General features: G+C 71.1%; 190 protein-coding genes and 3 pseudogenes (1 of these 193 cut by a window edge). 106 read left to right on the forward strand and 87 right to left on the reverse strand.

What is annotated here, in order from left to right; translation table 11 throughout:
* Together OG408_RS30125 and OG408_RS30130 are read left to right on the forward strand one after the other, a co-directional pair.
* A pseudogene (locus OG408_RS30125) lies at window positions 1-708 on the forward strand (ISAzo13 family transposase); its annotated part reaches 600 nt to the left of the window's first position; the annotation flags it as partial.
* 109 nt (window positions 709-817) lie between these two features.
* Window positions 818-1,360 (forward strand): restriction endonuclease, encoded by a 543-nt coding sequence (locus OG408_RS30130; protein WP_326672977.1) that lies wholly within the window; start codon window positions 818-820, stop codon window positions 1,358-1,360.
* Here OG408_RS30130 and OG408_RS30135 read toward each other — a convergent pair.
* Window positions 1,357-2,448 carry an IS630 family transposase gene (locus OG408_RS30135; protein WP_326672979.1) on the reverse strand — a complete coding sequence of 364 codons (1,092 nt, stop codon included), beginning with the start codon at window positions 2,446-2,448 and terminating at the stop codon, window positions 1,357-1,359. The two genes, OG408_RS30130 and OG408_RS30135, sit on opposite strands and share 4 nt — an antisense overlap.
* Window positions 2,449-3,440: 992 nt before the next feature.
* Between OG408_RS30135 and OG408_RS30140 the strand changes: the two genes are divergently transcribed.
* Window positions 3,441-3,590: a hypothetical protein gene (locus OG408_RS30140; protein WP_326672981.1), complete on the forward strand. Its 150-nt coding sequence runs from the start codon at window positions 3,441-3,443 to the stop codon at window positions 3,588-3,590.
* A 71-nt stretch (window positions 3,591-3,661) separates the two neighbouring features.
* Here OG408_RS30140 and OG408_RS30145 read toward each other — a convergent pair whose 3' ends face one another.
* A complete protein-coding gene (locus tag OG408_RS30145; RefSeq protein ID WP_326672983.1) occupies window positions 3,662-5,404 on the reverse strand; it encodes a CocE/NonD family hydrolase in 1,743 nt (580 codons plus the stop codon).
* Between the two features lie 136 nt (window positions 5,405-5,540).
* Between OG408_RS30145 and OG408_RS30150 the strand changes: the two genes are divergently transcribed.
* Both OG408_RS30150 and OG408_RS30155 read left to right on the forward strand, forming a co-directional pair.
* Entirely contained in the window at window positions 5,541-6,209 is a 669-nt protein-coding gene (locus OG408_RS30150; protein WP_326672985.1) for a TetR/AcrR family transcriptional regulator, read from the forward strand.
* Between the two features lie 26 nt (window positions 6,210-6,235).
* A complete protein-coding gene (locus OG408_RS30155) occupies window positions 6,236-7,303 on the forward strand; it encodes a magnesium and cobalt transport protein CorA (protein WP_326672987.1) in 1,068 nt (355 codons plus the stop codon).
* Window positions 7,304-7,312: 9 nt separating this feature from the next.
* On the opposite strand, the gene OG408_RS30160 is transcribed toward OG408_RS30155, so the two are convergent.
* Window positions 7,313-7,951 (reverse strand): TetR/AcrR family transcriptional regulator, encoded by a 639-nt coding sequence (locus OG408_RS30160; protein ID WP_326672989.1) that lies wholly within the window; start codon window positions 7,949-7,951, stop codon window positions 7,313-7,315.
* Between the two features lie 116 nt (window positions 7,952-8,067).
* On the opposite strand from OG408_RS30160, the gene OG408_RS30165 reads away from it, so the two are divergent.
* The 3 genes and pseudogenes from OG408_RS30165 (at window position 8,068) to acs (ending at window position 12,124) form a co-directional block, all read left to right on the forward strand.
* The gene (locus OG408_RS30165) at window positions 8,068-8,766 is read left to right on the forward strand and encodes a hypothetical protein (protein ID WP_326672991.1); all 699 of its coding nucleotides are present in this window, start codon (window positions 8,068-8,070) and stop codon (window positions 8,764-8,766) included.
* Window positions 8,767-8,994: 228 nt separating this feature from the next.
* The gene (locus OG408_RS30170; RefSeq protein ID WP_326672992.1) at window positions 8,995-10,032 is read left to right on the forward strand and encodes a hypothetical protein; all 1,038 of its coding nucleotides are present in this window, start codon (window positions 8,995-8,997) and stop codon (window positions 10,030-10,032) included.
* Window positions 10,033-10,140: 108 nt separating this feature from the next.
* Window positions 10,141-12,124 (forward strand): annotated as a pseudogene (acs, locus tag OG408_RS30175) (acetate--CoA ligase).
* A 101-nt stretch (window positions 12,125-12,225) separates the two neighbouring features.
* On the opposite strand, the gene OG408_RS30180 reads toward acs, so the two are convergent.
* The 9 genes from OG408_RS30180 to OG408_RS30220 form a co-directional block, all read right to left on the reverse strand.
* Window positions 12,226-12,978: a GntR family transcriptional regulator gene (locus tag OG408_RS30180; RefSeq protein WP_326672993.1), complete on the reverse strand. Its 753-nt coding sequence runs from the start codon at window positions 12,976-12,978 to the stop codon at window positions 12,226-12,228.
* A 314-nt stretch (window positions 12,979-13,292) separates the two neighbouring features.
* Window positions 13,293-14,195: a fumarylacetoacetate hydrolase family protein gene (locus OG408_RS30185; protein WP_371633710.1), complete on the reverse strand. Its 903-nt coding sequence runs from the start codon at window positions 14,193-14,195 to the stop codon at window positions 13,293-13,295.
* An 89-nt stretch (window positions 14,196-14,284) separates the two neighbouring features.
* Window positions 14,285-15,433, reverse strand: coding sequence for a DUF3500 domain-containing protein (locus OG408_RS30190; RefSeq protein WP_326672997.1), 1,149 nt, complete (start codon window positions 15,431-15,433; stop codon window positions 14,285-14,287).
* Window positions 15,408-16,754 carry an MFS transporter gene (locus tag OG408_RS30195; protein WP_326672998.1) on the reverse strand — a complete coding sequence of 449 codons (1,347 nt, stop codon included), beginning with the start codon at window positions 16,752-16,754 and terminating at the stop codon, window positions 15,408-15,410. The genes OG408_RS30190 and OG408_RS30195 overlap by 26 nt, the downstream gene beginning before the upstream one ends.
* 86 nt (window positions 16,755-16,840) lie before the next feature.
* Window positions 16,841-18,445, reverse strand: a complete 1,605-nt coding sequence (locus OG408_RS30200) for a bifunctional 3-(3-hydroxy-phenyl)propionate/3-hydroxycinnamic acid hydroxylase (protein ID WP_326673000.1) — start codon at window positions 18,443-18,445, stop codon at window positions 16,841-16,843.
* A 37-nt stretch (window positions 18,446-18,482) separates the two neighbouring features.
* On the reverse strand, window positions 18,483-19,535 hold the full coding sequence (locus OG408_RS30205) for a quinone oxidoreductase family protein (RefSeq protein WP_326673002.1): 1,053 nt from the start codon (window positions 19,533-19,535) through the stop codon (window positions 18,483-18,485).
* A 16-nt stretch (window positions 19,536-19,551) separates the two neighbouring features.
* Complete coding sequence (locus OG408_RS30210) at window positions 19,552-20,853, reverse strand: acyl-CoA dehydrogenase family protein (protein ID WP_326673004.1); 1,302 nt, start codon at window positions 20,851-20,853, stop codon at window positions 19,552-19,554.
* Between the two features lie 90 nt (window positions 20,854-20,943).
* A complete protein-coding gene (locus tag OG408_RS30215) occupies window positions 20,944-22,140 on the reverse strand; it encodes a CaiB/BaiF CoA transferase family protein (protein ID WP_326673006.1) in 1,197 nt (398 codons plus the stop codon).
* Window positions 22,137-22,514, reverse strand: a complete 378-nt coding sequence (locus OG408_RS30220; protein ID WP_326673008.1) for a cupin domain-containing protein — start codon at window positions 22,512-22,514, stop codon at window positions 22,137-22,139. The genes OG408_RS30215 and OG408_RS30220 overlap by 4 nt, the downstream gene beginning before the upstream one ends.
* A gap of 550 nt (window positions 22,515-23,064) precedes the next feature.
* On the opposite strand from OG408_RS30220, the gene OG408_RS30225 reads away from it, so the two are divergent.
* The 5 genes from OG408_RS30225 to OG408_RS30245 all read left to right on the forward strand — a co-directional run bounded on the left by OG408_RS30225 (window position 23,065) and on the right by OG408_RS30245 (window position 28,208).
* A complete protein-coding gene (locus tag OG408_RS30225; protein WP_326673010.1) occupies window positions 23,065-24,201 on the forward strand; it encodes an acyl-CoA dehydrogenase family protein in 1,137 nt (378 codons plus the stop codon).
* Window positions 24,202-24,287: 86 nt separating this feature from the next.
* Window positions 24,288-24,809, forward strand: coding sequence for a nuclear transport factor 2 family protein (locus OG408_RS30230; RefSeq protein WP_326673012.1), 522 nt, complete (start codon window positions 24,288-24,290; stop codon window positions 24,807-24,809).
* A gap of 23 nt (window positions 24,810-24,832) precedes the next feature.
* Window positions 24,833-25,702: an SDR family oxidoreductase gene (locus OG408_RS30235; protein ID WP_326673014.1), complete on the forward strand. Its 870-nt coding sequence runs from the start codon at window positions 24,833-24,835 to the stop codon at window positions 25,700-25,702.
* A gap of 2 nt (window positions 25,703-25,704) precedes the next feature.
* On the forward strand, window positions 25,705-26,853 hold the full coding sequence (locus OG408_RS30240) for a flavin reductase family protein (protein WP_326673016.1): 1,149 nt from the start codon (window positions 25,705-25,707) through the stop codon (window positions 26,851-26,853).
* 461 nt (window positions 26,854-27,314) lie between these two features.
* On the forward strand, window positions 27,315-28,208 hold the full coding sequence (locus OG408_RS30245; RefSeq protein WP_442806072.1) for a tyrosine-type recombinase/integrase: 894 nt from the start codon (window positions 27,315-27,317) through the stop codon (window positions 28,206-28,208).
* Window positions 28,209-28,645: 437 nt separating this feature from the next.
* Here the strand turns inward: OG408_RS30245 and OG408_RS30250 are convergent, their stop codons facing one another.
* A complete protein-coding gene (locus tag OG408_RS30250) occupies window positions 28,646-29,395 on the reverse strand; it encodes a helix-turn-helix domain-containing protein (protein ID WP_326673018.1) in 750 nt (249 codons plus the stop codon).
* A gap of 105 nt (window positions 29,396-29,500) precedes the next feature.
* Between OG408_RS30250 and OG408_RS30255 the strand changes: the two genes are divergently transcribed.
* The 11 genes from OG408_RS30255 to OG408_RS30305 all read left to right on the forward strand — a co-directional run bounded on the left by OG408_RS30255 (window position 29,501) and on the right by OG408_RS30305 (window position 39,965).
* A complete protein-coding gene (locus OG408_RS30255; protein WP_285568932.1) occupies window positions 29,501-30,400 on the forward strand; it encodes an NmrA/HSCARG family protein in 900 nt (299 codons plus the stop codon).
* Between the two features lie 257 nt (window positions 30,401-30,657).
* Entirely contained in the window at window positions 30,658-31,860 is a 1,203-nt protein-coding gene (locus OG408_RS30260) for an NAD(P)/FAD-dependent oxidoreductase (protein ID WP_266783839.1), read from the forward strand.
* Between the two features lie 51 nt (window positions 31,861-31,911).
* Entirely contained in the window at window positions 31,912-32,793 is an 882-nt protein-coding gene (locus tag OG408_RS30265; protein WP_442806073.1) for an RNA polymerase sigma-70 factor, read from the forward strand.
* A 219-nt stretch (window positions 32,794-33,012) separates the two neighbouring features.
* The gene (locus tag OG408_RS30270; RefSeq protein ID WP_266783843.1) at window positions 33,013-33,351 is read left to right on the forward strand and encodes a hypothetical protein; all 339 of its coding nucleotides are present in this window, start codon (window positions 33,013-33,015) and stop codon (window positions 33,349-33,351) included.
* A gap of 436 nt (window positions 33,352-33,787) precedes the next feature.
* Window positions 33,788-33,982 carry a ribbon-helix-helix protein, CopG family gene (locus tag OG408_RS30275; RefSeq protein WP_326673022.1) on the forward strand — a complete coding sequence of 65 codons (195 nt, stop codon included), beginning with the start codon at window positions 33,788-33,790 and terminating at the stop codon, window positions 33,980-33,982.
* Window positions 33,979-34,371 (forward strand): type II toxin-antitoxin system death-on-curing family toxin, encoded by a 393-nt coding sequence (locus OG408_RS30280; protein ID WP_266783847.1) that lies wholly within the window; start codon window positions 33,979-33,981, stop codon window positions 34,369-34,371. The genes OG408_RS30275 and OG408_RS30280 overlap by 4 nt, the downstream gene beginning before the upstream one ends.
* 1,829 nt (window positions 34,372-36,200) lie before the next feature.
* Window positions 36,201-36,536 (forward strand): MerR family transcriptional regulator, encoded by a 336-nt coding sequence (locus OG408_RS30285; protein WP_219567375.1) that lies wholly within the window; start codon window positions 36,201-36,203, stop codon window positions 36,534-36,536.
* A gap of 322 nt (window positions 36,537-36,858) precedes the next feature.
* Window positions 36,859-37,062 (forward strand): cold-shock protein, encoded by a 204-nt coding sequence (locus tag OG408_RS30290; RefSeq protein WP_219567376.1) that lies wholly within the window; start codon window positions 36,859-36,861, stop codon window positions 37,060-37,062.
* 301 nt (window positions 37,063-37,363) lie between these two features.
* On the forward strand, window positions 37,364-38,299 hold the full coding sequence (locus OG408_RS30295; RefSeq protein WP_326673027.1) for an alpha/beta fold hydrolase: 936 nt from the start codon (window positions 37,364-37,366) through the stop codon (window positions 38,297-38,299).
* Entirely contained in the window at window positions 38,299-39,588 is a 1,290-nt protein-coding gene (locus OG408_RS30300; RefSeq protein WP_442806147.1) for a PP2C family protein-serine/threonine phosphatase, read from the forward strand. The genes OG408_RS30295 and OG408_RS30300 overlap by 1 nt, the downstream gene beginning before the upstream one ends.
* On the forward strand, window positions 39,585-39,965 hold the full coding sequence (locus OG408_RS30305) for an STAS domain-containing protein (RefSeq protein ID WP_326673031.1): 381 nt from the start codon (window positions 39,585-39,587) through the stop codon (window positions 39,963-39,965). Before OG408_RS30300 ends, OG408_RS30305 begins: the two co-directional genes overlap by 4 nt.
* A 119-nt stretch (window positions 39,966-40,084) precedes the next feature.
* Here the strand turns inward: OG408_RS30305 and OG408_RS30310 are convergent, their stop codons facing one another.
* A complete protein-coding gene (locus tag OG408_RS30310) occupies window positions 40,085-40,444 on the reverse strand; it encodes a hypothetical protein (RefSeq protein ID WP_266783864.1) in 360 nt (119 codons plus the stop codon).
* 98 nt (window positions 40,445-40,542) lie between these two features.
* Between OG408_RS30310 and OG408_RS30315 the strand changes: the two genes are divergently transcribed.
* Window positions 40,543-40,968: a hypothetical protein gene (locus tag OG408_RS30315; RefSeq protein WP_326673033.1), complete on the forward strand. Its 426-nt coding sequence runs from the start codon at window positions 40,543-40,545 to the stop codon at window positions 40,966-40,968.
* A 63-nt stretch (window positions 40,969-41,031) separates the two neighbouring features.
* Here the strand turns inward: OG408_RS30315 and OG408_RS30320 are convergent, their stop codons facing one another.
* Entirely contained in the window at window positions 41,032-41,598 is a 567-nt protein-coding gene (locus OG408_RS30320; RefSeq protein ID WP_266783866.1) for a TetR/AcrR family transcriptional regulator, read from the reverse strand.
* Between the two features lie 145 nt (window positions 41,599-41,743).
* On the opposite strand from OG408_RS30320, the gene OG408_RS30325 reads away from it, so the two are divergent.
* From OG408_RS30325 to OG408_RS30350, 6 genes are all read left to right on the forward strand, one after another.
* Entirely contained in the window at window positions 41,744-43,282 is a 1,539-nt protein-coding gene (locus OG408_RS30325) for an MFS transporter (protein WP_266783868.1), read from the forward strand.
* 204 nt (window positions 43,283-43,486) lie between these two features.
* Window positions 43,487-43,663: a hypothetical protein gene (locus OG408_RS30330; RefSeq protein ID WP_266783870.1), complete on the forward strand. Its 177-nt coding sequence runs from the start codon at window positions 43,487-43,489 to the stop codon at window positions 43,661-43,663.
* A 10-nt stretch (window positions 43,664-43,673) separates the two neighbouring features.
* Entirely contained in the window at window positions 43,674-44,390 is a 717-nt protein-coding gene (locus OG408_RS30335) for a hypothetical protein (RefSeq protein WP_326673037.1), read from the forward strand.
* Entirely contained in the window at window positions 44,387-45,415 is a 1,029-nt protein-coding gene (locus OG408_RS30340; protein ID WP_326673038.1) for a DUF6895 family protein, read from the forward strand. Before OG408_RS30335 ends, OG408_RS30340 begins: the two co-directional genes overlap by 4 nt.
* Before the next feature lie 22 nt (window positions 45,416-45,437).
* Window positions 45,438-46,361 carry a DUF6895 family protein gene (locus OG408_RS30345; protein WP_266783876.1) on the forward strand — a complete coding sequence of 308 codons (924 nt, stop codon included), beginning with the start codon at window positions 45,438-45,440 and terminating at the stop codon, window positions 46,359-46,361.
* Window positions 46,358-47,428 (forward strand): serine hydrolase domain-containing protein, encoded by a 1,071-nt coding sequence (locus OG408_RS30350; protein WP_442806074.1) that lies wholly within the window; start codon window positions 46,358-46,360, stop codon window positions 47,426-47,428. Before OG408_RS30345 ends, OG408_RS30350 begins: the two co-directional genes overlap by 4 nt.
* A gap of 43 nt (window positions 47,429-47,471) precedes the next feature.
* Here the strand turns inward: OG408_RS30350 and OG408_RS30355 are convergent, their stop codons facing one another.
* Window positions 47,472-48,866, reverse strand: coding sequence for a hypothetical protein (locus tag OG408_RS30355; protein ID WP_326673040.1), 1,395 nt, complete (start codon window positions 48,864-48,866; stop codon window positions 47,472-47,474).
* Window positions 48,867-49,123: 257 nt separating this feature from the next.
* Between OG408_RS30355 and OG408_RS30360 the strand changes: the two genes are divergently transcribed.
* Window positions 49,124-50,434, forward strand: coding sequence for a molybdopterin-dependent oxidoreductase (locus OG408_RS30360; protein WP_326673042.1), 1,311 nt, complete (start codon window positions 49,124-49,126; stop codon window positions 50,432-50,434).
* Between the two features lie 325 nt (window positions 50,435-50,759).
* Here the strand turns inward: OG408_RS30360 and OG408_RS30365 are convergent, their stop codons facing one another.
* Genes OG408_RS30365 through OG408_RS30375 form a run of 3 tightly spaced genes read right to left on the reverse strand, consistent with a single transcriptional unit; the run spans window position 50,760 to window position 52,929 of the window.
* Window positions 50,760-51,569, reverse strand: coding sequence for a class I SAM-dependent methyltransferase (locus OG408_RS30365; protein ID WP_285568772.1), 810 nt, complete (start codon window positions 51,567-51,569; stop codon window positions 50,760-50,762).
* Window positions 51,566-52,228, reverse strand: coding sequence for a TIGR04282 family arsenosugar biosynthesis glycosyltransferase (locus OG408_RS30370; RefSeq protein ID WP_326673045.1), 663 nt, complete (start codon window positions 52,226-52,228; stop codon window positions 51,566-51,568). Before OG408_RS30370 ends, OG408_RS30365 begins: the two co-directional genes overlap by 4 nt.
* Window positions 52,225-52,929, reverse strand: a complete 705-nt coding sequence (locus OG408_RS30375) for a glycosyltransferase family 2 protein (protein WP_266783886.1) — start codon at window positions 52,927-52,929, stop codon at window positions 52,225-52,227. Before OG408_RS30375 ends, OG408_RS30370 begins: the two co-directional genes overlap by 4 nt.
* Before the next feature lie 123 nt (window positions 52,930-53,052).
* On the opposite strand from OG408_RS30375, the gene OG408_RS30380 reads away from it, so the two are divergent.
* Window positions 53,053-53,892 carry a response regulator transcription factor gene (locus OG408_RS30380; protein ID WP_326673047.1) on the forward strand — a complete coding sequence of 280 codons (840 nt, stop codon included), beginning with the start codon at window positions 53,053-53,055 and terminating at the stop codon, window positions 53,890-53,892.
* Window positions 53,889-54,995 carry a sensor histidine kinase gene (locus OG408_RS30385; RefSeq protein WP_266783890.1) on the forward strand — a complete coding sequence of 369 codons (1,107 nt, stop codon included), beginning with the start codon at window positions 53,889-53,891 and terminating at the stop codon, window positions 54,993-54,995. Before OG408_RS30380 ends, OG408_RS30385 begins: the two co-directional genes overlap by 4 nt.
* Before the next feature lie 3 nt (window positions 54,996-54,998).
* Here OG408_RS30385 and OG408_RS30390 read toward each other — a convergent pair whose 3' ends face one another.
* From OG408_RS30390 to OG408_RS30420, 7 genes are all read right to left on the reverse strand, one after another.
* Window positions 54,999-56,069 carry an NAD-dependent epimerase/dehydratase family protein gene (locus OG408_RS30390; protein ID WP_326673050.1) on the reverse strand — a complete coding sequence of 357 codons (1,071 nt, stop codon included), beginning with the start codon at window positions 56,067-56,069 and terminating at the stop codon, window positions 54,999-55,001.
* 89 nt (window positions 56,070-56,158) lie between these two features.
* Window positions 56,159-57,820, reverse strand: coding sequence for an acyl-CoA dehydrogenase family protein (locus OG408_RS30395; protein WP_326673052.1), 1,662 nt, complete (start codon window positions 57,818-57,820; stop codon window positions 56,159-56,161).
* 33 nt (window positions 57,821-57,853) lie between these two features.
* On the reverse strand, window positions 57,854-58,474 hold the full coding sequence (locus OG408_RS30400) for a TetR/AcrR family transcriptional regulator (RefSeq protein ID WP_266783896.1): 621 nt from the start codon (window positions 58,472-58,474) through the stop codon (window positions 57,854-57,856).
* Between the two features lie 173 nt (window positions 58,475-58,647).
* Window positions 58,648-59,952 carry a BNR-4 repeat-containing protein gene (locus OG408_RS30405; protein WP_266783898.1) on the reverse strand — a complete coding sequence of 435 codons (1,305 nt, stop codon included), beginning with the start codon at window positions 59,950-59,952 and terminating at the stop codon, window positions 58,648-58,650.
* Window positions 59,953-60,184: 232 nt separating this feature from the next.
* A complete protein-coding gene (locus tag OG408_RS30410) occupies window positions 60,185-61,492 on the reverse strand; it encodes an extracellular solute-binding protein (protein ID WP_266783900.1) in 1,308 nt (435 codons plus the stop codon).
* A gap of 49 nt (window positions 61,493-61,541) precedes the next feature.
* The gene (locus OG408_RS30415; RefSeq protein WP_266783902.1) at window positions 61,542-62,459 is read right to left on the reverse strand and encodes a carbohydrate ABC transporter permease; all 918 of its coding nucleotides are present in this window, start codon (window positions 62,457-62,459) and stop codon (window positions 61,542-61,544) included.
* On the reverse strand, window positions 62,456-63,385 hold the full coding sequence (locus tag OG408_RS30420; RefSeq protein ID WP_266783904.1) for a carbohydrate ABC transporter permease: 930 nt from the start codon (window positions 63,383-63,385) through the stop codon (window positions 62,456-62,458). Before OG408_RS30420 ends, OG408_RS30415 begins: the two co-directional genes overlap by 4 nt.
* Before the next feature lie 379 nt (window positions 63,386-63,764).
* Between OG408_RS30420 and OG408_RS30425 the strand changes: the two genes are divergently transcribed.
* Entirely contained in the window at window positions 63,765-66,068 is a 2,304-nt protein-coding gene (locus OG408_RS30425) for an FAD-dependent oxidoreductase (protein ID WP_326673056.1), read from the forward strand.
* 70 nt (window positions 66,069-66,138) lie between these two features.
* Here OG408_RS30425 and OG408_RS30430 read toward each other — a convergent pair whose 3' ends face one another.
* Window positions 66,139-66,927 carry an IclR family transcriptional regulator gene (locus tag OG408_RS30430; RefSeq protein WP_266783908.1) on the reverse strand — a complete coding sequence of 263 codons (789 nt, stop codon included), beginning with the start codon at window positions 66,925-66,927 and terminating at the stop codon, window positions 66,139-66,141.
* Between the two features lie 274 nt (window positions 66,928-67,201).
* On the opposite strand from OG408_RS30430, the gene OG408_RS30435 reads away from it, so the two are divergent.
* The 5 genes and pseudogenes from OG408_RS30435 to OG408_RS30455 all read left to right on the forward strand — a co-directional run.
* Entirely contained in the window at window positions 67,202-71,308 is a 4,107-nt protein-coding gene (locus tag OG408_RS30435; RefSeq protein ID WP_326673058.1) for a molybdopterin-dependent oxidoreductase, read from the forward strand.
* Between the two features lie 183 nt (window positions 71,309-71,491).
* The gene (locus tag OG408_RS30440; protein WP_266783910.1) at window positions 71,492-72,901 is read left to right on the forward strand and encodes a lipase family protein; all 1,410 of its coding nucleotides are present in this window, start codon (window positions 71,492-71,494) and stop codon (window positions 72,899-72,901) included.
* A gap of 110 nt (window positions 72,902-73,011) precedes the next feature.
* Complete coding sequence (locus OG408_RS30445) at window positions 73,012-73,653, forward strand: CatB-related O-acetyltransferase (protein ID WP_326673060.1); 642 nt, start codon at window positions 73,012-73,014, stop codon at window positions 73,651-73,653.
* A 230-nt stretch (window positions 73,654-73,883) separates the two neighbouring features.
* Entirely contained in the window at window positions 73,884-75,059 is a 1,176-nt protein-coding gene (locus OG408_RS30450; RefSeq protein WP_326673062.1) for a macrolide family glycosyltransferase, read from the forward strand.
* 66 nt (window positions 75,060-75,125) lie between these two features.
* Window positions 75,126-75,780, forward strand: a pseudogene (locus OG408_RS30455) (zinc-binding dehydrogenase); the annotation flags it as partial.
* A gap of 103 nt (window positions 75,781-75,883) precedes the next feature.
* Here the strand turns inward: OG408_RS30455 and OG408_RS30460 are convergent.
* Window positions 75,884-76,846: an electron transfer flavoprotein subunit alpha/FixB family protein gene (locus OG408_RS30460; RefSeq protein WP_266783916.1), complete on the reverse strand. Its 963-nt coding sequence runs from the start codon at window positions 76,844-76,846 to the stop codon at window positions 75,884-75,886.
* Between the two features lie 57 nt (window positions 76,847-76,903).
* Complete coding sequence (locus tag OG408_RS30465; RefSeq protein ID WP_266775645.1) at window positions 76,904-77,689, reverse strand: electron transfer flavoprotein subunit beta/FixA family protein; 786 nt, start codon at window positions 77,687-77,689, stop codon at window positions 76,904-76,906.
* A gap of 110 nt (window positions 77,690-77,799) precedes the next feature.
* On the opposite strand from OG408_RS30465, the gene OG408_RS30470 reads away from it, so the two are divergent.
* Window positions 77,800-78,504, forward strand: a complete 705-nt coding sequence (locus OG408_RS30470; protein ID WP_266783918.1) for a TetR family transcriptional regulator — start codon at window positions 77,800-77,802, stop codon at window positions 78,502-78,504.
* A 131-nt stretch (window positions 78,505-78,635) separates the two neighbouring features.
* Window positions 78,636-79,043, forward strand: a complete 408-nt coding sequence (locus tag OG408_RS30475) for a Zn-ribbon domain-containing OB-fold protein (RefSeq protein ID WP_405405848.1) — start codon at window positions 78,636-78,638, stop codon at window positions 79,041-79,043.
* A 52-nt stretch (window positions 79,044-79,095) separates the two neighbouring features.
* Here the strand turns inward: OG408_RS30475 and OG408_RS30480 are convergent, their stop codons facing one another.
* Window positions 79,096-80,052: an NAD(P)-dependent alcohol dehydrogenase gene (locus OG408_RS30480; RefSeq protein WP_326673065.1), complete on the reverse strand. Its 957-nt coding sequence runs from the start codon at window positions 80,050-80,052 to the stop codon at window positions 79,096-79,098.
* Between the two features lie 113 nt (window positions 80,053-80,165).
* On the opposite strand from OG408_RS30480, the gene OG408_RS30485 reads away from it, so the two are divergent.
* The gene (locus OG408_RS30485) at window positions 80,166-80,822 is read left to right on the forward strand and encodes a TetR/AcrR family transcriptional regulator (RefSeq protein WP_326673067.1); all 657 of its coding nucleotides are present in this window, start codon (window positions 80,166-80,168) and stop codon (window positions 80,820-80,822) included.
* 52 nt (window positions 80,823-80,874) lie between these two features.
* Here OG408_RS30485 and OG408_RS30490 read toward each other — a convergent pair whose 3' ends face one another.
* The 3 genes from OG408_RS30490 to OG408_RS30500 form a co-directional block, all read right to left on the reverse strand.
* On the reverse strand, window positions 80,875-81,519 hold the full coding sequence (locus tag OG408_RS30490) for a response regulator transcription factor (protein ID WP_326673069.1): 645 nt from the start codon (window positions 81,517-81,519) through the stop codon (window positions 80,875-80,877).
* A complete protein-coding gene (locus tag OG408_RS30495; protein WP_326673071.1) occupies window positions 81,510-82,670 on the reverse strand; it encodes a sensor histidine kinase in 1,161 nt (386 codons plus the stop codon). The genes OG408_RS30490 and OG408_RS30495 overlap by 10 nt, the downstream gene beginning before the upstream one ends.
* Before the next feature lie 162 nt (window positions 82,671-82,832).
* Complete coding sequence (locus OG408_RS30500) at window positions 82,833-83,498, reverse strand: DedA family protein (protein WP_285573558.1); 666 nt, start codon at window positions 83,496-83,498, stop codon at window positions 82,833-82,835.
* A gap of 352 nt (window positions 83,499-83,850) precedes the next feature.
* Between OG408_RS30500 and OG408_RS30505 the strand changes: the two genes are divergently transcribed.
* Entirely contained in the window at window positions 83,851-86,574 is a 2,724-nt protein-coding gene (locus OG408_RS30505; protein ID WP_442806075.1) for a cellulose binding domain-containing protein, read from the forward strand.
* A gap of 120 nt (window positions 86,575-86,694) precedes the next feature.
* Entirely contained in the window at window positions 86,695-87,249 is a 555-nt protein-coding gene (locus OG408_RS30510; RefSeq protein WP_326673073.1) for a hypothetical protein, read from the forward strand.
* Window positions 87,250-87,332: 83 nt separating this feature from the next.
* Here OG408_RS30510 and OG408_RS30515 read toward each other — a convergent pair whose 3' ends face one another.
* Together OG408_RS30515 and OG408_RS30520 are read right to left on the reverse strand one after the other, a co-directional pair.
* On the reverse strand, window positions 87,333-88,217 hold the full coding sequence (locus OG408_RS30515; protein ID WP_326673075.1) for an acyl-CoA thioester hydrolase/BAAT C-terminal domain-containing protein: 885 nt from the start codon (window positions 88,215-88,217) through the stop codon (window positions 87,333-87,335).
* Window positions 88,218-88,224: 7 nt separating this feature from the next.
* Window positions 88,225-89,109: an SIS domain-containing protein gene (locus tag OG408_RS30520; protein WP_266783934.1), complete on the reverse strand. Its 885-nt coding sequence runs from the start codon at window positions 89,107-89,109 to the stop codon at window positions 88,225-88,227.
* A 185-nt stretch (window positions 89,110-89,294) separates the two neighbouring features.
* Between OG408_RS30520 and OG408_RS30525 the strand changes: the two genes are divergently transcribed.
* From OG408_RS30525 to OG408_RS30610, 18 genes are all read left to right on the forward strand, one after another.
* On the forward strand, window positions 89,295-90,095 hold the full coding sequence (locus tag OG408_RS30525) for a DeoR/GlpR family DNA-binding transcription regulator (protein ID WP_266783936.1): 801 nt from the start codon (window positions 89,295-89,297) through the stop codon (window positions 90,093-90,095).
* A gap of 239 nt (window positions 90,096-90,334) precedes the next feature.
* Complete coding sequence (locus tag OG408_RS30530; protein ID WP_266783938.1) at window positions 90,335-91,510, forward strand: Gfo/Idh/MocA family protein; 1,176 nt, start codon at window positions 90,335-90,337, stop codon at window positions 91,508-91,510.
* A 357-nt stretch (window positions 91,511-91,867) separates the two neighbouring features.
* A complete protein-coding gene (locus OG408_RS30535) occupies window positions 91,868-92,866 on the forward strand; it encodes an MBL fold metallo-hydrolase (protein WP_285573539.1) in 999 nt (332 codons plus the stop codon).
* Between the two features lie 62 nt (window positions 92,867-92,928).
* The gene (locus OG408_RS30540; RefSeq protein ID WP_266783942.1) at window positions 92,929-94,293 is read left to right on the forward strand and encodes an ATP-binding protein; all 1,365 of its coding nucleotides are present in this window, start codon (window positions 92,929-92,931) and stop codon (window positions 94,291-94,293) included.
* A complete protein-coding gene (locus OG408_RS30545) occupies window positions 94,290-94,715 on the forward strand; it encodes a roadblock/LC7 domain-containing protein (RefSeq protein WP_266783944.1) in 426 nt (141 codons plus the stop codon). The genes OG408_RS30540 and OG408_RS30545 overlap by 4 nt, the downstream gene beginning before the upstream one ends.
* Window positions 94,712-95,065: a DUF742 domain-containing protein gene (locus OG408_RS30550; protein WP_285573534.1), complete on the forward strand. Its 354-nt coding sequence runs from the start codon at window positions 94,712-94,714 to the stop codon at window positions 95,063-95,065. The genes OG408_RS30545 and OG408_RS30550 overlap by 4 nt, the downstream gene beginning before the upstream one ends.
* Entirely contained in the window at window positions 95,043-95,657 is a 615-nt protein-coding gene (locus OG408_RS30555; RefSeq protein WP_285573526.1) for a GTP-binding protein, read from the forward strand. The genes OG408_RS30550 and OG408_RS30555 overlap by 23 nt, the downstream gene beginning before the upstream one ends.
* Window positions 95,654-96,916 carry a cytochrome P450 gene (locus OG408_RS30560; RefSeq protein WP_326673082.1) on the forward strand — a complete coding sequence of 421 codons (1,263 nt, stop codon included), beginning with the start codon at window positions 95,654-95,656 and terminating at the stop codon, window positions 96,914-96,916. The genes OG408_RS30555 and OG408_RS30560 overlap by 4 nt, the downstream gene beginning before the upstream one ends.
* Before the next feature lie 83 nt (window positions 96,917-96,999).
* Entirely contained in the window at window positions 97,000-97,419 is a 420-nt protein-coding gene (locus OG408_RS30565) for a cell division protein SepF (RefSeq protein ID WP_266783952.1), read from the forward strand.
* A gap of 122 nt (window positions 97,420-97,541) precedes the next feature.
* On the forward strand, window positions 97,542-97,901 hold the full coding sequence (locus tag OG408_RS30570; protein ID WP_326673085.1) for a nucleotide pyrophosphohydrolase: 360 nt from the start codon (window positions 97,542-97,544) through the stop codon (window positions 97,899-97,901).
* A gap of 125 nt (window positions 97,902-98,026) precedes the next feature.
* Window positions 98,027-98,563, forward strand: coding sequence for a DUF6099 family protein (locus OG408_RS30575; RefSeq protein WP_266783955.1), 537 nt, complete (start codon window positions 98,027-98,029; stop codon window positions 98,561-98,563).
* 90 nt (window positions 98,564-98,653) lie between these two features.
* A complete protein-coding gene (locus OG408_RS30580; RefSeq protein WP_266783957.1) occupies window positions 98,654-99,577 on the forward strand; it encodes an LLM class F420-dependent oxidoreductase in 924 nt (307 codons plus the stop codon).
* Between the two features lie 78 nt (window positions 99,578-99,655).
* Window positions 99,656-100,552, forward strand: coding sequence for a homocysteine S-methyltransferase (gene mmuM, locus OG408_RS30585; RefSeq protein ID WP_442806076.1), 897 nt, complete (start codon window positions 99,656-99,658; stop codon window positions 100,550-100,552).
* 43 nt (window positions 100,553-100,595) lie between these two features.
* Window positions 100,596-102,152, forward strand: a complete 1,557-nt coding sequence (locus tag OG408_RS30590; protein WP_266783961.1) for a 3' terminal RNA ribose 2'-O-methyltransferase Hen1 — start codon at window positions 100,596-100,598, stop codon at window positions 102,150-102,152.
* A complete protein-coding gene (locus OG408_RS30595; RefSeq protein ID WP_326673089.1) occupies window positions 102,149-104,737 on the forward strand; it encodes a polynucleotide kinase-phosphatase in 2,589 nt (862 codons plus the stop codon). Before OG408_RS30590 ends, OG408_RS30595 begins: the two co-directional genes overlap by 4 nt.
* A 101-nt stretch (window positions 104,738-104,838) precedes the next feature.
* Window positions 104,839-106,071, forward strand: a complete 1,233-nt coding sequence (locus OG408_RS30600) for an arginine deiminase (RefSeq protein WP_266783965.1) — start codon at window positions 104,839-104,841, stop codon at window positions 106,069-106,071.
* A gap of 114 nt (window positions 106,072-106,185) precedes the next feature.
* On the forward strand, window positions 106,186-107,187 hold the full coding sequence (argF, locus tag OG408_RS30605; protein WP_266783967.1) for an ornithine carbamoyltransferase: 1,002 nt from the start codon (window positions 106,186-106,188) through the stop codon (window positions 107,185-107,187).
* Between the two features lie 182 nt (window positions 107,188-107,369).
* Window positions 107,370-108,797: an amino acid permease gene (locus tag OG408_RS30610; RefSeq protein WP_266783969.1), complete on the forward strand. Its 1,428-nt coding sequence runs from the start codon at window positions 107,370-107,372 to the stop codon at window positions 108,795-108,797.
* A 13-nt stretch (window positions 108,798-108,810) separates the two neighbouring features.
* Here OG408_RS30610 and OG408_RS30615 read toward each other — a convergent pair whose 3' ends face one another.
* Window positions 108,811-109,257 carry an ATP-binding protein gene (locus OG408_RS30615; RefSeq protein WP_266786504.1) on the reverse strand — a complete coding sequence of 149 codons (447 nt, stop codon included), beginning with the start codon at window positions 109,255-109,257 and terminating at the stop codon, window positions 108,811-108,813.
* Between the two features lie 244 nt (window positions 109,258-109,501).
* On the opposite strand from OG408_RS30615, the gene OG408_RS30620 reads away from it, so the two are divergent.
* A complete protein-coding gene (locus OG408_RS30620) occupies window positions 109,502-110,329 on the forward strand; it encodes an enoyl-CoA hydratase family protein (protein ID WP_266783971.1) in 828 nt (275 codons plus the stop codon).
* Window positions 110,314-112,662 carry a bifunctional salicylyl-CoA 5-hydroxylase/oxidoreductase gene (locus OG408_RS30625; RefSeq protein ID WP_405405874.1) on the forward strand — a complete coding sequence of 783 codons (2,349 nt, stop codon included), beginning with the start codon at window positions 110,314-110,316 and terminating at the stop codon, window positions 112,660-112,662. Before OG408_RS30620 ends, OG408_RS30625 begins: the two co-directional genes overlap by 16 nt.
* On the opposite strand, the gene OG408_RS30630 is transcribed toward OG408_RS30625, so the two are convergent.
* The 4 genes from OG408_RS30630 to OG408_RS30645 are packed head-to-tail and all read right to left on the reverse strand — an operon-like array spanning window position 112,649 to window position 116,413.
* Complete coding sequence (locus OG408_RS30630) at window positions 112,649-113,080, reverse strand: hypothetical protein (RefSeq protein WP_326673093.1); 432 nt, start codon at window positions 113,078-113,080, stop codon at window positions 112,649-112,651. The two genes, OG408_RS30625 and OG408_RS30630, sit on opposite strands and share 14 nt — an antisense overlap.
* Window positions 113,073-113,912, reverse strand: coding sequence for a GNAT family N-acetyltransferase (locus OG408_RS30635; RefSeq protein WP_326673096.1), 840 nt, complete (start codon window positions 113,910-113,912; stop codon window positions 113,073-113,075). Before OG408_RS30635 ends, OG408_RS30630 begins: the two co-directional genes overlap by 8 nt.
* Before the next feature lie 43 nt (window positions 113,913-113,955).
* Window positions 113,956-114,771: a PaaX family transcriptional regulator gene (locus tag OG408_RS30640; RefSeq protein ID WP_326673098.1), complete on the reverse strand. Its 816-nt coding sequence runs from the start codon at window positions 114,769-114,771 to the stop codon at window positions 113,956-113,958.
* Between the two features lie 4 nt (window positions 114,772-114,775).
* Window positions 114,776-116,413 carry an AMP-binding protein gene (locus OG408_RS30645; RefSeq protein WP_266783979.1) on the reverse strand — a complete coding sequence of 546 codons (1,638 nt, stop codon included), beginning with the start codon at window positions 116,411-116,413 and terminating at the stop codon, window positions 114,776-114,778.
* Between the two features lie 138 nt (window positions 116,414-116,551).
* On the opposite strand from OG408_RS30645, the gene OG408_RS30650 reads away from it, so the two are divergent.
* Both OG408_RS30650 and OG408_RS30655 read left to right on the forward strand, forming a co-directional pair.
* A complete protein-coding gene (locus OG408_RS30650; protein WP_266783981.1) occupies window positions 116,552-117,679 on the forward strand; it encodes an acyl-CoA dehydrogenase family protein in 1,128 nt (375 codons plus the stop codon).
* The gene (locus OG408_RS30655) at window positions 117,676-118,077 is read left to right on the forward strand and encodes a RidA family protein (RefSeq protein WP_266783983.1); all 402 of its coding nucleotides are present in this window, start codon (window positions 117,676-117,678) and stop codon (window positions 118,075-118,077) included. The genes OG408_RS30650 and OG408_RS30655 overlap by 4 nt, the downstream gene beginning before the upstream one ends.
* Before the next feature lie 40 nt (window positions 118,078-118,117).
* Here OG408_RS30655 and OG408_RS30660 read toward each other — a convergent pair whose 3' ends face one another.
* From OG408_RS30660 to OG408_RS30680, 5 genes are read right to left on the reverse strand one after another with little or no spacing between them, the layout of a single operon-like run.
* Complete coding sequence (locus tag OG408_RS30660; protein WP_266783985.1) at window positions 118,118-119,251, reverse strand: FAD-dependent monooxygenase; 1,134 nt, start codon at window positions 119,249-119,251, stop codon at window positions 118,118-118,120.
* Between the two features lie 38 nt (window positions 119,252-119,289).
* Entirely contained in the window at window positions 119,290-119,859 is a 570-nt protein-coding gene (locus OG408_RS30665) for a GTP-binding protein (protein ID WP_266783987.1), read from the reverse strand.
* A gap of 6 nt (window positions 119,860-119,865) precedes the next feature.
* Window positions 119,866-120,273, reverse strand: coding sequence for a DUF742 domain-containing protein (locus tag OG408_RS30670; protein ID WP_442806077.1), 408 nt, complete (start codon window positions 120,271-120,273; stop codon window positions 119,866-119,868).
* Window positions 120,270-120,707, reverse strand: a complete 438-nt coding sequence (locus OG408_RS30675) for a roadblock/LC7 domain-containing protein (protein ID WP_266783989.1) — start codon at window positions 120,705-120,707, stop codon at window positions 120,270-120,272. Before OG408_RS30675 ends, OG408_RS30670 begins: the two co-directional genes overlap by 4 nt.
* Window positions 120,704-123,517, reverse strand: coding sequence for a nitrate- and nitrite sensing domain-containing protein (locus OG408_RS30680; RefSeq protein WP_326673103.1), 2,814 nt, complete (start codon window positions 123,515-123,517; stop codon window positions 120,704-120,706). Before OG408_RS30680 ends, OG408_RS30675 begins: the two co-directional genes overlap by 4 nt.
* 300 nt (window positions 123,518-123,817) lie before the next feature.
* Here OG408_RS30680 and OG408_RS30685 point away from each other — a divergent pair, with 300 nt between their 5' ends.
* From OG408_RS30685 to mnhG, 7 genes are all read left to right on the forward strand, one after another.
* A complete protein-coding gene (locus OG408_RS30685) occupies window positions 123,818-124,102 on the forward strand; it encodes a hypothetical protein (RefSeq protein ID WP_326673104.1) in 285 nt (94 codons plus the stop codon).
* 130 nt (window positions 124,103-124,232) lie between these two features.
* Window positions 124,233-127,178, forward strand: coding sequence for a Na+/H+ antiporter subunit A (locus OG408_RS30690; RefSeq protein ID WP_326673106.1), 2,946 nt, complete (start codon window positions 124,233-124,235; stop codon window positions 127,176-127,178).
* Entirely contained in the window at window positions 127,175-127,843 is a 669-nt protein-coding gene (locus tag OG408_RS30695; protein WP_326673108.1) for a Na(+)/H(+) antiporter subunit C, read from the forward strand. Before OG408_RS30690 ends, OG408_RS30695 begins: the two co-directional genes overlap by 4 nt.
* Window positions 127,840-129,495, forward strand: coding sequence for a Na+/H+ antiporter subunit D (locus OG408_RS30700; protein WP_266783997.1), 1,656 nt, complete (start codon window positions 127,840-127,842; stop codon window positions 129,493-129,495). The genes OG408_RS30695 and OG408_RS30700 overlap by 4 nt, the downstream gene beginning before the upstream one ends.
* On the forward strand, window positions 129,492-130,136 hold the full coding sequence (locus OG408_RS30705; protein WP_266783999.1) for a Na+/H+ antiporter subunit E: 645 nt from the start codon (window positions 129,492-129,494) through the stop codon (window positions 130,134-130,136). Before OG408_RS30700 ends, OG408_RS30705 begins: the two co-directional genes overlap by 4 nt.
* Complete coding sequence (locus OG408_RS30710; RefSeq protein WP_266784001.1) at window positions 130,133-130,468, forward strand: monovalent cation/H+ antiporter complex subunit F; 336 nt, start codon at window positions 130,133-130,135, stop codon at window positions 130,466-130,468. The genes OG408_RS30705 and OG408_RS30710 overlap by 4 nt, the downstream gene beginning before the upstream one ends.
* Complete coding sequence (mnhG, locus tag OG408_RS30715) at window positions 130,465-130,818, forward strand: monovalent cation/H(+) antiporter subunit G (RefSeq protein ID WP_266784003.1); 354 nt, start codon at window positions 130,465-130,467, stop codon at window positions 130,816-130,818. Before OG408_RS30710 ends, mnhG begins: the two co-directional genes overlap by 4 nt.
* 33 nt (window positions 130,819-130,851) lie before the next feature.
* Here mnhG and OG408_RS30720 read toward each other — a convergent pair whose 3' ends face one another.
* The 3 genes from OG408_RS30720 to OG408_RS30730 form a co-directional block, all read right to left on the reverse strand.
* Window positions 130,852-131,361: a DUF6069 family protein gene (locus tag OG408_RS30720; protein WP_266784005.1), complete on the reverse strand. Its 510-nt coding sequence runs from the start codon at window positions 131,359-131,361 to the stop codon at window positions 130,852-130,854.
* Between the two features lie 117 nt (window positions 131,362-131,478).
* Entirely contained in the window at window positions 131,479-133,554 is a 2,076-nt protein-coding gene (locus OG408_RS30725) for a hypothetical protein (RefSeq protein ID WP_326673110.1), read from the reverse strand.
* 66 nt (window positions 133,555-133,620) lie between these two features.
* Complete coding sequence (locus tag OG408_RS30730) at window positions 133,621-134,160, reverse strand: MarR family winged helix-turn-helix transcriptional regulator (protein ID WP_285571435.1); 540 nt, start codon at window positions 134,158-134,160, stop codon at window positions 133,621-133,623.
* A gap of 45 nt (window positions 134,161-134,205) precedes the next feature.
* On the opposite strand from OG408_RS30730, the gene OG408_RS30735 reads away from it, so the two are divergent.
* Both OG408_RS30735 and OG408_RS30740 read left to right on the forward strand, forming a co-directional pair.
* Complete coding sequence (locus OG408_RS30735) at window positions 134,206-135,513, forward strand: multidrug effflux MFS transporter (protein WP_326673113.1); 1,308 nt, start codon at window positions 134,206-134,208, stop codon at window positions 135,511-135,513.
* A 128-nt stretch (window positions 135,514-135,641) separates the two neighbouring features.
* The gene (locus OG408_RS30740; RefSeq protein WP_326674619.1) at window positions 135,642-136,739 is read left to right on the forward strand and encodes a DmpA family aminopeptidase; all 1,098 of its coding nucleotides are present in this window, start codon (window positions 135,642-135,644) and stop codon (window positions 136,737-136,739) included.
* A 26-nt stretch (window positions 136,740-136,765) separates the two neighbouring features.
* Here OG408_RS30740 and OG408_RS30745 read toward each other — a convergent pair whose 3' ends face one another.
* The 3 genes from OG408_RS30745 to OG408_RS30755 all read right to left on the reverse strand — a co-directional run bounded on the left by OG408_RS30745 (window position 136,766) and on the right by OG408_RS30755 (window position 139,467).
* Window positions 136,766-137,911 (reverse strand): RNA polymerase sigma factor, encoded by a 1,146-nt coding sequence (locus OG408_RS30745; protein ID WP_326673115.1) that lies wholly within the window; start codon window positions 137,909-137,911, stop codon window positions 136,766-136,768.
* Window positions 137,908-138,327: a YciI family protein gene (locus OG408_RS30750; RefSeq protein WP_266784017.1), complete on the reverse strand. Its 420-nt coding sequence runs from the start codon at window positions 138,325-138,327 to the stop codon at window positions 137,908-137,910. The genes OG408_RS30745 and OG408_RS30750 overlap by 4 nt, the downstream gene beginning before the upstream one ends.
* Window positions 138,328-138,474: 147 nt before the next feature.
* The gene (locus OG408_RS30755; RefSeq protein WP_285571445.1) at window positions 138,475-139,467 is read right to left on the reverse strand and encodes an arsenic resistance protein; all 993 of its coding nucleotides are present in this window, start codon (window positions 139,465-139,467) and stop codon (window positions 138,475-138,477) included.
* Window positions 139,468-139,648: 181 nt separating this feature from the next.
* Here OG408_RS30755 and OG408_RS30760 point away from each other — a divergent pair, with 181 nt between their 5' ends.
* On the forward strand, window positions 139,649-140,068 hold the full coding sequence (locus OG408_RS30760) for a TOBE domain-containing protein (protein ID WP_266784021.1): 420 nt from the start codon (window positions 139,649-139,651) through the stop codon (window positions 140,066-140,068).
* Window positions 140,069-140,144: 76 nt separating this feature from the next.
* Here the strand turns inward: OG408_RS30760 and sbnA are convergent, their stop codons facing one another.
* The 8 genes from sbnA to OG408_RS30800 form a co-directional block, all read right to left on the reverse strand.
* The gene (gene sbnA / locus OG408_RS30765; protein ID WP_266784023.1) at window positions 140,145-141,170 is read right to left on the reverse strand and encodes a 2,3-diaminopropionate biosynthesis protein SbnA; all 1,026 of its coding nucleotides are present in this window, start codon (window positions 141,168-141,170) and stop codon (window positions 140,145-140,147) included.
* 54 nt (window positions 141,171-141,224) lie between these two features.
* Window positions 141,225-142,373, reverse strand: a complete 1,149-nt coding sequence (sbnB, locus tag OG408_RS30770) for a 2,3-diaminopropionate biosynthesis protein SbnB (RefSeq protein WP_285571450.1) — start codon at window positions 142,371-142,373, stop codon at window positions 141,225-141,227.
* Window positions 142,370-143,398 carry a TauD/TfdA family dioxygenase gene (locus OG408_RS30775; protein ID WP_442806078.1) on the reverse strand — a complete coding sequence of 343 codons (1,029 nt, stop codon included), beginning with the start codon at window positions 143,396-143,398 and terminating at the stop codon, window positions 142,370-142,372. The genes sbnB and OG408_RS30775 overlap by 4 nt, the downstream gene beginning before the upstream one ends.
* A gap of 30 nt (window positions 143,399-143,428) precedes the next feature.
* Entirely contained in the window at window positions 143,429-145,909 is a 2,481-nt protein-coding gene (locus OG408_RS30780) for a non-ribosomal peptide synthetase (protein ID WP_326673120.1), read from the reverse strand.
* The gene (locus OG408_RS30785; RefSeq protein ID WP_442806079.1) at window positions 145,906-148,455 is read right to left on the reverse strand and encodes a Pls/PosA family non-ribosomal peptide synthetase; all 2,550 of its coding nucleotides are present in this window, start codon (window positions 148,453-148,455) and stop codon (window positions 145,906-145,908) included. The genes OG408_RS30780 and OG408_RS30785 overlap by 4 nt, the downstream gene beginning before the upstream one ends.
* A 167-nt stretch (window positions 148,456-148,622) precedes the next feature.
* A complete protein-coding gene (locus OG408_RS30790) occupies window positions 148,623-148,832 on the reverse strand; it encodes an alpha/beta hydrolase (protein WP_326673121.1) in 210 nt (69 codons plus the stop codon).
* 86 nt (window positions 148,833-148,918) lie between these two features.
* Window positions 148,919-150,946, reverse strand: coding sequence for an ABC transporter ATP-binding protein (locus OG408_RS30795; RefSeq protein ID WP_442806080.1), 2,028 nt, complete (start codon window positions 150,944-150,946; stop codon window positions 148,919-148,921).
* A gap of 28 nt (window positions 150,947-150,974) precedes the next feature.
* The gene (locus tag OG408_RS30800) at window positions 150,975-151,859 is read right to left on the reverse strand and encodes a phosphotransferase (RefSeq protein ID WP_326673123.1); all 885 of its coding nucleotides are present in this window, start codon (window positions 151,857-151,859) and stop codon (window positions 150,975-150,977) included.
* 438 nt (window positions 151,860-152,297) lie between these two features.
* On the opposite strand from OG408_RS30800, the gene OG408_RS30805 reads away from it, so the two are divergent.
* Window positions 152,298-153,059, forward strand: coding sequence for a metallophosphoesterase family protein (locus tag OG408_RS30805; protein ID WP_326673125.1), 762 nt, complete (start codon window positions 152,298-152,300; stop codon window positions 153,057-153,059).
* A 95-nt stretch (window positions 153,060-153,154) separates the two neighbouring features.
* Here OG408_RS30805 and OG408_RS30810 read toward each other — a convergent pair whose 3' ends face one another.
* Entirely contained in the window at window positions 153,155-153,763 is a 609-nt protein-coding gene (locus OG408_RS30810) for a hypothetical protein (RefSeq protein ID WP_326673127.1), read from the reverse strand.
* A 137-nt stretch (window positions 153,764-153,900) separates the two neighbouring features.
* Window positions 153,901-155,430 (reverse strand): helix-turn-helix domain-containing protein, encoded by a 1,530-nt coding sequence (locus tag OG408_RS30815; RefSeq protein ID WP_266784036.1) that lies wholly within the window; start codon window positions 155,428-155,430, stop codon window positions 153,901-153,903.
* Between the two features lie 253 nt (window positions 155,431-155,683).
* On the opposite strand from OG408_RS30815, the gene OG408_RS30820 reads away from it, so the two are divergent.
* Together OG408_RS30820 and acnA are read left to right on the forward strand one after the other, a co-directional pair.
* A complete protein-coding gene (locus tag OG408_RS30820) occupies window positions 155,684-156,334 on the forward strand; it encodes an MOSC domain-containing protein (protein WP_285571517.1) in 651 nt (216 codons plus the stop codon).
* A gap of 311 nt (window positions 156,335-156,645) precedes the next feature.
* Entirely contained in the window at window positions 156,646-159,372 is a 2,727-nt protein-coding gene (gene acnA / locus OG408_RS30825; protein ID WP_285571520.1) for an aconitate hydratase AcnA, read from the forward strand.
* Window positions 159,373-159,458: 86 nt separating this feature from the next.
* Here the strand turns inward: acnA and OG408_RS30830 are convergent, their stop codons facing one another.
* The 3 genes from OG408_RS30830 to OG408_RS30840 all read right to left on the reverse strand — a co-directional run bounded on the left by OG408_RS30830 (window position 159,459) and on the right by OG408_RS30840 (window position 163,478).
* Window positions 159,459-160,388 (reverse strand): VCBS repeat-containing protein, encoded by a 930-nt coding sequence (locus OG408_RS30830; RefSeq protein ID WP_326673131.1) that lies wholly within the window; start codon window positions 160,386-160,388, stop codon window positions 159,459-159,461.
* Window positions 160,389-160,491: 103 nt separating this feature from the next.
* Window positions 160,492-161,343 (reverse strand): FG-GAP repeat domain-containing protein, encoded by an 852-nt coding sequence (locus OG408_RS30835; protein WP_326673132.1) that lies wholly within the window; start codon window positions 161,341-161,343, stop codon window positions 160,492-160,494.
* Between the two features lie 173 nt (window positions 161,344-161,516).
* Window positions 161,517-163,478 (reverse strand): FUSC family protein, encoded by a 1,962-nt coding sequence (locus OG408_RS30840; RefSeq protein WP_266784046.1) that lies wholly within the window; start codon window positions 163,476-163,478, stop codon window positions 161,517-161,519.
* Between the two features lie 333 nt (window positions 163,479-163,811).
* On the opposite strand from OG408_RS30840, the gene OG408_RS30845 reads away from it, so the two are divergent.
* A complete protein-coding gene (locus tag OG408_RS30845) occupies window positions 163,812-165,056 on the forward strand; it encodes an ROK family transcriptional regulator (RefSeq protein ID WP_266784048.1) in 1,245 nt (414 codons plus the stop codon).
* 81 nt (window positions 165,057-165,137) lie between these two features.
* Here OG408_RS30845 and OG408_RS30850 read toward each other — a convergent pair whose 3' ends face one another.
* The 5 genes from OG408_RS30850 to xylA form a co-directional block, all read right to left on the reverse strand.
* Window positions 165,138-166,517, reverse strand: a complete 1,380-nt coding sequence (locus OG408_RS30850; protein WP_266784050.1) for a GH1 family beta-glucosidase — start codon at window positions 166,515-166,517, stop codon at window positions 165,138-165,140.
* A 13-nt stretch (window positions 166,518-166,530) separates the two neighbouring features.
* Window positions 166,531-167,385, reverse strand: coding sequence for a carbohydrate ABC transporter permease (locus OG408_RS30855; protein ID WP_266784052.1), 855 nt, complete (start codon window positions 167,383-167,385; stop codon window positions 166,531-166,533).
* Window positions 167,386-167,390: 5 nt separating this feature from the next.
* A complete protein-coding gene (locus OG408_RS30860; RefSeq protein WP_326673134.1) occupies window positions 167,391-168,362 on the reverse strand; it encodes a carbohydrate ABC transporter permease in 972 nt (323 codons plus the stop codon).
* 11 nt (window positions 168,363-168,373) lie between these two features.
* Entirely contained in the window at window positions 168,374-169,636 is a 1,263-nt protein-coding gene (locus tag OG408_RS30865) for an ABC transporter substrate-binding protein (protein ID WP_405405928.1), read from the reverse strand.
* Between the two features lie 147 nt (window positions 169,637-169,783).
* Window positions 169,784-170,953 (reverse strand): xylose isomerase, encoded by a 1,170-nt coding sequence (xylA, locus tag OG408_RS30870; protein ID WP_285566209.1) that lies wholly within the window; start codon window positions 170,951-170,953, stop codon window positions 169,784-169,786.
* 269 nt (window positions 170,954-171,222) lie between these two features.
* Between xylA and xylB the strand changes: the two genes are divergently transcribed.
* Window positions 171,223-172,707 carry a xylulokinase gene (xylB, locus tag OG408_RS30875; RefSeq protein WP_326673137.1) on the forward strand — a complete coding sequence of 495 codons (1,485 nt, stop codon included), beginning with the start codon at window positions 171,223-171,225 and terminating at the stop codon, window positions 172,705-172,707.
* 90 nt (window positions 172,708-172,797) lie between these two features.
* A complete protein-coding gene (gene yicI / locus OG408_RS30880) occupies window positions 172,798-175,053 on the forward strand; it encodes an alpha-xylosidase (RefSeq protein WP_326673139.1) in 2,256 nt (751 codons plus the stop codon).
* 114 nt (window positions 175,054-175,167) lie between these two features.
* Here yicI and OG408_RS30885 read toward each other — a convergent pair whose 3' ends face one another.
* Entirely contained in the window at window positions 175,168-176,079 is a 912-nt protein-coding gene (locus OG408_RS30885) for an aldo/keto reductase (protein ID WP_326673141.1), read from the reverse strand.
* A gap of 59 nt (window positions 176,080-176,138) precedes the next feature.
* Here OG408_RS30885 and OG408_RS30890 point away from each other — a divergent pair, with 59 nt between their 5' ends.
* From OG408_RS30890 to OG408_RS30900, 3 genes are all read left to right on the forward strand, one after another.
* Complete coding sequence (locus OG408_RS30890; RefSeq protein WP_219566471.1) at window positions 176,139-176,504, forward strand: MerR family transcriptional regulator; 366 nt, start codon at window positions 176,139-176,141, stop codon at window positions 176,502-176,504.
* A 61-nt stretch (window positions 176,505-176,565) separates the two neighbouring features.
* Window positions 176,566-176,925, forward strand: a complete 360-nt coding sequence (locus OG408_RS40210) for a hypothetical protein (protein ID WP_442806081.1) — start codon at window positions 176,566-176,568, stop codon at window positions 176,923-176,925.
* A gap of 33 nt (window positions 176,926-176,958) precedes the next feature.
* Entirely contained in the window at window positions 176,959-177,600 is a 642-nt protein-coding gene (locus tag OG408_RS30900) for a histidine phosphatase family protein (RefSeq protein ID WP_266784067.1), read from the forward strand.
* 16 nt (window positions 177,601-177,616) lie between these two features.
* Here OG408_RS30900 and OG408_RS30905 read toward each other — a convergent pair whose 3' ends face one another.
* The 5 genes from OG408_RS30905 to OG408_RS30925 form a co-directional block, all read right to left on the reverse strand.
* Entirely contained in the window at window positions 177,617-179,104 is a 1,488-nt protein-coding gene (locus tag OG408_RS30905) for a hypothetical protein (RefSeq protein WP_326673144.1), read from the reverse strand.
* A gap of 29 nt (window positions 179,105-179,133) precedes the next feature.
* The gene (locus OG408_RS30910) at window positions 179,134-179,343 is read right to left on the reverse strand and encodes a DUF397 domain-containing protein (RefSeq protein ID WP_285566222.1); all 210 of its coding nucleotides are present in this window, start codon (window positions 179,341-179,343) and stop codon (window positions 179,134-179,136) included.
* Window positions 179,340-180,173 (reverse strand): helix-turn-helix domain-containing protein, encoded by an 834-nt coding sequence (locus OG408_RS30915; RefSeq protein ID WP_285566224.1) that lies wholly within the window; start codon window positions 180,171-180,173, stop codon window positions 179,340-179,342. The genes OG408_RS30910 and OG408_RS30915 overlap by 4 nt, the downstream gene beginning before the upstream one ends.
* A 141-nt stretch (window positions 180,174-180,314) precedes the next feature.
* Window positions 180,315-182,570 (reverse strand): glycosyl hydrolase family 18 protein, encoded by a 2,256-nt coding sequence (locus OG408_RS30920; protein ID WP_326673148.1) that lies wholly within the window; start codon window positions 182,568-182,570, stop codon window positions 180,315-180,317.
* 320 nt (window positions 182,571-182,890) lie between these two features.
* On the reverse strand, window positions 182,891-186,736 hold the full coding sequence (locus tag OG408_RS30925; RefSeq protein ID WP_285566229.1) for a GH92 family glycosyl hydrolase: 3,846 nt from the start codon (window positions 186,734-186,736) through the stop codon (window positions 182,891-182,893).
* 499 nt (window positions 186,737-187,235) lie between these two features.
* Here OG408_RS30925 and ngcE point away from each other — a divergent pair, with 499 nt between their 5' ends.
* The 9 genes from ngcE (at window position 187,236) to OG408_RS30970 (ending at window position 199,626) form a co-directional block, all read left to right on the forward strand.
* A complete protein-coding gene (gene ngcE / locus OG408_RS30930) occupies window positions 187,236-188,681 on the forward strand; it encodes an N-acetylglucosamine/diacetylchitobiose ABC transporter substrate-binding protein (RefSeq protein WP_266784077.1) in 1,446 nt (481 codons plus the stop codon).
* A 50-nt stretch (window positions 188,682-188,731) separates the two neighbouring features.
* Entirely contained in the window at window positions 188,732-189,655 is a 924-nt protein-coding gene (locus OG408_RS30935; RefSeq protein WP_285566233.1) for a carbohydrate ABC transporter permease, read from the forward strand.
* 91 nt (window positions 189,656-189,746) lie between these two features.
* Complete coding sequence (locus OG408_RS30940) at window positions 189,747-190,664, forward strand: carbohydrate ABC transporter permease (RefSeq protein ID WP_266784081.1); 918 nt, start codon at window positions 189,747-189,749, stop codon at window positions 190,662-190,664.
* Between the two features lie 213 nt (window positions 190,665-190,877).
* Window positions 190,878-192,077, forward strand: coding sequence for an ROK family transcriptional regulator (locus OG408_RS30945; protein ID WP_266786518.1), 1,200 nt, complete (start codon window positions 190,878-190,880; stop codon window positions 192,075-192,077).
* Window positions 192,078-192,200: 123 nt separating this feature from the next.
* A complete protein-coding gene (locus tag OG408_RS30950; protein WP_326673152.1) occupies window positions 192,201-193,298 on the forward strand; it encodes a substrate-binding domain-containing protein in 1,098 nt (365 codons plus the stop codon).
* Window positions 193,299-193,681: 383 nt separating this feature from the next.
* A complete protein-coding gene (locus OG408_RS30955; protein WP_266784085.1) occupies window positions 193,682-194,476 on the forward strand; it encodes an ATP-binding cassette domain-containing protein in 795 nt (264 codons plus the stop codon).
* Window positions 194,473-195,795, forward strand: coding sequence for a sugar ABC transporter permease (locus OG408_RS30960; RefSeq protein ID WP_405405946.1), 1,323 nt, complete (start codon window positions 194,473-194,475; stop codon window positions 195,793-195,795). Before OG408_RS30955 ends, OG408_RS30960 begins: the two co-directional genes overlap by 4 nt.
* 194 nt (window positions 195,796-195,989) lie before the next feature.
* The gene (gene dxs / locus OG408_RS30965) at window positions 195,990-197,969 is read left to right on the forward strand and encodes a 1-deoxy-D-xylulose-5-phosphate synthase (protein WP_266784087.1); all 1,980 of its coding nucleotides are present in this window, start codon (window positions 195,990-195,992) and stop codon (window positions 197,967-197,969) included.
* Between the two features lie 151 nt (window positions 197,970-198,120).
* On the forward strand, window positions 198,121-199,626 hold the full coding sequence (locus tag OG408_RS30970) for an amino acid permease (protein ID WP_266784089.1): 1,506 nt from the start codon (window positions 198,121-198,123) through the stop codon (window positions 199,624-199,626).
* Between the two features lie 56 nt (window positions 199,627-199,682).
* Here the strand turns inward: OG408_RS30970 and OG408_RS30975 are convergent, their stop codons facing one another.
* A complete protein-coding gene (locus OG408_RS30975; protein ID WP_266784091.1) occupies window positions 199,683-200,780 on the reverse strand; it encodes an LCP family protein in 1,098 nt (365 codons plus the stop codon).
* 305 nt (window positions 200,781-201,085) lie between these two features.
* Between OG408_RS30975 and OG408_RS30980 the strand changes: the two genes are divergently transcribed.
* The 8 genes from OG408_RS30980 to OG408_RS31015 all read left to right on the forward strand — a co-directional run bounded on the left by OG408_RS30980 (window position 201,086) and on the right by OG408_RS31015 (window position 213,799).
* Window positions 201,086-202,165 carry a hypothetical protein gene (locus OG408_RS30980; RefSeq protein WP_326673155.1) on the forward strand — a complete coding sequence of 360 codons (1,080 nt, stop codon included), beginning with the start codon at window positions 201,086-201,088 and terminating at the stop codon, window positions 202,163-202,165.
* 199 nt (window positions 202,166-202,364) lie between these two features.
* Window positions 202,365-203,465, forward strand: a complete 1,101-nt coding sequence (locus OG408_RS30985; RefSeq protein ID WP_326673156.1) for a hypothetical protein — start codon at window positions 202,365-202,367, stop codon at window positions 203,463-203,465.
* Entirely contained in the window at window positions 203,462-205,003 is a 1,542-nt protein-coding gene (locus tag OG408_RS30990) for a hypothetical protein (RefSeq protein ID WP_326673158.1), read from the forward strand. The genes OG408_RS30985 and OG408_RS30990 overlap by 4 nt, the downstream gene beginning before the upstream one ends.
* Before the next feature lie 191 nt (window positions 205,004-205,194).
* A complete protein-coding gene (locus OG408_RS30995) occupies window positions 205,195-206,439 on the forward strand; it encodes a CDP-alcohol phosphatidyltransferase family protein (protein ID WP_326673159.1) in 1,245 nt (414 codons plus the stop codon).
* Window positions 206,436-210,914, forward strand: coding sequence for a bifunctional glycosyltransferase/CDP-glycerol:glycerophosphate glycerophosphotransferase (locus OG408_RS31000; RefSeq protein WP_326673161.1), 4,479 nt, complete (start codon window positions 206,436-206,438; stop codon window positions 210,912-210,914). The genes OG408_RS30995 and OG408_RS31000 overlap by 4 nt, the downstream gene beginning before the upstream one ends.
* Complete coding sequence (locus tag OG408_RS31005) at window positions 210,904-211,713, forward strand: rhamnogalacturonan acetylesterase (RefSeq protein ID WP_266784103.1); 810 nt, start codon at window positions 210,904-210,906, stop codon at window positions 211,711-211,713. The genes OG408_RS31000 and OG408_RS31005 overlap by 11 nt, the downstream gene beginning before the upstream one ends.
* Window positions 211,714-211,724: 11 nt before the next feature.
* Window positions 211,725-212,447, forward strand: coding sequence for an Ig-like domain-containing protein (locus tag OG408_RS31010; protein WP_266784105.1), 723 nt, complete (start codon window positions 211,725-211,727; stop codon window positions 212,445-212,447).
* Window positions 212,448-212,497: 50 nt separating this feature from the next.
* On the forward strand, window positions 212,498-213,799 hold the full coding sequence (locus OG408_RS31015; RefSeq protein ID WP_326673165.1) for a phosphodiester glycosidase family protein: 1,302 nt from the start codon (window positions 212,498-212,500) through the stop codon (window positions 213,797-213,799).
* 52 nt (window positions 213,800-213,851) lie between these two features.
* On the opposite strand, the gene OG408_RS31020 is transcribed toward OG408_RS31015, so the two are convergent.
* The 5 genes from OG408_RS31020 to OG408_RS31040 form a co-directional block, all read right to left on the reverse strand.
* Window positions 213,852-215,984 carry a 3-hydroxyacyl-CoA dehydrogenase NAD-binding domain-containing protein gene (locus OG408_RS31020; RefSeq protein ID WP_285566257.1) on the reverse strand — a complete coding sequence of 711 codons (2,133 nt, stop codon included), beginning with the start codon at window positions 215,982-215,984 and terminating at the stop codon, window positions 213,852-213,854.
* On the reverse strand, window positions 215,981-217,201 hold the full coding sequence (locus OG408_RS31025) for a thiolase family protein (RefSeq protein WP_326673168.1): 1,221 nt from the start codon (window positions 217,199-217,201) through the stop codon (window positions 215,981-215,983). Before OG408_RS31025 ends, OG408_RS31020 begins: the two co-directional genes overlap by 4 nt.
* 288 nt (window positions 217,202-217,489) lie before the next feature.
* Entirely contained in the window at window positions 217,490-218,764 is a 1,275-nt protein-coding gene (locus OG408_RS31030; RefSeq protein WP_266784113.1) for a ribonuclease D, read from the reverse strand.
* Between the two features lie 125 nt (window positions 218,765-218,889).
* Entirely contained in the window at window positions 218,890-219,552 is a 663-nt protein-coding gene (locus OG408_RS31035) for a helix-turn-helix transcriptional regulator (RefSeq protein ID WP_093899280.1), read from the reverse strand.
* Between the two features lie 273 nt (window positions 219,553-219,825).
* On the reverse strand, window positions 219,826-220,482 hold the full coding sequence (locus tag OG408_RS31040; RefSeq protein ID WP_266784115.1) for a DUF3000 domain-containing protein: 657 nt from the start codon (window positions 220,480-220,482) through the stop codon (window positions 219,826-219,828).
* Window positions 220,483-220,574: 92 nt separating this feature from the next.
* Here OG408_RS31040 and hemE point away from each other — a divergent pair, with 92 nt between their 5' ends.
* The gene (hemE, locus tag OG408_RS31045) at window positions 220,575-221,648 is read left to right on the forward strand and encodes a uroporphyrinogen decarboxylase (RefSeq protein ID WP_326673170.1); all 1,074 of its coding nucleotides are present in this window, start codon (window positions 220,575-220,577) and stop codon (window positions 221,646-221,648) included.
* A gap of 22 nt (window positions 221,649-221,670) precedes the next feature.
* Here the strand turns inward: hemE and OG408_RS31050 are convergent, their stop codons facing one another.
* Together OG408_RS31050 and OG408_RS31055 are read right to left on the reverse strand one after the other, a co-directional pair.
* A complete protein-coding gene (locus tag OG408_RS31050) occupies window positions 221,671-223,059 on the reverse strand; it encodes an FAD-dependent oxidoreductase (RefSeq protein ID WP_266784119.1) in 1,389 nt (462 codons plus the stop codon).
* An 84-nt stretch (window positions 223,060-223,143) separates the two neighbouring features.
* Complete coding sequence (locus tag OG408_RS31055; RefSeq protein ID WP_326673172.1) at window positions 223,144-224,100, reverse strand: DUF4349 domain-containing protein; 957 nt, start codon at window positions 224,098-224,100, stop codon at window positions 223,144-223,146.
* Between the two features lie 127 nt (window positions 224,101-224,227).
* Between OG408_RS31055 and hemG the strand changes: the two genes are divergently transcribed.
* Together hemG and hemQ are read left to right on the forward strand one after the other, a co-directional pair.
* On the forward strand, window positions 224,228-225,736 hold the full coding sequence (hemG, locus tag OG408_RS31060; protein WP_266784123.1) for a protoporphyrinogen oxidase: 1,509 nt from the start codon (window positions 224,228-224,230) through the stop codon (window positions 225,734-225,736).
* A 4-nt stretch (window positions 225,737-225,740) separates the two neighbouring features.
* Entirely contained in the window at window positions 225,741-226,475 is a 735-nt protein-coding gene (gene hemQ, locus OG408_RS31065) for a hydrogen peroxide-dependent heme synthase (protein ID WP_285566269.1), read from the forward strand.
* 133 nt (window positions 226,476-226,608) lie between these two features.
* Here hemQ and OG408_RS31070 read toward each other — a convergent pair whose 3' ends face one another.
* From OG408_RS31070 to OG408_RS31085, 4 genes are all read right to left on the reverse strand, one after another.
* Complete coding sequence (locus OG408_RS31070; protein WP_326673175.1) at window positions 226,609-227,424, reverse strand: TIGR04222 domain-containing membrane protein; 816 nt, start codon at window positions 227,422-227,424, stop codon at window positions 226,609-226,611.
* A gap of 64 nt (window positions 227,425-227,488) precedes the next feature.
* Window positions 227,489-228,493, reverse strand: coding sequence for a TIGR04222 domain-containing membrane protein (locus OG408_RS31075; RefSeq protein WP_285566273.1), 1,005 nt, complete (start codon window positions 228,491-228,493; stop codon window positions 227,489-227,491).
* A 5-nt stretch (window positions 228,494-228,498) separates the two neighbouring features.
* A complete protein-coding gene (locus OG408_RS31080; protein WP_266784131.1) occupies window positions 228,499-229,812 on the reverse strand; it encodes a DUF692 domain-containing protein in 1,314 nt (437 codons plus the stop codon).
* Between the two features lie 108 nt (window positions 229,813-229,920).
* Window positions 229,921-230,658 carry a DUF4142 domain-containing protein gene (locus OG408_RS31085; RefSeq protein WP_266784133.1) on the reverse strand — a complete coding sequence of 246 codons (738 nt, stop codon included), beginning with the start codon at window positions 230,656-230,658 and terminating at the stop codon, window positions 229,921-229,923.
* Window positions 230,659-230,686 lie beyond the last annotated feature (28 nt).

A 230,686-nucleotide genomic window follows, 5' to 3' on the forward strand; every position in this document is an offset into this window, starting at 1 on the left:
ACGGGACTGACCATCACCGTGTGTCATCTGCCACCCGGCACGTCGAAGTGGAACAAGATCGAGCACCGGCTCTTCTCCCACATCACCATGAACTGGCGCGGACGCCCGCTGACCAGCCACGAAGTCATCGTCCAGTCCATCGCCGCAACCACCACCCGCACCGGACTGCGTGTGAAGGCCGCACTCGACACCAACACCTATCCCACCGGAGTCCGTATCGGTGACGCGGAGATGGCAGCGATGCCGCTGACCCGGCACGCCTTCCATGGCGAATGGAACTATGCCCTGCACCCGCAGCCATGCCCCATCATCCCGGCGGCCCGCGCCCCGCAGGCGCCGGCCCCGCAGTGGGACACGGCCGTGCTGTCGGATCCGGCCCTGACCGGGATGTCCCGTCAACAACTGGACTCCCTCACACAATCTTTGAACCCCGACGGCGATGCCCGACGCGGCCGCCCACCCCGGCTCGCAGTCTCCGAGCAGGTCCTGGCTACCGTGCTTCATCTGCGGGTCGCCCTGGCCGCGGAGCCTTTGGCCGTACTGTTCGGCAGCAGCCGCACCGCGATGCACCGCACCCTCCTGAAGAACAGGAAACTATTCGAGGCTCACGACGTCGACATCCCACCCGCAACGACGCCACCCGTCGCCCTTGCAGCCCTCCGAGCCCGGGTCCTCGCCCAAACAAACAAGATCAAGACGACGTGTTAATCATCTGCAGCCCCTTAGCCGGCCAGCGGGCCTGGCCGTTGTAGATGCGGTGGCAGCAGTCCCGAGGTGGCGAAAATCGGGCTAGCATGCGGCGGTGAGGCGACAGGGAGTGGGGAGCCAGAGCGGTCAGATTCGATGCAAGAAGCAGGAGCCGTGGCAGCACTTCGAGCAAGAAGTCGCCGAACTCGTCGAGAGCCTCGATTCAGGCGCCACTGTTGAACCGGACGCCCATGTGGCCGGCCTGGTCAGCGGGGCCACGCGCCAACTCGACGCCTTGGTGTGCGGGCAGGTTGTCGGCCAAGGCATCACGATTGCCATCGAAGCCAAGCGATACAAGCGGCCGGTAAGCATCGGGACCATTGACGAGTTCGTTGGCAAACTGCTCGACGTCGGTTGTGACCGCGGAGTGCTCTACGCCGCGGGTGGTTTCTCCGAAGCTGCTCTGTCCCGGGCAAGCAATGCGCGGAATCCCGGGATCGGGTGCGTGCACCTTGCTCCGCGCGCAGACGGAGCCCTGATGCTTTCCTGTACGGGGCTGGGTCCGGTCGAGCTGGCGTTCGAGGAGCATCTGGATCGGATCGTCGGAGTCCACCGGACTCAGGAATACGATGTATGGCTGCGCAGCGGAGTAGCCAATCTGTACACCCACTAGTGTCCTGAGTCGTTAATTCGTGTGCAGTATGCGGCGAGTGTGTCGAGGATGTCGTCGGCGGTCTTCGTCCAGACGAACGGCTTGGGGTTCTTGTTCCACTCGTTGATCCAGCGGCGGATGTCGCGTTCGAGTTCGATGACGCTGCGGTGGGCCGAGCGGCGGAGTTTGCGGGAGGTCAGCTCGGCGAACCAGCGCTCGACGAGGTTGAGCCAGGACGCCGAGGTGGGGGTGAAGTGCAGGTGGAAGCGGGGGTGCCGCAGCAGCCACTTCTTGACCGGTTCGGTCTTGTGGGTGGCGTAGTTGTCCAGGACCAGGTGAAGTTCGAGGTCCTTGGGAACGGCGGCGGCGTCGATGACCTTCAGGAAGCGGAGGAACTCCTGGTGGCGGTGGCGGCGGTAGTGCTGGGCTATGACTGATCCGGAGGCGATGTCGAGGGCGGCGAACAGGCTGGTCGTGCCGTGCCGGACGTAGTCGTGCGTCATCTTCGCCGGCGTAGTCGGTGCCATCGGCAGGACGGGCTGGGTTCGGTCCAGGGCCTGGATCTGCGACTTCTCGTCCACTGCCAGGACCAGCGCGTTCTCCGGCGGCGACAGGTAAATGCCCACCACGTCACGGACCTTGGTCACGAACTGCGGATCGGTCGACAGCTTCCACGTCTCCACGATGTGGGGCTTGAGGCCGAACGCCCGCCAGATCCGCGAGACGGCCGACTGCGACATGCCCTGGGCCTGGGCCATCGAACGTGTCGACCAGTGCGAATCGCCTGTTGGTGGGCTCTGGCCCAGCGTCCTGGCGACCAAGGCTTCGACCTGCTCATCCGTGATCTTCCGCGGTGCACCCGAACGCGGCCGGTCCACCAGACCCTCCAGCCGGTCCGCGGCGAACCGGGACCGCCACTTGCGCACCGTCTCCCGCGAGACACCCAGGTCGTCCGCGACCCGCGCGTTCGACCGGCCCTCTGCACACGCCAGCACAATCCTCGACCGCAGCACCAGTGCCTGCGACGCCGTCTGCTTGCGTAACCAGCCCCGCAGCACCCTGCGTTCGTGATCGGATAGCTCCAGCGACAACGGCTTCGGACCAGGCATCGCCACACTCTACAACCGCACGCGAACTAACGACTCAGGACACTAGGCTGCGGCACGCTTCATCGGCCCTGATCCAACCCGCCTGCTTGACGCTCGCCCACTACGTATCCGCGAACCCCTGCGGATCGCAGCTGCGTATCGCCCCTCATACGGCAGTTGGATGGCGGGTGCACCGCGGACTCGCGGATTTCCTAGCGCCCCCGTACTGGTTGTCCCGGTGGCAGGAGGTGCCCGCTGTCGCCAGGGCAAGACCTACCGGTCCCTGACCGCGCCGGTTTTGCGGGGCCCCTGGACGCGGTGAGCCGTGTCCATCTTCGCGAGCGGGCGGCCGTCGCTCTCCGCGTTCCGCAAGGCTTCCAACGTCGCCTTCGCTTGGATCCTGTAGGGGGTCATGATGCCGGTGTCCTTGCCCTCGCGAGGTGGTAGTCCACCAATGCCCTGGCGATCAATGATCCGAGGGCTCGTGCAGAGGGCCTAACCGTGGCAACCTGTTCCGTCCCGAGGGGGAGGAATGGACTGTTAGTCATGACGCTCGTTTGACGCTCTGGGCGCCAGTTCGCGGTACCGAGAGCCCAAAAAAGGGGCTCTGAACTGGGCTTTTCCGAGACTCTCCCAGGCCGACATCTTTCCGATGACGTCGCACGTTGAGTGTGTAGCTGTCTTGGAGCCAGCGGAAAAGGCCGTCTGACCTGGAGTTTTCTGGTTCGGGTGAGACTCCTCGACCTGGTTTCGGGACTGGGGCGGGTACACCATGTGGAGCTCGTTTCGCTGCTCAGAGGCGAGACCGGTGCGGTACGGATCGGGTTCCCACGTACGCCACGATCCCCCTTGGCTGCCGCCTCGATCTCTCCCGCCGACCTGGAGAGGCAGAACCTCGTCGTGTACGTGGCCGACGACAGCGTGCTCGACCGGCTGGGGGGGCTGGGGTGGGAGCAGCGGGCGCGCGTCCGCCGGATGACGGGCGCCCTCGGCGCGCTCGTGCGGGCGTCGGCGTGGCCGTCGTCCCGGCCGCCACGGAACGCATCGGACTGCCTGATCTCGTCTACCTGCCCCTGCGCGACATAGCGGCCGACGTAGAGGTGATGACGCTCAGCCGCCCCGACGAACTCGCTGGTCCGGTCCGCGCGTTGGTCCGTCCCTGAGACTGGGCCGAAGGTGCGTGCATCGGCCGACCCGCCCCGCCCTCGGGTGGAGGCGGGGCGGACCGCCCGGGTCACGCCGTCTTGACCGGAAGCTGCAGGTACGACGCGCGGTCGCCGCCGGTGTGGATGACGTGCCGGCCGCTGTTGGCAGGCTCGTACTCGCGGATGCCGGGCATCATCGTGCCTAGCAGTGACCGGCCGCTGATGAGGAAGCGGAGTTGCTCGCCCGGGTGGAAGGTGAGCCCGACCGGGAGCAGGTCGATCTCGACATCGACGACCTCGCCGGGTGAGAGCTTCTCGACCCGGTCGAAGGTGTGGGCGGGGACGTCGTCGGTGGCCAGGGCCTTGTCCAGGTGGCGCATCGAGACGCGCAGTCGGCCGTCGGAGCCCTTGTAGCGCAGGATCGAGGCGCCCCGCTCGGTGACGTCCTGGGCCAGTGCGCCCTGGTTGAGCGCGGTAAACGCCTGCAGTGGGGTGCCGTACGCGTCGAGCTTCTGGACGAGGACGAACAGGTCCATGTCGTCCGAGCCGTCCGCCTCGACCCACAGGTGTGCCTTGGGGTAGCCGACCAGCGTGGTCTCCTCGTCGAAGCGCGTCACGAAGGACACCAGGTCCGGGTGGGACGCGACGGCGTACCCCGCCGTCGCCTCGGCGTCGGGCGCCGTCGTCGCCAGGGTCCGGGTGCGTCCGTCGAGGTAGTACTTCGTCGACGTGACGTCGGCCGGCGGGAACTGGTCCGCCGGGACGTTGATCTGGTCGCCGCCCTGGAGGTCGAGGAGGGAGTAGCGCACGCGGGGCGTCTGCTCCCACCCGTTGTCCTCGCCCTTGAGGGTGTGGTCGAAGAAGCGGCGCAGGTCCTCGACGTTGGCCTCGTCGTAGTAGTCGGGCCATTCCTGGCTGTTGTGGACGCGCAGCCACTTGTCCTCGGAGGCCATTCGCCGCCAGGCGCGGAACGTACCGGCTGTGTGGAGGGTGTTGGAGTAGCTGGCGACGACGTACGCGGGCACGGTGATGTTCTCGAACTGCGGGATCTTGTTCTCCCACAGGCCGTCCATCAGCGGGTGGCGCTCGGCCTCCGTGAGGATGTCCTCCTTCTGGCCCTTGCCGAAGTAGCTGTTGTCCTGGAGCTGCCGGGCGAAGCCGGTGTCCGGCATGCCGCCGCGCAGCACCAGGTCGCGGTAGACGTCGCTGACGCCCTCCCACGGGTTGATCGCCGCCAGGTGCGGCGGCTGCTCGGCCGCGGTGAACCACTGCGAGACCGCGAGGTACGAGGTTCCGCTCATCGCGACCTTGCCGGTGCACCAGTCCTGGACACCCAGCCACTCGATGAGGTCGTAGCAGTCAAGGCCCTCCTGGCGGTCCCAAATGACGCTGTCGCCCTCGGAGTTGGCCACGCCCCGGATGTCCGGGTTGCAGATCGCGTAGCCCCGCGCGCACCAGTAGGCGGGGTCGGGTCCTTCGAACTTCTCCAGCCCGGACACGATCGCGTTATCGAGTCCGACCATCCCGAAGATGCCCATCACGCTGGCGGACGAGCCCTGCCCCTTGCCGTAAGGGCTCCACGCCACGATGACCGGTACCCGCTCGGTCCCGGCAGGGCGGAAGACATCCACGTAGATCGTGACGCCGTCGCGGAGCGTCACCGCTACGTCCTTGTCGAGCACGATGTCAACAGGCAGCGGCTTGAACGGCGGCGCGATCTGAAAACCCGCCTCCAGCGTCCGCGTCCCGGGTTCGAAGTCGCTCAGGATCCCGTACCGGGCGCCCGGCTCCAGGGGCTGGGAGGGCGTGAATACCTTCTGGCCGTCACTCATGGTGCGCTCCTCGCATCTTTCCGTCCGGGGGACGGGCTCCGCCGACATGCGGCTCTGCCGACATTTCGAGCGTAGGTCCGCCGCAAGAGAAACTCAACTGATGTTGAGTTCCTTGACCTGGAGGTAGTTTTGGGGCATGACCGCGCACACGAGTCCCGCCTCCGCCGCCCGCCCCGGACGTCGGCCGGGAACGAGCACGACCCGGCAGGCGATCCTCACCGCGGCCCGCGCCCGTTTCGCGGCCGACGGCTTCACAGGGACCACGATCCGGCGGGTCGCGGGCGACGCCGGGGTGGACGCGTCGCTGGTGATGCAGTTCTTCCGGTCGAAGAACGAGCTGTTCGCCGCCGTCATGGCCGTTCCTGCGGACGCGTTGACGCACTTCAGTGACGCGTTCGAGGGGACGGACGACGGCCTTGGCGAACGCGTGGTCCGGGCTTTCCTCGACGTGTGGGAGGGAGACGCCAGGACGTCCGAGCCGCTCATGGCGATGCTCCGGGGCGCCATCGTCAACGAGCAGGCGAACGAGCAACTGCGCGAGTTCATCCAGGAACGTTTCTTCGCCGCTGCTGTCAGCTCGCGCAATGCCGACGCGGGCGAGGGCGCGGACGCCGATGCGGACGCCGATGCGGATGCCGTCGACGGCGACGCGATGCTCCGCGCGGGGATCGTCTCGTCGATGCTTGTCGGCCTCGTGGTGGGGCGCGGAGTGGTCGGCGTCCACACGCTCGCCGAGGCGGAGCGTGAGAAGCTGATCATGCTCGTCGGGCCCGCCGTGCAGAGCGTGCTGGTCCCGACGCCGTAGCCCAGCGACGACGAGGGGACGGGCCCATGACAGCGATCGACGGCCGCATGTATGTCGAAGGGCGACGTGCCACGTGCCCCTCCGACCTGGAGGACGCCGCCGACGATCTGGAGCGCTCGGGGGGAGTGGCCTGGATCGGGCTGATGGACCCCGGCCCGGAGGAACTGGAGACTGCGGCGGCCCGGTTCGGTCTGCACCCCCTGGCAGTCGAGGATGCGCACAAGGGGCATCAGCGCGCGAAGCTCGAACGCTACGGCGACACGATGTTCGTCGTGCTGCGCCCCGCCTCGTACGACGACCGGCGCGAGAGCGTCGACTTCGGTGAGGTCCATCTCTTCGTCGGGCCGCAGTTCGTCATCACCGTCCGGCACGATGCTGTGCCGGACCTGTCCGCTGCCCGCGAAGCTCTCGAAGCAGACCCGGAGTTCCTCGCCAAGGGGCCCGAGGCGATGCTCACGGCGTTCCTCGACGTCATCGTCGACGGCTACGCGCCCGTCGCCGCCGGGCTGATGAACGACATCGATGAGGTGGAGGACAGCCTGTTCGGCGAGGGGAACGCGGATCCCGCGCTCTCGGAGCGGATCTACCGGCTGCTCGCGCAGGTGATCGCCCTCCAGCGCGCGATCGGATCGCTCCCGGACATGGTGCGGGGACTGCTTCGCGGCGCCGACCGGTACGGCACGGGCGACGAGGTGCAGAACCGGTTGCGCAACGTCCTCGACCATACGATCCGGGTGACGGAACGCGTCGACGGGGCCAGGTCCCTGCTGGAGAACGCGCTGACCGTCCACTCCACGCTCGTGACGATGGACCAGAACGAGGCCATGCGGCGCATGTCGAGCGCGAGCCTCGCCCAGGGCGAGGAGAGCCGCCGCCTCGCGGAGGAGACCATCGAGCAGGGCGAGCAGGTCAAGAAGATCTCGTCGTGGGCGGCGATCCTGTTCACCCCGACCCTGATCGCCTCCATCTACGGCATGAACTTCGACCACATGCCGGAGCTCCACTGGACATGGGGATACCCGCTCGCCGTCGCGCTGATGATCGGCTTCGGTGTGGGCCTGTGGGGCGTCTTCAAGTGGCGCCGCTGGCTGTGAGCCCGGGACTCAGGTCCGGCGGTCGGGCGTGAGGAGGTAGGCGAGCGCCATGTCGCTGAGTTCGTCCGCGTAGCGGCGCTGGGCCGTCTCGCCGGTCGCCGGGTCGGGGCGTACGGAGTTGTGGAAACAGGCGCCGAGGAGGGCGCGGGCCGCGGTGTCCAGCGCCGCCTGCGGGTCGGAGCGGCGGATCTGGTCCGCGTAGGGAGCCGCCGCTTCGAGCAGGAGCCCGTGGACCACAGTGATGGTGCGGGCGCCGCGGTCCGTGACCTTGGCACCTCGCGCGCGCAGCAGCTCGGGGAACAGGTTGTTGCTGTCGGCGAAGGACCGCAGCAGCGCGTGCGCGTAGGCGTCCATGACGCCGGACAGTGACGGCTCGGCCTCACGGAGCCGCTCGGCCACGTACTCCTCACGCCGGTCCAGCATCCGCTCGGTGAGCGCGTTGATCAGCTGCTCCTTGTCCTCAAAGCGGCGGTAGATCGTGCCGACCGAGACGCCGGCGCGTTCCGCGACGCCGGTCATCGTCATCTCCTCCAGGCCGGCAGAGGAGGCGATGTCCTCGGCCGCGCGCAGTACGCGGGCCAGGGTCGCGGCGCTGCGTGCCTGCTGAGGCTCCTTGTACGGCGCCGGGCAGTCGTGCTGGTCGGTCATGTCCGCATCGTATCGGCGGGGGTTTCGGCAGGAACTGTTGACAAGGGGTGGGCCTCTCTGCGTAACCTCGTAACGCGAATGTGAATTTACATTCGCATAATACTGGAGGTTCGACCATGACCGACAAGCAGACTTCCCCGGCTGTGACCGTGACGCTCGAGTCCGGGCCGACCGGCGCCGGCGGCATCGACGACTTCGAGCTGTTCTACGCCCGCCGTGCCCTGGACCGCTTCAGGACGCGACTGGGCCGCCAGGGCCTGCTGGATCTGCTGGCGGCGGACATCGAGGAGGGAAACGCCTTCCTGCGGGAGTGCGCGCGCACCTCCGACGGTGAGTTCCGCGGCGGTACGACGGTGCTCCAGGCGCGGGGCCTGGCCTCGGCCGAGTTCCTCGAGTGGATGGACGCGGCCTTCGCGGGCGACGACCCCCGCCCGCTGCTCGCTGCGCACCCCGAGCACTACGTGATGGGCACCGACGACATCGGCGCGCGCGTGGTGGAGAACATCGGCCCGCACGTCGCCTCGTTCTACATGGGTGGCTGGGGCACGGCCGCGATGGCCTGGGCCGACGACGCGGCTGAACTCCTTCCGGAGTCGGAGTTTCCGCGCAAGATGTCCTCGAACCTCTTCCTGGAGGACGGCACCGTCGTCGGGCGGGCGCTGATCCAGTTCGGCGACACCGCCGAAGGGTTCACCGCGAACCTGACGGTCTACTTCCCCACGTCCTGCCCGCAGGACGTCCTGGACCACCACCTGCGGCACTACGCCGTCGAGTTCCGGAACTGGATCGTCGCCGCGGCAGAGGCCCACGCCTGACAGATGCGGGTGGCGCTCACCGCCGGTTGACGTCGTCGGCCGGATGCCGGGCGGCTCCGGCCTCGATGAAGTCGCAGCCGCCCGACATGCCAGAGCGATCCACGTTGGCGTTCCGGCGCACGCGGCCTCAGGCTCTCAACGCCGGGCCGACCTTCTTCACCACCCCGTCCGCTGCAAGGGGCTCTGCCCCCTTGCAGCGGACGGCGCCCAGCAAAGAAAGACCTCTCCATGACGCACCACGCCACTCCGCCCGGTACGGGACGCAAGCTGACCCTCGTGGTCCTCGCCCTGGCGGCCCTCATAGCCGCGATGCTGTGCGCCTTCGCGCTGCCCTCGCTGAACAGCGGCCCGCACCATGTACCCCTAGGTGTCACCGGGCCCGGGGAGGCGGCCGAGGCGCTTCGGGACAACGTTGACGGACCCGAGTGGGACGTCCGTGTGTACGAGACTTCCGGCGCCGTCGAGACGGCTGTCAGGGGAGGCGACATCGCGGGCGGTCTCGCGATCACGGCTCAGGGCGTCGACGTCTACACCGCCACCGCCGGCGGCCCCTCGGCCACCAGCGCCATCACCGCGTTGGGCGACGGCGTCGCCGACCAGAACAAGACGCAGGCCAGCGTCCACGACCTGGTGCCCTTCACTGACGACGACCCCCGGGGCGCGGGGCTGACCGCGGCACTGATGCCCATGATCTTCGGCGGGATCTTCCCCGCCCTGATTCTCGGCAACGTCTTCCCCGGCCATCGCGGGCTGCGGGTCCGTCTCGCGGGAGCGCTGACCTTCTCCGTCGTGGCGGGCGCGGCCATCGCCGCCGTCCTCCAGTTCGGCACGCACTCGATCGAAGGAAACTACGGGCTCACCGCGCTCGGGGTCATCCTCGGCATGGCGGCTCTGTCCACGACGCTCCTCGGCCTCCAGGCCCGGTTCGGCATGGCCGGCTTCGCCTTCGGCGGCGCCCTCATGATGCTGCTCGGCAACCCCCTCTCGGGCCTGGCCACAGGGCCGCACTGGCTGCCCGACGGCTGGGGCACCGTCGGCCAGCTGCTTCCGCCGGGGGCCTCGGGCAGCCTTCTGCGGGCCAACGCCTTCTTCGACGGCACGGGCGGCGGTCTGCCCGCCCTGGTCCTGACGGTCTGGGTCGTCATCGGAGTCGGCCTCGCCCTGCTCGCGGACCGGCGCGGCAGGCGTACCACGGGCTCCCGCTCCAAGGTGGTCGCCGGGTCCGGCACGGTGGACGCCTCTCAGGCCGAACTCGCCACGTCCTGAGCGCCAACACGGAACAGCACATCGACCAGAGCGCAGGGCTGCATCGTGGGGCCAGGCGTCCCGCGTGCAGAGGCGCCCGTGCGCCACGACTCAAGGAAGAGAGTGGACATGTCTGAATCACGCGAAGGTGGAGCAGTCGACGGCGGTGCCTCGTTCGCCAATCTTCTGAAGGAAGAGCGACGCTTCGCGCCGCCGGCTGACCTGGCCGCGAACGCCAACGTCACGGCGGAGGCGTACGAGCAGGCCACGGCTGACCGGCTCGGTTTCTGGGCCGAGCAGGCCCGCCGCCTCACCTGGGCCAGCGAGCCGACCGAGACCCTTGACTGGTCGAACCCGCCGTTCGCGAAGTGGTTCGCCGACGGCAAGCTGAACGTCGCCTACAACTGCGTCGACCGGCACGTCGAGGCGGGCAACGGCGACCGGGTCGCCATCCACTTCGAGGGCGAGCCCGGCGACAGCCGCGCCATCACCTACGCCGAACTCAAGGACGAGGTCAGCCGCGCCGCGAACGCGCCTGACCGAACTCGGCGCGCAGAGCGGCGACCGGGTCGCCGTCTACCTGCCGATGATCCCCGAAGCCGTCATCTCGATGCTCGCCTGCGCCCGCATCGGCGCCGCGCACTCGGTCGTCTTCGGCGGCTTCTCGGCCGACGCGATCGCCAAGCGCATCGAGGACGCCGACGCCAAGGTCGTCATCACCTCCGACGGCGGCTACCGCCGCGGCAAGCCCTCCGCGCTGAAGCCCGCCGTCGACGAGGCCCTCACCCGCGTATCCGTGGACAAGGTCCTCGTCGTGCAGCGCACCGGGCAGGATGTCGCGTGGACCGAGGGCCGCGACGTGTGGTGGCACGACGTCGTCGCCAAGCAGTCCGCCGAGCACACCCCGCAGGCGTTCGACGCCGAGCACCCGCTGTTCATCCTCTACACGTCGGGCACGACGGGTAAGCCGAAGGGCATCCTGCACACCTCCGGCGGCTACCTCACCCAGGCGTCGTACACGCATCACGCGGTCTTCGACCTCAAGCCGGAGACCGACGTCTACTGGTGCACGGCCGACATCGGCTGGGTCACCGGCCACTCGTACATCACGTACGGGCCGCTCTCCAACGGTGCGACGCAGGTCATCTACGAGGGCACCCCGGACACCCCGCACCAGGGCCGGTTCTGGGAGATCGTGCAGAAGTACGGCGTCACGATCCTCTACACGGCGCCGACCGCGATCCGGACGTTCATGAAGTGGGGCGACGACATCCCCGCCAAGTTCGACCTGACCAGCCTGCGGGTCCTCGGGTCGGTCGGCGAGCCGATCAACCCCGAGGCGTGGGTCTGGTACCGCAAGAACATCGGCGGCGACAAGGCGCCCATCGTGGACACCTGGTGGCAGACCGAGACCGGCGCCATGATGATCGCGCCGCTGCCGGGCGTCACCGAAACCAAGCCCGGCTCCGCCCAGCGCGCCCTGCCCGGCATCTCGGCGACCGTCGTCGACGACGAGGCCCACGAGGTCCCCAACGGCGGCGGCTACCTCGTCCTCACCGAGCCGTGGCCCTCCATGCTGCGCACCATCTGGGGCGACGACCAGCGGTTCATCGACACCTACTGGTCCCGCTTCGAGGGCCAGTACTTCGCCGGTGACGGCGCCAAGAAGGACGACGACGGCGACATCTGGCTCCTCGGCCGCGTCGACGACGTGATGCTCGTGTCCGGGCACAACATCTCGACCACCGAGGTCGAGTCCGCGCTCGTCTCGCACCCGGCCGTCGCCGAGGCCGCCGTCGTCGGCGCCGCCGACGAGACCACCGGACAGGCCATCGTCGCCTTCGTCATCCTGCGCGGCAGCGCCAACGCCGACGACGAGAACCTCGTCGCCGACCTGCGCAACCACGTGGGCTCCGTGCTCGGCCCGATCGCCAAGCCCAAGCGCATCCTCCCCGTCGCGGAACTGCCCAAGACCCGCTCCGGAAAGATCATGCGCCGCCTCCTGCGCGACGTCGCCGAGAACCGCGCGGTCGGAGACGTCACCACCCTCGCCGACTCCTCCGTCATGGCCCTCATCCAGACCGAGCTCCCTGCGGCGCCCAGCGAGGACTGACCGGCGTCGTCCGTGTGGCGATCCGGCCGGTGACGAAGTGGTCGTCCGGATCCCTCATCGTCCGAGAAGGAGGTGAGAACGAGGGAGAAGAACCGGGGTTGCTAGTCGGCACTCGCGGTGGCGAGAGCCTTGCGGATGCGGACCGGTTCGTACGACGGCGAGGCGATGGAGAGAACCACGAGCGCGGTGCGAGCCAGATGGGTCGCCAGCACACGGGAGGCAGCCTTCGCGTCACGAGATTGCACCGCCTCGGCGATGGTGTGGTGCTGCGTGCTCGTGTCCGCCTGCCATTCGAGAGGGTTCCACGAGACGAACGCCATGCGGTAGCGCGTGGCGTGGTCCGACAGCAGGGCGAGTTCCCGTTCCAGGCGCGGGCCGGACGGGTGCACCAGCGCGCGATGGAACTTCTCGTGCGGGCACTCCCACTGCTCGACGTCTCCCGTGCGGGCTCTCTCGTCCATCTCCCGCAGCAACTCGTCGAGGTGACGCAGATGGTCCTCGGTCATGCGCGGGACGGCGATCCCGATCGCCAGCGACTCGAGGCTGATCCGCATCGCGTACAGCTCATCCAGGTCGTCGTCGCTGAACGCCGCCACGCGGGCGCGGTGCTGTGACTCCTGCTCGACGAAGCCCTCGCGTTGCAGGATCCTCAGGGCTTCGCGAAGGGGGCCGCGGCTCACGCCTAGTTGCCGGGCCAGTTCGACCTGGGACAGCGGGTCGCCGGCGCGCAGGTCGCCGTGCATGATCGCGCGCCGGAGAGCGTGATGGGCCCTGCTCATCTCATCAGGATGGTCCCTGCCCGCGTCGTCGGGGCGGGCGAACTTGTTCGCCACCTCGGCTGACCGTGCTGTCATCGGCTGCAGGTCTTTCACGCGTCTCCATGGCGTTCGGATGTTCCTCGGAACCGACCGGACGAGTTGTGGGCACAACGGTAGCCGACGCCCGTCGCAAGCCTGTCGACATTTCAGACCAGGCATGGACGGGCGGGCGAGGAGGACCCCATCACCCGGACGCCGGGCAGAGGAGGTGGACGCCTTAGGCTCCGCGACTCGGCGGCAAGGTGTCAACATTACATTCGTATCCTGCGTAAGGGCATGGCGAGACCGGACTGTCTCATGGCTGTCCGGGGCGCTCCTCCACTCTCCGGTCTCACCAGGTCAATGGCGTCTCAAGGTGTCAGCGCCTCGGGCTGATCGGCATGTGACCTGAGGCCGCCCGGCCCGGACCGGCGGTCGTTGCCCACCACCGTGTTCCGGACCGTACCCAGGCGTTCGACCTCGACCTCGACCGTGTCTCCCGGCTGCAGCAACTGGGGAGGCGTGCGGCTGTAGCCGACGCCCGCCGGTGTGCCGGTCGCGAGGAGGTCACCGGGGCGCAGGGTCAGGGTGTGCGAGATGAGGGAGAGCGTGTCCCCGACCGCGTAGATCATCTGGTCGGTGGTGGCGTCCTGCATGGTCTCGCCGTTGACCCGGGTCCGCAGTCGGAGTCCCTGCTTCAGGTCGCCGACCTCGGCGACGGGCACGAGCGGGCCGAGCGGGCCGGACCGGTCCCCGTTCTTGCCGAGGATCCACTGAGAGGTCAGCTTTTGGGCCCGGCGCGACGTCAGGTCGTTGAACGCGGAGTATCCGACAACCGATGCCAGAGCCTCCTCGGGCGAGGCGTCGACGAGGGGCGCTCCGACCCAGGCGACGACCTCGCCCTCCCAGTCCAGGCCCTCCTCGTTGGAGGGCACGGGGACTTCCGCCCCGTCCACGGTCAGGGACTGCGGCCACCGTGCGAACAGGGTCGGGTACGGCGGCAGTTCTTGGTCGCGGAAACTGCCCTCCGCCGCGTGCGCGTAGTAGTTCAGCCCGATGCAGAAGACGCGTGCGCCCGGAAGGACGGGGGGGACCCGCTCGACCGACGCGGCCGGGACCGTCGGCCCGGCGGGCGGCCGTGAGAGATACCTCGTCGGGTCGGCCCAGAAGTCCGCGAGTGGGGCGATGACGGTTATCTCGTCGTCCTGTTCGGCCAGGGTTGCGACCTCCACGCCGGAGTCGCCCTGCGCTCGCCTGACACCCACGATTCTCATGAGATTCCCTTTCCGGTCTCCGGAGGCATGCCCACGGAGCTCTTCTTTCGTCGTTGTTGAGGTGCCGTAGGCGGTGATCCCGCCGGTGGTCAGGCCGTGTCTTCCGCGGGCGGGCCGCCGTGCTCGTGTTCGAGGTGGTGCTGGATCAACAGGTCGGCGCCGAAGTCGTTGGACGGGTCGCGCCAGACGCTGTGTACGTGGTTCGCGTAGTCCTCGGCGTTGTCGAACTCGACGAGGGTGACGGGGCCCTGGATGCGGAAGTAGTGCGGCTGCTCGATGGAGGTGCCGCCGGCCCAGGCGTAGTGCAGTTCGTCGACGCCGCCCGCGGCCGCGATGCGGTCCATCTCGTGGCCGACCAGGCCCGGGCGGGCGCGCTCGACGAAGTGGGCGAGCAGGTCGTCGAAGTGCGCGCGCTGGGCGGGGGAGAGGTCGCCGGCCCGGATGCCGCGGGGGTGGGCGCGGAAGTAGGCGAGGGCTTTGCGGTCGTCGTCGGTGATCATCGCGTCGCGGCGGCCGACGCCGTGGTAGGCGGGGTATTCGACGTCGCCGACGGCAGAGACGGTGCGGGTGACGAAGTCCGCAGGCGGCCGGGAGTGGATGACGGCTTGCTTCTGCTGGGCGGCGGTGAGCCCGTCGAGGAGGACGAAGGCCGTGTCCTCCTCCTCTCCCAGGATGCGGAACGGGCCGAACCGGGCGGGTTCGGCGCCGAGCAGGAACGGAGTGACGCTGACCAGGTCGCCGTCGACGACGGTGACGTTGACGGACAGGTGGTGGCCGACCAGGCGCCAGCCCCAGGTGGTGTCCGGCTGCGGCTGGCCGAAGAACGTGAGGAAGTAGCCGCGGGGATCGCGGAGGGTGGCCGCGACATGGCCGAACACGGGCAGGTTGAGTTCGCGCAAGACGTGCTCGTTGGACATCACCTGGACCACGCGGGCGTAGGCCGGGATCGACATCGACTCGGCGAGCAGGCGGTGCGCCAACCCCTCCTGGTGACGGTCGAGTTCGCGGAGCGGGAGGCCGTGCCGGCCGGACTCGGGCAGGAAGTTCCAGTGCGTTCGGCCCGAGTCGTCGTGGGGGAGCAGCACCCGCGCGCGCTGCTCGGCGCTCAGACCGTCGAAGAGGCCCATCGCCGCGAACGTGATCGCTGTGGCGTCGAACGAGCCGCCCGGCCGCGGCCGGTGCGCTTCGGGGAGCTGACCGCTCGGATGCGGGTCATGCGGGTGAGGCGTCGCCGTCATGATGTTCCATGCCCTTCTTCGTGGGTTGGTCCCCGACAATCGCGAGGTTCGGCGTTGGGAGGGGGACCGGTTCCGGCATCGTCACCTGTGAGGCCCCGTCGTACCGGTACGGGCCGAGGCACAGGAACAGAACGGCGCAGACCGCGCAGGCGACGGCCAGGACGAGCATCGCCGGGCTGTAGGAGCCGTACCTGTCACGGCTCACACTCACCAGGGACGTCGCGGCCGCCCCGCCGATCTGGAACACGGCGAACGCGACACCGTAGATCCTGCCGAAGGCGAGACGCCCGAAGTAGCGCGGGATCAGGTAGCTGAGGACGTCGAACTCGGCACCGATCAGCAACCCGGACAGCGCCGCCGCGAGAAGAGCCATCGGCACGTTCGGCCCGGCCGCGAACAGCAGCACCGAGGCGATGCCGCCGACGAGATAGACCGACATGACGTGCGACACCGTGAAGCGGTCGAGCAGCCACCCGGTCACGAGCCTGGCCACGATGAGCGCGACCCCGAGTGCGACCGGGACCAGGTTCGCGATGTGCGAGGGAATCCCGGCGTCCAGGAGGAGCGAGATCTGGTGGACGAGGACCGTCGAACCGATCGTGCCCAGGAGGACGAACGCGGCGAGCACGAGCCAGAACGGCCGGGTCCTTGCCGCGGCCCGCAGTGTGTCGCCACTGACCCGACGCGTTTCCGTACGCGGACGGGGCTCGGCCAGAAGGAAGTACGCGACCGGGAACGCGATCAGCGCGACCACCCCGAGCCCGAGGTACGCCGCCCGCCACCCCCACGTGCCGATCAGCACCGTGGTGAGGACCGGGGCGAGCACCGTGCCGATCCCGATGCCGGAGTTGGCCACGCCCAGCGCGAGCCCGAGCCGGCGCTCGAACCAGCCCGCGGTGAGCCGGAGATAGGACACCGGCCACAGACCCAGGCCGCACAGCGGGATGAACACCCAGCCCAGGTAGAAGGCGGGCAGGCTGTCGGGCAGGAAGTACATCGCCATGAGGGACAGCGCGAAGAACGGAGAGCTGCACAGGATCACCCGGCGGCCGCCGAACCGGTCGACCAGCAGACCCTGTACGGGGGAGATGAGCACGAGTGTGATGCTGAGGAGGGACGAGGCCAGGCCGATGGCCGGGATGCTCCATCCGAACTCGCGGTGCAGCGGGGCGATGAACGCCCCGAACGTCGTGACCGCGAGCACGCTGGGGCCGCATGCGAGACCGAGCGTGGACGCCAACGCAGTGCGCCACCCAGTTCTCGACTCGTCGGGTGGTTCCGTGGCCGCCTCGGCGTACGCGACGGAATTCTCCGCTCTCATGTGAAATCCTCCTTGATTTCCTTGTGGAAGAACCCCGTCGATCTCGTCACGCGGAAGTCGATCTCGTGATGCGGAAGCCGATGTCCTCACGCGGAAGGGGATGTGAGCGCTTGGCGCAGCAGGGTGACGAAGCGCGGGATGTCGCTGTGCCGGCCGGCCGCGAACACGTAGAAGTCCGGGCGCGCCAGGAACGCCTCGCAGTCGTGCGCGGCGAACCAGCGCTCGTAGGCGCCATCAAGATCCTTGACCGCCCGTGCGCCCGACACGTCTGCGACCACGCCGCCGATCTGCCAGAACCAGGACGTGTCCTCGTCATCCAGGTGCTCGGTCGGGTCCCCGACCCGGCTGATCAACTGCCAGCCACTGCCGACGACATCGTCGAACAGACCCACCCAGTCGGCGATCTGGATACGTCCCTGGGGCGCGAGACGCCCCTCGGAACCCCCGCTGTCGACCGTCAACGACGGCTCGCCCAGGCGCGGGTGCGGGGGCTCCCGCGTAGCGGCATCGGGATGGAGCGAGCGTCTCTTCATCTCGGCGTCACGGGCTGCGGCCCGGTCGGCATCGAGCTCGCAGATGACACGGCCCGCGGCCACCGCCTCGTCGATGATCTCCCGTACGTGGCCGGTGCGTTCGGGGCCGTACGTGTCCAGCACGTCCGGTGCCGCGAGGCCGTGGTGCACCATGCCGAGCCGCCACGACAGGGCGCGCGCGTCCCGCAGACCCGCGCAGAGGCCCTGGCCGAGGAACGGCGGCATGAGATGGGCGGCGTCACCCGCGAGGAAGACGTTCCCCTCGCGCCAGTTGTGCGCCCACCTGCCGCGGAACGTGTACACGGCGTGCCGTTCGAGCCGGGCGGTCTGCGGTGTCACGCCCCAGGGCGCCATGAGCCGCCAGGCCGTGTTCTCCCGCCCCAGTTCTTCTACGGTCATGTCCGCGCGGCGCATGAACTCGAACCGCCGCCGCCCCGGGCCGCTGTTGACCGCGGTCGCGGGCTGCGCCGGGTCGCAGTACTGGGTGACGAAGGCGCTCCACTTCTCCTCGGCCAGCGGCTGGTAGTCCACCACCAGCCAGTCGGCCTCGAACCCCGAGTCGCCGACACCGATGTCGAGCGCGGAACGGACGGCGCTGTTGGCCCCGTCGGCACCGACGAGGCAGCGTGCCCGGATGCGCTCGGTCTCGTCCGGCTGCTCGGTGGGAGCCACCTGGACGGAGACCTGCTCGTTGCCGCGGTCCTGCTCCAGGGACTGGAAAGTCCATCCGCGGTGGACCGTCACGCCCGGCGTCGCGAGCGCCATGTCCTCCAAGACGGCCTCGAGTTCGGGCTGGTAGAAGCCGTTCGTGTTGGCCCACCCCGATTCGGCGATCCTGTTCCAGTCGATGGCCTGGAGCAACTCGCCCTCGCCGTTGCGGAACTCGTACCCGCCCCGCTCGCCCTGGGACGGCTCGAACAGGTCGGCGTGGTCCGCCATGAGCCCCGCGGCCTGGAGGATGCGGAGCGCCTCGTGGTCGATCGTGCACGCCCGCGGCAGCGGATAGCGCTGCGGCCAGCGTTCCACGACGGACACCTGCAGCCCGGCCCGGCCGAGGAAGACGGCGGTCAGCAGGCCGACGGGACCGCCGCCGATCACCACGACGTCGACGACCGGCCGCAGCGGTGCGCCGGAGTGCGGCGCGGGTTGCGTCGTCATGCGCGCGGCTCCCCGCTGCGGGTCTGGGTGCGGTGGGTCACGGACGTGTGCTCCGATCTCGTCGGGTGGGGGCTGTGGTGGGGTGCTCGGGGAGTCCGCTGCCCTGGGGCAGGACGACGCACTTGGCGTGGGGCGAGACCGCCTGCGTCCGCCAGGCCGACGGGAGGTCGTCGAGCGGGAAGGTGCGGACGTCGACCCGCAGTTCGTCGCGGGTGAGGGCGTCCCACAGCCAGGTCAGCGCCGCCTGCTTGGCGCGCAGCGGGGTGTGCAGACCGGCGAAGCCGGACAGGGTGAGCTGCTTGCCGCGCAGCAGCCCGGCCGGTATCAGGGCGGTCGCGCCGGCCGGATTGCCGACGTTGACCACCCGGGCCCGTGGCGCGCACACCTGCAACGCGGCCTCCAGCGGCACCCCGTAGACACCGTCGAGGACGACGTCCACCGGACCGGCCACCGCCCGCAGCCGCTCCGCCAGCTCCTCGGCGCTCTCGCCGCCGCGCAGGTCGACGACGGCGTCCGCACCCAGGTCCGGCAGGCGCTCCAGCGCCGCGTGGTCGCGGGCGACGCCGACCACCCGGCCCGCGCCGCGCCGGTGCGCCACCTGGACCGCGAGCTGCCCGACCGCGCCCGTGGCCCCCAGCACGAGGACCGTCTCCCCGGTGCGCAGGGCGGCGTCCTCGACCAGAGGCATGAACGCCGCCGTCCCGGAGTTGCCGACGGCCGCGCCCCGCACCGGATCGATCCCCTCGGGCAACGGCAGCACATCATCGTCGTCGACGAGCACCTGCGTGGCGAGGGAGCCCGGAGTGTCCGGCGAGGCGTGGCACTCCGCGTAGACCCACGAGCCGGGCTGATGCCGGTCGGAGTCGAGCACGACGCCCACGCACTCGCTGCCCGGGACGTACGGGGATTCGTGGCGCGCCGAATGGAACGTCCCGGACGCGATGACCAGGTCCAGCGGGTTCAACGGCGCGGCGACCACCGACACGAGAGTGGTACCGGGGGCGCGCGGCGGCAGTACGACCGAGCCCACGCGCGGCGCGGCGCCCGGGGCGTCGACTACGGCCGCCCGGATCGATGGTGCGCTGCTCATCGTTTAACCTCCTTCTCTACGAGCGCCGTTCGGTCACCGGGGGCGGCGCGAAACGATCGAGGGTGGTGATCCCCGCGAACTTGTGCGGCTGGGATCCGGCCATCAGCCGTCCGTAGTTCTCGGAGAGGGCCTCGAGATTGAGGGCGCCGTGCAGGGTGATGACCCGTGCGTCGCGCCAGGCCCGCTGGATCGGCTCGCTCTCCATGATCGCGGTCGAGCCGGAGTTCCTCTGCAGCAACTCGATGGCCTCCGCGCACCACTTGGCCGCGTAGGCCGTCTCGAGGAGGACCCGGGCGCTGAACTTCTGCATGTACTCGCCGTCTGCGGGTGTACCGGCGGCGGCCAGCGCCCCGAGCCGGTCGGTCTCCTCGGCGTTGGCGCGGGTCATCGCCGTGGCCGACTGGATCTTGGAGTGCACCTCGGCGAGCATCAGGTGCGTCAAGGGTGCTTCCAGTTGGTTCTTGTACGTGGTGCCGCGGATGGGCCGCCCGGCGGAGCGTTCCAGGAACCGCTCCAGCACGCCCAGAGCGATCCCGATCGACATGCCCGCCATGAGGCTGAACGACCAGCCGAGCGTGGGCGCCTTCCACAAAGAGCTCTCAAGACCGTTGTCCAGCGTCCTGCCGGTGACGTCACGGAAGTCGACGACGCGGTGCTCGGGCACGAAGAGCTCGTCCTGCGCCAGCGTCGAGGAGACACTGCCGGTGGCGCGCATGCCGGCGACCTGCCAGTCGTCGAGGAACTTGAGCTCGTCGCGCGGAACCTGAACGCCGACCAGGTACGGGCCCTCGCCGTCGTCGGCGATGCAGCCGAGGTTCGTGTACGGCGCCCAGAGGGAGTCGCTGCCGAAGGTCCAGGGGCCGCCGGAGATGATCCAGCCACCGCCGGTCCGCCTCGCACGTCCCCGTGAGGCCGGGAAGTGACTGGAGGCAGCGACTCGTGGGCCGACCCATTCCGGGGCGTAGACCTCCTTGACGACGCGGGCGCCGGAACCGGCGGGGATCCAGTTGGTGGAGGCGCCGACCCACACGATCCATCCGGCCGAGCCGTCCCACTTGGAGACCTCGGAGACGACGTCCAACTGCTGGCGAACGGTCAGTTCGTGGCCGCCGAACTCGGCGGGGCTGCCGATGGCGAAGGCGCCGGTGGCGTCCAGGTCGGCGATGGTTTCGTCGGAATGGCGGCCCTCGCGTTCCGCATCCAGGGCGCGTTCGCGCAACGTCGGCCCGAGCGCGCGGACCTTGTCGAGGATCGCTGCCTGCCTGTCGGACGTATCAGATGTATCAGATGTATCGGACGTGTCGGGAGACGCGCTCATCGACGTCAACTCCTCTGTGGTTCGTCATTCGTGGGGACTCGTCATTCATGGGGACTTGTCGTTCATGGGGCACGGGCGCAGCCAGGTGGGTCAGTGCGTTTGCGGGCTCTCCAGCCACTCCCGGACGGCGTCGGCGTCGGCGCCGAGAACGGGTGGCGGGCAGTGGTCGACGCGCGTCGTCTCGGTCTCGGACCCCGCGGCATCGACGGCGAACATCCGCAGCGCCGAACCCGGCAGGCTCATCTTTCCGACGCCGTGATGCTCGACGTCGATGAGGAGCCGCTGCGAGCGGGTCTGCTCCCACTCGTAGACCTCGTCGAGCGAGCGCACCCGGCCGGCCGGGACCCCGGCGTCGGAGAGCCGGTGCAGCAGCTCGTCCGGAGCGAGGTCGGCGAACACGCTCTCCAGGAGCTCGGCGACGCTGTCGCGGTGGGCCACCCGGTCGCGGTTCGTGGCGTGACGGGGGTCGTCGGCGTGGATGCCGAACGCGTCGCACAGGCGCTGCCACATGGCGTCGTTCCCGCAGGCGATCTGCACATTGCCACCCGCGCACCGGAACAGCCCGTAGGGCGCGATGGTCGGGTGGTGATTGCCCTGCGCCGTGCCCACTTCGCCGCCCACGGTCCAGCGCGTCCCCTGAAAGGCATGGGCCGCGACGACCGAGGCGAGCAGCGAGGTGCGCACGATCTGCCCCCGGCCGGTGCGCTCGCGTTCCCGGAGCGCCGCGAGCACGCCGAACGCGCCGTTCATACCGGCGAGCAGGTCGGCGATCGGCACCCCGATCCGCTGGGGGTGGTCCGCATCCGGCCCGGTGAGGGACATCAGCCCCGCCTCGCCCTGCGCGATCTGGTCGTACCCGGCGCGGCCGGCCTCAGGGCCGTCGTGCCCGAAACCGCTGATCGACAGCACCACCAGGCGCGGGTTGAGCTCCATCAGCCGTTCGCTGCCGAACCCGAGACGTCCCAGGGCGCCGGCCTTGAAGTTCTCCATCAACACGTCCGCCCGCCGGATGAGCGCGGCCAGCACCTGTGCGTCCTCGGCACGCTTCAGGTCGAGCGTGATCGACTCCTTGTTCCGGTTGCAGGACAGGAAGTACGTCGACTCCGTGGCGCTGGCGCCGTCCTCGGCGTGGACGAACGGCGGCCCCCAGGACCTGCTGTCGTCCCCGGAAGGACTCTCGACCTTGATCACACGGGCCCCGAGGTCGCCGAACATCATCGCGGCCTGGGGACCGGCGAGCGCACGGGACAGGTCGACGACGAGCAGCCCGTCGAGGGGCCCGCTCATGACCGGGCCTCCACCGTCTTGTCCGCCTGTCCAGCCGCGGAGTTGGGTCGGATCACCAGCATGCTCGCGGGCAGATTCGTGCGGTTCTCGACACTGCGGAGCGTCCCGGTCGTGAGCCGCACCGCGTCCAGGGGGTGCAGGTCGTGGGTGTCGCCCTCGGAGTCGAGCGTCAGTGTGCCGGTCAGGACGACGTACAGCGTCTCCGCGGGGACGGGGGACATGTCGGCACGGCCGCCGGGGAGGTAGTGCGACAGGGCCGTCGTCACGGCGCCGTCGTAGTCCTTGCCGCCGAAGAGATGGACAGGCCCGACGCCGTGGTGGCCGGCGGGCTGGAAGGGCTGGGCCTGGGTGAGCCGGGTGATGTCGATCGGCACGGTCGTGAACTCGTTTCTGGCTGGGCTGCCGGTCAGGGACGCGCGGCGGCCGAGATCGTCGGAGGGCGGACGAGGCTGCTGAGAGGGAGCGTCGGCGCCGGCCGGAGAGAAGGGGCTGTGCGACGCACCGTAAGAGCCCCTCTCGCAAAGTGTCAACATTTAGCGCGGAAATCATTGAGGACTGTCTGTCGCGCGGAGGCGTGAATCCAGTGGCTCCCCGGCGGGTAGGCGGTCTGAGTGCGCGCAGACCTCTAGTAACAGCACGTGAGAGTTGGTTGATGGGTGTTGTCGGGCCATCGTCCTACGTCTCGTCGGCTGGGGTGCCTGATCATTCACTCCGTGCCAAAGTGTTGACAGAAAATGTGAGGGCTCTCAATGATGGTTCTCAGGCCGCCACCCCGTCCGACGAGGCCGCACCGCCGCCGCACGGCGGGAGTCGGACGGGTCGGCGTCGTCCGTGCGACGACGTTCCAGACGGCCATCCAGCGGATCGCCCGTCATGAGCGGGGTCCGCGACGCACCGGCGACTTCCAGGACGAGGAGCGCAACCATGGTGGAACACGACGAGGCCGCGATCATCGACACCGGCCTGCCGAAGGGCCAGGAGATCGTCGATCGCGTCGTGGAGCTGCGGCCGTGGCTGCGTGCCCAGCAGGCCGCGGCCGAGCGGGAGCGGCGCATTCCCCAGGAGAGCATCGAGCGCCTCGACGCGGCCGGCGTCTTCGGCCTGACGGCGCCGAAGCGCTTCGGGGGAGCGGACTTCACGACGCGCGAACTGCACGACATCCTCCGTGCGCTCGCCTCGGGATGCGGGGCGACGGCCTGGATGGTGTGGGCGGCCGCGGGCGGGAACCTGTGGAGCTTCGCCTTCGACGAGGACACTGTCGCGCCGGTGTACGAGGCCCCTTGGACCGGCAACCGCACGTTCGCGGTGGCCGGCACCAGCCGGCGCATGGCGGGGACCGCGCGGCAGGTCGACGGCGGCTGGATGATCGAGGGCGCCTGGCCGTTCTCCACCGGGAGCGTCCACGCGTCCCACGGCTACCTCGCCGTCTTCTACGACGAGACGGACGACACGAAGCTCGGCATGGTGCTCGTCCCGAAGGAATCGCTGGTCGCACGGGACGACTGGGACGCGATGGGGATGGCCGCCACGGGCAGCCAGACCATGGCGACGGATGGCGAACTGTTTGTCCCCGACGAGCACTTCAGCACCCCGAAGCGGCTCACCGAACGGATCGGCGAGCTCACCGCGCGGGGCGAAGGGCCGCGCCGCGGGGGCCTCGCCCGCTCGCTCGTCACGGGCGCGGGCGTCGCGCTCGGCATGGCCGACCACGCGATGGAGGTGTTCCTGGGCGCGGTCGGAGCGGTGGCCGACGCCGCGGTGGCCGGGCTCGACCGCCTGGAGGCCGAGGGGACGGATCCGTCCGAGCGCGACACCCTCCAACTCCACACCGACGTCGCCTACATATGGGACGCGTGCAGCTCCGCCGTCGAGACGCTCTTCCGCGCGTCCGGAGCCTCGGCGATCGCCAAACGGCAGCCGCTCCAGTTGATCGCCCGGAACTGCCGCGCGGGCAGCCTGCACGCGGCGCACGGCATCGACACCTGGACCGAGAACATCGGACGGGCGCTGTGCGGAGTCGAGGCCCAGTCGTCGGCAGGCGTCCTCGAACGGTCGTCGTAGCGGACCGCGCCACACCTTCAGCTCGGCGAGGTCCTTTCGACCTGCCCGGCGTCAGACACCCGATAAAGAAGAAGAGGGACACACGCATGAGCAACGACGACAAGGCCGCCATCATCGAGGCCCTGAACATGTACGCCTTCGCACTCGACACGCGTCAGTGGGACCTGTTCGGCCGCGTCTTCACCACGGACGTGGAGGCCGTCTTCGGCCCGGCCGGAGCCGCCTGGATCGGCCTCGAGGAGTTCAAGACGTCCTTCGCCGGTTTCCACGACAGCCTCGACAGCCACGTCCACACGATGATGGGCCAGCTGGTCAACGTCGACGGGGACACGGCGAACGCCTTCAGCTACGGCACCTGGATCCTCGTGCGTGAGGCGGCCGAAGGCGGGCCCACCTGGACGGGGACCGGCTACTACGACGACGAACTCGTCCGCACCGAAGACGGCTGGCGCATCAAGCGACGCGTCTGCCGACTGCTGTCGTGGACCGGTAACCCCTCGGTGCCCGAGCCGCAGCGCGAGCACCAGCCGGACATGAACGCGGTCGGGTTGCACCAGTTCGCCAAGAAGGGCGACATCACGTTCCTGAAGGCGATCACCAAGAAGTAGAAGTGGGTGCACCTGTGATTCTCGTGACCGCCGCAAACGGCAACCAAGGAAAGCGCCTCATCCCGAGGCTGGTGGCAGCAGGAGCCGAACTGCGCGCCTGCGTCCGCTCCGACGAGTCCGCGCGGGCACTCCGCACCGCCGGCGTGAGCGACGTCCTGGTCGGAGACCTCTCCGATCCGGCGGTACTGACGCGTGCCGTGCGCGGCGTGGACACGGTCTACTACGTCGGGCCCGCCCTTCATCCCGACGAGCGTGCGACGGGGTTCGCGGCCGTCGACGCCGCGAAGAAGGCGGGCGTGACGCACTTCGTGTTCAGCTCGGTGCTGCACGCGATCATCACGGACCTGATCCAGCACGAGATCAAGCGCGACATCGAGGAGTACCTGGTGTCGTCGGGCCTGGAGTTCACCATCCTCCAGCCGGCCAACTACATGCTGCGCCACCGGCTCGTGCCCGCCTTCCAGGAGGCCGTGTTCCGCCTGTCGTGGACGCTCGACCGCTACCAGTCGATGGTCGACGTCGACGACGTGGCGCAGGTGGCGGCGGCCGTCCTGGCCGACCCTCGCGGTCACGCGGGCGCCACCTACGAGCTCGTGGCGCCCGGTCGCTACACGGCGTACGACCTCGCGCGCGTCATCTCCGAGGTGACGGGCCGTGAGGTCACCGCCGAGGAGATCGCCCCCGACGTCTTCCTCAAGGCGTCCCTCAGGGTAGAGAGCCTCGACGAAGTGCCGTACCAGGCCGAGGTGTTGCAAGCGATCAGCGCCCGCTACAGCAGTCACGACTTCATCGGGAACGCCAACGTGCTCACGTGGCTGCTCGGCAGGCAGCCCACGACCTTTGAAGAGTTCGTTCGGCGGGAGTCCCATGCCGTCCAAGATCAGATGGAGTAGTCATGTCCCGGCCCATCGACGCCACCCTTTTCCGCGAGACCCTGGGGCACTATCCGACCGGGGTAGCCGTCGTCACAGCGGTGACGGACGAAGGGGCACCGGACGGGATGGTCGTCGGAACCTTCTCGTCGGTCTCCCTCGATCCACCGCTGATCGCCTTCTTCCCGGCGAGCGGCTCGCGCAGCTTCGCGCGACTCCGGACCGCCTCGGCGTTCTGCGTCAACGTCCTGGCATCCGACCAGGAGCCGCTCTGCCGACAGATCGCGACCAGCAAAGAAGGCAAGTTCGACGGTGTGGGCTGGCGGCCCGGTCCGCTGGGGGCGCCTATTCTCGACAGAGCGGTGTCGTGGATCGAGTGCACGTTTGAGGAGGTCCGTGAGGCGGGCGACCACTTCATCGTGCTGGGCCGGGTCCAGGATCTCGCCGTCGAACGGTCGACGCTGCCGCTGCTCTTCTTCCAGGGCGGCTACGGGCGTTTCTCGCCCGGGTCCTTCGTCGCCGCCCCCGACCCCGAGTTGATCCAGGCAGCGCACCTCGCCGAGACCATCCGGTCTCAGGTCGAGGAGCTCAGCACCGAATTCTCGGTCAACTGCAGTGTCCTCGCCAGGATCCGCGACGACGCGGTCCAGGTGCTCGCCACCAATCAGGGTTCGGCCGATGACTCACCTCCGCTCGGGCACCGGCAGCCGGTCATTCCTCCGATGGGAGCCGTGTTCATGGTGGACGCGGCCCTGACGGCGGTCGACGAATGGTTGCGACGCGCACCGGACGACAGCCGGGAGAGCCGCGAGCTTCACAGCGCGCTGCTCGACAAGGTCCGCGAGCGCGGCTACTCCCTCCTTGCCGCGGAGCCGCACCTGCTGGAGCGTCACCGGGCGGCACTGTCCGCGTTCGAGCAGTCCGACCGCCTGCCGCGCCAGGAACGCGCCGTCCAACGGGCGACCGCGGAGCTGACCGAGCTCTTCTGCCCCGACCTGGTGCCGGGACGGAGCTACGACCTCGCGTCGATCGTCGTTCTCATCCCCACGAAGGCCGACCTGCCCCCGATGGCTCTCCGTATGACGGGCCTGCCCGGTTCCGCGTCGACGGCCCAGGTCGAGGCGTGGATCGACGGCCTCAAGGCGGTAGCCCAGAGCGCCCCTTCCGGCTGATCAAAACCTAGTGACGCGCTCGAGGGGCTAGGGCTACGCCAGCTCTGTGAGGAGCGATCGGAAGGGTCGCAGAGTCGAACAGCGAGTTGGCGGAGACGGCCTGTGCCCCACCGTGCTGATCCGGGTGGTTTCTGATGGCATCTGAGGGACGTGGCGCCTGAGACGGTTGGCTCTGGCGTATCGGTCTTGGCGAAGGTTCATGGAGGGGCTGGCCTGCTGACGCTGGTGCGGCCGCTAGGTGAGGAGCTCGTCTGTATCTGCGGAGGCTGAGTTCGGGCAATTGGCAGGCTACGGTCCGGGATGGTGCGGGCAGGCGCTTCTCTGCGACGTTCCCGTTGAGGGTGCAGGCCCGGGCCTGGGGTATCGAGCGAGAGGCGAGTGTGTGCTTCCGTGGCCGTCGGGATCTGAGGGGAACCGCGGTCAGCTTTCGGGACTGGCACGCACGTTGGTGGAACGCGAGGGTGGTTGCTCTGCGGACGCGGCGGGGTGACCAGTCCACTCTGAGGAATCACGTCCTGCCGTACTGGGCGGACTGGCAGCTGAGGGACATCCAGCGGATCGACGTGCAGACGTGGATTCGCCTGCTCGCTGACAAGGGGGTGGGGCCGTCCGCTGCCAAACGGTCGTACCATCTGACGTCGTCAGTGCTGCGCGCGGCCGTCGACGATGATCTGCTTGCGATCAGTCCATGCCGACGCATCACGCTGCCACGTATTCCGGACCACCCGCCGCAATGGTTCACGCCCAGTCAGGCGCAGAGCGTGCTGCGCTCACTACCGTCGGCCTGGCGCACCATGTGTTTGCTGGGCTTCTACACCGGGCTGCGCTGGGGCGAGCTCACCGGACTCCGCTGCCGCAGCGTCGACCGTGATCGGTCCCGCTTGCTTGTCGTTGACGTCAACACGGGCAACGGCGTCAAGCCGTACCCGAAGACGACGAAAAGCCGGCGTGAAGTCCCGCTCCCGCCCAACGTCCTCGACGCCCTCGGGTGCCATATGCGCGGGCTCGCTTCCGATGACCTGGTCTTCACCACACTTACCAGAGGCCGTGCCGGGCGACCGTTGAACGACGGGAACTGGCGCCGGTACACGTGGTGGCCGGCCCTGGACAGCGCCTACTATCTCGACGTTGCGGGTGAGCGGCGGCTCGTACCGCATTACTCGCCGCACACCATGCGCCATACGTGCGCCTCCTGGCTCGTCCAGACAGGGGTCTCGCTGTACGAGGTCCAGCACTTGCTCGGACACGCGAACTACCAGACAACCGAGCGCTATGCGCATCTCCAGCCGGGAGCCCACGAAGCGGTACTTGATGCCTGGGAAAGCATGGATGCCCGCCCGGCCCTCGTCGCGTAGCCCGTGGGGGAAAGGCTCCGGTTACCGGACTCCGCGACGATGGGGAGACTGCTGCCGCGCCACTTTGGAGGGCGACTATCAGGTGGCCCCCACTGCGTGCAGTGCACAAGTGGCTGCTGGGCGTAACGGTGAGTCCTCGCGCTTGCTGCCCCGTCTGTCGAGATCGACGTGATGTCCATAGCCAGTCCGGTCCGGAAGGGCTGGTTAGACGTAGTCGCCTGACGCTCGTTTGACGCTCCAAGGGGGTTTGGGGCAGGTGGATGCGGCCGAAAATGCGGCCTGACCTGGGGTTTTGTGATGGTCCGATTATGCGACATCTTTTCGATGACGCACCACGTTGAGTGCGTGGCGATCCTTGAGCCGGTCGCTAAGGGTGCCTGACCTGCGGTTTTGAGCGGGCGCCTTATGTGCGGCGTGGGCGTTACGGGCGATAGCCCTTAGGAACGCGTTGCCGTGCCGAGGCGGCGGCGATGCGCTCGTTGTCGGCAGGTCGCTCCGCAGTAGCGCGCCGGGCGCCCGGTGGACCGGGTCTTGAGCCGGACCCCGCATTCCTCGCACCGTGATGCTCCGTGAGGCGCGCGGGGAGAGTAACGAAACCCGCCCCCTTCCGTTACGAACGAGGAGGCCCGCAGGCTCTCCAGTGCCAGCCGCACCATGCGGGTGCCGCCGTTCCGGTCGCGGTGCGCGGCCCGTATCGTCGCGCACCCGACGGTGAAGGCCGCGACATCGTCCATGGTGACGTCGGTGCGGACCCCACCAGCCTGCTGTGCGGCGCGGAGCAGTTGCTCAAGTGCCTGGCGGAACCGCCGTGTCGATGCGGCCAAGAGCGGCCGTGGCCAGGTCGTTCGCGTGGTCAGGGCATCGCATGCGTGATGACGCCCGTGGGACGTTTCGACGACCTCCAGGAGGAAGCCGAAGAATGCCGCGGCAGGATCCGAGCGGGCCGCCCACTGCCGAGCGGTCTCCACCAGGTCGTCGACCTGCTGGACAAGTACGGCCTCCAGCAGAATCTCCTTACTTGGGAAGTGTCGGTACACGGCGCCGGCGCCGACCCCCGCCTGCCGCGCGATCGCGCCGAGTGAGAGGTCCGGGCCGTGCTCGTCCAACGCTTGCGAAGCGGCGGCGAGTGCCTTCCTGCGGTTACGGCGGGCATCGGCCCGACCGGCGTCCTGGGGGGCTGCGGTCATGTCACGTAATTCCTTGTCCGTGCCGCTGAAATGGGTGGAGCATTCCACATCGGCCCCGGGCCCAATCCGACTGGGCCCACCGACCATCCCGAGGCGGAGGACGATATGAGTAGTGACCGTTTGGTCGTCGTGACCGGTGCGACCGGTCGGCAGGGCGGCGCCACCGCACACCGGCTCCTGGCGGCCGGAAGGCCGGTCCGTGCGCTCGTACGGGACACGACGGCACCCGCCGCCACATCACTTGAAGCCGCAGGAGCCGAGCTCGTGCGTGGCAACTTCGATGACCGTTCGAGTCTGCCTGCTGCGCTGGAGGGAGCAGCGGCACTGTTCGCCGTACCGCCCGTGGCCTTCGGACCGGCCGGTTCCGACGTGGAGCGTGAGTTCACCCGCGGCCGGGCCCTGATCGATGCCGCGGCGTCAGTGGGAGTCGAGCACGTCGTGTTCTCGGGCATCGCGTCCACGCCGGGTCGTCCAGGTGGCTCCGAGGGGAAGAGACGCATCGAGGACTACCTGCGTGAGCGGATCCGGTCGGTGACGGTTCTGCGCCCGGTGCGGTTTATGTCGAACTTTCTCGGTTCGACGCCCATCGGTCTCGACGGCATCGCCCAGGGCGTGCACCGACACATTTTCCCGCCGTACGAACCTGTCCAGATCATCGCGGTGGAGGACATCGCCGAGTTCGCGGCGCTGGCTTTCGATCAGCCGGACCGGTTCGCTGGACGGACTCTGGAGCTGGCCGGGGATGCCCCTACCCCTGTCGAAGCGGTTGCCGCGATCAGCGAGGCCACTGGTGCCGCCATTCGCTACGAGCAGATCACTCACGCCGAGGCGGCGGCACTCAACCCCGAGATCGTTCAGGTCCGGGAGCGCTGGGCAGCCGGATCGCGCTGGCATGCAGACATCGAGACCCTGCGCATCATCCATCCCGGACTGCGGACGCTCGGGGACTGGCTTGCCGAGTCCGGCGCCACCCTGCTGCGGAAGCAACTCCTCAAAACCGCCTAGAACTTCAGCCATCGGGCTGATCGTCCTCGTTCTGAGTAGGAGCAGACGCGCATCACGGTGCGTGGCCTGGGGGCATCCCGCTGCCAGCAGCAGCACTCTGTAGAAGGCCGTGTGCGCGCGGCCCTTGTGGGAGTCGGCGAGGAAGGCGCAGTCGGCGGGCCGGCAGAGCACGCGCATGGAGATCTGGGTCACACGATGTCACAGGGGGCGTGCAGGCGGTGTCTTGAGCTCGAACCGCTCGAAACGAGGGAGACATCATGTTTGAGAACACCGACGTCGTGGTGATCGGCGGGGGGTACGCAGGTGTCATGGCGGCCAATCGCCTGACGCGGCACGACGACGTGACCGTGACGCTGATCAACTCGCGCCCGACCTTCGTCCACCGGGTCCGCCTGCACCAACTGGTCGGCGGGACCGACGCCGCTGTCGTCGGCTACCAGGAGGTCTTGGCTGCGGGCGTGCGGTTGGTCGTCGACAGCGTGACGCGGATCGATGCGGCGGGGCGCGGTGTGGAGCTGGCGAGCGGTGGTGTGGTCGGTTACGACTACCTGGTCTACGCGGTGGGTAGTGGCAGCGCCGACCCTCAGGTGCGCGGGGCGGCCGAGTTCGCCTACCCGCTCGCGAGCCTGGAGGAGGCGCAGGGGCTGCTTCCGGTCCTCGAGGCCTCGCCCGCGTCGGCCGCGGTGACGGTGGTCGGAGCCGGTCCGACGGGCATCGAGACCGCCGCCGAGCTGGCGGATCAGGGCCGCAGCGTGACCCTCGTCTGCGGTGGGGTGCTTGGGCCGTACCTGCACCGGAGGGGTCGACGGTCAGTGGCCGGGCGACTGGCGGCGCTCGGGGTGAAGATCGTGGAAGGAGCCGCCACGAGGGTGACGGCGGTGACACGGGATGCGGTACGGCTTGCCGACGGCCGGGAGCTGCCCAGCGCGGTGACCATCTGGACCGCAGGCTTCGGCGTGCCGGACCTGGCCTCCCGCAGTGCGCTGAGCACCGATGCCCTGGGCCGCCTGCTCACGGACGAGACGCTGACGAGCGTGGATGACGACCGCATCGTCGCGGCCGGGGACTCGGCGGCACCGTCGGGTCTGCCGCTGCGGATGAGCTGCCAGACGGCGATGCCACTGGGCGCGCGGGCCGCCGACACGGTGCTCAGCCGGTTGGCGGGTGAACAGCCCGAGACCCTCAACCAGTCGTTCGGAGCGCAGTGCATCAGCCTGGGCCGGGCCACCGGCATCTTCCAGTTCGGCAACAGGTCCGACGTCGCGATCTGGTTCCACGTCGGCGGTCGGCTCGGCGCGAAGATGAAGGAAGGCGTGTGCAAGGGCATCGTGAAGCACTTGGCTGACGAGGCACACAAGCCCGGTGGGTACAGCCTTCACCGCATGAAGGGAGGTTCCGGACGCCGGGAGGCATTGGAGGCCATGCGCTCCGAAGTGCCGGTTGCCGAACAGGTTTCCTAGATGCGGACGGACCGGGAGGGAGAGGATCAGGTCATGAGTGATGATCACGTCATGGACGGCGCGACCGAGACATTCGTCGCGCACCGTAATCTGCTTTTCACCGTCGCGTACGAAATGCTCGGCTCGGCGGCCGATGCCGAGGACGTCCTGCAGGAGACCTGGTTGCGGTGGGTCGAGGTCGACCTTGAGCAGGTGCGCGACCAGCGTGCGTACCTGGTCCGGATCACGACGCGGCAGGCGCTCAACCGGCTGCGCACCATGTCCCGGCGCAAGGAGTCTTACGTGGGTCCGTGGCTGCCGGAGCCGTTGCTGACCACGCCGGACGTGGCCCAGGACGTCGAACTCGCCGAGAGTGTCTCGATGGCGGTGATGCTGGTCCTGGAAACACTGTCGCCGACCGAGCGAGCCGTTTTCGTGCTGCGGGAGGTCTTCGACGTCGGCTACGACGAGATCGCGGCGGCGGTCGACAAGTCCCCGGAAGCTGTGCGTCAGATCGCGCACCGGGCACGTCGGCACGTCGATGCCCGGCGCCCGCGCACCGTCGTTTCCCAGCGCCGGACGCGGGCGGCCGTGGATTCGTTCGTGCGGGCACTGAACGGCGGGGACCTTCAGGGTCTGCTCGACATACTCGCGCCTGAAATCGTCTACATAGGTGACGGCGGCGGCGTGAAGCACGCCGCCCTGCGGCCGATCGTCGGCGCCGACAAGGTGGCCCGCCTCTTGGCCGGTGGACTCGGCAGGAACACGATCCCGATAGCCTTCAGCCACACCATGGTCAACGGCAGCCCGGCCCTGGCGGTCCACCTGGACGGTGAGCTGGACAGCATCATCGCAGCCCATGTGCAGGCCGACCGCATCACCGGCCTCTACGTCGTCCGCAACCCTGAGAAGCTCTCCCGCATCGCATCCGAGACCCCGCTCACCTTGCGCTGAACTCTCCCTGGGTCATCGATCCGAGTTCGACGTCATCTGAAACGGCCCGAGTTCGAAGGTCTCACGCGGGTCAGGGTTCGCGGCGACAGCGACCTGTCCGTGACGACCCGACAGGCGCTGCGGGTCGTGACGTCAGCGGTCGGCAGAGTGATACGGGCGTGGCCGAATTCCTGTGAAGAATCATCAACTCGGTTCTGAATCTATAGAAAGATCACTGGCATGGAGATCATTCGGTACGTGTTCCTTGTCTTCCACCTCTTCGGGTTCGCCGCGCTCATGGGTGGCTTCTTCTTCCAGTTGAGAGGAAAAGACCCGGTGGCCGGCAGCTACATGCTGACGAGTGCGGTCGTCCAACTGGTCACCGGTACGGGACTCATCTGGACCCGAATATCCCTGGACCTGACGGTGGTTGACGCGAAGATGGCGGTGAAACTGGCCTTGGACGTCCTGGTGGCGGTGACCGCCCTCGTGGGCATGCGAAACAAGCAACCGTGGGCCTTCTACGCCGTCGGGTCGTTCACGGCTGGGGCAGCGGTCGTGGCCGTCGCGTGGACGTAGATACTCGAAGCGCGTCCATCTCCGCACACACTCATGCAGAGGCGAGGCGCATGTCATCCCATGCGTGACCCGCACGAGCCCGCTGTGGGAGCCGGTGGTGCGCAAGCTTTTTGCGAGTGGCACCTGCCGGGTCTGACCGGCGAGGGGCCTGTCAATCCCCTGGGTGACGAAACATCCAGCGTCCAGGTGTCGGAATTTCGGGGAACACTCCATGGAGGGCTGACCCCACGGACATCCCCGGCTGGTGGCCGCATGGACCGGACCATCGGTGCGGGGTCGACGACTCAGGCACGGGCATCCCGCTGCCCCTCCTCAGCGGCCGCGCGAGCTGCCGCGTATGGCCCGTCCGGGGCTTCAGGCCGTGGCTTCGTGGTCCAAAGTCTCGAGTGGCTTGTATCGTCTCGCCGCATAGATACCAGCCTGGTATCATCGTTGTATGGCGATGACACTCCGACTCCCCGATGACCTTGACGCCAAGCTCACCGAGCGTGCTCGTCGTGAGCGCCGCAGCAAGCAGGAGCTTGCGATTGAGGCCATTCGTGACGCCCAGGACCGGGCAGAGCTGAAGGTCGATGACGTGCTGGCCGAGCTGATGGACAGCGATGTGGAGATCCTGGATTACCTGAAGTGACCGAGGTGCGCTACATCCAGATCGACGAGATCCTCGCCATTGCCCGTAAGGTCAACGGCACGGAGCACAGCGTGCGTGACATGGGGCTTCTGGTATCTGCGATCGAACGGCCCCGGACCGCCGTGTTCGGGGCCGAGCTTTATCCCACACTGCACGAGAAGGCTGCGGCGCTGCTGCACTCCGTTGCCCGCAATCACGCGTTGATCGACGGTAACAAGCGCACTGCCTGGCTCGCCATGCGCGTCTTCCTGCGGCTCAACGGCGTCAGTGCCGGTATCGCCCCGCCTCCCGTATCCGTTGCCGGACCGTTCGTCGAGGACGTCGCGCAGGACAACGTCGACGTCCCGGTCATCGCCAAGCGTCTCTCGGCCTGGTTCCCCATTTCCTGACGCACGACGACGGATGGGCTGGGCACGCGCGTGCCCAGTTTTACGACCGGTACGGCGTTGCGGTTCAGGCTGGAAGCAGCCTGCGCGCGGTAGAGATCGCGGGCCACGTACGCGCTCGGGCCGCCGAAGCCGCGATGGTTGCTTGGCGGGATGGTTTCGCCGGCTGTGAGGCCGTTCTGGGAGTCCTGAGACGAGAGCTGTGTCGAGTCGTGACGCTCATTTGACGCTCCGGCTCCACCGAGCGGGGGAAGGAACACCTGAAAAGGCGTTCTGACCTGCGATTTCTCACCGGCATCCGATGCCGACGTCTTCCCGATGATGCACCATGTGGAGTGCGTCGCGATCCTGGAGCCTGCCACAAAGGGCATCTGACCTGCTCTTTTTCTGATTTCCCAGGCTGCGGGCGGGGCATGCCGACATGTTTCCGCAGATCTATCACGTGAAGCATGGCGCACGCTCCCGCTGCCTGTCTGACCTGTGACTTCGTATAACGGAATGCAGGTTGACTCGACGTCTGCGGGCCGGGCACGGAAACGTCTTGACGCTCGTTCAACGCTGGTTCTGACGGCGCGCTATGTATCGTCCCGGGTCAGACAGTGCGGCTCAATCGGGGTGTCGGGCAGCAGCGTGCTTCCAGCGATGCACACCGGGCGGGGCGGCGGCCGCTCAAGTGCGGCGGGATCGTGCACGCCACGCTGTGCCGGCACCAGGAGCATCCGAGGGGCGGTCCTGGGAACGCGGCATCCCTGCCAAGTTCTCCATCAGGTGCAGCACAGGCGTCCCTTCCGGACTGCGGGCGGCGACGGCCGCCCCGGCGTCGCTCCCGCCGTTTGCCACCTGCCGTTCCGCTCCTGAGGCCACCGCCGCTCCCTGTACCCATGGCGACGGCGAAGCGCTGCGACTCCAACTGCGGAGCACCGGAGTCCTGGTCGGGACTTTGCAGGCGGCCGCACCGGGCTGGATGCCCGCCGGCGCGGTGACAGCACATGCTCTTCGGCAGGTTCGCGGTGCCGGCGTCGGTGAAAACTTCGTAGCCCGGCCGGGGCGGCGGGGGCGTGCCCCCATCGGCGGTAGAGGTCGACTATCTCGCTGGCCGGTGCAGGAAAATCTATGATGTCCGGAGTAGACATTGGGCTGCGGCGTGGCTATGGTTTCTCTCGTAGCCGAGATCGAGCAAGGCCCGGCAGAGATGAACTGCCAGGCAGTGGTACCGCAGTTGCAGTGCGCAGGACGGTGCGGTGGTGGAGTTTCGAAGCCAGGGTTGTTGCAGGACGGCGACGGGGCTGACGGCCGGACCGGGTGGCCCGCAGTGGTCAGGGGCTGCCATGAGCTGGACCGCTGTAGCAGTTCAGATGATGCAGTTCGCAGTACCCAGCAGTGCGGTATCGGTAGTTCCTCGGTAAAGGCGTCGACTGCGGACGCGCGTATTGGGAGGTTCGGTAGTGGGGTTCCAAGCCGGCGCAGATGCAGGACGGGCGACGGGGCTGGCTGCCGGAGCGTGGTGCTGTGACGAGGCCACGAGCAGTTCGTAGGACCAGGAGCACGTAGTTCCTGTTCGGCAAGCAGTTGATCAAGAGGGAAGAACGGAGGAGTGCGCCATCGGGATCGCCCGGGTGGAATGACTGGGCCCGGGTACCGCAGGACATCGATAGTGAGGTGGTCTCCGGTCGAGCAACCGCGATCCCCGCACCCCGACTGCATCACGTCGGGACATGCGGAAAAATGAGCCGGCGCAGCACTCAAGGCCGGCAGATGGTGTAGCAGTTCCTTCGGGGCCCTGGTGCCATATGGCACCAGGGCCCCTCCACGCGTTCCACAGAGAGGTGCAAATGACAGCAGACGACTCGTTCGGCCGTCTCGATGACGACGACTACCCCGCGTACACCATGGGCCGGGCCGCTGAAATGCTCGGCACCACACAGGGCTTCCTCCGCGCCATCGGCGAAGCTCGTCTGATCACCCCGCTCCGCTCCGCGGGCGGCCATCGCCGCTACTCCCGCTATCAACTGCGTATCGCCGCGCGCGCCCGGGAACTCGTCGACCAGGGCACCCCCATCGAGGCCGCCTGCCGCATCGTCATCCTCGAGGACCAGCTCGAAGAGGCCCAGCGCATCAACGCCGAATACCGCCGGGCCGCCGGCCCGTCCGGTCTGCCCGAGTCCTGAGGCAGTGCGACCGCTCCTGCTGAAACAAATTGTGCTCCGGGTGGATTGATAACTACGGCCGCGAAGTGAGGGTTTGGCGCATCGCGCCCGCAGTGTTTTTACGTCAATGAGCCGAATTGAATTGCGACTAACGCCGGTTACTATGGCATGGTACTGTCGGCCTCCGTTGCAGTGTTGGTTCCCGAGTTTCAGGCGCCTCCAACGACCATTTCGGGCGTTGGAAGCGCTTCTGTATTTCCGGTCATTCCGGGAGGGGCATCATCTCGGCGACCCGGCATCCGTGCATTGCGGGTCCTGCGTACTGCCCCAGAGGAGATATGACATGGCGTCCGGCACTGTGAAGTGGTTCAACGCGGCAAAGGGTTTCGGCTTCATCGAGCAGGATGGTGGCGGTGCGGACGTGTTCGCCCACTTCTCGAACATCGCTGCCGAGGGATTCCGCGAGTTGCTCGAAGGTCAGAAGGTCACCTTCGACATCGCGCCGAGTCAGAAGGGCCCGACGGCCGAGAATATCGTTCCCGTCTGACTTCGACACGCGTTCCGCGGCGCCGGGACTCCAAGTGTGTCCGGACTCGCCTTGTGGGGTGTTCCCGTAGTGGATTCACGCGTGAGGAATCAGGAATCATCGCCGACAGGCATGATCAAGCGGTGTTGGCTCTCCCGGAGTGGCGTCTGGTTCGAGCTATTTCGATTTCACCCTTTCATTCGTACCAGATTCACCGCGAGTCGGACATGCTCATGCGTTTCATTCGACTCGTTCATTCGATCCCGGCACGACTCTTGCGCGATGGAATTACTTGAACGTGCCATATCGAGGAAGGTTCTGGATGAACCCCCTGCCCATGGATGATCACTCCTCCAGCAGTCGGCCCGACGGCCCCGCTTTCGGCTCGGGCGCCGATTCGGGGCGGGGTGGCGGGTTCGGCACGCTCGCCCCGAGGAGCGGGAATCCGGCAGGCACGGATATCCGCCGCAGGAACAACGTCACCGTCACCGGCCGAGAGGACGGGCCCGTACTCCTGCTGGTGCACGGGTTCGGCTGTGACCAGAACATGTGGCGTCTGGTGGCCCCCATGCTGGGTGAGACCTTCCGGGTGGTGCTCTTCGATTACGTGGGATCCGGCCGCTCGGACCTCTCCGCGTGGAGTGAGCAGCGCTACAGCTCACTGGACGGCTACGCCTTGGACGTGCTGGAGGTCTGCGAGGAGCTCGACCTGCGGGAAGTGACCTTCGTGGGGCATTCGGTCAGTGCCGTGGTCGGGGTTCTCGCAGCGGCCCAGGCGCCCCAGCGGTTCTCCCGGTTGGTGATGGTGGCCCCGTCGCCCCGCTACATTGACGAGGACGGGTACCGGGGCGGGTTCAGCGCGGACGACATCGACGAACTGCTGGAGTCGCTGGAGTCGAACTACCTGGGCTGGTCGGCGGCGATGGCCCCGGTGATCATGGGGAACGAGGACCGGCCGGAACTCGGCCAGGAGCTGGCCGCATCCTTCTGCGCGACCGACCCCGACATGGCCCGGGTCTTCGCCCGTACGACCTTCTTGTCGGACAGTCGTGAAGACCTGAAGACGGTGGCGGTGCCGACGCTGGTGCTGGAATGCACGCAGGACGTGATCGCCCCCCGCGAGGTGGGTGCCTATGTCCACGCCGCGATTCCCGGCAGCCGGCTGGTCACGCTGGAGGCGACAGGGCACTGTCCCCAACTGAGTGCTCCGCAGGCCACAGCCGGGGCGATCGCCGACTTCATGGAACCGACCCGATGATGTGCCGCACCGACCAGGACCAGGACCCGGAACAGGAGCAGAACAAGGGCACGGAGGCCACGGGGGCGGCCTTCACCGATCTGCTGGAGGACAGCGCGGAGGAGCTGTACGAGCAGGCTCCGTGCGGCTACCTGTCGACTCTGATGGACGGCACCATCGCGAAGATCAACACCACTCTGCTGGAGTGGCTGGGCCTGACCCGGCGCGAGGTGGCAGGCCGGATGCGGTTCACCGATCTGCTCACCGTGGGCGGCAGGCTTTACCACGAGACGCACTTCGCACCGTTGTTGCAGATGAACGGCGAGGTCGGCGGCATCGCCCTGGATATCAAGACCGCCGACGGGCAACGGATGCCGGTGCTCGTCACCTCGAAGGTGAAGACCAGTCACGACGGCGAACCGATGCTCGTCCGCACCACGGTCTTCGACGCCCGCGACCGCCGCGCCTACGAGACCGAGCTGCTGCGCGCACGGCAGGCAGCCGAGGAAGCCCGCAGGCAGGCGGAGGCCGACCGAGAGCGGCTTCAGGAAGCTCTCGCGGTCCTCCAGCAGAGCCTGCTTCCCGCCGAACTGCCCACGGTCGCGGGCCTGGAGGCCGACGCCTACTACCACACCGCTTCTCCGGATCTACTCGGCGGGGACTTCTACGACCTGTTCCCCCTCGGTGCGAACCGATGGGCGTTCTTCCTCGGAGACGTGTGCGGCAAAGGGCCCCAGGCCGCCGCAGTCACTTCCCTGACTCGCTACACGCTCCGGGCAGCCGCTCTGCACGACCCGGACCCCGTGGCCGTGCTGACCACCCTGAACACCGTGCTGCACGAGCGGTACCGGAGCGGCGACACCCGTTACTGCACCGCCGTCTTCGGCGTCCTCCACCCAGGCACCGGCCACGCCAGCGTCCATCTGGCGTCCGGCGGCCATCCCTCCGCGCTGGTCCAACGCGCCGACAACACCGCGCACTACCTGCCCACCCCCGGCGGTATGCTCATCGGCGTCCTGCCCCAGGCGGAGTTCACACGCACCCACACCCGGCTGTTCCCCGGCGACACCCTGCTGCTCTACACCGACGGCCTGACCGAAGCCCGTACCGGACCCGAGCGTGAGCTCTACGGTGACGAAGCCCTCCGCGCCTTCACCACCGCACAGCCGGCTGCGGGACCGAAGGCCCTGATCATCGCCCTCTCCGGCCTGCTCGCCGGCTTCGGTGAGGGACTCGACGACGACACAGCGTTGCTCGCCCTCGGCGTACCCGCCCCGCGTACCACTCCCGCGAGTCAAGACCTGACATGAGCCGACTGACGATCACTGCCCGAGACTCAGCAACCGGTCCCGTGCTGGGGATCGTTGGTGACCTCGACCACGCGACGGCACCCGAACTCCGCCGAGTCGTGGACAGTCTCCCCGGGATACGGGGCCGATTGCTGGTCCTTGAGCTGGCCGGCCTGGAATTCTGCGACTCCAGCGGTATCACCGCGCTGCTGGCTGCACGCAACCTGGCTACGGAAAAGAGCGGCGACATAGCGCTGGCCGCCGTCCCTGCGAACACCGCCCGGATCCTGCGCATCATCGGCCTGGACCGGGTCTTCACCCTCCACCCCGACCTGCCGACAGCCACCGCCCCGACTCCACAGGGCGCTGATCACCGGAATCGCGTCACCAGGGACTGAATCCTGCCTGGAAGGAGGGGGACCCTCTCCGCTCGGGTCGTCCGGCGCGGCGGGACCCGGCGCCTACGGATCCTTTTGCTCGGAGTCGTCCTGCGACGGGTCCACGCCGCGGTGGCCGCTCAGTGATCGGAATAGCTGAAGTCGCCCACGGTCCAGGCGCTGACGTCCTCGATCGCGACACGGTACATCCCGCCCGTCTCCGGGATCCCCACCGTGCCCTGCAGGATCCGGGCGACATGGAAGTGCAGATGTGTAGGCGCCCCGTCGTTCTTCGCGGGGGTCTTGAAGGCGGCGGAGAAATCGCTCAAGCGGTCCGAATCCTGGAGCACCTCCGACACCCTCAGTCTCCACACGGCTTCGGGAGCCAGCCGACCGGTGATGACAGCACCACCGGTGACCACGGTCAGCGACATCTGATTGCTCTGCCCGGATTCCACCAGGGCGGCGAGATCTACGAGCAACTCGTCAGGCTTCGACATGCCACAGATCATATTCACTGGTGGTCCAACCGCTTGAGCGGCCGGCACTGTCGGGGAAGACGGGCGCTCGCGGTCCCTGTCGGAAGCCCGGCGGCCCCGTGCTGGCACGGGGCGGACAGTTCCGCGCCGGTACGAAGCACAACATCATCCCCGCCGAGGCCCGGCTCTCCCCGAACCTGCGCACCCAGGACGCGCGTGTGCGGGACCGCGTCCTCGGAGCCGTCCGCCGCATCGTGGAGGGCGAGTGCCGGACTGCCGGCTGCCCGACCCTGCCGGAGGTTACGGTCCGGCCCGGCTACCCGAACACCGTCAACGACACCGTCCTTGACGGCGAGAGCTCCGCCGTGCACCGCGAACTGTTCGGACCACCCACGGTGCTCGACTTCGGCCCCGCGATGGGCAGCGAGGACTTCTTCCCTCCTCGCGCCCGCGGGCGTGCCCTACGACTTCTGGTACGTGACGTCGACCCCGCCCGCGGTGTGGGACGCGGCCCCCGATGCGCCATCACACGGCCGCTCCCGTAGCTCGCGCACTGTCCCGGGGCTGATCACGGGCGTCTGTCCCGTTCGCCACGGGCCGGGGCCGCATCACAGCAACCGGTCGACCAGCCCGTCGACGTACTCCGGGGTGGGCGGGCCGACGCCGAGCAGGAGGCGTACGTACATCGGGGCCATGATGTGGTCCAGCACGTCGAGTGCGGCAGGGGCGGGCTCGCCGCGTTCGGTCGCGCGGTCGAGCATGGACTGCAGTTGGCCGGTGCGTGCGGCGAGGAGGTCGTCGCGCGCCTGCCGGCCCTGCCGGCCGCTCCTGGACAGGGCGACGGCCAGGGTCACCACCGCCAGCCCGTCGGGGCCGGTGATCTCGCGGGCCACTTGGTGCGCGTACGTGCGCAGGTCGCCGGCCAGGGTTCCCGTGTCGGGCATCGGTGACTGCGCGTCCAGGCGGGCGAGCGCCACGTCGGAGAGCAGGCTTTCCAGGTTGCCCCACCGGCGGTAGATGCTGCTGTCGGCCACGCCCGCGCGGGACGCGACCTCGCCGACGGTGAAGTTGCCGTAGCCGCGCTCGTTGATCAGGTCGGTGACGGCCTGGTGCACGTCCGCGGCGACGCGCGCGCTGCGCCCGCCGGGCCGCCGGGCTCGTTGTTGTTCGCTCATTCTCTCACCTTAACGCAGTCAGGACTTGCGTTTACGGGGCGATCCTCCGTACAGTCAACTAACGCAGTCGACGACTGCGTTAGTGTGCTCGCTGTTGGCCGCTTCGGCCACGGAGGGGCGCAATCGACGATGGAGAGGAACTCCCTTGACCGCATCGCCTGCGTCCGTAGGCAGTCGGCAGAGCCGGAGCGCGCTGCTCACGGTGACCTGCCTGGGTCAGTTCATGGTCCTGCTCGACAACACGATCGTGGGAGCGGCGCTGCCCGATATGCAGCAGCGGCTGCACACGCAGCTGACCGGTCTGCAGTGGATCGTCGACGCGTACGTGCTGCTGGTCGCCATGCTGCTGCTGTCCGGCGGTGTCTTCGCCGACCGGTTCGGCCGCAAGCGGGTGTACCTGACCGGTGTGGCGGTGTTCACCGTCGCGTCGGTGATGTGCAGTCTCGCGCCCTCGGTCGGCTGGCTGGTCGCCGGCAGGGTGCTGCAGGGTGTCGGGGCCGCGGCGGTGAGCCCCGCCTCGCTGGCCCTGCTCGTCGCCGCCTGTCCCGTGCCGCAGGAACGGATCAAGGCGATCGGGCTGTGGGCCGGGCTCAGCGGACTCGGTCTGGCCGTCGGTCCCGTGGCCGGCGGCGTGCTGACGGATGTCTTCGGCTGGCCCGCCATCTTCCTGGTCAATGTGCCCATCGGCGTCGTTCTTCTGCTGTTCGGTCTGCGCAGCCTCGAGGAGACCCGCAATCCGAACGCCCCGGCGATCGATGTCCCGGGGACGGTGCTGTCCGTGCTGGCGGTGGGGGCGCTGACCTACGGGCTGATCGAGGGTGGTGCCCGCGGCTGGACGGCGCCCGTGATCCTGGGCAGCTTCACTGCCGGGGTGATCCTCCTCGCCGCCTTCGTCGCCGTCGAAGCGCGACGTTCCGCTCCGATGCTGCCGCTGCCGCTGTTCCGGCAGCGTCTGTTCACCGTGTCCAACACCGCCATGGTCGTGGTGGGGTTCGCGCTCATGGGTTCGTCGTTCTTCTTCTCCCAGTTCTTCGTCTACGTCCAGGGCAGTTCGATCCTGCGCGCGGGCCTGCAGACCTTGCCGATGTCCCTCGGCATGGTGATCGTCAGCCCGTACGCGGGCCGGCTCGCCGCCCGTTACGGCTTCCGCATCGTGGTGACCGTCGGCCTGGCTCTGGCCGGTCTGGGGCTGCTGGCGCTCGGCATGGTGCACGCCGACACCGGCTACGGGAACGTGTGGTGGCGGCTCGGAGTCGTCGGCATCGGCTTCGCCCTGACCCTGTCCCCGCTGACGGGAGCCGCCATCCAGGCGGTCAGCCCGCAGGAGGGCGGCCTCGCTTCAGGCATCAGCAGCACCACGCGGCAGATCGGCGCGGTGCTCGGTGTGGCGGTACTCGGAGTCGTCGTCCGCACCCGGCAATCCGGCGGTGCCTCCTTCGAGGCCGGCCTCAACAGCGCCTTCCTCGCTGCCGGTGCCGTCACTCTGGTCACCGCCGTGTTCACGGGCCTGTGGCTGAGCCGGTCCGAGCCGGCGGCGGAAGGCTCCTCGGCGCCGCGGTCCTCCGCCGGTCAGGGCGCGGTCACGACCTCGGGCGAGGCATCCGAACAGCCGGTGACGGCCGCACCGGCACCGACTCGAGAAGGCGATTCTTTCGCGGCCCCGGGTGCACGCTCTTCCGGCTGAATGCGCCCCGCGCACTACTCGCTGATCGAGTGAGTGGAATGCACGTTTCCGCAGGTCGGCTTGGTGGTGCGAGGTGTATGGATTTACTTTTCAATTGAATGGGGAAGCTTCTTTACCGGTTCGTCTGATTTGCGGCATTGCATTTCCTCTATTTCACTCGAAACGTACGGCAACCCCCATTTCCCACAGGACGGGGCAACACCCATGTACACCACAGAATCCACTGCCACCGACATTGAGCTGGACCTCGACGCGGCGCTCAACCCGGGCGAGGCCGAAGGCTTCTACCGCGACTCCCGCGAGTGCGCGTATCTCGCCCTCCTCGGAGGCGGCTCCGCACTGCTGCTCTCGCCGCCGACCCCCCGCCCGAAGAAGGGCTAGTCGGTAGCACATGGACCAGACACATGCCTCGTCCCCCCTCGCGGGTGCCGTGCATGACCTGGCAACAGAGGTGGTCCTCGCTCTTCGGAGCGGGGACCACCTCGCCACGGTGTGCGGCGCTGCCGGAATCGACGAGGACAACCGGACAGGAATCGCCGCGGTACGCGTGATCGGCGCCGATCTGCTGCTGCCCAGCGTGCTGCACGGCCACCATCCGCATCCCGGAGACCTCGCCGTGCTCCACCGTGCCGTGCGGGAGTTCCCGCCCCGGCCCGACGCCTCCGACGCCACGGCCTGGAGCCACTGGGGCATGCGGTCGGCCCTGGACCGGACGGCACCGGCCACCGCCGCCGGACAGCTGCCGCCCACCGGGCCCGGTACCGCCGAGCCGGACGCGGCGTGGCTCGAAGGGGCTCCCTGGCAGGCGTTCACCCATCAGCTCTCCGTGCTGGCACCGCTCGCCGTGCCGGCCGTCTCGTCGGCCGTGCACCGGGCCGCCGCCCACCGGGTCGTCGATCTGTCGCGCGGCTTCGTGCGCGCGGTACGGCGGCGCAACTGGCTCCAGGCGGCGGGCGCCGGCCGCTGGCTGGCCGGTCTCGAAGGCCGGCCCGACACGCTGGGCCTGGACCGCGGACTCGACTTCGTCGAGCTCATGGGCGGCACGGACCCCCGGGTCGCGCTGCACGTGCGGGCCGCCCGGCTGATGGCCGAAGGGCGGGCGCGGTGACGGCATCGGCGGTCACCGCCCCCGGCGGCACGGCGGGTGCCGCACTGTCCGTCCTGCCCCGCGTGCTGCGGCAGGCGCTCGGCTGGGCCGACGCCCACCGCTCGGGCTTCGTGCTCCCCCCGGACGTCCTGGAGCCGCACACCCAGGTCAACAGCACCCTCAAACCCCTGGGCGAACTGGCCCAGCTCTGCACGACGATCCGCCGCAGCACCGCCCCCGACGCCCCGGAACACGGGACGGCCGGGGACCTCGTCATGTTCGCCTGGGACCAGGTGCACGGCGGCGACCTGTTGCTGGAGCTGCTGCGCGGCGAACCCTTCGCCGCGTACCCGTACGAGATCTACGCCGCCTTCGCCGGACACGGGCTGCGCAATGAGGGCTTCGAGCGCCTGGCCGGGACGCTCGCCACGACCCGGGGCTGGGCCCGCACCGAGCAGCAGGCCAACCGGGAGCTGGGGCTGCTCAATTCGGAGCGGCGGGTCGGTGACGCCCTCCACGCCGACGCCGGTTCGGTCCTCGCCCGCACCTGGCTCGGCGGGCTGTCCGAACCGTGGATGTTCGAGGGCCCCTCCGGCTACGCGCTGACCCACACCGTCTTCCACATCACGGACTGGTGCTGCGTTCCCGAGCGGATGCCCGCAGACATCGACGCGTATCTGCGGGCCTGGCTGCCGCCCTGGGTCGACGGCTGCCTGGAGAGCCGGCAGTGGGACCTGACCGGCGAACTGCTCGCGGTCGCCGCTGCCCTGCCGGGGCCGCCGCCCACGGATCTGCTGGACGCGGCCTGGCCCGCGCTCGCCGCCGCACAGGCCCCGTGCGGCGCCGTACCGGAGACGGGCCCCACGGTGCGGGCCGACCCGCCGGGCGGTGCGGGAGCGGACGCCGAGCCGGATCCGGATCCGTATCCCTTTCTCGCCTGCTACCACTCCACCCTGGTCACCGCGTTCGCCGCCGCGCTGTGCCTCAGGCGGCTCACCGGGCACCGGGCCGATGCCGCCGCGGCGGTCACCGGGGCCGCCGTATGACCCGCACGAAGGGAGCTGCCGCATGAGCGGCATCCAGCAGATCCATGACGTGGGCGCGCGGGCGCTGGGATGGCTCTACGACCACCGGGCGGGGTTCCGGCTCGACGACGACCCGCCTCCCGAGGTGGGTGTCCTGGACCGGTTCAAGCCGCTCGGTGAACTGGCGCTCATCAGCAAGGTCATCTTCCGCGAAGGCGTCGCCGGGTCACGGCAGGCCGCGCTGGCGCGCAAGCTCCTCGACCACGCCTGGCACGAACTCCTCGGCTCCGGAGCCCGGCTGGTCGACGGCCAGCGGCGCGAACCGCTCTGCCCCGTCCCGATGGAGGTCTACGTCCCGTTCCGGGAGCTGGGGTTCCGCGAGCCGTCCCTGGAGGCCGCCGTCCGGCTGAACCACCGGCTGGACAGCTGGGGCGCGCTGGAGGTCGTCCCGGTGCGCCGGCTCGGACTCAGCGCCATGGAGCGCCGCTTCGGAGTGGAGCCGAGCATGCCGCTCGACGAGGCGTACCGGCGCACCTGGCTGTCCCGGCGGCCCGAGCCGTGGACCGTCGAGGGCAACATCGGCTACGACATCACCCACACCGTCTTCCATCTGACCGACTGGGGCGCCAATCCGGCCGGGCTGCCCGCCGACGTGGCGGACTACCTCGCCCTCTGGCTGCCGGTGTGGCTGGACGACTGGCTCGACCTGGGCCGCTGGGACCTGCTCGGCGAACTGCTCGTCGTCGACGCCTGCCTGCCCGAGCCGGCTTTGGACCCGGCCGCCTGGGAGGGATTCGCCGGCGCCCAGCAGGAGGACGGGGCGATGCCCGTGATGGGTGCCATGCCGGAGGGGGACGAGGAGTCCGTCTTCGACCTCGTCTACCACCCCACGCTGGTCGCGGCGTTCGCCTCGGCGCTGGCCCTGTCCCGCGCCCTGTCGGACCTCGCCGCCCCGGCTCCCGCGTGACCGCCCCGCAGGACGTCCGCCGGGCCCCGGCCGTCCCGTCGTCCGGGGACGAGGGCGAGCGGGCCCGGCTGCTGGCCGAGGCGGCCCGCACCATCGACGCGCCCGGCCTCGTGATCGCGCTCAGCCACCGCGGCCACCGCACCTTCCGGTCAGGCGGGGGCGTGCCGCCGGGCGACCCGCTCCGCTACGAACTCGGTTCCGCCTCCAAGCCCTTCACCGGGCTCCTGCTGGCCGCCCTCGTCGCGGACGGCCGTCTGCGGTACGAGGACTCGGCGGCCGAACTGCTGGCCCCCGGCCACCCGGTGCACCCCGCCCTGCGCGCCATCACCCTGCGCCATCTGATCACCCACACCTCGGGACTCCCCGCGCTGCCGGCCGACTTCTACCCGCAGGCACTGCCCCGGTGGTCCACCGCGCCCTACAGCCGCTACCCGGCCGACCGGGTGGTCCGGGCGTTCCTCCGCGCGCGCCCGCGCCACCACCCGGGGACCCGCTGGCACTACTCGAACTTCGCCGTCTCCGTACTCGGACACACCCTGGCGGCCGCCACCGGCACACCCTGGGAGGCGCTGCTCCAGCAGGAGGTGCTGGGCCCGCTCGGTCTGGCGGGCACGCGGCTGGGTCCGGGGGATCCTTGCGGCGACGCGGTGGGGCACCGGCGTGACGGCAGTCCGCTGCCCGCGATGGACACCGGCGGATTCACCGCCGCCGGAGCGGTCCGGGCGACACCGCAGGACCTGCTCACGTTCCTGGAGGCACACCTGCCGGGAGCAGCCGGAGGAGCGGCCGCTCCCGCCCGGCCGCCCGCCGCCGCGTTCGCGGACGTGCGGCGCCCGCTGCTGCGGCGCGGCCTCCGGCACGCCCACACCCACACCCTGACCTGGTTCCGCCACCCGTCACCGCGCGGGCCGGTCTGCTTCCACGCGGGAGCCACGCTCGGGCAGCAGATGTTCCTCGGCTTCCGCCCGGACACCGGCACCGCCCTGGCGGCCATGTGCACCCGGCGGGTGCACCGGACCGACCCGTTCGTCACGACGGTCCACGAGCTCCTGACGGAGAAGCTCTGACCGCACCCCGGTCCGGGTCGGCGGGGGCCCTGCGGCGGCGCGCCTACCAGCCCGTCCACAGCAGGTGGTTGACCGCCAGGGCCACGACCGCCTGCGCCGCCAGCCAGCCGCGCCGCCCCGGGGCCGGCAGGAGGGCGGCGGCGGGGATCAGCCAGAGCATGAACGGCTGCCAGATCCGCTCCGTCTCCGCCTTGCTCATCCCGGACAGGTCCGCCGCCAGCAGGGCGAGGAGCGCCGCCGACACAAGCAGGATCAGCCGCTGCGGCGGAGCCGTCGTACCGGCTCGCAGGGTGCGTACGGTTCCGGGCACGCCGGCCGCGGTCCGGCGAAGCCCCGCGAGCGTCGCGGGGCCGACGGCGATCGCGGTGCAGGCGAGGTTGGCCCAGACCCAGTAGGAGTAGGGGCGGATGCCGCCCGCTCCCTGGTAGTAGCGGTCGACGAGCAGGTGGTACGCCTCCCACCAGTTGAAGCCCGCCAGCGTGAAGGCGACCGGTGTGACCAGGGCTCCCAGGACGAAGAGCGGGAGCGGCCGCGCGGTGCGGGTGAGGACGAGGACGGCGGCGAGCGGGAGCGCGATGAGCGTCAGACCGTAACTGAGGTAGCAGGTCAGTCCGTAGAGCAGCCCGGCCCCCAGCGCGGCGGCCGCGGGGCTGCGGACCGTACGGGTCGCGGCCAGGGCCAGCAGGGCCACGGACCAGGCGGCCACCGCGGCGAAATAGCCGTCCGCGGAGGTGCCGGCCCAGACCGCGACCGGCGCGAGGACGACGAAGGGTGCGGCGCGGCGCGCGATGCGCTCGCCGGCCAGGGTGCGGACGGCGATCAGGACGGCCACCGCAGCGGAGGCCCCGGTGACGATGCACCAGACCCCGGCCCATGCGCCGCCGCCGAGCCCGATGCGGTCCAGCAGGACGAAGGTGAGGGTGGAGGCCGGCGGGTGTCCGGCGACGTGGGCGGGCCAGTTGCCGGGCGGGCCGATCAGGATGTGTTCGTTGAAGCCGCGCAGGGCGGCGCCGATGTCGTCGAAGCGGCCGATGACCCTCAGGTACTCGTGTTTCGTGGTGAGCCGTTCGGCGATCCCGCGCTCCCAGCCGTCGATCAGGGCGAGTGAGAAGACCCAGGCGAGCGCGGTGGCGTACCCGGCGAGGAGCAGGGAGCGCCAGCGCAGCCGTTCGGCGAGGACGGGACCGTAGCCGATGACGGCCGCGGCCACGGCGGGCGCGGCCCAGGTGCCGGTCCCGGTGTGCGGGTACCAGGTCGCGAGCAGCGGGGGCCAGTGGACGACGAGGGTGTGGTCGGCGCTCTCGATGGCCCGGCCGACGAGCACGGCGGCGGCGACCAGTGCGACGCCCGCACCGGCTGCGGCCAGGTCGCGGCGGTGCCCGGAGCGTTGCGCGGGGAGCGGTTCGATGGCGTGTTCGGTGCGGTCCACGGTCTTCACGCAGGCACCGTACGCACGGCGGGGCGCTGGGGGCGTGCGGTGACCGGGCGCGTCACGGAACCGTCAGATTCCGGGCCGTCAGACTCCGAACGGCCGGATTCCGGGCCGGCGGATCGCCGGGGTCCGTGACGGACGGTCCATGACGGGCGGTCCGCGACCGGCGAGGGGCCGGATGCGTGCGCTCCCAGGAGTGACGTCATCGTTTCGTCAGGAGTCGCAGCCGTCCCACCCCTCCACCCCCGGCATAGCGTCGGGGCATGGGCGACAGCCGTCGGAACATCCCGACCCCACCCGCGTCCCGCTCCCGTCTCCTCTCCGGGCGTGCGACGAAGATCCTCGAACGCTCCCCCTCCGCGCCGGGATTCTGGCGCAGCCCGGTGCGCGGAGTGCGGTTCACCGCCGTGCTCGGCCTCGTCCTGCTCGTCGGCATCACCGTGCTGTTCGTGACCGGGCTGCTGTCGTACGCCGCCTACAACCCGGACCTGAACCCCGTCAACGACAAGACTCCGGACAAGGGGCTGCTGGGCTTCTACCTCTTCGACTGGCCGACCGGGCCGCACTGGCTGTACCGGCTGACGCAGGGGGTGCACGTCACCCTCGGGATCGTGCTCGTCCCGGTGCTGCTCGCCAAGCTCTGGTCGGTCGTCCCGCGGCTCTTCGCGCTGCCGCCGGCCCGCTCCGTCGGGCACGCGCTGGAGCGGATCTCGCTGCTGCTCCTGGTGGGCGGGGCACTGTTCGAGTTCGTCACCGGACTGCTCAACATCCAGCTGGAGTACCTGTTCCCGGGTTCCTTCTACCCGCTGCACTTCTACGGGGCCTGGGTGTTCTTCGCCGCGTTCCTCGCCCATGCGGGGCTCCGGGCGCCACAGGCGGTCCGCGTACTGAGGTCGGGGGCGCTCAGCGGGAGTGTCGAGGGTGACGTGCTGCAGTCCCCGGCCCCCGGGCCGGCGACGCTGTCCCGCCGCGGGGCGCTCGCCGTGGTCGGCGCCGGTTCGCTGGTCCTGCTGGTCACCTCGGCCGGCCGGAGCTTCGACGGACCGCTGCGCCGCCTCGCCGCGCTCACCCCCCACGGCGCCGCCGAGCCGGGCTCCGGACCGAACGGATTCCAGATCAACAAGACGGCTGCCGCGGTCGGTGTCACCACCGTCGACGCGGGGGAGGGCTGGCTGCTCACCGTCAGCGGGCCGGCCGGGGACCTCCGCTTCACGCGCGCACAGCTGCTGGCCCTCGACCAGTACAGCGCGGCGCTCCCGATCGCGTGTGTGGAGGGCTGGTCCACCGCGGACCAGTGGTGGCGCGGCGTACGGCTGAGTCACCTGGCCGCGCTCGCCGGATACCCGCGCCGGCCGCCGGGCGTGCTGGTGGAATCGCTCCAGCGCAGCGGACCGTTCCGCCGGGCGGCCCTGCGCGACAACCAGGTGCGCGACCCGCGCTCCCTGCTCGCACTCCAGGTCAACGGCGAGGACCTGACGCCCGATCACGGATATCCGGCACGGATCATCGTCCCGGCCGCCCCCGGAGTGCTCAACACCAAATGGGTGTCCCGGCTGACCTTTGGAGAGCTGTGAACAGGGCGAACCCGCGGGCCGTCGTACGGCGTTGGTACGGGGAGGGGCCGCTGCACCTCCTGCTGATGGCCGCCTCCTTCGCCCTGGCGGGCTATGCGGGCGTGCGGCTGCTCGCGGGGGACACCTTCGGCGTCGTGGTGTGGTTCGTCGGCGCCGCACTCGTGCACGACCTCGTACTCGTACCGCTCTACGCGGCGGCGGACCGGCTGCTGTGCCGGACGGCCGGTCCGCGCTCCGGGCTCGTGAACTTCGTCCGGGTGCCGGTGTTCCTCTCCGGGCTGCTGCTGCTCGTGTGGTTCCCGCTGATCACCCGGCAGACCGAGCGCTACGAACCGGCCAGCGGGCTGTCCCCCGATGTGTTCCTGGGGAACTGGCTGCTGATCACGGCCGCGCTGTTCGCCGTGTCGGGCGTCTGGCTGGTGGTCCGGACGCTCCGGGCGCGGCGCAGCGAGACGAACGAGCGGCCGTCCGCCTCCCACTGATCGACGGTGCGCAGGCCGTGGGGGCGGGCGTACCCCAGCAGCGCGGAGGTGCCGAGCCGGGCCCACGGGAAGGGGTCGGCCGGTGCCGGGTCCGAGCGGCAGGAGCGTCCGTCGTCCAGTTGCACGCGGACCCGCTCGTCGATGTCCTGCGGCGCGGTCTCGGCGATGAGGAGTCCGCCGGGCGCCAGCAGCTCCGCCGTGCGCCGCAGCAGGTGGCACGGGTCGCCGCCGATGCCGACGTTGCCGTCGACGAGCAGGACGGTGCCCCAGCGCCCCTCGCCCGGGAGCGGTTCGAAGACGGAGCGCCGCAGGGCCGAACCGCCCAGCCGCAGCGTGCGCTCGACCGCGGCCTCGCTGACGTCGATGCCGAGCGCGCGGTGGCCGCGGGCCGCCAGCGCGGCGACGAGCCTGCCGGGCCCGCAGCCGATGTCCAGGACGGGGCCCTCGCAGCGGCGCAGGGCCGACAGGTCCGCGGCGTCCGCGCCGGCGCACCAGCGCTCCACGTCCAGCGGCAGCAGCCAGCCGTCCGTACGGCGCAGGAAGAGCGGACCGTGTCCGTTGCGCAGGGCGTTGGCGTACGGGTCGGTGCCCCACGGGGCGAGGTCCGGGTGCGGCGGGGCCAGTACGGCGCGGTCCGGGCCGGTGCCGGTCATCGGACCACCGCCCCGGTCAGCCGGGCGAGTTCGGCGGCGAACCGCCCGTGCGGTGCGAGCGCGGCGACATGCGTGGCATCGGCCGCCGTGTCCACGTCCCGCAGCCGGGGCAGATCGCGGACGGACAGTCCCGCGTCGACGAGCCGGCGCCGCTGCACCGCGCCGGTCTCGGGCACGGACATCGGTACGCCGCGCAGGAGCGCGGGATCGGGGGCCGCCAGGCCCAGGGCCCAGAAGCCGCCGTCGTCGGCGGGGCCGAACCAGGCGTCACAGCCGTCCCAGGCACCGGGGGCGAGTGCACCGGCCAGATCGGCGGCGGTGACCTGCGGGGTGTCCATGCCGATCAGGAGCGTCGGGCCCGTGCAGGCGCCGAACGCCGCGGCCAGCCGTTCGTCGAGGCCGCCCGGGCACTGCCGCACCACCTCGATGCCGGGCGGCAGCCACGGTCCCGGCCGCCCGTCCAGGACGACGACGCGCCGGGCGGCGGGCAGCGCGCTGACCGTGTGCAGCGTGTCGGTGAGCGCCGCCTCGGCGAGGTGCGCGGCCTCGGTGGGGGAGAAGGGCGGGGTGAGCCGGGTCTTGACCCGGCCGGGCAGCGGCTCCTTGGCGATGACCAGCAGGGTCACCGCCCCGGCCGGCCCGGACGTGCGTGGGTTCATCGCGCGGCCCCGATCCGGACGGGTGCCTCCGCCAGCACGGCGCGCATGTCGCGCACCGCGTGCCAGGTGCCCCGCCACGTCCCGGTGACCTTCGACCTGCCCGTCCGCGCGAGGTACGGGACGTCCGTCTCGGCGACCCGCAGTCCCGCGTCGGACGCGCGCACCACCATCTGCAGCGGGTATCCGCTGCGCCGGTCGGTGAGGCCGAGCGCCAGGAGATCGGCCCGGCGCGCGGCCCGCATCGGCCCCAGGTCGTGCAGGCGGAGCCCGGTGCGGCGGCGCAGCATCCGGGCCAGCGCCGCATTGCCCGCCCGCGCGTGCAGCGGCCAGGCGCCGCGCTCCTCGGGACGGCGGCGGCCCAGCAGCAGGTCGCTCTCCCCGTCGGCCACCCGGCGGACGAAGCCGGTGAGCAGCCCGGGGTCCAGTGAGCCGTCGCAGTCGCAGAAGCAGACGAACTCCGCGTCGGAGGCGAGCAGTCCCGCGTGGCAGGCCGCACCGAAGCCGCGCCGCGGCTCGTGCACCACCGTCGCGCCGAGCGAACGGGCCAGCTCCGCGGAACCGTCGGTCGAGCCGTTGTCCACGACGATCGCCCGCCAGCCACGGGGAACCGAGGCCAGCACCGCGGGCAGGGCGGCGGCCTCGTCCAGACAGGGCAGGACGACGTCGGCGCAGGGGCCGGAAGTATCGGAGTGAGGGATCACGCGGCTCACCCTACGGAGCGGAAACCGACAAATCGGGTTCCGGAATCTTACGAAAAATGGACGTCGGCAGTTGAGGGCGCAGGGGCGTCCGCACCCCGCCCCGGCAGGTGCCAAGGTGGTGGCATGCAGCCGACCCCGGACCCCTCACCGCCCTGCCCCGCCGACGGGGCGCCGCCGTCCCGCCCGGCGTCCGCGGACGGGACGGCATCCCGCGGCCACGTCCTCGTCGTCGACGACGACCCCACGGTCGCCGAGGTGGTCACCGGCTACCTGACCGGGGCCGGATACGAGGTGACCCGCGCGGCGGACGGCCCGGCCGCGCTCGGCCAGTACGCCGCCCGGCGCCCGGACCTGGCCGTCCTGGACCTGATGCTGCCCGGCATGGACGGCTTCGAGGTCTGCCGCCGGATGCGGGAGTACGGACCGGTGCCGGTCATCATGCTCACCGCGCGCGGTGACGAGGACGACCGCATCCTCGGCCTGGAGACGGGGGCCGACGACTACGTCACCAAACCGTTCAGCCCCCGCGAACTCGTCCTGCGCGTCGACTCCGTGCTGCGCCGGGCCCGGGCGGCCGCGACACCCACCGGCCGCCCGGAGCTCCTTCGGGGCGCGGGCCTCGTCCTCGACCCCGCGGCCCGGCGCGCGACGTTCGCCGGCCGGCCGCTGGCGCTCACCCTGCGGGAGTTCGACCTGCTCGCCTTCCTCCTGCGCCACCCGGGCCGGGTCTTCGGCCGGGAGGAGCTGATGCGTGAGGTCTGGGGCTGGGACTTCGGGGATCTGTCGACCGTGACCGTCCACGTCCGCCGGCTGCGCGGGAAGGTCGAGTCCGATCCGGCCCGCCCGGAGCTGATCCGTACGGTCTGGGGCGTCGGCTACCGGCTCGACCTGCCGCCGGACCGGACCGCGGATTCCCCCGCACCCGCACTTCCCACCGCTCCCGGCTCCGGGACCCCGGCATGACCGACCTCCTCCTCATCGCGCTCCTCGCCTTCCTGGGCGCCGCCGTCGCCGGGCTGCTCGGCGCACTCGTGCTGCGGATCTCCCGGCACCGTTCGCTCGTCGTCTCGCTGACCGTCGTGGCCGCCGTGGCCGTCACCGCGATGCTCGCCGGCACGCTGGCCGTCGCCTGGGCGATGTTCCTCTCGCCGCACGACCTCACCGTGGTCACCACCGTCGTCGCCATGGCCGCCGTCGTCTCGCTCGTCACCGCGATGCTGCTGGGCCGCTGGGTGGCGGCCAGGAGCCGGGACCTGACCCTCGCCGCCCGTTCCTTCGGCGACGGCGGCACCTTCGCGGCCCCCGAGGCCCAGGCCACCGCCGAACTCGCCGCACTCACCCGCGAACTGGCCGCCACCAGCGCCAAGCTCGACGGTTCGCGCGAGCGGGAACGCGCCCTGGAGACCTCGCGGCGTGAGCTCGTCGCCTGGATCTCGCACGATCTGCGGACTCCGCTCGCCGGTCTGCGGGCCATGTCGGAGGCGCTGGAGGACGGCATGGCCGTCGACTCGCGGCGCTATCTGCGGCAGATACGCACCGAGGTGGAGCGGATGAACGACATGGTCGGCGACCTCTTCGAGCTCTCCCGCATCCACGCCGGCTCGCTCACCCTCACCCCCACCCGGATCTCCGTCTACGACCTGGTGGGCGACGCGCTCGCCGGGGCCGACCCGCTGGCGCGCGAGCACGGGGTGCGGCTGGTCGGCGACCGGATCGAGGCGGTGCCCGTCGAGGTCGACGGCAAGGAGATGAGCCGGGTCCTGGGCAACCTCCTGATCAACGCCATCCGCCGCACCCCCGCCGACGGCACGGTCGCGGTGGCCGCGCAGCGCACGGGCGGCGGGGTGGTGCTCTCGGTGACCGACGGCTGCGGCGGCATCCCGGAGGAGGACCTGCCCCGGGTCTTCGACACCGGCTGGCGCGGCACCCACGCCCGGACGCCCCCGGCCGGCGCGGGCCTCGGACTCGCCATCGTGCGCGGCATCGTCGAGGCGCACGCCGGCCGGGCGGACGTCCGCAACGTCACCGGCGGCTGCTGCTTCGAAGTGACCCTGCCGGTGGCCTGAGCCTCAGACCGACAGCCCGGCGGCCGGCTCCCGCAGCGGCTCCGCCGCGAACTGCGCCATCCCCGCGGCGAAGCCCACCTCCGGCCTCCAGCCCAGCTCGTCGCGCAGCCTCCGCGAGTCCGCGGTGACATGGCGTACGTCCCCGAGCCGGTACTCACCGGTGACCACCGGGGCCGGGCCCCCGTGGGCCGAGGCCAGGGCCGTGGCCATCTCGCCGATGGTGTGCGGCTCCCCGCTCCCGGTGTTGTACGCGGCGAAACCGCCGGGACCGCGTTCCGCGACCGCCTCCAGCGCGACGGCGTTCGCGGCGGCCACGTCCCGCACATGGACGAAGTCCCGGCGCTGGCCGCCGTCCTCGAAGACCCGGGGCGACTCGCCCCGGGCCAGCGCCGAACGGAAGAAGGAGGCGACCCCGGCGTACGGGGTGTCGCGCGGCATCCCCGGTCCGTACACGTTGTGGTAGCGCAGCGACACCGCGCTGCCGCCCGTCGCCCGCGCCCAGGAGGAGGCCAGGTGTTCCTGGGTGAGCTTGGTCGTCGCGTACACGTTGCGCGGGTCCACCGGCGCGTCCTCACCGACGAGCCCGGGGACCAGTTCCGTACCGCAGGAGGGGCAGCGGGGCTCGAACCGGCCCGCTGCCAGATCGGTCTCCGCGCGCGGGCCCGGCCGGACCGGGCCGTGCCGCAGACAGTCGTACCGGCCCTCCCCGTACACCACCATCGATCCGGCGAGGACCAGACTCCGCACCCCCGCCCCGGCCATCGCGGCGAGCAGCACCGCCGTCCCGAGGTCGTTGCAGCCCACGTAGTCCGGCGCGTCCGCGAAGTCCTTGCCGAGGCCGACCATCGCCGCCTGATGGCAGACCGCGTCGATGCCGCACAGCGCACGGTCCACCGCCTCACGGTCGCGCACGTCCGCCACGACGATCCCGCCGCCGTCCGGCGGGGCGGGGGCGGGGCCGTGGGCCGAGGGCAGCAGGGCGTCGAGCACCACCGCCTCGTGCCCGGCCGAAAGGAGGGTCCGCACGATCTCCGAACCGATGAACCCGGCGCCGCCGGTGACCAGTACACGCATGCCGGCCACGGTAGGCCGCCGGGAGCCCGGACGGCCGTTTCCGACGCGGCACGTCACGGGACCGTAAGCGATGGGCCCGGCGCGGTGGGTCAGACGGGGAGCCGTTCGAGCAGCCCCCCGAAGTCCGTGTCGGCCGGCAGCGTGCCGAAGGCCAGACCGCGGTCCCCGGCCAGCCGGGACGCGCAGAAGGCGTCGGCGACGGCGGCCGGTGCGTGTCGGACGAGCAGCGAGCCCTGGAGGACGAGGGCGGCGCGCTCGATGACACGCCGTGCGCGCAGCGGAGCGTCCTCGGTGAGGGCGAGTTCGCCCCGCAGCTCCCGCCAGGCGGCGTCCAGCCGGTGGTCGGCCCCTGCCGCGGCCTCGATCTCCGTCCGCAGGGCCTGGAGCGACTCCGGCTCCCGGGACAGGGCGCGCAGCATGTCCAGCGCGTTGACGTTGCCCGAGCCCTCCCAGATGCCGTTGAGCGGGGCCTCGCGGTAGAGGCGGGGCATGCCGGACTCCTCGTCGTAGCCGTTGCCGCCCAGGCATTCGAGGGCCTCGGCGACGGCGGCGGGCTGGCGCTTGCACACCCAGTACTTGCCGACCGCGGTGGCGAGCCGCAGGAAGGCGCGCTCCTGCGTGTCGCCCTGCTGCGCGCGGTCCGCCGCGCCGGCCAGGCGCAGGGCCAGCGTGGTCGCCGCCTCGGACTCCAGCGCCAGATCGCCGATGACGTTGCGCATCAGCGGCTGGTCGATGAGCTTCGCCCCGAACACGGACCGGTGGCGTACGTGGTGGGCGGCCTGCGCCAGTGCCGCACGGGTGCCGGCGGCGGAACCGAGTACACAGTCGAGTCGGGTCATCGTGACCATGTCGATGATGGTGCGCACGCCCCGGCCCTCGTCCCCGACGAGCCAGGCCACGGTGTCGTCGAACTCGGGCTCGCTGCTGGCGTTGGAGCGGTTGCCGAGCTTGTCCTTGAGGCGCTGGATGCGGAACGTGTTCCGGCTGCCGTCCGGGAGGACCCGGGGGACCAGGAAGCAGGACAGACCGGCCGGGGCCTGCGCGAGCACGAGGAAGAGGTCGTTCATCGGGGCGCTCGTGAACCACTTGTGGCCGCGCAGCCGCCAGGTGCCGTCGGCCTGTTGCGCGGCCGCGGTCGTGTTGGCCCGCACATCGGTGCCGCCCTGCTTCTCCGTCATGCCCATCCCCGCGAGCAGCCCCGGCTTCTCGGCGGGGGCGCGCAGACCGGACTCGTACACACGGCTCGTCAGCAGGGGTTCGTACGTCTTGGCGAGATCGGGGGCGTGCCGCAGGGCGGGGACGGCGGCGTACGTCATCGAGACCGGGCAGCCGTGGCCCGCTTCCGCGCTGCTCCAGACCATGAAGCCCGCCGCGCGGGCCACATGGGCGCCCGGCCGTTCGTCCGTCCAGGCGGCGCCGCCCAGACCCTCGCTGATCGCCACGTCCAGGAGGGCGTGGTAGGCGGGGTGGAACTCGACCTCGTCGATCCGGTTTCCGTAGCGGTCGTGGGTGCGCAGCCGCGGTTCCTGCCGGTTGGCCTCGTCCGCCCAGCGCTGCACCTCCTCGCTGCCGGCGCGGCGGCCCAGCCGGTGCAGGTCGTCCAGATACCACTCGGCGCCCTCGCGGCGCACGCCCTCGACCAGCACCGGGTCGTCGGCGACGTCGTGCCCGGACAGCGGCGGCGGCTGGTTCGTCACCTCGTGGGTGGTCGCGGTGGGGTGGCTGTGCGATGCGGCCGGCGTCGCGGACATGAGGGGCCCTCCTGAGCGGGGACGGATGACGGATCAGGTGCGGGGGGACACGGGGGCGGCGCCCGCGCAGCGCAGCGCCATGGCGGTCAGTTCGTCGAGGACGTCGTGCGTGTCGTCCGCCTCCGGAGCGCCCAGCGGCGCCACCAGGACCTCGCCGATCGCACCGGTCAGCGCAGCGGCGGTGACCTCACCGTTCTGCGGCGGCAGCAGTCCCTGGGCCATGCCCTCGCCGATCACCTCGGCGAACAGTGCGCGGTAGCGGCGACGGAAGACGAGGCGTTCCGCGCCGACCGCCGTGTCGGCCGGTGCGGCGAGCAGTGCGTAGGCGAGGCCGCGGTTCTCCAGGGCCCGGCGGGCGAACACCCGGACGCCGTCGGCGAGCCGCTCGACGGGGGTCCCGGAACCGCTCAGCACCGACCCGAGGACGTCCACCTCGTGTCCCGCCGCACGGCGGAAGACCTCGACGGCGAGCGCGGCCTTCGACGAGAAGTGCTGGTAGACCGAGCCGGCCGCCATGCCCGCGGCGTCGGCGACCACGGTCACGGACGCCCCCGACCAGCCCACCTCGGCGACGACGTCGGTCGCCCTGGCGACGAGATGCTCACGGGCGGAGGCGAGGCGCGCGACTTCGGCGGGGGTCTTCCGGTAGGCCATGGAAGAAGTGAACCATCATTCATAGTTTCCCGGCAAGGGTCACGACCGAGGGGCAGGGCCTCCGGCGACCGCCGGAAACCCTGCCCCTCGTACGTGTCCCTGTCGCTGCCGCCCGGTACTGCGCCGGTCGGCCCCCGGGCGTGAACCCCGGGGCCGCGAGGCCGGGGCAGGTCTCAGCGGAGTCCGTAGTAGAGCGCGTTGTGTGCCGTGTCCGGCAGGTACAGCACGTCGTGGCCGTCCGAGTCGCGCCGTACCGCGAGCCGGTCCGCGCTGATCCCGGGCGCGGCGGACTGTGCGCTCCAGGTGCCGCCCGACGCCGTCGCGGCGAAGACGCGGTCGGTGCCGGACCCGGTCACGTAGTACACCCGCCCGGCGTCCGCACCGTCCCAGGTGATGCCGAGGGCCGCGGTGGTCTGGCCGGCGGAGTACACGGTCTGGCGGGACCAGGCGCCGCCGCTCGAAGAGGCGTAGTACACCCGGAAGTCGCCGCCGCTGTCGGCCGAGCGGTAGCGGTAGGCGACCTTCGGGGCCGAGCCGTCGAGGGCGAGCTTGGCGCTCTGCACCGCCGGACCCGGGTAGGTGTTGTCGATGCTCCACTCCTCGCCGGCCGTGAGGTCCTGGATCACGTCGGAGGTGGCGGGCGTCACCGGCGTGGTGACGGCCGCGCCCGTGCTGTCCGCGAACGCGCCGGTCGACGGGTCGTAGCGCAGATAGGACAGCTGGTGCCGGAAGGCGGTGGCCGGGGCCTTGGCCCACTCGTACAGCAGGTGCACCCGCCCGGCGGCGTCCACCGCCAGGTCGTCGGGGTACACGGAGCGGTTCAGCGCACCGGCGAAGGTGGCGACCACGCTCCAGCGCGCGGCGGCGTTGTCCCAGCGGTACAGCTTTCCGGGCCGCTGGTCGGAGCCGGCGCCGACGCGTGCGGCCAGGTAGAGATCGCCGTTGGGCGCGGTCGTCACGACCGGGTACGTGATGGCCTGGCCCTGGTCGGGCAGTTCGGCCGCGTGGTCCGTGACGTCGCCGCCCGGGGCCTCGGTCCGGAAGTAGCGCCAGGCGTTGGCGTGCATGGACGAGAACACGTGCAGGCGGCCGCTGCCGTCACGCGCGACGGACGACTGGTTGTGGCCGTTGTCGTCGGGGAACTCCGCCTGCTGTCCGTTCGTGCCGAGCAGCGGCAGCCGGCTCCACACCCCGTCCGGGTCCCGCCGCGCGATGGCCGGGCGGTGCGTGGCGGCCGTCGCGCCCGGCTCGTTGAAGGCGAAGTACGTGTACTGGCCGCGGCCCTTGTACGTGGCGACCGGTGTCCACCAGGCCGCCTGGTTCGACGAGTCCATCGCGTACGGGACCTTCTCGGTCACCGTGGCCGCGGCGGCCGCCGCACGGTCCGTGCCGTCGGCCCGGGCGGCCTGGGCGGGCGTGAGCAGGGCGGCCAGGGCCGCGGCCGAGGCGGCGTACGCGCGTGCCGTGGGACGTCGCAAGGTGAGCTCCTTCGCGGGCGGTGATGGGGGAGGGGAACGGGCGGGACCGGCTCTGCGGGGGTCCTGCTCTCCCTCGCTGCGCCGGAAATTTACAACAAATCCCACATGCTGAATAGAGATTGCACAATGAGGATTCGAGATACTTCATCGGGAAGGCGTATGCGGAACGGCGAAGGGCCCGGGGGAGGCGGTTCCGCCCTTCCCCGGGCCCTTCGTCATGCCGTGCGCCGGATCAGCGCTTGGTGAGGGCGGTGACCTCCTCGCCGGCCTTCCTCATGGCGTCCTTCGGCTTCGACTTGCCGACCAGGACGGCCTGGACCTGCTTGGCCACGGCCTCCTCGATCTGCGCGTTCTGCGCGAACTGCCAGAAGGGGCTGCCGGTCGCCGTCTTCGTGATCTTCTCGGTCCACTCCGTGGTGAAGGTGTCCTGGGCGACCTTCGGGTCGGCCAGGCCCGCGGTGGTGGACGGCGGCAGGGCGCGGGAGGCGAAGTACTCGGTGGTGGTGGCGAGGTCCGAGGTGGTGTGCAGCGCGAACTCGGTCGCCGCGTCCTGTCCCTTGCCGTTGACGATCGCGATCACGCCGCCCCACAGCAGCGCCTGGGGCGTGTCACCGGAGCGCAGCACCGGACGCTGCATCGGCTGCATGGCGTCGGCCAGCGTCTTGTCCTTGGACTGGGCCGAGGTGACGCCCTTGCCGATGATGGCGTCGTCGTAGAAGGCCGCCTTGCCCTGGCCGAACAGGGCGCGCGCGTCGAAGCGGTCCACGTCGGCGGCGATCAGCTTCGCGTCGTGCAGCTTCTTGTACCAGGTGACCGCGTCGACGGAGGCGTCGTCGCCGATGGTCACCTTGCCGCCCTCCATCAGGGCGCAGCCGAAGGTCTGCATCCACGGGAAGATGTCCTTGAGCTGCGCGACCTTGGTGGCCGCCGCGTACGGCACCACACCGCCGCCGAGCCCCTTCAGCTCCCGCAGTGCGTCCTCGAACTCCTCGACCGTGGTGGGGTGCTTCTTGATGCCGGCCTTCGCCAGCAGCTTGGAGTTGGCGATCACCCCGATCGAGCCGGTGTTCCACGGCAGGCCGTACTGCTTGCCGTCGTACACCCCGCTCTTCACCGCCACGTCCGTGTAGCCGCCCTTGGGGGCCACGGAGCCGAGGTCGGCGAGCTTGCCCATCTGCGCCACCGCGGCGAGCCAGGCGATGTCCAGGTGTATCGCGCCGGTCGTCTCGCCGCCGCCGAGCTTGAGGGTGAGCTGGCTCAGATACTCGTTGTACGGGTACGAGACCGCGCGGACCTTGGACTTCTCGGCCTTCTCCCACGCCGCGATGATCTTCTCGATCGAGGGCTTGGCGGCTTCCTCGTTGAGCGACCACGAGGTGAAGTCGAAGTTCTTGGACGCCGTGTCACCTCCGTTGGAGGAGCTGCCGCTGCCGGACGGGGACGGTGCGCAGGCGCCCAGGGCGCCGGCGCCTGCCACACCGAGCGCGCCGATGCCGAACATGCGCAGCGCGCCGCGCCGGCTGATGCCAGAGGTGGTCATGGTCTCTCCATGGGGAGTGGAAGGAAGGGGAGGAGTGCGTGCGGAGCGGCTACTTGACCGAGCCGGCGGTCATGCCGCCGACCAGGTAGCGCTGCAGGAACATGAAGGCGATGATCACGGGGACGGACACGACGAGCGATGCGGCCATCAGCTCCGGCCAGGCGGCCTGGAACTCGCCGATGTACGTGGAGACCAGGCCGGGGGGCAGGGTCTGCTTCTCCTTGTCGGCCAGCGTCACCGCGAAGATGAAGTCGTTCCAGCCGCGGACGAAGGCGAAGAGTCCGGCGGCGATCATCCCGGGCGCGGCCAGCGGCGCCACGATGGAGTGCAGCGTCCGCCAGCGGGACGCGCCGTCGATGGACGCGGCCTCCAGCAGGGCGTCCGGGATGGTGTCGAAGATGCCCTTCAGCATCCAGACGCACAGCGGCATCGTGAACGTGGTGAAGGACAGCACCAGTGCGGTGTACGTGTTCAGCAGGCCGAAGCTGGAGAACACCGCGTACAGCGTCACCAGCAGGAGCGCCTGGGGGAACATCTGGGAGGCCAGCACCAGGTGCATCAGCGAGCGCCGGCCGCGGTAGCGGAACTTGGAGAACGAGTACCCCATGTACGTGGCGACGACCACGCTCAGCACCGCGGTGATGGAGGCCACGATCAGCGAGTTGACCAGGTACTTGATGAGCTGGTCGTTCTCGGCGAGGGCGGTGAAGTTGCTGAAGGTGATCTCGGTGGGGATCAGCTTCGGCGGGAACTGGAAGGCCTGGTCGGGGCTGCTCAGGGCGGTGGCCAGCAGCCAGTAGACCGGCAGCATGCCGAAGGCGCCGATCACCAGGACCGCGGTCCAGGCGGCGATCCGCGAGCGCAGCAGGTCCTTGCGGATCCGGCGCCGCGAGGTGCGGCCCGCGGAGGTGGCGGACGGGCTCAGCCGGTCGGTGCCGGACAGCGGGGTGGAGGTCGTGGAGGTCATCGGGCGTCGCCCTTCCGCTCGGTGATCCTGAGGTAGACGACGACGAGGACGAGCAGGAGCAGCATCCACAGGCCGCCGAGCGCGGTCGCCCGGCCGATGTCGAAGCCCTTGAACGCGGTCTGGTAGACGGCGGTGGCGAAGGTCTCGGTGGCACCCGCCGGGCCGCCGCCGGTGAGCACGTAGATGGTGTCGAAGTGCTGGAAGTTCCAGATGAACTCCAGGAGCAGCACGATCGAGGCGACCCCGCGCACCTGCGGCCAGGTGACGGCGAAGAAGCGCCGGACCGCGCCGGCTCCGTCCATCGAGGCCGCCTCGTGCAACTCCTTCGGCACCGTCTGCAGGCCGGCGAGGAGCATCACCATCATCCAGGGGAAGCTCGCCCAGGTCTTGGTGACGATGACGGCGAGCATGGCGGTGCCCGGCTGCCCGAGCCAGGACACGGACTCCTCGATGATCCCGGTCTTCATCAGCACGCCGTTGAGCACGCCGTAGTTCGCGTTGAAGATCCACATCCACAGGAAGGAGACCACCACGCCCGGGATCACCCACGGGAACAGGAACAGGCCGCGCAGGAAGCCGCTGCCCTTCAGTCCCGAGTTCAGGGCGAGCGCGAGCGCGAAGCCGATCACGAAGGGGAGCAGTGTCGCGCCGACGGTGAAGACCAGGGTCTGCTTGAGGATCGTGAGGAATTCGCCGTCCAGCCAGTAGGCGAAGTTCTCCAGGCCGACGAACTCCCGGCCCGGCAGGCGCAGGTCCTGCTTGAAGAAGCCGGTGAACAGGGCCGACACCAGCGGGTAGATGATGATCGTCGCGAACAGGGCGAGCCCCGGTGCGGTCAGCAGCAGTGCGAACGCGCCGTTGGAGAGCCGTCCGCCGGAGCGCTCACGGTGTGGAGCGTCCTTCCGGGGAGGTGCGGCCGTACTCATGGGTCTGTCCTCTCGAACGGTGCGGGAGCGGTGATACGGGGCGTGGCGCGACGGGCCGTGCTTCGACCGGGGCCCTGGGTGAATGCCATGCATGCTCCATGGAACGCAAGTTGCAGCATGCGGGATCGTTCTCCATATCGTGCGAAGCCGTCAACCCTTTTGGTCGGTGAATCACCGGTTCTGTGCGGGGCCGGTGACGTCGGTGTACCTGCCGTGAGCTCGGCTCCCGGCCCATGGCGACGGTGTCATCGGCTGCGCCGGAAACTTACAACAGATCCCACTGACTGAACAGTGGTTGCACAATATGGATGTGATGTACGTTCAAGGCCGCTCCGTCGCGGCGGGGCGTATCCGAGCGTCACACCGAGGAGGCCGCCCCGTGCGGGAAGAAGAGGTCCACTACGACATCGCCGTCATCGGCGGCGGCCTGGCGGGGACCTGTGCTGCCATCGCCGCCGCCCGGCTCGGCCGGCGCGTCGCCCTGGTCAACAACCGGCCCGTCCTGGGCGGCAACGCCAGCAGCGAGATCCGGGTCTGGGTCTGCGGCGCCACCGCCCACGGCGTGCACCGCTGGGCCCGCGAGACCGGCATCATGGGCGAGCTGTACACCGAGAACCAGTACCGCAACCCCGAGGGGAACCCCTACTACTGGGACCAGGTGGTCCTCGACGCCGTCCGGGCCGAGCCCGGCATCGACCTGTACCTCAACACCGACGTACGGGAGGTCGTGGCGAGCGGCCCGGAGGACGCCCGCGAGGTGCACTCCTGCACCGGCTGGATGATGGGCTCCGAGCGCCGCATCACCTTCCACGCCCGGCAGTTCCTCGACTGCACCGGCGACGGACTGCTGGGCCACCTCGCCGGCGCCCGCTACCGCATCGGCCGCGAGGCCCGCGCCGAGTTCGACGAGCCCTGGGCGCCCGAGGAGGGCGACGAGGCGCTGCTCGGCTCGACGATCCTGTTCCACACCAAGGACCTGGGCCGGCCGGTGAAGTTCGTACCGCCCGCCTACGCCCGCGACCTCACCACGACGCCCATCCTGCGCAACCGGGTGCTGAACACCGGCGACAACGGCTGCGACTACTGGTGGATCGAGTGGGGCGGCGAACTCGACACCGTCCACGACAACGAGCGCATCCGCGACGAACTCCAGGGCGTGATCGCGGGCATCTGGGACCACATCAAGAACTCCGGAGAGTTCCCGGACGCCGAGAACCTGACGATGGAGTGGGCGGGCAGCCTCCCGGGCAAGCGCGAGTACCGCCGCTTCCTCGGCGACCACATGCTGACCCAGCAGGACATCCTCGGACAGCGGCAGTTCGACGACCGCGTCGCCTTCGGCGGCTGGTCGGTCGACCTCCACCCGGTGCAGGGGATGTACGCGGACGAGCCCGGCGCCCGCCAGCGCTACGCGGACGGCATCTTCCACATACCGCTGCGCTCCCTCTACTCGGCGAACGTCACCAACCTGCTGTTCGCGGGACGCAACATCTCCGCCACCCACATCGCCTTCGGCGCCACCCGCGTGATGGCCACCTGCGCCACGCTCGGCGAGGCCGCGGGCACGGCCGCCGCGCTCTGCGTCGCCGAGGGTGTCGGCCCGCGCGAACTCGCCGCCAAGCGCCCCGAACTGGTGCGCCGCGCCCTGCTGCGGCAGGACGCCTCGGTCATCGGCCTGTCCGACGACGACCCCGACAACCTGGCGCGCACGGCCGTCGTCAGCGCTTCCTCGCACCTGAGCAGGCTGGCCGCCGAACCCACACCGGCCGCGCCCGGCGAGCCGTACCCCCTCACCCGCGACCTCGCGCTGCTGCTGCCGGTGGACCCGGCGCTCGACACGGTCGACCTGCTCGTCCACGGCGCCCCGGACGGGCCGCCGGCCGAACTCACCGTGGAGCTGTGGACCACCGGCCGCCCCGAGAACGCGGTCCCCGTCGGCCACCTGCTCACCACCACGGCCACCGTCCCGGCCGGCGGCCCCCACTGGGTCACGGCCCGGCTCGGCCACCGCCCCGACAGCCCGGAGAACGTCGTCCTGATCGTCCGGGCCTGCCCCGGTGCGTCCCTCGTCCTGGTGCCCGAGCGCACCGACGGCGTCCTCGCGCTGCGCAGCAGGGCCGAGGGCGACGCGGCCGTCGACCACGACATCCCCGAGGAGGAGGGCCAGCTCGTCCTGGAATGGCAGGCGCGCGGTCTGCGCCGCCGGACCTTCGCCTTCCGTGCGGCCCCGGAGACCTCGGCGTTCCGGCCCGAGCGGGCCGTCGGCGGCTTCCAGCGCGCCTACGGCGGACCGCAGATGTGGTCGTCCGGGCCGTCGGCGGGTCACCCGGACGGGGCGGGGCAGTGGCTGCGCCTGGACTGGCGGCAGGAGCAGCGGCTCGCCGAGGCCCGTGTGGTGTTCGACGACGACGTCGACGAGTACCTCAACAACCTGCACCGGCACCGCACCCCGTTCGAGGTGATGCCGGAACTGGTCCGCGACTACCGCCTCCAGAGCCGCGAGCCCGACGGCACCTGGCGCACGCTGCTGACGGTGACGGACAACCGCCGCCGGCACCGCGTGCACGCGCTCACCGGCGAGGACGGCGGGCCCGTGCGCACCGAAGCGCTGCGGCTCGTGGTGGACGCGACGCACGGGGCGCCGCGCGCGCATGTGATCGCGTTCAAGGCGTACGGCGCGTAGGGGGAGCGGACGAAGGGGCCCGGAACAGGTCGGCCGAACCTGTTCCGGGCCCCTTCCGCTGTCGCGCCGCTCAGACGGCGCCGAGTGCCTGGCTGATGGCGTCGGCGGCCTCGATGACCTCGCGGGTGAGGGCGAGGCGCTGTCCCTCGGTCTCGGTGCGGTCGCCGAGGAGGGAGGTGGGGCCCCAAAGCGAGATGGCGGCCACCACATCGCCCGAGGCGTCGCGGACGGGCGCCGCGAGGGAGGCGCGGCCCAGGGCGCGCTCCTCGGCCTCCACGGCGTAGCCGGTGCGGCGGACCGTGTCGATCTCGGTGTCCAGCAGATCGTGGCTGGTGGTCGTGTAGTCCGTGTGCGCTTCCAGCGGTTCGGGAAGCAGGGTGCGGCGCTCCTTGGGCGTGAGGCCGGTGAGCAGGCACTTGCCGATGCTGGTGGCGTGCAGCGGGGCGGTGTGTCCGGCCTGTGTGTACGACTTGGGGGCGCGGGACCCCTCGAAGTTGCACAGGAACATCAGCTCGGCGCCGCGCCGGACGGCTGCGTTGGCGCCCAGCCCGGTGCGGGTGGCGAGGTCCTGGAGGACCATGCGCGCGGCCCGGTGGACGGGGTGCCGGTTGGTCGCGGTGGCCGCGAGGGGCAGGATGCCGAGGCTGAGCCGGTAGAGATTGCTGACCGGGTCGCGCTCGACCATGTCGAGGCGTTCCAGCGTGGACAGCAGGCGCGAGGTGGTGGACGAGCCGAGACCGGTGAGTTCGGCGACGTCGGAGACGCGTAGTTCGGCGCGGCCTGAGTCGAGTGCGCGCAGCACCGAGGCCGCTCGTTCGACGCTCTGGTTCGTCCCGGCGTCGGTCGCACGCGTAGCCATGACCCTCCTCATTTTGCAAACCGCTTGCACATTCTGCATCAGCATATCGCGTCGGCCCTGGGCGTGTTCCTGGAATCCGGGTGCCCGTGGCCGGTCCGTATACGGATATCCGTGGTGATTCACGGTGTGTCCGGGGGGTCCGGGCCACCGGCTCACAGTGCCGCTCCGGCGGCTGTGTGAAGGGCGTTACCGCCCATGATCGGCCGGGGTCACATCGGCGTAACGGGCAATTCGTACGGTCGGGACACGATCCGATCCACAGAGAGGCCACCCGGTGTCCACACAGGAGTCGCGGACGGCGAGCGCCCAGGTTCGGACGGTCTGCTCGTACTGCGGTGTGGGGTGCGGGCTGGTCCTCGACATCGGGGCCGGACCCGACGGCCGCCGTACGGTCCTCAAGGCGTCCGGTGACAAGGCGCACCCGGCCAACGCGGGACGGCTCTGCACCAAGGGCGCGACCACGGCCGCCATGCTCGCCGCCCCCGGGCGGCTGACCACCGCGCTCGTGCGCACCGAGCGCGGCGCCGAGCCGGTCCCCGCCGAGGTGGACGCGGCGATCGCCGACACCGCGCAGCGGCTGCGGAGCATCATCGACGAGCACGGGCCCGACGCCTTCGCGCTCTATGTGTCCGGGCAGATGAGCCTGGAGGCCCAGTACCTGGCGAACAAGCTGGCCAAGGGCTTCATCGGGACCAACCGGATCGAGTCCAACTCCCGGCTGTGCATGGCGAGCGCGGGCAGCGGCTACAAGCTCTCCCTCGGCGCCGACGGGCCGCCCGGCTCCTACGACGACTTCGAGAAGGCGGACGTCTTCCTCGTCATCGGCTCCAACATGGCCGACTGCCACCCGGTCCTCTTCCTGCGCATGATGGAGCGGGTGAAGGCCGGTGCCCGGCTGATCGTCGTCGACCCGCGCCGGACCGCCACCGCGGACAAGGCCGGTCTCTTCCTCCAGATCAAGCCCGGCACGGACCTCGCGCTGCTCAACGGCCTGCTGCACCTCCTGCACGAGAACGGCCGCACGGACACCGGTTTCATCGCCGCGCACACCGAGGGCTGGGAGGCGATGCCGGAGTTCCTCGCGGACTATCCGCCCGCGGCCGTCTCCGCGACCACCGGAATCCCGGAGGACGACATCCGCCGGGCGGCCGAGTGGATCGGCGCCGCGGGGGAGTGGATGAGCTGCTGGACCATGGGGCTCAACCAGTCCACCCACGGCACCTGGAACGCCAACGCCCTGATCAACCTGCACCTGGCGACCGGCGCGATCTGCCGCCCCGGCAGCGGCCCGTTCTCGCTCACCGGGCAGCCGAACGCCATGGGCGGCCGCGAGATGGGCTACATGGGCCCCGGGCTGCCCGGTCAGCGGTCGGTCCTGGTGGACGAGGACCGCGCCTTCGCCGAGGAGCTGTGGGGGCTCGCACCCGGCACCGTACGCAAGGACGGATCCGGCGAGGGCACCGTCGACCTGTTCCGGCGGATGGCCGGGGGCGAGATCAAGGCGTGCTGGATCATCTGCACCAACCCCGTCGCCTCGGTCGCCAACCGCCGCACGGTCATCGAGGCGCTGGAGACGGCGGAACTCGTCATCACCCAGGACGTGTTCGCCGACACCGAGACCAACGCCTACGCCGACGTCGTGCTGCCGGGCGCCCTGTGGACCGAGACCGAGGGCGTCCTGGTCAACAGCGAGCGCGTGCTCACCCTGGCCCGGCCGGCCGTTGAGCCGCCGGGGCAGGCGCTCGCGGACTGGCGCATCATCGCTCGGATCGCCTGCGCGATGGGATACGCGGACGCCTTCTCCTACGCCGGCGCCGAGGAGATCTTCGAGGAGATCAAGCGCGCCGCGAACCCGCGCACCGGCTACGACCTGCGCGGGGTGACGTACGAGCGGCTGCGGGTCACCCCCGTCCAGTGGCCCGCCGCGTCCGCCGACGGTCCGGACCGCAACCCGATCCGCTACACGGCCGGGGGCGGCGGCCCGGTGTTCCCGACGGAGAGCGGCCGGGCCGTCTTCTTCGCCCGCCCGCACGTCCCGGCCGCGGAGATGCCCGACGACGACTACCCGTTCGTCCTCAACACCGGCCGGCTGCAGCATCAGTGGCACACCCTGACCAAGACCGGAAAGGTCGACCGGCTCAACCGGCTCGCCCCGGCCCCGTTCGTCGAGATCCACCCCGGGGACGCCGCACGGCTGGGCATCGCGGAGGGCGACTCCGTCGAGATCGCCTCCCGGCGCGGCCGGGCCGTACTACCCGCCGTCGTGACCGACCGGGTGCGGCCGGGCTGCTGCTTCGCGCCGTTCCACTGGAACGACCTGTTCGGCGAGTACCTCAGCGTCAACGCCGTGACCAGCGACGCCGTCGACCCGATCTCCTTCCAGCCGGGGTTCAAGATGTGCGCGGTGACGCTGGCGAGGAGCGCGGCTCCCGCGGCACCCGTCCCGTCGCTCCCCGGCGGCCCCGCAGCGGAACCGGCGGTGATCGTGCCCACGGCCGTCCGGCCCGGCGCAGCCTCGGTGTTCGGGATGGCGGACACCCCGCCGCCCGTGCTCGCCGCGCACGAACGCCAGTACCTGGTGGGCTTCCTGGCCGGACTGGAGTCGGGTGCGCCCGGCGTCCCCGTGCTGCCCGCGGGCGCACCGTTCAGCGAGGACCACGCCCGGTGGGTGAACGGTGTGCTGGCCGGCATGCACTCGCGTACCCCGCACACCGGCGGGGCACCGGACACGGCGCACACCGCGTCCGCGGAGCGTGAGGTCCTCGTGCTGTGGGCCTCGCAGACGGGCAACGCCGAGGAGTTCGCCGCGGCCACCGCCGACCGGCTCACCGCCACCGGGCACCGCGCCGCGCTCCTCGGCATGGACGACACGGACCTTGGGTCCCTCCCGCCCGCCGCCGACCTGCTGCTGATCACGAGCACCTTCGGCGACGGGGACGCCCCCGACAACGGATCGGGCTTCTGGGACGCCCTGACGACGGCCGACACCCCGCGGATGGACGGCCGCCGCTATGCGGTCCTGGCCCTCGGGGACTCCTCGTACGACGACTTCTGCGGCCACGGACGCCGGCTCGACCAGCGGCTGGACGAACTGGGGGCGGTGCGCCTGGCGCCGCGCACCGACTGCGAACCGGACTACGAACCCTCCGCCCACGCCTGGCTCGACCACGTCCTCGGCAGCCTCACCGCACCGGCACCCTCCCCGGCGGCCGTACCCGCGCCGGCGCCGGCTCCCGCCCCGGCCCCGCCCGCGCGCCGCGCCAGGCCGGCCCCCGCCACCGCGCGGCTCACCGGGAACCGCCTCCTCAGCCTCCCCGGCGCGGCCAAGGAGGTCCGCCGCTTCACCCTCGACACCCGTGACAGCGCCGTTCCGCTGGTCTACGAGGCCGGAGACGCGCTCGGCGTGCACCCCGTCAACTGCCCGGAGCTGGTGACCGAATGGCTCGCCGTCACCGGACTCGACCCCGCGGCCCCGGTCGAGATCACCGGAGCCGGCGAACTCCCGCTCGCCGAAGCACTGCACCGGCACCTGGACATCACCCGGCTCACCCCCGCCCTGCTGGGCTTCCTCACCGAGCGCACCGGCGACCGGGAGATGAAGAAGCTGCTGCGCCCCGACAACAAGGGTGAACTCGCCCGCTGGTCGTGGGGCCGGCAGGCCGTCGACGTCGTCGCCGAACACCCCGTGCACGCCGCGCCGCAGGAGTGGGCCGGTGTCCTCAGGCGGCTGCAGCCCCGTCTGTACTCGATATCGTCCAGCCCGCTCACCGACCCGCACCAGGTGTCCCTGACGGTCTCCGTCGTCCGGTACGAGAACCTGAACGGCCGCCCCCGCAAGGGCGTGTGCTCGGCGTTCCTCGCCGACGCCGCCCCGGACGCCCCGGTTCCGGTGTTCGTCCAGCGCTCGCCGCACTTCCGGCCGCCCGCCTCGCCCGGCACCCCCATGGTGATGGTCGGGCCGGGGACCGGCGTCGCGCCCTTCATCGGTTTCCTGGAGGAGCGCCGGGCCCGCGGCCACGGGGCCCCCAACTGGCTCTTCTTCGGCGAACAGCACCGGGCCACCGACTTCACCTACGAGGACGAGCTGACCGCCTTCCTCGCCGACGGCACCCTCACCCGCCTGGACACCGCCTTCTCCCGCGACCAGCGCGCCAAGGTCTACGTCCAGGACCGGATCCGGGAACACGGCCCCCGGCTCTGGACCTGGCTCCAGGACGGCGCGCACTTCTACGTCTGCGGGGACGCCGCGCGGATGGCCAAGGATGTCGACCGGGCGCTGCGCGACATCGCCGTCACCCACGGCGGTCTCGGTCCGGACGCGGCGGCTCTGTACGTCAAACAGCTCGCCGCCGACAAGCGGTACGTCCGGGACGTCTACTGACCGCCCGGGACGCCCACGTACCGTCCGGGACATCCGACTTCCGTCCCGGGCCGGGTGCGTTCACGGCGCTGACCAGCCATCACGCGATAGTTACCCTAGCGTAACTTACTCGCGGGTTACTTGCGGTAACTACCGCTGCTAGCTTGCGCTCACCCGCATCCGGAGCAGAGCGAGGAGTGAGCTGTGAGCCGCAAGAGCACCCGTTCGCTTTCCACCTTCCCCCCGAGGTCCCCCCTGGCCTCCCCCGCCCGCCGGCCGTCCGGCGGCCTGCGCGCGGCGGCCGTCGCCGTGACCGCGGCGGCCTGCGTCGCCGCGTACGCCGCGCCCGCGTCCGCGTCCGTCGGCGACGGGTCGCAGCCCGTGGTCTCCCGGGGAGTGACCATCCCCGACTTCTACAACCCGCCGGCCGGACTCCCGGCCGCCAACGGCGAGCTGATCCGCCATGAGCCCCTGCCCCTCGGGCTGAGCCTGCCGGGACTGGACGGCCGCCCGATGCCCGGCACGGCCACCCGGCTGATGTACCGCTCCACCGACTCGGGCGGGCAGCCCGTCGCGGTGACCGGCGCCTACATCGAGCCCTCGGCCGCATGGAAGGGCTCCGGCCCGCGACCCCTGGTGGCGCTGGCCTCCGGCACCGTGGGCCAGGGCGACCAGTGCGCACCCTCCCTGAGCCTCCAGCACCCGCTGGCGCTGACCCCCGAGACGGTGTCGGTCGGCTACGAGACCCTGGCGATCTACCGGCTGCTCTCCGCCGGGGTCGCCGTCGTGGTCACCGACTACGTCGGCCTGGGTACGACCGACCGGCTCCACACCTACGTCAACCGGCTCGACCAGGGCCACGCCCTGCTGGACGCGGCCCGTGCCGCGCACCGGCTGCCCGGCACCTCGATCACGGCCGACTCGCGCACCGGCCTCTACGGCTACAGCCAGGGCGGTGGAGCCAGCGCGTCCGCCGCCGAACTCCAGCCGTCCTACGCGCCCGACGTCAAACTCGCCGGCACCTACGCCGGTGCGCCGCCCGCCGACCTGACCGCGACCATGAAGGGCATCGACGGCAGCGCCCTCGCCGGCGCCCTGGCCTGGTCGATCAACGGGTTCTCCCAGGCCGACCCCGACCTGCGGGAGGTCGTCGAGGCCAACGTCAACGACACCGGCCGGGCCGCGCTGAAGGACGCCTCGACCATGTGCGTCGGCGACGCGATCTTCGGCTACGGCTTCACCAAGAGCACCAAGTGGACCACCAGCGGCAAGTCCCTCGGTGACGTCATCGCCGCCGAGCCCAAGGCGCAGGCGGCCCTGGACCGGCAGCGCATCGGCACCCTGAAGCCCGCCGGGCCGGTGCGCCTGGCCACCGGGGTCCAGGACGACATCGTGCCCCACGCCCAGGCCCGCCAACTGGCCGTGGACTGGTGCCGCAAGGGCGCAGCCGTCACCTACGACGCGGTCGTCCTGCCCAACCTCGGCGACAAGCTCCTGACCAACCACCTGGTCCCGCTGATCACCGACCAGGGCGACGCGATCTCCTGGATGACCGACCGGCTCTCGGGCAAGGGCACCACGTCGAACTGCTGGACGATGCCGCTCCAGCCCTGACCGGATGCCGTCCGCCCCCGCCCCGCCCGGCCAGAACCGGTGTCGCGGCGAGGGCGGCGGCGCGATCATGGGAGCGGTCCTGTCCGCAACCCGTGAGGGAGCCGCCCGCCATGCCCGTACCGGCCGATCCGACCGTCCTCCACCCGATGCCCGGCCAGCCACGGGTCGTCCAGCTCAGACCGCTGGTGAAGTCCCCGCTGATCGAGGTGGGGGAGTACTCCTACTACGACGACCCGGACGACGCGACCGCGTTCGAGACCCGCAACGTGCTGTACCACTACGGTCCGGAGAAGCTGGTCATCGGCAGGTTCTGCGCGCTGGGCACCGGGGTGCGGTTCATCATGAACGGCGCCAACCACCGCATGGACGGCCCCTCCACCTTCCCCTTCCCCACCCTCGGCGGCTCCTGGTCGGACCACTTCGATCTGCTTACCGGACTGCCGAACCGGGGCGACACCGTCGTCGGCCACGACGTCTGGTTCGGGCACGGCGCCACCGTGATGCCCGGGGTGCGGATCGGCAACGGCGCGATCATCGGTGCCGGCTCGGTGGTCACCAAGGACGTGCCCGACTACGGGATCGTCGGAGGCAACCCGGCCCGCCTCATCCGCACCCGGTACGACGACCGGGACATCGCCCGGCTGCTCGCCCTGGCCTGGTGGAACTGGCCCCCGGAACACGTCACCGAGCACGTACGCACCCTCATGTCCGGCAGCATCGACGAACTCGAAGCGGCCGCCCCGCCCCGGTGACGGCGCCGGTGTCCGGGACCGCCGCAAAACCACGTGCGGCGGTCCCGGACACCGATTAGGGTTTCCGGCATGCAATTCCTTCAGATCTACGGCTGACGCGGACGGGGCAGCGCCCCGGCCTCCGTCCCGGCACCTCCGTGTGCGCGCCCACGACCCGGCTCCGTCCGGGCGGGCCGGCGCACCGGTCCGCCGTGTCCCGTTCGCCGCAGACCTGAATCGAGTGATCTTCCATGTCACGTCGCCGTGCCCACATCGCCATGGTCGGCATCCCCGCCGTCAGCCATGTCCTGCCGAGCCTCGAAGTCATCCGTGAGCTGGTGGCCCGCGGCCACCGGGTGACCTATGCCAACGACCCGGCCGTGGCCGACCGGATCGAGGCCACCGGCGCCGAGTTCGTCCCGTACGGCTCGGTGCTGCCGGTCGCCGACAACAACTGGCCCGACGACCCGATCGCCGCGATGAGCGTCTTCCTCGACGACGCCGTCCAGGCCCTTCCGCAACTGCGCGCCTTCTACGACGACGACCCCGCCGACCTCTACCTGTACGACATCGGGGCGTACGCCGCGCGGGCGCTCGCCGAGTCGCAGAAGCGTCCCCTGATGCAGCTGTCCCCGACCCTCGTCGCGTGGGAGGGCTACGAACAGGAGGTGTCGGCGCAGCTGTGGGCGCTGCCGGGCGCTGACGCGTACCGGGCGAGGTTCGACGGGTGGCTCGCCGGCTGCGGCGCCTCCACCACCGCCATGGAGGTGTTCTCCGGCCGCCCCGCGCACACCCTGGCGCTCATCCCCCGCGCGATGCAGCCGCACGGCGACGACGTCGACACCGGCACGGTGACGTTCGTCGGCCCGTGCTTCGGGGGACGCGCCGCCGAGCAGAGCTGGACCCGCCCCGCTGACGCGGAGCGCGTCCTGCTGGTCTCGCTGGGCTCGGCGTTCACCGACCGCCCCGAGTTCTACCGCCAGTGCCTGGCCGCGTACGGGGACCTGCCGGGCTGGCACGTCGTGCTCCAGGTCGGCAAGACCACCGACCGGGCGGTGCTCGGCACCATCCCGGACAACGTCGAAGTGCACTCCTGGGTGCCGCAGCTGGCGATCCTGGAACAGGCCGACGCCTTCGTCACCCATGCGGGCATGGGCGGCAGCTCCGAGGGCCTGTACACCGGGGTCCCGATGATCGCGGTTCCGCAGGCCGTCGACCAGTTCATGAACGCCGACCGGCTGGTGGAACTGGGCGTGGCCCGCCGTATCGACACCGCGGACGCCACCGCCGATGCGCTGCGGACGGCCCTGACCGAACTGGTCGCCGACCCGGAGACCGCCCGCCGCTCGGCGGCGCTGCGCGCCGAGGCGCGGTCCGAGGGCGGCACCCCGCGGGCGGCCTCTCTCGTCGAGGAGTTGCTGGACTGACCGCTACTGGTCGGCGAGCAGGAGCGCGGTGCCGAGCCGGGTGAGCCGGTCCGTGAGGTGGCCGCGGTCCTGTGTGGTGCCGGTGCGGGCCGCGTTGTCGATGACGGTGAGCCCATCGGCTGCGGCGTCACCACGGGCATCGGCGCCGCCCTCAACACGGCGAAGGTGAAGCCGGGTTCCTCGGTGGCCGTCATCGGCCTGGGCGGCGTCGGCATCAGCATCCTCCAGGGGGGCCAAGGTCGCCGGGGCCGCACGGATCATCGCGGTCGACCCCACCGAGAACCGCCGCGAGACGGCGCTGCGGTTCGGTGCGTCCGAGGCCGTCGCACCCGAGGACCTCGCCGCCACGGTCGAGCGGCTGACCGGCGGATACGGCGTCGACTACGCCTTCGAGGCGGTCGGCAGGTCCGCGACGCTGCGCGCCGCGTACGACGCGACCCGGCTCGGCGGCACCGTCTGTCTGGTCGGCGCGGGCTCACTGCAGGACCTGCCCGACATCTCCATGGCCGAACTGGTCCTCAAGGAGAAGAAGATCCTGCCCTCGTTCTACGGCGGCGACGACATCCGCCGGAGCTACGCCACCATCATCGACCTGTGGCGCGCCGGCCGCATCGACCTGGAGTCGATGATCACCCATCACGTGCCGCTCACCGGCATCAACGAGGCGATCCGCCAGATGCACACCGGCGAGGCGCTGCGCACGATCATCGACATCGCCTGACCGGCGAAAGCCGGACGAACGACGGATCGGGAACGGCCCGGGGCCGCGCGGTGGGTTCACCGCGCGGCCCCGGGCCGTCGTGTTGTGCTGTGTGCCGTGGGGGTCAGCCCTTGCGGGTGTTGACCTCGTCGGTGAGCTGGGGGACGACGTTGAAGAGGTCGCCGACGACGCCGTAGTCGACGAGGTCGAAGATCGGGGCCTCGGCGTCCTTGTTGACCGCGACGATGGTCTTCGAGGTCTGCATGCCGGCCCGGTGCTGGATCGCGCCGGAGATGCCCGAGGCGATGTAGAGCTGCGGCGAGACGGACTTGCCGGTCTGGCCGACCTGGTTGGAGTGCGGGTACCAGCCGGCGTCGACCGCGGCGCGCGAGGCGCCGACGGCGGCACCGAGCGAGTCGGCGAGGGCCTCGATGACCGCGAAGTTCTCCGCGCCGTTGACGCCACGGCCGCCCGATACCACGATCGCGGCCTCGGTCAGCTCCGGACGCCCGGTCGACTCGCGCGGGGTGCGCGAGAGCACCTTCGTGCCGGTGGCCTGCGCCGAGAACTCCACCGCCAGCTCCTCGACCGCACCCGCGCCCGCGACCGGTTCCACCGGCGCCGAGTTCGGCTTCACCGTGATCACCGGAACACCGCGCGAGACCCGGGACTTCGTGCTGAACGACGCCGCGAACGCCGACTGCGTCGCCACCGGACCCTGCTCACCGGCCTCCAGGTCCACCGCGTCGGTGATGATCCCCGACCCGATCCGCACCGCGAGGCGGGCCGCGATCTCCTTGGCCTCCGCCGACGACGGCAACAGCACCGCCACCGGCGACACCGCCGCGCACGCCGCCTGCAGCGCGTCGACCTTCGGTACCACCAGGTACTCGGCGTACTGCGACGCCTCCGAGGTCAGCACCCGCACCGCGCCGTGCTCACCCAGCACACCGGCCGTGCCCGCGGCACCCGCACCCAGCGCCACCGCGACCGGCTCACCGATACGACGCGCCAGCGTCAGCAGCTCCAGCGTCGGCTTGCGGACCGCACCGTCCACATGATCGACAAAAACGAGAACTTCAGCCATGGAACTTCAATCTCCTACACCGAGACGGAACAAAGACGACGGATCGGACCCGGAGGGTCAGATGAACTTCTGGCCGGCCAGGAACTCGGCCAGCTGCTTGCCGCCCTCGCCCTCGTCCTTGACGATCGTGCCCGCGGTACGGGCCGGACGCTGCGCGGCGGAGTCGACCGCGGTCCACGCGCCACCCAGACCGACCTCGTCCGCGTCGATCCCCAGGTCGTCCAGGTCCAGCGACTCGACCGGCTTCTTCTTCGCGGCCATGATCCCCTTGAACGACGGGTAACGGGCCTCACCGGACTGGTCGGTCACCGACACCACCGCCGGCAGCGACGCCTCCAGCTGCTCGGACGCCGTGTCACCGTCCCGGCGGCCCTTCACCACACCGCCCTCGACCGACACCTCGGACAGCAGCGTCACCTGCGGCACACCCAGCCGCTCGGCCAGCAGCGCCGGAACCACACCCATCGTGCCGTCCGTCGACGCCATCCCCGAGATCACCAGGTCGTAACCCGTCTTCTCGATCGCCTTCGCCAGCACCAGCGACGTACCGATCACATCCGTGCCGTGCAGATCGTCGTCCTCGACATGAACGGCCTTGTCCGCACCCATCGACAACGCCTTGCGCAACGCGTCCTTGGCATCCTCCGGACCCACCGTCAGCACGGTGACCTCCGCATCGTCCGCCGCGTCCGCGATCTGCAACGCCTGCTCGACCGCGTACTCGTCCAGCTCCGACAGCAGCCCGTCGACATCCTCACGATCCAACGTCAGGTCATCGGCGAAATGCCGGTCACCGGTCGCGTCGGGCACGTACTTCACACAGACAACGATCCTCAAGCTCACGCCGGCTCTCCCTGTACTTCGTGGTGTCTCTGCAACGATCCTATGGCACTCAGTACCCTGGGTAAAGGTACCCAGTATCGAAGGCTCCATTCTGATGCTACGTTTCCGGCATGAGCGATGACCGCGGGCCGGCCAAGAAGCCTCCGATGCGTGAGGTGCTCGCCGAAGCGGCCTTCGCACTCTTCCTGGAGCGCGGTTTCGAGCGGACCACGGTGGACGACATCGTCGCCAGCGCGGGGGTGGGGCGGCGTTCGTTCTTCCGCTACTTCCCCTCGAAGGAGGACGCGGTCTTCCCCGACCACGAGCGGTGTCTCGCGGACATGACCGCGTTCCTGGAGACCGCCGCGGGCGGCGACCCGGTGGAGACGGTGTGCGACGCGGCCCGGCTGGTGCTGCGGATGTACGCGGAGAAGCCGGAGTTCTCCGTGCAGCGCTATCGGCTCACCCGGGAGGTGCCGGGTCTGCGCACCTATGAACTCTCCGTCGTGCGCCGCTACGAGCGGACCATGGCCGGGTATCTGGAGCGCCGGTGGGAGGGTGCTCCGGACGCGGCCCTGCGTGCCGAGGTGGCCGCCGCGTCCGTGGTCGCCGCGCACAACAACGGGCTGCGGTCCTGGCTGCGTTCGGGCGGCAGGGGCGATGCCGGGGCCGAGGTCGACCGGGCGCTCGAACTCGTCCGGACCGTGTGGGGCTCGGCGGCCGAACGGCCGCCCCTGCCCGCCGCCGAGGACGACGTGATCGTGATGGTCGCGCCGAAGGGCGCCCCGTTGTGGCGTGTCGTGCAGCGCATCGAATCGGCTCTGGGCGACGAATGAACCACCACTGAGAGCTAGTTCACCTTCTATCGGCACTGAGTACCTTTACTTCGTGGAACTAAGTGCCCTACGGTGCCGTTGTGCCGTCGCCACAGGTGCGGCGCACCCAGTCGAGTGCGGGAGGCCGAGGCGTGTTCATCACCGGAATCGACGTGGAGCCGACGGCTCGCGAGGCGGCCGAGCAGCACCGCACGGAAGGCCTGACCTACCAGGTGTGCCGATGGTGCGGCACGACGTCCTTCCGTAAACTCCTGTGCCCCGTCTGCGCGTCGAGCGACCTGGAGTCCGAGCACAGCGACGGCCATGGTGTCGTCGTGCGGTCCAGCGTCGTGAACCGCTACTCGCGCATCATGCGCAACGAGTCCCTGGTCCGCTTCCCCGAGGGTTTCGTCTACCGGTGCCGCATCGTGGGCGCGGCGCCGCATCTGGTGAGCGTCGGTGACCGGGTCAGGCCCGTGGACGGCATGACCTCCGAGGCGGGCGAGGTGGTGCTGGAGCTGTGCGACCCGCCCGGCATGGCCGACTGGTACCGGGGCTGACCGGCCGCGTTCGGCCGCACTGGGCCGTCGTTCCCCGGCCGACGGGCGGCCGTCAGCCGATCTCGATGACGTGCTTCCCGCGGACGCCGCCCGCTTCCAGTGCCCGGTGCGCGGCCGCGATGTCGTCGAGAGGGCGGACGGTGTCCACGACCGGGCGGATGTCGCCGCTCTCCACGTGACGGGTCAACTGCGTGAGCAGGGGGGTGTGCGGGTTCCCGCTGAAGAACCGCACCCGCCGTGAGCCGTGCACGGCCGAGGCGGCGATGTACGCGAGGGAGGGGACGAGGTTGTCCACGTCGAAGGCCAGGGCGACCATGCGTCCGCCCGGGGCCAGCAGCTTCCGGAACGCGGCGTGCCGGGTGCCCACCGTGTCCAGCACGACGTCGAAGGTGCCCAGCCCGTCGGGGCCGGTCGTGCGGTAGTCGAAGGCCTCGTCGGCGCCCAGGGAGCGGACGAAGGCGAGGTTGCCCGCACCCGCGAGCGCGGTGACATGGGCGCCCAGGACCTTGCCGACCTGGACCGCCACGCTGCCGACACCGCCGCTGCCGCCCCGTACCAGAAGCCGTTCGCCGGGCCTGAGGCGCGACTTGTCGGTCAGGGCGGTCAGGCTCGTCGTGCCGCCCGCCAGCAGGGAGACCGCCTCCACCGGGGTCAGGTTCGCCGGGGCCGGCGCGATCTGGCGCGACGCGACCGCGACGTACTCCGCCGCGCTGCCGAGCCGCCGGGGCAGCACCCCCCACACCCGCTCACCCTCCCGCACCCCGGTCACCGACCGGCCCACCGCCGCGACCTCGCCGGCGAAGTCGATCCCGGTGCGCTGGGGGAAGCGGCGCCCGGTCACCAGCCGCACCCTGCCGGCCCGGCCGTACAGCTCACCGCCGTTGACCCCGACCGCACGGACCCGCACGAGCACCTCACCGGGCCCGGCCACGGGCACGGGCACCGTGCCCGTGTACAGCACGTCCGGGGGGCCGTAGCGGTCGTAGAGGGCTGCGCGCATCTCGTTCATGCCGTGTCCTGATCTGCCGGGGGAACCACGGGCGGAACAGCTGTTCCGCCTCTGTCCCCTCAAGCTAACAAGCTAAGTGGATGGCACCTTCCGTTTACCGTAAAGTGAGAGACATGCCTGCTCAGCCCTCTCAAAAGGCCTCCGCCGCGGCGCCTGCCGCCGCATTGCGGGCCGACGCCCGGCACAACCGCGACCGCATCCTCGACGCGGCGCGCGAGGCCTATGCCGCCCACGGCATCGACGTGCCCGTCACCACGATCGCGCGCCGGGCCGGGGTCGGAGTCGCCACCCTCTACCGTCGCTTCCCCACCCGGGCCGCGCTCATCACCGAGGCCTTCGCCGAGCAGCTCGCCCTCTGTGTCGCCGCCCTCGACGACGCACTCGACGACCCCGACCCCTGGCGCGGCTTCTGCACCCTCGTCGAGAAGGTGTGCGCGATGCAGGCCACCGACCGGGGTTTCACCGCCGCGTTCCTCTCCCGCTTCCCCGACGCCGTCGACTTCGACGGCGAACGGGCCCGGGCCGAGGCGGGCATCGCCCGGCTGGTCCGGCGCGCGCAGGACGCCGGCCGGCTCCGCGCCGACTTCGCGCCCAGCGACGTCACCCTGCTCCTCCTGGCGAACTGCGGTGTCACCGAGGTCTCGGCGGCCGCGTCCCGCCGGCTGGTCGGCTATCTCCTCCAGTCGTTCCGGGCCGACCGCACCGCACCGCTGCCCCCGCCCGCCCCACTGGAGCTGCACCGCATCCACCCGTCGCCGCCCGCCCGCTGAGACCTGGCACGAGGACGGGTGATGCGGAGGGGGCGGCGGGCGGCCGGCGCGCTCACGCCTCCAGGTAGCGCAGCACGGCCAGGATCCGCCGGTTGTAGCCCGTGGTGTGTGCCAGGCCCAGCTTGTCGAAGACCGTGTTCAGGTTCTTCTCGACCGCACTCAGCGAGATGTGCAGCTTCTGCGCGATGGCCGCGTTGGTGTGGCCCTGCGCCAGCGCCTCCAGGACGGTGCGCTCGCGCGGGGTCAGGCGCCCGAGCGGGTCGCCGTGCGCGCTGCGGATGACCAACTGCCGTACGACCTCCGGATCGAAGACCGCCCCGCCCGCGTGGATCCGCTCCAGCGAGTCGAGGAACTCCTCCACCTGCGCGACCCGGTCCTTGAGGAGATAGCCCACCCGTTCGGCGTTCGAGGCCAGCAACTGGGCCGCGTAGGCGCGCTCCACGTACTGCGACAGGACCAGCACCCCGATCTCCGGCCGCCGCCGGCGGATCTCCACCGCGGCGCGCAGGCCCTCGTCCTTGTGCGTGGGCGGCATCCGGATGTCGGTGACGACGATGTCCGGCGACTGCGCCGCCACCTCCGAAAGCAGCGCGTCGGCGTCCCCCACGGCAGCGAGGACCTCATGGCCCTCCTCGGTGAGGAGCCGGACGAGACCCTCCCTCAGCAGGGTCGAGTCCTCGGCGAGAATCACACGCACGGCAGCTCCGCGGTCACGGTGGTGGGGCCCCCGGCGGGGCTGTGGACGTCCAGCATGCCGTCGAGTGCGGCGACCCGGCCGCGCAGCCCCGTCAGCCCGCTGCCCTCCGGGTCCGCGCCGCCCGTGCCGTCGTCACGGACGAGCACGGTGAGGACGCCGCCGCGCCGCACGACGCGCACGAGGACGTCCCCGGCACCCGAGTGCTTGGCGGCATTGGTCACGGACTCCGACACGACGAAGTACGCGGCCGTCTCGACGGACCGCGGCAGTGGCCCGGACGCGTCGTACGACACCCGCACGGGCAGGGAGCACCGCTCCGCCACCCCGCCCAGCGCCTCACGCAGGCCCAGGCTGTCGAGCGCCGTCGGATAGACCCGCCAGGCCACCTCGCGCAGTTCGGCGAGGACCTCGCCGGACTCCTTGTGCGCCTGGGCCAGCAGTGCGTCCGACTGCGCGGGGTCGCGGGCGCGGCGGGCCCGGCCGAGCAGCATCGCGAGCGCCACGAGCCGCTGCTGCACCCCGTCGTGCAGATCGCGCTCGACGCGCCGCCGTTCGCTGTCCACCGCCCGCACCACCGCGGCACGGCTCGCGGCGAGTTCACCGATGCGCCGCTCCAGCAGCTCCCGCTCGCCGGGCCCGAAGCACGCGCGGGCGAGCCGGGCGTCCAGCGCGGCGAGCGACAACAGCCCCTGCACGTCGAGGAAGAGGAGCACGGAGCCGAGCACCACCTGGGTCAGCAGCTCCTGCCAGCTCAGCGTCGACCGGAAGACCCCGGCCGCGAGCAGCCCGGCCAGCACCAGACCGAAGACGAGCAGCCCGGCCACCACCGTGCACAGCAGTCCGGCACAGGTGCGGGAGGCCAGATAGCGCAGGACCTGCTGGTCGGATGCGCGGTGCTCGGGGAACCGGTCACCGAAGAAGAGCGACCGCCGCCAACGCTCCACCTCCGTCAGCTTCCTGGCGCCCGTGACCAGGAGGGCCCGTGCCCCGGACCGGGTGCGCGGCCACAGCAGGAAGGCGCCCAGCAGCGCCGCGGCCACCGCGAAGCAGAGGAGTCCGGCCAGCGCGGTCAGGCAGCCGAGCAGGGTGCCCGCGACCGCGGACAGCCGCCCGGCGGATCCGCCGTCGGTGTCTGCCGGGTCGTCCCTCACGTGCACCGACCCTAGTGCGTGTTGCGGAGGTCCCGCCTGCTCCGCGGCGTCCGGCACGCACACACCGGACGCCGCCGGGCCCGCCCTCCGGGCAGGCGGCGCTGCCTTCGGAACACGCCCTGGCCGCTGCCCCCGCACCCGGTCCGCCGTCATCGGCGCACCTCAGGGCGTACGGCGGTGCTGGGCCCGCCCGTTCGAGGACCGGACGCGGACGACGACGTACAGCGCGAGTGCCGCCAGGACCAGGATCAGGACGGCCTTGGAGAGGAACCCGACGTACGTCCCGACCGTGTCCCACCGGTCGCCGAGCCAGTAACCCGCCATCACCAGCACGGTGTTCCAGACCAGGCTGCCCACGGCCGTCAGCCCGAGGAACAGCGGCACCGGCATGCGCTCCAGGCCCGCGGGCACGGAGATCAGGCTCCGGAAGACCGGCACCATGCGTCCGAGCAGCACGGCCTTGGTGCCGTGCCGCGCGAACCACGCCTCGGTGCGCTCCAGATCGGCGGCCCCGACCAGGGGGAGCCGCGCCCACAGCGCGTGCATCCGCGCGCGGCCGAACAGCATCCCGATCCAGTACAGCGCCGCCGCCCCGGCGACCGAGCCCAGCGTGGTCCAGAACAGCGCGGACGCCAGGGAGATCACGCCCTGCCCCGCGGCGAACCCGGTCAGCGGCAGGATCACCTCGCTCGGCAGCGGCGGGAACAGGTTCTCCAGCGCGATGGCCAGACCGGCGCCCGGACCGCCCAGGGTGTCGACGAGACCGGCCGCCCAGCCGGCGACCCCGCCGGCGGGTTCCTGCGGAAGGGCGAGCAGCACGGCATCCATACGGGGTCTCCAGACCGGACGGCGGCCGCGGCACCGCACCACGACTCCCCGCTCACGCTAGGAATCCCGCAGCGGCGGGCGGTATGCGGATTGCCGCCCGGCGGGGTGCGGCGGCCCGTACGTCCGTACTGCGGTTTCCCGCAGGGTGCGGGCCTTCGGGCGCACCCGCGCGCTCGACCGGCGGCTCCGGAGCCGGGCCGAGTCACGTCCGAGTCATCCGATGAACCCTGTGCACCACCCTTCTCGCGGCGGGTTGGCGCCGCTACCATCGGGACGCGTATGGGAGCGCTCCCACATCCGTACCCGCCCCGTACCGCCGCTCTCGGCGGTCTCGTTCGGAGAGGACGTTTCCGTGCGCTCAAGCGCCAGACCCCTTGCCGCCCTGCTGGCAGCACTCACGCTCACCGCCGGTCTTTTCGCCACCGGCGCCCCGGCATCGGCGCGCGCCCATGAGGCCGCGCCCGCCGCCGAAGCATCCGATGTGTCCCTGGCCGCGGACACGTACGACTGGAAGAACGTCCGCATCGACGGCGGCGGTTTCGTCCCCGGCATCGTCTTCAACCGGTCGGAGAAGAACCTCGCCTACGCCAGGACCGACATCGGCGGCGCCTACCGCTGGGACCAGACGGGCAAGCAGTGGACCCCGCTGCTCGACTGGGTGGACTGGGACCACTGGGGCTGGTCAGGGGTGGTCAGCCTCGCCTCCGACTCGGTGGACCCCGACAACGTGTACGCCGCCGTGGGCACGTACACCAACAGCTGGGACCCCACCAACGGCGCGGTCCTGCGCTCATCGGACCGGGGCGCCAGCTGGAAGGCGAGCACGCTCCCGTTCAAGCTCGGCGGCAACATGCCGGGGCGCGGCATGGGGGAGCGGCTCGCGGTCGACCCGAACAGGAACTCCGTCCTGTACCTCGGTGCGCCCAGCGGCAACGGCCTGTGGCGGTCCACCGATTCGGGAGCGACCTGGTCGGAGGTGACGGCCTTCCCGAACCCGGGCGACTACGCCCAGGACCCGGCCGACACCAGCGGATACGGCAGCGACAACCAGGGCATCGTCTGGGTGACGTTCGACGAGCGCACCGGCAGCGCGGGCAGCGCGACCCAGGACATCTACGTCGGCGTCGCCGACAAGGAGAACACCGTCTACCGCTCGGCCGACGGCGGCGTCACCTGGTCGCGGATCGCCGGCCAGCCGACCGGGTACCTGGCCCACAAGGGCGTGCTGGACGCGGACAACGGCTACCTCTATGTGACGCTGAGCGACACCGGCGGTCCGTACGACGGCGGCAAGGGCCGGATCTGGCGCTACACCACCGCGACCGGCGAGTGGAAGGACGTCAGTCCGGTCGCCGAGGCGGACACCTACTACGGATTCAGCGGACTGTCCGTGGACCGGCAGCATCCCGGCACCCTGATGGCGACGGCGTACAGCTCCTGGTGGCCGGACACCCAGATCTTCCGCTCCACGGACAGCGGGGCGACCTGGACACAGGCCTGGGACTACAGCAGCTACCCCAGCCGCACCAACCGCTTCACCCAGGACGTCTCCTCGGTGCCCTGGCTGACCTGGGGTGCCAACCCCTCGCCGCCGGAGACCACGCCCAAGCTGGGCTGGATGACGGAGGCACTGGAGATCGACCCGTTCGACTCGGACCGGATGATGTACGGGACCGGGGCGACCGTCTACGGCACCGAGAACCTCACCGACTGGGACTCCGGCAGCCAGTTCAGGATCACGCCGATGGTGAAGGGCCTTGAGGAGACGGCCGTCAACGACCTGGCGAGCCCGCCGTCCGGCGCCCCGCTGCTCAGCGCGCTCGGCGACATCGGGGGCTTCCGGCACACCGCTCTCGACGCCGTGCCGGGCATGATGTTCACCTCGCCCAATCTCACCTCGACGACCAGCCTCGACTTCGCCGAGGCGAGCCCCGGCACGGTCGTCCGGGTCGGCAGCGCCGACGCCGCCCCGCACATCGGCTTCTCCACGGACAACGGCGCCAACTGGTTCCAGGGTTCCGAACCCGCCGGAGTCACCGGCGGCGGCACCGTCGCCGCGGCGGCCGACGCCAGTGGCTTCGTGTGGAGCCCGGAGGGCGCGGGCGTGCATCACACCACGGGGTACGGGAGTTCATGGTCGGCTTCCACCGGGATACCGGCCGGGGCGACCGTCGAGTCCGACCGGAAGAACCCGAAGAAGTTCTACGGGTACAAGGCGGGCACCTTCTACGTCTCCACGGACGGCGGCGCCACCTTCACCGCGAAGGCGTCCAGCGGTCTGCCCACCGAGGGCAACGTCCGCTTCAAGGCGGTGCCGGGCACCGAGGGCGATGTGTGGCTCGCGGGCGGCAGCGCGACCGGGGCCTACGGGCTCTGGCACTCCACCGATTCGGGCGCGACGTTCACCAGGCTGTCCGGGGTCGAGCAGGCGGACTCGGTCGGCTTCGGCAAGGCGGCCGCGGGAGCCTCGTACCAGACGCTGTTCGTCACCGCGAAGATCGGCGGCGTGCGTGGCGTCTTCCGGTCGACGGACGCGGGTGTCTCCTGGACCCGGATCAACGACGACGCGCACCAGTGGGGCTGGATCGGCGCCGCCATCACCGGTGACCCGCGGGTCTACGGGCGGGTGTACGTCTCGACCAACGGCCGCGGAATCATGTACGGCGACTCCTCGGACAGCGACGGCGGCGGTACGGACCCGGGCACCGATCCCGGTACGGACCCCGGCACCGATCCGGGGAACCCGCCCGGGGACGCGGTCTGTTCGGTGACGTACAAGGTCACCAACCAGTGGTCCGGCGGCTTCCAGGCCGATGTGACGCTCACCAACACCGGGACGGCGGCCCTGGACGGCTGGCGGCTCGGCTGGACGTTCCCGGACGGCCAGAAGGTGAGTCAGATGTGGAACGCGGCCGCCGCGCAGGACGGGGCGAAGGTGACGGCCTCCAGCATCGCGTGGAACGGCGCGGTGGCGCCCGGTGCCTCGGTTGGCTTCGGCTTCACCGGCACCCTGACGGGCGGCAACGCCGCACCGGCGTCGTTCGCCCTGGGCGAGGAGGCGTGCACCACCGGCTGAGCCCGGGCGAGGGGAGGGGAGGGGCGGGGCGTGCCGGGGGCCCGCCCCGCCCCTCCCTCCCGGAGGTGGTGAACAACGGCTCACTGGCCCCGTACAGGTTCGTCGGCCATACTGCCCGCCGTGGAGCAGCGCATAGATCCGAACACTCAGCCCGCGTACGCCGCAGGGACAGACCCGGCGTACATCCCTGGTCTCACGGCCCCCCGAACCGCCGGCAAGGCGGAGGAGGGCCAGGAGGAGACCGAGGGGCCCGCACCCGAGGATGCCGCGCCCGACGACGCCGTGACGGAGGCCGTGTCCGATGATGTGGAGTCCGACGGCGAGCCCGTCGCAGGCACGGCGGCGGACGACGAGGAGGACGAGAGCAGTCACAAGGACGAGGAGGTGGCCGAGGACGGACCCTCCTTCGAGGTGAGCGACCGGCGCGGCTCGATCTCCGCGGACCGCACGGGGATCCGGTTCACGCTGGACGACCAGGAGGCCGACTTCCACTGGGACGAGATCGGCGCCGTCGAGCTGAAGCCGGCCCGGTTCGGTCGGCGGTTCACGATCACGGTCCACATGTCGACCCGGCGCTGGTTCAACGCCGAGGTCGAGGCGGCCGCCAGGAGCAGCCTCAAGGAGTGGACCGAGGGCTTCGACGCGGTCCTGGACGCGTACTTCGAGGAGTCCTGACCCTGGACGGAACCCGCGGCGAGATCCGCGAAGGGGCCCGCGCCGGCGCTTGAGAGTCCCGGGCCGCGGGTCCCGGGCCCGCCCTAGGGACCCGTACCACGCAGCGCGTCGAGCAGATGCGGCCACGCGGCCGCCCCGAGCGCGGCGTCGGCGGCGTGTGAACCCCCGTACCGGAACCGGCCGGACAGGGCGGCGGGGCCCTCGCCGGGCACCCGGACGCGGTGTCCCGCGGCGTCATGGGTGACCAGGCGCACGGGCAGACCGGCCGCCGTGCGGCGGGCCGCCAGTCCTCGCGCGGCCCGCAGGGACGGCCACATCAGGTCGTCGCCACCCGCGACCAGCACGAGCGCGGTCCCGGCCCCGCCCACCGGGAGCTCCGCGGCCGGGACCCGGGCGGCGAAGGTGCGCAGGCTCCGTTCGTACCAGCCGAGGACCGAGACGGGCCCACCGTCCGGTTCGGCCGCCGTCCAGTCGTCGTCGTAGGGGACGAACGGCACCGGCTCGCCCCGCCAGGTCCAGGACGACCGCTGGGGCCGAGTCCTGCCGTCGCGGCCCGGTCCGACGTTCGCCCAGGAGACCGACGCGGGCGAGAACGCCACCACCGCGTCGACGCCGTGGCGGGGAGCGGACAGGTGCAGGGCGGCCTCCGCCCCCTTGGACGTGCCCACGACGCCGATGCGCCGGGCGTCGCCGACCGTACGCAGCCACCGGATCGCCGACGCGAAGGTCTCCAGCGGGACTTCGCAGAGGCCGGGTGGCTGTCCCGGTCCGCCGAACCACCGGATCGACAGCGCGGTCAGGCCCTCCCGGGCCAGCAGCCGGCAACGCTCGTCCTCGATCCGCCCGCTGGAACCGGCGAGGACGAGCACCCCGATGTCACCGCCGCGCACGGGAGCGGCGAGAAAGCCCGTCCAGGCGTCCGCGCCGGAGCCCGGACCGCCGCGCACCGTGCGTTCGGCGATCTCCACAGCCGGCTCAGGCGTCCGCGAGGACCACCGAACGGGTCAGGTGGCGCGGGCTGTCCGGGTCCAGGCCGCGGGCGGCGGCGCGGGCGATGGCCAGGCGCTGGACGCGGACCAGTTCGGCCAGCGGGTCCAGGCCGCTCTCGACCCAGCGGGCACCGGTGGCGAGGACCTGCTCGCGCAGCCCCTCGGGGGCCGCGCCGAACGTCCAGGTCGCGGTGCCGGTGGTGGCGATGCTGATGGGGCCGTGGCGGTACTCCATCGAGGCGTACGCCTCCGTCCAGGACAGCGAGGCCTCCTTCATCTTCAGCGCGGCCTCGTTGGCCAGACCGGCCGTCCAGCCGCGGCCGAGGAAGGTGAACTGGGTGCAGTCCACGAGGCCCTCGGGCAGCGGCTCGGCCAGCGCGGCCTCCGCGTCGCGGACCACGGCGTCGGTGTGCAGGCCGAGGTGGGCGCGCAGCAGTGTCAGCAGCGTGGTGGCGAACCGGGTCTGCACGACGGACTTCTCGTCCGCGAAGTCGATGACCACCACCGCGTCGGCGGCCGTCATCACCGGAGTGTCCGGATCTGCGGTGACGGCGACCGTGGGGGTGGTCCCGCGCAGCCGGCCGAGCAGTTCGAGCACCTCGGTCGTGGTGCCGGAGCGGGTCAGGGCGACCACGCGGTCGTAGCGGCGGCGGGAGGGGAACTCCGAGGCCGCGAAGGCGTCGGACTCGCCCTGCCCGGACTCCTCACGGAGCGAGGCGTATGCCTGAGCCATGTAGAACGAGGTGCCGCAGCCGACCACGGCGATGCGCTCGCCGGGGGCGGGCAGGACGTCGGCGTGGCGGGGAGCGAGCTCCGCGGCACGGCGCCAGCAGTCCGGCTGACTGGCGGTCTCGATCTCGACAAACGACACTTTTGCACTCCGTACTGGTGATGGGATGCTCGATTAAGTACGTTACTCGTGATGTACACGCATTATCAAGCATCCACCGTGCAGGGGGCTTGACTCGCCGTTGCCTTGTGCGACGCTTGCGCGTGTCCGGTGATCGCGCCCAAGGGGATGGGCGCTCGCAGACCGGACCTGTGAGGAGAATTCACTTGTCCAGGGACGCCAGGTGGAGCGCACTGCTGGAACTCGTCGGCAAACACGGCCGGGTGGACGTCGAGGACGCCGCCAGGACGCTGGACGTCTCGGCCGCGACCATCCGCCGGGACCTGGACCAGCTCGCCGAACAGCAGCTGCTCACCCGTACCCGGGGCGGCGCCGTCGCGCACGGGGTCAGCTACGAGCTGGCACTCCGCTACAAGACGGGGCGCAACGCCCCCGAGAAGCAGGCCATCGGCCGTGCCGTCGCCGAGCTGGTCGCGGTCGGCGAGGTGGTGGGGCTGACCGGCGGCACCACCATCACCGAGGTGGCGCGCTCGCTCGCGGTGCGGTCCGACCTGGTGGGTGAGGGCGCCGGCGGCGCGTCCGGCCAGCCGACCCTGACGGTGGTCACCAACGCCCTCAACATCGCCAACGAGCTGGTGATCCGGCCGCAGATCAAGATCGTGGTGACCGGCGGTGTGGCCAGGCCCCAGTCGTACGAGCTGACGGGCCCGCTGGCCAGCGGGGTGCTGGGCGAGATCACGCTGGACGTCGCCGTGCTGGGCGTCAACGCGATCGACACCGAACGCGGTGCGTACGTCCACCACGAGGGCGAGGCCAGCATCAACCGGCTGCTCGCCCAGCAGGCCCAGCGCGTGGTGGTGGCGGCCGACTCGTCGAAGATCGGCAAGCGGGCGTTCGCCAGGGTCTGCGATCTCGGCCTTGTCGACTTCCTGGTCACCGACCGGGGCATCACGGCCGACGCCACCGCGCGGTTCACGGAGGCGGGCGTCACGGTCGTCGCGGTCTGACCCGAGCCATCGGGGCCACCCGTGCCAAACGATCCGTACCGGGGCAAGAGAATGACGGAAGATGTTTGTTAGGGCCGGAAAACAAGCAACTCTTGCCATTTCGGTGCGCGGTCGTGAACTATGTGTATGCCGCTGCGATCTGACGGCAGTCGGCCGGGGGACCGCCGCGCCGGGATGCCGGTGCGGACAGCCCCGCCGGGCGGCTCCGTCCGCACCCCGTACAGACTGAAGGGACTCCCGTGTCAGACCTGCGACTCGGCGTCATCGGGCTCGGCCTGCGCCGTTCCATCGCCACGTCCGCCCACCACCCCGGGCAGGGATCGGCGATCACCGCCGTCTGCGACCTCGATCCCGAGGTGCGCCGGCGCGAGGCCGAGCACTTCGGCGCCGATGTCGCGGTCGAGGACTACAAGCTCCTCCTCGAACGGGACGACCTCGACGCGCTCGTCATCGCCACCCCGGACGACACCCACGAGGTCATCGCGGTCGACGCCCTCCGGGCCGGCAAGCCGGTCTTCGTGGAGAAGCCGCTCGGGATCACCGTCGAGAGCTGCGACACCATCCTGCGCACCGCGTACGAGACCGGCACCCGGCTCTACGTCGGCCACAACATGCGGCACATGGGCGTCGTGCGCCTGATGCGCGACATCATCGCCCGCGGCGACATCGGCGAGCCCAAGGCCGTCTGGGTGCGGCACTTCGTCGGCTACGGCGGTGACTACTACTTCAAGGACTGGCACGCCGACCGGACCCGGACCACCGGCCTGCTCCTGCAGAAGGCCGCGCACGACATCGACGTCCTGCACTGGCTGGCCGGCGGCTACACCCGGCGCGTCAACGCGCTGGGCGACCTGCTCGTCTACGGCGGACTGCCGCGCCGCGAGGCGGACACCCCGCGCCCCGACAACTGGCTGCGCGAGTTCGACTGGCCGCCGACGGCCCGCAAGGACCTGCACCACGTCGTCGACGTCGAGGACGTGTCGGTGATGAACATGCAGCTCGACAACGGCGTCGTGGCCGCCTACCAGCAGTGCCACTTCACCCCGGACTACTGGCGCAACTACACCGTCATCGGCACCGAGGGGCGGCTGGAGAACTTCGGCGACAGCCCCGGTGACGAGGTGAAGGTCTGGAACACCGGCCCCAGCGGCTACCGCGCCGACGCCGACATCACCTACCGGGTGCCGGAGGCGGGCGGTTCGCACGGCGGCGGTGACACCCGGGTCATGGCGGAGTTCTGCCGGTTCGTGCGCGACGGGGGCGTCACCGACACCTCACCGGTCGCCGCCCGGATGAGCGTCGCCGCGGGTGTGCTCGCGACCCGCTCGCTGCGTGAGGGCGGTGCGCCGTACGACGTGCCGGCCCTCGATCCCGAGATGGTGGCGTACTTCGAGCGCGGTCAGGTCCGCGCCTGAGGCCCAGACCGGGAGTTCCGGCCGCGGGCCGACGGTGGGAGTCACGAGCCGTCGGCCCGCGGTGGAAGTCCCGAGCCGTCCGGTCATCATGACGTCTGTTTCCGGCCATGCTCGGTGGGTAATCGGCCTCTGCCGGTTTGACGGCGGGCCGCCGCGCACCGGTGACAGGGGTGAGCTGGGGCGGGGTATTTCTGGGCAGATGTCCCGATGATTCCCCGCGGGGACCGGCCCGGCCGCTCTCGTACCGTCACCGGTCGGCCGACATTCGGCCGACCATAGGGCGATTTCACGCCAACGGAGGCCGGATATGACTGGGTTCGAACGCGCGGCCGGATCGCGGTCGGCATAATCGCGTCCATGTCGATCACCGGTGGGGACGTCGTTGACCTGGGCCGGGGCCTGTACGCATGGCTCCCGCCGAAACGGGGCTGGGGTCTGGCCAACTGCGGCCTGCTGGTCTCGCCCCGCGGCGCGCTCTGGATCGACACCCCGTACGACGTGGTGCTGGCCGGCCAGTTCCTGGCCGAGAGCTCGAAGCGGCTGCCCGACGGTGTCTCCGTCGACCGGGTGATCGTCACGCACGCCAACGGGGACCACTTCTGGGGTGCGGGGGTGCTCCCGGACGCGGAGATCATCGTGACCCGCGAGGCCGAGAAGCACATCCACTACGAGCCCACGCCCCAGCAGCAGCACGCGCTGGTCAACAACAGCGACCCGGCCACCGCGCTCGGTTCCTACCTCGGACGCCACTTCGGCCCCTTCGACTGGTCGCGGACCGAACCCGTCCGGCCCACCACCTACTTCAGCGGCGAGCTCGAACTGACCCTGGGGGACTACCCCGTCCGGATCACGTCCCTGCCCGCCGCGCACACCACCGGCGACCTGATGGTCCACCTGCCCGCGCAGGGTGTCGTGTTCAGCGGCGACATCATCTTCTCCTCCACCCCGCAGCAGCCGGGCGACCACCCGATCCACTGGGCGGGCCCGCTGAGCAACGTGATCGCGGCCTGCGAACAGGTCCTGGCCACCGGCGCCGAGACCGTCGTGCCCGGCCACGGACCGGTCCTGGACCGGGCCGGCGTCCGCGACCACATCGTCTACCTCGAATACGTACGGGAACGCGCCCACGCCTTCCACGCCGCCGGGGTGCCCGCCCCGGAGGCGGCCCGCCGGGTGATCGGCGAAGGCCGCCACCCCGAACTGGGCCTCCCCGAGCGGCTGGTCGTCACGATCGGCAGCGAGTACCGCAGCCTCGACGGTTCCGAACTCCCCAGCGTGGTCCAGGTCATGACCGAAGTCGCCGCGCTCGCGCACGAAGTGGAGCAGGCCCGTGCGACGACAGGCCTGGCGGACTGACCGCCCGGTCCCGCGCCGCCCCGGCCGCGGGACCGACCCGACGACAGAAACGCGGTAACGGCATGGCATGGATCGTGGCGATGGTCGCCGTCATGGCCGCCGTGGCAGCGACGGCACGCTCGTACCGGGCCGCCCGCTCGGAACAGCTGGCCGTGGCCCACGCCGAGCTGACCGAACGCCAGGCGAAGGCCGCCGAGGCCCGTACCGCGGCCCTGGTCGACGAGATCCGGCAACTCGCCCGCAAGCGCATCCCGGCCGCCGCGCTCGCCCTCTCCCACCCCAGCGCCCAGGTCCCCGGACTGCGCGAGGCGGCCGAGATCGACGGCGGCGCGGCCCGGCTGCTCACCGAGGCCGTGCAGGCCGCCCGTACCGCGGTCGTCGAGGAGCGGCAGCGCGTCGACGCGGCCGCGCGTGCGGCGATGCGCGGCACCTCCGCCAAGATCCAGTCCCTGCTCAACCAGTCCCAGCAGCTGCTGCACGAGCTCCAGCACGAGTACGACGACCCGCGCATCCTGCAACTGGACTTCCGCAACGAACTCGCGCTGCGCCGCACCCAGTCGACCGCCGTGCTCTGCGACGCCTGGCCGGGCCTGGCCCGGCAGAACTCGCCCCTCGTCGAGATCGTCCTGGGCGCCCAGTCCCGGGTCGCCGGCTACGAGCGGATCAAGGTGGCCAACCACCTGCGCGACGAGCGCCTCGCGCTCGCCGCCCGGGCCGCCGAACCCCTCGCCATCGCACTCGCCGAACTGCTCGCCAACGCCACCGCGTACTCGCACCCCGACACCGACGTGCAGGTGACCGTCCAGCAGAGCGGCGGCCGGGGCGCGTTCCTGGTGGTCGACGACGCGGGCATCGGCATGGACGACGACGCGCTGGAGCGCGCCCGCGCCCTGCTGGCCGGGCCCTCCGAAGTGCTCCTGACCGAGCTGGGCGACCCACCGCAGACCGGATTCGCGGTCGTCGGCCGGCTGGTGGTGCAGTACGGCTTCCACTGCCACATCGAGGCCTCGCCGTTCGGCGGCATGCGCACCATCCTGCGCGTCCCCGCCCACCTGCTGACCGTGCTGGAGGACGACCGCGGCCTCTCCGCCCTCGCCCCGGCACCCGTGGCGGCGCACCCCGCGCCCGAACGTCCGGCCGGCCCTCCCGCCGAGGAGGCGCAGCAGGAAGCGCCGCCCGCGGCGGAACCCTCCGGTCTGCCCAGCAGGCGCCGGCGCGCCCCGCGTCCCGTGCCGGCCGCCGCGGCCCCCGCAGCCCCGCCCGCGGGACAGGTGCCCCGTACACCCGAGCAGGCCGAGTCTTCCTGGGCGGCACTCCAGCAGGGCACCCTGATCGGCAGGAGCGTCGCCGGGCGGGCACCCGCACCGGATTCGGACGGCCACGACCACCTGGGAGACCAGGACGACCAAGGAGACGACGAGAAGTGAGCGCCCCCAGCCCCACCACCGGTGACCTCGCATGGGTGCTGACCCCGCTGCTGGAACTGCCCGGAGTCCAGCACGCCGTGGTCGCCACGGGCGACGGTCTCGTCGAGGGCGCCTCACCCGGCCTCGACCGGGCGTCCGGCGAACGGGTCGCCGCGATGACGGCCACCCTGCACGCCGCGGCCCGCGCCTTCACCACCGCCTTCACCGACGCCGAGGCCCCGCAACTGGCCCAGACCGTCGTCGAGTCGGACCTGGGCTTCGCCATCGTCGTCCCGGCAGGGCGGAACACCACACTCGCCCTGTTCGCCGAACCCGGTGCCAAACTCGGCGACATCGCCTACCAGATGCAGGTGCAGGTCACCGCGCTGACGCGGGCGATGCACGCGCCCACCCGCCAACCGGACACCGCCGCCCGGCCATGACCCCCGGCCCAGGACGCCGTCTGATCCCCGCCTACCTCGTCACCGGCGGCCGCTCCCGGCCCGCCGGTCCCGCGCTCGACCGGCTCGCCGTGCTCGTACGCACCGAGGAGGCCCTGCCGCAGGACACCGGTTCGGAGCAGCGCAGGCTGTGCGAACTGCTGGAGCCGGGCGCGCTCACCGTCGTCGAGTGCGCGGCCCATCTGGACCTGCCGGTCAGCGCCACCGTATTCCTGGCCACGGATCTCGCGGCCGCCGGACTTCTGCTCACGCGACCACCGATACCCAGTGCCGGGGAGATCGACCGGTCGCTCGTCGAGAGGCTGCTCGTTGGACTCCGCTCCCTCCACTGACCGGACGGGCGTCGGCTATCTGCCGTCCGGTGCCCGGACCCTGATGAAGCTCGTCGTCACGGGTCCCTTCGGCGTGGGCAAGACGACCCTGATCCGCACCCTCTCGGAGATCCCCACCCTCCACACCGAAGAGGCGATGACCCAGTCCAGCACCCTGCTCGACGACACCGCCGGGCTCCCCGACAAGACCACGACCACGGTCGCCATCGACTTCGGACGGCTCACCGTCCTGGACGACCTCGTGCTCTACATGTTCGGCACACCCGGCCAGGAGCGGTTCCTGCCGCTGTGGGAGGACATCGCGCGCGGCGCGCTGGGCGCGCTCGTCCTCGTGGACACCCGCCGGCTCGCCGACTCCTTTGCCGTCATGGACATGGTCGAGGAGCAGGGACTGCCGTACGCCGTCGCCGTCAACCGCTTCCCCGACGCCCCCGCCCACAGCGACGAGGTGCTGCGCAAACACCTGGACCTCGACGCCGGTACCCCGCTGGTCCAGTGCGACGCGCGGGAGCGGCGCGGCAGCATCGACGCCCTGATCGCCCTGGCCGAACACGTGCTGACCCGCATGCCGCAGCCCGAGGACCCGTCATGACACCGCATCCGCAGCCGCCGCAGCATCTCGCGCTGTACGGACCCGACTTCGCCGCCGACCCGCACGGCCACTACCGCAGCCTGCGCGCCCACGGCCCCCTCGCGCCGGTCCGGATCGCCCCCGGCATCGAGGCGATGCTCGTCACCGACTACCAGGCGGCCGTCGACCTGCTGCGGGACACCCACACCTTCAGCAAGGACCCGCGCACCTGGCAGGCGACGGTCCCCGCGGACTCGCCGGTGCTGCCGGTGCTCGGGCACCGCCCCACCGCGCTGTTCAGCGACGGCCCGGAGCACGCCCGCTACCGCGAGGCCATCAACGACACCCTGGCCCTGATCGAGCCGCACGTCCTGCGCGCCGAGGTGGCCCGGGTCGCCCAGCGGCTGATCGGCGAGTTCGCCGCCACCGGCAGCGGCGACCTCATCTCCCAGTACGCCCGGCTGCTCCCGCTGCACGTCTTCGTCACCTGGTTCGGAGTCGACCCCGCGGACGGCAAGCGGATCGTCGACGGCGTCGGCGGCATGATGAACTCGGCCCAGGGCGCCGCCGCCGCGTACGCCGGCCTCGTCGACGTCGTCACGCGTCTGGTCGCCGACCGGCGGGCCCGGCCGCGCCGCGATCTGACCTCGTACTTCCTCGCGCACCCGGCCCGTCTCGACAACGACGAGACTGTGCGTCAGATCACGTTGCTGATGAGTGCGGGCCACGATCCGGCGACGAACCTGATCGGCAACGCGACCCTGCACATGCTCACCGACGAGCGGTACGCGGGCTCGCTGCACGGGGGCGCGATGACCGCTCACGAGGCGATCAACGAGGTCCTGTGGCAGGACCCGCCGATCGCCAATCTGGCCGCGCACTACCCGCGCCACGACACCGAGTTCCACGGGGTCCGGCTGCGCGCGGGACAGCTCGTCCTGGTCTCCTTCGGAGCGGCCAACACCCAGTCCGGACCTGCTACTTCGTCCACCGGGGTCCGGTCCGGGGGCAGTGCTCACCTGGCCTGGTCGGCCGGTCCCCACCGCTGCCCGGCGAAGCAGCCCGCGCTGCTGATCGCGATGACCGCCATCGAGCAGCTCACCAGTCAGCTGTGCGATGCGGAGCTTGCCGTTCCGGTGAGTGAACTGCTGTGGCGGCCCGGCCCGTTCCACCGTGCCCTGGTGCACCTTCCGGTACGTTTCACCCCCCTGGACACCACGGCGGCAGCGGCCCCGGAGCGCGGGCGTACGGGTGAGCCGGCGGCTTCGATCGGCTCCTGAACCGTGTCGCTGGTAGGCCGAACGGGTGAGGGGCGAGAGAATTGCCCGATGAACAGTGAGCGCAGCCGGCGCAACGCCAACCGATGCACAGACGGGGTGGTCCGGTGAGCAGGTACGACAGGTATGACGTCACGGACGAGCAGTGGGAGGGACTGGCCCAGGTCGTGCCGTTGCGCAGCCGCAACGAGTGGCCTTCCCGGGTCGACCACCGCACGGTCCCGGACGAGCAGGAGAGCGCCGAGCAGCGGCGCATGGTGGTGCTGCGGGTGCAGGTCTTCGCGGACGCGCGCGAGGTCGCCGAGTACCTGGTCGCGCAGATTCCGGTGCTCCTCGACCTGACCGGGGCCGAGGGCGACGTGGCGAAGCGGATCCTGGACTTCACCAGCGGAGTCGTCTTCGGGCTGGGCAGCGGGATGCACCGCGTCGACCGGAACGTCTTCCTGCTCTCTCCGATGGGCATGGAGGTCGAGGGTGTGACGGCGGCCGGGGTGCCCGGGGCGTAGTACCCGCGTGTTGCCCGCGTGGCGCCCGCGCGGCGGGCTCCGCACGCCCCCGCGAGGGGGCCTCACCCGCAGAGGGGCCTCACCCGCGAGGGGGTCTCAACGGCGGTGGTAGACCTGGGGCCGTGACAGAACTCGATGTACGCGCACTCCAGCAACGGCTCGCCGCGTTCGCGGCCGCACGCGACTGGGGGCAGTACCACACCCCCAAGAACCTCGCGTCGGCGCTGAGCGTCGAGGCCGCCGAACTCGTGGAGATCTTCCAGTGGCTGACGCCGGAGCAGTCGGAGCGGGTCATGGCGGACCCCGCGACGGCGCACGCGGTCGAGGACGAGGTCGCGGACGTCCTCGCCTATCTGCTGCAGTTCTGCGAGGTACTCGGCATCGACGTGCTGGCCGCGCTGGCGGCCAAGATCGAGAGGAATGAGGGCCGCTTTCCGGTGCCGGAGCCGACGGATCCCCCCTTCCGTCACTCTTCGGAGTGATCGATTTGTTAACAGTCGATTGAGTGTCCACAGATTTCCGAAATCCCCTGGCCTTTCGGTACCACCACCCTCACTGTGGGTAATGGAAGAGGTGAGCGGGTTTTCGCGTCGAACGGGGGCAACGGATGGAAGCGGAGCGGCTTGTAGCAGTCATCCGGAGGGCACTGGCACAGAGCCGGGGCACGCCGGACATCATCGCCGAGGCCTGGCAGGCCCAGGCGCTGGCCCAGGCGGTCGGAAGCCGGCTTGCGGCGAGCGGCCCCAAGGAGTTACGCGGCGAGGCGAGCGGACTCAGCGAGATCGGCGGACGGAGCAACGGGGCGCTGGACCACCCCGCGGCCCGGGCAGGGGTGGCCCGGGCGGCACAGCTCTCCGAGGTGGCCGATCCGCGCGCGGCCCTCACCGGTCTCGGCGCGCTGCTCGGGGAGGTGGGGATAGCCCTGGTCGGAGTGGCGTGCGAGACCGACGAGCAGGGCCTGTACTGGCAGTGCATGGAGGCGATCGACGCCGCCGACGAGTCGACGGACCGGGTGCGCGGCATGCTCCGGCTGCTCGACGAGCGCGACCGGGAGCGCCGGCAGGATCTGGAGCGCGGCCGGGAGCGGGACGGCCCTCACGGGGTGCTCCACGGGCCGCTCGGACCGGTCGCCGACACCGGCTGAGCGCCCGGCGCCCGGGGCGTCCGGGCCGCGACGGCACGGGGAAGGGAGAGGGAGCCGAACGAGCGGCGCTCGGAGGTGCAGGATGGACGCATGGATCTTCGAATCTTCACCGAGCCCCAGCAAGGGGCGAGCTACGACACTCTGCTCACCGTCGCCAAGGCCGCCGAGGACCTCGGTTTCGACGCCTTCTACCGGTCCGACCACTATCTGCGCATGGGGCAGGGTGACGGGCTCCCCGGCCCGACGGACGCATGGATCACGCTGGCCGGGCTGGCGCGCGAGACCAAGCGGATCCGCCTCGGCACACTGATGACGGCGGGCACCTTCCGGCTCCCCGGTGTGCTGGCCATCCAGGTGGCCCAGGTCGACCAGATGTCCGGCGGCCGAGTCGAACTGGGCCTGGGAGCGGGCTGGTTCGAGCAGGAGCACAAGGCCTACGGCATTCCGTTCCCCAAGGAGAAGTTCGGCCGCCTCGAGGAGCAGCTGGCCATTGTCACGGGACTGTGGGCGACCGAGACCGGCAAGACGTTCAGTTACGACGGCACGTACTACCAGCTCACGGACTCGCCCGCGCTGCCCAAGCCCGCGCAGACCAAGGTGCCGGTCCTGATCGGCGGACACGGCGCGAAGCGGACGCCGAGGCTGGCAGCGCAGTACGCGGATGAGTTCAACATCCCCTTCGCGGGGCTGGAGGACAGCGAGAAGCAGTTCGCCCGGGTCAGGGCGGCGGCCACGGAGGCGGGCCGGCGGCCGGACGATCTGGTGTACTCCAACGCCCTGGTCGTCTGTGTCGGCAAGGACGACGCGGAGGTGGCGCGCCGCGCCGCCGTCATCGGACGGGACGTCGCGGAGCTGAAGGCGAACGGACTGGCCGGCTCGCCCGCCGAAGTGGTCGACAAGATCGGACGGTTCGGTGCGATCGGGGCGTCGCGCATCTACCTCCAGGTCCTGGACCTGGACGACCTGGACCACCTGGAGCTGATCTCCTCGCAGGTCCAGTCCCAGCTGACCTGAGACCGGCCCGGAACCGCTGATCCGGGACCGGCCCACCCGAGGCCGGCCCGGTCCCGGCTCACCCGGAGAGGAGTACTCGTGCTGTCCGCCCGCGATGACCACGAATCCGGCCGTCCCCCCGGCGCAGCCCCGTCCCGCCCCCTCGCCGAGGCGCTCGCGGCCGGCACGGTGCTGCTCGACGGGGGACTCTCCAACCAGTTGGAGGCGCAGGGCTGCGACCTGTCCGACGCGCTGTGGTCCGCCCGGCTGCTCGCGGACGGGCCGGCGCAGATCGAGGCCGCGCACACGGCGTACGTGCGGGCGGGTGCGCAGGTGCTCATCACCGCCAGTTATCAGGCGAGTTTCGAGGGGTTCGGCCGGCGCGGATTCGGGCGGGCGGAGGCGGCCGGGCTCTTCGCCCGCAGCGTGGAGCTGGCCCGCCGGGCGGCCGGGGCGGTGGACCGGGACGTGTGGGTCGCCGCCTCGGTCGGCCCGTACGGGGCGGTGACGGCGGACGGGGCGGAGTACCGGGGCCGCTACGGGCTTTCGGTCAGTGAGCTGGCGCGCTTCCACCGCCCCCGGATCGAGGCGCTGGCCGCCGCGGGGCCCGATGTACTGGCGCTGGAGACGGTGCCGGACACGGACGAGGCTGAGGCGCTCCTGGGCGTGGCGCGGGAGTGCGGGCTGCCGGTCTGGCTCTCCTACACCGTGGCCGGCGGACGGACCGGGGCCGGGCAGCGGCTGGAGGAGGCGTTCGCCCTCGCCGCGGGGGACGCACACGTGGTCGCGGCCGGGGTGAACTGCTGCGATCCGGCCGAGGTGGCCGAGGCGGTCCGGACCGCGGCCGCGGTGACGGGGAAGCCCGTCGTCGCGCGGACCTGGCGGGGCGCCGGTGCGCGACTGGTCGGCGGCTGCTGCCGGGTCGGTCCGGCCACGGTCGCGGCCCTGGCCGCACAGCTGGGAGAAGGGCGGGACGACCGGCCCGGGAGGGCATGAAAATGCCTGGTGGGAGCGAGTGAACGCGACCATACTCGGGCCTGTGTTCCTGACGATCAGTACCACCGGCACCCCGGAGCGTCCCGCCACCGATCTCGGCTTCCTGCTGCACAAGCATCCCGAGAAGGCGCAGACGTTCTCCACCTCGCACGGCACCGCGCATGTCTTCTATCCCGAGGCGTCCGCGGAGCGGTGCACGGCCGCGCTGCTGCTGGAGGTGGATCCGGTGGCGCTGGTGCGGCGCGGCAAGGGCAAGGGCCGGGGCGGCGCCCCCGACGCGGCGCTCGCGCAGTACGTCAACGACCGCCCCTACGCGGCGTCCTCGCTGCTGTCCGTCGCGATGACCACCGTCTTCAAGTCCGCGCTGAGCGGCGCCTGCAAGGCGATGCCCGAGCGGGCGGCGGCGCCGATGCCGCTGCGGATCGACGTGCCCGCCCTGCCGGCCCGTGGTGGTGCCGAGCTGGTGCGGGCGCTGTTCGGGCCGCTCGGCTGGTCGCGGGTGGAGGCGGTGGCCGTACCGCTGGACGAGCGGTTCCCCGAGTGGGGGGACTCCCGGTACGTACGGCTGGTGCTGGAGGGCGAGTTGCGGCTCGCGGACGCGCTGCGTCAGCTGTACGTCCTGCTGCCCGTGCTCGACGACGCCAAGCACTACTGGGTGGCGCCCGACGAGGTGGACAAGCTGCTGCGGGCCGGTGAGGGCTGGCTGGCCGCCCACCCCGAGCAGAAGCTGATCACCAGCCGGTATCTGTCCCGGCGCTGGGGACTGACCCGGCAGGCGATGCAGCGGCTGGAGCTGGTGCGGCTCGCCGAGTCCGACGACCTCGACGTCGAGAGCATCGACAACGCGGTCGACGAGACGGCTGACACCGAGGAGCGGCCGGTGCCGCTCGCGGAGCAGCGCAGGGCCGCGATCCTCGCGGCGCTGACCGCCTCCGGGGCGAGCCGGGTGCTCGACCTGGGCTGCGGTCAGGGGCAGTTGGTGCAGGCTCTGCTGAAGGACGTGCGCTTCACCGAGATCGTCGGCGTCGACGTCTCGATGCGCGCCCTGACGATTGCCTCGCGCCGGCTGAAGCTGGACCGGATGGGGGAGCGGCAGGCCTCACGGGTGACGCTTCGGCAGGGCTCGCTCACGTACACGGACAAGCAGCTCAAGGGGTACGACGCCGCGGTGCTGAGTGAGGTCGTCGAGCACCTCGACCTGCCGCGGCTGCCGGCCCTGGAGTACGCGGTGTTCGGCGCGGCCCGTCCGCGCACGGTGCTCGTGACCACGCCGAACGTCGAGTACAACGTCCGCTGGGAGACCCTCCCGGCCGGGCACTCCCGGCACGGCGACCACCGCTTCGAATGGACCCGGGCCGAATTCCGGGACTGGGCGGGCGAGGTGGCCGGCCGGCACGGGTACGGGGTGGAGTTCGTGCCCGTGGGACCGGACGACCCCGAGGTGGGACCGCCCACCCAGATGGCCGTGTTCACGATGAACGCGGCCGGTGACGACGACACGCACCACACGTCCGGTGCCCCGGGCGCATCCGGCGCATCCCGCACGTCCGACGCGCAGGCCGCGGCCGGCACGACCGAGAAGGAGGCGAAAGCCGCATGAGCACGACCAGTGACAGCACGCGTGACAGCGCCCGGAGCGGCCGCGTCCTGCCGGTGACCGACCTCTCCCTCGTCGTCCTCATCGGGGCGAGCGGCTCGGGCAAGTCCACCTTCGCCCGGAGCCACTTCAAGCCGACCGAGGTCATCTCCTCGGACTTCTGCCGCGGTCTCGTCGCCGACGACGAGAACGACCAGAGCGCCAGCCGGGACGCCTTCGACGTCCTGCACTACATCGCGGGCAAGCGCCTGGCGGCGGGACGGCTGACCGTCGTCGACGCCACCAACGTCCAGCCCGAGAGCCGCCGCCAGCTGGTGCAGCTGGCCCGGGAGCACGATGTGCTGCCCATCGCCATCGTCCTCGACCTGCCCGAAGAGGTCTGCCTCGCGCGCAACGCGGCCCGCCCGGACCGTGCCGACATGCCGCGGCACGTCGTCCAGCGCCACCGCCGCGAGCTGCGCCGCTCGCTGCGCGGCCTGGAGCGCGAGGGCTTCCGCAAGGTCCACATCCTGCGCACCGAGGAGGAGGCCGAGCACGCCGAAGTGGCCCTGGAGCGCCGCTACAACGACCTCCGCCACCTCACCGGCCCCTTCGACATCATCGGCGACATCCACGGCTGCGCCTCCGAGCTGGAGACCCTGCTCGGCAAGCTCGGCTACGTGGACGGCGCACACCCCGAAGGCCGTACCGCGGTCTTCGTGGGCGACCTCGTCGACCGCGGACCCGACAGCCCCGGCGTGCTGCGCCGCGTCATGTCCATGGTGGCGGACGGCCAGGCGCTCTGCGTGCCCGGCAACCACGAGAACAAGCTCGGCCGCTACCTCAAGGGCCGCAAGGTCCAGCACACCCACGGCCTCGCCGAGACGATCGAGCAGCTGGAGCGGGAGGACGCCAAGGACCCGGAGTTCCGGGAGCGGGTCAGGGAGTTCATCGACGGACTGGTCAGCCACTACGTGCTGGACGAGGGCAAGCTGGTCGTCTGCCACGCCGGCCTGCCCGAGAAGTACCACGGACGCACCTCCGGGCGGGTCCGCTCGCACGCGCTCTACGGCGACACGACGGGCGAGACCGACGAGTTCGGCCTGCCCGTGCGCTACCCGTGGGCGGAGGACTACCGCGGCCGCGCCACCGTCGTCTACGGCCACACGCCCGTCCCCACCACCTCCTGGATCAACAACACCATCTGCCTGGACACCGGAGCGGTGTTCGGCGGGAAGATGACCGCGCTGCGCTACCCCGAGCGCGAGCTCGTCGACGTACCGGCCGAGCAGGTCTGGTACGAGCCGGTGAAGCCGCTGTCCACCGAGGCCCCGGGCGGCCGGGAGGGCCGGCCGCTGGACCTCGCCGATGTGCAGGGCCGCCGGATCGTGGAGACCCGGCACATGGGCCGGGTCGCGGTGCGCGAGGAGAACGCGGCGGCGGCGCTGGAGGTCATGAGCCGGTTCGCCGTCGACCCCCGGCTGCTCGCCTACCTCCCGCCGACCATGGCACCGACCGCCACCTCGCAGGAGGAGGGCTACCTGGAGCACCCGGCCGAGGCGTTCGCGCAGTACCGGGCGGACGGTGTGGCCAGGGTCGTGTGCGAGGAGAAGCACATGGGCTCCCGGGCCGTGGCCCTCGTCTGCCGCGACGCGGACGTGGCGCGGGAACGCTTCGGGACCGGCGACACCGGGGAAGGCGGCCCGACGGGGGCGCTGCACACGCGCACCGGCCGGCCGTTCCTGGACGACCCCGCGCTCACCGAGGACGTGCTGGGCCGGCTGCGCGCGGCCGTCACCGCCGCCGGGCTGTGGGAGGAGTGGGACACCGACTGGGTGCTGCTCGACGCCGAGCTGATGCCCTGGTCGCTCAAGGCCGCCGGCCTGCTCCGCTCGCAGTACGCGGCGGTGGGTGCCGCGTCCGGCGCCGTCTTCCCCGCGGCCACCGGGGCGCTCGCCGCGGCGGCGGCCCGGGGCATCGACGTCGGCGCGCTCGCGGACCGGCAGCGCGGCCGGGCCGAGGACGCGGCCGCGTTCACCGAGGCCTACCGGCGCTACTGCTGGAGCACCGAGGGACTGGACGGGGTGCGCATGGCGCCGTTCCAGATCCTCGCGGTGCAGGGCCGTTCGCTCGCGTCCGTGCCCCACGACGAGCAGCTGGCCTGGCTGGACCGGCTGGTGGAGCACGACCCCACCGGTCTGCTCCAGGTCACCCGGCGCCTCGTCGTCGACCCCGCCGACGAGGAGTCGGTCCGCTCCGGCATCGACTGGTGGCTGGAGATGACCGGCCGCGGCGGCGAGGGCATGGTCGTCAAGCCGCTCGGCGCGCTCGTCAGGGACGGCAAGGACCGCCTCGTCCAGCCGGGCGTCAAGGTGCGCGGCCGGGAGTACCTGCGGATCATCTACGGCCCCGAGTACACCCGCCCGGAGAACCTGGAGCGGCTGCGCGGCCGCTTCCTCGGCCACAAGCGTTCGCTCGCCCTGCGTGAGTACGCCCTCGGTCTGGAGGCCCTGGACCGGCTGGCCGAGGGGGAGCCGCTGTGGCGGGTCCACGAGGCGGTGTTCGCGGTGCTGGCGCTGGAGTCGGAGCCGGTGGACCCGCGGCTGTAGTGACGCACCGGCGGGCGGGGACCGAGAAGGTCCCCGCCCGCCGACGGAACCGGCTGGCGATTCGCCGGGTGAACCGCGTCCCGCGCGGTGAGGATGAGGGCATGGGATTCCATGTCGACTCCGAGGCCGGGCGGCTGCGCCGCGTCATCCTGCACCGCCCCGATCTGGAACTGAAACGGCTCACTCCGAGCAACAAGGACGCACTGCTCTTCGACGACGTGCTGTGGGTGCGGCGCGCCCGCCAGGAGCACGACGGCTTCGCGGACGTGCTGCGCGACCGCGGGGTGGAGGTGCATCTCTTCGGTGACCTGCTCCAGGAGTCGCTGGAGATTCCCGTGGCCCGCCGGCTCGTCCTGGACCGGGTCTTCGCGGAGAAGGAGTACGGGCCGCTCGCCACCGAGCATCTGCGGGCCGCCTTCGAGGAACTGTCCGCCCCCGAGCTGTGCGAGGCCCTGGTCGGCGGGATGACCAAGCGGGAGTTCCTGGAGCGGTTCCGTGAACCGACCTCGGTGCGCTTCCACGTCATGGACCTGGACGACTTCCTGCTCGGTCCGCTGCCGAACCACCTCTTCACCCGTGACACCTCGGCCTGGATCTACGACGGCGTCTCCATCAACGCGATGCGCTGGCCCGCCCGGCAGCGCGAGACCGTGCACTTCGAGGCGATCTACCGGCACCATCCGCTGTTCACGGGACCCGACGCGGGAGCCTTCCACCACTGGTCGGAGGGCCAGGACGACTACCCCTCCACCATCGAGGGCGGCGACGTCCTCGTCATCGGCCGGGGCGCCGTTCTCATCGGGATGAGCGAGCGCACCACCCCGCAGGCGGTGGAGATGCTGGCGCGAGGGCTCTTCGACGCCGGGTCGGCCCGGTCGATCGTGGCGCTCGACATGCCCAAGAGCCGGGCGTTCATGCACCTGGACACCGTGATGACGATGGTCGACGGGGACACCTTCACCAAGTACGCGGGCCTGGGCATGCTGCGCTCGTACACCATCGAACCCGGCGACGGGCCGCGCGACCTCAAGGTCACCGACCATCCGCCCGAGCACATGCACCGTGCCATCGCCGAGGCACTGGGGCTGGACTCGATCCGGGTCCTGACCGCCACCCAGGACGTGCACGCGGCCGAGCGCGAGCAGTGGGACGACGGGTGCAACGTCCTCGCCGTCGAACCGGGCGTCGTCGTCGCCTACGAGCGCAACGCCACCACCAACGCGCACCTGCGCAAGGAGGGCATCGAGGTCATCGAGATCCGCGGCAGCGAACTGGGCCGCGGCCGGGGCGGCCCCCGCTGCATGAGCTGCCCGGTGGTCCGCGAACCGGTGTAGCGGGGGTGCGGGGGCGCAAGCGAACCCCGGAAGGCTCTGTATATCGATGCAATGCGTCGTATAGACTTCCAGGGTTATCGTATGCGTCCCCCCGCCCGACCCAGGAGCAGAACCATGGCCATAGACCTCGCAGGCCGCCACTTCGTCAAGGAGCTGGACCTCACGGCCGAGGAGTTCCGCGGCCTGATCGCCCTGGCCGCCGAGCTCAAGGCGGCCAAGAAGGCGGGGACCGAGGTCCAGCGGCTGCGCGGCAGGAACATCGCGCTGATCTTCGAGAAGACCTCGACCCGCACCCGCTGCGCCTTCGAGGTGGCCGCCGCCGACCAGGGCGCGTCGACCACGTACCTCGACCCCGCCGGCTCGCAGCTGGGGCACAAGGAGTCCGTGAAGGACACCGCCCGTGTCCTCGGCCGGATGTTCGACGGGATCGAGTACCGCGGTGACAGCCAGGAGGCCGTCGAGGAGCTCGCGGCCCACGCCGGCGTGCCCGTCTTCAACGGGCTGACCGACGACTGGCACCCCACCCAGATGCTCGCCGACGTCCTGACGATGGCCGAGCACAGCGGGAAGCCGCTGGACCGCATCGCCTTCGCCTACCTCGGCGACGCGCGCTTCAACACGGGCAACTCCTACCTCGTCACCGGCGCCCTGCTGGGCATGGACGTCCGGATCGTCGCGCCGAAGGCCTACTGGCCCGCCGAGTCCGTCGTCGCACAGGCCCAGAAGCTCGCCGCCGGCAGCGGGGCGACGGTCACGCTCACCGAGGACATCGCCGAGGGAGTCCGCGGAGCCGACTTCGTCGCCACCGACGTCTGGGTCTCGATGGGGGAGCCCAAGGAGATCTGGGACGAGCGCATCGCCGCGCTCGCGCCGTACGCCGTCACCATGGACGTCCTCAGGGCCAGCGGGAACGACGACGTGAAGTTCCTGCACTGCCTCCCGGCCTTCCACGACCTCGGCACCAAGGTGGCGCGCGACATCCACGCCCGGCACGGTCTGACCGAGCTGGAGGTCAGCGACGAGGTCTTCGAGTCCGGCCACTCCGTCGTCTTCGACGAGGCGGAGAACCGGATGCACACGATCAAGGCCGTGCTGGTGGCGACGATGGGGCGCTGACGCGGACATATCGCATGTTCATGCGGCCAATTGGGTGAACATGCGTACGGGGGCCTATTATGGTCGCCGTTGGTGGGGTTCGAGCTCGCACGCTCGAACCCCATTTTTCGTGTGCGCGACCGGCCCCCACGCCCTCGCCGCGCCCTCCCCCCACCTGCACCGCCAGAGATGAGAACACCGCCGTGAGCCCCCTGCGACCGCCCGGCCCGCCGCACCGCGTCAAGGATCCCCACCAGCTCATCGCCGAGTCCGGAGCCGACCTGGAGGGTCATGGGCTCAGGCGCACCATGGGGCTCTTCCAGCTGGTGTGCTTCGGGGTCGGCGCCGTCGTCGGCACCGGCATCTTCGTCGGGCTGTCCGACAGCGTCGCCGAGGCCGGGCCGGCCGTCGTGCTGTCCTTCGTCCTCGCGGCGGTCACCTGCATCTTCACCGCGTTCTCGTTCGCCGAGCTGGGCAGCGCGATCCCGGTCTCCGGCAGCTCGTACTCCTTCGCCTACGCCACCCTCGGCGAACGCGCCGCCTTCCTCGTCGGCTGGTGCCTGCTCCTGGAGTACGGCGTCTCGGTCTCCGCGGTGGCGGTGGGCTGGAGCCAGTACGTCAACGAACTGCTCGACAGCCTGTTCGGGTGGCAGCTGCCGGACGCGCTCTCGGCCGGCCCCGGCGACGGCGGCGTGATCAATCTGCCCGCCGTCGTCGTGGTGATGATGGCCGCGACGCTGCTGGTGCGCGGCATCCGGGAGAGCGCCGGTGCCACCGCCGCGATGGCCGTCCTCAAGATCACCATCCTGATCATGTTCTGCGTCATCGCCTTCACGGCCTTCGAGCACGGCAACCTCACGCCGTTCGTGGCCCACGGTGCGGGCGGCGTCACCGCGGGGGCGTCGCTGGCGTTCTTCTCGTACATCGGCTTCGACGCCATCACGACAGCGGGCGAGGAGGTCAGGAACCCGCGGCGGAACATCCCGATCGCGATCATGATCTGCATCGGCCTGGTCACCCTGCTCTACTGCGCGGTCGCCCTCGCCGCGATCGGCGCCCTCGGCCCGGACGCCGTCTCCGACAAGCCCGCCGCCCTCTCGCTGATCGTCGACCAGGTCACCGGTTCCACCGTCGGCGGCGGGATCATCGCGTTCGGCGCGATCGTCGCCATCGCCTCGGTCGTCCTCGCCGTGATGTACGGACAGACCCGCATCCTGATGTCGATGTCCCGCGACGGCCTGATCCCGCGGGTCTTCGAGCGGGTCTCGCCGCGCACCGCGACACCCGTTGCCAACACCTGGATCGTCGCCGTCGTCTTCGCCGTCCCGGCGGCCTTCTCCTCGCTCGACGTGGTGGTCAGCCTGACCACGATCGGGACGCTCGCCACGATGGTCGCGGTCAACGTCGCCGTGATCGTGCTGCGCCGCCGCAACCCCGAGGTGAAGGGCCCCTTCCGGGTCCCGCTGTACCCGCTGAGCCCGGTCCTCGGTGTCGGCTTCTGCGTCTATCTGATGTACGGGACGGGCTGGTCGACCTGGGTGCAGTTCGCGGTGTTCCTGGCCGTCGGCGCGGGGGTGTACTCCTGCTACGGGCGTCGTCGGTCGCGGCTGGCGGGCCGGTCCGGAGCCTGAGGCGGCCGCCCGGTCAGGGGGTGGGCCCGGCGGGCGACGGCAGGGTGAACCACACCGCCTTGCCGCGCTCGGTCGTGCGGTGGCCGCAGGACGAGCTGAGGGTGCGGATCAGCAGCAGCCCCCGGCCGTGCTCCTGCCACGGATCGGGCTCGCAGCCCGGCTCCGGGCGGGACAGATCGCCCGGCGGGGCCGGATCGCCGTCGTGGACCTCCACCTGGCAGCCGTTCGGCAGGAGCTCCACCACCAGCTCGACGGGCTCGTCGCCGGGGGTGTGCTCCACGGCGTTGGCCACCAGCTCCGCGGTCAGCAGCTCGGCGGTGTAGCTGTCGGCCGCAGCTTCCGTGCCGGTGTCGATGTCGGCCAGCACCGTACGGATCAGCGCGCGGGCGATCGGCACCGCGGCCGCGGAGTGCGGCAGGGCGATACGCCAGGAGGCGGGTGCGGGGACATCGGGCGGCACGGCGGCGTTTCCGTTCGAGAGGGCGTGGACGGTCCCGGGCTCAATCTTTCGTGAGCTCAAGACTTCATGGTTTCAACCATACGAAGCCCCACGACACGGGCAAGGGCCTGCCGACCGGTACGAAGGGGACGTTCGTCACTACTGTCTTCCCCGCTCCTTATCGTGTACTCGTGACGGAAGTCACGTACGAGTGATAAATTCGGGGGTCAGGCAGCAGCCCGACGGCTGAAGGGGACCACCCTCCATGAGTCCGTTTCCCAGCTCCGCGCCCCGTACGGAGAACTGGCAGCATCTGCGGGTCACGACGCGCGACGGTGTCGCCACCGTCACCCTCGCCCGCCCCGAGAAGCTCAACGCGCTGACCTTCGGCGCCTACGCCGACCTGCGTGACCTGCTGGCCGAGCTCACGCGGGAGCGCTCGGTACGGGCCCTGGTGCTGGCCGGCGAGGGACGCGGCTTCTGCTCCGGCGGAGATGTCGACGAGATCATCGGCGCCACCCTGGCGATGGACACCGCCCAGCTGCTGGACTTCAACCGGATGACGGGCCAGGTCGTACGGGCCCTGCGGGAGTGCCCGTTCCCCGTCGTCGCCGCCGTGCACGGGGTCGCCGCCGGAGCCGGTGCCGTCCTCGCCCTGGCCGCCGACTTCCGCATCGCCGACCCCTCCGCCCGGTTCGCCTTCCTCTTCACCCGCGTCGGGCTCTCCGGCGGGGACATGGGCGCGGCCTATCTGCTGCCCCGGGTCGTCGGCCTCGGCCACGCCACCCGGCTGCTGATGCTGGGCGAACCCGTCCGCGCCCCCGAGGCCGAGAGGATCGGACTCATCAGCGAACTGGCCGAGGAGGGCCGGGCCGACGAACAGGCCGCGGCGCTCGCCCGCCGCCTCGCGGACGGACCCGCGCTCGCCCTCGCCCAGACCAAGGCGCTGCTCACCGCCGAGCTCGACATGCCGCTGGCCGCCGCCGTGGAGATGGACGCCGCCACCCAGGCCCTGCTGATGCACGGCGAGGACTACGCCGAGTTCCACGCGGCGTTCACCGAGAAGCGCCCGCCGAAGTGGCAGGGCCGGTGATCCGGGTGGCGCCCCCCGACAACGAGACGCCCGCGCTCCGCCGGATCGCCGTCATCGGCGGCGGCCCCGGCGGGCTCTACGCCGCGGCACTCCTCAAACGGCTCGGCCCGGAGCGCGAGATCACCCTCTGGGAGCGCAACGCACCCGACGACACCTTCGGCTTCGGCGTCGTCCTCTCCGACGAGACCCTCGGCGGCATCGAGCACGCCGACCCGGCCGTCCACGCCGCCCTCCAACGCGAGTTCGTCCGCTGGGACGACATCGACATCGTCCACCGCGGCCACACCCAGACCTCCGGCGGTCACGGCTTCGCCGCGCTCGGCCGCCGCCGGCTCCTGGAGATCCTCCACGAACGCTGCGCCGGCCTGGGGGTGAGCCTCCGCTTCCGCGAACGGGCGCCGTCCGCCGCCGAACTCGCCGCCTCCCACGACCTGGTGATCGCCGCCGACGGGGTGCACAGCCTCACCCGCGACGCCCAGGCGGAGCACTTCGGCCCCCGCCTCACCACCCACCGCTGCCGCTACATCTGGCTCGCCGCCGACTTCGCCCTCGACGCCTTCCGCTTCGAGACCGCCGAGACCGCCTACGGCGTGATGCAACTGCACGCCTACCCGTACTCCCGCCCGTCGCCCTCCGCGCCGGACGGACCCGGCGCCTCGACCGTCATCGTCGAGATGCGCGAAGAGGTCTGGCGCGCGGCCGGATTCGACACCTGCGACCCGGCGGAGTCGACGCGGCACTGCGCCAAGATCTTCGCCGACGCCCTCGGCCACCGGCCGCTGCGCTCCCACAACTCCTCCTGGCTCACCTTCCGCACCGTCGTCAACGAACGCTGGTCGCACGGCAACACCGTCCTCATCGGCGACGCCGCCCACACCGCCCACTTCTCCATCGGCTCCGGCACCAAACTCGCCGTGGAGGACGCCCTCGCCCTCGCCGCCTGCATCGAGGAACAGCCCACCCTGCCCGCCGCCCTCGCCGCGTACGAGAACGAGCGCCGGCCCGTCGTCGAGTCGACCCAGCGCGCCGCGGCGGCCAGCCTGCGCTGGTTCGAGGAGCTGGGCACCTACGTCGACCAGCCGCCCCGCCAGTTCGCCTTCAACCTCCTCACCCGCAGCCGCCGCGTCACCCACGACAACCTGCGGCTGCGCGACGCCTCCTTCACCGCGGCCGTCGAGGACGAGTTCGGCTGCCCGCCGGGCACCCCGCCGATGTTCACCCCGCTGCGGCTGCGCGGACTGGAACTGCGCAACCGCGTCGTCGTCTCGCCCATGGACATGTACTCCGCCACCGACGGCGTCCCCGGCGACTTCCACCTCGTGCACCTCGGCGCCCGTGCGCTCGGCGGCGCCGGACTGGTCATGACGGAAATGGTCTGCGTCAGCCCCGAGGGCCGCATCACCCCCGGCTGCACCGGCCTCTACACCGCGGAACAGGCGGCCGCCTGGAGCAGGATCACCGGCTTCGTGCACACCGGATCACCCGGCACCGCGATCGGGATCCAGCTCGGCCACTCCGGCCGCAAGGGCTCCACCCGGCTCATGTGGGACGGCATCGACCAGCCGCTCGACCGCGGCAACTGGCCGCTCACCGCCGCCTCCCCGATCCCGTACGCCGAAGGCGTCAACCAGACCCCGCACGCGCTGGACCGTGCCGGGATGGACGCCGTCCGCGAGCAGTTCGCGGCCGCCGCCGCCCGCGCCGACACCTGCGGGTTCGACCTCCTCGAACTCCACTGCGCCCACGGCTACCTGCTCTCAGGATTCCTCTCCCCGCTCACCAACCACCGCACCGACGCCTACGGCGGCACCCTGGCGAACCGGCTCCGCTTCCCGCTCGAGGTCTTCGACGCGGTCCGCGAACGGTGGCCCGACGACCGGCCGATGACCGTCCGGATCTCCGCGACCGACTGGGCCGAGGGCGGCACGACCGGTGAGGACGCCGTCGAGATCGCCCGCGCCTTCGTCGCACACGGCGCCGACGCCATCGACGTCTCCACCGGCCAGGTCGTCCCCTTCGAGCGGCCCGAGTACGGGCGCTCCTACCAGACCCCGTACGCCGACCGGATCCGCAACACCCTGTGCGTGCCCGTCATCGCGGTCGGCGCCATCTCCTCCTGGGACGACGTCAACTCACTGCTGCTCGCGGGCCGCGCCGACCTCTGCGCCCTGGCCCGCCCCCATCTCCACGACCCGCACTGGACGCTCCACGCGGCGGCCGCACAGGACTACACGGGACCGGGCGCGCCCTGGCCGCTCCCGTACCGCGCGGGCAGCCGCCCCCCGCCGACGGGCCGCACGGACGCACCGAAGCCCCGGCTCACCCTGGGCTGAGCGGCAGGCACTCGTGACACAGGCAGGGATCGGGGTGCGGGGCGGCGTGGTGGTTGTGGCGCGCGAGCCGCGCGGTGCGCTCCAGCCGCTCCGCCAGCTCCGCCGCCTCCTCACGCGTCCGCGGCGGCAGCCCGGCACACCGCCGGAGCACGGCCGGTGCGTACACCAACTGCGCCCGAAAGGTGTGCAGATGCCGGGTCCCGGTGTCGATGGTGATCCAGCGCCCGGTGTGCCGGCCATGACCCACCGCGGTCAGCTGTTCGTTCCCCATCCCGGGGTAGGTGTCCATGACGTAGACCTTCGCCCCGCCCCGGAACGCCTTCGTGCCCGGCCGGAACTCCTGCCCCAGATCCCCGTACCGCCGCCACCGCACCACGTTCGCCGCGACCAGCCACGCCGGTTCGGGCGGTTCATCCATCGCTCGCCTCCTCGGCCCTGACCAGCAGCCGGTCCGCGACCGGGCGGTAACCGATGCGCGTGTACACGCCGTTGCTCGTCGGGTTGGCGAGGTCGGTGAAGAGCAGCACCTCCTGCGCACCCGCCTCCCTGGCCGCGCGGCTGACCTCGGCGGTCACCGCCGCCGCGTAGCCGCGGCCGCGGTGCTCCGGCGGGGTGTAGACGGGGGCGACGCGCGCGGTGCCCGCGAGCCGCGGCGAGATGCCCGCCATCGACACGGGGACACCGTCGTTCTCCCAGAGCGTCAGCCGGCCCTCCGCCGTGCGCTCGTCGACCGCCCGTGCCTGACGTGCGCCGCGCGCACCCGGCCCCCCGATCTCGACCGCGAACGCGGCGAACCAGCCCAGCAGCAGCTCCCGGTCCGCGGGGGTCGCGGCCCTCGCCCGGCCCGCCGGGGCGGGGGACGGCGGGATCAGCTCGCCCAGCCGGTACAGCCGCTGCTCCTCGTCGACCCGGTGCCCCGGCCAGTGGGCCGCCACCGCCCGGGCCGTGGCCCGGTCCGCGTTGACGCCCGTGAGCCGGCGGGCGGCCATCAACGGGCCCACCGCCTCCGGGGCGAGCGCGTTCAGCGTCGCGGGATAGGGCGGTGTGTGCAACAGGGTGCCCGCGACCTCGCCGTCGGCACCGCGCCACCAGCCCATCACCGGGGGATGGTCACCGTAGGCGTGCGGACCGTGCCGGCGCAGGGAGGCGGTGACGGTCAGCACGAGCGTGCTCTCGGCGGGGCTGGCGGCGAGCGAGGGGCCGGCCGCTTCGAGGAAGAGCTCGACGTCGTCCGTGAAGGTCCAGGTCATGCATCCGCATTCTGCCGGGAGCCGTGCTGCCGGGGCAGCTGGTTTACTGCCCGACGAACTCCGCCCCCGCGTCCCGCAACCGCTGGTGCAGCAGCCCGAACACCTCCGCCGACCTGCCGCCCGGCCACTTCTCCGGCAGCAGCTCCCGCGGCAGCCCCGGGTCCGCGTACGGCACCCGCCGCCAGGAGTCCAGCGCCGACAGGTAGTCGCGGTACGCCGCCTCCGGTTCCGGCGCCTCGTCGGGGCGGGACTCCCAGGACCGCAGTACCGGTTCGTGCCGCTCCAGGAAGTCGTCGTGCAGCCGGGCCACGGCCTCCAGGTCCCACCAGCGGGCCACAGATTCCCCGGTGGCCGCGAAGCCCAGGTGGTCGCCGCGGAACAGCTCCACGTACGGGGCGAGTTCCAGCCGCTCCAGGGTGTGCCTGGTCTCGTCGTACAGCCCGGCCGGTGCGATCCAGACACCGGGCGCCGCAGTGCCGAATCCCAGCCGGGACAGCCGTGAGCGCAGCAGGTGCCGCTTGTGGCGTTCGGCCTCCGGCACGGAGAACACGGCGAGCACCCAGCCGTCCTCGATGCGCGGGTCCGGATGCCGGTAGATCCGCCGGTCCCCGTCGTCGAGCAGCTGCCGGGCATCGGCCGACAGGGCGTATCCGGCCGCCCCGCCCGCCGTACGCGCCGCGACGAGCAGCCCGCGCCGCTTCAGCCGCGACACGGACGACCGCACGGCCGGCGCCTCGACGCCGACGGCGCCCAGCAGCCGGATGAGCTCCGCCACCGGCATCGGGGCGTCGCCCCGGGTGCGGCCGTACGCACCGTAGAGGGTGACGATCAGCGAGCGGGGAGTGTGCGGTTCGACCATGTGATCATTCTCGGTCCGGTGTGCCCGCTCCCGCACCGTGTTCGTCCTCGCGGAGCCGGAACCGTTGCAGTTTTCCGGTGGCGGTACGGGGGAGCGTGGGCAGGAACGTGATGAGGCGGGGGCATTTGTGCGGGGCCAGTTCGGCGCGCATGAAGCCGCGCAGGGCTTCGGCCGTCAGGGTGGAGCCCTCGCGCCGCACCACGTACGCCGCCACGATCCGGCCGCGCAGCTCGTCCGCCCGGCCCACCACGGCGGCCTCCGCCACCTCGGGGTGGCGCAGCAGGGCGTCCTCGACCTCGGGGCCCGCGATGTTGTACCCGGACGAGATGATCATGTCGTCGGCGCGGGCCACGTAGCGGAAGTAGCCGTCCGCGTCGCGCACATAGGTGTCGCCGGTGAGGTTCCAGCCGTGCCGTACGTACTCCCGCTGCCGCCCGTCGGCGAGATAGCGGCAGCCGACCGGTCCGCGCACGGCCAGCAGCCCCGGCTCGCCGTCCGGCACCGGGGCGCCCTCCCCGTCCACCACCCGGGCCTGCCAGCCGGGGACCGGGAGCCCGGTGGTGCCGGGGCGGATCGCCTCGTCCGCGGCGGAGACGAAGATGTGCAGCAGCTCGGTGGCTCCGATGCCGTTGATGATCCGCAGGCCGGTCCGCTCGTACCAGGACCGCCAGGTCGCGACGGGCAGGTTCTCACCCGCCGACACGCAGCGGCGCAGTGCGGAGAGATCGTGCCCTTCGAGCTGGTCGAGCATCACCCGGTAGGCGGTCGGCGCGGTGAACAGCACCGAGACCCGGTGGGCCGCCAGGGCGGGCAGCAGCTGCTTGGGGCCCGCCTGTTCCAGCAGCAGGGCCGAGGCGCCGGCCCGCAGCGGGAACACCACCAGGCCCCCCAGCCCGAAGGTGAAGCCGAGCGGCGGGCTGCCCGCGAACACGTCGTCGGGTACCGGCCGCAGCACGTGCCGCGAGAAGGTGTCGGCGATGGCCAGTACGTCGCGGTGCAGATGCATGCAGCCCTTGGGGCGTCCGGTGGTCCCCGAGGTGAAGGCGATCAGCGCGACATCGTCCGCCGCGGTGTCCACCGCGCGGTAGCGGCCGGGCCGGCCGGCCGCCAGCCGCAGCAGGTCGTCCGGTGCGTCACCGCCGTACGCCGTGGTCCGCAGCCCCGGCACCTCGGCCTTGACCAGGTCGTCGACCGACCGGACGTCGCACAGCGCGTGACTGATCCGGGCGATCGAGCAGATCGTGGCGAGTTCGGAGGCCCGCTGCTGGGCCAGTACGGTGACGGCGATCGCGCCGGCCTTCAGCACCGCCAGCCAGCAGGCCGCGAGGGTGGGCGTCGTGGGCCCGCGCAGCAGCACCCGGTTGCCCGGCACGACCCCCAGGTCCGTGGTGAGGACGTGGGCGATGCGGTCGCTCAGCTCCCGCAGCTCCCCGTAACTCAGCACCCCGCCGTCGGGCGTACGGAAGGCGGCCCGGTCCGGTCCGAAGCGCTCGGCCGTACGGTCCAGGAGCTCGGCGGCGCAGTTCAGCCGGTCCGGATAGTGCAGCTCGGGCAGGTCGAAGACCAGTTCCGGCCACTGGTCCGCGGGTGGCAGATGTTCCCTGGCAAAGCTGTCGATGTGCGCTGAGGTATTCGGGTCCATGAAGGATCGCCCCCTTGTCGCCCTTGGAGCGTATCGTTTGGGTGACGGTAGTCAACGGTCCGCGATAAAAGGAACGAGCACCGAGCGGGACGGCACACGCACGGTTTCCGACGGGACTTCGACCAGAGAGGCGCCGGTATGACGGCATTCTCACTCGATCCGGCACAGACCGCCTGGTGCGAGGAGCTGCGCACGCTGGCCGCCGAGCGGCTGCGCCCGCTCGCCGGCAAGGGCGAGCCCGGGCACGTCAACCGCCCGCTGGTCGCCGCGCTCGGCGAGCTCGGCCTGCTGGACCGGATGCTGGGCTCCGGCGCGCTCGACCTCTGCCTGCTGCGCGAGTCGCTCGCCCGCGGCTGCACGGAGGCGGAGACCGCGCTCGCGCTCCAGGGCCTCGGGACGTATCCCGTGGTGCAGGCGGGCACCCCCGCCCACCGCGAGCGCTGGCTCCCCGAGGTCCGCGCGGGCCGCGCCGTCGCCGCGTTCGCGCTGAGCGAGCCGGGGGCGGGGTCCGACGCGGCGGCCCTCGCCCTGGAAGCCGTCCACGCGCCCGGCGGCTGGCGGCTGAGCGGCGGGAAGTGCTGGATCTCCAACGCCCCGGAGGCCGACTTCTACACCGTCTTCGCCCGGACGACACAGGGCGCCGGAGCCCGCGGCGTCACCGCGTTCCTGGTCCCCGCCGACCGCCCCGGGCTGACCGGCACCGCCCTGGACATGCTCTCCCCGCACCCGATCGGCGCCCTCGACTTCGACGGCGTCCCGGTCACCCCCGACGACGTGCTGGGCGAACCGGACCGTGGCTTCCGGGTCGCCATGAACACCCTCAACCTGTTCCGGCCCAGCGTCGGCGCCTTCGCCGTCGGCATGGCCCGCGCGGCCCTCGATGCCACCGTGGCGCACACCGCCACCCGCACCGCGTTCGGCGGGCCGCTCGCGGAGCTGCAGGCCGTCTCCCACCAGGTCGCGGAGATGGCGACGCGCACGGAGGCCGCCCGGCTCCTGGTGTACGCGGCCGCCGCCGCGTACGACGCGGGGGAGCCCGGCGTCCCGCGGCGGGCGGCCATGGCCAAGCTGTACGCCACCGAGACCGCGCAGTACGTCGTGGACACCGCCGTCCAGCTGCACGGCGCCCGCGCCCTGCGCCGCGGCCACCTCCTCGAACACCTCTACCGCGAGGTCCGCGCCCCACGGATCTACGAGGGCGCCAGCGAGGTCCAGCGCACCATCATCGCCAAGGAGCTGTACGCGAACCGGGAGCCGTCCGCATGAGCCCGATCCACCGGATCAACCCCGCCGAACTCTCACCGCCCGCGGGCTTCTCGCACGCGGTGACCGTCACCGGGGGCCATCTGGTCTTCCTGGCCGGACAGACCGCGCTCGACGGGCGCGGCGACGTCGTCGGGAGCACGCTTCCCGAGCAGTTCGCGACAGCCCTGGGCAATCTGCTCACCGCCCTGCGCGCGGCGGGCGGTTCCCCGCAGGACCTGGCCCGGGTCACGGTCTACGCCACCGACGTCGCCGACTACCGGGCCAACGTCGCCGAACTGGGCCGGATCTGGCGGCAGCTGGCGGGCCGCGACTACCCGGCGATGGCCGTCATCGGGGTGGTGCGCCTCTGGGACGAACAGGCGCTCGTCGAGATCGACGGAGTGGCGGTCCTGCCCTGAGCGTGCCGCGCGGCCCGGACCGCGCGGCACGCCCGGCGGATCAGTAGGGCTTCACCAGCACGTGCGCCGCACCCGGGATGCCGACCTTCAGCAGCTCGTCCTCCTCGGGCGTCGTCTCGCCGCCCGTCTCCTGCTTGAGCACGGCACGCGACATCGCCTGCACCCACATGGCGCGGGGCCGGCGCCGCTCCTCCCAGAGGCCGAGGGCGGCCGGGACGTCCGCACCGGCGTCCAGGGACTCGGCGAGCACCAGCGCGTCCTCCACCGCCATCGCCGCGCCCTGCGCGATGTGCGGGGTGCACGCGTGCGCGGCGTCACCGGCCAGCACCACCCGGCCGACGTGCCACGGCTCCTCGACGGTCACCTGCGAGATCCGCGAGTACACCACCGCGTCCGGGCCGGTGACCGTGGCGAGCGCCTCGGCGACCGGTCCCGAGAACATCGGCAGCCGCTCCTTGAGCTGCTCGTGGGCCTTCTCGGGGTCGGGCCTGAAGTCCTCGGACTCGGCGAACACCGCCCCCAGGTACATCAGTTCGTCCGTGATCGGGGTCAGCAGCGCCTTGGCGGCCTGGCCCGCGGTACTCATCACGACCCCCTTGACCTGCTCCTGACGGGGCACGGTGACCCGCCAGTTGGCGAAGCCGGTGTACTCGGGGGCGTAGCGGTCGCCGTACAGCCGGGTGCGCAGCGGCGAGCCGATGCCGTCGAAGCCGACGACGAGGTCCCAGCGGCCGGCCGAGCCGTCGGACAGGGTGACGTCCACGCCCGCGCCGTCGTCCTTGAGCTCGGTGATGGTCGAGCCGAAGCGGATCGTCGCACCGGCCGCCGTGGCCGCGGCGCCGAGCACCTGCGCGAGTGCGGGGCGCGGGATGCCGTTGTTGGAGGGCGCGTCGCCCATCCGGGGCTGCGGTATGGCCGCCAGGGTGTTGCCGGCCGGGTCCGCGATGGTCAGGACCTCCCACTCGAAGCCCGCGTCGAGGCAGTCGTCGAGCACCCCGATCTCACGCATGACGTGCAGGGCGTTGGACGGCTGGATGATGCCGACGCCCAGGGCGTCCAGCTCGTCGCGGAGTTCGGCGACCTCGACGGTGTGGCCGCGCCGGGCCAGGGCGGTGGCGAGCGTCAGCCCGCCGATACCGCCGCCGTGGATCAGGACGCGCAGGGATGTTGCCATGTCGGAACTCTCCAGAACGGGAAAAGTCGGGGGAAGGGTCAGCCGGCCGCGACGGGCAGGCTCATCAGGTGGTCCACCAGGGCCAGCAGCACGTCACGGCCGAACGGCCGCTCCCGTACGTCGCCGACCAGCAGGGGGACGTGCGGGTCGAGGTCGAGAGCGGCCCTGATCTCGTCCGCGGTGCGGGTGTTGTGGCCGTGGAAGCAGTTGATCGCCACGACGAACGGGATGTCCCGGCTCTCGAAGAAGTCGATCGAGGCGAAGCTGGTCTCCAGCCGCCGGGTGTCGGCGATCACGACGCCGCCGAGGGCCCCGTTGACCAGGTCGTTCCACATGAACCAGAAGCGCTCCTGGCCCGGGGTGCCGAACAGGTAGACGACGAGCTCCGGACTGACCGTGATCCGGCCGAAGTCCAGGGCCACGGTGGTCGTGTCCTTCTGCCCGACGCCGGCCAGGTCGTCGACACCGATGCTGGCCCTGGTCAGGAACTCCTCGGTGCGCAGGGGCGCGACCTCGCTCACGGCGCCCACGAGGGTGGTCTTGCCGACGCCGAAGCCGCCGGCGATCAATATCTTTACGGCGGCGGGGGCCGCCTGACTGATGGTCATCTTGGCTCAGAGTCTCCCGAGTCCGTCGCGAAGGGCGGCCAGCATTCCCCTGTCGGCGCCGCCCGCCGCCCGTGCCACCGACAGCGGGGCACGGGCGAGCAGCAGGCCGTGGGCGACCAGGTCCGCCAGCAGGATCTTGGTCACCGACACCGGGAGGTCGAGGTCGGCGGAGACCTCGGCGACCGCGGCGGGACGCCGGCAGCGGTCCAGGATCATCCGGTGCTCCGGCTGGAGCCTGCCCGGATGGACCGGTGCGCCGCGTTCGTCCCGCGGGTCGTGTGCGGTCGTCAGCACGGTGATGAGGGTGAAGTCGTCCCGCTCGGGTGCGGTCCGGCCACGGGTGATGGTGTACGGGCGCACCATGGTGCCCGCCCCGTCCTCCTCCGTCTCCTCGTCCTCCCAGGGCGGGGTCACGCGCGCGGCCCGTCCCCGCCGCCGAAGGCGTCGAAGTCGCCCCGCACCGGGGTGCTGAGCTTCTGGCCGACCTGCTGGACCAGGTTGTGCATCGCCAGCGACATGATCTCGGCGTCCACCTCCTGGGAGGCGACGACGGCCAGGTGGGTGCCCTGGCCCGCCGAGATGATGAAGAGCCACAGCTCCGACAGCTCGACGATCACCTGGTGCACGCCGCCGCCGTTGAACAGCTGGCCCACACCGCGGGCCAGGGACTGCTGGCCGGTGCAGATGGCGGCCAGCCGCTCGGCGTCGGACCGCTCCACGGTGCGCGAGTGGCTCACCACCAGACCGTCGTCGGACAGCAGTACGGCGTTCAGGGTCTCGGCCACCGAGTCCACCAGGCCGTCGAGCAGCCAGTCGAGGTCCTGGTGGGTGGCGGTTGTGCGTGTCATGGCCGTTCTTCTCTCGTAGGGAGGGGGGCGGGAGGACCGGGCTGCGTCGGCGGCTCGTCGGTCGCGCGGGCGGCGCGGGACCGACGCTGGAAGGCTCCGATGGCGGCGCCGGCGCGGCGGGGTGCCGGCCGGGGCAGCGGGTTCTCGGACCGGCTGGGCTGCTGAGGCGCGGCAGGCCCGGAGGCCGGGTCGAGCCGCAGTTCGTCCGCGAGGCTGGCCTGTCGCACCCGTCGTGGCAACGGAGGTTCCGCCGCGGGCGCGGCCGGCAGCGCGGGCCGTCCCGGCCCGCCCCCCTGGCCGGTCGTGCCCGCGGCCGGCGGAGCCGGATGGTCGGGTTCGGCCACCGGCAGCCGGCCGGGGTGCCCGGCGGCCGGTTCCGGCTGCCGGGGTCCGGGAACCGGGAAACCGGCCCGGTCGGGGAGGCCTGCCGGATACGTGCCCGGGTACGCCTGGGGCGGAGCCGGGTACGACTCCTCGGGCACCGGGTACTGCTGCGGCACCGGGTACTGGCCCTCGGCCTTCATGTAGGGCTGTTCGGTCTCGCCGTACACGTCCGGACGGGCCCCGCCGTACAGGGGCGCGGGCACGGGGTGGCCGTACGCGGCGCCCGGTGCGGTGTCGGCGTACGGGGTGTACGGGTGCTCCAGGTCGCCGAACGGGTCGTCGGCGGCGGGGGCCGGCAGCGGCGGCTCCTCCCGGTCGGGGAAGGGCTCCTCCGCCACCGTGTAGGGCTCACCGGTGGTCTCGAACGGTGCGCCCGACGTGTGCAGTGCCGTGACCCCGGCGAGTGCCTGACCGCGGCCCCGGCTGGGCAGCGCGTCACCGTCGCGGGTCGGGGCGGGCTCCGGGGCCGGTGCGGCGCCCTCGGCCTCGGGGGACGGTACGGCCACCGGACCGGCGTGCGGGCCGGGGACGGTGAGCGCGTCGGGGACGAGCACGACGACCCGGGTGCCGCCGAAGGCGGAGTGCCGGAACTCGACCCGCAGACCGTGCTGGTCGGCGAGGCGCGCGATCACGTACAGACCGAGCCGGATGTCGTCGGAGTGCGCCAGCACGTCCATCCGGGGCGGCCGGCTCATCAGCTCGTTGGCCTCGGCGAGCTGTTCCTCCTCCATGCCGAGCCCGCGGTCCTCGACCTCGATGGCCAGGCCCCGGCTCACCCGGGCCGCCCTGACCTCTACGGGGCTGGGCGGCCTGGAGAAGCTGAGGGCGTTCTCGATCAGCTCCGCCAGCACGTGCGAGACCGGGCCGACGGCGCGCTCGGAGAGCCACGGGGCGCCGTCCAGGTCCAGCACCACCCGGCGGTAGTCCTGCACCTCGCCCTGGGCGGAGCGCATGACGTCCAGCAGCGGTACGGGCTTGCGCCAGCGCCGGTGCGGCGAGCCGCCCGCGAGGATCACCAGGTTCTCCTCGTAGCGCCGCAGCCGCGCGGTGAGGTGGTCGAGGTCGAAGAGGCCGTCCAGCACCTCGGGATCCTCGTGCTTGCGCTCCAGCTCGTCCAGCTTCTTGAGCTGCTGGCCGATCAGCTGCTGGGTGCGGCGCGCGATGCGCTGCAGCAGCCGCTCGAACCCACGGTGCTGGTCGGCCTGTTTGACTGCTGCCTGGAGGGCGCTGGTGCGGGCCAGGTCGAGTGCGTTGCCGAGCTGGGTCAGCTCGTCGGTCCGGCCGGTCGTGCCGTCGTCGCCGATGGCACGGGCCTCGGCCTCGACGTCGATGCGCTCGCCCTTGCCGAGCCGCTCGACGACGTCGGGCAGCGCCTTCTCCAGCTCCTCGGCCCGCTCCTGGAGCCGGCCGATACGGCGGCGCAGGTTGCGGGTGAGACGCCAGGTGATCAAGATGACCGCGATGACGGCGGCGAGGCCGATGACCGTGGTGAGGACCACCCTGATCAGCAGCGAGATGATGCTGTCCTTGCCCTCGGCGACCACCAGATCGGTGCGGTGCTCCATCAGCTTCACCAGCTGGGGAGTGAGATCGTCCATCGCTCCGCGCCAGGTCGACTCCTCGGCGCCGAGCGGGACGAAGCCGGCTCCGTCCGGATCGGCGGGCCGCAGCACCCGGTTCTCCACCTGGGTCTTGGTCTTCCAGGCCGAACTGGCGGCGATCTCGTCCCACATGGCCTTCTCGTCCGCGGGAAGGTAGGGGGCGATCTTGGTGGCGTACTGGAAGGACTGGCCGGAAACGGCCTGTCTGACCTGCTGGAGGTCCTCCGTGCTGAGCTTCCCCTTCGGCCAGCCGCGCGCCAGCAGGGCGTCCGACCGGGAGATCATCTCCTTGGCCCAGAACAGGTCGACGAGCGGCTGCGAGAGCGTGGTGATCTCGCCGTTGTCGACGTGGCTGAGTGCGGTGAAGAGCTGCAGGTCGACGGCGATCAGGTCCGTGTAGTAGCGGTACACGGCCTTCTGCTGGTCGTTGTCGCCCTCGTCGACGAGGGCGCGCTGGGCCGGGAGTTGGGTGATCGCCGTACGGGCCCTGACGACCGCGTCCCGGACCTCGCCTGGGGCGTCGTCGGTGGCGATGTCGGAGAGGGACTGGAAGCTGGTGATCGCTTCGTCGGTCAGTTTGCGCTGCTTGCGGAGCGCGTCGGTGGCACCTCCGTCGCGGGCCAGAGCCTCGGCGCTCAGCCGCCGCTCCTCCTGCAGGTTGTAGTACACGATGTTGGACGGCTGGCCGGCCTTCTGGGCCAACTGCCCCTGGGCTGCCTGTCTCTGGAAGTCGAGCAGAGTCTGACCACTGGTGACGGCCCAGAGGGCGGCCAGTGCGACACCGGGGACGATGGCCAGTACGAGCAGGGCCGTCCTCAGCGACATGGTGGTCGAGTCGGTCCGCCGTGACGCGCGCGTGCGCAGGGCATGCTCCTTGACGTGGTGCCAGTCTCACGACTGGTCAAATCAGTTGAGAACTTCGACAGATAGATATTAGTCACACTGCAAATAAAGAAAGGAATCGGGCTCACGTGTTCAGCACTGATCACGCACACCTTCACCATCAACGCGCGGAGCTGTCCGGAAAGTGACGTTACGGCGGCGCTCCCGAGTCGCGCACGGGCCGGTTCGGCGAGACGCTGAGGATGTCCGTACGCAGTCATGTGCCGCACCGGGGAGGGCCCCGTGGTCCCCGAACCGCCTCCGGGTCCCGCGGTCACGTCGTACGACGGCGACGGCCTCACCGTCGAATACGACGTGCACCGCGAACTGCACGCCGCCGAGTGCGTCCGCGGTGCGCCCGCCGCATCCGGCGCCCGGCGCCCCGGTGTCCCGTACGGCGACACCCCGGCCGCCACCGTCGGTGAGGCCGCCCGGCACTGCTCGCGGCCCGCAACGGATCGCACTGCGCGGCAGCGGGCGCGGCGCGCCGGACGAGTGAAGCGCGGCTGGGGATATATCTGTATTTAGTGCCCCTTGCCCGTTCTGAAACCTCCCGTACCGCACCACCCGGTGCCACGCCCCGTCGTCCGGCGACAGCCCGGGCGGGCGCGCCCCGGACGCCCTCCCGGGACGGGCGCGGGGCGCTGCGCGAGGCCCCATGACCGCGCTCGTCCTCTGCCACTTCGTCCTCGCCGCGTGCGCGCGCCCGCTCGTGCGCAGGCTGGGCACCCGCGCCTTCGTCGTCCTCGCGCTGCCCCCCGCCGCCACCACCTGCTGGGCGTTCGCCCAGTGGGACACGGTGGCCTCCGGTGCCTCGGTCACCTGGTCGTGGACCTGGATCCCCGCGTACGACGTCACCGTCGGGCTGCGCCTGGACGCGCTCGCCGAACTCATGGTGCTGCTCGCGGCCGGCGTCGGCACGCTCGTCCTGCTCTACTGCGCCTCGTACTTCACCGACGGCACCCCGCAACTCGCCGGATTCGCCGGGAACCTGCTCGCCTTCACCGGCGCCATGCTCGCCCTCGTCCTCACCGACGACCTGATCGCGCTCTATGTGTTCTGGGAGCTGACCACGGTCTTCTCCTACCTGCTGATCGGCTACGACAGCGAACAGCGGCACAGCCGCCGCTCGGCACTCCAGGCGCTCACCGTCACCACGTTCGGCGGACTCGCGATGCTGGTCGGCTTCCTGATCATCGGTCAGGCGGCGGGCACCTACCGGATCTCCGCGATCCTCGCCGATCCGCCGCCCACGAGCCTCGCGGTCTCCGTGGCCGTGGTCCTGATCCTGTGCGGCGCCCTGTCGAAGTCGGCGATCTGGCCGTTCAGCCTCTGGCTCCCGAACGCGATGGCCGCTCCCACCCCCGTCAGCGCCTATCTGCACGCCGCCGCCATGGTCAAGGCCGGTGTCTACCTGGTCGCCCGGCTCGCCCCCGGCTTCGCCGACGTACCCGTCTGGCGGCCCGTCGTGCTGGTCCTCGGCGCCGCGACCATGCTGCTCGGCGGCTGGCGGGCCCTGCGGCTCAACGACCTGAAACTCGTCCTCGCCTACGGCACCGTCAGCCAGCTCGGCTTCCTCACCCTGCTCGCCGGCGTGGGCAACCGCGACGCCGCCCTGGCCGCCGCCGTGATGATCCTCGGCCACGCCCTGTTCAAGGCACCGCTGTTCCTCGTCACCGGCATCGTCGACCACGCGGCCGGCACCCGCGACCTGCGCAGACTCTCCGGCGTCGGCCGGGCGCTGCCGTACGTCTGCGCGGTCGCCGTCACCGCCGCCGCGTCCATGGCCGCCCTGCCGCCGCTGCTCGGCTTCGCCGCGAAGGAGGCCGCCTTCGACGCACTGCTGCACGGCGACACCGCGGACCGCTGGGCGCTGGGCCTCACGGTGGCCGGGTCGATGCTGACCGTCGCGTACACCGCACGGTTCGTCTGGGGCGCGTTCTGGCGCAAGCCCCGTGTCGCCGACACCCCCGTCCACCGGGTCGGCCCGGCCTTCCTCGCCCCGCCCGCCGTGCTCGCGGCCTGCGGACTGGTGCTGGGCCCCGGCGTCGGGTGGACCGACCGGCTGCTCAGCGCGTACGCCGACACCTTCCCCGCCTCCGCCCACCCCTACCACCTCGCCCTCTGGCACGGCTGGGGCACCGCGCTGCTGCTCTCGGCCGTCGCCACGGCGGGCGGTGCGGTGCTCTTCGCCGCGCGCGGGGAAGTCACCCGGATCTCCCGGCGGATCGCCTGGCCGACCGCGGACAACGTCTTCGGCCATCTGCTGCTCGGCCTCGAACGGCTCTCCCTCCAGACCACCGGCTTCGTCCAGCGCGGCTCCCTCTCCGTCTACCTCGCCACCACCCTGCTCGTGATGCTCACCGGCCAGCTCGCGGTGCTCGGCGTCGACCGGCCCTGGCGCGGGGCCGCGGCCCCGCGCCTGTGGGACGTACCGCTGCAGGGCGCCGTCGCCCTGCTCACCTGCGCGGCGGCGCTGCTCTGTCTGACCGTCAGACGCCGGATGAAGGCCGTGGTGCTGGCCGGACTCACCGGCTACGGGACCGCGCTGCTCTTCGTCGTCCAGGGCGGACCCGATCTGGCGCTCACGCAGTTCTGCGTGGAGACCGTGTCGATGATCGTGTTCGTGCTGGTCCTGCGCCGGATGCCGGTGCACTTCCAGGAGTCGGTCAGCAGCTGGCGGCGTGCCGTGCGCATCCCGGTGGCACTGGCCGCGGCGGCCACCCTGAGCGTGGTGGTGTGGGTCGCGGCCGCCGCGCGCACCGCGGCGCCCGCCGGCGCCGCCATGGTCGAGGAGACCGCGCACCACGGCCTCAAGGACGTGGTCGCCACGATCCTCGTCGACCTGCGGGCCTGGGACACGATGGGGGAGTCCGCCGTCCTGGCCGCCGCCGCGATCGGCGTGACGAGCCTGATCTACCTGCACCGCCGGGCCGAGGGGGCCGGCGCACCGGCGGAGACCCGGGGACACACCGCCTGGTCGGTGACCACGACCCCGCTCACGGGCCTGCCGCACGGCGACGAGGGGGCCCCCGAGCGCGGCTGGCTGGCGGCCGGCGACACGCTCGCGCCCGAGCACCGCTCCATCGTCTTCGAGGTCGTGGCACGGCTGCTGTTCCACCCGATCCTGGTGCTCTCGGTGTATCTGCTGTTCTGCGCCGAGAACATGCCGGGCGGCGGATTCGTCGCCGGACTGGTCGCGGGGGTCGCGCTGATCACCCGCTACCTGGCGGGCGGCCGCTTCGAACTCGCCGAGGCCGCGCCCCTGCAGCCCGGACTCTTCACCGGCCTCGGCCTGTTCCTCTCCACCGGAGTGGCACTGCTCGGCCTCGCCGACGGAACGGTCCTGCACGCCTGGACCTACCACGGACACCTCCCGCTGATCGGCGACTTCCACTTCGGTACGCCGGTGATCTTCGACTGCGGGGTCTATCTCCTGGTCCTGGGCGTGGTGCTGGACATCGTGCGGGCCCTCGGCGCCAAGATCGACCGGCAGATCGAACGGGCCGCGGCGGCCGACCGGGCGGCGGCCGGACAGACAGGCGGAGCCCCGCCCGGACCCGCCACCGGACCGGCGCCCGAGACGGGAGGCACCACCCCGTGACCGTCAGCGCCTCGCTCCTCGCCACCGCCGCGGTCCTGTGCGCGGTCGGCGGCATCCTCATGCTCACCCGGCCCCTCACCAGGATCCTGCTGGGCGCGGTGATCGCGGGGAACGGCATCAACCTGCTCGTCCTGTCCGCCACCGGCTCGGCCGGCCGTGAGCCCCTCCTCTACGGCGTCGACCTGGCCCGGGTCACCGACCCGCTGCCCCAGGCCATCGCCCTCACCGCGATCGTCATCACACTCGCCACCACCGCGTTCCTGCTCGCCATGGCCTACCGCAGCCACCAGCTGACCGGCACCGATGAGGTCCACGACGACCAGGAGGACCGGCGCATCGTGCTGCGCGCCGAGGTGCTGGGGGAGCGCGACGAACTGCGCGAGCGCTACCGGTCCGCATCCGACCGCACCGCCGAGGAACGCCGCCGTTACCGCGAGGAGCGCCGCCGTCTGCGGGCCAGACTCCGCGCCGACCGGGCCCTCCAGGCCCGCGGCCGGGACGCGACCGGCGACCTGTGGCACGACGTCCTGGGCGCTGACCCGGAGGACTACGAGGCGGCCCGGCCCACCGAACCGGGAACACCCGAAGCACCCGACGCACCCGAACCCACTGACCCCGAAGCACCCGAAGCACCCGACGACCCGAACCGAGGAGACACCGGGTGAACGCACTCGTCCCGCTGCCGGTGCTGCTGCCCCTCTGCGCCACCGGCCTGAGCCTCGCCTTCGGCACCCGGCTCAAACAGTTCCAGCGCTTCATCAGCGTCGCCGTGCTCACCGCCGTACTCGGCCTCTCGGTCACCCTGATGATCGAGGCGGACATCGAAGGACCGCTCACCGTCCACCTCGGCGACTTCGCGCCGCCGCTCGGCATCACCCTGGTCGCCGACCGCCTCTCCGGACTGATGCTGACGGTCTCATCGGCCGTCACCCTGTGCGTCCTCGTCTACTCGCTCGGCCAGGGCATGGCCGACCGGGACGAGGAGACACCGGTGGCGGTCTTCCACCCCGCCTACCTGATCCTGGTCGCCGGCGTCTCGTGCACCTTCCTCGCCGGTGACCTGGTCAACCTGTACGTCGGCTTCGAGATCATGCTGGTCGCCAGCTTCGTGCTGCTCACGCTCGGCGGCACCGGTCCCCGGGTCCGGGCCGGCTCCACGTACGTGATCATCTCCCTGTTCTCCTCGATGCTCTTCCTCACCGCCATCGCCATGACGTACGCGGCCACCGGCACCGCCAACTTCGCCCAGCTGGCCGGCCGCCTCGCCGAACTCCCGCTGGGCGTCCAGACCCTGATCCAGGCGATGCTGCTGACCGTCTTCGCCATCAAGGCCGCCGTGTTCCCGCTCGCCGCCTGGCTCCCCGACTCCTACCCGACCGCGCCGGCCCCCGTGACCGCGGTCTTCGCCGGACTGCTCACCAAGGTCGGCGTCTACTGCATGCTGCGCACCGAGACCCTGCTCTTCCCCGGCAACCGGCTCGGCGACCTGCTGATGGCGGCCGCCCTCGCCTCGATGGTCGTCGGCATCCTGGGCGCCGTCGCCCAGACCGACCTGAAGCGGCTGCTCTCCTTCACCCTGATCAGCCACATCGGCTACATGGTGTTCGGCATCGGCCTCGCCACCAGGGAGGCGTACGGCGGCGCGATCGTCTACGTCGTCCACCACATCACCGTCCAGACGACGCTGTTCCTGGTGGCCGGGCTGATCGAACGGCGCGGCGGCACCACCGAGCTGACCCGGCTCGGCGGCATCGCCAAGGCCGCCCCGCTGCTCGCCGTCCTCTTCTTCGTCCCCGCGATGAACCTGGCCGGCATCCCGCCGCTCTCCGGATTCATCGGCAAGCTCGGACTCATGCGGGCCGGTGTCGCCGACGGCGGCGTCTGGGCCTGGATCCTCGTCATCGGATCGACGGCGACCAGCCTGCTCACCCTGTACGTGATGGCCAAGGTCTGGAACCTCGCGTTCTGGCGGGCCGCGCCTCCCGGCCAGGCCGCGGACGGCACGGTCCTGGAGTCCGACGACGACAGCGACGACGACGACAGCGACGAGGGCCCCGACCGGATGCCGGGCACCGGCGACGAGGGAGTCCGGCTGCGCCACGAGCCGGCCGGGCGCGCGGTCGCGGCCACTCTCCACGGCCGCGCCGTCACCACCACGACCAGGCTGCCGCACCTGATGACCTGGGCCACCGCGGCCACGGTCGCGCTCGGCCTCGCCTTCACCGTGTTCGCCGGACCACTGACCTCGTACACCGACCGCTCGGCCGCCGAACTCATCGCGCGCGTCCCCTACATCGAGGCGGTGCTCGGCCGGTGAAACGCCTGATCACGTTCCCCTACCGGAACAAGAACCTGCCCCCCTTCAGCGTGGAGTTCGGCAGTCGCCGGCCGCGCGTGCTCGACCTCCCGCTGATCGCCTGGCTCACCGTCATCTGGGTGCTGCTCTGGTCCAGCCTGAACTGGGCCAACGTACTGACCGGTGCCCTGGTCGCCGTCGCCGTCTGTCTGGCGTTCCCCCTGCCCCAGGTCGATCTGGGGCTGCGCCTGCACCCCTGGGGCATCCTGCGGCTGGCCGCCTATCTCCTCTACGACATGTACACCTCGGGCGTGAAGGTCACCCGGCAGATCTTCGGGGACCACCCGCACCGGGCCGCGGTCATCGCCGTACCGCTGCGCTGCCGCTCGGACCTGATGCTCACGGCGACCGCCGTCGCCGTGTCGAACGTGCCGGGCGGGTCGGTCGTCGAGGTGCGCCGCGCCACCGCCACCGTCTTCGTGCACGTCCTCGATGCGGACCGGCCCGCCGAACTGGACGCCGCCCGGCGCTCCGTGTGGCGCCTGGAGGAGCTGACCGTACGGGCCTTCGGCACCCGCGACGAGATCGACCGGGTCGCCGGACCGCTGCCGCCCGCACCGCACACCGGCGAGCGGCCCGGAGAGCGGGAGGAGGGCTCATGAGCGCGCCGGAGACCGTCGACCGGGTGCTGCTCACCGCGGCCGTCGTCCTGATCGTCCTCGCCGGGGCGGGGCTGCTGACCCGGATCTGGCGCGGGCCCTCGATGCTGGACCGGGCGATCTCCCTGGACGTCTGCGCGGCACTCATCATCGCCGGGCTGGGCGCCAAGTCGGCCTTCGCCCGGGACCCGTTCTACTTCCCGATCATGCTGGTGCTGGCCTTCCTCGGCTTCACCGGTTCGGTCGGCATCGCACGCTTCATCGCGGTACGCGACCGGCCGCCGGGCCGCCCGCCGGCCGGCGGCGAGCAGCGGACCGACGAGGAGGCACCATGAGTCTCTGGCTCCAGATCGTCGACACGGCGGGCGCGGTCCTGCTGCTGACCGGGGCGGCGATCTGCCTGCTCGGCGTGATCGGCATGCTGCGGCTGCCGGACGTCCTGTCCCGCAGCCACGCGGCGACCAAGCCGCAGTCCCTCGGCATGCTGCTCGTGCTGGCCGGGGTCGCACTCCGGCTGCGCAGCGGCATGGACCTCGCGACGCTGGCGCTGATCGGCTTCTTCCAGCTGATGACCGGTCCGGTGGCCGCGCACCTGGTCGCGCGCTCCGCGTACCGGACCGGCCAGATCGACCACGGCGAGCTGCTCTTCGACGAACTGGACGAACAGCTCACCGAGGAGGGCTGACCGCGCCGGCCCGTTCAGCCGCTCCCGGGCCGGTCAGAACTCCTGGCGTGCGGCGCTGCGGCCGGCCGCGGACAGGAGCGAACCGATCGCGATCCCGATGACGAGGTACAGCGCGGCCGAGCCGATCCTGGCGTCCAGCGGGGCGGACGTGGTGAAGGGCAGCAGCACCATCACGGCGGTGGCGAGCGTGACGATCCAGACGAAGAACGTGCCCGGCTGCGGTGTCGCCAGCATCAGCAGGTGCAGCAGCGCCGTGGCCACCAGGGCGGCGAGCGCCGCCCCCATGGCCAGCACCCCCGTCGACGCGTCACCCATCGCCCCGTCACCCTCGGGCGCGAAGACCGGGATCCCCAGCACACCCCGGATCAGCAGCAGCCCGACGACGGCGGTGAGCGCGGCGACGAGCGCGGTCATGGCGCCGCCCGCCCACAGCCGCCCGGCATCGACACGGGGCCGCCGGTGCGGGGGCGTGTGCTGCGACGGGACGTACCCGGTCTGCCGGGTCTGCTGCGTCCGCCACTCATAACCGTCCTGTGGGTCCATGACCGGACCTCTCCCCTCGATCGACCGAATTCCGATCGTCGGACGGCCCCCGGGCGACGGCGACCGGGCGCGGGCCGTACGGGTGACGCCCCGTCGGCTGCCGGCCCGGCCGAATCGCTACGGCCGCCGGTCGTCGGCCCCGGCCGTCAGCAGCGCCTCGATCGTGCCTTCCTGGAGCGGATGCGGGGACTGGGCGCCGAGCCGTGCGTACAGCCGGTGCCAGGCGGCTTCGTCGTCCACCGGCAGGTGCTCGTGGACCAGCTCCGCCACCTTCGCCACCGCCTCGGCCACCGCCCGCGGGGCGTCCGTCCGATGGCGGGCGTCGCCGAGGTACTGAAGGACGCACGGGCCCTGTCCGGCGACGGATATCAGGTCGTCGGCGGTGACCGAGCCCTCCTCCAGCATCCGGTCCAGCTGGTCGATGGCGCCGTCAGGCGTGCTCCCGTAGCTGATCCCGGACCGCAGGATCCCGCGCGCGACCACCGGGTCCTCGCTCCGGCACACGGTCCGGTGGCGGCGGTCACGGGCCGCCGCCCCGGCATGCCGGGCCAGCACCTCCCGGGGAGTCGACATGCGGTTGACGATCTGGGGCCAGTGCTCGAAGGGCTCGCGGGCGTGTTCCGACTCCAGCTCCGGCCAGTCGGTCTCCCAGTCGTCGAAGAGCCGCATCAGCTGCGCCGTGTCCGTGGGGCCCGAGCTCCGGCCCACCCGGCGCAGCCGGGCGGCCAGCTTCGGCGTGGTGAACTCCCGCTGCGCACGCGCACGGAGCGCGGCCCCGGGATCGGAGGCCGTCAGCGCCTTGGTGCAGATACGGGTGACGGCGGGGGAGACCCGGCCGGTGGCCAGGAGCGCGGTCAGCCGGGCCGGACCGCCCGCCCGCAGCAGCGCCAGGCAGCCCGTCAGGTGTTCCTGGGCCTTGAACCTCTTCTGGCCGGGCCCGCCGAACGCCGCCTCGATCAGTTCCGGTTCACGCGCCTGGAGGCATTCGTGATGGACGAGGGAGGAGATCTCCGCCGCCCGCGGGGCGAGATCCACCGCGGGGTCGGTGAGGGCCTCCCGCCGCTGATCCGGACCCACGCCGGCCCAGGTGTTCACCACCCTCAGATGGATCTCCTGATCCTTCGGCGCCAGCAGGGGCAGGGCGGTCCGCTCGTCCATGTCCACGCTGCGGGCCAGGACGAGCAGCGCGTCGCGGTCGCCGACGGCCACGAGATGACGCAGCACCCCCGGCGGGGTGCCGTGGCGCACGGCGACCACGTACCGGGCGAGCAGCACGCCCGTGCCGGCGGGCAGCGCGGGCATGACGAGCCCGAGGACGGCACTGTCGGCCCGCCGCAGCACCTCACCGGCCGGCCACCACCACGTCGCGTCGAACAGTTCGTCCGCCGCCGTCCGGTTGCGGCTGCGGCGCGAGAACATCCACTGGTTCTCCAGCTCACGGGCCGGCAGCAGCGAGCCGGGATCGGGCTCGACGGACCCGGCCAGTCCGACCAGTTGGGGCCAGGTGATGTCCGGCCGGTCCGATGCGGGGCGGCACGTCCGCTCCGCCGCCGTCAGAAGCCGGAGCCAGGCCCGCCGGTCGGTGCCCAGCGCGTCGGCCAGCAGGGTCCGCAGCGCGTCCTCGAAGGCGTGACGGACGCGGCTCGGCTGCCACCGCACCCGGACCGGCATCGACAGACGGGCCGGCAGCACCTCCAGGATGTCGGCGGCCGTGACGATGCCGCCCAGGTAGAACGGGGACAGCCAGGTGGCGATGTTCGAGGCACTGCGGTGGTGCGGCAGGCCGCGGCTCGCGGCGTCCGTGTCGCCGCGCAGCCGCTCCAGGACCTCCGCCCGGCCGGACACCGGCACCGGGCGGGGGCCGCGCGGCGCGTTCTCGGGAAATCCGCAGTCCAGCCAGGACGCGACCAGCCAGTCCGGGCACCCCGTCGCCCGCGGCCAGTGGGTGCTGTGCGTGCCGCCGAGGAACCGGACGACCTCCGGATCCCGGGGTGCCGGGGCCGGCACCCCGCTCCCGTCCGCCGCCAGGCGCCGCAAGAGATCGATCGCGGCCACGGCGGAGCGCTCGACCGCACTGAACGGGGCCCAGTGCGCGCCGCGGCTCCGATCGGTGAGCCCGGCCTCCGACGCCGGCGCCGGGCCGTCGCCTCCCGGCCCTGCCGCTGCTGGTTCCGTCGCCCCTGTGATCACCATGAGGAAAGTTCAGCACACGGCTCTGACAACGAAGCGCCGCACGGTCCGGACGGCAGGTCAAAGGCCCTAGGTACCACGGATGTTGGAGAGGCCGAGGCCCAGGCCTCTGCCGTGCCGGTGCGCCAGTCCGTCCTCCATCACCCGGGCGAGCAGGGCGAGGGCCTCCACCACCTTCGTCCGGTCCTCACCGAGCCCGGACAGCAGTTCGGCCTCGGTGGTGACCTGGCGCGGGAAGATCTGGTCGATCGCCCGCTTCCCCGAATCGGTGATCGTCACGAGCGCGGCGCGCCGGTCGGCGGGGTTCGGAGTGCGTTCGATGTGACCGCGCTTCTCCAGCTTGGCCAGCGTCTTGCTGACCCCGGCACGTGACATTCCCATGTTGTCGGCCAGCCGGCGGGCGATGGCCGGCTCCGTCGCGTACCGCAGCGGAATGAGCAGGTCGGCCTCGGGTGCGGTGAGCGGAGCGCCCTCGTAGAGCGGCTCCACCGCGCGCTCGAAGAGCGCGGACACCTGCTTGACGAGGGCCACGACCTCCATGGCGGAGGCGTCGAGCCCGGCATTGTGGCGGACCCAGTCGTCGCGGACACCATCGGGATGGGACTGCACCAGCACTCCTTTGTTAACCAGTGAACCATCGGTTATCTTTTCCTCATGCTATCTCCTTCCTCCGCCTCCGACGAGGCGGCGTCCCGGGCTGCCCGGGCCCGGCCGGCCCCGTCCGCCCCGCCCGTGTCGCCGGGGCAGGTCTCCGCCCTGATCGCCGTGCTGGGTGCGCTCACCGTCGTGGCCCCGCTCGCCACCGACATGTACGTGCCCGGTTTCCCCTCCATGGGGGAAACGCTGCACGCGAGCAGTTCGGCCGTGCAGCTCACCCTGACCGCGTTCCTGGTCGGCATGGTGGTGGGCCAGCTGCTGATCGGCCCGATGAGCGACGGCTGGGGCCGTCGCCGGCTCCTGCTCTCCGGAGCGGCGGGCTTCGTCCTCTTCTCCCTCCTGTGTGCCGTCGCGCCGAACGTCGAACTGCTCACCGCGGCGCGCTTCCTCCAGGGATTCGCGGGCGCGGCCGGCATGGTGCTCGCCCGCGCGGTGATCACCGACTGCTTCCGCGGAGCGGACGTACCCCGCTACTTCGCGCTGCTCTCCCAGATCCTCGGCATCGCGCCGATCGCCGCCCCCGTCGTCGGTGGCGCGGTCCTGTCGCTGTCGACCTGGCGTGCCGTCTTCGTCGTCCTCGCAGTCCTCGGCGCGCTGCTGCTGATCGCCGTACTGAAGAAGGTCCCCGAGACGCTGCCGCCCGAACGCCGGCACAGCGGAGGCCTCGTGGGCACCTTCCGCACCATGGGCACGCTGCTCGGCCACCGCGCCTTCATGGGGTACGTCCTCGTGCTCGGCTTCACCTCGGCGGCACTGTTCGCCTACATCAGCGGCTCCAGCTTCGTCTTCCAGAACGTGCACGGCGTATCGGCCACCGGCTACTCGCTGATCTTCGCGTCGAACGCCGTGGGCATGCTGATCGCCGGAGTCACCTTCGCGCGGCTCTCCGTACGGGTCCGGCTGAACACGCTCCTGATCGCGGGGCTCGCCGTCTCGGGCACCGGGGCCGTCGCGCTGCTGGTCCTGCCCGCGCTGACGGGGGAGCACCTGGCCGTCACCTGGATCTGCCTCTTCGTCGCCATCTCCGGCATCGCGGTGATCTTCCCCTCGACGATGAGCATCGGCCAGAACCTGGGCCGCGGCGCACCGGGTGCGGCGTCGGCGCTCATCGGCGGCCTCCAGTTCCTCTTCGGCGCCGTGGCCTCACCGCTCGTCGGCCTCTTCGGCGAGGACAGCGCGACCCCCATGGCGGCCGTCATCGTCATCTCGCTGGCCCTGGCGGGCGTCGCCCTGGTCCTGCTCGCCCGGCCCTGGCTGAGCCACGGCGAGGTCACCGCCGAACCGGCCGGGAGCGGCAAGCACTGAAGGACCGCGACGGCTCCGGCACCCCGTCGCGCGGTCACACCGTGCCCTGTCCGTGACCACGGGCCTCCCGTACGCTCTGCCGGACGACCGACGAGGGCGCGCGGGAGGAACCGGTGGACGACAGCCGCATGAGGGCACGGGAGTCGGGCATCCCCCTGACCGGCGAACCCGGTCCGTGGAACGCGATCACGGACGTCCCCGGTGTCGAGGTCGGGTACGTGACCCTGTGCGAGGGCGACGACGTACGCACCGGAGTGACCGCGCTCCTGCCGCGCGGCCGGGACGGCGTGGGCACCCCGTGCGCGGCCGGCTGGCACTCGTTCAACGGCAACGGCGAGATGACCGGCACCGCCTGGATCGAGGAGAGCGGCGCGCTCGCGGTGCCGGTGCTCATCACCAACACCTACGCGGTCGGCCCGGTGCACCGCGGTGTCGTCGAGTGGGTACGGGCCAACTGCCGCGGCACGGCGCCCGAATGGCTGCTGCCCGTGGTCACCGAGACCTGGGACGGCCACCTCAACGACATCCACGGCACGGCCGTGGAGCCCCGCCACGCGGCGGACGCCATCGAGGCGGCCGCCACCGGTCCGGTCGAGGAGGGCTGCGTCGGCGGCGGTACGGGCATGCGCTGCTACGGCTTCAAGGGCGGCTCGGGCACGGCCTCGCGGGTGGTGGAGTACGGCGAGGACCGCTATACCGTCGGCGCCTTCGTGCAGGCCAACTTCGGCGCACGGCGCGAACTGGTGGTGGCCGGCGTGCCGGTGGGCCGCGAACTGCCCGACGCGCCCGCCCCGGTGCCCGAAGGTGGACCCCAAGTCCCGCCCGGGGCGGGCTCGGTGATCGTCGTCGTGGCCACCGACGCACCCCTGCTGCCCGGCCAGTGCAAGGCGCTGGCCCGGCGGGCCACCCTCGGCCTCGCCCGCACCGGCACCACCGGGAGCCATTTCTCCGGCGACATCTTCCTGGCCTTCTCCACCGCCAACGCGGGCGCCCTGACCAGCACCTTCCCGGAGAACGACGGCAGCGCCCCGTACGAGTCACTGCGCTTCGTGCCGTGGGGGCGGATGGACGCCTTCTACGGCGCGGTGGTCGAGTCGGTGGAGGAGGCCGTCCTCAACGTGCTCACCGGCGCGCACTCGATGACCGGCCGGGCCGGCCACCACGTCCCGGCGCTGCCCCTGGACCGGGTCGCCGGACTGCTCGCCGCACGAGGCGTGGTGGCGTAGGACGGCCGGCGGTCCGGTGCGATCCGTCAGCGGCGGAGCCGGGCGTTGAGCCGGGCGGCCTCGCGTGTCAGGTGGTCGCGCTCGGCGACGTTGGACGCCTGGTGGGCCGCCTCGGCGTACAGCCGGGCCGCCCTCGGCAGGTCGCCGTCGCGCTCGTGGAGGTACGCCGCCACCGCGGTGTGGCGCGGCAGCGCGGGGTCGACCGCGGCGAGCGCCGCCAGGCCGGCGCGCGGCCCGTCGGCCTCCCCGACGGCGACCGCGCGGTTGAGCCGGACGACCGGGCTGTCGGTCAGGCGGGCGAGCTCGTCGTACCACTCGACGATCTGCACCCAGTCGGTCTCCCCGGTGCTGCGCGCGTCGGCGTGGAGTGCCGCGATGGCTGCCTGGGCCTGGAACTCGCCCAGCCGGTCACGGGCCAGGGCCGCCTGGAGGATGCCGATCCCCTCGGCGATCGACACGGTGTCCCACCGGCCGCGGTCCTGCTCGGCGAGCGGCACCAGACTGCCGTCGGGCGCGGTCCGTGCCGCGCGCCGGGCGTGGTGGAGCAGCATCAGCGCGAGCAGCCCCGCCACCTCGGGATGGTCGATCGCGGCCGCGAGCTGCCGGGTGAGCCGGATGGCCTCGGCGGCGAGGTCGACGTCGCCGGAGTAGCCCTCGTTGAAGACCAGATAGAGGACGCGCAGCACGGTCGAGACATCGCCCGGCCGGTCGAACCGCACGTCGGAGACGGTCCGCTTGGCCCGGCTGATGCGCTGCGCCATGGTCGGCTCGGGCACCAGATAGGCCGCCGCGATCTGGCGGGTGGTGAGCCCGCCGACGGCGCGCAGGGTGAGCGCGACCGCGGACGACGGCGTCAGCGACGGGTGCGCGCACAGGAAGTACAGCTGGAGGGTGTCGTCCGCGGCGGGCGCGGGGCCGGGCAGCGGTTCCTCCTCCACCCGGTCCTCACGCCGCCGGCGCGCGGTGTCGGCGCGGGTCGCGTCGAGGAACTTGCGCCACGCCACGGTGACCAGCCAGGCCTTGGGGTCGCGGGGCTGTTCGGCGGGCCGGACGCGGAACGCCTCGACGAGAGCGTCCTGCACGGCGTCCTCGGCCGCCGCGAAATCCGCACCGCGGCGGACGAGGATTCCGAGCATGCTCGGCGTGAGGCTCCGCAGGAGAGCCTCGTTCATCGGTGGGGGCACTCCTCGACGGTGGGCGACGGGGCCAGGAACGGGCGCAGCTCCAGCCACTCGTGGATCGGCTTGCCACCCGCCCCCGGGGCGGCCGACAGCTCCCCGGCCAGTTCGACGGCGCGCTCATGGCTGTCCACGTCGATGATCATCCAGCCGGCGATGACGTCCTTGGTCTCGGCGAAAGGCCCGTCGGTCACCGGCGGCCGCCCCTCGCCGTCGTAGCGGACCCACTCGCCCTCCGGGGCCAGTGCCTGGCCGCCGACGAACTCGCCGGACTCCTCCAGCCGGGCCGCGAAGTCGTTCATGTACTGCAGGTGGGCCGTGATCTCCTCCGGCGTCCACTGGTCCATGGGGGTGTCGTTGACCGCTGCCGGGGCGCCGCGGTAGTGCTTGAGAAGCAGGTACTTCGCCATGGTGGTCCTCCTCGCCGGTGCGGCCCTTGCGGCCGCGTTCAGTACGGGGACGGAGCCGGTCACCGGTTCTCGACATCGTCGCCCGCTCTTCTTCAGTTCTTTCTTCGGCCTCTTCCTCGGTGCCTCCTCGGCCCTCCGTCGACGAGCCTAGGAGACACCGGCGGAGCCGGCGCCGGGGACCAGCCGGGGGACGAGCCGTACGTACGCGATCATGCCGATGACCTCGACGAGGGTCTGCGTCACCACGACGGCGGCGGCCGCCGACAGCCGGTCGGGCAGCGCGAGGGCCAGCGGCAGCACGACCAGGGAGTTACGGGTCGCCCCGGTGAAGACGACCGCCCGGGAGGCGGCGGTGTCCAGCCGGAACAGCCGGGCGACGGCCTTGCCGGCGAAGGCCATGACGACCAGGAAGGCGGCGTAGAACGGGATGACCGCCGCGATGCCGCCCAGCCCGTCGCCGAGCCCGGGGACCTGGGAGGCGACCACGACGAACAGCGTGGCGGCCATCAGCGGGACCATCGCGGTGCTCGCGGCGTCGGCGGCCCGCCGCCCGGCCGGACGGCGGGCCGCCCACGCCTGGACCGCCCAGGCCAGCGCCAGCGGGACGACGATCAGCACGGCGAACGCCTCGGCGAACGGACCGGCCCCGACGACGCCGGCCAGGTCCGCCCCCATGAACAGGTACAGGAACCCCGGCAGCAGCAGCATCTGCGCGACCAGCAGCAGCGGGGTCGCGGCCAGCAGCCGCCGGCCGGAGCCGCCCGCCAGCCCGCTGAACACGATCACGTAGTCCACGCACGGGCACACCAGCACCAGCAGGACCCCGAGCCGGACGGCCCGGTCGTCGGGCAGGAACGCGAACATCGCCGCGACCACCAGGGGCACCACGACGAAGTTCACCACCAGCGCGGCGGACAGGAACCGCCCGTCGCGCAGGGAACGGAGCAGCTCGGCGGCCGGGACCTGGAGGAACGTCACGAACAGCAGCGCACCGAGCACCGGATTGATCGCGTGCTCCAGACCGGGCCCGGCTCCGGGCGCCGCCCGGCCCACGAGGGCGCCGGCCGCCATGGCGCCCAGGTACACCGCGATCTGGTGCCGTTCCATCCACTCCACCGGACCCGCCGGCTCCTGCGACACCCGCTGCTCCCTCGCTGCGCACACCGGCCACCCGCGCGATGTCCGTGGTGTCCGCCATCCTCACAGGTCCGGCCCGACCCCCGTCCACAGGGCAGCCGGACATCCGGGGCGGTCCTGTCTACAGTGGGAGCGCGTACCAGGAGATACCTGGCATTTACGGACGAATCAGAGGAACCCTCTCATGAGCCTGAGCATCCGCAACCAGATCCCCGGCACGGTCACCGCCGTCACCGCGGGCGAGGCCATGGCCACGGTGAAGGTCCGGCTCACGGGCGGCCAGGACATCACGGCCGCGATCACCCGCGAGGCCGTGACGGACCTCGGCCTCGCGGAGGGGACGCCGGTCCGCACGCTGATCAAGTCCACCGAGGTCGCCCTGGCCACCGGCGCCGTCGAGGGGCTGAGCATCCGCAACCGGATCCCCGGCACCGTCACCGGCGTCACGGCCGGCGGCGCCATGGCGAGCGTCAAGGTGTCGGTCGAGGGCGGCGAGCTCACCGCGGCGATCACGAGGGACGCGGTCACCGATCTCGGTATCACCGCCGGGACGGCCGTGGTCGCCCTGGTCAAGTCCACCGAGATCTCCCTGGGCGCCGGCTGACCCTTACCGCGGCCACCCGTCCGGCCCGGCCCGGCCCGCGGCTGCCCGGCAGGGATTGCGAGGCGATATCCGTTCCCTACCTGGCTTCCGGGGTCCGGGAGAAGGCCTTCCGCCGCATCCGATCACCCTCGTCCCCGGGCCGGGGATCGCTCAGCGGGTCCTCGCCGTACAGGTCCTGGACCCAGTTGTCCTGGTAGACGGTGTCGAGGTAGCGCTCCCCGAGGTCCGGCGCGACCGCCACGGCGGTGAGGTCCTGCCCCGCCTCGTGTTCCGCCAGCCAGCCGGTCGCACCGCTCGCCACGGTGCCGGTGGAGCCGCCGAAGAGGAAGCCGTGCCGGGCCAGGCGGCGGCAGGCTCGGATGGCGTCCGCCTCCTCGACCCGCACGACCTCGTCCACGTACGACTCGTCCAGCAGCGGCGGGCGCATGCTCATGCCCAGGCCCGGAATCATCCGGCGGCCCGGGGGACCGCCGAACGCCACCGAGCCCACGCTGTCCACGGCGACGATCCGCACCGGCCGGTGCCAGGTCCGGAAGAAGCGCGCACAGCCCATCAGCGTTCCGGTGGTCCCCGCGCCGACGAACAGGACGTCCAGCTCGGGGAACGAGCGGGCGATCTGCGGGGCGGTCGTGAGGTAGTGCGCCCTCCAGTTGGCCGGGTTGGAGTACTGGCTCAGCCACACGCAGCGGTCGTCGTCGGCGCACATGCGCCGTACGTACTCCATCCGCGCGCCGAGGAAGCCTCCGTTGGCCTCCTGCCCGGACACCACGTGCACCTCACTGCCCAGTGCCTCCATCATCAGCCGCGTCGCGAGGTTGCAGCGGGAGTCCGTGACGCAGACGAAGCGGTATCCCTTGCTCGCCGCGATCATGCTCAGCGCCACACCGAGATTGCCGGACGAGGACTCCACCAGGACCGAATCGGCGGTGAGGGACCCGTCGCGTTCGGCCGAGGCCACCATCTCGGCGGCCGCCTTCAGTTTGATCGAGCCCGCGAAGTTGAAACCCTCGCACTTGAGGAGCAGCGGCTGCCCGAAGACCGACCGCACGTCGACATAGAGCTCCTCCTCGTTGAATGCCTGAGGAACGGATATGACCGACATGACGTACTCCTCTTCGGGGGACTGGTGCCTGTGCCGGGGGACCGGCCGGTGCTGTCATCCGTAACGGCTCCGTTCGTGGAAGAAGTCGTCGATGATCTGCAGTCGGCCCGCGCGGGCCACCTCGTCGTAGACGTAGCTTCCGACCGCGAGATCGAGCACGCCGAGGCCGAAGGGGGAGAAGACCGCGGGGCGGTCCGCCGGCACGTCCACCAGGCCCGTCATCACGTCGTCCAGCGTGCCGTGCACGAAGTCCCGGTTCCCGGTGAGCTGTTCGGTCAGATGGGGTGAGGTCGAGGCCCGGAGGCAGTGTTCGATGTCGTCCACGATGTTGGTCGAGGCGAGCAGGACCTGGGGGGCGAGGTCGCGCAGCGACACGTGCAGGACCACGGGGTTGTGGTCGAACCACGCCGGGTCGCTGACATGCGGCCGTCCCGCAACGGTCGCGAAGACCACCAGGTCGCTGGTGCGGATCAGCGCCTCGGGGCCGCTGTGCACGGTGACGCGGGCCGCGCTGCCGGACTGCTCCGCGTACAGCCGGAATCCGGCGGCACTGCACGGGGAGACGTCGTACACCCCGATGTCGTCGAACGACCAGCCGGAGCCCTGGAGATAGGTGTGGATGTACCGGGCGATCAGGCCCGTGCCGAAGAACCCGACGCGGGTCGGGCGCGGGCGGTCCCGGCTGAGCCGGTCGGCCGCCGAGGCCGCCGAGGCGGCCGTTCTGCTCGCGCTGATGATCGAGCTCTCCAGGCACGCGAACGGGTACCCCGTGACGGGGTCGTTGAGGATCAGCACGGCGGAGGCCCGCGGCACTCCGGACCCGATGTTCGCAGGGAAGCTGGAGATCCACTTCAGCCCGTCCACCCGCGAGTCCCCGTCGGACACCCGGCCGGACTCCCTGCCGAGGGAGGCGGGCAGGGCGATCATCCGGGCGTCGGGGCGGTCCGGGAAGCGGAGGAACGAGGAGGGCGGGTTCACCGTCCTGCCCGCTCCGTGCAGCCGGTAGGTGGCCTCCACGACCTCCACGATCTCCTTCTCGTGCCCCTCCAGGGCATCTTGGACCTGACCACCGGGAATCACGGCGAACGGAGGAACGGTGATCCCGTCGGAGGAGGCGGAGGAAGAGGACGCGGAGGAGGCAGCGGGGACGGAGGAGACGGTGGAGTCGGGAGAGGCAGCCGCGTGGGCATGGCCGGTGTTCATCGCAGCCCCGCCCCCGTCGCAGCGCCCGCCACCGGCGGACAGGTGTCGAGCCGGGTCGGTGCGGCCATCGCGACGACCACGTCGCGCGGCCCCTCGTACGCCTCCCTGCTGTGCGCGGTCCGCACGTTGTCGACGAGCAGCAGGTCACCCGCGCGCCACGGCAGACGTACGGTGTGCGCCTGGTAGGCCGCGCCGATGAGCCGGACGGTGTCCTCGTCGATGGTTCCGCCGTCGCCGTAACGGGTGTTGAACGGCAGGCCGTCGGCTCCGTACTCGTCGACCAGGTACGCGCGGACCTCGGGGTCGAGGGTCCACTCGTTCAGGAAGGCGATCTGGTTGAACCAGCAACGCCGTCCGCCGGCCGGGTGCCGGACGACGGCACTGCGGTGCTGGGTGGTGCGCAGAGCGCCGTCGGGCTGCCAGGCCCAGTCGATGGCGTGGTCGCGGCAGTACTCCTCCACGGCGTACCGGTCGTCGGTGCCGAAGGCGTCGGCCACGGTGGCCCCGATCTCGCCGTTGTAACTGCGGGTCAGCAGCCAGCCCGTCCGCTCGAAGCGTTCGGCCGGGCCACGGGGCAGCGAGTCGAGGACGGCCGACGCGTCGGCGAGGCAGACGGCTCCGCCGGAGGTGGGCTCGGCGAGGCAGGCGAAGAGCATCAGGCCGGGGAAATCGAGGGTGTAACTCAGCTCGTGGTGCATGCACATGGGCTGGTTCGACGGCCAGGCGGAGGGGGAGTGCACACCCGGCGCGTAGGTCTCCCGCGTCGCGAACGCCTCTCTCTCCCGCACCGGTTCGACGGCCAGCTGACGCAGGACCGCCTCGACGCCGGACGCGTCGCGCAGCCCCAGTCCGCGGACCAGGACCGCACCGTGTTCCTCCAGCGCGGACCGCAGCCCGTCCCGGTTCCGGGACACCCAGCCGGCGGTGTCGTCGCCGTCCGGCACCCGCAGCATCACGGGTGCGCCGGGCGGTGGTTCCAGGCCGTGCGGTGAGGTGGTCGGGTCGGCTGTCTCGATGGCAGACATTCTGGCTCTCTCCTCGTGGTGGTGGTCGGTTCACGGTGTGGTGCGTCGGTCGATCAGTGCGGCCAGTTCGGTGAGTACGGGGTGACGGACGAGGTCCTTGAGCGAGACCTCACGGTCCAGGGCGACCGCCACCGAGACCGCCGACAGCGAAGTGCCGCCGCGGTCGAAGAAGTTGTCCCGCCGTCCCACCCGGTCGCGCGGCACGCCGAGGACCGCGGCCCAGACCCCGGCCAGCCGCTCCTCGGTGGGGGTGCTGGGGGCGTCATCGCCGCGGGTGCCGGTGGCGGCGGGCCGTCCGGCGAGCGCGGTCAGCCGCGCGCGGTCGGTCTTGCCGTTGGGGGTCAGCGGCAGGGAGTCCCGCCGGCGGACGTCGGACGGCACCATGTGCGCCGGCAGGATGTCCGCAAGCCGCTCCCGTACGGTGTCCGGGCGCATCGGATAGGCCAGGGTGCAGAAGGCGGTCAGGTGCCGGCCGGGCCCGGCGTCCTCCACGACCACCACCGCGGCGTCCCGCACACCCGGCACACGCAGCAGCGCGTTCTCGATCTCGCCGATCTCGATCCGGAACCCGCGGACCTTCACCTGGCCGTCCCGGCGGCCGAGGAACTCCAGCTGCCCGTCGGGCAGCCAGCGCCCGAAGTCCCCGCCGAGATGCAGGCGTTCGCCGGGGCGGTGGGGGTCCGGCAGGAAGGCCGCCCGGGTCCGCTCCTCGTCGTTGATGTACCCGCGGCCGACACAGATCCCCGAGAAGGCGATCGCACCGGGGGCGCCCAGCGGCACCGGGGCGAGGTGCTCGTCCACGAGGTAGATCCGCACGTTGCCGACCGGACGGCCCAGCGGCACCACGTCAGTGTCCGGCGGGCCTTCCAGGACGGCGTGGTTGGTGTCGTCGGACGTCTCGGTCAGCCCGTAGGCGTTGACCAGCCGGACCCCTGGCCGGACCCCGAACCAGCGCTGGACGAGATCCTTCCGCAGCGCCTCGCCGGTGACCGATACGCAGCGCAGAGCGGGCAGTTCGCGGGGGTGCCGCTCCAGGAAGGACAGCACGGCGTCGAGGTAGGACGGCACCACCTGGAGCACCGTGGCCCCGCCCCCGGCCAGGGTGTCGAGGAACCGCCGGACGTCCAGGACCGTCTCCTGGCCGATGACCAGGGTGCGGCCGCCGGTCAGCAACGGGGCGAGGAACTGCCACAGGGAGATGTCGAAGCACTGCGGCGCGGTCTGCGCGACGACGTCCTCCTCGCCCAGACCGAGGTCGTCGATCTTCGCGTGGAGGTGGTTGAGCAGTCCGCCGTGCTCGCACATCGCGCCCTTGGGCTCACCGGTGGACCCGGAGGTGAAGAAGACGTACGCGAGCGCGCCGGAGCCGACCGGGACACCGGGGTCGCTGTCGTCGCCGCCCTCCGCGCACACCCGGTCCAGGCGCAGCGACCGGACGGCCGGCGCGCGGTCCCCGGCGCCGCCGAGCGCGGCGGTGGTGCCGGGCCCGGTCAGCGCCAGGGCGCAGCCGGCGCGGCCGAGCATGCCGGCGACCCGGGCGGGCGGGTAGTGGGGATCGACAGGCAGATAGGCGCCGCCCGCCTTGAGGATGCCGAGGACGCCCGCCACCCACTCCAGGGTCCGCTCGCTCACCACGGCGACGACGTCCTCACGGCCCAGACCGGCGTCGAGCAGCGCGTGTGCCACCCGGTTGGCCCGGCTGTTCAGCTCCCGGTACGTCCACCGCCGGCCGTCCTGAACGGCCGCGACGGCGTCCGGGCGGGCGCGCACCCGCTCCTCGAACACCGCGTGGCAGGGCAGGCCGGGCAGTTCGCGGCGGGGTCCGGCGAGTCCGTCGATCTGGTACCGGATCTCGTCGTGCGACAACAGGCTCTGCCCGGCGTGTTCCGCGTCCGGACCGGCGGCCATCAGCCGGAGTGCGGTGAGGTGGTAGCCGAGGATTCTGGTGGCGCACTCCTCGTCGATGACGTCGGTGCGGTACCGCAGCCCGATGACGGTCCGCCCGCCCGGCCGCGCGACCGTCAGGCGGAGCACGGCGGTGTCCCGTACGGACTCCGCGTCACCCGTCGGATCGAACACCGCCTCGGGGGCGGCGGCGGGGAGGCCCAGCTCGTCCCGGAGCGCGCCGACGGCGAACTCCCGGTGCGCCAGCAGCTCCTGCTCGGTGGCCGCCGCGTGCAGCAGCAGCGCCCGCCACGAGGTGCCGTCGGCCGTCAGCCGGCAGGGCAGCGGTTCCGGGTGCGCGGCGGTGACATAGCCGGTGGTCACGGCGGATTCACCGGACAACGCCGCGAGCACCTTGGCGTGAGCGGCCAGGACGAGGGCGGTGACACCCACGCCGGCGGATGCCGCCAGCGTGTCCAGCTGTTCGACGAGGGGTGCGGGAAGCGTCGCCCCGACCACCGAGGTGCCCGGCACCGGGGTGCGCGTCCAGCGGGGCACCGAGGTGGTCCCGCCGGCGGTGAGCACATCGCGCCAGTACTCCGCGTCGGACCGTGCGTGCGTGTTCATCGCGTCGCCTCCATGTCCCGGGCGCTGCCCGCCTGCATCGGACGGGCCGGGTTCCCGCCCCAGGAGGCGCCCGGCGGAACGGTCTCGCCCTTCATGAGGAACGAGTCCGGGGCGAGCACCGCCCCGTCCCCGATCGTCACGCCGTAGTGCACGAACGCCCCGACCCCGAGCGTGCAGCGGGAACCGACCGCGGACCGGTCGGACTTGAAGGTGCCGTCCTCCTGCGAGTGGCACTGCACGACGCTGCCGGCGTTGAGGGTGACGTCGTCGCCGAGGGTGACCATCGTGCGCTCAGTCAAGTAGCAGCCGTCGTCGAAGAGCCTGCGGCCGGTCCGTACACCCAGCAGACGCCAGATGACGCTCTTGAAGGGCGTCCCGTTGAAGATCTGGAGATACGTCTCCGACGGCACCTTCCAGAACCGCTCCCGCTGCCAGAAGCGGCGGTCGTAGATCGAGCAGAACAGCGGGCCCGGCGGGTGGCGGCGGACGACCGCGCGTTCCACCAGGACGAAGTACACGGCGCTCACGACCATGACGAGCACATTGCCCAGCGCGACCGCCTCGGCGCCGATCGAGGTGTAGAGCTCCGCGGTCCCCGACACGACCAGGGTGACCACGAACGCGTAGAACCACCGTGCCAGCAGGTACAGCCCCATCGACGCGGCGTTGTGCCGGTTCTTGGCGGCGAGGCCGCTGCGCAGCGTCTCGCCGCTCTTCATCAGGTCGAAGCTGCTGTCACGCCGGACCGAGCGGGGGATCTCGAAGCTGGGCGAGCCCAGCAGGCCGACGTTCTCCCGGATGTTCCCGTCGACCGGCACCATGACCTTGGTCGCCAGCAGACAGTTGTCGCCCGTCCTGCCCCGCGACGGGTAGGCGATCCTGTTGCCGAGGAAGTTCCGCGCCCCGATCGCGGTCCGGGACACCCGGAACGACGTACTGGAGAACTCGGCGTTGTTGATGGACAGCCCGTCGGCCACCATCGTTCCGGTCCCGACCGCACTCAGGTACGGCGTCTCGTGCTTCACCTCGGTCCCGAAGTTCGACCCGGTCTGCTCCACCCGTGAGAGGTCGTAGCCGAGCAGCCGGAGGTACGGGACGATCCCGGAGCTGTCCCCGAACAGCCGGGTCAGGAAGCGCCTGTTGGTCAGCAGCGTGATGGCGCGGTGCGCGCCGTAGTGGAAGCCGTAGAGCGGGTAGACCTTGTCCGGCTGGATCGTGCGGCTGAGCAGCCGGGGGACGATGGCGAGCAGCAGGAACCCGAGCGGCGCGACCACGAAGAGCAGGACGAACGAGGCCGCCAGCGCGTCCCGGTAGAACACCCAGCTCGTCAGGACCGAGGGCCCCGGTTCCAGCACCGCGGACAGCTGCGGTGCCTCGGCCAGCAGAATGGCGAGGCCGCCGACCGCGAGCGGCAGATAGACGAGCAGGGCGCTCAGCAGCTGGGTGACGCTGTGCACGGACCTGCGCAGGGCGCCGCAGGGCACCGGCCCCACCACCTCGTACGCCGAACCGGCACGCTGGGCCGGCGATCCGTGCCAGTGCTCGCCGGCCGGTATCGCCTGGCCGCTGTGCAGGGAGGACGCATGGGCCAGCCTGGCCCCGTCCCCCATCGAGGTCCCGATGTCCAGCACCGCCGCCTCGGCGACGACGGTGTCCCGCCCCAGGGTCACGCTGCCGGTCTGGATCACACCGTCGTGCGCGCGGTAGCAGGAGAAGAAGGAGTCCTTGCGGATGACCGAGGACCCCCCGACCGTGAGCAGGTCGGTACAGAGAGGCACGTTGCGGGAGAAGATCACGGCCCCCGGCCCGATGTGCGCGCCCAGCGCCCTGAGGTAGAGCGTGTAGAGCGGCGATCCGACGAACAGGACCAGCGGGTTCGCGCGGACCAGTGTCCTGACGATCCAGAGACGGACGTAGGCCAGGCTCCACACCCGTATCCGCCGGGACGTCCAGCGCCCGACCAGCACCCATTTCACCGCGACCGGCAGGGCGGACAGCCCCAGGAGGACCAGGGCGCCGAAGAGGACGGAACGGACGTACACGTCGACCGGACCGGACCCGTCGGAGATCCACTCGTAGCCCCGGGCACCGATCAGTGCGACGAGACCCGAGTAGGCGAGGAAGGCCAGAAGCTGCAGCGCCCCGCACAGGACGTACCGGGGCTTGCCCACGGGGGGTGCCGGCGAGCGCGCGGACGGAGCGGAAGCAGACGGCTCCGGCTCCGGCGGCGTGGCCGGTACGGAGACCGCCTGCGCGCCTGCCAGGGCGGCGACGGAGGGATGTGCGTACACGTCCTTCATCGAGACCGGCGCCAGATCGGCGCGCTTCCTGATCCGCGCGCAGAAATGAGCCATCACCAGGGAATCGGCACCCAGATCGTCGAAGAAGTCACTGTCCGTGTCCACGTGGTCCAGGTGCATCACCTCGGCGAGCACCTGCGCGAGTGCCCCGGCCGTGCCCGTGACGGAGGTGCCGGGTGGTCCCGGGGGAGAGGCCACGGCCTCCCCGCTACTCGGGAACACGGTGGCGACCAACTTTCCCGTCATGGGAACTCCCTGGGCAGGACTCGACCTCGGTGGGCCCGGCGTGGGTCACGCGCGGGACGCTCTATGAGTCATTCGAGACCGACCGGGAGGGCGGATTGCCGCAAATCCAAAGAAAAGTAATATTTCGCCCAAGAAAGGGCACCGGGGCGTGCCCCGGTGCCCTTCTCTCACCCCGCCGGCTCGACGGCGGGGCAGCGGGAGCCGCGCGGCGGAATCCTCAGGGAGACCAGATAGGCGTCGGCCACCTCCCGCACGCAGGGGCTGCTGCCGTACGTGCCGTGGCCCCGCCCCTCCAGCGGCTGCCGCCGCTCCGCGCACCCGACACCTGACTGACCCTCATGACGCCTGCCCCTCACCTTGTCCGAGGTGTCGAGCATCGTCGCGCGGGTGCTTCCCCCGGCATCCGGAAAGACCCGGGACCTGCCCCTTGGGGGCGGAGGCCGGCGCTTGCCGGACCGTCGCCCTACGCCGTGTTCCCAGCCCCCGGGCCCGCGGAATCCGGGGAGATCGGGGAGTCGACGGGGGAGGCGGGGCGCGGGATGCGGACGGCCGGGGCGTACTGCGCGGCCTGGGCTTCGAACATCGCGGCGTAGCGGCCGCGGGCCGCCATCAGCTCGTCGTGGCTGCCCTGTTCGGCCAGCCGCCCGCGGTGCAGGACGTAGATGCGTTCGGCGTGGCGCACGCCGGACATCCGGTGGGTGACGAGCACGACGGCCCGGTGCGGGGCGGCGAGCCGGCGGATGCGGTCGAACGCCTCGATCTCGGCCTCCGGGTCGAGCGCGGACGTCGGTTCGTCCACGATGAGGAGGCTGTCCGCCCGCGAGGTGGAGCTGCGCCAGTGGGTACGGGCCAGCCCCACCTTCTGCCACTCACCGCCGGACAGTTCGATCGCTCCGCGGAACATCCGGGCCAGCAGGCTCTGCAGGCCGTCGGGGAGCCTGGCGATGACCGGTCCGGCCCCGGCGTAGTCGACGGACGGCTGCAGGTCCGCCGCCGATGCCGGGTGTTCCGGGCGGCCGATCCGGATGTTCATCGCGGCGGTCACCGGCCAGCGCTGGAAGTCCTGCGTGAGCAGCGCGACCCGCTCGAAGACCTGGGCGCGGTCGAGACCGGCGATGTCCGCATCGCCCCATCGCAGGGTCCCGGCCTGCGGCAGGAGCAGACCCGAGAGCACCTTCATCAGCGTGCTCTTTCCGGAACCGTTCTCACCGACCACCGCCGTGACCGACCCCATGGGCAGTGTGAGCGACACCTCGTCCAGCGCCGGTCTTCCACGGTCGGGATAGGAGTACGTGACCTTGTCGAGGGCGATGTGCTCGACCCGGTCGGGTACGGCCTCACCGCCCTCGGGGATGGCGCGCCGGGCGGCCTGGCCGAGGAAGCGCGAGTGGTCCCGGACGTACAGGGACTCCTCGTGCAGCTGGTTCACGTTCATCACCAGCGCGCCCAGGCTCGCCGATCCGGAGCGGACGGCGATGACCGCGGTGCCGGCCACGGCCAGACTCATCCGCCCGCTCATGATCAGCCAGAACATGGTCCCGTACGTCACCGCCATCGCCAGACCGGACAGCGCGGCGGCGACCCATTCGGTGAGGGCCTTGCGGGAGGCCAGCCGCTCCTGCTCGGCCTCGGCGCTCTCGGCCATCCGCCGGTACCGGCTGAGGAGGAAGGCACCGACGCCGTGGATGCGCACTTCCTGGGCGGCGGTGCGCTCGGTGAGCAGGTTGCCGATGAGCCGGCTGGCCCGCACGTGCTCGATCCAGCTCATCACCGACACGTACCGCTCCTGCGCCACCCGCATCGCGCCCCAGCCGCGGGGTGCGGCGATGAGGACCAGCATGGGCAGCAGGGTCCAGTCCAGGACGCCGAGCACCCCGGCGGTGGCGATCAGCGAGATGATCCCGTTCAGCGCGGACACGCAGGAACCGATCATGCGGCGGGCGGAGGCCGGGCCGAACTGGGCGATGTCGACGAGTCTGCGGAAGTCCGGGTCGTCGATGGCTTCGAGCTCCACGGATGCTGCGGCGTCCAGATACTGCGTGGTGGCGATCCGCTCGACGAGCGGTTCGAGACGCCCGGCGCGTGAGGTGGACCACGCCGCCAGAACGGAGTTGGCGACGGCGATGCCGGCCGCGGCGGACAGACCGGGCAGCAGGGCGTGCAGCCGGTCGGCGGCGGTGCCGGTTCCGCCGAGCAGGGCGTGCATGACGGAGTTGACGGCGAGCAGGCCGACCGCCGCGGCGATGCCCTGACCGATCTCGCTGACCCCCACCGCGAGGAGCGCGCGTCGGTCGGCGCTCCACGCCATGCGCAGCGTCGCACCGACCAGCGCCGGCATGGAACGCAGCGCCGAGACCATGGTCAGGTCGAGCGTGGCGTGTTCGTGCTGGGACCAGCCCATGTCGTACCGCAACGGCCCGCCGAACAACTCCCGTTCGGCCTCGGACACCTGCGGTTCCGCCATCTTCAGCGGTCCGAAGAACCTCTTCACGGGTTGCCTCCCCGGTCGTGTGCGCAGCTCATCGCCACCCCTCCCGAACCAGACGCTCGACGGTACGGCGGCCGCGTACGGTCACCTCGGCATCGCCAAGGCGGGGGCCGTGGGCCAGCGCGCTCGCCGCGTCCGCCGCGGCGAACGCCACCAGCGCCTGCCGCTCGGCGGCGGAGAGATCCCGCCCGTATCCGGCGAACATCGCGGTGCGCAGATCGGGGTGGTCGGGCCAGACGGCGGTGGCGAGTCTCACGAAGTCGGCGACGAGCGGACCCGGGGCGCTGCGTTCGTAGTCGATCAGCGCGCAACGCCGCCCGTTCCAGAGCATGTTGCGTTCCCAGAGGTCCCCGTGGAGGAGGCCGAAGGGCAGTGGGCCGAGGGCCGGGAGGGAGCTGACGAGGCGACGGAGCATGTCGGCCTCGGCAGGGGAGAGATGGTCACCTGCGCCGGTGATGTGCTTCTCCAGGCCGGCGCGGGTCGCCTCGACGGCGTGCGCGGCCTCGGCCTCGGCCCCGGCCCGAGGCCGAGGCAGCGCCTCGTGGAAGAGACGCAGCAGCCGGCCGGCCTGCTGGTGCGCGGCGCGCCGCCGCGCGGGCGAAGCGGCCGCACCCTTGAGGGGCCGGCCGTCGACGGCGGTCAGGACCAGAGCCAGCAACTGCGCCGAACTGTCCTTCAATACAGGAGCGTTGGCGAATCCGAGTCGCGGGACGGCCTCGCGGTAGGCGCGGGTCTCACGGGTGTAGAGGACCGGTCGCGGCGCCAGCTTCACGTAGTGACGCCCGGCGCGGCCGGCGACCTCCCAGACCTGGGAGTCCGCGCGGGCGTGCGAGGCGTCGCGCAGGACCTGAACCGGTCCCAGGACCGATTCGACCCACCGGGCCAGTGCCGCGGGCAGACTGCGGGACCCCTTCATGCCAGGTACCTCGTATCCGGTCGGGAGCCGTCGCTGAGGAATCCGGTGCAGCCCTGGGCGAGATGGGCGGACGCGGCCGGGCGAGGAGTCGTCGTCTTCTCGAACACAGGATGAACGAGGGCAGGGTGAGGCAAGCGATGCATGAGTGTTCCTTGGGATGCGATACGGACAGGTGCTCGGTTAACCGGGGTTCTCGCGTCTCCGTTACGGGTGCGCGAGGGCGAAATCTAGAACGCAATATCGAATAGAGGGGCTCCCCTTGATACGACTGAGAGCACCGGCCCGTGATCCTGCGTTCGATCACTCCTGTGGGTCTGGGTACTGCTTATGGGGGATTGCGAAGCGGGGTCGGCACACAGGAGCGGGCGTGCCGGCAGCGGTCTACGCGGGGAGCGGAACGGGGCCCCGCCGCCCGGCCGTCACGCCACAGTGGTGACCATGCCGAAGCGAGTGGCCGTCCTGTCCGACATCCATGGAGTCCTGCCCGCCCGCGAGGCGGTGCTGGCCGAGCCGGAGGTCCGCGCCGCGGACCGCATCGTGCTCACCGGCGACATCACCGCCGGCCCGCAACCTGCCCAGGTGCTGGATCTGCTGACGTCCCTGGGGGACCGTGTCGCCTGGGTCAGCGGGAACGCCGACCGCGAACTCCTCGAACACCGCACCGGCCGGCGCGACACCGTCCCCGACCCGATCGCCCCCTGGGCCGCCGGACAGCTGCGCCCGGACCACCTGGAACTCCTCGCCCGCCTGCCGCTGTCCCTCACCCTCCCCGTGCACGGCATGGGGAGGGTCCTGTTCTGCCACGCCACCCCCAGGGACGATGAGGAGGTCGTCCTGGTCGACTCCCGTCCCGACCGCTGGCGGGAGGTCCTCGGCGGACTCGACGCCGACGTCCGCACGGTGGTCCTCGGCCACACCCACATGCCGTTCGTCCGCCTCGCCCACGGCCGCCTGGTCGTCAACCCCGGCAGCGTCGGCATGCCCTACGGCCGCACCGGAGCCCACTGGGCGCTCCTGGGCCCCGGCGTCGAGCTCCGGACCACGGACTACGACATCGAGGCGGCGATCACGCGGCTGGCCCGGGACTCGTCCTACCCCGGAATCACCGAGTGGGCCGACTACTTCCTCCGGGCCCGGGCGACCGACGCCGACGCCCTCGCGGCCTTCGGCCCGCGGGACGGGCGCGGTGACACCGTGTGACAGGTGCCCGGGTGTCCACGTGGACCCCACCACAGGCGCCCGGGGTGTCCAGGCGCGAACCTGGGCGCCCCGGGCGCGTTCGGAGCCGACGTATGTCACGCCGCCTGGAGCACCTCACAGGAGCAGTGCCGGAATTCCAGACCGAGTTCGCGGTCCACGGCCTCGCTCGAACGCGTGGCGGCGTCGGCGACCTTCTCCCACGAGCCGTACTTCAGGTACAGCTGGTCCGCCGTCGGGCCGAGCGGGTTGCCGTACTTCTTCTCGTTGCGCGCCTCCAGTTCCGCCACCTGCTCCGGCGTCATGCCGGCGCGGACGATGTCCTTGGCGTCGTTGCGCATCTGGACCAGCGCGCGGGCGATGTCCTCCTCGGAGCGCCCTTCCGCGCGCATGGCGCACTCCGTGCGTTCCATGTCCTTCAGGAGGCCGTGATAGCGCATCCGCTGATCACGGGCGACCTCACGCTCCTGCGGCGTCTCGCTCCGGATCAGGCACACCACCGGTTCCGGGCTGGTGCACGGACCGTCGTCCGGAGCGGCCTGCGAGACGGGAGCCACGACCACCGAACCGCAGGCGGCCGCGGACCGGCACGGCTGCGCCGGGTGCCCGGCGGCCGAGGCGGGCTGGAGGGGAAGGAGGACGACTTGGGCGACCAGCAGCGTGGGAACCACGCGGCGGGCCAGCGAACGCAGAGTGATCGATGACATGCGCTCATCGTTGGACAGGCCGGCACGGGCGCCGGGCAGCGCGAGGCCGAAATACCCCCGGCGGCCGGTTCACTCCACTCCGCCGAGTGAACCGACGACGCCGGGGGCGCCTGCGACAGGGGGTGCGCGTTCGTCTGTCAGATGTCCCGGAAGATCTCGATCTGCGCGCCCACCGAGTTCAGCCGCTCCGCCAGTTCCTCGTAACCGCGGTTGATCACATACACGTTGCGCAGTACGGAGGTCCCCTCGGCCGCCATCATCGCGAGCAGTACCACCACCGCGGGCCGCAGCGCGGGCGGGCACATCATCTCCGCGGCGCGCCACCGGGTGGGGCCCTCGACCAGGACCCGGTGCGGGTCCAGGAGCTGGAGGCGGCCGCCGAGGCGGTTGAGGTCGGTGAGGTAGATGGCGCGGTTGTCGTAGACCCAGTCGTGGATGAGGGTCTGGCCGTGGGCCGAGGCGGCGATGGCCGCGAAGAACGGCACGTTGTCGATGTTGAGGCCCGGGAACGGCATCGGGTGGATCTTGTCGATCGGCGCCTCCAGTTTGGAGGGCCGGACCGTCAGGTCGACCAGCCGGGTGCGGCCGTTGTCAGCGGCGTACTCCGCCGTGCGGGCGCAGTCGACGCCCATCTCCTCCAGGACCGCGAGCTCGATCTCCAGGAACTCGATCGGCACCCGGCGGATCGTCAGCTCCGACTCCGTCACCACGGCGGCGGCGAGCAGGCTCATCGCCTCGACCGGGTCCTCGGAGGGGGAGTAGTCGACGTCCACGTCGATGGTCGGGACCCCGTGCACGGTCAGCGTCGTCGTGCCGACGCCGTCCACCCGTACGCCCAGCGCCTCCAGGAAGAAGCACAGGTCCTGGACCATGTAGTTGGAGGACGCGTTGCGGATGACGGTGGTGCCGTCGTGCCGGGCGGCGGCCAGCAGGGCGTTCTCGGTCACCGTGTCGCCGCGCTCGGTCAGCACGATGGGGCGGCCCGGCGTGACGGAGTGGTCGACCTGGGCGTGGTAGATGCCCTCGGTCGCGGCGATCTCCAGTCCGAAGCGGCGCAGCGCGATCATGTGCGGCTCGATGGTCCGCGTGCCGAGGTCGCAGCCGCCCGCGTACGGCAGCTTGAACCGGTCCATCCGGTGCAGCAGCGGCCCGAGGAACATGATGATCGACCGGGTCCGGCGCGCGGCGTCCGCGTCGATGGCGTCCATGTCGAGGCGGGCAGGCGGGACGATCTCCAGGTCGGTGCCGTCGTTGATCCACCGGGCGCGCACGCCGATGGAGTTCAGCACCTCCAGCAGGCGGTAGACCTCCTCGATCCTGGCCACCCGGCGCAGGACCGTGCGGCCCTTGTTGAGCAGCGAGGCGCAGAGCAGCGCCACGCACGCGTTCTTGCTGGTCTTGACGTCGATGGCGCCGGAGAGCCGGCGTCCGCCGACCACCCGCAGATGCATGGGACCGGCGTATCCGAGCGACACGATCTCGCTGTCGAGTGCTTCACCGATGCGCGCGATCATCTCAAGGCTGATGTTCTGGTTGCCGCGCTCGATGCGGTTCACGGCGCTCTGACTCGTGGCGAGCGCCTCGGCCAGCTGACTCTGTGTCCAGCCCCGGTGCTGACGGGCGTCACGGATGAGCTTGCCGATACGTACGAGGTAGTCATCTGACATGCCGAAAGGTTATCTCAGATATGAGATGGGACCGGTGGTGGGGTAGGGCGTTCGGGTGACGGCTGTGTGCGGAGGTGTGGAGCAACGGTGCGGAGTGGGGAGCGGCCGACTCCAGGGTGCCGTTCCTGTGCCCGGTCGGCATGCGGTGTGCGGCCATCGGCGGCTGACGGCGGCCGGCGTCCGGCGTCTGGCGTCCGGGGTGGAGGGGGAAACGCCTCGACCGGGTGGGCCGCGGGCTCGTAGGGTCCGCGTCATGAAGGTGCTCTCGGTCAACATCGGCCGTCCCCGTCCCAACCCCTGGAAGGGGATCGGCGCGACAGGTATCGACAAGCGGCCCGTCGACGGGCCGGTCGCCGTCACCGCTCCCGGGCCCAAGGGCACCGGCGCGGTCGGGCTCGCGGGCGACCGCGTCTACGACGTCAGGCACCACGGCGGCACCGACCAGGCCGTGTACGCCTATGCCCGCGAGGACCTCGACGTCTGGCAGGGCGAGCTGGGGACGCCGCTCGGCAACGGTGTGTTCGGGGAGAACCTCACGACCCTGGGGCTGGACGTCAGCGGCGCCCTGATCGGCGAACGCTGGCGGATCGGGCCGGACGTCGTCCTGGAGGTCTCCTGTCCGCGGATCCCCTGCGGAACGTTCCAGGGCTGGCTGGAGCGCGACGGGTGGATCAAGCGGTTCACCGCGGCCGCCGTGCCCGGCGCGTATCTGCGTGTCGTCGAACCCGGCGACATCCGGGCGGGTGACCCGGTCGAGATCGTGCACCGGCCCGGTCATGACGTGACCGTCGGGCTCGTCTTCCGGGCCACGACGCTGAACCCCGAGCTGCTGCCACTGCTGCTCCCCGCCGACGCCCTGGAGGAGGGGACCAAGGAGGCGGTCCGCCGCCGGGCCGCCCAGTAGGCGCCGCCACTGCCCGGTCCGCCGCCGGACCGTGTGGCGGAGGGCCTCCGCGCCCCGCCCGCGCACCGGCCGGTGGGGTGGTGGCGGGCGGGGCGGGGCGGCCGGACATGACCCTTCCGCGGCGATGTACTAGAGTTATCTCGACATCGAGATATATGCCGAAGGCGCACAGCGGGCCGCCGCGCGGTAAGGGTTACCTAACTAACCCTTACCTTAGCGGATGGCCGGTTCGCCGAAGGCGGCACCACGCGGCGCCCGCCCGAAGTGAGGCGCGGCGCGGGGTTACGCGCACATTGATGAAGGAGACTGTCGTGTCGGCGAACAGCTTCGACGCCCGCAGCACGCTGCGCGTGGGCGACGAGTCGTACGAGATCTTCAAGCTGGACAAGGTCGAGGGCTCCGCGCGCCTCCCTTACAGCCTGAAGGTGCTGCTGGAGAACCTGCTCCGCACGGAGGACGGCGCGAACATCACCGCCGACCACATCCGGGCGCTCGGTGGCTGGGACTCCCAGGCTCAGCCCAGCCAGGAGATCCAGTTCACGCCGGCCCGCGTGATCATGCAGGACTTCACCGGTGTGCCCTGTGTCGTGGACCTCGCCACCATGCGTGAGGCCGTGAAGGAGCTCGGCGGCGACGCCACGAAGATCAACCCCCTGGCGCCGGCCGAGCTGGTCATCGACCACTCCGTCATCGCCGACAAGTTCGGTACGAAGGAAGCCTTCGGCCAGAACGTCGAGCTGGAGTACGGCCGCAACAAGGAGCGCTACCAGTTCCTGCGCTGGGGCCAGACCGCCTTCGACGAGTTCAAGGTCGTCCCCCCGGGCACCGGCATCGTCCACCAGGTCAACATCGAGCACCTGGCCCGTACGGTCATGGTCCGGGGCGGCCAGGCGTACCCCGACACCCTCGTCGGCACCGACTCGCACACCACCATGGTCAACGGCCTGGGCGTGCTGGGCTGGGGCGTCGGCGGCATCGAGGCCGAGGCCGCGATGCTCGGCCAGCCGGTCTCCATGCTCATCCCGCGCGTCGTCGGCTTCAAGCTGACCGGCGAGCTCCCGGCCGGCACCACCGCCACCGACCTCGTGCTGACCATCACCGAGATGCTCCGCAAGCACGGCGTCGTCGGCAAGTTCGTCGAGTTCTACGGTGAGGGCGTCGCCGCCACCTCCCTCGCGAACCGCGCCACCATCGGCAACATGTCGCCGGAGTTCGGCTCCACCGCCGCGATCTTCCCGATCGACGACGAGACGCTGAAGTACCTGCGTCTGACCGGCCGCGACGCCCAGCAGGTCGCTCTCGTCGAGGCGTACGCCAAGGAGCAGGGCCTCTGGCTCGACCCGGCCGCCGAGCCCGACTTCTCCGAGAAGCTGGAGCTCGACCTCTCCACGGTCGTCCCCTCCATCGCCGGCCCGAAGCGCCCGCAGGACCGCATCGTCCTCGCGAACGCCAAGGCGCAGTTCGCCCAGGACGTGCGCAACTACGTCTCGGACGACGAGGAGGCGGGCAAGGAGTCCTTCCCGGCCTCCGACTCCCCGGCCGCCGCCAACGGCGTCCCGTCGAACCCGGTCACCGTGACCGCCCCCGACGGCACCACGTACGAGCTGGACCACGGCGCCGTCACCGTCGCCGCGATCACCTCCTGCACCAACACCTCGAACCCGTACGTCATGGTCGCCGCGGCGCTCGTGGCGAAGAAGGCCGTGGAGAAGGGCCTGACCCGCAAGCCGTGGGTCAAGACCACCCTCGCCCCGGGCTCGAAGGTCGTCACCGACTACTTCGACAAGGCGGGCCTGACCCCGTACCTCGACAAGGTCGGCTTCAACCTCGTCGGCTACGGCTGCACCACCTGCATCGGCAACTCCGGCCCGCTGCCGGAAGAGGTCTCCAAGGCGGTCAACGACCACGACCTGGCCGTCACCTCGGTGCTCTCCGGCAACCGCAACTTCGAGGGCCGGATCAACCCCGACGTCAAGATGAACTACCTGGCGTCCCCGCCGCTGGTCGTCGCGTACGCCATCGCCGGTTCGATGAAGGTCGACATCACCAAGGACGCCCTCGGCGTCGACCAGGACGGCAAGCCCGTCTTCCTCGCCGACATCTGGCCGTCCGAGGCCGAGGTGAACGACGTCGTCGCCAACTCCATCGGCGAGGACATGTTCAACAAGTCCTACCAGGACGTCTTCGCGGGCGACGCCCAGTGGCAGGCGCTCTCCATCCCGACCGGCAACACCTTCGAGTGGGACGCCGAGTCGACGTACGTCCGTAAGCCCCCTTACTTCGAGGGCATGACGATGGAGACCACCCCGGTCTCCGACATCACGGGCGCCCGCGTCCTCGCCAAGCTGGGCGACTCGGTCACCACCGACCACATCTCCCCGGCCGGTGCGATCAAGGCCGACACCCCGGCCGGCAAGTACCTCACGGAGCACGGCATCGAGCGCCGTGACTTCAACTCCTACGGCTCGCGCCGTGGTAACCACGAGGTCATGATCCGCGGCACGTTCGCCAACATCCGCCTGCGCAACCAGATCGCGCCGGGCACCGAGGGCGGCTACACCCGCGACTTCACCCAGGCTGCGACTGCTGACGCGGCTCCGGTGTCGTTCATCTACGACGCCTCGCAGAACTACCAGGCCGCCGGCACCCCGCTCGTCATCCTGGCGGGCAAGGAGTACGGCTCCGGCTCGTCCCGCGACTGGGCGGCCAAGGGCACCGCGCTCCTGGGCGTCAAGGCCGTCATCGCCGAGTCCTACGAGCGCATCCACCGCTCGAACCTCATCGGCATGGGCGTCCTCCCGCTCCAGTTCCCGGAGGGCCAGACCGCGGAGACCCTCGGCCTCACCGGCGAGGAGACCTTCTCCTTCACCGGCGTGACCGAGCTGAACGACGGCACCACCCCGCGCACGGTCAAGGTCACCACCGACACCGGTGTGGAGTTCGACGGCGTCGTCCGCATCGACACCCCCGGTGAGGCGGACTACTACCGCAACGGCGGCATCCTGCAGTACGTGCTCCGCAGCCTGATCCGCAAGTAGGGATCAGCGGCAGTACGGCGAGAGGGCCGCACCCCCGGCGACGGGGGTGCGGCCCTCTCTCATGATGTGGGGGAGGTGCTACCGGCTCAGAAGAGGAAGCGGTAGCTGTTCCAGCCGCTCGCGCCGATCTTCACGCGGCCGCCGAACGGGGCCGAGGCCTTGCCGGTGCCCTTGTACAGGTACAGCGCACCGGTCTTGTCACGGGCCACGAGGTCGGTACGGCCGTCCTCGGTGATGTCACCCGTGGAGATGAGCTGGTTGTACGTGTTCCAGCCGGAACCGATCTTGGTGCGGGCGGAGAACGGGGCCTTGTAGTTCCCGGTGCCCTTGTAGAGCCACAGGACGCCGGCCGAGTCGCGGGCGACGATGTCGTTCTTGCCGTCACCGCTCAGGTCGCCGTTGCCGGCGATCTGCGAGTACGCGTTCCAGCCGCCACCGACCTTGTAGCGGCTCGTCAGCGAGCCGTTCCCGTAGTTCAGGTAGAGGTAGAGGTTGCCGCCGCTGTCCCGGCCGAGCAGGTCGCCGGCAGCCGCGCCGCCGAGGTTGCCGGGCGAGACCAGCTTGTTGTAGATGTTCCAGCCACTGCCGACCTTGACCGGACTCGAGGCGTCGAACTTCAGGTATCCCAGGTAGCCGCTGGACTCGCGGAACCAGATGCCGTCGGCGTCGCCGCTGCTCTTCTGGGTGTTGGCGACCTGGAGGAGGTTGGACACTCCCTGCCAGCCCGAGCCCTTGAGCTCGCGGGAGGTGATCCCGCCCTTGCCGTTCGAGCGGTACGCGTACGCGGAGCCACCGGAGGTGAGACCGTACAGCGCGAAGTTGGGGGTGACGGCCGCGGCGGCAGCCGTCGCGGCGGAAGGTGCCGCGGCCGGCGAGCCCAGCGAGGGCTGCGGGGAGTCGGCGGCGACGGCGGACGTGCCGGTACCGACGAGTGCGGCGGTGAGTGCCGCGGCTGCCACGCGTGCGGCTATCCGTCTGTGCTTACGGCCAGAGGTTTTGGCCACGAAGTACTCCATGGATCTAGATGAGTTGTGGCCCGCCCATCCCGACAGGATGGGCAGGCCACGGGTTTCATCCGAATCGTGTCATGACTTCGGTTGCGAAACCTTCACTTTTTGATCAGAACATCAGACGGTAGGTGTTCCAGCCACCGGTACCGACCAGGGTCCGCGCCCCGTACGGGGCCGCGGCGTTGCCGGTGCCCTTGTAGAGGTACAGCGCGCCCTTGGCGTCCCGGCCGACGAGGTCGGTCGTGCCGTCCAGGTCGATGTCACCCGGGGCGAAGACGGTGTTGTACGTGTTCCAGCCGCCACCGACCTTGGTGCGGGCCGCGAACGGGGCCTTGTAGTCGCCGGTGCCCTTGTAGAGCCACAGGACGCCGGTCTTGTCGCGGGCGACGATGTCGTTCTTGCCGTCGCCGGACAGGTCGCCGTTGCCGGCGATCTGCGTGTACGCGTTCCAGCCGCCGCCGACCTTGTACCGCTTGGTGACGGTTCCGTCGCCGTAGCCCAGGTACAGGTAGAGGTAGCCGGCCGCGTCGCGGCCCAGGAGGTCGCCCGACTCGGCACCGCCCACGTTGCCCGCCGAGACGAGCGTGTTGTAGATGTTCCAGCCGTGTCCGACGTTCTTGAGGTCGGAGTTGTCGTTGGCGGCGTAGTTGAGCACCCCGGCCGCGTTCGTCTGCCAGCGGCCGTCGGCGACGCTGTCGGCGTCGTTGTCCACGCGGCCGAGGAACTTGACGTCCTTCCAGCCGGTGTCGAGCGGGACGCGGGTCTGCAGGCCGCCCTCACCGTTCGGCGCGTAGTAGTACGAGGCGCCCGCGCTGTCCAGCCCGGCGATGCCGTACATGGGGGCGTCGCCCGGCTCGGCGGCGAACGCGGAGGCGCCGGTGCCGACGAGGGCCGCGGTTATCGCGGCGGCGGCGAGGCGGGTGGCGGCCCTTCCGGGCAGCCGGCCAGAAATCTTGGCCACGTGTGTTCTCCATGGATGGTGGGACGAGGCGTGACGCGCCGCGGGATACGGGGACACGCCACGGAATTGAGGGTGATCCTTTCACGAGTCCCTCACGTGTCCAAGGGTTTGGCGAAATGATGGCACCATGACATCTTCGCCCGGTTATGCGGGTGTTGCGGGGGCCGGAGAGGTCAGGACAGAGGGGCCCGGCAGGGTGCCGGCGGTCGCGGCGGCCCCGCTGTGGTGAGCCGGTGAATACCGTGCAGCTGCGTCATCACGTCCCGCAGCGAACGGCAGTCGCGCGGACCGGGACCCGGCGCCGGCCGCGCCGTGCGGTGCCCGTCCTCCAGGGCGTCCGCCAGCCCGGACAGCGCCGCCGTCACGCGTGCCACGTCACCGGATGCGGGACGCGGCACCCCGTGCTCGACCCGCAGCGCGCACGCGGTAGCCGCGTCCACGACCAGTTCGGCCGCGACCGTCACCGCCGACCAGTCCTGGCGCCGCCCGCCGAACGGCCCCGGCAGTTCCGCCGCGGCCGTCTCCGCCGCCGCCCGCGCCTCGGCGAGCGCCCGGTACGCGGCACCGCGCAGCGCCAGCCCCCGTACGCCGTCCCGCTGCCGGTCCCCGCCCGGCCCGGGCGCGTCCAGCACATGGCGCAGATACCGCTCCGTGCAGCGCAGGGTGACCGCGAACCGGTGCCCGACCCGGACCCGGGGATCGGTCACCAGGGGCAGATGGCCGACGAGCAGCACGATGACGCAGGCCAGGAACGTCTCCAGCAGCCGGGACGCGGCCGCCTCGGTGTCCCCCGCGGTGTGGACGAACGACAGCACCAGCACGGTGATCACCGCGGTCTGGAACGCGAAGTGGCGGGTGGACAGCGGGACCAGGGCCCCGGCCACGACGACCGCCCCGACCACGAGCGGCCGGCCGAGGCCGCCGAGCGCGGCCGTCAGCGCGACGAAGGCGAGGACTCCGGCCACCGTCCCGGCGAAGCGGTTCACCACCCGCGAGAACAGCGGACCCATGTCGGGCTTCACCAGGAAGGCGGCGGTGGCCGGCAGCCAGTACCAGTGGTTCTCGTGCAGCAGCAGCGCGACGGCCGCAGTGACCGACACGCACAGAGCCACGCGCAGCCCGTACTCACGTCCGGCGGGCGTGAACAGGCCCGTGCGGACACCGGGGTTCGTGCCCGGGGTGCGGGGGAGGCGCCGTTCCCGGGGTGCGTGGGCGGCGTACGGAGTCGTCCGGTCGAAGATCACGGCGGCGTCCAGTACCGCCCGGTCGAAGGCAAGCCGTTCGACGGTGTCCGGCCGGGGGCTCGGCAGCGCGCCCGCCGGGCCGCCGGAACGGACCGCCGCGGCCAGCCGCCGGGGTCCATCGGCCACCTCGTCCGGGACGGGCCGGCCCTCCCACAGCAGCGCGATGCTCGCCTCGCAGAGCGCGGCCCCCGCGCCGGACCGTTCGGCGAGGGCGCGGCCGGCCCCGCCCGACCGGCGCGGCCACGGCATGAGCCGCATCAGCCACAGTGCCTCGTCCGCCTGCTGCTGTGCGGCGACGAGACGCCGGCGGGCGGCGGGTGCCCCCGGTCCGCCGAGTGCGCCCAGCGCGTCCGCGAGCGCGTCGAACACCGCCGCGACGGCCTCGCGTTCACCGCTCCACCGGGTCGCGCCCGGTGACCGCGGGGCGCGCAGCAGCAGCCGCAGGACGACCAGCCAGGCCGCCCCGGACAGGAAGCACAGCGCCTTCAACCAGGCCGGTCCCGCCAGCGGCATCCCCATCCCGATCGTGGTGGTGACCAGCAGCTGGAGGGCGGCCGCCGACCAGACGGCGCCCCGGGCACTCAGCGCCCCGGACACCCAGCCGACCAGGAAGAGCACCGGGACCGCCGTCCACCGCCCCGTCGTGTCCGCGACCAGGGCGCCGACGAGCAGCCCCAGCGATCCGGCCGCGGCCGGCAGCCCGATGTGGACGAGACCCTTGCGGCGGGTCCCGGGGCGGTCGTTGACTCCGGCGAGCATCGCCCCGAGTGCGGCGAGGACACCGGGCCCGGCCCGGCCGGACGCGAGACCGGCGGCGAGCAGCGGGCCCGCGCCGAGCGCGCCGCGCACCATCGCCGTCCGGGGCACGGGGGCCCGGCGCAGGCGCAGCACATGGGTGAGCCACGCCGGCGCACGGCGCCGCGATCTAGGGCCTCTCGTTCGGATCATGCCGGGCTCGCGGGGTCCGGTCGAAAGACCCTGGTCCTGTCGTACACCGCCGACCTCCTCGTTCACCGGCCGGACCAGGGGGTCCGGGGGCGGGTGGAGCGGGCAACGGCGGCCGCGTACGGCCAACGTAGCCGGGCGATGTGGCGGGGTGGCTGCGCCGGTGTTTCAGGTGTGTGATCGTTTCGGCGCGTCCCACGGGCGGGGGCCGCGAAACCCCAGGTCGTCGGTGGGTGCGCGCCGATCACGGGACGTCGAGGGCCTACGCTCGAAGGTCTGATGACGATCGAATCCACCTCGCCCGGCGCCAAGGCCGGTACCGAGTCCGTGCGCCGTAACAACCTCGGCCTCGTCCTGCGTGCCGTCCTGGAGGAGGGGGAGGTGACCCGGGCCCGTGCGGCCGCCAGGGTCGGGCTGACCCGGGCCGCCGTCTCCTCCCTCGTCGAGGAACTGCTGGCGCTCGACCTGCTGACCGAGTCCGGCAAGACGTTCAGCGGCAGCGCCGGTCGCCCGGGCACCGTGCTCAAGGTGTCGGAGACCGGCCCGGCCGGGCTCGGCGTCGAGATCAACATCGACTACGTCTCGGTCTGCGCGGTCGGTCTCGGCGGCACCGACCGGGTCCGTGTCACCGAGCACATCGACAACCGGAACACACCCCCGGCCGAGGTCCTCGCCCACGCGGCCCGGCTCACCAACCGGGTCATCACCTCGACCGGTGAGCAGGGACTGCGGGCCGTCGGCGTCGAGCTGGCCCTGCCCGGACTCGTCTCCGGCGGCATGGTCCGCCAGGCGCCCAACCTCGGCTGGTACCGGGTCGCGGCCGAAGGCATCTTCGGCCAGGCGCTCAGCACCCTGCGGCCGGCGGGCCGGGCGCTGGCGGTCAGCTCGGACAACGAGGCCAATCTGGCGGCGCTGGCCGAGCTGTGGTTCGGCGGGCTCGACGGCGCCGACGGCGGCGGTGCCCGGGGGTTCCTCTATCTCACCGGTGAGATCGGCGTCGGCGGCGCGCTGGTCCTCCAGGGGGAACTGCTGCGCGGCGCCCACGGGTTCGCCGGCGAGGTCGGGCATGTGGTCGTCGACCCGCAGGGGCCGCTGTGCGGATGCGGGGCGCGCGGCTGCCTGGAGCAGTACGCGGGCCAGGCGGCGCTGCTGCGGGCCGCCGGCATCGACCCGGCGGCGGGCGTGCGCGGGCTCGGCGAGCTGGAGAAGCGGGCGCGGGCGGGCGACCCGGGGACGCTGGAGGTGCTGCGGGCGGCCGGCGACCGGATGGGGCTGGTGCTGGCCGGGGCGGTCAACCTCTTCGACCTCGACACCGTCGTGCTCGGCGGCATCTACCGGGACCTGATGCCGTGGCTCGCCGGGGCGGCCGAGGCGCAGCTCGCCGACCGGGTGGTGTCGGGCAGGTGGCGCACCGACGGCAGCGGTCTGCGGGCCTCCTCGCTCTCCGGCGACGCGGCACGGGGAGCGGCGGCCCGGGTGGTGCGCGGGGTCCTGGCGGACCCGGCGGCGTACGCGGCGCGCTGACGGCCGGGGGCGCACAAGGCACCGCCCCCGGCCGCCCCGGGCGAGCGGGAGCGAACGGGGGCGGCCGGCGGACCCGGGCTGCTACTTCCGGTGTGCCGCGATCAGTTCCCGGTACCAGCGGTAGCTGTCCTTCGGGGTGCGCTCCTGGGTGTCGTAGTCGACCCGGATGATCCCGAACCGCTTCGCGTACCCGAGCGCCCACTCGAAGTTGTCCAGCAGCGACCAGACGTAGTAGCCGCGCACGTCGACGCCGGCGTCCATCGCCGCCCGCAGCGCCGTCAGGTGCGTACGGAGGTACTCGACGCGGTCCGCGTCGTGGACCGAGCCGTCCGCGTCCACCGAGTCGGACTCCGCCGAGCCGTTCTCCGTGATGTGCACCGGCGGCAGCGCGTCCCCGTAGGTCTGCTTCAGCGCGGTCAGCAGGTCGGTGAAGGACTCCGGCACGACGGGCCAGCCCATCGCCGTCTTGCGGACGCCCCGGTACTCGCCCTCGCTGTAGCGGTTGTCGGTGGCGACCCGCAGCGCCGGATCGGCCTCGCGGTGCGGGGCGGCGGCGACCACGATCGGGCGGTAGTAGTTGATGCCCAGGAAGTCCATCGGCTGGGAGATCAGCTCCAGGTCGCCCTCGCGCCGGAAGTCCTGCGCGGTGATGAGCTCGCCCCAGGTCTCCTCCTCGGTGACCGGGTAGCGGCCCGCGAGGATCGGCTCGGTCCACACCAGGTTGTGCTGGGTGTCCGCGCGGACGACCGCCGCCAGGTCGGCGTCCGACTCGGTTGCGGGGACGTTGCGGTCGAGGTTGAGCGTGATGCCCGCCTCGCGCACGCCCGCGGCGCGCAGCGCGCTCATCGCGTGGCCGTGGCCGACGAGCAGGTGGTGCGCGGCGGCCAGGGCCCCGCGGCCCTCCTTCGCGCCCGGCGCGTGCCGGCCCACGGAGTAGCCGAGGAAGGCGCTGCACCACGGCTCGTTGAGCGTGATCCAGCGCGGCACCCGGTCACCCAGGTGCTCGGCCATGATCGCCGTGTACTCGCCGAAGCGCTCGGCGGTCTCGCGCACCCGCCAGCCGCCCTTGTCCTCCAGGGCCTGCGGCAGGTCCCAGTGGTAGAGCGTGGCGGCGGGCTCGATGCCAGCCGCGAGGAGCTCGTCGACGAGCCGGGAGTAGAAGTCCAGGCCCTTGGGGTTGACCGCCCCGCTGCCGTCCGGCTGGATCCGCGACCAGGCGATCGAGAAGCGGTAGGAGTCCACGCCCAGCTCACGCAGCAGGGCCACGTCCTCGGGGTAGCGGTGGTAGTGGTCGCAGGCCACGTCACCCGTGTCACCGCCGTCGGTCTTCCCGGGCGTGTGGCTGTAGACGTCCCAGATCGACGGGCCGCGGTCGTCCTCCCGCGCGGCGCCCTCGATCTGGTACGAGGCCGTGGCCGCGCCGAAGACGAAGCCGGGCGGGAACACGGGGAACTCACTCATGGGAACGCAGTCCTTACTTGACCGAGCCGCCGGTGATCCCGGCGGCGATGTACTTCTGGGAGAGGACGAGCAGGACCGCCGCGGGGATCGCGGACAGCACGGACGCGGCCATCACCGAGCCCCAGTCGCCGACGTGGGCACCGATGTACTGGTAGATGCCCAGGGTGATCGGCTTGACGTCGTCCGTGGTGTTCAGCGTCAGCGCGAACATGAAGTCGCTCCACGCGTACAGGAACGAGAACAGTCCGGCGGTGATCAGGGAGTTGCGGCTCATCGGGAGCACGACCTGCACGAACGTACGGAAGCGTCCGGCGCCGTCCACCTCGGCGGCCTCGATGACCTCGTGCGGGATCGACACCATGAACGAGCGCATCAGCACGATGGCGAACGGGATGCCCAGCGAGGCGTCCGCGAGCATCAGGCCGAAGTAGGAGTTGACCAGGCCGAGGTCCACGTACGCGCTGTACAGGGCGTTCGCGATGACGATGCCCGGCACCATCTGCGTGATGAGCGTGCCGAAGACGATCGTCCTGCTGCCGCGCAGCTTGAACTGCGCCAGGCCGTACGCCGCCGGGGCGGAGACCGCCAGACAGATGGCCACGGCGCCGAGTGCCACGGCCAGCGAGGTCAGCAGATTGCCGCCCTGCTCGGTCAGGGCCGAGGTGAAGCCGGAGAAGTCCAGGCCCGTGGGGACCGGGCCGACGTCGACCAGGCTCGCGTCCGGCTGCAGCGCGGTGTTGATCATCCAGTACAGCGGGAACAGCATCACCGCGAGGACGGCGAGGCCGAAGACGGTCGCACCCCAGCGGCGCTTCGGCCGGTGGCGGGCGGGAGCCGGGGCGGCGGGGATCTGGGTGGTGGTCGCCATGCCGGTCACTTCCCCTCGTTGCGGTTGACCCGCAGGTAGAACACCGCGAAGACGGCGGAGATCAGGATCAGGATGTTGCCGACCACGGCACCGGCCCCGAAGTCCATCTGGACGAAGGAGTTCTGGTACGTGAGCGTGCCGAGCGTCTGGGTCGAGTCGGCCGGTCCGCCGTCGGTGAGGGCGAGGACCAGGTCGAGGATCTTGACCGTCGACATGAAGCCGAGCACCAGCACCACGGTGATGACGGGCTTGAGCATCGGCAGGGTGACCGAGCGGAACGTGCGCCAGGCGGACGCGCCGTCGAGCGAGGCGGCCTCGTGCAGCTCCTTGGGGACCTCCTGGAGGCCGCCGTAGAGGATCACCATGTTGAACGGGATACCGATCCAGATGTTCACCAGGATCACCGAGATCAGCGCCATGCTGGTGCTCGTCAGCCACGGCGTGTCACCGGGGAGGCCGACCGTGCCCAGGAAGGAGTTGAGGACGCCGGTGTCCTGGTCGAAGATGCGCCGCCACACGATGCCGGAGACGACCATCGGGACCAGCCACGGCAGCAGGATCAGCGAGCGCAGGATCCCGTTGAGCGGGAAGCGGCGGGTGAAGAAGACGGCGAGGGCCAGACCGATGCAGAACTGGCCGACGAGCGATCCGACCGTGAACAGGATCGTCTGCCACAGGGCCTTGCCGAACAGTCCGTCCTCGAAGACGTTGGTCCAGTTGTCCAGACCGTTGAACGGGGCCTTGCCGGTGAAGAAGGTGGACGGCGAGTAGTCCTGGAAGCTCATCACGATGTTGCGGACGAGCGGGTAGCCGAAGAACAGCGCCATGAAGATCACGGCGGGGGCGATGAAGCCCCACTGGGCGAGCGACCGGCGCCGCTTGGCGCTCCGCGGGTTCACCGGCTTCTTGGCCGCACCGGCCGTCGAGGCCTTCGGGTCGGCCGGCAGCGCGGCGGCCGAGGCAGTGGTGGATGACATGGTTCGTTACCTCAGTTCCCGCTCGTGACCTGCTGCTGGGCACGCTTCAGAGCGGCCTCGCTGGACTCGCCGGTGAGCGCGGACTGGAAGGCGCTCTGCAGGGCCAGCGACACGGACGACCACTGCGCGCCGAGCTTGGCGGTACGCGAACGGGCCGTGGCGACCTGGTCGGCGAGGGCGCTCAGCTCCGGCACCTTGGTGCGCCAGACGGCGGCGGCCTTCGCGTTGGCCGGAACCATCCAGCTGTTGAGCGCGTAGGTGATCTCCTCCTGCTCGCCCGACATACAGCCGATGATCTTCGCGGACATCTTCTCGCGCTCGCTGTCACCGGTGTTGGGCACGGTCAGCACCCCGCCGCCCAGCGGACCCACCGAGTCGTCCCCGGCCCCGGGGACAGGGATCTGGGCGATGCCCCAGTTCAGCCCCTTCTTCGAGTTCAGGGTCTCGACCTGCCACGGGCCGTTGATCATCATGGCCGCGTTGCCGGCCATGAACTGGTCGTTCACGTCGGCCTGGGTCCAGTTGACCGTCGACTTGGACAGCGAGCCGTCCTTGAGGAGGCCCTTCCAGTAGTCCAGCGCCCCGGCCACCTGCGGGCTGTCGAGCTTCGTCTCGTCGCCGCCGTTGGACCACATGAACGGGGTGAACTGGAAGACGCCGTCCTCCGCGCCGCCCGCGCTGAGCGCGAGACCGTACCGCTTGCCCTGCGTGAGCTTCTTCGCGGTCGCCTGCATCTCGGCCCAGGTGGTGGGCACCTCGAGGCCGGCCTTGTCGAGGGTGTCCTTGTTGTAGAACAGCGCGAGGGTGTTCACGGTGCGCGCCGCCCCGTAGTACTTCCCGTCGTACGAGCCGAAGTTGACGATCCCCTCGGGGATGTCCTCCGTCGTCAGACCGAGGTCCTTCAGCGGGATCAGCCCGCCCGCCTCGGCGAACGTCGGCATCTCCGATGCGTCCAGCTGGAGCACGTCGGGCAGCGACTTCGAGGACGCCATCCGCAGGGCCTTCGTCATCACCTGCGCGGCCGGCACGCTCTGCTGCTCGATCTTCACCCCGAGCTGCTTGCTGCACCGGGCCAGCGTCTGGGCGTCCCAGCGGTGGTAGGACTCGTCGGTCGACGAGTTCATGACGGTGTACACGTCGGGGTCCCGCTGCTGGCCGCAGCCGGCCAGGACGACGCCGCCGACCAGTGCGGAGACGACGGTGAGCGGGACGATGACCCGCCGGTGACGACGGCGGCGCGGGAGGCGCGGGCCGTGCGGAGAAGGTGCTGTCACGATGGTGCCCTTGCGTGAGAGGGGTGCCGGCCCGGCGGGACCACTGTGTCCCGGCGGGATGAATCCATCCGCCCGGGCACGGGTCCGGCCGGCCCGTGCCCGGGATGCGGGGTGTCCCGCGGAACTCCGCGGGACACCCCGTGAGTGTCAGCCGACGCCGAGCAGGTGCTCCATGGCGAGCTGGTCGAGCGCCTCGAACGCCATCGAGCGCTGGGCCGCGCCGTCCACGTCGAACTCCTCGTACGCGGAACGGTCCGCGAGCAGCGCCTTGACGCCGTCGGCCGCGGTGGGCTGCGCCAGCTCGTCCAGACGGGAGGCGGCCAGCGCCTCCTTGACGGCCGGGTCGGCGCGGAACGCCAGCGCGCGCTCCTTGAGGATCAGGTAGTTGCGCATGCAGTTCTTCGCGGACTCCCAGACCCCGTCGATGCCGTCGGTGCGCACCGGCTTGAAGTCGAAGTGCAGCGGGCCCGTGTAGTCCGAGCTCTCCAGCAGGTCGACGAGCCAGAAGGCCTGGCGCAGGTCGCCGGCGCCGAAGCGGAGGTCCTGGTCGTACTTGATGCCGGACTGGCCGTTGAGGTCGATGTGGAAGAGCTTGCCCGCCCACAGCGCCTGCGCGATGCCGTGCGCGAAGTTCAGCCCGGCCATCTGCTCGTGGCCGACCTCGGGGTTCACGCCGTACATCTCCGGGCGCTCCAGGCGCTCGATGAACGCCAGGGCGTGGCCGACGGTGGGGAGCAGGATGTCGCCGCGCGGCTCGTTCGGCTTGGGCTCGATCGCGAACCTCAGGTCGTAGCCCTGGTCCACGACGTACTCGCCGAGCAGGTCGAACGCTTCCTTCATCCGGTCCAGCGCGACCCGCACGTCCTTGGCCCCGCCGGACTCGGCGCCCTCGCGGCCGCCCCAGGCGACATACGTCTCGGCGCCCAGCTCGACGGCGAGGTCGATGTTGCGGATGACCTTGCGCAGCGCGAAGCGGCGGACGTCGCGGTCGTTGGAGGTGAAGCCGCCGTCCTTGAAGACGGGGTGCGTGAAGAGGTTCGTGGTGGCCATGGGGACCTTGAGACCGGTGCGGTCCAGGGCGCCCTTGAAGCGCGCGATGATCGCGGCGCGCTCGCTGTCCGAGGACCCGAACGGAATCAGGTCGTCGTCGTGGAACGTGACCCCGTGCGCGCCGAGCTCGGCCAGGCGCTCGACGGACTCGACCGGGTCCAGGGCGGGGCGGGTGGCGTCACCGAAGGGGTCGTTGCCTCGCCAGCCGACGGTCCAGAGCCCGAAGGTGAACCTGTCGGCGGGGGTGGGGGTGAAGCGGTTCGACATTCTGCTGCCTCTTGTCGACATGGCCCGGGCGGCTGCTCTGCCGTCCGACCGATTTGTTTGCTCGCAGTACTAATACGGCATCTCGACGTTCGTTTCTAGACCATCTCGGTGACACATGCGTCACATAGGGACAACATGGGAGTCGTCCGAGGCTGCTTGCGCCCCTGTCGGGGCGGGGTGCAGGCCTGTTTTCGGGGCTGTCGAAGCGCTTCGAAAAAGATTTGTTTTGTGTACGATCAAAACCGGGACTCACAGGAACGAGGTACGACATGCCGTCGCGACCAGCCAGGAATCCGGCCACCGCACCGGTATCGGCCGTCATCGGCGTGGACAGCTCCACCCAGTCCACCAAGGCCGTCGTCGTCGACGCCGCGACCGGCCGGCTGCTCGCCGTGGGCCGCGCCCCGCACACCGTGACCGGCCGGGGCGGCGCCCGCGAGAGCGACCCCGGGCAGTGGTGGCAGGCGCTGTGCACCGCCGTCGCCGCCGCCCTCGCCGAATCGGGTCTGGACCCGGCCGCCGTCACCGGCATCGCCGTGGCCGGCCAGCAGCACGGACTGGTCACGCTGGACGCCGACGGCGACCCCGTGCGCCCCGCCCTCCTGTGGAACGACACCCGCTCCGCCCCGCAGGCCGCCGCCCTCACCGCCGCGCTCGGCCGGGACGCCTGGCTGGAGCGCACCGGATCGGTGCCGGTCGCCTCCATGACCGCCGCCAAGTGGATGTGGCTGCGCGAGAACGAACCGGCCGCCGCCGCCGCGACCGCCGCCGTCCGCCTCCCGCACGACTTCCTCACCGAGCGGCTGAGCGGCGCCGCCGTCACCGACCCCGGCGACGCGTCCGGCACCTGCTGGTACGACCCCGCCACCCACGCGTACGACCCCGAACTGCTGGCCCTCACCGGCATGCGCACGGACCTGCTGTCCACGGTCGCCGCCACCGGCGCCACCGTCGCCGGACACCTCACCGCCCTGGCCGCCGCCGCCCTCGGCCTGCCCGAAGGCATCCCGGTCGCCGCCGGAACCGGCGACAACATGGCCGCCGCGGTCGGCCTGGGGCTCGGCGCGGAAGGCCTCCTGGACCACCCCGTGGTCAGCCTCGGCACCTCGGGCACCGTCTTCGCCGCGACCCGCAACCGCCCGCACTCCGCACTCCTCGCCGGATTCGCCGCGGCCGACGGCACCCGCCTCCCGCTGGGCTGCACCCTGAACTGCACCCTTGCCGTGGACAAGGTCGCCGCACTCCTCGGCCTGGACCGCGAGGACGCCGCACCCGGCGGCGAGGCCGTGCTGCTGCCCTTCCTGGACGGCGAGCGCACCCCTGACCTCCCGGCCGCCTCGGGCCTCCTGCACGGGCTGCGGCACGACACGACCCGGCAGCAGCTCCTCGGCGCCGCGTACGAGGGCGCGGTCGTCGCCGTCCTGCGTGCCCTGGACGAGCTGCCGCTCGACGCGCCGGACGCGCCGCTGCGGCTGATCGGCGGGGGAGCGCGCGGCACGATGTGGGTGGAGACCGTGCGCCGGCTGTCCGGCCGCCCGGTGATCCTCCCGGACTCCGCCGAACTGGTCGCGCTGGGCGCGGCCGCCCTCGCCGCGGGCGCCGCCACCGGCCGCGACCCGGTGGCGCTGGCCACGGAGTGGGGCACCGGCGGGGGCCGCGAACTGCCCGCCGTGCCCCGGGACACGGCCACCTGGGACCGGGTGACGTCGGTCCTCGACCGCGCGACGCCCGCCCTCCTGACTCCGCCCTCCTGACCCCGCCCTCCTGACCCCGCACCCGTGACGGCGCTCTCCCGGCGACGTACCCCGAACACCTCCCGTACCACCGGCTAAGGAAGACCCCCCATGAAGTTCACCGACGGCTTCTGGCAGATGCGAGACGGTGTGCACGCCTCGTACGCCACCGAGATCCGCGACCTCCGCCTCGACGCCGACCGCCTCACCGCCCACGCGGCCGTCAAGCGCGTCACGCGGCGCGGGGACACCCTGAACGCCCCCCTGATCACGGTGGAGGCCTACGCCCCCGCCGAAGGCGTCATCGGTGTCCGCGTCACCCACCTCGCCGGCAGGCGCCGCCCCGGCCCGGACTTCGCCCTTCCCGGCGCCACCGCGGACGCCCCGGCCGCCACCCGCGACGACGGCCCCACCGCCGAACTCACCAGCGGCCCCCTCACCCTCCGGCTCCCCACCGAGGGCGACTTCGGCCTGGAGTTCCTGGGCGCGGACGGCCGCCTGCTGACCGCCGCCGGCCGCAAGGGCACCGCCTTCGCCACGGTCGCGGACGGCGGCCACCACATGCTGGCGCAGCTCTCGATCGGCGTCGGCGAGACGATCCACGGCCTCGGCGAGCGGTTCACGCCGTACGTCAAGAACGGCCAGGTCGTCGACATGTGGCAGGCCGACGGCGGCACCAGCAGCGAACAGGCCTACAAGAACGTTCCGTTCTACCTCTCCTCGCGCGGCTACGGCGTCTTCGTCAACCACCCCGGCAAGGTCTCCTTCGAGGTCGGCTCCGAGGCCGTCGGCCAGGTGCAGTTCAGCGTCGAGGACCAGGTCCTGGAGTACTTCGTCGTCGCGGGCCCCACGCCCAAGGACGTCCTCACCCGCTACACCGCCCTCACCGGCCGCCCGGCCCTGCCGCCGGCCTGGTCCTTCGGCCTCTGGCTGACCACCTCGTTCACCACCGACTACGACGAGGCGACCGTCACCTCGTTCGTCGACGGCATGGCCGAGCGCGGCATCCCGCTCTCCGTCTTCCACTTCGACTGCTTCTGGATGCGCGAGTACCAGTGGTGCGACTTCGAGTGGGACCCGGACACCTTCCCCGACCCGGTCGGGATGCTCGCCCGGCTCAAGGACAAGGGCCTGAAGATCTGCGTCTGGATCAACCCGTACATCGCGCAGAAGAGCGCCCTGTACGCGGAGGGCGCGGAGAAGGGCTACTTCGTCCGCACCCCCGAGGGCGACATCTGGCAGTGGGACAAGTGGCAGGCCGGCATGGCGCTGGTCGACTTCACCGACCCCGAGGCCACGGCCTGGTTCCAGGGCAAGCTGAAGACCCTCCTCGACCAGGGCGTCGACGGCTTCAAGACGGACTTCGGCGAGCGCATCCCCACCGACGTCGTCTGGCACGACGGCTCCGACCCGGAGCGGATGCACAACTACTACACGCACCTGTACAACAAGGCCGTCTTCGACATCCTGGAGAAGGAGCGCGGCCAGGGCGAGGCGGTCCTCTTCGCCCGCTCCGCCACCGCCGGCGGCCAGCAGTTCCCCGTCCACTGGGGCGGCGACTGCTGGTCCTCCTTCGAGGCGATGGCCGAGTCCCTGCGGGGCGGCCTCTCCCTCTCGCTGTCCGGCTTCGGCTTCTGGAGCCATGACATCGGCGGCTTCGAGGGCACCCCCGACCCGGCGGTCTTCAAGCGCTGGCTCGCCTTCGGCCTGCTCTCCTCGCACAGCCGGCTGCACGGCTCCTCGTCCTACCGGGTGCCGTGGGAGTTCGGCGACGAGGCGGTCGCGGTCGCCCGGCAGTTCACCGAGCTGAAGCACCGCCTGATGCCGTACCTGTACGGCGCGGCCGTCGAGGCCCACCGCACCGGCGTCCCCACCATGCGCCCGATGCTGCTGGAGTTCCCCGACGACCCGGCGACCCGCACGGTGGACCGCCAGTACCTCCTCGGCCCCGACCTGCTGGTGGCCCCGGTCTTCAGCGAGGACGGCCAGGTCGAGTACTACGTCCCCGAGGGCACCTGGACCCACTTCCTGACCGGCGAGACGGTCACCGGCCCCGCCTGGCACCACGGCACCCACGGCTTCGACAGCCTGCCGCTCCTGGTCCGTCCCGGCGCGGTCCTGCCGCTCGGCGCGGACGCCTCCCGCCCCGACGGCGACTGGACGCAGGACCTTCAGCTGCGCGTGTACGCCCCCGAGGGCCTCGGCGACTTCACCCGCACGGTGACGGTCCCCGACCTCACGGGCGCCCCCGCCGCCACGTACGAACTGGTCCGCGAGGGCGGCACGCTCCGCGTCACGGCGGACACGGTCCGGCCGTACGAGATCGTGGTCGTCGGCGACGCGACGCTGGAGGTCGTCAAGGGCTGAGAACGGGACCGGCCCCTTCGTTCGCTGCGCCGGGTGCGCAGGGGCGGAGGGGTCGTCCGCGGGGTGCGCGGAGGCGTACCGCGGAGTCCCGCTGCTCCGTCCGGGCGGCGCCGTTCACGCGGTGCCGTCCTCGGCGCCGAGCGCGGAGAGCCGGGCGAACTGGTCGTCGGAGAGCCGTAGTCGCAGAGCGGCCAGGTTCTCTTCGAGGTGTCGCGGCGAGGAGGTGCCCGGGATCGGTACCAGGGTCGGCGAGCGGTGCAGCAGCCAGGCCAGGGCGGTCTGGGCGGGCGTTGCGCCCAGTTCGCCCGCCACAGCGGCCACCGGGCTCTGCGGGCCTGCGTGGCCGCCCATGGCGACAGGGAAGAACGGCAGGAAGGCGATGCCGAGTTCGGCGGTGAGGTCGACCACCGCATCGTAGTGCCGGGCGGTCAGGTTGTAGAGGTTGTTCACCGCGGCGATCGGAGTGATGGCCACGGCCTCGCGCAACTGCCCGGCGGAGACCTCGGAGAGCCCGATGTGCCGGACCTTGCCCTCGTCCTGCAACTGCCTCAGCGCGCCCAGCTGGTCGGCCAACGGGTACGCCGGGTCGATGCGGTGCAGCTGGAGCAGATCGATGCGCTCCACCCGCAGCCGGCGCAGGCTCAGTTCGGCCTGCTGGCGCAGGTACGCGGGGTGACCCAGAGGCACCCACTCGGCGGGTCCCGGCCGCACCACGCCGACCTTGGTGGCGACGGCCACCCCGTCGTACGGGTGCAGGGCCTCGGCGATCAGCTCCTCGCCCGCGCCCAGGGCGTATGCGTCGGCGGTGTCGATCAGGTCGACGCCCTGCTCAACTGCCCGGCGAAGCTGCGCAATTGCTGCGGGCCGGTCGGTGGGGGCCCGCCAGATGGCGGCGGCTGCGGGGTCGGAGCCGGGGGTTGCGGGTCCGTCGGCCAGACGCATGGCGCCGTAGCCGATCCGGCGGACGGTCAGGTCGCCGCCCAGGTCGAAGGTGGTCCTGATGGTGGTGGGGCTCTCGTTCGTCATGGCTGCGACGCTACGATCTGACACCGATGTGAGATTCAAGTAGGTGTGAGGGGGGTCACATGAAGATCGGGGATCTCGCCCGGGAGACCGGGGTCAGCCCGCGGCTGCTGCGCTACTACGAGGAGCAGGGACTGCTCGCCTCCGAGCGTCCATCCGGGGGGCACCGCAGATACGGTCCGGACGCGCCGGAGACCGTACGCCGGATCCGCCACCTGCTGGCGGCCGGCCTGCCGACGGCGGTGATCCGCGAGGTGCTGCCCTGCGTGGAGGGCACGGGGCCGGACGACGCACCTGCGCTCGCCGCCTGCACCTGGGACTACTTGCGCGGGCAGCTGGCCGGCGTGAACGAGCGGATCACCGACCTGGAGCGCAGCCGTGCCTCGCTGGTCGCCCTGCTGGACCTCAGCGAGCGCACGGCGGTCTGATTTCCCGCACTGGTCCGGCCTCCCCGTCGCGCGCGTCGGTGCCGCCGGTACCGCCAACGCGATGTACCGGCTCGGCGCGGACCTGGTCGGCCTGGGCGACGCCGCCGTCGACCTGATCGCAGCCCGGTACGTGCTGCCCGCCGGGGCCCGCGACACCTTCCGGGCCGCGGCGGAGGCGGACGACGCCGCTTGGGCACGGGGCATCGGCTGGGCGCTGTCGATCGCCCTGATGGAACTCCAGTACTACCGGGAGACCAACGCGTTCATGGCGGACACCGCGCGGCACGTCATCGCGGAGATCCTCGCCGACAGCGGCAGCGCGCGTAGCCGCATCCGGGCACTCCCGGGCGCGCCCGCCCGCCTCGTCACGGCAAGGAATGCGATCGTGGACCAGCGGGTTCGCACCATCGACAGCACGTGAGTGGTAACAGCACTGAGAGCGGATGGCCTTGACATGGGCGAGTTGATCCTGATCCGGCACGGCGAGACCGAATGGTCCCGCAACGGACAGCACACGAGCCACACCGACCTGCCCCTGACGCCCCTCGGCGAACGACAGGCCCGGGCCCTCGCACCCCTGCTCGCCGACCGGCACATCGCGCTCACCCTGGTCAGCCCGTCGGTACGGGCCCGGCGCACCGCCGAGCTCGCGGGTCTCGTCGCGCCCCGCATCACCCCCGAGCTGCGCGAGTGGGACTACGGCGGCTACGAGGGCATCACCACCCACGACATCCACCTCACCCGCCCCGACTGGAACCTCTGGACCGACGGCGTCACGGCCGGCCCCGACGCGCACCCGGGCGAGACCCCGGCGGAGGTCGGCGAACGGGCCGACCGGGTGCTGGCCGAGGTCCGGGAAGCCGCCGGACGCGCCGGTGACGAGGACATCGTGCTCGTCGCGCACTCCCACTTCCTGCGCGTCCTGACCGCCCGCTACCTCGGTCTCACCCCGGCGGAGGGAACGCTCTTCCAGCTTGCGACCGGGGCCGTGTCCCGGCTCGGCTGGGAGCACGGCCAGCCGGTCATCACGGCGTGGAACGTGACCCTGCCGGAGAGCCTGTTCCCGACCGCCGTCCCGGACACCCCGCAGCCCTGAGGGGGCTCGCCGGACGTCAGCTCGCGTCGGCGAGCTCGTCCTCCTCGTACAGGCCCGCCAGGTCGCGGATGGTCTCCTCGGCTACCGCCGCCGCGAACCGCGGGCAGGTCCAGGACTCCGCGCTGCGGGAGTCCTCGCCCGGCGAGAACTCCTCCGGGGCCCAGAAGTGCGCCATGCCGGCGCGGAACTCCGCGCGCCGCACCACCGGATGTTCGTCGCCGTGCGGGCACTCGGCAGGCAGCGGCGCCGCGGCGACGGCGCGCATGGTGGCCAGGACGCCCCGGACGACGGAGAGCGGAGGACTCGGGTAGGAGATCTTCATCGCCTGGTGGGCCACGAGCAGCAGTACGGTGCGATCCCGGTCGTCGGCGGACTCCCCGTGACGACGGGCCGCCCACAGACCCAGATCGTCGGCGTACTCCTCGTTCCAGCTCTTGTGGTCCGTCCGCTCCACGAGCTTCCCGATGTCCAGCCGGCCGTCCGCACGCAGGTACTCGGCGTCGGCGTGCGAGGTGTCCCGCTCTCCGAAGAGCTCGTCGCGCCGCTTGCGCAGCACAGCCAGTGTTTCGTCCGCGACCTCCGCCATGAGGACCGGACACACCACCGCGTCGATCGGGGCGTTCCGGCCCGACGCGATGCGGTCGCGTTCGTAGATCTCCCGTCCGCCGGCACTGCTCAGCAGGATGCCGAGCTCCGCGGCGTTCGGCGCGCTGCCCGGCAGGGCCGGGTGCCCGTCGTGGGCGCAGTCGCGGTCGGTGAAGTGGGGCAGCGCCTCCTCCACCGCCCGTACCAGGTGGTCGAGTACGGACTTCGCACGCACCATGCCGGAGACCGCGTACCAGGTCACGGCCCTGACCACCATCAGACGCCCGGCACGGTCCGCCGGGGCCGCAGAGGACAGCTCCGACGCCTGGCCGCTGATCTCGTCGTTGATGTCGGTCCACGGCTTCGGGTACCCGTGCAGCAGCGCCGACAGCGTACTGATGCTGTCCTTCGCCTCCAACGGCAGACGGGGCGGTATGTCCGTGGCCGATCCGGGGTGGACGATGTCCAGAGCGATCCGCGCGAATCCGGCCGCGTTGCGCGGGCAACGCCACTCGTCCCGAGGACGCTCCTCGTTCCAGTCCGCCGTCTCGTCGGCGAGTGCCGGCAGCAGCCCGGCGAGGTCCTCGTCCGCCGCGTCTTCGTGGCTTTCGTAGGGATGCGAGCTGTGCGGGCAACTGCGGTCCCGCAGAGCCCTGTCAGCCGCCTCCAGCGCCGTCACAGCCTGCTGTGCGACGCCTGCACTCGGCAGCCAGGTGAGGTAGGGGGCCATCATGACCAGCCCGATCGCCCACGCATAGGCCGAATCGCCACCGGGGTCGGCGGCGAGATCGGCGGCGCAGTCGAGCACCGTCCGGTCGTAGGCGCTGTTGTTGGATGTGTCGTAGTTCTCGCGTATGTCGTCCCAGATCTCGCTGAGTTCGTCGAGCATCATGTCGTCCATGTCCGTCACGATCTCCATGACGCGCGACGGGCTCGGGGGAGTTCCCGTCAGAGCGAGCCATTGCCGAGGGCCGCGACAAAGGGCGCCCAGTGGCTCGTCGCGAAGGTGATCGCCGGCCCCCCGGGGCCCGTCTTGCTGTCGCGTACGGGGACGATGCCGGGGAGGTTGTCGGCGATCTCGACGCAGTCGCCGCCGTCCCCGTTGCTGTACGACGACGTGCGCCAGGCAGCGGTGGTCAGGTCAGGTGTAGTGCTCATGGCGTCGCGAACTCCTTCGCCGCCGAGACGATCCGGACCAGGGATGCCTCCGGCGACAGCGCGGCAGCCCTGGCCAGATCGTATGCGGTGCCGTACTGCTCCACCAGCAGCGGTTCTTCGACGAGTTGGCCGCTGTAGGCGCTCTCCGTGTACACCACAGCCGGGGAGTCGGCGAACTGCATCAGCAGCATGGAAGCGTGCAGGAAGGGATGAGCCCCGGCGGAGAACGGGAGCACCTGAGTGACGATACGGGGGCGGGAATCCGTCTGTTCGGCAAGATGGTTGAGCTGCTCCGCCATGACAGCACGCCCACCGACGGGCACGAGCAGGGCAGCCTCGTGAATCATGACCCACAACACCGGTGCTGCGGGCGAATCGAGGAGTTGGGCGCGCTCCATGCGTGCTGTGACATGGCCTTCGACCACCTCTGTGGTGGCGAAGGGATGCGCGGCCCGGGTGAGCGCCCGTGCGTAGGGGCCGGTCTGCAAGAGGCCGGGAACGAGCATGGCGGTGTAGCTGTCGATGGACGAGGACCGTGCCTGGAGCTCAGCCGCGTCCGCGAAGTACCCCGCCACCTTCGACGTCCGTGCCAGAAGACACAGCCGCTGAAGATGCTCACCGCTCCCCAGCAACTCGTCCAGCGTGCGCGACAGTTCCAGCTGGGGCCGTCGTTCCCCTGCTTCGAACAGCCCGATGTACGTACCGGAACAGAACGCCCGCGACCCCAACTCGCTCTGCGACATACCGGCCGCCTCGCGCAGCCGCCGCAGCTCGGCGCCGTAGAAGGCGCGGGGATTGGTGTACGGGTCCAGATCCTTCGGCTGAGGCATGAGCAGAATGTAGCGACGGCCCGGCCTGCCCCGCCCTCGAACGGCCCGGACCCACCCCCACGGGTGACGGACAGAAAGCGGCAGCGGCCCGTGGGCCGCCCGGGATCACCGGGCGGCCCACGGCCTCGGGATGGGCGGACCTCAGCCGAGGCTGTCCGTCATCGCGTTGAGCAGCGTGCCCGAAGCGTCGTCGTTCTCCAGGGAGAAGGCGAACATCCCGGCGAGCCCCTTGCTCTTGGCGTAGGCGGCGCGTGCCTTGATGGCCTGGGGTGTGTCACCGGTCCAGAAGTTGGTTCCGTCGTAGATCCAGGAGCTCTCGGTGACCGGGTCCCAGTGCGTCTGGGCCTCCGTGGGGTGGAGCTCCTTCCAGGCGGCGAGTCCGGATTCCTGGCTCAGCGGTTTCGCGGCGGTGGGGCCGGTGGCGCTCTGGTAGAGGCCGTAGTTCGGGCCGGCGGGCACGCCCGTCCAGCCGCGCCAGTAGAAGGGGACGCCGAGCACCAGCTTGGACGCGGGGAAGCCGCCGACGATGCCGTACTCCGGGAGCCCGTCGGTGTATGCGGTGACGGCCGTGTCGAGGTTGTACTTCGCGGTGCCGGGCTCCACCGGGGTGGCCGGGTCGCCGGGGCTGTCGTGCAGCGGGTCCTGGTGGTTGGTGGGCCCGGTGGCGTCCCAGGCGCCGTGCATGTCGTAGGTCATCACGTCGGCGTAGTCCAGGTAGTCGCCGATCCTGTCGGTCTCCAGGAACGCGATCTTGTCCTGGCCGCTGGGAAGGGCGGCGGTGAGCAGGAACCGCTTGCCGAGGGTGGCGCCGTACGCGTCGAGCTGGGTGCGGAACTCCTTGAGCAGCAGGGTGAAGTTGGCCTTGTCCGCGGGGGAGTAGTGGTTTCCGGTGTGGCCTCCGGCCGATCCCGGGTACTCCCAGTCGATGTCGATGCCGTCGAAGATTCCCGCGGCCGACGCGGCGCCGCCGGACGGGTCACCCGAGATGTTCTTCGGAAGGTTGCCCTTCATGAACATGTCGATGCAGGAGGAGACGTACGCCGCGCGGGACGCGGGGGTGGCCGCGGCGTCGGAGAAGTACTTGGAGTAGGTCCAGCCGCCCAGCGACACGGTCAGCCGCAGGTTCGGGTACTTCGCCTTGAGCGCGCGCAACTGGTTGAAGTTGCCCTTCAGCGGCTGCTCGTAGACATCCGCGGTGCCGTCCACGCTGTCCGTGGCGGAGACGTCGGCCTGGTAGTCGGCATAGGCGTCACCGGCGCCGTCACCCGCGTTCGGGTTGTCCTCGTTGCCGGCGTCGGAGGCCTTGATCGCCTCGAAGCACTTGTGGGTCGTGGGGTGGACGTTCTCGAACGCGTAGGTGACCACGTCGAGTCCGGCGGCGGCGCCGCTGGTTCCTATCTGCTTCGGGTAGTACGCGTTCTCGTAGATCCCCCACTGGTCGAAGTAGGCGGAGGAGTACGGCTTCGTCGCGGGCGCCGCCCCGGTGGTGACGGTGACCGCTGCGGACTGGGCCGAGGCGTGACCGCCGCTGTATCCCTGCACGGTGAACGTGTAGGTGTGCTGAGGCAGCAGCGAACTCACGGCGACTGTGGTCCCCATGGAAGTGGCCACGAGCTGGTTCTGCGCCCACACCTTGTACGACGCCACGCTGCCGTTCTGCGAGGAGACCGTGGACGGGTTCCACTTCAGTACGGCCGCGTTGCCGGTGACCTCGGTCGAGGCGAACCCGGTGGGGGTGCTGACCTTGCCGTCACCCACGGGCCCGTTCGGGGGTGTGGTCGGCGGCGGGGTGGTGGGCGGTGTGGTCGGAGGTGTCGTGGGTGGCGTGGTGGGGGGTGCCGTGGGGCCGCCGGTGGGGCCGGTCAGGCTCAGGTCGTCCGCACGGTACGTGCCCTGCCCGTACCAGCCGTGGGTGAAGACGGTCACCGACGTCGTGTTCGCGCCGGTCCTGAACGTCGTGGACAACTGCTTCCACGACGGGGCGGAGGGCTCCCAGGCGCTCGCGTTGACGCCGGTGCCGGTGGCGCCGAGGTAGACGTACGAGCCCTGGACCCAGCCGGCCAGGGTGTAGGACGTGTTCGGCTGCACGGCCACGGTCTGGCTGCACTGTCCGGTGTCGGACGCGGTGGTGGTGCCCGCCAGCGCGCCCGTGCCGCTGTGTGCGGCGGCGGAGACCGTCGAGCCGGTCGTACAGGTCCACCCGCTCAGGGATCCGGACTCGAATCCGGCGTTGGTGAGCAGCTCCGAGTCCGCGGCGGAGGCGTGCCCAGGGACGGCCGCGAGAGCCGCCCCCGAGGCGACGAGTACGGCGGCAACGGCCAAGGCGCCGTTGCGTCTTGCTCGTGCTGCCGGACCGCGGACCTTCGGGGCCCCTGAGCCGACCGTGCTTGCGGGCATGGTTCTACCTCCGTGGGTGCGGGGAGCCGGTGCGCCCGATATCTCCCCGCGTGACGTCGCGGTCGCCGGGACGGCGCCGCGACGTCTCCGAGCGGCGGGCCGGATCTCGGAAGTGCTTTAAGTGTTCATGCCATGTGGTGCTACACCCGCGAGATTGGACTGGACCAATGTGCCGGGTCAAGGGCGCGCCCCGAATTGGGGAAAACTTGGTGTAGACCAATTTCGGGATCAACAGCCTGGGCAACACGCCGTCGGGGGCGGAACCGCCCGCGTGTGCGGGCGGCCCGCCCCCGACGGGACCGGACGTACGGCTCAGCCGGTCAGGAGATCAGCTCCACCTCCGCGAGCGTCGACGCACCGCTGAGCACCAGCCGGTAGTGCGCGTACGAGCCGCGCGTGTCCACCGTGAAGGCCCTCGTCTGCTTGTCCCAGGCGAACGACTGGCCGGACCGCTTGTCGAGGTCCTTCCAGGACGTGCCGTCCGACGATCCCTGCAGCACCCAGCCGGTCGGGGCCTTGGCCGCCGCGCCCGAGGTCAGCGTGTACTGGACCGCGTCGGTCGCCGAGGGGACCGGCAGGTCCACCGTGGTGGCCTCGGCCGTGGTGGCGGAGGTGTTGTCGAACAGTGCGCCCTCGCCCTTCAGTACGTCCTTCCTCGGCGACGGAACCTTGTCGTCCTTGGTGATCGAGACCGGGGCGGCGTCCTTGCCGGTTCCCCAGGCGGACGGCTTGGAGCCCATGTCGAAGTCCAGCACGCCGCCCTTGGCCAGCAGGTCGTGCGGCAGCGAGGTGGAGGTCCACTTCTTGCCGTTGACCTTCAGGCCCTGGACGTAGATGTTCTTGGCGCTGTTCTTCGGCGCCCTGACGACCAGGTCGTGGCCGTTCTCCAGGTGCACCGTGGTCTTCGTGAACAGCGGGGAGCCGATCGCGTACTCGCCACTGCCCATGACCAGCGGGTAGAACCCGAGCGAGGAGAAGAGGAACCAGGCCGACTGCTCGCCGTTGTCCTCGTCGCCGTGGTAGCCCTGGCCGATCTCGCTGCCCGTGTACAGGCGGCTCAGGACCTCGCGGACCTTCTCCTGCGTCTTGTAGGGCTGCGACGCCGCGTCGTACATGTACGTGACGTGGTGCGCGACCTGGTTGCTGTGGCCGTACTGGCCCATCCGCACGTCCCGGGCCTCCGTCATCTCGTGGATGACGCCGCCGTAGCTGCCGACGAACTCCGGGCCCGCCGTCTCGGGGGTGGAGAAGTACGTGTCCAGCTTCTTCGCCAGACCGTCCCGGCCGCCGTACAGGTTGGCCAGGCCCTTGCTGTCCTGCGGGGCGGTGAAGGCGTAGCCCCAGCCGTTGGTCTCCGTGTAGTCGTAGCCCCAGACGCGGGGGTCGTACTGGTCGGAGGGCAGGCGCCAGTCGCCCTTGGGGTCCTTGCCCTGGAAGAAGCCCGCCTTGTCGTCGAACAGCTCGACGTAGCTCCGGGCCCGGTTCATGAAGTACTCGGACTCGTCCTTGTAGCGCTGCTTGTGCGTCTTCTTGTAGAGCGCCTGGCCCATCTGCGCGATGCCGTAGTCGTTGACGTAGCCCTCCATCGACCAGGACATGCCCTCGTGGGTCGAGGTGTCGGCGTACCCGACGAACGGAGACGTCTCCATGCCCTTGCGGCCGACGCCCGAGGACGGGGGTACGACCGTGGCGTTCTTCAGGGCCGCGTCGTACGCCGCCTCCGCGTCGAACTTCACGCCCTTGACGTACGCGTCGGCGAACGCGACGTCCGAGGAGGTGCCGGTCATCAGGTCCGAGTAACCCGGCGAGGACCAGCGGGAGATCCAGCCGCCGTCCTTGTACTGCTGGACGAAGCCGTCGACCATCTCGCCGGCCTTCTTCGGGGTGAGGAAGGAGTACGCCGGCCACGTCGTCCGGTAGGTGTCCCAGAAGCCGTTGTTGACGTACACCTTGCCGTCCACGATCTTCGCGCCGGTGTGCGTCGGGGTGTCCGAGCCGACCTGCGGGGAGAACGGGGAGGCGTACTTGTCCTTGCCGCCGACCTTCTCGAAGCCCGAGTTCGGGTAGAGGTACAGCCGGTACATGCTGGAGTACAGCGTGGTCAGCTGGTCGGCGGTCGCGCCCTCGACCTCGACCTTGCCCAGCAGGTCGTCCCAGGCGTCCTGGGCCTTGTCCTCGACCCGGCCGAAGGAGCGCGAGGCGGGGATCTCGGCGGCCAGGTTCTGCTTCGCCTGGTCGATGCTGATCAGCGAGGTGGCGAGGCGCAGGTTGACGGTGCGGTCCTTGCCCGCGTCGAAGCGCAGGTAGCCGGTCACGTCGTCACCGCCGCCGCCGGAGAGCTTGCCGCTGCCGGTGACGGGAGCGTCGAAGACGCCGTAGACGAAGAGCCGGGTGGCGCCCGTCGAGCCGCCGCTCTTCACGTCGGAGAACCCGGTGAAGGAGCTGGTCTCCGGGTCGAGGGTGAGCCCGCCGTCGTTGGAGACGTTGTCGAAGACCATGCTCGCGTCCTTGCCCGGATACGTGAACCGCATCCGCGCCGCGTGGTCGGCCGGCGTCATCTCGGCCTTGAGGCCGTTCTCGAACGTCACCCCGTAGTAGTGGGGCCTCGCCGTCTCGTTCTCGTGCTTGAACGGCAGCGCGCGGGCCTCGCGGGAGGCGTCCGGGGTGCCGGAGGCCGCCGACGGCATCAGCTGGAAGGTCTGCCGGTCGCCCATCCAGGGGCTCGGCTCGTGACTGGCGCTGAAGGCCTGCAGGGTGGGCAGGTTGTCGTCGTTGTTGCCGCGCGCGTAGTCGTACAGCCAGCTGGTCGATCCGGCGTTGGTGACCGGGGTCCAGAAGTTGAAGCCGTTGGGGACGGCGGTGGCGGGGAAGTTGTTGCCCCGGGAGAAGCCGCCGCTGGAGTTGGTGCCGCGGACGGTCGAGGCGTAGTCCGAGAGGTGCTTCTTGCGCTTCTCGGGCGCCTTCGGGGCGATCTTGACGTCGTCGATCCAGCCCTGGAACTTCGACGGGCCCTTGGGGGAGTCGTAGGCGACCAGGATCCGGTCCACGGTCCTGCCCGCCGCCACGGAGCCGATCGACGCGTCGACCTTGTTCCACTGGTTGACGTACAGCCGCTTGGCGTCGGCCTGGCCCCCGGGGGTCAGCAGCCCGCCGTTGGAGTCGGTGGCGCGCAGGTCGCTCAGGTACGTGCCGTCCGTGAACGCCAGGTCCACCGCGATGTGCGTGGCCGGGTAGGAGAGGTCCGTCTCGCCCATCTGGGGGTAGACCAGGTAGGAAAGTTCGGTGTCCTTGGTGACGGCCGTGTTGACGTCGAAGATCTTGTTGTACGAGTACGCCCGGCCGTCGGCCTTGTGCGTGCCCGCGTACCGCAGCGCCTTCTTGCCGGTGAAGCCCGCGCCGGCCTTGGCCGTGGGGGAGCCGGACGGGCCGCGGTCGATCTGGCTGCGCATGTCGTCGGGGGCCGGGGCGGAGGTGTCCCCGTCGGAGAACTGGACGTCGGCGAGCTGGGTCGCGTCGTCGGCGCCGTTGTTCTTCGTGATGTTCAGGCGGAAGTGCTGGTAGGCCTTGTCCGACGTGAAGTCGTACGACTTGGTCTGGAAGCGCTCGCTGAACGTCTGGCCGGTCCGGGAGTCCAGGTCCGTCCAGCTCTTGCCGTCCTCGGAGCCCTGGAGGGTCCAGTCCTTGGGGTCCCGCTCGTCGTGGTCGTCGGCCGAGGTCAGCGCGTACGTCACGACCTTGACCGGCTCGACGAGATCGAACTCGGCCCAGGCGGTGGGCTCGAACGAAAGCCACTTCGTACCGGATTCGCCGTCGACGAGGTTTTCCTTCACCTCACCGCCGCCGGCGTTCTCGTCGCTGGCGCGGACATCTGTGACCTTGTCGGTGACATTGCCCGGTATTCCTGCGGAGAAGCCGCCATCGATACCCGATGTCCGCTTCTTTCCGTCAGGGCCTTCTTCGACGGTATTGCGCCAGTCCGGCTGCTTCTCGTCCGCTTCGAACGAGGAGCTGAACGTCCGGTCTCCGGCGGGCTTCTGGCTTTTCTCTCCGGCTCCGGCCGACTGGGCGGCGGCCGCGGTGGGGGCTGTCACGAGCAGGACGAGTGAGGCCGCGATCAGCGCGGCCGTACTGCTTTGTCTCTTGCGAGATCCGTGTCGGGGCTGCATGCCGAGCCATTCCTCCCGAGGAAGTGCGCTTGGACAACGTTGTCAGAGGGGGGCGCAAGAACCAGTAGGGAGCGAAGTGGCGGTTGGTGTCAAGGGTGTTGGATCAGGGCCGGCGTTCGAATCGACCGGAATGCGGAAATCGTTACATCCGACGGAGGGCGCACGGTGCCGAGGTATCCGCGAGGTCTCAACTCGGGAAAGACTGCCGCCCAAACCTGCATTCGATCTTGCTCAGTTGGCGGCAAGTGGACTATACCTGTCGGCGTCTGCACAGCTTCTTTCCAACTGTGCGGCAAGGGGAGACTCGGGGGCAGGACAAGAGGACGCCGCAGGTGCGCCCACGGTCCGGTCTCCCTGGGTCCCCCACTGCAATGGCTAGCCTGAAATCTGTACCACCCAAGCGCAACTGACCGCGGTGGCGGGGCCCTTCGCCTGAGGCGAATATCGACGGGCGACCGGTACACACCGCCTGAGTCCTGGAGAAGGCGAGGACTTGAGCATGGGATCCACCTCCGCCCACAAGAATGAGGGCCTTGGCCGTCGCGATGTGATCAAGCGGTCTGCCGCACTCGGTCTGATCACCGTCCCGACGATGAGCTTCCTGTCCGCCTGCGCGAGCAGTGACAGCGGCAGCGACGACTCGGTCAAGAAGGGCAAGACCAGCGCGAAGAACCCGCTGGGCGTCAACGAGACGGCCGCGCTCGACGTGGTCATCTTCGACGGCGGCTTCGGCCAGCAGTACGCGATCGACGCGGAGAAGAAGTACACCGCGGCGTTCCCGAAGGCCAAGGTCAAGCACACCGCGACGCAGAAGATCCAGTCGCAGCTGCAGCCGCGCTTCAACGGCGGCACCCCGCCGGACCTGATCGACAACTCGGGTGCCGAGCAGATGGACATGGGTGTCCTCGTCGGCAAGAAGCAGCTGCTCGACCTGACGCCGCTGATGGACGCCCCGTCCATCGACGACCCGAGCAAGAAGGTGCGCGACACCCTGCGCCCGGGCGTCCTGGAGATGGGCCAGTTCGACGGCGACCCGGTCTGGATCATGTACTACGCGTACACCGTGTACGGCGTCTGGTACTCGCAGACCGCGCTGGACAACCTGGACGCCCAGTACCCCGAGAACTGGGACGACATGCTCGCCCTCTGCGCCAAGGCGAAGAAGAAGGGCATCGCCGGCTGGACGTACCCGGGCAAGTACCCGTACTACCTGCCGTTCTCGCTCTACCCGTTCATCGCCAAGATCGGCGGCCGGGAGGTTCTCGACAAGATCGACAACCTGGAGCCGAACGCCTGGAAGGACCCCGCCGTCAAGGCGGCGTTCGAGGCGTACTACGAGCTGTTCCAGAAGGGGTACATCCTCAAGGGCACCCCGGGCCTGACCCACATCCAGTCGCAGACCGAGTGGACCAAGGGCAAGGCGCTCTTCATCCCGAACGGTTCGTGGGTGGAGAACGAGGCGGCGCCGACCACGCCCAAGGACTTCAAGATGATGGTCGCGGCCCCCTCCGGTCTGGACGCGTCCGACAAGATGCCGTTCGGCACCATCTGGGCGTCCGGCGGCGAGCCCTTCGTCGTCCCGGCCAAGGCGAAGAACAAGGAGGGCGGAATGGAGCAGCTGCGCATCATGCTCTCCGAGGAGTCCTCCAAGAACTTCACCAAGCAGGTCAAGTCCCTCAGCGCCTTCAACGGCGGCACCGACGGCCTGACCCTCTCCACGGCCATGCAGGCCGGTGTCGACGCGCTGAAGAAGGCCGGCGACAACGTGGTGAACCCCCGTCTGCAGGACTGGTACGTGAAGCTCCAGAAGGAGCAGATCGGCACGGCGGGCATCGGCGAGATGATGGCCGGACGCCTGACCCCTGCCGAGGCCATCAAGAAGATCCAGGGCTACGCGGACGCCGCGGCCAAGGACCAGTCCATCAAGCACTACAAGCACCAGTGAGTAACCGTCACCAGCGGCGGCTCCCGCGGAAAGATCGGGGTCGGTAAACGATGCAGCACGGCAAGTACCGGTTCATTGTGGGGTTCCTGGTAGTCCCACTGGCGTTGTACGCGGTCTTCGTCATCTGGCCGTTCATCCAGTCCATCTATTACTCGTTCACGGACTGGACCGGCCTGAGCCCGGACTTCAAGATGGTCGGCCTCGACAACTACACGAGGATGTTCAAGGACGACATTTTCTGGAAGTCGCTGCAGCACAGCGTGCTGCTCGTGCTGCTGCTGCCGCTGGTGACGCTGGGCCTCGCGCTCTTCTTCGCCTTCATGCTCAATGTCGGAGGCCGGCGGCGCAAGAACGCCGCGGTCTCCGGCGTGCGGGGTTCGGGCTTCTACAAGATCGCGTATTTCTTCCCGCAGGTGCTCTCGATCGTCATCGTCGCCCTGCTCTTCCAGTTCGCGTACAACCCGCGCAGCGGAATGCTGAATTCGGCGCTCAAGGGGATCGGACTCGACTCCATCCAGCCGGACTGGCTGGGCGACCCGAACCTGGCACTCATCTGCGTCATGGTGGTGCTGGTCTGGTCGACGGTCGGCTTCTTCGTCGTCCTCTTCTCCGCCGGAATGGCGTCCATCCCGAAGGACTTCTACGAGGCGGCGCTCCTGGACGGGGCCAGCCGCGTCACGACGTTCTTCAAGATCACCCTGCCGCTGCTCTGGGACACCGTGCAGTCCGGGTGGGTCTACATGGGCATCCTGGCACTCGGGGTCGAGGCGTTCACGGCCGTACAGGTCATGACCGTGGGCCCCGGCGGTCCCGACTACGCGACCTCCGTCCTGCCGCTGTACGTCTACCAGACGGCGTTCCGCGACGGTCAGGCCGGATACGCGACCACGATCGGTGTGGGACTGCTCGTCGTCACCATGGTGTTCGCCGCCATCGTGATGCGTCTGGGCCGGCGCGAACGGCTGGAGTTCTGATGCTGTGCTTCCCGGGACGCGGTGCCCGGATCCCCAGCAGGCAAGACAGCCCGGTCCGCGCGGCCGGCTCGACAGTACGAGGTGAGCACACGTGAAGGCCACTGAAACCCCTCCCGTGGTCACGGTGAAGGAACCGGCCCCCGTGTCCAAGGCGCCCGCCCAGGGCGGCAAGGAGAAGGGCAGCGAGGGCAAGATCCTCAACGTCTTCTCCCACGGTGTGCTGATCATCTGGGCGATCCTGGTGGTCATGCCGCTCCTCTGGGCGGTCATGACCTCGTTCAAGACCGATGACTCGATCCTGTCGACGCCGTGGGCGCTGCCGGACAAGCTTCACTTCGAGAACTGGTCGCGCGCCTGGAGCCAGGCGCACATGAGCGAATACTTCTTGAACACGATCGTGGTGGTGGGCGGTTCGCTCATCGGCACGCTGCTGCTCGGCTCGATGGCGGCCTACGTACTGGCCCGCTTCGACTTCCCGGGCAACCGCTTCGTGTACTACCTGTTCATCGGCGGGATGAGCTTCCCGATCATCCTGGCGCTGGTCCCGCTGTTCTTCGTCATGAACAACATGGGGCTGCTGAACACGACGCACGGGCTGATCCTGGTCTATATCGCCTACTCGTTGCCGTTCACCGTCTTCTTCCTCACCGCGTTCTTCCGGACGCTGCCGGGGTCCGTGGCGGAAGCGGCGATGATCGACGGGGCCTCGCACACCCGGACGTTCTTCCAGGTGATGCTGCCCATGGCGAAGCCCGGTCTGATCAGCGTCGGCATCTTCAACTTCCTCGGGCAGTGGAACCAGTACATGCTGCCCACGGTGCTGAACAGCGACCCCGACCACCGGGTGCTCTCCCAGGGCCTGGTCGAACTGGCCAACAGCCAGGGCTACAAGGGCGACTGGTCCGGCCTCTTCGCCGGTCTGGTGATGGCGATGCTCCCGGTCCTCGCGGCCTACATCGTCTTCCAGCGCCAGGTCGTGGCCGGTCTGACCGCGGGAGCGGTGAAGTAACCCTCCCCGGACACCGCAAGATCCACCGAACCGCCCGCCGGCTTCCCAGCCGGCGGGCGGTTCGTCTGCGTACGGGGGAGTTCGCGGACCCCGTCGTGCGAGGGTCCCGTGCTCATCAGAGGCTTCGAATGCTCAAGGTCTTGACGGGGAGTACCCCAAAACGCTCAGCTTAGAGTTCACATGTTGGAGAAAATGGCAGGAGTGAGAGAGTCGATGGAGACTCCGGGGTCGCAGACATCTCTGCATCGCGCCAACCTTGAGCGGGTCGTGCGCGCCGTACGTATGGCGGGTTCGCTCACCCAGGCGGAGATCGCCAGGAGCACGGGCCTCTCCGCGGCCACCGTCTCCAATATCGTTCGCGAACTGAAAGAGGGCGGCACCGTAGAGGTGACCCCCACCTCGGCCGGCGGCCGCCGCGCCCGCAGCGTCTCGCTCAGCGGGGACGCGGGCATCGTCATCGGCGTCGACTTCGGACACACGCACCTGCGCGTGGCGGTCGGGAACCTGGCCCACCAGGTGCTCGCCGAGGAGTCCGAGCCGCTGGACGTGGACGCCTCGTCCGCCGAGGGCTTCGGACGGGCGGAACAGCTGGTCAACCGGCTGATCGAGACCACCGGGATCAGCCCGGGCAAGGTCATCGGGGTGGGTCTCGGTGTTCCCGGCCCGATCGACGTCGAGTCCGGCACGCTGGGCTCCACGTCGATCCTGCCGGGCTGGACGGGCATCAACCCCAGCGAGGAGCTCACCGCCCGCCTCGGCGTGCCGGTGTACGTGGACAACGACGCCAACCTCGGGGCGCTGGGCGAGCTGGTGTGGGGGAGCGGCCGCGGGGTCCGGGACCTCGCGTACATCAAGGTCGCGAGCGGTGTCGGCGCCGGTCTGGTGATCGACGGGCACATCTACCGGGGACCCGGCGGCACGGCCGGCGAGATCGGCCACATCACCCTCGACGAATCGGGCCCTGTCTGCCGCTGCGGCAACCGCGGGTGCCTGGAGACCTTCACGGCCGCGCGGTACGTCCTGCCCCTGCTCCAGCCCAGCCACGGGCCCGATCTCACCATGGAGCGGGTGGTCCAGCTGGCCCGGGAGGGCGATCCGGGCTGCCGCCGGGTGATCGGTGACGTGGGGCGGCACATCGGCAGCGGGGTGGCCAACCTGTGCAACCTGCTCAACCCGAGCCGCGTGGTGCTCGGCGGTTCGCTCGCGGAGGCCGGCGAACTGGTCCTCGGACCCATCCGCGACTCCGTGTCGCGCTACGCCATCCCCAGCGCCGCACGGCAGCTCTCGGTGCTCCCCGGGGCCCTCGGGGGGCGTGCCGAGGTGCTGGGCGCGCTGGCGCTGGTCCTGAGCGAGATGGGCGATTCGACCCTTTTGGAGAGCACACTCCCCGCGGCTACGCCTGCCTTCACTTAGATAACGAATGGCACCGTTGTCATCTCGTTAAGGATTTACTCCTTGACGCCGCCGTCGCGGCCGAGTTGACTCCAAGCCACCTCGGCCGCAACGCTGCGGCCTCGTCAGGGAGGCACACCCGCAATGAACGCAATGACGCGACGCATCGTCATAGGCACGGCCGCAGTTTCGATGGCCGTCTCCCTCGCAGCCTGTGGCAAGGCGGGCGACGATAAGGACAGCGGCAGCGGTGGCGACAGCAAGACCATCGGTCTGCTGCTGCCGGAGAACAAGACCACGCGTTACGAGACCTTCGACCGCCCGATGATCGAGGCGAAGATCAAGGCGCTCTGCTCCGACTGCGAGGTCAAGTACAACAACGCCGCCGGCGACACCGAGACCCAGAAGAAGCAGTTCGACGCGCTGGTCACCCAGGGTGTCAAGGTCATCGTGCTGGACACGGTCGACTACAAGGCCGCGAAGTCCTGGGTCCAGCAGGCCGACAAGAAGGGCGTCAAGGTCGTCGCGTACGACCGGCTCGCCGAGGGCCCGATCTCCGCGTACGTCTCGTACGACAACGAGAAGATCGGCCGCCTCCAGGGCGAGGCGCTCGTCAAGGCGCTGGGCGACAAGGCGAAGAGCAGCAACGTCGTCATGATCAACGGCTCGCCGCTCGACCCGAACGCCCCCTTCTTCAAGAAGGGCGCGCACAGCGTCCTGGACACCCAGGTCAAGAAGGTCGTCTACGAGCAGGACATCCCGGACTGGTCGCCCGAAGAGGCGAACAAGAAGATGGGTGCCGCCATCGACTCGCTGGGCAAGAGCGGCTTCCAGGGCGTCTACTCGGCCAACGACGGCATGGCCGGCGGCATCATCACCGCCCTCAAGAAGCAGGGCGTGAAGGTCCCGGTCGGCGGTCAGGACTCCGAGCTCGCCGGTCTGCAGCGCATCATCGCGGGCGACCAGTCCTTCTCGATCTACAAGCAGATCAAGCCGCAGGCGGACACCACCGCCGAGATCGCGGTCAAGCTGCTCAAGGGCGAGAAGATCGACTCGCTGACCAACACCAAGGTCGACAGCCTCTCCGGCGAGTTCAAGGCCACCCCGTCGCGTCTGTACGACGCCACGGTCGTGACCAAGGAGAACATCGCCTCCACGATCATCGCGGACAAGGTCTACAAGGCCTCCGACATCTGCACCGCCGAGTTCAAGGCGGCCTGCGACGCCGCCGGCATCAAGTAACTCCGGCGACGGCCCCCACGGGCCCTTGAGCCAGTCCGGCACCCGCCCCGTCAACGCCCCGCAAGCGGGGGCGGGGCCGGACTCTTCTTCCCAGGTCAGGTCGTCGGACCGCCGCCAACCCGGGCCCCCGGCCACGGGCGACGACGACGGCCCGACGACCCGACCTGGCACCCCCCTTGCATCGGTGCCTCTCCCGGCAGGCTCTGCCCCCGTCGCGCCGCCCGGTACGCACGCTCGCCGCGTCGGCCGGAAGGCCTGGTAGCTCCGCGCTACGAGATCTTCCGCCCGTCCTGCGACCGCACGTACTGGACGACGCTCCTCACGGGGCGGACATCGCCGGTCACGGCACTCGCACCATCCCCGCCGGTCAGGCGGCGAAGGAGATGATTCACGTGTCCGCTACGCCCGTGCTGGCGTTGCGCGGAATCTCCAAGCGGTTCGGCGCCGTCCAGGCGCTCACCGATGTGGACCTGGAGATTCACCCCGGCGAAGTGGTTGCCCTGGTCGGCGACAACGGCGCCGGCAAGTCAACCCTCGTCAAGACCATTTCGGGCGTCCACCCGATCGACGAAGGCGCCATCGAGTGGGAGGGCGAGACGGTCCGGATCAACCGGCCGAACGACGCCCAGGACCTCGGGATCGCCACCGTCTACCAGGACTTGGCCCTCTGCGACAACCTCGACGTCGTCGCCAACCTCTTCCTGGGCAACGAGCTGCGCAGCGCCTCCGTCCTCGACGAGATCGCGATGGAGAAGCGCGCCAAGGAACTGCTGGACACCCTGTCCATCCGGATCCCCAGCGTCCGTATCCCGGTCGCCGCGCTCTCCGGTGGCCAGCGCCAGGTCGTGGCCATCGCGCGCGCCCTGATCGGTGACCCCAAGGTCGTCATCCTCGACGAGCCGACCGCCGCGCTCGGCGTCGAGCAGACCGCACAGGTCCTCGACCTCGTCGAGCGGCTGCGTGAGCGTGGCCACGGCGTCATCCTCATCAGCCACAACATGGCCGACGTGAACGCCGTCGCGGACAAGGTCGCGGTGCTCCGGCTGGGCCGCAACAACGGTGTCTTCGACGTCGCCGCCACGTCCCACGAAGAGGTCATCGCCGCGATCACCGGCGCCACGGACAATGCCGTCACGCGCCGCAAGGCACGCACAGCCACGAAGGAGGACGCGAAGTGAGCGACCTCGCCAAGACCCCCGGTCCTTCCACCGAGAAGACCGAGAAGACCGCCACGGTGCCGGCCCAGTCCGAGCAGTCCGCGGCCCCCGTCCCCGCGGTGGACCCCCGTCTCCTCATACGTGAGGAGGGCTTCAAGGGCTACTGGTCGGAATTCACCCGCAAGGTGCGCGGCGGTGAGCTCGGCTCGCTGCCCGTCTTCGTCGGCCTGATCGTCATCGCGATCGTCTTCCAGCTCCAGAACAGCAACTTCCTCTCCGCCGGCTCCGTCGCCAACATCGCCGTGTACAGCTCCGGCCTCGGCATCATGGCGGTCGGCATCGTGTTCGTGCTGCTGCTCGGCGAGATCGACCTGTCGGTCGGTTCCGTCGCGGGCGTCGGCGCGGCCACCTGGGCCGTCCTCAACGTCAACCACGGCTGGCCCGAGTGGCTGGCGATCGTCACGGCGATCCTGGCCGGTACGGTGCTGGGCGCCCTGCACGGCTTCTTCTTCGCCAAGATCGGTGTGCCGGCCTTCGTCGTCACCCTGGCCGGCTTCCTCGGCTGGAGCGGTCTGCAGGACTGGATGATGGGTGGCGAGGGCTCGATCAACACGCCGTCCGGCAGTGTCGTCGAGAACCTCACCAACTACTTCTTCGAGGACAAGGGCGTCGGCTACGGCCTGGCCCTGGTCGCCGTCCTCGCGTACGCCGCCTCGCTCCTGGTGGACAGCAAGCGCCGCAAGGCCGCGAACCTGCCCGCCCGCCCGATGGCCGAGATCGTGCTGCGCACCGGCGTCGTCGCCGTCCTGTGCTTCGTCGTCGCGTACGTCCTGAACGAGCCGGCCGGTGCCCGCGGTCTTCCGCTGGCCCTGGTGCTCTTCCTCGCCGTGCTCGTCGTCGCGGACTTCGTGGCCCGCCGTACGACCTTCGGCCGCCAGGTCTTCGCGGTCGGCGGCAGCCCGGAGGCGGCACGCCGCGCCGGTATCAGCGTGGACCGGATCCGGATCACCGTCTTCGCGCTCTCCGGCACGCTGGGCGCCTTCGGCGGCCTCTTCATCGCCAGCCTCTCCGGCGGCGCGACCAAGAGCGTCGGCGGCGGCAACACCCTGATGCTGGTCATCGCGGCCGCCGTCATCGGTGGCACCAGCCTCTTCGGTGGCCGGGGCAAGGTCTGGTCCGCACTGCTCGGCATGATCGTCATCCAGTCGATCCAGCAGGGCCTGAACATGATCGGCATGGCCAACGCCGTGCAGTACATGATCACCGGCGCGGTCCTCCTCGCCGCCGTGGTCATCGACTCGGTCTCCCGCCGCACGCAGAAGACCGCAGGCCGCGCCTAGGCTCACCCGGCCCCGCGGGGCCCCGTGACACGCAACGCCGGACAGTGCCCGGCGCCCCTCCACAGGGCGCCGGGCACTGTCACGTACCGGCCCGGGGTGGGACAGCACACCCCGGGTGGATGCCCGATGCGGCGGGCGGAACATTAGACTCATCGGATCGGCATGCTCGACCAGCACAATCGCAAGGAGGCACGGTGACACAGCCGCGCGAAGCGCGTCATGCACGGGCGGTGGCGGGCGACGGATGGGATCTGCTGAACCGCATCGGCGGACCGCGTGACCTGGACCGGCTCACCCCCGAGCAGCTGGAGCAGCTCGCCGAAGAGATCCGGACCTTCCTCGTCGACGCCGTCTCCAAGACCGGCGGCCACCTCGGACCCAACCTCGGCGTGGTCGAGCTGACCATCGCCCTGCACCGGGTCTTCGACTCGCCGAAGGACAAGGTCCTCTTCGACACCGGCCACCAGAGCTATGTGCACAAGCTCCTCACCGGCCGGCAGGACTTCTCGAAGCTCAAGAGCAAGGGCGGCCTCTCCGGCTACCCCTCGCGCGCCGAGTCCGAGCACGACGTCATCGAGAACTCCCACGCCTCCACCGTGCTCGGCTGGGCCGACGGCCTTGCCAAGGCCAACGAGGTGCTGGGCCGCCCCGACCACGTCGTCGCGGTCATCGGTGACGGAGCTCTCACCGGCGGCATGGCCTGGGAGGCGCTGAACAACATCGCCGCCGCCAAGGACCGCCCCCTCGTCATCGTCGTCAACGACAACGAGCGCTCCTACGCCCCGACCATCGGCGGCCTCGCCAACCACCTGGCGACCCTGCGCACCACCGACGGCTACGAACGCTTCCTGGCCCGCGGCAAGGACCTCCTGGAGCGCACCCCCGTCGTCGGCAAGCCGCTGTACGAGACGCTGCACGGCGCCAAGAAGGGCCTCAAGGACTTCATCGCCCCGCAGGGCATGTTCGAGGACCTCGGCCTGAAGTACGTCGGCCCGATCGACGGCCACGACCTGGAGGCCCTGGAGTCGGCGCTCCAGCGCGCCAAGCGCTTCGGCGGGCCCGTCATCGTGCACTGCCTCACGGAGAAGGGCCGCGGCTACACCCCGGCCCTGCTCGACGAGGCGGACCGCTTCCACGCCGTCGGCAAGATCCACCCCGACACCGGCCTGCCCGTCGCCACCTCCGGCCTCGACTGGACCTCCGTCTTCGGCGAGGAGATGGTCAAGCTCGGCCACGAGCGCGAGGACATCGTCGCGATCACCGCGGCCATGCTCCAGCCGGTCGGCCTGACCAAGTTCGAGAAGGCCTTCCCGGACCGGATCTACGACGTCGGCATCGCCGAGCAGCACGGCGCGGTCTCCGCGGCGGGCCTCGCCACCGGCGGTCTGCACCCGGTCTTCGCGGTGTACGCCACCTTCCTGAACCGCGCCTTCGACCAGGTCCTGATGGACGTCGCCCTGCACAAGTGCGGTGTGACGTTCGTCCTGGACCGGGCCGGGGTCACCGGTACGGACGGCGCCTCGCACAACGGCATGTGGGACATGTCGATCCTGCAGTGCGTGCCGACGCTGCGGATCGCCGCCCCGCGCGACGCCGACCAGGTCCGCGCCCAGCTGCGCGAGGCCGTCGAGGTCGACGACGCGCCGACGGTCGTCCGCTTCTCCAAGGGCGCGGTCGGCCCGTCGGTCAAGGCCGTCGGCACGGCCGGCGGCATGGACGTGCTGCGCAAGCCGGCCGCCGCCCGGCCGGACGTCCTGCTCGTCTCCATCGGGGCGCTCGCCCCGATGTGCCTGGAGATCGCGGACCTGCTCGACGCCCAGGGCATCTCGACCACCGTCGTCGACCCCCGCTGGGTCAAGCCCGTCGACGAGGCCATGGCCCCGCTCGCGGCCAGGCACCGGGTCGTCGTCACCGTCGAGGACAACAGCCGGGCCGGCGGTGTCGGCTCCGCCGTCGCCCAGGCCCTGCGCGACGCCGACGTCGACGTACCGCTGCGCGACTTCGGCATCCCGCCGGTCTTCCTGGACCACGCCTCCCGCAAGGAGGTGATGGCCGAGATCGGGCTGACCGCACCGGACATCGCCCGTCAGGTCACCGGCCTGGTCGCCAAGCTCGACGGCCGCTACGACACGGACGCGGCGAACAGCTCGGTGGCGGAGCCGGTCCGCGACTGACGCGTACCGCCGCACGGCCGACTGGGCCGGTCGCCCACCCTGTACGGGTGGACCGACCGGCCCATTCGTGTGAAATCCCGCCCGGTGAGGCGTGGCGGAGGCGGCCGGGTCCGAATCATGGCGTGCACGACGAGTGCGTGGAGGTACGCCGGTGAGCACCCAGCAGGACCTGCCCCCCAGTGGAGACGGGCTGTTCCGGACCAAGACGGTCGAACAGTCCATCCGCGACACCGAGGAGCCGGAGCACGCCCTCAAGAAGTCCCTCTCCGCCCTGGACCTCACGGTCTTCGGAGTGGGCGTCATCATCGGCACCGGCATCTTCGTGCTCACCGGCAAGGTGGCCAAGGAGACCGCCGGACCGGCCACCGCCATCGCCTTCGTGGTGGCGGGCGTCGTCTGCGGCCTGGCCGCGCTCTGCTACGCGGAGTTCGCCTCCACCGTCCCGGTGGCCGGCTCGGCGTACACCTTCTCCTACGCCTCGCTCGGTGAGCTGGTCGCCTGGATCATCGGCTGGGACCTGGTCCTGGAGTTCGCGCTGGGCACGGCGGTGGTGGCGGTCGGCTGGTCCGGCTACGTCCGCTCGCTGCTGGACAACGCGGGCTGGCACCTTCCCGACGCGCTCTCCGGACCGGACGTGGCGGACGGATTCGGCTTCGACATCCTCGCCTTCGTCCTCGTGCTGGTGCTGACCGTCATCCTGGTCCTCGGCATGAAGCTGTCCGCGCGGGTCACGACGGTGGTGGTCGCCATCAAGGTGACCGTCGTCCTGATCGTGATCATCGCGGGGCTCTTCTTCATCGACACGGCGAACTACTCGCCCTTCGTGCCCGAGGCCCAGCCGCAGCCCTCCGGATCGGGCCTTGACGCCCCGCTGGTCCAGCTGATCTTCGGCTACGCCCCCACGAACTTCGGCGTCATGGGCATCTTCACCGCCGCCTCCGTCGTCTTCTTCGCCTTCATCGGCTTCGACGTCGTCGCCACGGCCGCCGAGGAGACGAGGGTCCCGCAGCGCGACATGCCGCGCGGCATCATGGCCTCGCTCTTCATCTGCACGGCCCTGTACGTCGCCGTATCGATCGTCGTCACCGGAATGCAGCACTACACCGAGCTCTCCGTGAGCGCCCCGCTCGCCGACGCCTTCAAGGCCGTCGGCCACCCCTTCTACGCGGGCGTCATCAGCTTCGGCGCCGCGGTCGGCCTCACCGTGGTCTGCATGATCCTGCTGCTGGGCCAGACCCGGGTGTTCTTCGCGATGAGCCGCGACGGCCTGCTGCCGCGCTTCTTCTCCAAGACGCACCCGCGGTTCCACACCCCGTACCGCCCGACCATCCTGCTCGGCGTGCTCATCGCGGTCATCGCCGGTTTCACCAGCATCAACGAACTCGCGACGCTGGTGAACATCGGCACGCTCTTCGCCTTCGTCGTCGTGGCGCTGGGCGTCATCGTCCTGCGCCGCACCCGCCCCGACCTGCACCGCGCCTTCCGCACGCCGCTGGTCCCGCTGATCCCGATCCTGTCGGTCGCCGCGTCGGTCTGGCTGATGCTCAACCTGCCGGCCGAGACGTGGCTGCGGTTCGGCGTCTGGATGGTCATCGGCGTGGTCATCTACTTCGCGTACGGACGCGGGCACAGCCGGGTGAACCGCACCCGGGTGTGACGACGACGGCCCCGCCGGGCCACGGGGCCGGCGGGGCCGTACGGTCTGCCGCGGCGTCAGCCGCCGGTGGCAGGCGACTTCTTGGCGGACTCCGGGATGGTGGCGTCCTCGCGGATCGCCTTCCACAGCGTGCCGGCCTGCGGCTCCGCGGAGATCACCCGGTTCGGGTCGATCTTGTCGTAGGCGACAGGGAGCATGATGGTCTCCATCGATGCCGGGTCGACCCCGTTCATCGAACGGGCGAAGTCGGTCAGCGACTTGAGCGAGGCGAGACCCTCGTCGGTGGTCAGCGACTTGGTCGCGGAGTTAGCGATCTTGTAGGCGCTGGTCGGACTCCCCAGCAGATCCTGCTTCTTGACCTCGCTGAGCAGGGCGAACAGGAACTGCTGCTGGAGCCCGATGCGCCCGAGGTCGCTGCCGTCACCGATGCCGTGCCGGGTGCGGACGTAGGCGAGGGACTGGGTGCCGTCGAGCTTGTGGGACCCGGCGGTGAGGTCGAGACCGGAGGACTTGTCGTGGATGTCCTCGGGGACGTCGACGGTCACGCCTCCGATGGCGTCGACGAGACCCTTGAACCCGGAGAAGTTGATCTCCAGGTAGTGGTCGATGCGCACACCGGACAGCTTCTCGACGGTCTTGACCACACAGGCGGGGCCGACCTGGGAGTACACGGAGTTGAACATCACACGGTTCGCGGACTTCACCGTCGAGCCGTCGGCCTTGGTGCACTCGGGCCGGGTCACCAGGGTGTCACGGGGTATCGAGACGGCGACCGCCTTGCTGCGCCCTTCCGGGATGTGCACGACCATCGCCGTGTCGGAACGCGCCCCGCTGACGCCCGCGCCGCCGCCCAGCTCCTTGTTCTCGGCCCCGGCCCGCGAGTCCGAGCCCAGGACCAGCAGGTTCTGCCCGCTGGTCGGCAGCTTCTCGGGACGGTCCTCACCGAGCGCCTTGTTGATGTCGACGCCCTTGATGTTCCCGTCGAGCCGGCTGTAGAGCCAGTAGGCCGTGCCGCCCGCGGCGATGACGAGCACCAGAACGGACAGCAGGACGGCCCGGCGTATGCGCTGGCCCCGCGTCCGCACACGCTTGCGCCCGCGGCGGGGGTTCTCCGGGGAGCTCCGGTGTCCGGGCATGGTGGCGTCTTGGCTCATCCTGAGTGAGTCCTCACAACTTGTGGCCTGGTCAGGGCGCAGGTGATGGGGGTGGGACTCGGGTGGGGGGTGAAGCCGGTCCGCGTTTCCTGGTGAATGAGCACTATAGACAGTCGATCTGGTGTACGTACGGTGCCCATGGTGTGAAGACGGCCCGCCGACCGGCCGGGGGAGTCGCCGGGCGGCCGCGAAACCGTACGCGGGGCGGGCCGGAAGGCACCTTCGGGGCGGGGCTTAGGATGTGACAGCTTCGGGACGCTGCACGCGTTGCTCGAACACCGGTTCTTGAAAGGTGATCGCAGACCATGCTCGGACAGGATGCCCGTGCGACCTCGAAGGTCGCGCCTGAAAGCAAGGCGCTCCGCGGCATCTGGCTCACCCGCGGGAAGGACGGCAGGCTCACCGCCTACGTCCCCGGGGAGGGCGGCCTGCGCCGCTGGACGGAGAGCCGCCCGGGCGGTCCCGGCTGGGACGCTCAGGACACGGTGCCGGCGCCTGACCTGACGCATCTGTCCGTGACCCAGAACGCCGATGCCTACGTCCACTTCGCCGGCCGTCGTGAACGAAGCGCGGCCGACGGAGAGGTCACCGTCGACATCGTGCACGCGATCCAGTACCAGACCGGCCGCCCGGCCTCGGCCTGGCACTCGCTCGGCACCCCGCACAAGGAAGCCGACGTGGGCCGCAGGCTCGGTGCGCCCGTCGCCGTCGTCAGCGAGTCCGGCGAGGTGCACATCGCCGTACGCAACGGGCGCGGGGGCATGATGATGCGCCGCGAGCGGCCCGACGGGAAATGGCGTGGCTGGGAGGACCTGCGCGGCAAGCACATCAAGCAGGAGCCCGCGGTGGTCGCGCTCGCCTCCGGCTGCGTCGTGCTCCTCGCGGCGACGCACGAGGCCTGCCTGTACTGGGAGCAGCAGGAGCCCGCCGGGGGATTCGGCGCGTTCCGGAGCCTGGAGATCACGGCGGACCCCGGCTCCCTCAGCGTCCTGGAGACGGCACCCGGCCGGGCCACCTACTACTGGACGGATCCCGAGCACGGGGTCGTCGCCTACCGCGCCGGCACCGGGACCATGCCCCTGGGCGGCGCCCCGGGCGACGGTCCGCACGCGGCGGTCCGCACGTCCCTGGACGGGCTCGACTGCACGGTGCTGGCCCATCGCGGGACGAACGGCACCGCGGTCGTCGGCGTCGGGGTCACCGAGAACGAGGCCGACGGCCTGTGGTGGTCCGACACCGGAGCCCCCTGCCTGACCACCCCGGCGCTGGCGCACGACGCCGAGGGCCTGCTGGTGATGGCGGTCGCCGGCCCGGACGGTGTGCCGCGCGTGGCGAGGCAGACGGACGGGCCGGGCCTGAGCTTCGGGCAGTGGCGCGAGATCTGAGCCGCCCCCGTCACCTCCACAACACCGCGGGAGCGGTGGGGTGATGACCTCGGCACCGGACGACCGGTGCCCGTGAAGGATGGGCGCGGGACGCCGGGCACGGCGGCAGCCACCCGTTCATGTGTCCGATCCTGCCTATGATGTCTCGATTCTGGCCCCCGATGTGAGGGCCGCTGCCCTGGAAGGTTGAGGAAGAGCCATGCGGGGTGCCCTGTCACACGAGGCGGAGCGGCGGAGCGCGCCCACCGGCGCCGGACCGGTCGGCCGGGTCCTGGGCGGACCCTGGCTGCTGGCCGGACAGGACGGCAGGCTCACTGCCTACGTGCACACCGAGGACGCGCTGCTCCGGTGGACGGAGGAGGCCGTGGGGGGTCCGCGCTGGTCGGGTCCGGACACGTTTCCGGCGAAGGACCTGACGCACCTCACGGTGGTTCAGGGACCCAACCGCTATGCCCACCTGATCGGACGCCGGGTGCGGCCGAAGGCCGACGCCAGGTCGGCCGTGGACATCGTGTGTGCCACTCAGTTCCAGACGGGCCGCCCCGTCACCGAGTGGCGGTCGCTGGGCAATCCCTTCAAGGACATCGACCGGTCCGAGCAGGTGGGAGCTCCCGCGGCAGCCGTGGCCGACGGGGGCGCCCTGTACGTCTGCGTTCCGACCGCCTGGGGAGGCGCGGCGCTGCGGCGCGAGGACAAGCACGGGCAGTGGGAGGCCTGGAAGGAACTCGACGTCGCGGGCGTCACCGACCGGCCCTCGCTCGCGGCGACGGCCGCCGGGCTGGTCGAGGTGCTCGTCCCCACCCGGGTGGCAGCCCTTCATCTGCACCAGGGCAGCCAGGGCGGGGCCATGGTCCGGGGCTATGACGCCGGAGTGATCCCGCTCCCCGGGTCGGCGACGGCCCTGGAGACCGCTCCGGGCCGGATGACGCACTACCTGACCGACGTCCGGGGGGCCGGTGTCGTCGCCTTCCGGGCCGGGAACTGGCCGATGCCGCTCGGCGGCACCCCCGGGGACGGGCGGACCGCGGCACTGCGTGCGACGGTGGACGGTTTCGACTGCACGCTGCTGGCCCTGCGGGGTACGGACGGCGTGGTCCGGCTGGGTGCCTGTCCGGCCGAGGAGGAACGGGGCGGTATGTGGTGGACGGACACCGGTACGGACTGCGCCGGGGACCCGTCGCTCGCGCTCGACGGACACGGCCGGGCGGTCGTGGCGGCGGTCGGGACCGACGGCTGCCTCGTCCTCGCCCGGCAGACGGACGGGCCGGGTCTGACCCTGAGTGACTGGAGACGGATATGAGCACCACCGCCGGGAGTGGCCGGGTGGCCGTCGTCGCGGAGTGCGCGCGAGACGCCGCGGTGCTCGTCGCGGCCGAGACCGCCGGCGGGTCCGGAATCGGTGTGATCTGCCTCCGTGACGACGGCAAGGAGGGGCGGGCTGCCCTGGACCGGGCCCTTGCCGATGCCTCGGGGCGCGGCTGCCGGGTGGCGGGACCGCCCCGGTTCGTGACCGGGGAGCGCGAGGCCGCCATCGCCGGAGTCGTGAAGGAACTGCTTGCGCTGCGGCCGCGGCGGATTCGCGTTCCTGACCCCGATCCGACCCATCAGGACTGGGACATGGAGGCGGGCCGCCCCGTGTACGACGAGCCCGACGAGCGCGCTGCGGCGGCCCTGGTCGCGCTCCGGGCCGCACGCGAGTACCAGGTGGAGTCGTCGGCTCCCGTCCTCGTGGATTGCCGGCGTACGGAACCCCCCACCGCCCACGGCGCCGCCGTCTCCTGCCCGCGCTATCCGGCTGTCACCGGCTGGCTGACCGAGGGTTTCGACGGCAGATCGTCCGCCTTCCTCCCCTCCGCGGCGGGTGTGCTGAGGTGGACCCAGCAGCGGCGGCACGGCACCGCCTGGGACGGACCGGAGCTTCTGCCGGGGCCGCGACTGATGCCCGGGCTCCGCGTCGTGCGGGACTTCTCGGGTCTCCCGCACCTCTTCGCGCTGCGCAGGACCGCCCGCAAGGGCGGGGGCGATGACATCGAGATCGTGCACGCCGCCCAGTACCGCACCGGACACCCGCTCACTCCGTGGCACTCCCTGGGCAGCCCGAACGCCGGGGACGCGTACAAGAGCCGGGAGACCGGATTCCCCGCGGCCGGGTTCGACGCCGCGGGCGGACTCGTGGTCTTCGCACGGAACTTCGGCCACAGCGTCAGCTTTCGCGAGCAGCGGCCGGAGGGCGGCTGGTCCCCCTGGCGGCACCTCTCGGGTGTGCGCGTGGCCGACGAACTGGTGACGGTCACGACGCACAAGGGAGAGGTCGAGCTCCTCGCCCGGGTGCGGGACTCGGCGGCCGTCGTGCGCTGGCACCGTCCGGCGCCGGACGGGGAGTGGGCCGAGGACCGCACCGTGCCCATCGCTCCCCGCGCCGGTTCCATGGCGGCGGGACCCGAACCGGGCACGGTGGTCTACCGGGACCTCGGGACGGGTGAACCGTGGCTGTGGTACCTGGGCTCGACGGCCCCGGTTCCGCTCGGCGGGGCCGCGGGCGAGGGCCCGGTCACGGGGGTGCGCGGCGTCGAGGCGGACGGGTGGAGCTACTCGTTGCTGGTGCGGCCCGACGCCGGCGGCGCGTGCGCGGTCGGCGCGTTCGCCGAGGGAAGGCCCGATGCCGGGGTGTGGTGGAACAGCCTGGCCGGAGCGGAGCCGTACGGCGTGCCCGCGGCGGTCCTGGACCGTACCGGCATGGTCACGGTGGCGACTCTCACAGGAGAGGCACAGCTCACCGTGGTGAACCGAGAGTCACGGACGGGGGGCTTCGAGTTCGGCCCCTGGTACACAGCGTGATGGTGGCCGACCGAGGCTGATCGTTCTTCTCCATATGAACGATCAATGCTGGTGAACATCGGTTTAGTTTTTGATAAAGTCCGCAAGCCTTCATGTGAGGGACCCGTGGACATGTCGCGAAGATGAAGGCACCTCTCGCCTGAACGTGCATCGCCCGGGCTGTCCGCTGTCGTTCTCGTGACTGAGGGGTTATGGCCAAGCTGTCCCTGCGTGCTGTCCAGAAGCTGACATGCAAGAAGCGTGACGCGTGGTGGACGGTTGTTCTGGTCGATCCTGTCGCGACCCGCATGCTCATCGTCATGGCGAGGTTCCGCTTCATCACGCCGAACCGCGTGACCTGGGCCGCCCTCTTCGTGGGGCTCGGTTCCGCCGCACTGTTCCTCAAGGGCGACACGCAGTCCCTCATCATCGGCGCCGCGCTCTACCACCTGAGCTTCATCTTCGACTGCATCGACGGCAAGCTCGCACGCCTCAAGGGCAACGGCACGGTGTTCGGCGGCTGGCTGGACTACGTCTTCGACCGCATCCGCGTGCTGTTCTGCGCCCTCGCGCTCATGGGCGGGCAGTACCTGCGGAACGGGGACGAGCGGTACCTGCTGGCGGCGCTGCTCGTCGTCTTCCTCGACATGCTGCGGTACGTGGACGCCCTGCAGATCTACAAGATGCGCATGTCCATGCGTACGAAGATCGAGAAGGTCACCCGGGAGAAGAAGGAGGCCGAACTCGCGGCGGCCGAGGCGGCGAGGGGCGCGTCGGGCGAGCCGGCGGCGCCGCAGATCCAGTTCATGGAGGACCTGCTGCGCGAGAACCCCGAAGCCGAGGCCGAGACGCTCAAGGAACAGGCCGAAGCCGCGCACGTCGTGGACCTGCACGCACAGTTCCGCCACCGCTTCCCCTGGTACCAGCGGTTCCGTCAGGCCCTGCTCCGCAGCCGGATCAGGCCGCACCTGATCAGCGGCATCGAGTTCCAGATGTTCATCTTCATCGTCGGTCCGCTGATCGGCCGGATCCTGATGACCACCCTGGTCTCCGCGGTCCTGCTCGGCATCTTCGAGCTCGTCATCATGTACAAGTTCTGGCTCTCCACCCGCGACTTCACCACCGTCATGGAAGAGCTGAGCACGGCCCCCACCCAGGCGGGCACCATCGCCCCCCACCTGCACCGCGGCCGTCATCGCCGCGGAGTGCAGGACGAATTCCTGGTGGACCAGCGCCTCGTCGATCCGCGGCCCGACGAGGACCCGTACTTCCAGCCGTACCCCGAGCCGTACACGTCGTACGAACCCGACGCATGGGAACCCCATGCGCAGACGTACACGCAGCAGCCGGTGGAGGGCTACGTCCTCCCGGTGCACGGCGGGTCGCACGCGGCCGGCCCGTACCACCCCCTGCCGCAGGAGCAGGGATACCCGGGTGAGCGAGAGAGCGTCGGATGAACAACGAACGGGACACCCCTGACGTCTGGGTGACAGTGGTCATCCCCGCCTACAACGCCGCGACGACCATCGGCAAGGCGGTCCAGTCCGCCGTCAACCAGACATACGAGCTGGTCGAGGTCGTCGTCGTCGACGACGCCTCCACGGACAACACGCTCGACGTCGTCAAGGGCTTCGCCGGCAACAACCCGCGCGTGCGCGTACTGCGCCGCGCGGAGAACAGCGGTGGCGTCGGAGCGCCGCGCAACATGGGCATCGCCCAGGCCGCCGGCCGGTACGTGATGTTCCTCGACGCCGACGACGAACTGCCGCCGCGCGCGTGCGAGCTGCTGCTGGCCAGTGCGCTGGAGACGGGCAGCGACATCACGGCGGGCAAGGCCGTCCGGATCAACCGGGCCACCGGCGACAGCCAGACTTGGGCTCCCGAGGTCTTCGCACTGGGGCGCACCGTCCCCAACCTCGTGGAATTCCCCCTGATGCTCACCGACCCGATCGCGGCGGCGAAGCTGTACCGGGTGGACTTCCTCCGGTCACAAGGGGTCTTCTTCCCGGAAGGGGTCTTCTACGAGGACACCTACTTCTCCACGGTGGCCGGCTGCCTGGCCGACGGGATCACGATCATCACCGACCCCGTCTACCGGTGGATGTGGGAATCCGATGGCGGTTCCATCACCGGCCGCACCGGGGAGCTGCGCAGCATCACGGACCGGGTCGCGGTGCACCGTGCCACCGACGCGTTCCTCCTGGACCGCGGTCTGTGGCAGCTCAAGGTGCGCAAGGACTCCAAGTTCCTCGCCCACGATCTCCGCCTCTACATGCGCGCACTCGCCGAAGGCGACCCGGACTTCCAGCAGGGCTTCGCGCAGATCGCGAGCAACTACCTCTTCTCGATCAGTGAGGAGGCGTTCGAGCTCTGCGACCCCGTCGACCGGGTCCGCGCCTTCCTGCTCATGTACCAGGAGATCGAAGCGGCGCTCACGACCCTGGACTACGCCCAGCGCAAGAGCACCCTGTCGTCCTTCCTGGTCGAGGAGGAGGGGCGCGTCTACTGGTCGGGCGATCACCTGCATCTGCCGGAGGCCCGGCGCATGCTCGACGTGACGGAACTCGGTCTGTCCGCCGCGAACCTCTCCCAGGTACCGCTCTTCGCCCAGCTGGACCGCTGGTCGCTGACCGGCGGAAAGCTCCGGTTCGATGGCAGCCTCGTCAACCGTTTCGGGCGGATAGCGGCGGGCGACGACCTCAAGCTCACCCTGGCCGTCCGCAACCGGTTCACGAAGCGGGACCTCACCGCCGCCGTCTCGGGCACGGAGGTCGACGAGCGGTTCGTGGGCTTCGGCGGTGTGGTGGACCTGGAGTCCGTGCTCGGCAGGGAATTCTCCGACAGCACCGTCTGGAACGTCTCCGTCATCGTGGAGTGGAAGCGGACCCGCTCCCGGTCCCCGCTCAACGTGCGCGACAGCGACCTCTCCGCCTTCACCTTCCGGGCGCAGGACCAGGAGCTGGAGGGGTACCGCACCGTCAGCGGCAACCTGGCCCTGCGATGCGCCGCCGACGGGCGCAGGACCTTCGACGCCGAGCAGAGCGACCCGGCCGCGCCCTGGATGTGGTGGCGGAAAAGGATCTCCCCGCCACTGCCGTACGTGACGGGGGAGTACGGTCTCGCGGTCGTCGTGCCCTGCTACAACGTCGAGAAGTACATCGACGACTGTCTCGGCTCGGTCGCCGCCCAGAGCGGCTTCGCCGACACCCAGGTCATCCTCGTCGACGACGGATCCACCGACGACACCTCGCGCATGCTGGACCACTTCGCCGGCTTCTACGCCAACGTGGTCGTCGTCCACCAGGAGAACGGCGGTCTCGGGAACGCCCGCAACAACGGCCTCGACCGGGTCACGGCGCCCTACGTCACCTTCCTCGACTCCGACGACATCCTCGGCGAGGACGCCTTGGCGCACATGCTCCGGGCGGCCCGGCGCGACGCTTCGGACGTCGTGGTCGGCGACCTGGTCAACTTCCCGGACCGCCCCTACGGCCCCTGGAAGCAGTACTTCGGGGGCGGTGACCGCCTGGTCAAGGACTTCGCCGAGGTGCCGGACCTGGTCTTCAGCGGCTCGGCGTGCAACAAGCTCTTCAGCACCGGGCTGCTGCGCGACCTGGGTCTGCGCTTCGGTGAGGGCGTCCACTTCGAGGACGCGTGGCTGACGCTGCCCGCGATGCTGCGCTCCGGCGCCATCAGCGTGGTCGACCGGCCCGTCTACTACTACCGGGGCCGTCCCGACGGTTCGTCCATCATGGACTCGCTGTGGAGCAAGCCGGCGAACTACTGGGACCACCTGAAGCTCAACCACTTCCTGCTGAACATGTCGGCGGACGAGTCACCGGAGATCCGCAGGATCTTCCAGAGGTACGTGACCCGTACGTACAAGGGATTCCTCTGCAACGCCCGCAACATGATGGGCAGGTCGCAACTGGAGGAGATATTCCCCGGGATCCGGTCGCACTACGCGGACATCCCGGACGACGTGATCGACGAGTTCGTCACCAACCCGGCGCAGCAGCTCGACCACTATGCGGCGAAGACCGGGAACTTCGCCCTGTTCGTCGCGCCGGAGGACGTCCTGGAGAACGTTCCGCTGGCCGTTCAGGTGGACGACGAGGGCTTCTTCCGGATGTTCGGGAATCCCGCACGGCAGTCGAGTGCCGCCCGCGTGAAGGACCCCAACGTCGTCGTGGAGTCGGTGCGCGCGCGGGGCTCGGTTCTGGTGGTCGAAGGCTGCATGTCCTTCCCGGGCATGAACATCGACTCGAAGTTCGTCAACCTCCTGGAGTTCGTCCATCAGACGCGTGCGGAGAAGATCGTCGTTCCGCTCCGGCAGATCTACCGGCGGGACCTCAACAACGCCAGGAACGGCAAGGACGTCTATGCCGGCTGGTACGCCGAGATCCCGCTGAGCAAGCTCGTCGAGGGCGGGTTCAGGGCGGGCGACTTCCGGCTGCGCGTTCATTCGCCCGACGGCACGCGTCACCGCAACGTGGTGATGAAGGCCCGGCTGCCGCTGCACCGCCTCAAGGGCGTCGGTGAAGTCGGCGGGTACCGGTACATGATGACGATCGGGGACAGCGACTCCCTGCACTTCAGACTGATCAACCGCACGGTGAGGGCCCGCCTGAAGCAGGTCCTCTGGCGGACCGCGCGTGAACTCCGGATCATGAAGCGGCGGAACCCGGGCTGGCGGATGAGGCTGGCCTACTGGCTCGTCTATCCCCTGCTGCACTCGCGCGAGATATGGATCATCGGCGAACGCTCGGACACGGCGCAGGACAACTCCTACCACTTCTTCAAGTGGATCAGGGAGAACCGGAAGCGATGCCGCGCCTACTACGTCATCGACGGTGACTCCGCCGACTTCGCGAAGGTGAGTCCGTACGGAAACGTACTGAAGCTGGGCTCGTGGAAGCACCGCATGTACCTGCTCCACGCGACCAAGCTCATCGGGGCCTACGACTCCGAGTCCTATCTGGTCCCGCAGGGCTACCGGAAGGCTCTCTACCTGCACCGGTTCGGTGAGCTGATCCGGTACCAGCGCATATTCCTGCAGCACGGCATCACGTACAACGACGTGACGAGCGGTGCGTCGCAGTGGATCACCAGCTACGACATGATCATCACCGGCGGGCGTCAGGAGCGCGAGTTCTTCGCCGAGGAGGCGGGATACGGATCGAGGGCCGTGCTCGCCGGCTTCACCCGGTTCGACGCGCTGCGCAAGGAGCCGAGGGAGCGCCCGCGCATCCTTCTCATGCCGACCTGGCGCCAGTGGATCGTCACGGCTTCGTACAAGAAGGGCGCGGGCCCGGCGAAGACGTCCTTCACACAGTCCGAGTACTTCCGGTTCTACCGCGCGCTCCTGTCCGACGCCCGGCTCGCGCGGGCGCTGGACCACTTCGGCGTCGACCTGGAGTTCTTCCCGCACTACGAGATCCGTCCCTACCTCCATCACTTCCAGCTCGATTCGCCGTCGATCATCGTGGCCGATCCGCAGGCACGCAATGTGCAGCAGGCCATGAAGGAATGCGCCCTGATGGTGACGGACTACTCCTCCGTCTTCTTCGACGTGGCCTACATGGACACCCCGATCGTCCATGTGCCCTTCGACGAGGAGGACTTCTACGGGCGGCACTACAAGCGCGGCTACTTCGACCTCTCGACGGACGGGTTCGGTCCCGTCTGCCGGACGGTGGACACCGCCGTGGACGAGATCATCGCCTCGATCAGGAACCGGTTCGTCGTGCAGTCCCCGTACCGCGAGCGGGCCGAGCAGTTCTTCGCCCACCGCGACCACGGGAACTGCGAGCGGGTCTTCGAAGCGATCGACAGCCTGGGCACCGCGGGGGCGAGCGCCCTCGCACCGCCGGGACCGGTGGTCCCCGGTCACGTGCGGCAGACCGAGAAGGTGTGGGAAAGTGCTGCCTGAGAGCGGGGCGGGCATGGAGCCCGCATACCGGATCTTCATCGCCGGTGATTCGACCTCGGTCGCGAGGGAGATGAGCCGGGCGCCGATGACGGGGTGGGGGCAGGTGCTTCCGCTCTTCTTCGATCCCCGGGTCGAGATCGTGAACTGCGCCCGCGCGGGCGCCAGTTCCCGCACCTTCAGCGAGCGCGGGCGGCTGGACTGGATCCTGGAGAACATCGCGCCGGGCGACTACCTGCTCATCTCGTTCGGCATCAATGATGCCAAGCCCGAGAAATGGCTGCGGACCGAGGCCTTCGGCGACTTCCGTTCCTGTCTCCGCCGTTTCGTGCACGGCGCCCGCTCGCGCAACGCGCACCCGGTGCTGGTGAGCACGCACGAGCGGAACACCCACGACGTGCACGGAAACCTCTCGCGTGAGCACGTGGAATACGCCATGGCGATGCATGACGTCGCCGTCGAGACCAGCACGCCCTACATCGATCTCTACCACCAGAGCCTGTCGTGGTGGACGGAGCTGGGGGACGAGGGCACCCGTTCGCTGTTCGTTCACCTCCGGCCGGGTGAGCATCCGAACTATCCCGACGGCTTCGACGATCCGGGGCACCTGATTCCCGCCGGAGCCATCGCCTGCGCCCGTTTCGTCGCCTACTCGCTCGTCGCGCAGCAGATCATCCCGCCGAACTGGGCCGTCGATCTCGACCGGCAGGATTTCCCGCCCACGGCGGTGACCTGGCTCGACGACGAGACCCATGCCGCCTTGACCCGGGCCAGGACCTCCGGCGCGGGGGCGGAACTGTGACGGACACGCGCATGTACCCGATCGCACGGCTGAGGAGCGTCCAGCCCGGAAACCCGGCCATCGTCTGCACCGTGGAGCTTCACGGGGACAAGGACCCGGCCCGTCCGCTGCGGCCGGGCGAGACGGCCGCGTTCGAGCTCAAGGTCGTACCCGAGGGGCCGGGATCGCGCTACTACGGCTATCTGATGGTCGAGTCGTTCAGCAGGGTGGCCGTGGTGGAGGGGGCCGCCGGGATGAGCCTGCTCGCGGTGGGCGACCGGTATGCGACCTCCACCGTCCCGGGGGAGGAACGGACGGCCCGGTTCGCGCTGACGGTTCATGAGAACGTGCCCCTGGACGCCTTCCTCGTACCGCAACTGCGGGCAGGCATCATCGCCGACGGCGGGAGCAGCCTCACGGCGAGCACCCGGTCGATCAAGCAGCTCGGCTACCGGATCGCCCCGCTCCCGGCCCAGGGCAGGAAGCTCATGGTGCCGCCCGGGTACCGGGGCGCGGTCAACGGCCTCACGGACGGACTGGGGGACGGCGTGCGGCTGGTCGGCGTCGGCCCGGCCCGTTTCGGGGAGACGGGCGTCGGCCCCGACGGGCTGGTGACCTACAGCCCGGTCACCGGGTTCGCGGGCTACGACTCGTTCGACTACGTACTCGCCGACGCGGCGGACCGGCTCACACGTGCGCAGGTCACCGTCTTCGTGGGCGATCTGGGCACCACGCCCGGAGTGATCGCGGGCTGAGGCCCGCCAGTGTCCAGGGGCCGAGAACGTCCAGTCCACCAGGGGGCAGTGTGACACCGGCACGCGTCCGGTTCGGCGTGTGGGCCCTGACCGTCGGCCTGCTGGCAGCGGCATGCGGTCCCGGGCCCGGCGGGAGCCCCGGCGCCCCGCCCGCGAAGCGCTCGGCGTCCCCGGGGACGGGTGCGCCCGCCCCGACCGTCCCCGACGGGGTGGAACTGGAGCGGTCCACCCGTCGGCTCGCCGACGGCAGCCCCGTCAGGATCAGCGAGATCTCGCTGTCGCCCGGTGCGCGGGTGACGGTGAAGGGCGTGCACGGCAGGGGCCTGGCCGCGTCCGCGACCGTGCGCAGCATGGCCCATGAGGCGGGTGCCTGGGCCGCGGTGAACGCCTCCTACTTCGACATCCGCGGCGGGCCGGCGTTCAGCGGCTACGAGGGGGACCCGCTCGGGGTGTACGCGACGGGAGGCAGTCTGCTGAGCGAGGCGGCCAACGGACGGACCGCCCTGATCCTCGGAGGCCCCGCCACACGTCCCCGCATCGACGAGGTCTCCACGTCCTCGTCCCTCGCCGCGTCCGACGGCGCGCACCGGGAGCTGGACGGGATCAACCGGGTGCCCGGGCGCATCGTGGGCTGCGGAGGAGTCGGCGGAGACCGGCTCGCCCGTACCGGCGAACCGGTCTCCTACCCGGTCCACAACCAGCTGTGCCTGGACCCGGACGAGATCGTGGCCATCGGCGCCGCATGGGGCGCAGCCTCCCCCAAGGGCGGCAGGGGCAGTGTGGACGCACTCCTCGACAGCACCGGAAAGGTGACGGCACTCCGGGTGCCCGCCGGGGGCCCGGTGCCGTCCGGGGGACGCGTCCTGTCCGGGATCGGCAAGGGCGCGGAATGGCTCTCGCGCCACGCCCGGCCCGGGGCGTCCGTCGCGGTGACCTCCGCCGTGTACGACAGCCGGGAGGTACGGCTGTCCGGTACGCAGACCTCGGTCATCGGGGCGGGTCCCGCACTGGTCCGGGACGGCCGGACCCGGATCAACGCCGAGGCCAACGGGCTCTCCCGCGCCGCGGTCGCGCAGCGGGAGCCCCGAACCGTGGCGGGCGTCACCGCGGACGGAACCCTCCTGCTGGTGACGTTCGACGGCCGGAGGCCCGGAATCAGTGCCGGCGTCTCGCTCCAGGAGGCGGCGGACCTCATGGTCTCGATGGGGGCGGCCGACGCCGTGAACCTGGACGGCGGAGGTTCGACGACCATGGTGGTCGAGGACCGGCTGTGGAACCGGCCGACCGACTCGCCGGGCGGCGCACGCACCGAACGGGCGGTGGCCACCGCCCTGGCGGTGATCGCCGAATGAACCGCGGCCCGGCACAGGTGTGCCGGGCCGCGGTCCGAGGAAACGAAGGGTGTTACGCCGGGACGCTCGCCACGCCCTGCGCCAGGAACTTCTTCCCGTTCACCCGCTCGGAGACGCCCTCGCGGTCCAGGTACGGCGTGATGCCGCCCAGGTGGAAGGGCCAGCCCGCGCCGGTAATCAGGCAGAGGTCGATGTCCTGGGCCTCGGCGACGACGCCCTCGTCCAGCATCAGACCGATCTCCTGCGCCACCGCGTCCAGGACGCGGTCGCGGACCTGCTCCTCGGACAGGACGACATCGCCCTGCTTCAGGAGTGCGGCGACCTCCGGGTCCAGCTCCGGCTTGCCGGAGTCGTAGACGTAGAAACCGCGCTTGCCGGCCTTGACCACGGCCGCCAGGTTCTCGGAGACGGTGAAGCGCTCCGGGAAGGCGCGGTTCAGGGTCTCGGAGACGTGCAGGCCGATCGCCGGGCCGACCAGCTCCAGGAGCACCAGCGGGGACATCGGCAGGCCGAGCGGCTCGATGGCCTTCTCCGCGACCTCGACCGGGGTGCCCTCGTCGATGACGTTCTGGATCTCGCCCATGAAGCGGGTGAGGATGCGGTTCACGACGAACGCCGGGGCGTCCTTCACCAGCACCGCGGTCTTCTTCAGCTTGCGGGCGACACCGAAGGCCGTGGCCAGCGAGGCGTCGTCGGTCTGCTCGCCGCGGACGATCTCCAGGAGCGGGAGGATCGCGACCGGGTTGAAGAAGTGGAAACCGACGACCCGCTCGGGGTTCTTCAGCTTCGACGCCATCTCGGTGACCGAGAGGGACGAGGTGTTGGTGGCGAGGATCGCGTGCGCCGGGGCGACCGCCTCGACCTCCGCGAACACCTGCTGCTTGACGCCGATCTCCTCGAAGACCGCCTCGATGATGAAGTCGGCGTCGGCGAAGCCCTCCGCCTTGTCCAGCACACCGGAGACCAGGGCCTTCAGGCGGTTGGCCTTGTCCTGGTTGATGCGGCCCTTGCCGAGCAGCTTCTCGATCTCGGCGTGGACGTAGCCCACACCCTTGTCGACGCGCGCCTGGTCGATGTCCGTCAGCACGACCGGTACTTCGAGGCGGCGCAGGAAGAGCAGCGCGAGCTGCGAGGCCATCAGGCCCGCGCCCACCACGCCGACCTTGGTGACCGGACGGGCCAGGGCCTTGTCCGGGGCACCGGCCGGGCGCTTGGCGCGCTTCTGGACCAGGTTGAACGAGTAGATCCCGGAGCGCAGCTCGCCGCCCATGATCAGGTCCGCGAGGGCCTGGTCCTCGGCGTCGAAACCGGCGCTCAGGTCGCCGTCCTTGGCCGCGGCGATGATCTCCAGCGCGCGGTACGCGGCCGGGGCGGCGCCGTGCACCTTGGAGTCGGCGATGGCCCTGCCCCGGGCGACGGCCTGGTCCCAGGCGTCACCGCGGTCGATCTCGGGGCGCTCCACCGTGAGCGTGCCGTTCAGGACGTTCGCCGTCCAGATCAGCGACTGCTCCAGGAAGTCCGCGCCCTCGAAGAGCGCGTCGGCGATCCCGAGCTCGAAGACCTGCTTGCCCTTGAGCTGGCGGTTCTGGTTCAGCGAGTTCTCGATGATCACCGAGACCGCGCGGTCCGCGCCGATCAGGTTGGGGAGCAGCGCGCAGCCGCCCCAGCCGGGGACCAGACCGAGGAAGACCTCGGGCAGCGAGAACGCGGGCAGCGCCTTGGAGACGGTGCGGTACGAGCAGTGCAGACCGACCTCGACACCGCCGCCCATCGCCGCGCCGTTGTAGTACGCGAACGTCGGGACCGCGAGGCCGGAAAGGCGGCGGAAGACGTCGTGGCCGCCCTTGCCGATGGCCAGCGCGTCGCTGTGCTCCTTCAGCAGCTCGACGCCCTTGAGGTCGGCGCCGACCGCGAAGATGAACGGCTTGCCGGTGATGCCGATACCGGTGACCGTGCCCTCGGCGGCCTCCTTCTCGACCTGGTCGATGGCGGCGTTCAGGTTCGCCAGCGACTGCGGTCCGAAGGTGGTCGGCTTGGTGTGGTCCAGGCCGTTGTCCAGGGTGATGAGGGCGAAGTTGCCCGCACCGCCCGGGAGGTCCAGGTGGCGTACGTGCGCCTGGGTGACGACCTCGCCGGGGAACAGCTCGGCCGCGCCCTTCAGAAGCTCAGTGGTGGTCGTGCTCACTTGTTGCCTCCGTCGAAGTGCGGGTTCTCCCAGACGACCGTGGCGCCCATGCCGAAGCCGACGCACATGGTCGTCAGGCCGTAGCGGACCTCCGGCTGCTCCTCGAACTGGCGGGCCAGCTGGGTCATCAGCCGGACGCCGGAGGAGGCCAGCGGGTGGCCGTAGGCGATCGCGCCGCCGTACTGGTTGACGCGGGCGTCGTCGTCGGCGATGCCGTAGTGCTCCAGGAAGGCGAGCACCTGCACGGCGAACGCCTCGTTGATCTCGAAGAGACCGATGTCCGAGATGGACAGCCCGGCCTTCGACAGCGCCTTCTCCGTGGCCGGGATCGGGCCGTAGCCCATGACCTCCGGCTCGACGCCGGCGAAGGCGTAGGAGACGAGGCGCATCCTGACCGGGAGGCCCAGCTCGCGGGCGACGTCCTCGGCGGCGAGCAGCGAGGCGGTGGCGCCGTCGTTGAGACCCGCGGCGTTGCCGGCCGTCACGCGGCCGTGGGCGCGGAACGGGGTCTTCAGACCGGCCAGGGACTCCAGCGTGGTGCCCGGGCGCATCGGCTCGTCGGCGGTGACCAGGCCCCAGCCCGTCTCACCGGCCTCCGCGTTCGTGCGGCGCACGGAGACCGGCACCAGGTCCTGCTGGATCTTGCCGTTGGCGTACGCCTTGGCGGCCTTCTCCTGCGAACGCACCGCGTACTCGTCGGCGCGCTGCTTGGTGATCGTGGGGTACCGGTCGTGCAGGTTCTCCGCGGTCATGCCCATGAACAGGGCGGACTCGTCGACCAGCTTCTCCGACACGAAGCGCGGGTTCGGGTCCACGCCCTCGCCCATCGGGTGGCGGCCCATGTGCTCGACGCCACCGGCGACGACGACGTCGTACGCGCCGAAGGCGATCGAGCCGGCCGTCGAGGTGACGGCGGTCAGGGCGCCCGCGCACATGCGGTCGATCGAGTAACCGGGGACGGACTGCGGCAGACCGGCCAGGATTCCGGCGGTGCGGCCGAGCGTGAGGCCCTGGTCGCCGATCTGCGTGGTCGCGGCGATGGCGACCTCGTCGATCTTGGCGGGGTCCAGGTCCGGGTTGCGGCGCAGCAGCTCCCGGATGGCCTTCACGACGAGATCGTCGGCGCGGGTCTCGTGGTAGATGCCCTTCGGGCCCGCTTTGCCGAACGGGGTGCGGACGCCGTCGACGAAGACGACGTCCCGGATGGTACGAGGCACGATGGCTCTCCTCCAGGGTGCGGGATGGCACTGCTGCGGGGCACGCCCAGGAGCGCGCCGCCACCCACATGCTACTTGCGGGTAACCAGACTGCCCAGTCCTTGTGGCGGGAGCGGCGAAGGTCACATGCGCGAAAAGGCCCGGACGGCCCCGAAAAGGGGCCGTCCGGGCCTGGGACGAGCGCGTGGTGCGGGTCCGGGGAGCTCGTGGAACCTGGCGTGAATACGCCCCTGTCCCATGCCTTCTCAGGCGGCCCTCCTCCGAATTCTTCGGATTTCCCGGACTCCCTCAGGCTTCCGAGGCGAGCGCGCGGAGCAGGATCGGGCCCACCTGCTCGATCTGCCAGTGCCGCGCACCGTATCCGGCGAGTGCGTTCTCGACCGTGTCCGGCGTCAGGTTCTTCGGCGGCTCCCAGCAGACCCGGCGCACGGTGTCGGGGGTGATGAGGTTCTCCTGCGGCATGTTCAGCCGCTCCGCGAGCTCGGACACGGCGGTGCGGGCGGCCGACAGCCGGGCGGCGGCCGCCGGGTCCTTGTCCGCCCAGGCGCGGGGCGGGGGCGGGCCCGTGAGGGGCTGGCCGGGCTGCGGCAGCTCCGTGTCGGGCAGCTCCTTCGCCCGGTCCACGGCCCCCTGCCACTGCTCCAGCTGGCGCCGGCCCATGCGGTGGCCGAAGCCGGGCAGGGCGGTCAGCGCCTGGGTGTTCGGCGGGAGCGCGAGCGCGGCCTCCACGATCGCGGCGTCGCCGAGCACCTTGCCGGGGGAGATGTCGCGGCGCCGTGCGACCTGGTCGCGCAGCGTCCACAGCTCCCTGACCACGGCCATCTGCCGGCGGCGGCGGACCTTGTGCATGCCGGAGGTGCGGCGCCACGGGTCCTGGCGCGGGGGAGCGGGCGGTGCCGAGGCGATGGCCGCGAACTCCTCCTGCGCCCACTCCAGCTTGCCCTGCCGGTCGAGCTCCTCCTCCAGCGAGTTGCGCAGGTCGATCAGCAGCTCGACGTCGAGCGCCGCGTAGCGCAGCCAGGGGTCGGGCAGCGGGCGGGTGGACCAGTCGACGGCGGAGTGGCCCTTCTCCAGTGAGTAGCCGAGCACGCTCTCGACCATGGCGCCGAGGCCGACCCGCGGGAACCCGGCCAGCCGTCCGGCCAGCTCGGTGTCGAAGAGCCCGGTCGGGGTCATCCCTATCTCGCGCAGACAGGGCAGGTCCTGGGTCGCCGCGTGCAGGATCCACTCGGTTCCGCGCAGCGCCTCCCCGAGCCCGGACAGGTCGGGACAGCCGACCGGGTCGACGAGCGCGCTGCCCGCGCCCTCACGGCGCAGCTGCACGAGGTAGGCGCGCTGCCCGTAGCGGTAGCCGGAGGCGCGCTCGGCGTCGACGGCCACCGGGCCGGTGCCCGCGGCGAAGGCCGCGATCACCCCGGCCAGGGCATCGTCGGAGGCCACCACCGGTGGAATGCCCTCGCGCGGTTCGAGCAAGGGGATCGGCGCCGGGGCGACGTCGTCCGGGGGGGCGCCCCCGGTGGTTCGCAGTGAAGTGTCTGCTGCGGTCTCTTGGGCGTCGGTCACGTGTCAAGGGTATCTGTGTATGTACGGCGCCCGTCGACGGAATGATCCGTCGACGGGCGCCGATGCATGTAATCCAGCCGGTTCCGCATCTCTGCACACCGGCGGGGGTGCGGTTTCGTCGGGATTCAGTGGATGATGCCCGTTCGCAGGGCGACGGCGACCATGCCTGCGCGGTCCCCGGTGCCGAGTTTGCGGGCGATGCGGGCGAGGTGGCTCTTGACGGTCAGGGCGGACAGCCCCATGGAGACGCCGATCGCCTTGTTGGACTGTCCTTCGGCGACGAGGCGCAGGACCTCCACCTCACGTCCGGACAGTTCGCGGTAGCCGCCCGGGTGGCTCGGGGTGCCGGGGGGCCGGCGGTGCATACGGGCGGCGGTGGCGCCGATGGGTGCGACGCCGGGACGGGTGGGGTGGCCGATGTTGGTACGGGTGCCGGTGACGACGTAGCCCTTGACGCCGCCCGCGAGGGCGTTGCGCACGGCGCCGATGTCGTCGGCGGCGGAGAGGGCGAGGCCGTTCGGCCAGCCGGCGGCTCGGGTTTCGGACAGCAGGGTCAGCCCGGAACCGTCGGGCAGGTGGACGTCGGCTACGCAGATGTCGCGCGGGTTGCCGACGCGGGGGCGGGCCTCCGCGATGGACGACGCCTCGATGACGTCACGTACTCCGAGTGCCCACAGATGGCGGGTGACGGTGGAACGGACGCGCGGGTCGGCCACGACGACCATGGCCGTCGGCTTGTTCGGGCGGTAGGCGACCAGGCTTGCGGGCTGCTCGAGGAGAACGGACACCAGGCCTCCTGGGGAGTGGCGGGACGGGCCGGCTCGGGGATGAAGCCGGGGCGAACCGTGCTTGAAGGGTCATTGACTCCTTCGGCAGCAGACCCCTGCTCCTTTAGAGGAAGATCACGATTTGGTGAGTAACAATTCGGGCAAATAGGACGCGCGATCGATTGTACGAAAAAAGAGCCGGTGACTGTGCGAGGTTCCGTGACGCTGTGTCACGGAACCTGGACGCGGATCCGGAACGGAAATCCGGAGCGGGGGGCGTGCGCGGGCGGACGCCTACGAGACCTGCGGACCGCGCCGCTGCGGCAGCGTCACCACCGCCGCGTCCACGGGACCCGACGGCGGCAGGCCGGCGATCTGGCACAGCAGGTCGCCCCACGCCATCAGGTGCGCCGCCGTGTCCGGCACCCCGCCGCGGCCCTCGCGCGGCGTCCAGGACGCCCGGATCTCGATCTGTGTGGCCGGCCGCCGCGTCTCCAGCGCACCGAAGTAGTGCGATCCCGCCCGGGTGACCGTGCCGCCCGCCTCCCCGAACGACAGACCGCGCGCCTCCAGTGCTCCCGTCAGCCACGACCAGCACACCTCCGGCAGCAGCGGGTCGGAGGCCATCTCCGGCTCCAGCTCGGCACGCACCAGCGTCACCAGCCGGAAGTTGCCCTGCCAGGCCTCGTGGCCGTCCGGGTCGTGGAGCAGGACGAGCCGCCCGTCCGCGAGGTCGTCCTCGCCGTCGACGACCGCCGCCTCCAGCGCGTACGCGTACGGAGCGAGCCGTTTGGGCGGCCGCGTCGGCTCCACCTCCAGTTCGGGGCGCAGCCGCGCCGAGCGCAGCGCGTCCACCGCCGAACGGAACGCGGGCGGGACGGAACCACCCTCCGCACTGTCCTCGCTGTCACCATCGGATTGATCGGAGAAGTGTCCCTGCGCCGGAGCCATGCGGGGAAGAGTAGGCGGAACCGGAGCCTCGCGCGCGGAAGGACACCCGTGCGGGGCAGGGCTCATTCCGTGTGCGTGCGAAGATTCTGTGTGTGAGTGCTATTGACCGCCCCTCGGGCCAGCAGACGAAGACCTCCGCCACCCACGACTCGGCGTTCCTGAAGGCGTGCAGGCGCGAGACCGTGCCGCACACGCCGGTCTGGTTCATGCGCCAGGCGGGACGCTCGCTGCCCGAGTACCTGAAGGCGCGCGAAGGCATTCCGATGCTCGAGTCCTGCACGATGCCGGAGCTCGTCGCCGAGATCACGATGCAGCCCGTGCGCCGCCACAAGGTCGACGCCGCGGTCTACTTCAGCGACATCGTCGTCCCGCTCAAGGCGATCGGCATCGACCTCGACATCAAGCCCGGCGTCGGACCGGTGATCGCCGAACCGATCCGTTCGCGGGCCGACCTGTCCCGGCTGCGCGATCTCACCCCCGAGGACGTCTGGTACGTCACCGAGGCCATCGGCCTGCTCACGGCGGAGCTGGGCTCCACCCCGCTGATCGGTTTCGCGGGCGCTCCCTTCACCCTCGCCAGCTACCTGGTCGAGGGCGGCCCGTCCCGCAACCACGAGCACACCAAGGCCCTGATGTACGGGGACCCGGAGCTCTGGGCCGACCTGCTCGACCGTCTCGCCGACATCACCGGCGCCTTCCTCAAGGTCCAGATCGAGGCCGGCGCCTCCGCCGTGCAGCTCTTCGACTCCTGGGTCGGCGCGCTGGCCCCCGCCGACTACCGCCGCTCGGTGCTGCCCGCCTCCGCGAAGGTCCTCGACGCCGTCGCGTCGTACGACGTCCCGCGCATCCACTTCGGTGTCGGCACCGGTGAACTGCTCGGCCTCATGGGCGAGGCCGGCGCGGACGTCGTCGGCGTCGACTGGCGGGTCCCGCTCGACGAGGCCGCGCGCCGCGTCGGCCCCGGCAAGGCGCTCCAGGGCAACCTCGACCCCGCCGTGCTCTTCGCCCCGACCGCCGCGGTGGAGGCCAAGACGCAGGAGGTGCTGGACGCCGCCGCGGGCCTGGAGGGCCACATCTTCAACCTGGGCCACGGCGTGATGCCGAACATGGACCCCGACGCGCTGTCGCGGCTCGTCGAGTACGTCCACACCAGCACCGCACGCTGAACGACGGGCAGGCGGGCGCCGCTCAGGCGGTGCCCGCCTGCCGCAGCGCCGTCACCGTCTTGCGCGCCGCCACCAGCACCGGGTCCCAGACGGGCGAGAACGGCGGCGCGTACCCCAGGTCCAGCGACGTCATCCGCTCGACCGTCATTCCCGCGGTGAGCGCCACCGCCGCCACGTCCACCCGCTTCGCCGCCCCGTCCCGGCCCACGATCTGCACGCCCAGCAGCCGCCCCGTGCGGTACTCCGCGAGCATCTTCACCGTCATGGGCCGCGCCCCCGGGTAGTAGCCCGCCCGGCCCGTCGACTCGATCGTCGCCGAGACGAACCGCAGGCCCACCGCGCGGGCGTCCTTCTCGCGCAGACCGGTCCTGGCGATCTCCAGGTCGCAGACCTTGCTCACCGCGGTGCCGACCACGCCGGGGAACGTGCCGTAGCCGCCGCCCACGTTCGAACCGATGATCTGGCCGTGCTTGTTCGCGTGCGTGCCCAGCGCGATGTGCCGGGTGCGGCCCGCCACCAGGTCCAGGACCTCGACGCAGTCGCCGCCCGCCCAGATGTTGTCGTGGCCCACGACCCGCATCGACAGATCGGTGAGCAGCCCGCCGTGCGGGCCGAGCGGCAGCCCGACCGCCCGGGCCAGTGCCGTCTCCGGCTCGACGCCGATGCCGAGCACCACCACGTCCGCCGGGTAGGACGCGTCGGCCGTCTCGACGGCGGCCACCCGGCCGTCCGGCCCGGTGCGGATCGCGGTGACCGCGGCCCTGTTCACCGTCGTGATCCCGAGCCCGTCCATCGCGTCGTGGACGAGACGCCCCATGTCGGGGTCGAGCGTCGCCATCGGCTGCTCGCCCCGGTTGAGGACGGTCACCTCGAAGCCGCGCTTCAGCATCGCCTCGGCCATCTCGACCCCGATGTAGCCCGCGCCGACGACGACCGCGCGCCGGCGCTCACCGCCCGCCCGGTCCAGGGAGTCCAGCAGGGCCTGCCCGTCGTCCAGCGTCTGCACACCGTGCACCCCGGCCGCGTCCATGCCGGGCAGCGCGGGCCGCACCGGACGGGCGCCCGTCGCGATCACCAGCTTGTCGAAACCGGTCCAGGCGCTCTCGCCCGAGTCCCGGTCAAGCGAGCGCACCCGCTGCCCGGCGACGTCGATCTCGGTCACCTCGGTGCGCGTGCGCAGGTCGATGGCGCGGGCCCGGTGCTCCTCGGGCGTGCGGGCGATCAGGTCGTCCCGCTGTTCCACGTCGCCGCCGACCCAGTACGGGATGCCGCAGGCGGAGTACGAGGTGAAGTGGCCCCGCTCGAAGGCGGTGATGCTCAGCTCGTCCGGGCCCTTGAGCCGGCGTGCCTGCGACGCCGCCGACATGCCCGCCGCGTCGCCTCCGATGACCACCAGTCGTTCCGCCGCCATGCCAGGTCCCTTCGACGCCCCGTCCGAGGGGCCCACGCTACGGCGCGGCGGAACCCGGGGGCGCCGCGGCGCCCCCGGGAGACCTCACTCGCCGGCCGGCGGCGCCCCCGCCCTCCTGCCCCGGCGGCGCAGCAGCACCCGCCACAGGACCAGCAGCACGGCGGCCACGGCCAGGAACGGGGCCGAGGCGCCCAGCACCATCGCGATCCACCGCAGCGTCGTCACGAAGGCGTCCCAGCCGCCCGACAGGGCGTCCAGGAACCCCGGACCTTCGTCGTCGTCCTCGGCGGCCGTCTCCGGCTCCGTCAGGTCAAGCGTGATCGTGGCCATGCCCGTACGGTCCTTCAGCGAGGCCTGCTGGGCGAGCAGCGACTCCAGGGCCGCCTGACGGCTGCTCAGTTCGCCTTCCAGCGTGACCACGTCGGCGAGCCTGTCGGCCCGGTCCATCAGCTTGCGCACCCGCGCCACGCTGGCGCGCTGGGTGGCGATCCGGCTGTCGGTGTCGACGACCTGGTCCGTGACGTCCTTCGCGGTCGACGTACGGGAGAGGAGCTTCCCCGCCCCCGAGAGCTCCCGCAGCACACGGTCGTACGCGTCCTGGGGCACCCGCAGGACGAGATGCGAGGAGTCGTGCGTCTCGTCGACCTGCTCGGTGCTCTCGTCGGCGACCAGACCGCCCGCGTCCTGCGCGACGGTCCGGGCGCTCGCGGCGGCCCTGGAGGCGCTCTTGACCTGCACGGACAGTGCCGCGGTGCGGATGACGTGCGTCGCGGACGCCGGGTCCGGCTTCTTCGGCTCCGCCGACTTCGCGGGTGCCTGCTTGCCGTCGGCCTCCCCCTCCCCGGCCGCGGAGCCCGCCTTGTCCTGCCGCTTGGCGGAGAGCGCGGGCCGGTCGGAGCTCGCGCCGTCGTCACCGGCCGCGCCGCAGCCGCTCAGCGCGAGGACCGCGGTGAGCAGCCCGGCGGCGAGCGCGGTGCGCGAGCGGCGGGCCGCGGGACCGGCCGTTCGTCTGCCGGTACGGGTCTGGAGTGCTGCCTGCATAACTGTCCCCCCAGGACGGGTGATTGATGGCTCCGATTCGACGTACGAGGGGGTGGGCCGGGTTGCGTGAAACCGGTTTCGAAGCGGTCACGGTCGGGACTCGGAAGAGGTTTGAGAGAGTGGGGGCATGCAGCGTTCAACACAGCGTGCGGACAGGGCCCCGGGGCACGTCGTCGTCATCGGCGGCGGCATCGCCGGACTCGCGGCCGCCCACCGGCTTCTCGGTACCGGCCTGAAGGTCACCCTCCTGGAGGCCACCGCCCGGCTCGGCGGCAAGCTCATGACCGGTGAGGTCGCGGGCGTGCAGGTCGACCTCGGCGCCGAGTCGATGCTCGCCCGGCGCCCGGAAGCGGTCGGCCTGGCCCGCGAGGTCGGCCTCGGCGGACGCCTCCGGCCGCCGGCCACGGCCACCGCCTCGCTGTGGACCCGCGACGCGCTGCGCCCCATGCCCAAGGGCCATGTGATGGGCGTGCCCGGCGACCCTTCCGTCCTGGGCGACGTGCTCTCGCCCGAGGGCCTCGCCCGGATCGCGCAGGAACGCGACCTCACCCCGACCGCCGTCGGCGACGACGTGGCCGTCGGTGCGTACGTGGCCGACCGGCTGGGCCGCGAGGTCGTCGACCGGCTGGTCGAGCCGCTCCTGGGCGGGGTCTACGCCGGCGACGCCTACCGGATCTCGATGCGCGCCGCCGTACCGCAGCTCTTCGAGCTCGCCCGGCAGTCCGGCTCGCTCCTCGACGGCGTCACCCGCATCCAGGAACAGGCCGCCGCGCGGCAGCAGACCGGACCGGTCTTCCAGGGCATCGAGGGCGGGATCGGCACGCTGCCGGGCGCCGTCGCCGACGCCGTGCGCGCCGGCGGCGGCGAGATCCTCACCGAGACCCCCGTGCTGGGCCTGACCCGTACCGCGGACGGCTGGGACGTACGCACGGACACCCGGGTGATCACCGCCGACGGCATCGTCCTCGCCGCCCCCGCCTGGTCCGCCTCCACGCTGCTCGCCGCCGAGTCCCCGGCCGCCTCAGCCGAACTCGCGGGCGTCGAGTACGCCTCCATGGCCCTGGTCACCATGGCCTTCCGCCGCTCCGACGTGGCCGGGCTCACGTCCTTCGACGGGCGCTCCGGCTTCCTGGTGCCGCCGGTCGACGGACACACCATCAAGGCCGCCACCTTCTCCACCCACAAGTGGCAGTGGGTCTCCGACGCGGCACCCGGCCTCTTCGTCCTGCGGACCTCGGTGGGCCGGTACGGCGAGGAGGACCACCTGCACCGCGAGGACGCCGAACTCGTCGGCGTCTCGCTCGCCGACCTCGCCGCGGCCACCGGACTGACCGCACGGCCCGTCGCCACCGAGGTCACCCGGTGGATCGGCGGACTGCCGCAGTACCCCGTGGGCCACCTCGGCCGCGTCGCCCGGATCCGCGACGAGGTCGCCAAGCTGCCGGCGCTGCGCGTCTGCGGTGCGGTCTACGACGGCGTCGGCATCCCCGCCTGCATCGCGAGCGCCCGGCGCGCCGCCGACGAGATCGCCGCGGACCTCGCGGGGGAGAGCGGCACGGACACCGCCGGTGACGGCGGGGAGATCATCGCCACGGGGACCCTGGTTCAGGGCACACGGAGCGAGGCGGGACAATAGCCGTATGAGTGCTCCTGAGACTGAGACATCAAGCAAGGTCCCCAACGCCGGCAAGAAGGCGAAGGACCTCAACGACGTGGTCCGCTACACGCTGTGGTCCGTCTTCAAGCTGCGCGACGTGCTGCCCGCGGACACGGACCGCGCCGCGTACTCCGGTGAGGTCCAGGAGCTGTTCGACCAGCTCGCCGCCAAGGACGTCACCGTGCGCGGCACGTACGACGTGTCCGGGCTGCGCGCCGACGCCGACGTCATGGTCTGGTGGCACGCCGAGACGGCGGAGGCGCTGCAGGAGGCGTACAACCTCTTCCGGCGCACCCGGCTGGGCAGGAGCCTCACCCCGGTCTGGTCGAACATGGCGCTGCACCGCCCGGCCGAGTTCAACAAGTCGCACGTCCCGGCGTTCCTCGCCGACGAGTCGCCTCGCGACTTCATCAGCGTGTACCCCTTCGTGCGCTCGTACGACTGGTACCTGCTGCCGGACGAGGACCGCCGCCGCATGCTCGCGGACCACGGCAAGATGGCCCGGGGCTACCCCGACGTGCGCGCCAACACGGTCGCCTCGTTCTCGCTCGGCGACTACGAGTGGGTGCTGGCCTTCGAGGCCGACGAGCTGTACCGCATCGTCGACCTGATGCGTCACCTGCGGGCTTCCGAGGCGCGGATGCACGTCCGCGAGGAGGTCCCCTTCTTCACCGGCCGGCGCAAGTCGGTCGCGGACCTGGTGGCCGGGCTCGCGTAGCGAGCGGGTTCCGACCACCCCAACCCGGAAGATCAGACGGCGGACCCAGCGGCATCCGTGCCGCCCGCCGTTCCAGCGACACCGGGTTCGGCCCCCGGTGCGGCGCGCTTCCAGCGCGCCGCACCGGTGTCATTCACGGGAAGATCCGCGCGGTCCCGCCGCGGCCGGTGAGCGCGGCCCGCAGCGCCGGATCGGCCACCGCGCCCACGCCCCGCACGGCGAACGCCACCAGCGCGTCGCGCTCCTGTCCGCCCGCCGACGCCGTACGCGCCTCCAGCAGCCGCTGTCCGGCGGGGGAGGCCCAGGAACTGTACGGGCGCAGTTCCATCCGGGCGATGGCCAGACAGCCCAGGGTCAGCACGAGCGGCAGCCCGAACCAGACCAGCACCGGCACCGCCGAGCCGCCCGGAGTCTGCTCCCGGCCGGGGGTCAGCACTGCGGCGGCGCCCAGCGCGACCACGAGCAACGCCGCCCCGCGCACCGCCCGCAGCGCGGCCCCGATGTCCGACCCGGCCCCGCCGGGCAGCGCCAGGCCCGCCGCGACGAGCCGGTCGGCCAGGGCGCGTACGGCATCGGCCGCGGCCGCCGCCGACCGGACCGGCGCGATCGGTGACTGGCCCCGCGGACCTATGGCACGGATCACCGTGCGCTCCACCTCGTCCCGGCCGTCGGGGTCGACGACCGTCGCCCAGCCGGTGTGCGCGAGCAGCAGCCGCCGGCGCAGATGCATGGTGACCAGGGCCAGATCGGCGACCCGGTGCGGGCCGCCGGCCAGGAACGCCGTCTCGTACAGGGTGAGTTCGGGGCCGTCGGCCGGACGCGGACCCTCCCCGGCCTCCCGGGACGAGCCGTCGGGCGGCGGGGCCAGGCGCGCGGCCACCAGGCAGAGCCTGGTGCAGGAGATGGCTGCCGCACCCCATGCGACCAGCAGAAACAGAACCCAGAGCATGCCGGATTTCTATGCGAGACGGATTCGGAGCGCCAGGGGATTTCATGATGCGGACGACGACGGCTCAGGAACTGCTGCCGCAACTGGACCCGGAACTGCCGCCGCAGCTCGATCCGGAGCTGCAACTGGACCCGGAGCTGCAACTGGATCCCGAGCTGCAACTGGACCCCGAGCCGGAACCGCAGCTCGACCCCGAGCCGCCGCAGCCGCCCCCGCCGCCGGTTCCGGCGGAGCCGCCGCAGCCGCCGCCCGGGCTCGATCCGGCACACCACACCGTCGGCACGAGCAGCATCCCCGAGGAGTCCGAGGTGTGATGCGAGGGCGGGTACGCCCCCGTGGGCCGCGTCCGGGCCGCCGCGATCAGATGCGTGCGCAGCGCGGGGTCGGGGAGTGCCCGGAGCCCGGCCGTCGCCACCAGATGGGCCGCGTCCGTCCGGTACGCGTGGGCGAAGCGGTATTCCGCGGCGGCCCTGCGGCCGGCCTTGGTGATCCGGGAGCGGGCGCCGGACGCGCGGATCAGCCCGATGAGAGTGCCGGCGACCAGGGCGGGGAACACCAGGAGGAAGAACGGGACGCCCTCCCCGGAGAACCGGGCGAGGGTCAGCACGAAGGCGGCCGGGAAGCCCAGCAGGCAGACGAGTCCCTGCACCCGGCCCCACACGTGCCACTTCAGGTTCTCCCCTGGCGGATTCAGCAGTCCGCGCCCGGCCAGGCCGTCACCGAGCTCCTGCACGGCGGGATGACGCATCACCGCGGTCCGCAGGACGGGCAGCGCGCCGCTGGGGGCCGCGGCCAGCTCCTGGAGCACGGCCCGCTCCACCGGATCGTGGGCGACGGGGCGCTGGACCGCGACGATCCCGGGCCCGCCGACCACCAGCCTGCCGTCCTCCTGCATCGCGGCGAGCGCGGTGTCCACCACCCGGCCGGGCCCGCCGTTCAGGAAAGCCACCTCGGACAGGTCGTGGGCGGGGCCGCCGGGGCCGCCGCGGGCGGTCCGGGCCGTCCCCACGATCAGGAGGGTCGAGGAGACCACCACGGCGAGATTCAGGACCAGGGCCAGTGTGTTCATCCCGGTCACCTTCCTACGAGTACGGAACGGGCCGCCCGGGCCAGCCGGGTGACGCGGCGGGGCGGCCTCGGGGCCGCCCGGTCCTGCCACCAGTGGGTCAGCCGGCGGCGGGCCGCGGCGTCCCCGGGGTGGCCGGTGAGGAGCAGGTGCTCGGCGAAGTCCAGGGCGTCACGCCGGTATCCGGCGGACATCGGACGGGCTCCGGCGTACGCGAGGAACGCGTCCCGGTAGCCGCGCCCCAGGATCTCCGGGAGCTCGGGGGCCACCTTGGCGACGACATCGGCGCGCTTGGCGGCCAGCGCCCGGCTCTGGACCCGGAGCCGGCGGCGGTCGAAGCCCTCCGGGGCGGGCGTGCCCGCGACGAGGGCGGACAGCAGCGAGGTCTGCGCGACCGCGACCCGGTCACGCAGGGCCTCCGACGCAGGGTCCGGGGCCGGGTCCGCGTCCGCCGATGTCTCCGGGGTGCCGGAGGCCGGCCGTCGCACGCGGTCCCCGTCCCCGTCCCCGTCGAGCGTCGCCCGGATCGTGTCCAGCTCACCGGCCAGCTCGGCCGCCGGCGGGAAGTCGTCGTCGCGCTCCAGCAGGACGCCCGGCGGGGAGACCCGGGAGCGGAGCTCGGCAAGGATGTCGAGGACCGGTGCCGTGACCGGGTGGGCGTGGGTGTCGTGCCAGACCCCGTCCTTCTCGACGCCGCCCGCCACGTGCACGTACGCGATGGCCTCCACCGGCAGTTCGTCCAGGGCCCTGACCGGGTCCTCGCCCCGGTTGACGTGGTTCGTGTGCAGGTTCGCCACGTCGATGAGCAGCCGCACCCCCGTGCGCTCGACGAGCTCCGCCAGGAACTGCCCCTCGGTCAGCTCCTCGTCGGGCCAGGAGAACAGCGCCGCGATGTTCTCCAGCGCCAGCGGCACCGGCAGCGAGTCCTGCGCGATCCGGACGTTCTCGCACAGCACGTCCAGCGCCGCCCGGGTCCGCGGCACCGGCAGCAGGTGCCCGGCCTCCAGGACCGGGGATCCGGTGCGCGCACCGCCGGCCCGGACGAAGGCGATGTGCTCGGTCACCAGGGGCGCGTCCAGCAGGGCAGCCCGGGCCGCGAGAGCGGCGAGCCGGTCCGGGTCGGGGCGCTCGGCCCCGCCGAGGCCGAGCGAGACCCCGTGCGGCACCACGGTGACCCCGCGCTCCCTCAGCCGTACCAGCGACGCGGGCAGATGGTCGTCGCAGAGGTTCTCCGCGACCGCCTCCACCCAGTCGATCCCCGGCAGCGCCTCCACCGCGTCCGCGATCTCCGGCCGCCAGCCGATCCCGATTCCCAGCTTCATGGTGTCCCCCTCCTCCGCTCCGTGCAGGGGTCATGGCCCCGCCGCGCGGCGGTGAATCCGAAGAGGGGGACGTTCAGAGGTCGATTTGAGGTTCCGGATGTCCGCCGGTCAGGGCATCGGCGCCGTGGAGGGCCGCGAGGTGAAGGACTGGTCCCCGGTCGGCGCGGCCGGAACCGGCTGCGGCAGCACGGAGCCGTCCGGCGCCGTCGGCGGACCCGTCGGACTGGCGGTGGCCGCCCCGGCCGCCTCCCGGGCGATGGCGTCGAAGTCCACGAAACTCGTGCTCTCCAGCATGGTGATGTGGTCGAGCACGGTCTGGTTGGCGTCCGTGGCCAGCTGCCGGATCAGTGTGTTGCGGGTGGTGTGCCGGACCTGGGCGATCAGTGCGAAGACCTTGCCGTGCGCGTTGCGCAGCAGATTGGCGAACTTCCGCTCGTACTCCTCGCCGCTCGCCGCGGTCAGCTCCCGCAGCCAGCCCTGCTGCTGCTCGTTCGGCTGGTTCGGCAGCTCCACACCCAGCTTGGCGGCGACGGCCCGGGCCCGGCGGTCGAGATCGGTGTGCCCGACGACCAGATGGTCCCCGGTGGCCTTGATCGCCTCGGTCGGTGCCCGCTCGATGGCCTGCTGGCCGGCTGGCAGCTCCCAGAGTCCGGCCAGCCGCACCTTCACCAGGAAGTCCCGGTCGGTCGCGGAGAGCGGACCCCACTGGGTGGCGGTGGTCGACGCGTCGAGGTTCGCCTGACCGGTGCCGGAGCGGTCGGCGTACGACCAGACCGGGTAGGCGAGTGCGCCGAGCGTGGCGACGAGCGCAGCGATGATGAGGGCCGTTCCGTTGATGCGTCGCACAGAGGTCTCTCCCGGGCCGAGGCGTGAC

The sequence above is a fragment of the Streptomyces sp. NBC_01257 genome (assembly GCF_035917255.1).
Classification (GTDB): Bacteria; Actinomycetota; Actinomycetes; order Streptomycetales; family Streptomycetaceae; genus Streptomyces.

Bases quoted from the DNA above. Each gene is read 5' to 3' on its own strand.
- OG408_RS30135 (WP_326672979.1), bottom strand. From the start codon at position 2,448: ATGCCTGGTCCGAAGCCGTTGTCGCTGGAGCTATCCGATCACGAACGC.
- OG408_RS30145 (WP_326672983.1), bottom strand. From the start codon at position 5,404: ATGAGTGACGGCCAGAAGGTATTCACGCCCTCCCAGCCCCTGGAGCCG.
- OG408_RS30150 (WP_326672985.1), top strand. From the start codon at position 5,541: ATGACCGCGCACACGAGTCCCGCCTCCGCCGCCCGCCCCGGACGTCGG.
- OG408_RS30155 (WP_326672987.1), top strand. From the start codon at position 6,236: ATGACAGCGATCGACGGCCGCATGTATGTCGAAGGGCGACGTGCCACG.
- OG408_RS30160 (WP_326672989.1), bottom strand. From the start codon at position 7,951: ATGACCGACCAGCACGACTGCCCGGCGCCGTACAAGGAGCCTCAGCAG.
- OG408_RS30165 (WP_326672991.1), top strand. From the start codon at position 8,068: ATGACCGACAAGCAGACTTCCCCGGCTGTGACCGTGACGCTCGAGTCC.
- OG408_RS30170 (WP_326672992.1), top strand. From the start codon at position 8,995: ATGACGCACCACGCCACTCCGCCCGGTACGGGACGCAAGCTGACCCTC.
- OG408_RS30180 (WP_326672993.1), bottom strand. From the start codon at position 12,978: ATGACAGCACGGTCAGCCGAGGTGGCGAACAAGTTCGCCCGCCCCGAC.
- OG408_RS30185 (WP_371633710.1), bottom strand. From the start codon at position 14,195: ATGAGAATCGTGGGTGTCAGGCGAGCGCAGGGCGACTCCGGCGTGGAG.
- OG408_RS30190 (WP_326672997.1), bottom strand. From the start codon at position 15,433: ATGACGGCGACGCCTCACCCGCATGACCCGCATCCGAGCGGTCAGCTC.
- OG408_RS30195 (WP_326672998.1), bottom strand. From the start codon at position 16,754: ATGAGAGCGGAGAATTCCGTCGCGTACGCCGAGGCGGCCACGGAACCA.
- OG408_RS30200 (WP_326673000.1), bottom strand. From the start codon at position 18,445: ATGACGACGCAACCCGCGCCGCACTCCGGCGCACCGCTGCGGCCGGTC.
- OG408_RS30205 (WP_326673002.1), bottom strand. From the start codon at position 19,535: ATGAGCAGCGCACCATCGATCCGGGCGGCCGTAGTCGACGCCCCGGGC.
- OG408_RS30210 (WP_326673004.1), bottom strand. From the start codon at position 20,853: ATGAGCGCGTCTCCCGACACGTCCGATACATCTGATACATCTGATACG.
- OG408_RS30215 (WP_326673006.1), bottom strand. From the start codon at position 22,140: ATGAGCGGGCCCCTCGACGGGCTGCTCGTCGTCGACCTGTCCCGTGCG.
- OG408_RS30225 (WP_326673010.1), top strand. From the start codon at position 23,065: ATGGTGGAACACGACGAGGCCGCGATCATCGACACCGGCCTGCCGAAG.
- OG408_RS30230 (WP_326673012.1), top strand. From the start codon at position 24,288: ATGAGCAACGACGACAAGGCCGCCATCATCGAGGCCCTGAACATGTAC.
- OG408_RS30240 (WP_326673016.1), top strand. From the start codon at position 25,705: ATGTCCCGGCCCATCGACGCCACCCTTTTCCGCGAGACCCTGGGGCAC.
- OG408_RS30250 (WP_326673018.1), bottom strand. From the start codon at position 29,395: ATGACCGCAGCCCCCCAGGACGCCGGTCGGGCCGATGCCCGCCGTAAC.
- OG408_RS30255 (WP_285568932.1), top strand. From the start codon at position 29,501: ATGAGTAGTGACCGTTTGGTCGTCGTGACCGGTGCGACCGGTCGGCAG.
- OG408_RS30260 (WP_266783839.1), top strand. From the start codon at position 30,658: ATGTTTGAGAACACCGACGTCGTGGTGATCGGCGGGGGGTACGCAGGT.
- OG408_RS30265 (WP_442806073.1), top strand. From the start codon at position 31,912: ATGGACGGCGCGACCGAGACATTCGTCGCGCACCGTAATCTGCTTTTC.
- OG408_RS30270 (WP_266783843.1), top strand. From the start codon at position 33,013: ATGGAGATCATTCGGTACGTGTTCCTTGTCTTCCACCTCTTCGGGTTC.
- OG408_RS30275 (WP_326673022.1), top strand. From the start codon at position 33,788: ATGGCGATGACACTCCGACTCCCCGATGACCTTGACGCCAAGCTCACC.
- OG408_RS30285 (WP_219567375.1), top strand. From the start codon at position 36,201: ATGACAGCAGACGACTCGTTCGGCCGTCTCGATGACGACGACTACCCC.
- OG408_RS30290 (WP_219567376.1), top strand. From the start codon at position 36,859: ATGGCGTCCGGCACTGTGAAGTGGTTCAACGCGGCAAAGGGTTTCGGC.
- OG408_RS30295 (WP_326673027.1), top strand. From the start codon at position 37,364: ATGAACCCCCTGCCCATGGATGATCACTCCTCCAGCAGTCGGCCCGAC.
- OG408_RS30300 (WP_442806147.1), top strand. From the start codon at position 38,299: ATGTGCCGCACCGACCAGGACCAGGACCCGGAACAGGAGCAGAACAAG.
- OG408_RS30305 (WP_326673031.1), top strand. From the start codon at position 39,585: ATGAGCCGACTGACGATCACTGCCCGAGACTCAGCAACCGGTCCCGTG.
- OG408_RS30310 (WP_266783864.1), bottom strand. From the start codon at position 40,444: ATGTCGAAGCCTGACGAGTTGCTCGTAGATCTCGCCGCCCTGGTGGAA.
- OG408_RS30320 (WP_266783866.1), bottom strand. From the start codon at position 41,598: ATGAGCGAACAACAACGAGCCCGGCGGCCCGGCGGGCGCAGCGCGCGC.
- OG408_RS30330 (WP_266783870.1), top strand. From the start codon at position 43,487: ATGTACACCACAGAATCCACTGCCACCGACATTGAGCTGGACCTCGAC.
- OG408_RS30335 (WP_326673037.1), top strand. From the start codon at position 43,674: ATGGACCAGACACATGCCTCGTCCCCCCTCGCGGGTGCCGTGCATGAC.
- OG408_RS30345 (WP_266783876.1), top strand. From the start codon at position 45,438: ATGAGCGGCATCCAGCAGATCCATGACGTGGGCGCGCGGGCGCTGGGA.
- OG408_RS30360 (WP_326673042.1), top strand. From the start codon at position 49,124: ATGGGCGACAGCCGTCGGAACATCCCGACCCCACCCGCGTCCCGCTCC.
- OG408_RS30365 (WP_285568772.1), bottom strand. From the start codon at position 51,569: ATGACCGGCACCGGCCCGGACCGCGCCGTACTGGCCCCGCCGCACCCG.
- OG408_RS30370 (WP_326673045.1), bottom strand. From the start codon at position 52,228: ATGAACCCACGCACGTCCGGGCCGGCCGGGGCGGTGACCCTGCTGGTC.
- OG408_RS30380 (WP_326673047.1), top strand. From the start codon at position 53,053: ATGCAGCCGACCCCGGACCCCTCACCGCCCTGCCCCGCCGACGGGGCG.
- OG408_RS30385 (WP_266783890.1), top strand. From the start codon at position 53,889: ATGACCGACCTCCTCCTCATCGCGCTCCTCGCCTTCCTGGGCGCCGCC.
- OG408_RS30390 (WP_326673050.1), bottom strand. From the start codon at position 56,069: ATGCGTGTACTGGTCACCGGCGGCGCCGGGTTCATCGGTTCGGAGATC.
- OG408_RS30395 (WP_326673052.1), bottom strand. From the start codon at position 57,820: ATGTCCGCGACGCCGGCCGCATCGCACAGCCACCCCACCGCGACCACC.
- OG408_RS30400 (WP_266783896.1), bottom strand. From the start codon at position 58,474: ATGGCCTACCGGAAGACCCCCGCCGAAGTCGCGCGCCTCGCCTCCGCC.
- OG408_RS30410 (WP_266783900.1), bottom strand. From the start codon at position 61,492: ATGACCACCTCTGGCATCAGCCGGCGCGGCGCGCTGCGCATGTTCGGC.
- OG408_RS30415 (WP_266783902.1), bottom strand. From the start codon at position 62,459: ATGACCTCCACGACCTCCACCCCGCTGTCCGGCACCGACCGGCTGAGC.
- OG408_RS30420 (WP_266783904.1), bottom strand. From the start codon at position 63,385: ATGAGTACGGCCGCACCTCCCCGGAAGGACGCTCCACACCGTGAGCGC.
- OG408_RS30430 (WP_266783908.1), bottom strand. From the start codon at position 66,927: ATGGCTACGCGTGCGACCGACGCCGGGACGAACCAGAGCGTCGAACGA.
- OG408_RS30445 (WP_326673060.1), top strand. From the start codon at position 73,012: ATGCCCGTACCGGCCGATCCGACCGTCCTCCACCCGATGCCCGGCCAG.
- OG408_RS30450 (WP_326673062.1), top strand. From the start codon at position 73,884: ATGTCACGTCGCCGTGCCCACATCGCCATGGTCGGCATCCCCGCCGTC.
- OG408_RS30460 (WP_266783916.1), bottom strand. From the start codon at position 76,846: ATGGCTGAAGTTCTCGTTTTTGTCGATCATGTGGACGGTGCGGTCCGC.
- OG408_RS30470 (WP_266783918.1), top strand. From the start codon at position 77,800: ATGAGCGATGACCGCGGGCCGGCCAAGAAGCCTCCGATGCGTGAGGTG.
- OG408_RS30480 (WP_326673065.1), bottom strand. From the start codon at position 80,052: ATGAACGAGATGCGCGCAGCCCTCTACGACCGCTACGGCCCCCCGGAC.
- OG408_RS30485 (WP_326673067.1), top strand. From the start codon at position 80,166: ATGCCTGCTCAGCCCTCTCAAAAGGCCTCCGCCGCGGCGCCTGCCGCC.
- OG408_RS30500 (WP_285573558.1), bottom strand. From the start codon at position 83,498: ATGGATGCCGTGCTGCTCGCCCTTCCGCAGGAACCCGCCGGCGGGGTC.
- OG408_RS30535 (WP_285573539.1), top strand. From the start codon at position 91,868: ATGTCGATCACCGGTGGGGACGTCGTTGACCTGGGCCGGGGCCTGTAC.
- OG408_RS30540 (WP_266783942.1), top strand. From the start codon at position 92,929: ATGGCATGGATCGTGGCGATGGTCGCCGTCATGGCCGCCGTGGCAGCG.
- OG408_RS30550 (WP_285573534.1), top strand. From the start codon at position 94,712: ATGACCCCCGGCCCAGGACGCCGTCTGATCCCCGCCTACCTCGTCACC.
- OG408_RS30560 (WP_326673082.1), top strand. From the start codon at position 95,654: ATGACACCGCATCCGCAGCCGCCGCAGCATCTCGCGCTGTACGGACCC.
- OG408_RS30565 (WP_266783952.1), top strand. From the start codon at position 97,000: ATGCACAGACGGGGTGGTCCGGTGAGCAGGTACGACAGGTATGACGTC.
- OG408_RS30575 (WP_266783955.1), top strand. From the start codon at position 98,027: ATGGAAGCGGAGCGGCTTGTAGCAGTCATCCGGAGGGCACTGGCACAG.
- OG408_RS30580 (WP_266783957.1), top strand. From the start codon at position 98,654: ATGGATCTTCGAATCTTCACCGAGCCCCAGCAAGGGGCGAGCTACGAC.
- OG408_RS30595 (WP_326673089.1), top strand. From the start codon at position 102,149: ATGAGCACGACCAGTGACAGCACGCGTGACAGCGCCCGGAGCGGCCGC.
- OG408_RS30600 (WP_266783965.1), top strand. From the start codon at position 104,839: ATGGGATTCCATGTCGACTCCGAGGCCGGGCGGCTGCGCCGCGTCATC.
- argF (WP_266783967.1), top strand. From the start codon at position 106,186: ATGGCCATAGACCTCGCAGGCCGCCACTTCGTCAAGGAGCTGGACCTC.
- OG408_RS30620 (WP_266783971.1), top strand. From the start codon at position 109,502: ATGAGTCCGTTTCCCAGCTCCGCGCCCCGTACGGAGAACTGGCAGCAT.
- OG408_RS30630 (WP_326673093.1), bottom strand. From the start codon at position 113,080: ATGGATGAACCGCCCGAACCGGCGTGGCTGGTCGCGGCGAACGTGGTG.
- OG408_RS30635 (WP_326673096.1), bottom strand. From the start codon at position 113,912: ATGACCTGGACCTTCACGGACGACGTCGAGCTCTTCCTCGAAGCGGCC.
- OG408_RS30640 (WP_326673098.1), bottom strand. From the start codon at position 114,771: ATGGTCGAACCGCACACTCCCCGCTCGCTGATCGTCACCCTCTACGGT.
- OG408_RS30645 (WP_266783979.1), bottom strand. From the start codon at position 116,413: ATGGACCCGAATACCTCAGCGCACATCGACAGCTTTGCCAGGGAACAT.
- OG408_RS30650 (WP_266783981.1), top strand. From the start codon at position 116,552: ATGACGGCATTCTCACTCGATCCGGCACAGACCGCCTGGTGCGAGGAG.
- OG408_RS30655 (WP_266783983.1), top strand. From the start codon at position 117,676: ATGAGCCCGATCCACCGGATCAACCCCGCCGAACTCTCACCGCCCGCG.
- OG408_RS30660 (WP_266783985.1), bottom strand. From the start codon at position 119,251: ATGGCAACATCCCTGCGCGTCCTGATCCACGGCGGCGGTATCGGCGGG.
- OG408_RS30665 (WP_266783987.1), bottom strand. From the start codon at position 119,859: ATGACCATCAGTCAGGCGGCCCCCGCCGCCGTAAAGATATTGATCGCC.
- OG408_RS30675 (WP_266783989.1), bottom strand. From the start codon at position 120,707: ATGACACGCACAACCGCCACCCACCAGGACCTCGACTGGCTGCTCGAC.
- OG408_RS30680 (WP_326673103.1), bottom strand. From the start codon at position 123,517: ATGTCGCTGAGGACGGCCCTGCTCGTACTGGCCATCGTCCCCGGTGTC.
- OG408_RS30690 (WP_326673106.1), top strand. From the start codon at position 124,233: ATGACCGCGCTCGTCCTCTGCCACTTCGTCCTCGCCGCGTGCGCGCGC.
- OG408_RS30710 (WP_266784001.1), top strand. From the start codon at position 130,133: ATGAGCGCGCCGGAGACCGTCGACCGGGTGCTGCTCACCGCGGCCGTC.
- mnhG (WP_266784003.1), top strand. From the start codon at position 130,465: ATGAGTCTCTGGCTCCAGATCGTCGACACGGCGGGCGCGGTCCTGCTG.
- OG408_RS30720 (WP_266784005.1), bottom strand. From the start codon at position 131,361: ATGGACCCACAGGACGGTTATGAGTGGCGGACGCAGCAGACCCGGCAG.
- OG408_RS30725 (WP_326673110.1), bottom strand. From the start codon at position 133,554: ATGGTGATCACAGGGGCGACGGAACCAGCAGCGGCAGGGCCGGGAGGC.
- OG408_RS30735 (WP_326673113.1), top strand. From the start codon at position 134,206: ATGCTATCTCCTTCCTCCGCCTCCGACGAGGCGGCGTCCCGGGCTGCC.
- OG408_RS30740 (WP_326674619.1), top strand. From the start codon at position 135,642: ATGAGGGCACGGGAGTCGGGCATCCCCCTGACCGGCGAACCCGGTCCG.
- OG408_RS30745 (WP_326673115.1), bottom strand. From the start codon at position 137,911: ATGAACGAGGCTCTCCTGCGGAGCCTCACGCCGAGCATGCTCGGAATC.
- OG408_RS30750 (WP_266784017.1), bottom strand. From the start codon at position 138,327: ATGGCGAAGTACCTGCTTCTCAAGCACTACCGCGGCGCCCCGGCAGCG.
- OG408_RS30760 (WP_266784021.1), top strand. From the start codon at position 139,649: ATGAGCCTGAGCATCCGCAACCAGATCCCCGGCACGGTCACCGCCGTC.
- sbnA (WP_266784023.1), bottom strand. From the start codon at position 141,170: ATGTCGGTCATATCCGTTCCTCAGGCATTCAACGAGGAGGAGCTCTAT.
- sbnB (WP_285571450.1), bottom strand. From the start codon at position 142,373: ATGAACACCGGCCATGCCCACGCGGCTGCCTCTCCCGACTCCACCGTC.
- OG408_RS30775 (WP_442806078.1), bottom strand. From the start codon at position 143,398: ATGTCTGCCATCGAGACAGCCGACCCGACCACCTCACCGCACGGCCTG.
- OG408_RS30780 (WP_326673120.1), bottom strand. From the start codon at position 145,909: ATGAACACGCACGCACGGTCCGACGCGGAGTACTGGCGCGATGTGCTC.
- OG408_RS30785 (WP_442806079.1), bottom strand. From the start codon at position 148,455: ATGACGGGAAAGTTGGTCGCCACCGTGTTCCCGAGTAGCGGGGAGGCC.
- OG408_RS30790 (WP_326673121.1), bottom strand. From the start codon at position 148,832: ATGCTCGACACCTCGGACAAGGTGAGGGGCAGGCGTCATGAGGGTCAG.
- OG408_RS30800 (WP_326673123.1), bottom strand. From the start codon at position 151,859: ATGAAGGGGTCCCGCAGTCTGCCCGCGGCACTGGCCCGGTGGGTCGAA.
- OG408_RS30805 (WP_326673125.1), top strand. From the start codon at position 152,298: ATGCCGAAGCGAGTGGCCGTCCTGTCCGACATCCATGGAGTCCTGCCC.
- OG408_RS30810 (WP_326673127.1), bottom strand. From the start codon at position 153,763: ATGTCATCGATCACTCTGCGTTCGCTGGCCCGCCGCGTGGTTCCCACG.
- OG408_RS30815 (WP_266784036.1), bottom strand. From the start codon at position 155,430: ATGTCAGATGACTACCTCGTACGTATCGGCAAGCTCATCCGTGACGCC.
- OG408_RS30820 (WP_285571517.1), top strand. From the start codon at position 155,684: ATGAAGGTGCTCTCGGTCAACATCGGCCGTCCCCGTCCCAACCCCTGG.
- OG408_RS30830 (WP_326673131.1), bottom strand. From the start codon at position 160,388: ATGGAGTACTTCGTGGCCAAAACCTCTGGCCGTAAGCACAGACGGATA.
- OG408_RS30845 (WP_266784048.1), top strand. From the start codon at position 163,812: ATGACGATCGAATCCACCTCGCCCGGCGCCAAGGCCGGTACCGAGTCC.
- OG408_RS30850 (WP_266784050.1), bottom strand. From the start codon at position 166,517: ATGAGTGAGTTCCCCGTGTTCCCGCCCGGCTTCGTCTTCGGCGCGGCC.
- OG408_RS30855 (WP_266784052.1), bottom strand. From the start codon at position 167,385: ATGGCGACCACCACCCAGATCCCCGCCGCCCCGGCTCCCGCCCGCCAC.
- OG408_RS30860 (WP_326673134.1), bottom strand. From the start codon at position 168,362: ATGTCATCCACCACTGCCTCGGCCGCCGCGCTGCCGGCCGACCCGAAG.
- xylA (WP_285566209.1), bottom strand. From the start codon at position 170,953: ATGTCGAACCGCTTCACCCCCACCCCCGCCGACAGGTTCACCTTCGGG.
- xylB (WP_326673137.1), top strand. From the start codon at position 171,223: ATGCCGTCGCGACCAGCCAGGAATCCGGCCACCGCACCGGTATCGGCC.
- yicI (WP_326673139.1), top strand. From the start codon at position 172,798: ATGAAGTTCACCGACGGCTTCTGGCAGATGCGAGACGGTGTGCACGCC.
- OG408_RS30885 (WP_326673141.1), bottom strand. From the start codon at position 176,079: ATGACGAACGAGAGCCCCACCACCATCAGGACCACCTTCGACCTGGGC.
- OG408_RS30890 (WP_219566471.1), top strand. From the start codon at position 176,139: ATGAAGATCGGGGATCTCGCCCGGGAGACCGGGGTCAGCCCGCGGCTG.
- OG408_RS40210 (WP_442806081.1), top strand. From the start codon at position 176,566: ATGTACCGGCTCGGCGCGGACCTGGTCGGCCTGGGCGACGCCGCCGTC.
- OG408_RS30900 (WP_266784067.1), top strand. From the start codon at position 176,959: ATGGGCGAGTTGATCCTGATCCGGCACGGCGAGACCGAATGGTCCCGC.
- OG408_RS30905 (WP_326673144.1), bottom strand. From the start codon at position 179,104: ATGGAGATCGTGACGGACATGGACGACATGATGCTCGACGAACTCAGC.
- OG408_RS30910 (WP_285566222.1), bottom strand. From the start codon at position 179,343: ATGAGCACTACACCTGACCTGACCACCGCTGCCTGGCGCACGTCGTCG.
- OG408_RS30915 (WP_285566224.1), bottom strand. From the start codon at position 180,173: ATGCCTCAGCCGAAGGATCTGGACCCGTACACCAATCCCCGCGCCTTC.
- OG408_RS30920 (WP_326673148.1), bottom strand. From the start codon at position 182,570: ATGCCCGCAAGCACGGTCGGCTCAGGGGCCCCGAAGGTCCGCGGTCCG.
- OG408_RS30925 (WP_285566229.1), bottom strand. From the start codon at position 186,736: ATGCAGCCCCGACACGGATCTCGCAAGAGACAAAGCAGTACGGCCGCG.
- ngcE (WP_266784077.1), top strand. From the start codon at position 187,236: ATGGGATCCACCTCCGCCCACAAGAATGAGGGCCTTGGCCGTCGCGAT.
- OG408_RS30935 (WP_285566233.1), top strand. From the start codon at position 188,732: ATGCAGCACGGCAAGTACCGGTTCATTGTGGGGTTCCTGGTAGTCCCA.
- OG408_RS30945 (WP_266786518.1), top strand. From the start codon at position 190,878: ATGGAGACTCCGGGGTCGCAGACATCTCTGCATCGCGCCAACCTTGAG.
- OG408_RS30950 (WP_326673152.1), top strand. From the start codon at position 192,201: ATGAACGCAATGACGCGACGCATCGTCATAGGCACGGCCGCAGTTTCG.
- OG408_RS30955 (WP_266784085.1), top strand. From the start codon at position 193,682: ATGATTCACGTGTCCGCTACGCCCGTGCTGGCGTTGCGCGGAATCTCC.
- OG408_RS30975 (WP_266784091.1), bottom strand. From the start codon at position 200,780: ATGAGCCAAGACGCCACCATGCCCGGACACCGGAGCTCCCCGGAGAAC.
- OG408_RS30980 (WP_326673155.1), top strand. From the start codon at position 201,086: ATGCTCGGACAGGATGCCCGTGCGACCTCGAAGGTCGCGCCTGAAAGC.
- OG408_RS30985 (WP_326673156.1), top strand. From the start codon at position 202,365: ATGCGGGGTGCCCTGTCACACGAGGCGGAGCGGCGGAGCGCGCCCACC.
- OG408_RS30990 (WP_326673158.1), top strand. From the start codon at position 203,462: ATGAGCACCACCGCCGGGAGTGGCCGGGTGGCCGTCGTCGCGGAGTGC.
- OG408_RS30995 (WP_326673159.1), top strand. From the start codon at position 205,195: ATGGCCAAGCTGTCCCTGCGTGCTGTCCAGAAGCTGACATGCAAGAAG.
- OG408_RS31000 (WP_326673161.1), top strand. From the start codon at position 206,436: ATGAACAACGAACGGGACACCCCTGACGTCTGGGTGACAGTGGTCATC.
- OG408_RS31010 (WP_266784105.1), top strand. From the start codon at position 211,725: ATGTACCCGATCGCACGGCTGAGGAGCGTCCAGCCCGGAAACCCGGCC.
- OG408_RS31040 (WP_266784115.1), bottom strand. From the start codon at position 220,482: ATGGCTCCGGCGCAGGGACACTTCTCCGATCAATCCGATGGTGACAGC.
- OG408_RS31050 (WP_266784119.1), bottom strand. From the start codon at position 223,059: ATGGCGGCGGAACGACTGGTGGTCATCGGAGGCGACGCGGCGGGCATG.
- OG408_RS31055 (WP_326673172.1), bottom strand. From the start codon at position 224,100: ATGCAGGCAGCACTCCAGACCCGTACCGGCAGACGAACGGCCGGTCCC.
- hemG (WP_266784123.1), top strand. From the start codon at position 224,228: ATGCAGCGTTCAACACAGCGTGCGGACAGGGCCCCGGGGCACGTCGTC.
- hemQ (WP_285566269.1), top strand. From the start codon at position 225,741: ATGAGTGCTCCTGAGACTGAGACATCAAGCAAGGTCCCCAACGCCGGC.
- OG408_RS31070 (WP_326673175.1), bottom strand. From the start codon at position 227,424: ATGCTCTGGGTTCTGTTTCTGCTGGTCGCATGGGGTGCGGCAGCCATC.
- OG408_RS31075 (WP_285566273.1), bottom strand. From the start codon at position 228,493: ATGAACACACTGGCCCTGGTCCTGAATCTCGCCGTGGTGGTCTCCTCG.
- OG408_RS31080 (WP_266784131.1), bottom strand. From the start codon at position 229,812: ATGAAGCTGGGAATCGGGATCGGCTGGCGGCCGGAGATCGCGGACGCG.